Consider the following 230,686-nt stretch of genomic DNA (forward strand, 5'->3'; position numbering starts at 1 on the left):
CTTTTCTGAGAGTCTACTTTCCAGTCCAACAAACCATTCTCCTAGCGAACGAATATCCATCAACGCTAACTGCCCAATGTGTTTTTCATCGATTTTGATGTGGAGAGCTTCTTTTTTTAGACGATAACCATCACATTCTGGGCAGGTTTGAATAATGGTAAATTCACTTATCCAATCCTGTATTTTATCCGAACTTCCTTCCTGATACTTCTTGAGGAAATTGATAATCCCTTCAAAGGTCGTATGCCATTTTGTGCCAGGATGCTTCACCGAATCAACAGCCACCTCTATTTTATCTCCATTAAGAAGGATCTCCACGACATTATCCGGAAGATCTTTGATAGGCGTACTCATGCTACACTTATAGTGCTTGAGAATAGCTTCTATTTTCTTGAAAATCCAAATATCTCTATACTCACCCAAAGGAGCGATTCCACCTCTAGTGATGCTAAGATTTGGATCAGGAATGATACTCTCTCGTGTGATTTCTTCAGTAACTCCTAAACCATTACAGGTTGGGCAAGCTCCATAGGGGCTATTGAAAGAAAATGTATTTGGTGCTGGTTCGTCATAAGACAAGCCAGTTTCTGGATCCATGAGGTACTTGGAAAAATGATGAATTTCACCCTCTTCGTCCCGAATCATAAGAACTCCCTTACCATGCTGCAATGCAGATTTGAGAGATTGTGTAATGCGGAATCGGTCGGATTCTTCAGCTACGATTCGATCAATTACAATCTCTATATCGTGGATTTTGTATCGATCCACTTGCATTTTGGGCACCATCTCCATCACCACTCCATCTACACGAACCTTAGAAAATCCCATTTTTCGGATCTGCTCAAATAGTTCTCTGTAATGTCCCTTTCTGCCTTTAACTACTGGAGCCAGGACGTATAGCTTTTGGTCCAAAAAGTTAGTAAACAACAAATCGATAATCTGATCTTCTGTTTGTCTCACCATTTTCGATCCAGTGAGGTAAGAGTAAGCATCTCCAGCCCTTGCATAAAGCAAACGCATGAAATCGTAAATCTCCGTTACCGTGCCCACAGTAGAGCGTGGATTTTTGGAAGTGGTCTTTTGCTCTATGGCAATAACAGGTGAAAGCCCATTAATTTTGTCCACATCAGGACGCTCCATACCGCCGAGAAATGATCTGGCGTAAGCTGAAAACGATTCCATATATCGGCGCTGACCTTCGGCATAGATCGTGTCAAAAGCCAACGAGCTTTTGCCACTACCACTCAGACCGGTAATTACCACAAGCTTATTGCGGGGAATCTTCAGGTCTAAGTTTTTAAGATTATGCTCTCGGGCTCCAAAAATCTCTATGTATTCTTCCTGTGCAGGAGTGACTTTACTCATAAATCGGCGGGCAATTTTAAACGGCAAAGGTACGGATTTTCAACCGCACCCAGTAGTAAACTTCAAAGAGTATAACCCAAGAAGGAAAGATTGGTTCATTGATGGTCAAGGACTGGGCACTGGAGTAAATGTCACTTAGTGGGAATGCCAATTTTAAAAATCTTCTTTACTCAAAGAAAACTAGGACTTCAGAAACCAATGCACGTAACCACATTTGTCACAAATCAGATTCTGAGCTGATTTATTTGCCCAGTCCAATTTGAAAAAAGTCATTCCCTTGGTATTCATCAATGTTTCCCGCTCCCAAAACTTATCATTTTTGCAGACAGCGCAGATAAGCTTGTTTCCAAGGATCATTCTTTCAGTTGCAATTAACTTGCTTCCCATAGTGAGTATAGTTTTTGAAATTACTCCGGCAGCATAATCTCATACGTTTTACCTCGTCTTACATTCAAATCTTTATCCCGAAGCCAAGGATTATAAAGCTTCAGATCCTTATAAGTATTTCCTTGCTGCTTGGCCCAATTGGCGAGATTTTTAATATCGGAATCTACCTTTATATATTTGAAATTAGGGTTTTCATAGTAATCTGATTCTCTCAAATGAAAGCCAAATTCTCCTGGGTTTTCGAAAATCACTTTAAATGCTAAAATCCGAAAAAGGTATCGACTAGTCTCGTCATTGAGGTAGAGATCATAATAATTGAGGGCTAACTGATCATCTTGTCTTCTGGCAAATCCGGACTGTCCCATATTATAACTGGCAGCCACCGCAGTCCAATCTCTGAATTTCGCATGTGCCTTATTGAGGTATTTTGCAGCTGCAAAAGTTGCCTTTTCTAAGTGATAACGTTCGTCCACATCCTTTGAAATTTCCAGTCCGTATTCTTCACCTGTAGACTCCATAATCTGCCAAAAACCCTTTGCTCCTGCAGGAGATGCTACATTCATAAGCGCCGACTCAGCCATTGCCAGATATTTGAAATCATCAGGAATTCCATTTTCCTTCAACCATTGTTCTATTTCAGGCAGAAACTTAGAAGAACGTTTCATTAGGAGGATCATATTAGACTGCCAATAGGCATTCACATAGATCTCCCGCTCAAGTCGCTCTTTTACATCTTCGATTTCCAATGGGACTTTCTCACCCGCAAAGGTCAATTCTTTAGGAATATTAAAAAGTCGAACAGTATCCCTAGACGGAAGTGGCATAGTCTCCAGCAACTGAACATCGGCAACTCCAGGCACTTCGGTGACTTCACTTGGGGTTCTCCATATGGCATAGCTAGCCATTGCAAGGCAAAGAACTATAAGGACGTAAAGAGGTACTAGGTGAGATTTATTCATTTAATAAAATTAAGTTTCTTAAGAGCAACAAGCTTCCATTGCTCCACACAATGAGGTAAGCTTAGAAGTTTGGACTTAGTAGGTATTTGTTATAGAAGTCATCTATAACTTTCACTGCCTCAGTTGCATCTTCAACGACAGAGAATAATTCCAAGTCTACTTCATTGATATAATGGTGGCTAAGGAGTGTTTTTCTGATCCAATCTACCAATCCTGACCAGTAATCCTTACCTACCAATACAATGGGGAATTTCCCGATTTTATTGGTTTGGATTAATGTCAATGCTTCGAAAAACTCATCCATGGTACCAAAACCACCAGGAAGGACTACAAATCCTTGAGAATATTTGATAAACATCACTTTGCGCACAAAGAAGTAATCAAAGGTCATCAACTTATCTCGATCAATGTAAATATTATCAAATTGCTCAAAGGGCAAAACGATATTTAATCCTACGGATTTCCCTCCCTCAGAATGAGCTCCTTTGTTACCGGCTTCCATGATACCCGGTCCTCCACCAGTGATCACTCCGTAACCGTGGCGGACAAGTTTTGCAGCTATATCCTCAGCCATTTTATAGTGATGGTGATCTCTAGGAGTACGTGCTGAACCGAAAATTGAAACGCAAGGGCCGATTTTAGCTAGCTTTTCGAATCCTTCCACAAATTCTGACATGACCTTAAAAATTACCCAGGAATCGGCACTTTTAATTTCACTCCAATCTCGCTCTTTGAAAGCTAACCGGATTTTATCCTCTGCATTTGTATTTTCTAGATTGCTCATATCCTGTTTTTTATTAAAGAAAACGATCTCTTCGCTGAAATGGACGCTGTATTACTGACTATTCATCTTGAATACTGGTAAACAGCTGACTTTCAATATAAAAAAATACTTGCATACGAGAATCAAACGACAAAGTCTGGTGTAGTTTTGCGCACTATTTGAAATATAAGAGATGAATCTCGTAGAAAAATCTCAAGCTACGCTGGACGTGTTCAGTGAGCTCGAGTCAGAAACAAAGCAATTTGCATCTGAAAGTGGGTTAAGCTGTGTATCAGGATGTGGTTTCTGCTGCGCAAATCCTAAAGTACCAGCCTCCCCGTTAGAATTTCTTCCATTGGCCTTTGACCTCTATGATAAAGGATTGGCCGAATCAACCCTGGCAACATTAGAAAGCAAGGATGAAGGAGACAGTTGTGTCATCTACAAACCTCAGTCAGAAGATGGCAAAAAGGGATTTTGCGGAAATCACACCAAAAGAGGCATGATCTGCCGATTATTTGCTGCCTCAGCTCGAAGGACCAAATATGGCAAAAAAGACCTCATTATCTGCAAAGTTTTGAAGGAGGAAAAGACTGAGGAATTTCTAAAAGCTAGCGAAAGAATTAATAATGACATGGATATTCCGCTTGCAACGGCTTTCTATTCACGTTTAGATGAAATAGACCAATCCCTCTGTCAACAATTTACAATAAATGAGGCGATCGCTTTTGCGTTGGAATTAGTTTTGAGATATAAGTTCTACGAAGAGCAAGAAGTTGATGTGATCGCATAATTTTTTTGCTCCTGTCAATTGAAGTATATTGTGTCATATTTCAAGGGTAACCTCTCACAAGTTTTTAATTATGCTAAAAATCGGAGAAATAGTACAGACTGTCAAAGGGATAGTAGAGACCAAAATAGATATGGTCAAACTGGATATTCAGGATCAGATATCAGGGATCCTATCTCGTCTGGTTATTTTAATTTTGATGGGAGGGAGTCTTCTCTTGGTTCTATTGTTTTTGAGTTTGTCTCTAGCCTTTTTTCTAAGTCAATATTTCGAATCCCCGCATATGGGATTCCTACTAGTTGGGTTATTGTATCTATTAATCTTATTTATTCTATACCTAATAAGAGATAATGATTCTACCCAGGATCAAATGCAGAAAGGTTTAAAGGGTTTTATATTCAGGGCAAGAATTTTCAAAAAACGTCGAGAAAATGAGTAAGGACTTGGAAAAAAAAGAAGAAGAGCTAGAACAAACACTGGCTAGACAGCTTGAGCTTTTTAAAGCAGAATCTGAAGACTGGTTAAAAATCGGTGGTGTAGTTTTAGCCGGGGGATTGATCGCATTTGCGATCGTTAAAACTCGAGGTAAACGCAAAGATCGAAAAACTGAAGAAGCACTGGCAGTTCTCGAAAGAGAGGGGCTTCTTACCAAAGACATAGAGAAAAAACTCACTGAAAGAGGTTCTAATTCCTCTTTTTGGCCAAGCATGGGTCAGCGTCTATTGATTTTAGGTCTTGCATTTGCGAAAGAGAAGTTTCTTCCTAATTTATTTACTGCTGACCCAGAAGATGCCAAAGTCGAAGAACAGAGTCGGTAAGATTTTAAAGGATTATCATAAGACAGGCAGAAAAGGTTTGGCATGGCTGGTTGATCCAGACAAGTTTAAAAATGCAGCTCTTTTCGAGGAAGAACATGCTTGGGTTAAGGATTCCGATTTAGATTTAATTTTTGTAGGAGGAAGCCAACTTAGCCGAGATAATTTTAAAGAAGTAGTCATTTCACTTAAGAAAATTTCAGGAGAAATTCCAGTTGTAATCTTCCCTGGCTCACAAATGCAGTTGGCGGAAGAGGCAGATGCAATTTTATTTTTATCCTTAATCTCTGGAAGGAACCCTGAATACCTTATCGGTCATCAAGTGCTGGCGGCTCCTATAGTTAGAAAAATGAAATTGGAAGCCCTTCCAACAGCATACATGCTAGTAAATGAAGGTGAGATAACAAGTGTTCAATACGTAAGTCAAACAATACCTTTGCCGAATTCTAAACCGAATCTTGCTAGAGCTACCGCACTTGCAGGGCTATACTTGGGTATGAAGTTTTTCTATATGGACGCAGGAAGCGGTGCAAAATCTCCTGTGTCGGCGGAGGTGATCGCTTCGGTAAAATCTGTCACCAATAATCCTATCATAGTAGGTGGCGGTTTAGATTCTTTAGCAAAAGTAAAAACTGCCTATGAAAACGGTGCAGACTTACTAGTTATCGGTAATGCTATAGAAAAAAACCCCAGCTTTTTGGCCGAGGTCTTAGAGTATAAAATGCTGTTGAATATTTCCTTAAACGTTAATTAAGGATTCCCTTCTCCTCATTTTTCCAGCGGGAACTCCATACATCATCTTGAATCTACGGCAGAAATAGGCAGTGTCCTTATAGCCTACTTCTTTTCCTATGTCGCGAATTGATTTTTTAGTAGTTCTCAATAACTCCACCGCAGCTTCCATCCGTTGGTATTCAATGTAATCTTGTGGATTAATTCCAGTCAGCATTTTGAAATACTGTCCTACATAATCTTCAGACACATTAGCAACCTTAGCAAGAATCTTATTAGATAGATCACCTCCCAAGTTCGACTTTATGTAGTTGAATAAATCTATCAGTCTTGGATCCTTGAAATAGGTTGCATTAGTGGAGAGCTCCTCTAAGAATAATCTATTCTTCAGAATATGACGAAGCAGCTCAATTACTAAAAGTTCTGTATGGGATTTTAAGGCTCTTTCTTTACCTACATTGCTTACTTCTACTTCCTTCATTAGATCCTCCATAATCGTAGCCAGACGATCGTTGAATCGAATGATGAATGGAGGGATATCTAACGAGTTAAAAAAGTTAACGACATCAAATACCTTAGACTCAAAGCCAACCACAGAAATACAGTCATCTTCTGTGCTCTTGATTTCTCTGAAGCTTAAACTCTGAAGATATTTTTTCTTGTTTTCCTGAAATTGTTCTTTTGAAATTTCTCCTTTTTTGGCGCTACCACCAATCGTTAATTTCGTTTTTTGTTCAGCGGGAAGAAAAAGCACTTCACCTTCATTGAGTAGCTCTTGATCTTCTCCGAATTTAAGAGTACCATGATGTAGAAGAATCAGAGTATTATCAGATTCCGTATAATCATTCACTGAGATTGGCTTCTCTACTCGAAAATTATTTCCTCGAATAAACCTAACATTGACTGATTCTATAACCTTGTTGTAATATTCCATGAATAAGTAGCATAAAAATAGAGGGGCAAAAATATGATTTTTCTAACGATAATTCATGAATTTTCTATAGATGGTGTTAAAAAAATAAAAAAGGGTATAGTTTTATTTAACTATACCCTTTTTCAAACAAATTAAATGCTACCGAAGGATACCTCTAGATATAACTATTTTCTGAATTTCCGAAGTCCCTTCATAAATCTGAGTAATCTTAGCATCTCTCATCAAACGTTCTACGTGGTATTCTCTTACATATCCGTATCCACCATGTATTTGAACTGCCTCGATACTTACATCCATCGCAACTTGCGAGGCATATAGTTTTGCCATAGCGGATGCATGTGAATAATCTTCACCTTGATCTTTCAACCATGCAGCTTTGTAAACCAATAGCCTCGCAGCTTCAATGGTAGTCGCCATGTCTGCCAGTTTAAACTGAATTGCCTGATGTTGGCAGATTGGCTTGCCAAAGGTTTTACGTTCTTTTGAATAAGCTACTGCAAACTCATACGCTCCAGCCGCAATACCAAGGGCTTGGGCTGCAATCCCGATTCTCCCTCCATTCAAGGTTTCCATGGCATACTTGAACCCAAAGCCTTCTTCTCCTATTCTATTCTCAACTGGCACTTTCACATCTGTAAACATCAGTGAGGTGGTATCCGAAGCTCTGATACCCAGCTTATCTTCTTTGTGGCCAGGAGTGAATCCTTCCCACCCTTTTTCTACTATAAAAACTGAAATCCCTTTGTGCCCTTTGCTATTGTCTGTTTGAGCAAAAACAAGGTATGTATCAGCTTTTGAACCATTGGTAATCCAGTTCTTCGTACCATTTAACACATAGTGATCCCCTTCTAGGTACGCTTCCGTTTTTTGCGAAGTAGCATCTGAACCCGCTTCTGGTTCAGACAAAGCAAAAGCACCAAGTTTTTGTCCCGAAGCCAATGGCTTAAGATATTTTTCCTTTTGGTCCTCTGAAGCATATTTTTCCATCCCCCAACATACCAGTGAATTGTTCACTGACATGGCCACAGATGCTGACGCATCAATCTTCGATAGTTCCTCCATCGCTAGGACGTAGGAGACCGTGTCCATTCCTCCTCCGTTATATTTAGGGTCGATCATCATGCCCATGAAGCCGAGTTCTCCCATTTTTTTAATCTCTTCAGCCGGAAATCTCGATTCGATATCTCGTTGTATTACTCCAGGAAGCAGCTCATTTTTTGCAAAATCTCTCGCCGCCTCTTGCACTGCGCGATGCTCTTCTGTTAATTCAAAATGCATAATATTCTCTTTGGGTTTAGCTATCTGCGAGGAATATATGGCAAAAAAAGAAGAGGGACAACGCTTGCCCCTCTTCCGATATTTTATTTGATCTGGATCAATCCCTATTTCCAAAGAAGATGAAAATATAATAGGCTAATGTTGCCATAGAGGCAAGAGCTGCCACTACATATGTCATTGCCGCCCATTTAAGCGAGTCTTTCGACATAGCATATTCATCGGGAGTCACTATGTTTCTGGTCTTTATCCAAGCAAGAGCACGATTACTTGCATCAAATTCTACTGGCAGAGTGATGATGGTAAATAGGGTCATGACGCTATATGCACCTACTACTATATACCCTACCCATTCGTAAGGAAGTCCTAGTGCAAAACCCCCAAACAAAGATGCAATCAATACAATATTAAGGATTTTACCAGAGGCATTCTGAATAGGCACTAAGGCAGATCGGAGATTAAGCCAAGCATACGATGTCGCATGCTGTACCGCGTGACCACACTCGTGGGATGCAACAGCAGCTGCTGCTGCATTTCTACCATAGAAAACATCTGGACTTAGATTGACTGTTTTGTTGGCAGGATTGTAATGATCTGTCAATTGTCCTTCAACGGAAAGAACCTGAACGTCTGAGATATTATTATCTGCAAGCATAAGCTTAGCTATTTCCGCTCCCGAAAGGTTTGCTTTTAGAGCTACCTGAGAATATTGTTTGAATTTGCTTTTGAGCCTTCTGCTCACTAGAAATCCAGCTAGGGCGAATACGACGACGATTAAAATAAGGAGTATCATAAGTTATTGTGTTTGCAGGATTGAATACGTTTTAACCTTCCGCAGGTTTTGTCCAAGAGGGTAATTTCATCATTATTAACCAGCTTACAAGGCCAGCTACTAAGACAATAATTACTTGTGTCCCATGGATAATAGCGGCGAAGATTTTACCATCTACTTCCGATATGCCCAACTGTATCAAAATGAAGGCCACCAGTGCATGGAAGGTTCCAATCCCCCCTTGTACAGGCGCGATCATGCCAATACTACCCATTACCATGACTAAGAGCACTTCTCCTGAAGACAAATTGGCAGTGCTCGGTATCCCTAAAGAAATGGTGTACATGGTCATAAAATAAAAAAACCAAAGCAAAATTGAGCTTATCCAAAAGCCCGCTGGATTGGATAGTCGACCTATTCGGTTGAATCCCGAAAGGATTTCTCGGAAAAAATGTTGGGCCTTATTGATCAATCCATTGTCACGAAATCTCCTCAATACATAGGCAATCAACAGAGCAAGAATTGCCATGCCTCCTATTATAATTGGAAGATTGGAGAGGGCAATTTGCCATAAAAATCTCAAATCTACCAACTGGCTAGCCAGATTTAGAAAGAGATCCTTTTCTACAAGAAAAGCTAACAAAATTATAGAGATAAGGCAGAGTAAATCAACACTTCGCTCTACGATTACTGTCCCAATTAAATAGCCAATGGACACCCCATTTGTACGTGTAAGCACCCCGCATCGAGCTACTTCCCCTGCTCGCGGTATTAGCATGTTTACTAAATTACCAATCATAACAGCGTGGTAAGCTCTAGTAAGAGACACTGGCTTTCCTTCTTCTGTATCGATGAGTAGAGTCCAGCGCCAGCTTCTCACTAGGTATGCAAGCATCGAAATAGACAGGGACAATAATATCCAGGCCCAATTACTTGACTTAACTTGATCAAGCAAGGAATCAAATGCAATATCCTTATACAAAAACCAAAAAATCCAGACTGCAATTCCCAATGAAATTACAATCTGGATAAATTGCTTAATGTTTTTCCTTCCCATCAGATGAGTTTGTTTTGCTCGTCTGGGAATATCAAAACAGGCTTGAATTTTTTAGCTTCCTCTAGTTCCATGCCCGCATAAGAAATGATGATTATAATATCTCCTACCTGCACTTTTCGCGCAGCTGGACCATTCATACATACTTGTCCAGTACCTCTTTCGCCTGTAATCACGTATGTTTCCAGACGCTCACCGTTATTGACATTTACGATTTGCACTTTTTCGTTTTCGATAAGATTAGCAGCGTCCATTAGATCTTCATCTATTGTGATGGAGCCTACATAGTGCAATTCCGCCTGAGTAATTTTCACCCGGTGGATTTTGGATTTCAGTACCTGAATTTGCATTGGTTTAATTTTGCGGCGAAATTAAGGAATTATTGGCAGGTTGTCGATTAATCTAATTTTTCCTAGATAAGCGGCTACGCAAATTGATGATTTCTGACTCGCATCAAATTCACGATAACTTGCAAAACTCTCGGGGTGAATTAATTCGAAATACTCTAAACTTGCCAATGGCATTTCCTCAAAATCACATTTGATTTGATTCTGCACTTCAAACCATGCCTTCCCAGTTAAAAGTTCCTCCTTAGCTTTAGTCAAACTGTCAATTAAAATCAAAGCTTGCTCTCTTTCTTCTGCAGAAAGACGAACGTTTCTAGATGACATTGCCAATCCATCTTCTTCGCGTCTTGTGGGCACAATTTCCAATTGGACATCCATAGAAAGGTCTTTGACTAGCCTTCTTATAATCCCAGTTTGTTGGAGGTCTTTTTGACCAAAAAATGCTTTATGTGGTTTGATTATGTTAAATAATTTGGAAACTACTATGCCTACGCCGTTAAAGTGCCCTGGACGGAAAGCTCCTTCCAATACCATCTCAAGATCTCCAAAATTGATACTCAATTTTGGTTGTTCTATATAAACACTATCGGTAGAAGGAATGAAAACAAAGTCGACATTTTCATTTTTAAGTTTATCTAAATCCTCATCTATTGTAGATGGATAGTTGTTAAAATCTTCTTTGTTATTGAATTGGGTCGGGTTAACAAAGATGGAAACGACAACAATTTCCGATTCTGCTTGAGCTTTTCTTACTAAGTCCAGATGACCTTCGTGAAGCGCTCCCATAGTAGGAACAAAGCCAATTGATTTGTCGCTTTTAATGGATTCAAGCCAGTATTTGTTCCAATCGGCTCCAGTATGTACTACTTGCACTGGTATAGGGTTTAGTATAGGTAAATAGGGGCAAATCTAGATTATTATTCAATAAAACAAGGCTTTTAGGTCTTTTTTTATTACCTTTGTGCAGTTGTTTTTTCACCTTCAACTTAAAATCCAATAAGCATGTCCAAATTACGTATTCTCTACGTTGCCAGTGAAATCAACCCTTTTCTCCAAACATCTGAAGTAGCTAATTTCTTAAGATCCCTTCCTCAGGCTATGCAAGAGCGAGGAATGGAGATTAGAATCTTGGTGCCTAGGTTCGGTCTAATCAATGAGCGGAAGAATAGACTTCATGAAGTTGTGAGATTGTCAGGGATCAATATTGCTGTAGGCGATGAAGAGAAACCTTTGGTGATTAAAGTTGCTTCAATCCCGAATGCAAAGCTTCAGGTTTACTTCATCGACAATGAAGATTACTTCCAGCGTAAGCATGTATTCCATGATAAGCAGCAGAAGTTCTACGAAGATAATGACGAGCGTGCGATTTTCTTCTGCAAAGGAGTAATCGAAACAGTGAAGAAACTAGGCTGGGCTCCAGATATCGTGCATTGCAACGACTGGATGACTAGTTTAATTCCAATGTATTTGAAGACCACTTATAAGAGCGAGCCTTTATTTAAAGACACGAAGTCTGTATTTGCGATCTACAACAACGGATTTTCCCATACCTTTGGTGATGATTTGTTAAACAAGGTTAAGATGGTGGACATTGATGACGCTATTTTAGCACCTTTGAAAAGCAAAGACTTTACAGGATTTATTAAGATAGGCATGGAGTACGCCGACTTAGTAGTCAAAGGCGGTGTAGTTTCCGCAGAATTAAACCAACTAATCGAGGATTTCTCAAAAGACAAGAAGTTTGACATCAGCATTGAAGCAGAATCAGAAGCACAGGCGCACGAAGAGTTATTCGACATATACACGAATCTCGCCGGTTAAATTGGCCTTTGGGGCCATTATTTCCCTATTTCTTATTAGTTCTTGTAGTGACCCTGCCACGGTGGGCATTGAGCTTTCTCCCGGAAACAACCAAATCGGTGTAGTTTTCGAGGAGTTTGAACTCCCTGCCCAGGTAGTTTTACTTGACTCTTTTAATACTACCAATCAATCCCGTTTGGTAGTGGGAGAAGAGGTGGATTCTTTCTTCGGAAAGACATCAGCAACAGGCTATTCTAGGATGTACATTAGTACAGCCACTAGACCTGGTATTGATGCGATTTTAGACTCTATTTATTTCAATCTTAACATTTTAAGTGTAGATGGGATAAATTTGGACGAGTCCAAATATTACGCTATCCATAAGTTGACAGAACCAATATTAGATACCTTATATTATAATTTTGATAAGCTTAGTTATGAAGCGAGCCCATTCTCTTCTGGAGAAATAGTATTTGGTGAAGAAACAGATACACTAGTATCATTTCAAGTTGACCAAGAATTTGCTGAAGACATCTTTAGCAAAATGCAATTAGGGCTTGAGTTTAACGATCTATTCAGTTTTAGGGAATATTTTCCAGGAATTGCTGTAAAAGCAAGAGAAGGAGATAATGCTTCTATTGGCATTAGTCTAGGAAGCTCTACTGGATTACAAGTGTATTATCATAATGAAGGAGATACTGCTTCTACTGTGTATAATATCACTACAGCATCCTCTAGAAGTTTCAATGGGCTTAAAAGTGACAGAACTGGCACGCCAACTCAGGTTGTAACAGACACCTATAAAGCTTATGATGTAGGTTCGAAGGTAGGGATGAAGTCTATGCTTGGTATGGTGATCAAATTAGATACCAGCCCATTTGATGCCTTTTTAGATACACTTGTTGGCATCACATTCAATCAAGTTATTCTAGAACTAGGTGAAATACAAGATCAACCAGAGACGCAAGTTCCTCCAGTGGCACTTGTTATGTACTTTACTGATGCGACGAACAAGATTTTAGAATCTTCTTCAGGTCTTTTATTAGCAGTACAAGCTGATGGCCAAGCACAAGTTTACACAGATGAAGACGGAGTTGTCGTTCCTAATACAAGTTCACCTAGCTCATTGCTTTATGATCTTGAAAAAAAGAACTATAGCCAATATATTACATCTCATGTGAATTCATTATTTAGAGGTCAGCTTATGAGAAAAGACTGGTTGCTATATGCAAACTCGCCTACTTCAACTGGAGATGATTTCAAAAGGTCTCTGCGCCAATTTATTTTGGATAAAAATAAAGTGAAAGTGAAAGTGATTTACTCCAAATCCAGGTAAGTAAATCAAATTCTAAGAAGTTATTATGATCCACTTTCTATTTTATAGGAAGTGGATTATTTTTTTTGGCACGAAAGCTGTTTCTTTGCCGAAGTTCAAATCAACAGCAAGAATTTTTAATTATGTGTGGAATCGTAGCATATGTGGGACAGCAAGAAGCTTTACCCATTATTATCAAGGGTCTGAGAAGATTAGAATATAGAGGTTATGATAGTGCTGGAGTTGCACTCTTAGATAGCAATGGTCTAAGTATTTACAAAAAAAAGGGAAAAGTTTCCGAATTAGAGAAACACCTTGAGTCTACTTCTGATTTAGGATCGAAAATAGGAATTGGTCATACAAGATGGGCTACACACGGCGAGCCAAATGATACCAATGCACACCCGCATTACTCTTCGTCGGAAAAAATCGCAATGATCCACAACGGGATTATTGAAAACTATGAAGTACTTAAGCAGGATTTGCTTAAAAAAGGCTACACGTTTCAGTCAGATACTGATACAGAAGTCTTCATCAAATTTATAGAAGATATTCGGCTAAATAATCACTGCAGCCTTGAAGAAGCGCTTCGATTAGCTCTTCACAAAGTAGTTGGGGCTTATGCTATCGTAATTATTAATAAAGAAGAACCTGATACGCTAATCGCTGCGAGAAAAGGCTCACCATTGGTGATTGGAGTAGGGGAAGATGAGTATTTCTTAGCTTCTGATGCCACTCCAATAATAGAGTATACCAACAAAGTGGTTTATTTGGATGACTTTGAAATAGCGGTAATCCGAAATAATCGTCTTCAGATTAAAACTATTGAAAATGTGGAAACCAATCCATATATCAACCAATTGGAAATGGAATTGGAAGCCATCGAAAAAGGTGGATACGATCATTTCATGCTTAAAGAAATCTACGAGCAGCCAAAGTCAATTGCTGATTGCCTGAGAGGTCGTTTAGATGCAAAGTCAGGTCGCTTGGTTCTTGGTGGATTGCGTGACTACATGAATAAATTCCAGAATGCCGAACGTATTATTATCACAGCTTGTGGGACATCTTGGCATGCTGGCTTAGTGGCTGAATACCTTTTTGAAGAATTTGCACGCATACCTGTTGAAGTGGAATATGCCTCTGAATTCAGATACAGAAACCCCGTTATAGGAGAAAAAGACTTTGTAATCGCAATTTCTCAATCTGGTGAAACAGCTGATACCTTAGCTGCGATCGAACTTGCAAAATCAAAAGGAGCAACGATTTTTGGAGTTTGCAACGTGGTGGGATCATCCATTCCTAGAGCAACTCACGCTGGTTCATATACACACGCTGGTCCGGAGATTGGAGTAGCGTCTACCAAGGCATTTACAGCTCAGATTTCAGTTTTGGCCATGATGGCTTTGAAACTAGGGTACCAAAGAGGCACCCTACCTGAAAACAGATACGTCCAACTTCTACATGAACTTGAGGCGATTCCTGGTAAAGTAGAGCAGGCATTGAAAACCAATGATGCGATTAAGTATATCGCTGAGGAATATAAAGATGTAAGAAATGCGCTTTACCTAGGTAGAGGATATAATTTTCCAGTTGCTCTAGAAGGAGCCCTGAAGCTTAAGGAAATTTCTTATATCCACGCAGAGGGATATCCTGCAGCAGAAATGAAACATGGCCCGATCGCTTTGATTGATGAGGAAATGCCTGTTTTCTTCATTGCTACGAAAGATAGCTCGTATGAAAAAGTGGTAAGTAACATCCAAGAAGTAAAAGCTAGAAAAGGTAAAGTGATCGCAGTAGTCACTGAAGGTGATACTCAGGTAAAGGCGATTGCAGATCATGTGATCGAGATTCCAGAAACTCACGAGGCTTTTGCCCCATTAGTTGCTGTAGTTCCCCTACAACTGCTCTCCTACCACATCGCGGTAATGCGAGGCTGTAACGTAGATCAGCCAAGGAATTTAGCAAAATCTGTAACCGTAGAATAAAATGTAAAGGCTGCCTTTGGCAGCCTTTTTTAATTCACGCTCTTACACGTTCTGCAAAGTATGCAATTCAATTAGAGGTTTTGATACAACTGAATAATGGCCAATAGATTTCCAAACAAGAAACGATGCCTTCGAAAGCGGGGCTCTACTATTCACAGTTGTAAAAACAAGAAAAATTATAAAGGCAAATTACAATAAGGGATCATAATCAGAAAAGCTGCTGTGAACTACTTACATACTCCTACTGTCCAAGAAGTAACTCCTGATAAGTCTGCTGTACATGAATTTGAATAAATTTTTCCATCACAGCCACAGACAGGATTATAGTCTAGGGTACACGCTCCCTCTCTTATTTTATCTTGGTCTATACAAGTATCATTGGGATTTTCCTCTTCGCAACCAAAGATACAGAAAAAGCTAATTGCGACAAGTACATTTTTGACGTGTTTCATAAATATTAGACGCAATAGTTACGAAAAGTGATACACTCCGATACATTTTATAGTTAGAATAGGTATTCAGCCTCCGGATAAATTTAGCTACTTTTGCGCAGCGATTAAAAAACTATGCTGGACAAATTACAATCAATCAAAGAACGTTTTGAAGAAGTAGGCCAACTGATCATTATGCCGGAGTCTATGGCGGATATGAGCAAATATGCCAAGCTGACAAAGGAATACAAAGACTTAGAAAAAATTGTAAATGTTTACGATGAGTACAGTTTAGTATTGCAAAATATTACCAGTTCCAAAGAAGTTCTTGACAAGGAAAAAGATGCAGACTTCAGAGAAATGGCGAAGGCCGAACTGGATGAGCTTAGACCTAGAAAACAGGAACTAGAAGATGATCTGAAGCAATTGTTAATTCCTAAGGATCCTAATGATGCCAAAGATTGTATTCTGGAAATCAGAGGCGGCGCTGGTGGTGATGAAGCATCTATTTTTGCAGGAGACTTATTCCGAATGTATCAGCGCTTCTGTGAAAGAGAAAACCTTAAATTAACCGTGTTGGATTTGACCTTTGGTTCAGCTGGAGGATATAAGGAAATTATTTCTACTATCTCGGGTGGTGATGATGTGTATGGCAGGATGAAATACGAGTCAGGAGTACACCGTGTACAACGAGTACCTGCTACTGAATCTCAAGGAAGAGTTCATACGTCAGCAGCATCGGTGGCGATTTTGCCAGAGATGGACGAAGTGGAAGTGAACATCGACATGAATGATGTGCGAAAAGACACCTATTGTTCCTCAGGTCCTGGTGGACAATCTGTGAATACAACTTATTCTGCAGTGCGTTTGACTCACGAGCCATCTGGATTGATAGTTACCTGCCAAGATGAAAAGTCACAGATCAAGAACTTCGAGAAAGCGCTCAAAGTATTGAGATCTCGACTGTACGAAATAGAGCTAGCAAAGCATAACGATGCCGTAGGAGCACAACGTAGGTCAATGGTTGGGTCTGGAGATAGATCCGACAAGATTCGTACGTACAATTATCCACAATCAAGAGTTACGGATCATAGAATCAATAAAACTGTGTACAATCTCCCCGAGGTAATGGATGGGCATATTGAGGATTTTATATCCGCTTTGCGCTTTGCAGAAAACCTAGACAGGATGAATAACAGCGGATTAGAAGATTAGGCTAGGGATTTGCATAAAATCTACTAGAATTTTATTGATTCTGCGATTAGCCTATTATCTTGAAGAATTAACCATCAGACATTTATGATTATTACCGGAGACAGAGAAATAAGATTAGTGACCTGGAATGAGGCTCATTTTCATCAACTCTATCCTTTGGCCAATAATCCCAAAATTGCCATGAACCTTAAGGATAGCTATCCTCAGCCTTATACGATTCATGATGCAAGGTTTTGGATAGAGCATAATCAGAAGTTTAGCCCTCCTCAAAACTTTGCTGTTGAACTTGAAGGACGATTAGCTGGATCTATAGGTTCAGAGAGAGGAAAGGATGAACTCCGTACCAACATGGAATTGGGGTTTTGGATAGGAGAGCCATTTTGGGGTAAGGGAATCGCTACAGAAGCAGTGAAGCTTTACACCAAATATATTTTTGAGAAATTTGATATTGAGCGAATTTTTGCTCAAGTCTATGATTTCAACGGGCAATCTATGAACGTGCTTGAAAAAGCTGGTTATTTTCCAGAAGCGATCCTGAAAAAAGCTTTCGTAAAGAACACTACTGTTGGAGATATTTTTCAGTATGTGAATATCAGAGGAGAGCAATAGCAAACAAAACCACTTCTAATCATTACATGAAAAGCCGTCCAAAATTGGACGGCTTTTCAGTTTAATTCATTTGAAATTTACTTCATTTTTTTGATCACATTTAAAGCATCAGCTTTGATTTCATCGTTGTGAAATGTCTTTGAGAGTTTATCGATTTTCGTTCTGAAGGTCTTTTCCAGCTTCATCGCCGAAGCTGATCTCAACGCAAACTTTATCACTGAAGGATCTGTATCATCCAATGACTTACTAAGGATAGATTCAGCAGCTTTTGCACTTCGTTTTTGTGCACCAAAAGCCGCAGCAATTCTTACTGGAGCACTTCCTTTTTCAGCGGCCATTTGCAGGATATCATTTCCTGCTTCATCATCAATATATCCTACTAGATAAGCAGCTTTAATGGATAGATTTTCATTAGAACCTTGTACTAGTTCAGCAAGAAAAGGAAGTGATGTTTTCCCAAATTTCTTCGCACCAGCGGGATAATCCAACTCATCTTGTCTGAGAAAAGCAAGGAGTTCTTGCGCATCAAAATCCTGCGCGGCTGTATTACTATTTGACTTTGCCATGATTTTTTCAGTTTAGAGAGGAGTAGTTAGACTTGAATTACGCATTGTGGAGGATTCGCTAGATGTGAGGTCAGGTGGAGGATTTGTGATATTGAAGGTACCGTTTCCAGTCATCAGACGATTGTTGTCATTTACGTGATGGATACCTAATACATGCCCAAATTCGTGCCCCAAAGTCCATCTACTTGCAGAGCGCACGACCACACATCCAGGCCTGCCAGAAGGGTGAGCCGCACATCCGTTATAGCCAGGAACTGTACTTCTTACAAAGTACACCACTACATCATTTGTACCTACAAAATTTCTGTTACCAAAAAGAATAATTTGCTCAGAAGAAACAGAACCCATAGTACACCCACCCACGTCCACATCTTTAAGTGTTGGCAGATTAAGATTTTCCGTGGAGGCACAATCTACTCGCACTCCAGCGACTGCATACACCTCTTGCATCGCAGCAAATTGCTCATTAATGGTAAATGAGACTGGAGTTTCTAGTATTTTCACGTGCACTCGCACACGCTCTCTCAATACCCTCACGCCCGCCGTTGGAGACCAGTAGATACTTCCATGCTGGAAATGAGAAATGCGAGCTGCACCACCAAAAACCACTAATTCATCTGAAGTGGGATAGCCTAATGCACTTCTTTCCCAGCCTAATGAAGCCCAGTGTGATCGGATGGCTCCGTGAACCTCATGTGCACCTGTGCTTGGTGACCAATATATACTTCCACCTTGGAAGTGATTGAAGCGACCAACTCCGTCTGGGCAGGTAGTTTCATTTGTAAGAGGATACCGAAGAAAGCTTCTTTCCCACCCGAAACTAGAATACTTCGCTCGGATCGCTCCATGCACTTCCCACGCACCGGAAGATGGGCTCCAGTAAATGCTACCTCCCTGAAAATGGTTGAATCTCCCAATACCATCTGGACAGGATGATTCGTCCGTAAGGGGATAGCCAAGCAAGCTTCTTTCCCAACCCATGGATTGCCACCTTGCGCGAATAAGCCCATGAACCTCATGAGCTCCAATAGATGGATGGTAATAGATAGAACCATTTACAAAATGCTGATACTGCCCAACACCATCAGGACAAGTTCTGATCGTCGTTGTATTAGTACCGAGCCAACCGCTAGCTCCACCCAAAGCCCAATACTTTTGGGTAATGGGATGAGCCTGAAAAACCTGTAGCTGTTTAAGCAACTCCACGTTTAGTTCCTTTGCCTGAACTAATTTTGGATCAATTGTTAGTTTTGCCATAGAATTAAAAATTTATTGTGAGTATAAAAGTAAGACTCAAATTTACTTTCAAGTAACTGAATACAAACGGATTACATCATTCATGTTTTGCAAAAAATCTCAATTGAAAAAATAAGTTTAGTAAAGAATATAGACGACCTATCCTCCCATACGATCAGAAACGAATTGTAATTAATCTATCCTACAACACGAAACCCGCAATTGGAAGTTTTCTTGAGACCACCTATGTCACATTGGCAGCTAGGGCTCTTGGAATAAAAATTGATAAATCACTGCAAATCAATATCCATGAAGCCATTATCGCTATTTCTGAGACCCCTCCGACGCATTATGTGGGCACTGATAGTAGCGTTTATGGTAGGAGTACACAATTTTTATAAGCAAGAAATGGATTCTGCTGATACAATTGTCTCTTCCATTGAGATGGATAAGGAAGATGAAGATTCAACACCAAAAATATGAAAGCCTGCCCTAAAAAATAAGAGCCAAGATGTTAAGTTCTTGGCTCTTTGTTTAATTCCTATTTTTTCCCTTCGATGATCTTGGTCACTACTTCGGGATCAAGCAGCGTACTGGTATCACCCATATTATCCAATGATCCTTCAGCTATTTTTCGAAGGATTCTACGCATGATTTTACCAGATCTTGTCTTCGGTAATCCCGGTACGATTTGTATTTTATCTGGTTTTGCAATCGGCCCAATGATTTTAGAAACCATCTCCTTAATCTCATTGATCAGGTTGTCTTCCGTTCTATTAGTCAAATCGCAAATGACGTAAGCGTATATTCCTTGCCCCTTAATCTCATGAGGATATCCGACTACCGCAGACTCAATAACTTTAGGATGCTCATTGATCGCATTTTCTACTTCAGCTGTACCCATTCTATGACCTGACACGTTGATGACATCATCTACACGACCTAATATTCTGTAGTAGCCATCGTGATCACGCTTTACGCCATCACCCGTGAAATACATTCCCTTATAGGTAGAGAAATAGGTTTGCTTGCAGCGCTCATGATCGCCGTAAGTAGTACGTATCATAGAAGGCCAAGGGAACTTGATGCAGAGATTTCCCTCTACAGAATTTCCCGTAAGCTCATTTCCCTCAGGGTCTACAATACAAAGTTGTACACCTGGAAGAGGCAAAGTCGCATATGCTGGCTTAGTTGGCGTGATGCCAGCAATTGGAGAAACCATGATTCCACCGGTCTCTGTTTGCCACCAAGTATCTACAATAGGACACTTGTTCTTGCCAATATGTGTATGGTACCAATGCCAAGCTTCCTCATTAATAGGCTCACCCACTGAGCCCAATACTTTCAAAGAGCTTAGATCATATTTCTCTATTTCTACAGTACCATAGGCTTGCAATGCTCTAATAGCTGTAGGCGCGGTATAGAATACATTTACCTTATATTTTTCTACAACAGCCCAGAATCTACCACAGTCAGGAAAAGTAGGTACCCCTTCAAACATCAATGTAGTCGCTCCTGCCAACAAAGGGCCGTAGACGATGTACGAATGTCCTGTGATCCAGCCGACGTCTGCAGTACACCAATACACATCTCCTTGAGAGTATTGGAATACATTGTCAAAAGAGTATTGGGAATAAACCATGTATCCACCAGTGGTGTGAACCACCCCTTTTGGCTTGCCTGTAGATCCTGAAGTGTATAGAATAAATAGCATATCCTCGCTATCCATCTCTTCAGCTTCACATTGCTCAGATTCCGCTTCTATAACATCATGCCACCAGAAGTCGCGTCCATTTTTCATGTTCACTTCCTGCTTGGTGCGCTCATAGACAATGACAGTCTCTACGCTTGACTTTTCTAAAGCTTCATCCACTACAGCTTTCACAGCTATTGTTTTGCTCCCACGGAAATTACCATCAGAGGTCAAGATTGCCTTTGCATCACAATCGATAACTCTATCTGCTAATGCTGAACTAGAAAAACCTGCAAAAACAACGGAGTGAATAGCACCAATTCTAGCACAAGCAAGCATTGCTATTGCCGATTCAGGCACCATGGGCATATAGATAATTACTTTATCACCTTTACCAATGCCTTTACTTTTTAGCGCATTTGCGAAGCGATTTACTTCGTGAAAAAGCTCACGATACGTAAGTGTTCTTCCAGCTTCATTGGGATCATTCGCTTCCCAAATAATAGCTGGACGGTCACCAATAGTATAAAGATGTCGTTCAAAAATATTTTCCGTGATGTTGAGCTTTCCTCCCACAAACCACTGCACATCCGGCTCGTCGAAGTTCCATTTCAATACCTTAGACCAGCGTTTTCTCCAGTGAAATGAATCCGCAATTCTAGCCCAAAACTCTTCTGGCTGGGTTACGCTTTTTTGGTATTCGTAGAGGTACCCACTGAGGGTATGTATTCGGTCACTCATGGTAAGCTTGGTTTATTGTTTTCTATTCTGGGTAAAATACCCTCTAATTTAATGATCCTGTGCTTTACCAGCACCACGTGGGATCCTAATTTCCTGCACCATATCCTGCACCGCTTGAGGTGGAGCTGGAGTAAGGTGGGATACTATTCCACATACGAGAAAATTAAGGATCATTCCAATCGAGCCTATGCCTTCAGGTGAAACTCCAAACCACCAGTACTCAGCACTATTAGTTTCTGGACTGATAAACTTGAAATAAACGATATAGCCAATCGTAAATACCAGGCCAGTGATCATGCCTGAAATGGCTCCCTCCTTATTAATTCTCGTTGAGAAAATGCCCATAATGATTACTGGGAAGAAAGAAGCCGCAGCTAGGCCAAAGGCAAAGGCTACAACCTGAGCAACAAAACCTGGCGGATTCACACCGAAATAACCTGCAAGAAGTACAGCCCCAGCTGCTGCAATTCGAGCTATTCTTAATTCCTTTTTATCTGAAATCTCCGGTCTGAAAGTCTTAAATAAATCTCTTGAAATAGAAGTTGAGATTACGAGAAGCAAACCTGCAGCTGTTGAAAGTGCTGCTGCCATCGCTCCAGCAGCTACTAAGCCGACAACCCAGTTTGGAAGCTGAGCGATCTCTGGACTAGCCAAAACCATGATGTCTCTATCTATGGTCAATTCATTCAAAGCAGGATCAGCGACGTATTGAACTTTGCCATCGCCATTTTTATCATCCACACTTATTAGATCAGTCTTTTGCCAGGTACTTATCCATTCTGGAAGCTCTGATATGTTTTTCTCAGAAGTGGTTTCTATAGCGTTATAAATTCCAAAAGCTGCAATTGCAGGAGCTGTAGTATAGAGAATCGCAATAAAAACTAATGCATACCCAGCGGAAAGTCTCGCATCTTTTACTCTAGGAACTGTGAAAAACCGAACAATCACATGTGGTAGCCCGGCAGTTCCTACCATTAAAGCCAGCGTGATCATAAACATATCCGTGATGCTTTTTCTCCCAGATGTATAAGCCGCAAAGCCAAGTTCAGTCATAACACCATCCAGCTTATCTAGCAATGGCGTTCCATCTGCCACAGTACCGCCAAGCCCAAGCTGCGGAATCGGATTACCAGTCAACTGCATGGAAATGAAAATAGCAGGTACCATGTATGCGAAAATCAAAACGCAGTATTGAGCAACTTGTGTGTAGGTAATGCCTTTCATTCCACCAAGTACCGCATAGAAGAAAACAATGCACATCCCGATAACTACTCCCCATTCAATTGGTACTTCGAGATATCTGGAGAATACAATTCCCACACCGCGCATTTGCCCAGCGACATAAGTAAATGAGATAAATAAGGCGCAAATTACTGCTACCACCTTCGCAGTGTTCGAATAATAACGATCCCCCACAAAGTCAGGAACTGTGAATTTCCCGAATTTCCTTAGGTAAGGAGCGAGCAAGAGTGCGAGTAGAACATAGCCTCCTGTCCAGCCCATGAGATAGACCGATCCATCATATCCGGCAAAGGAGATAATTCCAGCCATTGAGATAAATGAAGCTGCGGACATCCAATCAGCGGCAGTTGCCATGCCATTGGCCAGCGGTGAAACTCCTCCACCAGCGATATAAAATTCCTGAGTAGATCCGGCACGAGTCCAGATAGCTATTCCTATATAAAGTGCGAATGAAAGGCCTACTAGAAGGTAGGTCCAGGTTAAAATTTCCATAGTTTTTTAGCTCAAAAAGTTATTCTTCGTCCACATCAAATTCCCTATCTAGACGATTCATTCTCACCACATAGACAAAAATCAAAATCACAAAAACGAATATCGATCCTTGCTGAGCAAACCAGAAGCCTAGTTTATAACCGCCTAGCCTAATTTCATTAAGCTCGTTTACAAAAAGAATTCCACAGCCGAAAGAGACGACAAACCAGACTATCAGCAGAACAAAAAGTGTTTGTAGGTTTTTACGCCAATAGGCTTTCATTTTTTCATTTTGGGCAGGCATAGGTTGGGGTTTAGGCTGATAAAATAAAACTTTCTTGAAGCTAGCGAATGCATCCATAGGAATGCAAGCTGTTTTCCACGAAATACTTGAAATTTTATCGCAAAGCCATAAAAGAACATGAGATTCTTTGGGTAAAAATCTCAAATGCCTAAAAAAAATCCGTTTCTCTAAGGATGTCTTTTGGCTATTTTAGGAAAAATTCTGAGAGGATAGCTAGGCCTGCAGCAAAGAAGCTAACCAACAATTTATTCAACTGAAACTTGTGGTGAGGACTACTTTCAAAGAAAATAGTTGTGGAAATATGAAGAAATCCTCCAGCTACTAAGCCATACAGAATGCCAATTCCCTGCTTTTCCAACATGCCACTTTCAAATAAAAATGAACTGGACATCATTCCTAATGGCGAAGCCAAAGCAAAAAGGGTCAATAATATAAGTGTAGTTTTTTTGCTTAAAGTACTCGATAATACGGCCGCCAAGGCAAAAGCAGCAGGTCCTTTATGGAGCACAATTCCCAGCAAAATGGTTTTGCTATTATGCACATGTCCTAGAACTTCCTCTCCTTGATCCATCAGCTCTCCGTGGGAAAGTAAAGTCCCTTCGAGAAATGCATGAATAAAAAGGCCCAACATGACAGTAGTCATTGCTTTGCTCCCCTGATGTTCATGGGTATGAATGTGGCCGTGCTCTATCCCGCTGGACCAGAATTCCAGCAATTGCTGCAAAAGGAAACCAATCAGAATGTATAGCCCCATACGTTTGCTGTCGAATCCGCTGTCAAACAGCTCAGGCAAAATATGTAAAATGGTAATTGAAAACAGATAGGATCCCGCAAAAACCAGTACCAACCTAAAGTATTTCTCCCTAAAATTAGGAGCGAGAAAGACCAATGATCCTGCGATCATGGCGGTTAGAAAAAGAAGTAAAAATTTGAATTCCATGGGCCTGAGTTACTTGTCTTTTTTTCTGGAGAAAAATAGAAAACTATAACTCAGGCAAAGGTAAGAAAATTCAATAATGTTGCATTTAAAATTAATTTTCCTGCGGAAAAGACAAAAATGGCTTCAAACTTTCACTGGCGAAAGTCTTATATCCGCCATTTCCATCATCATAGATCAAAAAGACTTCAATTTCACTAAGTGCTGAATCCAAGGCGATTGCTTTGTCTTTTCCCATCACCATCATAGCCGTAGCATAGGCATCTGCGGTCATGCAGTTATCAGCCACCACAGTTGCACTAAGCAAGCTATGATTTACAGGATACCCAGTGGCTGGATTGATCGTATGTGATATTTTCACAGAATCCCGTACATAATAATTCCGGTAATTTCCTGAAGTAGCCATCCCTCGGTCTTGCAAAGCTATGATGCTGATTAGCGCATTTGCATTTGCTGATTCCTCCGGACGATTTACGCCTACCTTCCAAAGCTCACCTTTCTCATTCATACCGTTTGCAACGAGTTCTCCGCCGATTTCAACTAGATAATTTGAAATTGCTTTTTGCTTTAAAAAATCTGCCACCACATCTGAACCATAGCCTTTTGCGATAGCAGAAAAGTCAAGATAAATGCCTGCTACTTTTTTACGAAGCTGCTTTTGATCAAACTCAATCTTGGTAAAACCAACTGTCGTCAAAAGACTTTTAATATCCACACTGTCTTTAAGCTCAGGCCCACCTGGCCCGAATCCCCAGATATTCACCAACGGACCTACCGTTGGATCGAAAGCACCATTCGTGTTTTCATAGACCTTTTTGGAAGCCTCAAGAACTGGTAATAAGTAGGGTAATTTGAAATCCAACGTATCGCCTTGATTGAATTGGCTTAGTTCGGAATCAGGGATATAAGTAGATAGACTTTGGTTGAAGACGACTAACAAGGAATCAATAGATTGTTGCAGATCACGGCTTTTATCATCCAGATAAGTGATGTTATACGTCGTCCCCATCGTTTTACCCGACAGAGTCATTTTTCCAGCTACCACTTCGGCTTCAGCCTGAGTTACCTCCGTTTGATCACGATTCCTCCACAAATAAACCAACATGATGGAAGTGAGCAGGACAATTGAATAAATAATATTTTTCCGGGCGTTCGGGCGCATAATCGAATGAATTTGAATGCGAATTTAAGGCTTATTTTTCAGTTTCGAAGGAAGCCTAAGGATTCAAAAATGCGAGAGAAGGCATTCGTATTTTTCTATATTTGTGAGCGTACGGATAAACTATGAGAGAAGATTATTTAAGTGGTGATGATGAAAGTCTAAGCCCAAAGGACAAGGATTTCGAAAAAGCTTTAAGACCCTTAAGCTTCGAGGATTTTACGGGACAATTCAAAATCGTAGAGAATTTACGGGTGTTTGTGCTAGCTGCCAAACGCAGAAATGAGCCATTGGATCACGTGCTTCTACACGGCCCTCCAGGCTTGGGTAAAACTACATTGAGCTACATTATTGCCAATGAATTACAGGCAGGCATCAAAATCACTTCTGGCCCAGTGCTCGATAAACCCTCAGACTTAGCAGGTTTACTGACCAATTTGGATGAAGGGGATGTGCTTTTTATAGATGAGATTCACCGGCTAAATCCTATTGTAGAGGAATACTTGTATTCTGCGATGGAGGATTTCCGCATTGATATCATGCTGGATTCAGGTCCAAATGCTCGTTCCGTTCAGATTTCTCTAAGTCCATTTACACTGATAGGAGCAACCACACGATCTGGCTTATTGACCTCTCCGCTTCGCGCGAGATTCGGAATCAATTCCAGATTAGAATATTACGATGCTAAATTATTAACGGACATCGTCACACGATCCGCTAGCATTTTGCAAACACCAATTGATGAAGTCGCAGCCTATGAAATTGCAAGAAGAAGCCGCGGAACGCCAAGAATTGCGAACATGCTACTTCGTAGAACGCGTGACTTCGCTGAGGTGAAAGGTGATGGAAAGATTACACTGGAAATCTCCAAAATCGCTCTGGATGCCCTGGATGTAGACGTGAATGGATTAGACGAAATGGATAACCGAATCTTGCTCACCATTATCGAAAAATTCAATGGAGGCCCTGTGGGTCTGAGTACGATCGCCACGGCTTGCAGTGAAGAGGCGGAGACAATTGAGGAAGTTTACGAACCCTTTTTAATCCAAGAAGGCTATTTGAAAAGAACCGCTCGAGGGCGAATGGCAACAGAGTTGGCTTATAAGCATTTGAAAATAAAACCAAATCTTGGAATGGGTGGGTTGTTTGAATAACGACTGATTAGTATCAAAAAAATAGCATCGAGTTAAATCCCGATGCTATTTTTTTGTCCTACAAATCCTAAGATTTATAGTATGCTAGTCCACTTTTAGAAAGAAAATGATACTCTAAAGTTAACTTTTGTACCTGGAGAAAGGCTGCTGAAGATTTGATTTTCAGCTTCATATGATTTATATACATACTCTTTCTTAGAATTCAGAATGTTATCCACACCAACACCTGCTTGAAGACGCTCATCAGCTCCGAAAGTTTTGTTGATATTCAAGTTCAAGCTATTGAAAGGCACAGAATACGTATCCGTTCTGTTACCGAAGCCTACATATTGTAAAGAAGAACCTTGCACATTGTAGAATACACCAGCTTCCCAACCAGTTTGGTAAGAATTAAAGCTCAACCCAGTGTTGATCAAGTATGGAGCCTGACCAGCCATATCACGAGTATCTTTGATCTCCTGACCTTCTCTAGCAGTCAATGACCTAGATCTAAACTCAGATTCAGACATTTTGATCTGAGATTTAGTGATCGTCACGTTCGTGTTCCAAGAGAAATTCTCGAAGCTAGGAGCTATGAATTTCAAAGATTTTCTGAACTCAAACTCCAAACCTGCAACTGTACCATTACCAACATTTCTTGGTTGGAAAGTTCCTGGATCCGCAAGGAACTGAACCATTTCGATAGGCTTCTCAAAAGTCTTGTAGAATGCACTTACAGATAGCATTTGTCCTCTATCCTGGAAAGCTTCCCATCTCAGGTCAAAGTTATTCACGTGAGTGGAAACCAAGTTCCCATCCCAAAGCACTTCAGTTCCACCATTGGTAGTTTCTGGATAAAGACCACCGATAAACGTTCTACCTGTGATTGGATCCAAAATTTCTGCATAAGAAAGCTCCTTGAAAGAAGGTCTCGCGATAGTTCTAGATGCAGAAGCACGAAGATTTTGATTTTCTTTCAGGTTGAAGATCAAATTAACAGTAGGGAAGAAATCCATGTCATTCAACACTTCTACCAAATCATAATTGATTGTTCCTGTCTGGTTAGTTCCAGTATAATACTGGTTGAATTTCTCAACTCTCAATCCAACGATCGCTTTTAGATTTTCTGCTGGATTAGCTTCCAAGGATGCATAACCTGCCATGTTTGTTGCGATAGAATTATAAGCGTTTGCATTGATAGGAATGAAATCCGCATTATACCTTACACCATTTCTATTATCCGCTGCGAAAAGATTCTCAGCAAGCAAAATCTCATTCGGATCACCCGAGAATTCTGTGCTACCTGTAGCAAACTGGAAGCTTTGGATATTAAAATCACGTTGTTTGAATACATAATTTCCACCAAATTTCACTTTTCCTTCTCTTGAAAAAAGAGAGACTTTCTTGGCAATATCACCCTTAGCTACGATGCTATATTCTTCCAAATCTCTCCAGATTCTAGCAGGAAGGCCTACCTCCGTGGATACAGTATTAGTCGGTTCTCTGAATCGCGTAAATCTAATATCTGGATCAGAAATGGTAGATCTTGTTGGAGCAAGCTTCCAGTTGATCTCCCAGTCATTTCCATTGATATAATGTGTTCCGGCAAGCAGAATACTTGTCAAACCTCTTTGGCTGTATTCCAAGTTATACTGTCTTGCTTCGAAGTTTGCACCTAAGTTTGTATTAATAAAAGCAAAATCGGCTGCTTTTGATTCACCATTCTGAAGGTGCATCAGATTCAATTTGAATTTTGAATTATCCGTCTTCAATGCAATCCCAGCAAGTCCTCCAAGTAATACGTTGTTGACACCGAAGTCTCCACGCTGTCTTTCCAACGCTTCTAACTCCGTCTGGTCTGCTTCTCTTGGCTTAGCATATAAGTTGTATTCAGCATCCTGATAGAACTCAGTTTCGTTCTTATAGGTCAAAGCGAAGTTATAACCCCAAGTTGCTTTTGGTCTAGCAAACTGATTTCCCAAGGAAAAGCTAATTCCTACGTCCATTAGGCTATTAGCTCTGTATCCACCTAGCGTCTTATTGAAATTACCAAGAATTGATTGGTACTCCATTCCTTTTGTTCCATTTGGATTACCAACTGCATCGCCATACTGAGGTATATCAGTTCTTCCATCTGTAGGAATAGCTCTGTTTCCATCATCGAAACCTAAAAAGTCTGTGCTACCACCGTCATATTTCAGGTAGTTAGAGTTGAAGTGCATCGATGGGTTGATGCCACCACTCAAGCTCAATCTCATGGATTTTTCTTCAGGAAAATCTTTTGTTTCTATATCTACTACACCTCCGGTGAAATCAGCAGGAAGGTCAGCAGTGAAAGATTTAGAAACGATAATGTTGTCGATCACATTGGTAGGAAATATATCCATCTGGATCGTATTTCTATCTGGATCAAGACCTGGAATATCCACGCCATTCAAAACAGTTTTGGTGTATCTGTCACCAAGTCCTCTTACATAAATGTATTTCCCTCCTTCGATAGAAACACCCGTTACACGCTTTACCGCAGATGCAGCATCTCCATCGCCTATCTGGCGAAATGTACTAGCGGAGATGCCGTCAATAAGGTTGGCAGCATTTCTTTTTACTGAAAGCAAAGCTGACTCTGTGGTTCTGATCGCTGCAGCAGATATTGTTACAGTTTCCAATTCAGAAGCCTCTTCAGCCATCAATAGATCAGAGATTACATTCACTTCGCCAGCATTCACCACTACCTCAGTAAGGTTGATAGAAGCGTAAGAAATGTAAGAAATTTGAAGTGTATAGCTACCTGGAGCTACTTGGATTTCGAATTTACCATCGAAGTCAGTAACTGCACCAGTTGCAGTTTCCTTTACTAAGACCGAAACACCAAATAATGGTTCGCCTGTACCCTCTTCGAAGATTGTACCACGAATGGTACCGTTTTGGGCAAACGCGAAACCTGCAAATACCTGAGAAAGTACTAGCAGAACTAAAACCAGGAATCCCTTCATAAGTGGATTGGTAGATTGATTTTTCATACAGCAATTAATTTGAATACTTCAAAAGAAGGAAGAAAGTAACCTTGCAAGTCCTTCCTTCCTTCTTTCAAAAGTGTGTGTTATTTTAGATCAGATATAGCTCCTGAAGCTGAAGTCCAAGACCAAGTGCTAGCGAAGGCAGATTTGTCTGCACCTACTGTGTTTGCACCCGCAGCTACAATCGTAGCATAAGCAGCAGTTCCGCCTTTAAATACTGTGGCAAGAGCAACACCGTCAGCTAGAGTAGCTTGAAGATTCATGAATTTTAAGTGTCCGTCTGCGAAAGTCGCTACAGTTTTGTCACCGCTTAGTGAAAGATCACCACGTCCATCTGTAGTAGCTGGATCAGCGAAGTTGAAGAAGTAAATGTTTTCAAAAGTTCCTCTTGCTCCATCTCTGAAGTCACCTAGTTCAGAAACACCGTTTCCTTTTACAGTACCATTTTTCAAAGTATGTGCTGCATTGTAAGATCCTTCTGGACCATCAATTTCAAGTGCGTGATCTGTCTCACCACCTGTCACTACAATGAAGTTGTCTAATGTGCCAGCCCAAGCTTGGTCAGTATCTAATCCATCATCACCTGCATTCCATATGATCGCATTCTTCACGTTTACAGAACCACCGAACCATTCGATTCCATCATCTTGGTTACCGATGATCTCTACATTTTCGATTACTGTTCCAGAACCAACCGCACCTAAAGTAAGGCCGTTGATTTCGTTTCCTTCGCCGATGTTAGCACCACCGTGACGGATAGATATATACTTTAGGATACCAGAATTGTCAGCATCATCAGTTCCACCATAAAGTCCATTTGTATCGGAAGGTGGGATACCTTCGATTTGAGTCTCAGTTACATCACCTGCAAGAGAAGCTTTAGCTTTACCAAGGATGATCAATCCGCCCCAAAGACCTGAAAGGTTTGGCTCAAGGTTAGGAGAGGCAATTTCACCTGGAGTGATTTCATCCGCAATAGTGGTGAAGATGATCGGTGAAGTAGCAGTTCCTTGCGCATCTATTTTTGCGCCTCTTGCGATGATCAATGCAGTAGCATTAGATCCTGATCCAACTTCGCCTTTTACAATTGTGCCTGGCTGGATTGTAAGTGTGTTACCAGCAGTAACAGCAATTCTACCTCCAAGAACATAAGTTTTACCTGTCTCCCAAGTAGTGTTAGTAGTGATATTTGAATCTATCATCAACACATCGTCAGTACCCGGAATTACTGGATCTACTGGTTTGTCGTTTCCATCAATACAGCTAGTGAAACCAATCACTACAGCTGCAAACATGATTAATAGAGAGTTGAACTTTTTCATTGAGATTTATAATTGATTAGGATTTGCCTTATTTGATGATACAAATCTGTCTCAATTTTCTACCTCAAGAGAATTTTTCGAATTATGCTTCTTTTACTAATACTTGCAGAATTTAATATTGGAATAATAAAAAGTGCATAAAAAAAGGCTTCTCTCTCGAAAAGCCTTTTTTTGCTGATATAGCTGTTATTTCAATGTTACCGATTTGTTAATCGGAACTTTCTCCATCAGGATTTTTACCAAGTCTCTGGTATTTATTCCATCAGCTTCAGCCTCATAATTAAGAATGATCCTATGATTTAGCACATCTTCTGCTATTTCCTTGATGTCTTCAGGCAAGACATAATCCCGTCCATCCATGAACGCAACTGCCTTTGAAGCTAAGTTCAAGTTGATACTCGCACGTGGCGACACACCAAACTGAATGTATTTCGCTTCATCTTTTAGTCCGTATTGCTCTGGGAATCTAGTTGCAAATACCAACTCAATAATATAGTGCTCTAATGGCTCGGCTATCTTCACTGCATTAATCTGACTACGGATATCAAAAATCTCATCCTTTGAAAGTATCGCATTCACCTCAGAGCTAAATGACATGTTTGCCATTCTACGCATCACTTCCATTTCATCTGCCTTGCTAGGATAGTCGATGTGTACTTTCATCATAAATCTATCCACTTGTGCTTCTGGAAGTGGGTAAGTTCCTTCTTGATCCACTGGGTTTTGCGTAGCAAGTACCAAAAAAGGTCTGTCCAACTTATAAGTCGTGTCGCCAATAGTCACCTGCTTTTCCTGCATGGCTTCCAAAAGTGCCGACTGAACCTTTGCCGGAGAACGGTTAATCTCATCCGCCAAAATCACATTGGAGAAAATCGGGCCTTTCTTCACTTCGAAAGTTGCTGCCTGCTGATTGTAGATCATTGTACCTATCAAATCCGCTGGAAGCAAATCTGGTGTGAACTGAATTCTATTGAAATCAAGATGAAGCACCTTGGCTAGCGTATTTACCGTCAAGGTCTTTGCTAAGCCCGGTACACCTTCCAAAAGAATGTGTCCATTGGTAAAAAGTCCAATCAAAAGTCTATTGACCATTCTGTCTTGGCCTACTACTACTTTCTTAACTTCCTGTATTACGTCTGCTATTTTTTCCTGATGCATGGAATTTGAATCTTTGAGTGCTTTTAACCGGAGACTAAAATAGAGGTTTTTGTCCCAAAGGACAATCTTAAATCTTAGAAGCGGTAATGCCTCACGATTAAAGGGATTTTATGATTTTTTAAGAAGGATTTTCTTGAGTATCTGAATAATTATTTCTCGTGGCGGCGCAGCGTTGGATAACCTTTAAGGTTTAGAAAACCTCGAAGGTTTTATCTTTGAAGTCTCCCGCTAAGGTGTAATAAAGAAATCAGGCTGCATTTTTTCCTTTAGAATTAGCTCTTCGCTACTCTCCTTACTCTAGCTTTTCCCAAGAAACCAATTAAACCTTCGAGGTCAAAAAAAGACCTCAAAGGTTATAGAACACCGCGTTGCTGCGTCGCCGCGAGAAAATCATTTATTCTATTTCCTATTCGCCTCCGTTTTTTTAAATCCAGTCAAGCCTAATTTGTGGTAAATCGTTTGTTCATCGAGTTCCTGTACTTCTCCTACTTTAAAATTAGCTATGGTCAATTTCTCCATGGACCAGCGCACCAATCTAAGTGTAGGATGCCCGATTGCGGCAGTCATCTTGCGCACTTGGCGGTTTTTACCCTCTATCAAAGTAAGAGAAATCCAGGTATCGGGAATGGAAGCTCTGTAGCGAATCGGTGGATCACGATCTGGAAGTGATGGAACGGGATCTAAGGTTTTGGCTATGGCAGGCTTTGTTTTGTAATCTTTTCCCTCCACATTGATCATCACTCCCTGCATTAGTCCTTTCAATGCTTCCGGCTCTGGAGTTCCTTCCACTTGCGCATAATATGTGCGCTGGTGTCCAAAGCGAGGATTCAGCAAATGATGATTCAATGATTTGTCGTCAGTGATAATCAAGAGTCCTTCCGAATCCTTGTCCAGTCTACCAACCGGATATACTTCCTTCGGAAAATCAAAAAGAGAAGCAAGTGTCTGCCCCTCTCCCGAAAATTGACATAAAACCCCAAAGGGCTTGTATATAATATAGTATCTAGCCAAAGTCAGTTAATTAACTTCCGCAGCCAACACAGTCGATGCTGGAATCGGTTGGTTTCACACCGTCACGTTCCATTTTCAGGTTGTGGATTTTGTCGCGAACCTCCATGTCTGCAAACATGTCGCCGGTAATTTGTGATTCCAACGCTTGGATTTGCTCGTTGTAGTTTTGAATTTGTACCTCGCTCATAAAAGTTAGATTTGAAGGGTTGAAATGATATCCTAAAATAGCCAGCGATCCTGAATAGTTCCTGATCTAAGCCTCATTTTTTTCGTCAAAAATGATTCCAACTGAGCAGTAGAAACTTACCTTCCGAAAATAATTACTAAAAATGTCCTTTTCAACGCTTAAAAATCTTCGCCAAATTTTACATCAAAACCCCGAGATCGCCGGTGAGGAATCTGTTACAGCGACGAAGATTTTGGACTTTTTCGAAAAACTCAATCCAGATCAAATCATTCAAAATTTAGGAGGAAATGGCCTTGCATTTATTTTTGAGGGGGGAAATCCTGGTAAAAGAAGTTTGTTTCGAGCTGAATTGGATGCCCTTCCCATACAGGAAATAGGAGAACCAACTTACAAAAGCCAAACTAAAGGAAAAGCACATCTTTGCGGCCATGATGGACATATGACGATCATTTGTGGCTTGGGAGAAAGATTAGCTGCGCAAAGACCTGAAAATGGAGAAGTCGTTTTACTTTTCCAGCCAGCTGAGGAAACCGGTGAAGGAGCGAGGAGAATTTTGGATGATCCACAATTCCAGCAGATTACGCCAGATTACGCCTTTGCACTTCACAATCTACCTGGTTTCCCATTACATCAATTGGTCACAAGAAAAGGGACATTTGCAGCGGGAAGCACAGGATTGACAATTTCTCTAACAGGAAAAACTTCCCATGCAGCTCATCCAGATGCAGGTATTAATCCAGCTTTTGCAATCGCTCGACTGATAGAATCCCTTCCAAAATTGCCAGAACAGCTACAAGGTTTTGCCTTGGTTACGGTGATTCATGCTGAGATCGGAAGTTTAGCTTTTGGAACCAGTGCTGGAAAAGGAAGTTTAAGCCTGACTATTCGAGCCTTTGACCAAAATGATCTGGAAAGGTTGATCAGCATGATTACTGAGGAAGCTAAAAGGATTGCTTCAGTAGAAAAACTGAGTTGTGAATTCAGCTTCGTGGAGTCATTCGCTGTTTCCAAAAACGACCCTAAAGCTGCTGAAATCGCTGAAGGAGCAATAAAAGGATTAGGCATGGAGGTTATAGAAAAACCAGAACCTTTCCGATGGTCAGAAGATTTTGGTTTATTCAGTCAGAGCTGTCCATCCTATTTATTTGGATTGGGATCTGGTGAAGACTGCCCTCAACTGCACGAACCTACCTATGATTTCCCCGATGAGTTGATAGAAACTGGTGTGAGGATTTTTGAGGGGATTGCGAGAAAGGTGAATGGCTAAAAAAATTTTTCAGGTTCTAAAAACCTAGAAGGTCTGAATGAAGTCCAGCTTCTGGACAAGCAGGACAACTCAGGGTTGTAGGATATCCAAGAAAAATCCTCCTAACCTCCTTTTCAAAAAAGGGGGAGTAGACCATTGCTCCTATACAGACGAGGAAATAGAAAATTTTACTTTGCGCAGTGGCGCCTCCCGATAACTATCGGGAGCGGGAGAATATAACTCCTAAAAAAAGCCGACTCTCGTCGGCTTTTTAATTATGTCTTACAAATCTGAATACTCAGCTGGATATAATAATCTAGTATCATTTCTAGACACGGTGTTTTGATACTCTGGAAGATCTTTCATCCCCTTCCATGCTGCATCGGCTCCGAATACTTTCCAATGCTCGTTTCTAATTTCCATATTTTCATGAGTAGTCATGTAGACTAAGTTAGGCATGTTTGCACCTGCAATAGTCTCTGCGTAAAATATTGGACTGCAATTTATTCTGCTGAAAATATCCATCTCACCAGAGTTAAACATTTTCACTTTTTGCTTATAAAGCCTTTCTGTTGGGCCTTCATAGCTTCTCAATTCATAAACTCTATCCTTTTTGGCATTTGTCAATTCCGATTCAGCAAATTTTGGCTGTCCAGTCATTGCCTGAAGTACAGAAGATTCAATTCTCTTATAAGGAGGCTTGTCAAAAGCAGCATTGATGTACGCACTTCCAGCAGTCTGATAGGTTTGATCTTTTGCCAGTTTCCCTTCCAACGCCAGATACTCATCCATGGACTTGAACGGGATAAATAAATACACTTTAGTGCCTGCATCTGGCTGTGAAGCTATAGGTTTGAAAACACCTACTTTAGCAATCCCATTTTTGTGTGCAGCAGGGATAAATGCTTTTGAAAGGTAATCATCAAGCATTGCTTCTTGCTCAGCATTTTCAATGTGGTAGGTTCTCAATTCGTAAAAATCTCTTTTCTGTGCAAAAAGATTTGAACTCATGAAAAAACATAAGGCTATAAAGCCAAGGGGAATCAGTTTTCTTACTTTCATTATTCGGTTTGTTTAGGTTTAATTGTTCAAGATAGAGCTTATCTCAATGACTAAATTACAGTTTCTAAGATAAGTATAAAAAGAAAAGCCGACTCTCGCCGGCTTTAATTCTTATGGATTACTATTCGCTTTTTTCATTGGATTGCTACCAGTAGATGCTCCTCTCGCAGCTCCGTTTCCTTTGAAAAGCTCAAATCTAGAAGGTTGATATTGTCTTGGCCAGTAATTACTGGATTCATCGATATCGGCCGTTTCTCTTTTTGGATCAAGGATGATTTGAGTCACTTCTTTCTTTTTCACAAAGACTTTAGTGATCTGAGTCTCATTTTTCCTCCAGATTTCCACAGGAATTCGATCAATTTCAGAAGAACCATCAGCATATTGGAATTCCACGATGATAGGCATTACCAATCCACCGACATTTTTGAAGGTGATTTCATAGAAATTCAAGTCACTTTCCATCAGCTCTTTTTCCTTCGGAGAAAGACTAGCCATAAACTTCTTATAGCTCTCTTCATCTTCTGGAGTCACAGTGAAAGGATTATAACTCGTATAGAAATCACGCGTCTCAGGATTTGATTCGATCACAGTCTCTTTGATAGCGGTTCTGTTGAACTCATTGGAAACATAGTCCTCGTCATGATCCGCTTCAGCCTTCATCGCAGCCTTTCTTTCAGCTGGAGTCTGATTATTCATTTTGTACAATGCTACATTTTCTATAGCGATATCCACTGGCTCAGTGCCATAGAACCAACCTCTCCAGAACCAGTCCAGATCAACTGCAGAAGCATCTTCCATCGTACGAAACAGATCCTCAGGAGTTGGATGCTTAAACTTCCATCTTCGAGCGTATTCTTTAAACGCATAATCAAACAACTCACGACCCATGACAGTCTCACGAAGAATATTTAATGCTGTAGCTGGTTTTGCATAGGCATTTGGACCAAACTGGATAATGTTTTCAGAATTGGTCATTATAGGTTCCAAAGTATTTGTAGTACTTCTCATGTAAGGCACAATCTTGTGCGCAGGACCACGGCGAGAAGGGAAATCACGATCCCATTCTTGCTCTGCCATAAACTGCATAAAGGTGTTCAAGCCCTCATCCATCCAAGTCCACTGACGCTCATCAGAATTGACAATCATTGGGAAAAAGTTGTGACCTACTTCGTGAATAATCACACCAATCATCCCGTTTTTGACAGCTTCAGAATAGGTTCCGTCAGGATCAGGGCGTCCATAGTTGAAACAAATCATCGGATATTCCATACCGTTAGCAGCTTCTACAGAGATAGCCGTTGGGTATGGATAGTCGAAGGTATGTGCAGAGTAAGATTTAATCGTATGAGCCACTACTCTGGTAGAGTATTGGCCATAGAGAGGATTGGCTTCTTTGGCATAATAAGACATCGCCATCACGTCTTTGCCACCTTGCTTCACAGCCATCGCATCCCAGATGAATTTGCGGGAAGAAGTCCATGCAAAATCCCGAACATTCTCAGCCTTAAATTTCCAGGTTTTTTTCGTAGTCGCTTTTCCTTTTTCAAGTTCAGTCGCTTCATCCTGTGTACGGATGACAACTGGTGCATCGTAAGTTTTTTGGGCAGTATTCCATCTGTTAAGTTCTATAGCAGAAAGTACCTGACTTGCATTTTGTAGCTCACCAGTAGCGCCTACCATATGATCGGAAGGCACGGTGATATTTACTTCATAATTACCAAAAACAAGTGCAAATTCACCTGAGCCCATGAATTGCTTGTTTTGCCAGCCTTCAAAATCAGAGTAAACAGCCATTCTAGGGAACCACTCAGCCATCGTATATAAGTAGTTGTCATCGCCTTCGAAGTACTCATAACCTGGACGCCCGCCGATATAGCCTACTCTATCTGTAATATTAAAAGTCCAATCCACTCCGAAGGTGAAGCTCGCCCCAGCCTTCAAAGGTGTAGGAAGATCAATTCGCATCATGGTATTGTTCACCGTAACTGGAAGCGGATTGCCTTTAGCATCTTTTACTTCCAGTACTTTATACCCAAAATCATCATTTGCCCAGATGAGACCTTCAAGCATACGAAGAGTCATTCTGGAATTGATAGAGCTTTCTGCAGCTTTTGGAGTATCAGAATCTGCTCCTCTCTGATTTTCTTCCAGTTGCACCCACAAATAAGTTAGCTGATCTGGAGAATTGTTGATATAAGTTACTTTTTCCGATCCTTTGATGGATTGATTCACATCATCTAACTCTACGTTAATCACATAGTTAGCCTGCTGTTGCCAATACATATGACCTGGCGCACCAGATGCGGTTCGGTAAACATTCGGTGAGCGAAGCATCGTTCCGAGCTGCTCAAATCGCTCTGCATGATTCTGCTCTGATTGCTGCGCAAAAGCAGGGAAAATCCCCGAAATTGCCAGTGCTGTAAGTGCAAGTAATTTTCTCATATCAATTCGTTTTTTTTTCAATCTCTAATCTCATATTCTCTTTTCTCCTCTTCACTCATCTGTCACCCGATACCTTACATCCTACTTTCCTCTACCAAAATTTCGTTTCTAACATCAGCATCAGTGCCACCCCGAAAACCATAGATGCTACCACCAATGTCCATTCTTTCCTACTAACTCCTGCTATTCCGACTAGGATGGATGTAACAAGTAGGAATGCACCGACGATAATCAACTGTCCTAATTCTAATCCTAGGTTGAATGCAAGCAAGGGCTGCCAAATACTAGCCTCCTTACCCAAAAGACTTCGCAGGTAGGTAGAAAAACCAAGACCATGAATCAATCCAAAGAACAGCGCGAACATGTAATTAATAGACAGCCCTTTGCCTGAAGCTGGCTTTGGACGAAGAATTGTTATGAATGCAGTGATTGCAATAGTGACTGGGATCAGGAATTCTATGAGCTCCGAGTTCACATTTACCAATTTGAAAGTAGCCAAAGCTAAAGTCAATGAATGGCCAATGGTGAATGCTGTGACCAGAATCACAACTTTGCGCCAATCCCTAGGAATAAAAACTGCGCAAAGTGCTAATACAAAAAGAATGTGGTCGTAGCCATGAATATCAAGGATATGCTGAAGGCCTAGACGGAAATACAATTGAAATGAACTCATAGAAAGGGTGAAATACCTCTAAAGAAGTAAATTGCGCAATAATACGGCATAATTAGCAGAAAAGACAGACGACAGAATACCAAATGCAACAGTTTTACTTATACATGATCAGCTTGGGATGGCTGGTATTTACCCATCCATTCCACATCAGTTTGACAGAGATCAAATGGAATGATCAAACTGAGCATCTGGAAATTTCTCAAAAGATTTTCTGGGATGACTTAGAAATAGGACTCAGTGGATATCATGGAAAATCGATTGACTTTTTGAACCCTGCCAATAAGGAATTGTTAAACATGCAAGTCAAAACTTACCTGCTTGCGCAAAATCAGCTATGGATAGCGGATAAAGAAGTTAAGGTAAATTTCATAGGCTATGAAATCGAAGATGATGCAGCCTGGTTCTACCTAGAATCTGAAAAAGTAGTAGAGCCCACTTCCATAAAAATCAGGAATTCCCTGCTGATTAAAGATTTTTCAGATCAAAATAATGTGGTCCAGGTCTATTTTGGATCTAATTCTCCTAAAAGTATCATACTAGGAAAAGGGAAAGAGTCTGGTGTTTTGAAAAAGAATTGATTGGAGTCCTTAAGCGAAATTCAGGTTGATGTCTTTTCTTCGATTCCATTGACATGCCTGTTTTCTAAGGTAGTCAATCACTACCAGATGTAAGAGTTATTACCTTGAATTGCAATTCCATCCAACACCTCCTATTTATCCTAAACTAAAAAAGTCCGACCCTAAGGCCGGACTTTTGAATTATAAGCGTATTTAATTAATAACCAGGATTCTGCGCGATTGGCGAAGAAATATTGGTTTGTAGTTCATCCAGAGGAATAGGCCATACGAACAAGTGGCTAGTATATGCCAAAGAGTGATCCATTGGGATAGCACCAGATTCATAAAAGCTCAATTTTGTGATTGATCTTGAAGTGGCTTTAAGCGGAATACCTGGCATCAAACCTTCTCCAGACAATCTGTGAATATCTGGCCATCTTCTTCCTTCAGCAAGAAACTCAATTCTTCGCTCATTGAAAATCGCATCAAGAACACCAGCCCCTAATCCGTCTACTGTATAAGGAGGTACTGATACAGGCAATGCACGACTTCTTACAGAATTAAGCAAGGTAACAGCTTCAGTCATTTTAGATGTTCTAGCATATGCTTCAGAAGCATTAAGAACCACCTCTGAAAATCTCAAAATTACATTAGGATCCGTGTAGGTAGTAGCATCCAGATATTTGCTAGTGAAAATGCCTGTACTGCTTTGTGTAGTCATAGAAGTTCTACGAGTATCCGCAGCATTCCAGAAATCTGCTCTCCAGATGATTGGGCTGATTTTCACTAGGCCTCTAGCTCCTAAATTTGGATTACCATACATAGAAGGAAGAGCACCGTTTACTCCAGGGTTAGCTGCCGCAGAATTTACAAAGGAGAAAATGTTGTCAGAACTAGTTCCGCCTCTGAAAGGAGTAGCAGGGTTAGCCGTAACAGCGTACTTAGAAGTAAGCTTGGTATATTCTGCCAAGACTCCAGCCCAATCTTTCATGTGCAATTTGATTCTAGATTTCAAAGCAATTGCAGCACCTTTGTTAGCTCTGAAAGCACCACCTTCTGGCAAGAAACCTTCTGCAGCATCTAGGTCCTTAAGCAATTGGGTATAATCCTCGCCTACAGTACCTCTTGGAACAGCTTCGCCATCTGGCACTTTCGTTACGTCATTAATACCGAATACTCGGTAAGGAATCCCTGCAGAAGAAGGATCATCAGAATACGGTCTTGCAAAGTGAATCAACAATTCATGGTGAGCCAAAGCTCTCATGAATAACATTTCACCTTTATATGCATTTCCAGCTTCAGCAGTTATGACCCCATTCGTTACAGCTACATCTAAGCTCTCCAAGATGATGTTCAATCTATTGATCATTCTATAAAGAGAGATCCACATACCTACATTATTAGCAGAAACAGGGCTGTAAGAGTTGTTGTAGGTGATTTCGTAGAAGGCTTGATCGTTGTACATATCTTCACCTCTCAGATCTCCTTGCTCCACATTCGCCGCTCCGAAAGGATAGCCACGCTGTACAGCATTGCTATAAAATCCTCTTTGAGCTGATTCATACACTCCTAATACAGCGGACTCAATACGAGCCCCCGTAGCGAATGCTTCCGAATCAGGAATAAGGTTAGCCGGCACCAATTCAGTCACCTCACATGCACTGGTAAAGCCTAACAGGGCTGCACCAACCAATGCCATTTTGATATTTTTTATTGCGAATTTTTTCATAATAATTTTTCGGTTTGAGTGATTAGAAACCTACGTTTATGCCGAGAGTATATGTACGTATGATCGGAGCCACGTTCCAATCCACACCGAAGCTAAGCTGACCTGAGTAAGAGTTCGCTTCTGGATCCAAGCCTGAATAGCCTGTAAATGTGAATGGATTCTGAACTTGACCAAATATCCTCACATTAGAAATCGCTCCGTTAAAAGCAGTCTGTAGTGCAGAAGTAGGGATAGTGTATCCAAGTACGATGTTTTGAATTTTCACGTAATCACCTTTCTCCACGAATCTTGAGTTAGATACTGAGTTTTGCCACATATTTTGATCCTGACCAGAGTAAAGCTTAGGCACGTCAGTTACCTGACCGCTTTCTGTCCATCTATTTAGGATACTAGCATGGTTGTTTGAGAAACCTTGGCCCATAAGACCCCTAAGAGACTCATTCATGATGTAGTTTCCACCAGAGAATCTAGTGAAAATTTCAGCATCAAAGTTTCCGAATTTGAAGTTGTTAGCCCATCCACCTTGCCACTTAGGCAATGTATTTCCCAAATATTCTTGAGTAGGTCCAGAAGCTGCTGTAGCTACATTTGCTGGATTTGCTGGATCGTACGTTTTAAAGCCAAGTTGTCCTTGTACCAAATTATACTGTACGATATTATCTCCTGAATAATACATTGGGTTACCATTGGCAGGGTTAACACCAGCCCACACTGCTCCGTAAAGCTGTGCGATAGGATTTCCAACTTCAGTTCTGTTATAAGTACCAGTCAATGGACTGATCAAATTAGTAACCTCATTTTCGATGTATGAGACATTGAAGTCAGTATCCCAAGAGAATTTGCCTCTGTTAATCACATTAGAGAATACTCTTAATTCAATACCAGAGTTCTCCATCTGTCCTACGTTCTGGTTGATACTGTTACCCGGTACACCCAATGAAGGAGCCGTAGGAGCGGCCAAAATCATCCCATCAATATTATTTTTGAAGTAATCTGCGGAGATGGTTACTTTTCCAATCGTCATATCAAGACCGAAATTCAGCTTTTTAGAAGTTTCCCACTGTAGATCAGCATTAGCAATTCTATTGTAACCGATACCAGCTCCAGCTCCACCTAATACCGGGCTGTAGCCACCATAAGCAGCAAAAGAATCAATACCTGTGTTGCCTACTTCAGCATAAGATGCTCTTAGCTTCAAGTCAGAGATCAATTCAGAGTTGAAAAATGCTTCGTCAGAAAGTCTCCATCCTACTGATCCTCCAAAGAAAGTACCTCTTTGGTTTTCTACTGCTAGATCAGAGATTCCATCATTTCTTACCGTGAAAGATGCTAGATACTTGCCTTTGTATGAATAGTTAAATCTACCGAAGTAAGAATCATAACCTCTTTCTGTATAGCTACCGCCTGAGAATTGGTTATTATAAGAACCTGAGATCAAGTTGTTTCTTCTGAAATAATCATCAGAAACATCTGTACCCTGGCCACTAAATCCATAAAATTTAGCGAATTGATATTCCAAACCAGCAGTTACATTCAAATTATGATCATCTGCAAATACTGTCTGGTAGTTCAATGTGTTCTGCCAGTTCCACTGATAAGCAGGGTTTGTAGCCATATATACGCTACCGTTTGAACTTCTTCCATCGCCATGTCTTGCATCTAATGATTGAAAATCATCTGCTAGCGTTATGTCAACTCCAATTTGTGTCCTAGCTGTAAGACCAGTTATAATGTCTATTTCTCCATATCCATTACCTATCATTCTGTTGGTACGGCTTCTATAGATATTGTTTTGTAGTACAAATCCAATGTTAGGAATATTGTTATCTGGACCAGCCGCATTAGCTCCAAAGCCAGTTGTCGCTCCGTTGGCAGTTACGTTAAATCCATCAAAGGCAGTATTCGCTGCATCGTAAATAGGAACGTTTGGCAATGATCTCGTAGAATTGTATATAGCGCCAGAGAGAGAATTAGAACCATTATTTAAGCCGAAAATCTCAGTGAAAGAATAGGATAAGGATGTTCCCACTCTTACCGATTTTGAGATACTATGGTCCAAATTAGCTCTAAAAGAATATCTACTCAACTCATTAGGCCTCACTGCTGATTCTTGATCCGTAAATCCTAGTGAGAAGAAGTATTTGGTAGATTCAGATCCGCCAGCAACAGATAGATTGTGTTGTTGGGTAAATCCACTTCTGAACACCAAATCTTGCCAGTCAGTATTCACACCTGGAGCAGCTAGTTCAGATTGTTTTGCATTGGTTCTTTTTTCATTAGCAATCGTCACCCATTCATCACCCGAAAGTAGATCGAAGGTATCGACAGCTTCGTTAACCCCCATAGTCATGCTATAGTTTACTTTAGCTTTGCCCGAAGCTCCTCGCTTGGTAGTGATCAAAATCACACCATTTGCAGCTCTAGAACCGTAAATCGCAGAAGCAGAACCATCCTTCAATACTTCAAATGAAGCAATATCCGCAGGGTTAATATTTGCCATTGGGTTAGCGGCATTAACTGCAGATCTATCTGAATTCACCATCGGTACTCCATCAATTACGAAGAGTGGACTTGCACTTGAACTCAGTGAGTTTACACCTCGGATACGAATGATCGGCGCAGAACCCAAGATACCATTTGGAGTAGTTACCGACACACCTGGAGCCCTACCAGCAAGTTGAGATTCAAAGGAAGGAGAAATTAGGTTCTCTATGGCTGAGGCATCAATAGATGCGACAGAGCCAGTGATTTCTCTTCTTTCTTGGGTACCATAACCTACTACTACCACCTCATTAAGGGTTTTAACATCCACATCCATTGTTACATTAATAATGGAATTGGAACCGATTGGCATCTCCTTGGTCAAATAGCCAACAAAGCTGAAAATAAGAGTAGTCGCGTCAGCTGGAACTTGGAGAGAATAGCTTCCATCCAAATCAGTGATCACACCTTGCGCAGTACCTTTCACTACTACACTAGCACCTGGAATGCCTTCTGGCTCTTCAGCCGAAATGACCCTTCCAGTGATCGTCTTGCTCTGCGCCATTACTGACACTAAGGTCAGGACCGCGAAAGCAAAGGTTAATAAAACTTTCTTCATAGGTTGAACATTTACGTTTAGTTATATTTTGCTTACAATATCAAGCGAAAGTTTGATATGAAAAAGAGCACAACCCCCACTAAATCAACCCTATGAAGTATTTTATATCGAAAATTTGCCATTTTTAGTAAAACACAAGTTTCCAATAGCCAAATTTTATGTAAATCAGATTTTTATTTCAAATTTTTGGATTTTTAATGCAAAATATTCTGGTTTTTAGTAAATAAATTCTGATTTCGATCCTTAATAACCTAAACGTTTAAAAGATACTTAACTGGCTTCTAAATTATTTATGCATTTCTGCCAAATAAAATTCTTTTAATCAATTAGTTTTAATCAAAATCTGCAGAATTATATCGGGTCAAATTTGCTTAAGCAAATATTTAAAACATATTTTATATCGCATATAAATGATTTTGCAGAATTATATGACATTTTGAAAAAATCAAAAAAAATTGCACTTTTTTAATTAAAATCAATTTGGAACTAAAAATAAAGCCAAACTACTACCCCATATTCACTTTTCTACACAAAATCCATACTCCATCTACCTTTTTTAATAGGGCAATGTGCGGCACTACCAATTTTTGAGTAAGCTTCATTTCAGTTGAAAAATGTACAATATTCTGAAACTGTGATTTCTTTAAATCCTTATAAGCAATGGTCATATGAGGATGATAATTTCGATCGCTGAGTTCATCTATTAGATTCAATTCTTTCTTACAAAATGATTTTAAATCCTTTTGAAAATCATACAACTCCTGATCGGCATCTACACCTAGATAGATTACCCTTTCTCCAAATGTCCTCACACCTTTTATCGTTACAGTCATCGGCTTATAAGTAGCTACAAAATTTCTGAGTAACTCGGTAAGCTTTTCCTCTTTCGCTTCGCTGTAAACAAAAGGCATTTTTAAAGTGATGTGTGCTGGCGATTTTAGCGCAAACTTGGCTTGGAAGCGATCTCTAATTTCATGTTTCAGATTTGTGACCCGTTCTTGAAACTCACCTTCGGGTACAATCGCCAAAAAATACTTTTGCATCACTTTCATATGTACATAATTTTCTCACAAAGGTTTTATGAACTCTCGCATGTATTTTAACCAGGCCTTTGTATGTTGATTACATGCTCGAGTTCATCAGGCTAAATTACCTCGAAAAAGAATTCATGGGGTAAAAACAAAAAAAGTATTCGATAAACTGGATCAAAGTTTTAAATTAAGGGGAATAAACACCAAACAGCTATGAAGTATTTTTATAAGGCCATGATTGGTCTTGATCTTACTGAGATGGATGATATCCTGATCAAAAAAACGATTGTGTACCTAAAGTTCCTAGGGATAGATAAATGCTACTTTGTACATGTATCCAAGAATTTGGCTGTGCCTGATGAGATTCTGAAAAACCATCCTGAATTACTCGCGCCAGGGGACGAATCCATTGAAGCACTAATCAAGTCAAAGCTTGATGAATTTGATTTTCCTGAAAGTATGGACATCGAAGTTTTCGCGGAAGAAGGTGCGCATCCTTTGGAAACACTTTTAAGATGGGCCAAAATAAAGGATGTTGACCTTATTATAATGGGCAGAAAAGAGGAACTGGAAGGAAATGGTTCATTGGCCAAAGGAATAGCCAAAAAAGCACCTTGTTCAGTACTCCTGTTACAAGAGAGAAGACCTCCTGGACTACCTAAAAAAATCATGATCCCATCAGATTTCTCTGACCATACAGATTTGATCTATGATTTCGGTGAACGAATTTCTGAAGAACTGGGTGCAGAACTGATTCCAGTCCATTTATACGAAGTACCGCATGGCTATTCTAAAACTGGAAAAACATTTGAAGAATTTGCAGAAATCATGAAGGATAATGCACAGGAGGACTTCAAGCGCTTTATCCAGAAATTTAACCACAAGGAATTAACCTGTCATTTCGTCCTTAATAATGGTGAAGGCCAGGGAAAAGCATTGCTCGAGGAAGCCCAAAAAATAGAAGCAGACATGATCTTGCTAGGATCCCGTGGTAAAACAAAATCAGCTGCCATTCTACTAGGAAGCGTAGCTGAAAAATTGGTCTTAGTAAATAATATTTTACCTATGCTCATCTTCAAGAAAAAAGGTGAGACTATGGGTTTCTTTGAAGCCTTATTTAAAGTCTAAATCGGCTTACTTAGAAAAAAACAAACCTGATCCCCTTTGCCCTCCTGATTATATCGGAGGGCTTTTTTGTCTAAAGCCACTAATTCTTCCTTTGAAAAAACATCATTTACTGATTTTTGATGAAGGGCAAAACCCCTCTCATACAATGCAGTGCCCCAGAATTGAAAAGCGGTGGAGTCAAACAACACTTCGTCTAGGTTAAAACCAATAGCCTTTGAAATCTTCTCAAATCCAGAAATGGTAGGAATAATCAAATGTCGCGGCGCATCTAGCTGAACCCACAGCTCTCTCTTCTCTTTCCATACAGCTGCATCAGCTACAGGGGTTCTTATTAAAAGCTTTCCTCCGGGATTAAGCTTATCAAAACAAGCATTTAATATTTCCGTAGGGTTTTCCATGTGCTCAAATGCATGATGCATCATGATTATATCAAAGGAAGTATCACTTTCTTCTATTCGTTGTTTTAGAAGCTGAAGACTTGAGTTGATTACATTATCCTTTTCAATAAATGGATCAAAGCCATACAAATCTGTAAAACCTGAGGCATACAATTCATAAAGCAACTGGCCATTTCCGCATCCTACATCAGCTATTTTCGCATGAAAATCTGGCGCCAATTTCTTTAGCCAATAGCCATAGATCGGTTCGAAAACAGTTGCATTAGTCCTTAGAAATAAATTCATGCGAATCTGCTTAAATACTCTTCTCGGATAGCTAGACTGAACTAAGGGTAAAAACGAATAGTATTCAGAGTTCGAATAATAAGCAGAGAGATCAGTGGGTACCTCATCCAACTGAATAGATTTGCAACCTTCACATTCTGAATAGGCGAACGTTCCTCCCATCCCAAACATGCGCTCACTTCCTTCAAAAGATATGAGACTTGAACTTCCACAAAACTTACAGGATTTTGGTAAATCAATAGGCATTGTCACGGGTAAAAATCAGCTCTCTGACAGTCTTGATCATGATCCCCATATCAAATAAAAATGACCAGTTATTGATATAGAATGAGTCCAAACGAACTCTAGAGCGAATCTGAAACGGATTTTCTATTTCACCACGGTATCCACTCACCTGAGCTAGACCAGTGATTCCTGGGCGGATCTTGTGTCTAGAGTTATATTTTTCGATCTGTGTCTTGAAGGTTTGGTTCATAGGAATAGTATGAGGCCTAGGGCCTACCACAGACATGTCACCAAACAATACATTGATAAATTGAGGCATTTCATCCAGTGACGAAGCACGAAGAAATGCTCCAGTTCTTGTGACACGAGGATCATTTTTGGTTGCCTGTTTCACATCCGAATAATCATTAGGAGTCATGGATCTAAACTTGAGACAATTGAACACCTTATTATTCACACCATTCCTCTGCTGAATAAAGAAAACAGGCCCTCGGGATTCTAATTTTATCAGAATCCCAACCAATGGAATTAACCATGAAAGGATGAACAAAATCACAAAACTGGCAAACAAAACGTCAAATACTCTCTTTGCAAAGCTATTCAAGGCATTATCAAGTGGTATTTCATTTACATTGATAACAAAAAAGTCCCCATATCGCGAGAATGACAAATTCTTTTCGAGCTGCAAACTCCCTCCAGGGATCATTTTTACTTTGATATAATTGTCATCAGCAAAGTCAATCACTCTTTTGACCAGGCCTGATTCTAAGTGTTCATGGATATATATAAGATCTAAATCCAAGTCTCCAGCTTCTCTAAAAAAATCTACAATTCCACCTCTAGTTTGATTACACTCGGCTTGGTCATCATAATACCCAATGAAATTGATTCCAAATTCTTTACGGATTTTAAATACATCTGCAAGCAACGGGCTAGTACCTCCCTTGCCCACTATAATTGCATTATGGTAGTTGTTGCCTTTGCTTCTATAGTTTCGAAGCAATATGTGTACTCCCACGCGGAACATTCCCATCAGAAGCAACATGCCGAGTCCTAATGACAGTACAGGACTGACCTGCAGAGTCGGATTTCGGAAAGGAAGCCAAACAATAGTAGTAGCACAAATAAACCAAATCACAGTGATCAAAAGCCTTGTCAGCGTTTGCTCATATTCATCTGTACGCTCTATTTTATAATCTTTTCTTAGTGCAGAGATCAAAAGCCACAACACGCTAAGTACTGAAATCGTACCCAACTCATCGCCATCAAAAATCCCCACAAACTGAAGAATTGAATTACAAATCAGCAATGCTAGCAAGGAAGCTAAAAAGTCGCTAGCGGAAAATACCCATGGAAAATACTTGTCAAATCTTCTCTTCATAAAAATGCCACCTAAAAAAGGCTTTTTACCCTTCTAAAACCCAGATAGATTATTTAGATACGCAATGAGATTCATTTCAGAGTCAAAATTAAGAAAAGAATCCTCAAGGCTGATTACTTTTGTGTTTATTTATTAGCTGAAACGCCCCAAGGGCAACCCATGAGTTTTATTTCAAATTTATTTTCCCCTTCAAATAATCCCAAGTCTTTGGGAGCCAAATTTAGAAACCAAAGACAAAAAGATTTGGAAGATTTATTTTTTCAGAATTTTTCAAAAAGCGAGCCAATTCGAATATTAGACGTAGGGGGTGCTGCTTATTTTTGGGATAACAGTAGCCTTCCCGCACTTCCTAATATTGAAATAGTTCTGCTGAATCTTCAAGAAGAACAGATCCTAAACCCCAAATTCAAATCTGTAGTAGGTGACGCTACCAATATGCCGGAATTTGAAGAGAATAGCTTTGACCTTGTGTTTTCCAACTCAGTGATTGAGCATTTATACACGTGGGAGAATCAGCAAAAAATGGCAAATGAAATTATGCGTGTTGGTAAAAAACATTTTATCCAAACCCCTAATCGCTATTTCCCAGTTGAAGCACATTACGCGATTCCTTTTGCCCAATACTTTCCTGCGAGTCTCCTTTACTTTTTACTTACTAAAACAAAGCTAAGTAGACTGCAAAAATGGGATCCTAAAGCAGCACAGCAATACCTAGATGAAATCCGATTACTAGATCAAACCGAAATGCAAGCCCTATTTCCTGGATCTAATATGTATCTGGAAAAATTTATGGGAATGATCAAATCAATCTCTGCTCACAATTTGGCTTAATCGGCAAATTGAAGTCTCACTAGATTGGCATAAAACCCATCTTCTCTGCTGAGCAAATCAACGTGATTGCCTTGTTCTACGATCTCTCCTCCACTTAGAACATAGATTCTATCTGCTTTGCGGATAGTGGCCAATCGATGCGCAATGATGATAGTAGTTCTCCCTTTCATCAGCTCATCCAAAGCTTCCTGTACTAGTGATTCGGATTCTGCATCTAAAGAAGATGTAGCTTCATCCAAAATCAATATGGAAGGGTCTTTCAATATAGCACGGGCGATTGCTACTCGCTGTCTTTGGCCACCTGAAAGTTTCACCCCACGCTCGCCTACCAAAGTATCTAGCCCCTCTGGGAATTGTGAAATAAACTGCCAAGCATTAGCTTTTTTAGAAGCCAAAATAATTTCTTCCTCCGACGCTCCAGGCTTTGCGTAAGAGATATTTTCACGAATAGAACCTCCAAAAAGCAATACTTCCTGAGGCACCATACCCACATGTGATCGAAGATTTTGCAAGTCCCACTCGTTCAATTTACGATCGTCAACGAAAATTGATCCTTTCTGCACATCATAAAAACGCATCAACAGCTGTATGATGGTAGACTTTCCTGCTCCAGAGTGACCAGCCAAAGCTACTTTTTCTCCTGGATTCACATGAAATGAAAGTTCTTTCAGCACTTCCATCTCTGGTCGTGTTGGGTAATGAAAGCCAACATTTTCGAAAGCTATTTTACCCTGGAAATTTGTAGCCTTAATTCCAGTCACTGACTCAGGCTCCTCATCCAATATTTCTAACACTCGCTCAGAAGATCCAATAGCTTTCTGAACCTGCCCATATATATCTCCCAAACCTGCGATCGATCCACCGATAAAAGTGGTGTAAAGCACAAACGAAACTAACTCTCCCACACTCATTTCGCCAGAACTGACCAAACTTGCCCCATACCACATGACGGCTACTATACCACCGAACAAGGCAAAAATAATGAACGAAATAAATGCACCTCTGTACTTTGCAGCCCGTAAGGCGACTCCAACCATCCTATTCAATCCACTCCCATACCTGGCAGACTCGAATGCCTCACCCACGAAGGATTTAACTGTACTGATAGATTGTAGCGTCTCCTCCACTATCACATTCGCTGCGGCCAGCTCATCTTGAGTGCTTTTGGATAGCGTTCGAATAAATTTCCCAAAAACCATGGCTATCACCACTAGTACAGGAAAAGTAGCAAGCATGAAAATAGTTAACTTCGGTGTATTGACCATCAGGAAAATCACACCTGCAACCAAGGTCACCACCTGTCTGAAAAGCTCTGCTAAGGTAACCGAGAAGGTATCCTGAAGCATACTCACATCAGAAGTGATCCGGCTAATCAATTCACCAGTTCTACGCTTATCAAAAAATGTCATCGGTAAGCGCACCATTCTAGAGTACAATGCAAGGCGAATATCGCGCATGGATCGCTCTGAAACTAAGGCAAAAAGCCATACGCGGAAAAAAGAAAATATACTCTGCACAGCTAGTATCCCTACCAAGATCAGCGCTATAGAATTAATATCACTTACTATCCAATCCGTACCCTGAGCTGTATCGATAAGCTTACCGGCTACAAAGGGAAACGTAAGTAGGGTAAGGGAAGAAAAAACCAGGAAAACCAATCCTAAAAAGAATAATCCCTTGTAAGGCATCAAAAACTGAAAAATGCCTCCTAGTTTACTTAAATTCTGCTTATTCAATTTCCTCTTCTCGCTCTCGTCCAAAGCAGTTCCTCTTTTCTTAGCCATCCTTTGATTTTCGTATTAAGGGGACAAACTTAATGCTTTTTCGCAAGGATTGCTTTCCCAAAAAAGAAAGGTTTCACGATCATGAATTACTAACTAATTCATAAAAAGTATTATCTCGTAAAGACTACCTCGCAATCGGATGTAGAATTCGTAAATAACTAAGTAAGAATATGAGGAATACAGCTACTATCTGCCCAATTGTGCATCAACCAATTCTCGCTTAAGTTTACGCTCACGATCAAGCATATTCTTGCGGTGATTATCAAATTCTTCCTGCACCTCGGCCAAATCCTTCTGAGCTTTTCTTATTTTTTTGAAACTACTGAAATATTGGAAAGAGAAAATAGCAAGCGCACTTGCAAGCACAGCGACTAGAATCCACATAAAAGAAGAATACACGGCTTTATGAATCCCCATTCCAAGGAAAGAGAAGTTATCCTTTTCAGATATAGCCTCCTGCTTCTCTGTCTCAGCAGTGACTAAAATACTCTTGAGATTTTTGATAGAATCTTTTTCACTCACTATCAAACCCTTAAGATCGCCAACCTCAGATCTCATAGTACGCATAGAATCCAGAATGTTGGACTTAAGCTGATCCAGATTCGTTCTTTTTACTACTTTATATTCTTGAAAATTATTGGAAACACTGTAGATGTATTCAAACTGACTATCAATAGTCCCTGAATCAAGTGACCCTTCCTCTGTAGTTTCAGTTTGGGCAAAAGTGAAGAAAGGAATGGCAAATAAAGAAATCGTAATAAGAAAAAGGGGCAGTACTCTTTTCATTGGGTAATTAATTTACAAACTAGGGTGAAAGGCTTCAGTGTCCAATAAACATGCCTTGGAAGGCAAATACAAGGGCATATTTTGTCACTGGAAACAGCGTCTTCGTAATATATAATTGTTTCTTATTGATTATCAACAATTTAAAAAGTTTTTTGAGTGACTATTTATTATCTCATTTTTATATAAACCTTGATAAGGGGACAATTCTGCTGGTTTGGCTCTCGAGCGAATTTTATCAGAACTTAATGAAAGAGGGAAATAGAACCACGTATAATCTATTGGAAACTATCTAGATCTCTTTGACTGTATCCACTTGTGAAGCAATCCAAGCTGGTCTTGAAGATGCAAAAAAGGTAATCATTATCATTGCTACACTTATCCAGAGGAAGTCACTCCAAATCATTTTCACCGGATAAGCATCCACCACTGCCGAAGATATCCCTAATGAAACTAATCCAAAAGACTGCTGAATCCAGCAAACCAAATATCCGAGAATTAAACCTATCGCAGCACCGCTAAAAGCGATCAAGGCTCCTTGCTTCAAGAAAATTCTTCTAATTAATTTCTCTGGTGCACCCATGGCTTTTAGTACCGCTATATCTTTTTTCTTTTCGATGGCGAGCATACTCAGCGAAAAGAAAATATTGAAGGAGGCTATCGCCAAAATAAATGTCAACGTAAGGAAGACAAATAGCTTTTCCATCTGAACTGTACGGATAAGGTCTGAGTGTTGCTCATCTGCATTTTTCACTAAGAAGTCCTCTCCAAGATGCGCCTTTAGCCTTTTATGTACTTCAGCGATAGTATAGCCTTTGGCAACCTTCACTTCAAGCGAAGTTCTTTTGTCTCCGTATTTCAGTAAATCTCTGACGAAGAAAAGCGGTGCAATCACATATTCATCATCAAACTGACGCTCTCCAATACTGAAATAAGCAACAGGATTTAATACTGCAGATTCATAGAATTGGGAAGGGTCGATCGACGCGGCGCTTCTAGGTGCCTTTGGATAATATATTTTCAGAGGCACATTTACATTATCCAAATTCACCGAAAGAAAAAAGCCAACGCCTCGACCTAAAATAGCAGCTGGATTAAGCTCCGTCCCCAGAGTAGTATCTCCCCAAAAGTAGCCTCTGGAAAACCTCTCCTGATCCAGGAAATTATCCGAAACACCTTTGATTCTGCCAATCATTTGATTGCCATTATAATCTAATAAAGCATTGTCTTCAATGACCTCCGTAAGAATCGCTACACCTTCAAGATTTTTGATATTCTCCAGCCATTCTTCATCTGTCATAAAGCTTTTGCCTACAACTGCCTCAATTTTCAGCTCCGCGTCAAAGCTTGCGAAAAGACCGCGAATCAAATCCTCCAATCCATTGAACACAGACATCACTATCACCAAGGCCATCGTGCCTACAGCAACTCCTATCATGGAAATTCTGGACAAAATGGTGATGAAGTTCCGCTTCTTCTTGCTACGGAAATATCTGGAGGCTATGAAAAAGCTGAGATTCAACGTTAGCTAGATTAATCCTCTTCTTCTTGGTCTTCTTCCTCAGGTGGTGCTGGTGGAATAGACAGACTAGAAATCACCTTGTCCATATGCTGAGCATAGGCAGCAGAGTCATCCGGGAAAAAGGCAATTTCAGGAATAACACGAACCGACTTTCCAATTCGCTTGGCTAGCTGATGTCTGATTTCCTTTTTGTGTTCATTGATCAGCTTGTAAGTCGCTTGTGGGTCAGCTAATAGAAAGCTTAGGTAAACCTTTGCCAAACCCAAATCGGGGCTCATCAAAACGCGCGTGATCGTCACCATAGCCCGTCCGACTAGGTGTTTTGATTCCTTTTGAAATATATCTCCGAGCTCTTTTTGGATCAGCTTGGAATATTTTTGTTGTCTTTTACTTTCCATATGAAGTATTTGTGGTGCAAATTTAGCGAAATAGTTGGGCAAGCTTTAATTTTGGGCAAAACCTACCAAACACTCTTCTCCAATTTACCTTGTTCAGTTTTTTTAAATTAAATGATCCCTTCAGACTAATCGGCATAGGAATATACATTCTCCTGCTGACAATAGTCTATTTGACGCTTAATCCTTTCCCACTTACCAATCCACAATTGACTTGGATGCTACTGGGAGAGCGCCTTGGGCAAGGCTATTATTTATATCAAGATATCATAGATGACAACGGACCTCTGTCCGCTGGGTTCTTTACATTCATGGATTTGCTATTTGGTCGAAGCCAATTCGCATATGAAATTATAGGAAGGATACTTATTGCTTTTCAGATCCTGTATTGGAATTCCATGTTGATCAAGTTCAAGGCTTTTGACGTCAACACCTACATGCCTGCCATTATTATGGCAGCCCTATTCCATTTTTCCTTTGATTTATTGAGTTTAAGCCCAGCATTATTAGGCAGCTGCTTTTTGATGTTAGCACTAGGTCAACTTTTCTCCCAGACTGTCTTACAGAAAGACACGAGTGAGTCTACTTTATTAATCGGGATCTATGCAGGTCTGGCTACAGGATTTCATCCGAATTACATCCTCTTTTTACCTTACATGATTTTCACAGGGATCGCTATCAGTGGCTTTTCCTTCCGACAATTATTGTTGTCTCTAATGGGATACGCACTACCTCTGTTATTAATTTCTGTATTCTATTTTTGGAAAGATGGTTTAGAAGAAGCAATTCAAATTTGGCCATTAACATTTCTTTCTGAGAAATATGAGTATCAGTCGCTAATAAACTGGCTAATCCTTGGAATATTTCCCCTTTTGTTAGCTGTGGTGGGTTATTTCATTGCTACGGTTTTACGAGGTTCCACGATCAACCAACAGAAGCAACGGCAGCTTGTCATTATCTGGTTGCTCTTTTCAGCAGCAGAGTTTTTCATTATAAAGAAGCAAGCTGCCTATCAATTGGTAATACTAATTCCAGGACTCACCTACCTTATCACCCAATTTTTCCTGAATATCAGAAAGGAATTTATTGCCAAAATCGCATTCTATCTTCTAGTCCTAGGACTTCCTGCTGCCAGCTTCTGGTACTGGCAACAAACTATTCCGGGTTCAGAATATTTCGTAGGTAAAAGTAAAGCTGACTATTCAGGTGATATTTTAGTAATGGGTGATGATCTTTCACCTTACCTCAATTCCAAACTGGGAGGACCATTTCTTAATTATCGCCTCAGTAAGCTTTACCTTGATCAGGATCGTGGTTTGAGAGAAAAGGCAAGACTTTTTCAAATGCTTCAAAAGCAAAAGCCTTCACTAGTCCTTGATCCCAATGGTGACTTCGAAAAACTACTCAGGCAATTTCCAGCCTTAGATGCCCAATACAGCAAAACTTCCGATGGAATTTTTACTTTGAAAAAGTAGCTTAACTAACTTTTACAAAAATAGGGAATAGGTGACTTTATAATTTAATCACTTGATTTCCAGATTAATAAATCCTATTTTTAAGGAGAGGCATTGCTTTTTTATACTCCTAATATTAGCTTTTTCATGGAATCACTCACCCAATTGTTGGACGCTTGTACCTATCCCGAAAAATTGCAGTTGGTGGAGTATGCCAAGATCAAGAACCCATCTGGTGGGAAGAAGTTGATGCTCATGAAGCTCTTTGTGCATCATCCTGGTCTTTCCGATTCAGAATACTCTCAAAAAATATATAAAAAGCCTGAATGTCCTGCTTACTTCCAATTGAAAAAAAGGGTAAAAGATGAGTTTGAAGAGCTTTTTATCCTGCTAAAGCCTGTTTGCACAAAGAGGGAAACTCAACTACATATCGAATGCTCAGAGCTACTTCTCAAAAGTCAACTTATTCTTGCTCGAGGTATACGATCAGAAGGAGCCAAATTGCTAGAACGCGGACTTAAAATGGCAGTTAAACATAGTTTTCATGATTTGGTGCTTACTATTTATAGTACTGCTATTCGATTCGAACTATGTGAAGTGCTCAATAATAATGACTTACCTGAACTCGAGATAGTAATCAAAAGTCATTTACAATTACTGATTAAAAAAAACTACCATAAATCTGATGATCAAACTCAGTCTAAAAATCAGCATTTGAAGACTATGATCCGAAAACTCAATTACAGCCGGAATTCATGGTCCAGATTGAATGACATTAAAAAGTCCATTAAGCATCATGAATATGAAAATGCACTATTCTTAGTCACCGAGGCAGAATCAGAATGTAATTACGCCACCGAGGCTAAAACAAGGGATGAATTACTACTAGCTAAGATGTCTATTCTTCTTGCGAAACGTGAATTCCCCGAACTTCTTGAAGAATGTATTGACTTAGGAGATACTTCTAAATATTCGCAAGAAAATAAGCTCAACCATTCAATGAAGCATTGGTATGCTTTATTCAATTTGAATAAGATAGCAGAAGCACACCAGCTCTTACGGAAATACATCATGAAAATAGCTCCTGATCAAAATCCCAAGTGGGCATATATGGAAGCATATATTTATTTCAAGCAACGTGCACTAACTCCCGCATTGAAACAAATTCATGCCTGTCAAAAAGACTTAAAAGGTGTTCATTCTTATTACCTAGGCTCCAAAATGCTAGAGCTCATGATACTTTTTGATCAGAATGATCAAGACTGGCTAGAATACAAAATTGAAAACTTCAGAAAGTTAATCTCGAGGGACAAATTCAAATCCAATTCAAGAATTACAAACGCATTCCAGCTCTTTTCAAAGTTGCAAAAATCGCTCTACAAACCAAAAACGATTGATTTATCACAAGACCTTCTCCTTCTAAATCTACAAAGTGAAAAAGCCGATTTAAAGTGGAGTCCTGATTCATTTGAATTAATCCGTTATGACACCTGGATATCTTCTATACTGATAAAACATAACACCTAAAAAATGCCCTTTTTAATCGAAGCGATTTTTTGCTTGTAGTTAACATTCTCATTTTTTGCAAAAAACAATGTCATTAATAGCACTCATTTTTCCAATTACTCAAATGATTTTCAGTTAATTATAATTTTTTAATTCTTAATTTCCGCATAAATCCCCTATATAATTTCCTGTCTATTGCTAGCTAAGTTGAATACCTTGAATCAGGTTTTTAACTGTTTAATTTTCATCATTTTTTTCTGGCGATATGATTCATTCCACACTGGAATTTTTAACTGCTGAATTGAATGCCTTTATCAAATTAAAGGTCGGGGACACTATGGGGAACAGGATATATCTCTCCAGCGTCACCAATGAAGCAGGCATTGCAATCCCGGATCAAAGTCTTGGACTATCCCTAATCAATATTGAGGAGGAGCGAACTATCAAGGAGCAGCGTAGCACCTACATCAACCCTGTTGGGAAAGTAGAAAAGCGAAATCCAGAAATTCAATTGAACCTCTATGTGCTCATCACTGCAAATTTCCAGAATAAGAATTTAAACGACTCCTCAGACGACTATGTAGAAGGGTTAAAGCAATTGGGATATGCCATAGCTTTTTTCCAATCCAAAAATGTGTTCACTAAGGAAAACAGCCCCGGACTGTCTGGTTTCGACCCTGAGCTGATGAAAATTGTGGTGGAGCTCTATAGCTATTCCTTCGAGCAACTCTACAATTTCTGGACTGTAGTAGGCGCCAAATACTTGCCTTCGGTACTCTATAAGGTGAAGACCCTCAAAATTCAGGAAAATGCCATTCAAGAAAGTGGCGATCCTATTGAAAAAATTCACCTTGACACACTTCATAAATCATGAGCATCATCTACACACGCCTAGGCGAAGTAGCTCTTCGCCATGATTTCTACCGTGACGGTTTAGCCAAGGATATACTTCTTTGGCCCACTGATGAAACCGCCCATTTGATGAAAAATGGCAAAATCCTATTTAGGAAAACTCCCGGTGGAATAGTACTTCTCTATCGAGCAGAAGAGGATGAGGTAACCCCTCTTACTCCTCTTCAATTACCTCAATCCTTTTTCTTTTTTTTCAAACCTGAAAATGCTGCAGCATTCCTTCAAATCACAGATTTAGATGATGGGTTAGAGCAGTTTCAAGCAGACAAAGTGCCCTTTTTTCAAAATACACCTGCAAATGCCTCCCCCGCTAGTGATGCCCCTGAGGAGCTAACTTACCAGTTATTAGATGGAAGAAGAGGCAAGTCATTCTCTTTTGAGTTAAGCCTCAACCCAGTACCATCATCAGTTCGGATCAAGGTTAGAAATGCGGCTGGGGATGTGATCTCTCCAGGAAAAGATATAGCTGGAAATCCTTTACCTGATGGATTTGAAGTCAATCCGGATGACCATGGAGTATTTAGATTTCTTTTCGATTTTTCTGGTAAAAAAGAAGGAGTATATACCTTCACTTTGCGCAACTCTGCGGATACTGAAGACCTCTGGTCCAAAAATTACTGGCTTGGGAATTCCCCTTCTTCTCAGCCTTTAGGCTTACTAGAATTACGATATCAGGCAGCTCCCAACCATCTCTATGGACCCAAAGAATATTATCAACTTTCATTCATTAGAAAGGAAAGTCGCTGGACTTATTATGTGGTCAATGGTAATAATAAAGTAGATCTAATTTCGAGTGCGCTTCAAATCCAAGATCAAGGAAATGAAGGCTCAGTACCATATGGAGCTTATGCTTTTGACCAAATAGGTGCCAGTCCAAACGTGGACATTAAAATAAACAATCTGGAAACAGTCGTTTTCCGCTCCCAGGATAAGATTCCTTACTTCGAAATCCCGAAGCTTAATTTTCAACTCCGAAAAACACCGGAAAATCAGGTGTTGATTCCCAATCTTCCAAATCCATCCCGATCTGCCCCGACCAAGCTAAGTGGTGGAGAGGCTAACTCAGAAATATATGTATTCATCTAGCAAACAATCCGAATATGGCAGACTTTAAAACCCCCGGGGTTTATGTTCAGGAAATATCAACCCTTCCCGCCTCCATTGCTCCAGTCGCCACTGCGATACCGGCATTCGTGGGCTATACTGCAAAACGTCAAAAAAATGGAGAGACTATACCCGCAAACAAACCTGTACGAGTCAGCTCTTATTTAGAATACAAGGAGATTTTTGGCGAATCATATCCAGAAGATTATGGAGTGGTTTTAACAGCAGCTGCTGATGGATCTACTATTGTTACAATCACAGATCCTACAAATTTTTCGCCCTATCGCATGACCTACCAGGTCTATATGTATTTCAATAATGGTGGAGGTCCGTGTTACATAGTTCCAGTCGGAGGCTTTGTAGCCGGCCCGAATCCAGCTCCGGCATCTGTGGACCCTGGAGAGTTGATAGCAGGAATCAACGCGCTGGAAGAAGAGGACGAACCAACGCTTTTGGTAGTCCCTGAAGCAGTCATTTTAAGTGCTACTGATCGAAAAACTATCCATGAAACCTTAATCACGCAATGCGCAAAACTCCAAGATAGATTTGCCTTGATGGATGCACTGAATTATGGAGGGCAAAGTGTACAAGAGGATGGAGATTCTTTCCGTGCAGAAGTTGGCTCCAGCGATCTAAAATACGGGGCGGCTTATTACCCTTCGCTTAAAACCTCACTTTATAAATACTATTCCGAATCCAAACTGACTATAACTGACAACCGCGGTGGAGCAGGTCTTGGACCTTTTCATACCAAGAGGTTGGAATCACTTGAGAATGGAGATGCATTTGCTACCGCCACCATCCGAATTAATAATACTGCAAATATTGATGGTGACATTTTTAGTATTGGAGGCAACGTATATACTGAGGGAACACCTGCATTTACCAAAGGGGTTACTGACATAAACACAGCTGATGCCTTATTAAGCGCAATCAATACAACAGCTAATCCACTGTTTACAGCATCACGTACACCTGCCACTTCCATCCTAACTTTAGTAGCAACAGCCCCTGGAGCTTCTGGAGCTTCAATTCCATTAACGTACACTGACAATGGGGATGGTGGTGCAGTCATTTCCGGATCTGGCACTTTCTCCTGGCAAGCTCCAGACAAGACACTCTACAACAACATTATTGCAAAGCTACAATCCAAAAAAATGGAGCTCTACCCATCTGCATCCATGGCGGGAATTTGTGCAAGAGTAGATCGGCAGCGAGGAGTATGGAAAGCTCCGGCAAATGTGGATGTACGCGGAGTAATCAAGCCCGTCGTGGCTGTGAGTGCAGAAGATCAAGGCTTGCTCAATGTTGATCCTACTTCAGGTAAATCAATTAATGTCATCCGCTTTTTCCAAGGAAAAGGAAACTTGGTATGGGGAGCAAGAACGCTCGCTGGGAATGACAATGAATGGCGCTATATCCCAGTTCGCAGACTTTACATTTTTGTAGAAGAATCTGTCAAAAAGGCTACAGAATTCGTCGTTTTTGAGCCTAACGATGCCAATACTTGGCTACGAGTGAAAACTATGATCGAGAACTTCCTCAGTAATCTATGGAGGGATGGAGCACTGGCAGGATCCAAAGCAGAGGAAGCATTTTTTGTGCGAATAGGTTTAGGCAAGACCATGACACCATTAGACATATTGGAAGGTCGCCTAATAGTAGAGATCGGTATGGCGGCAGTGAGACCGGCAGAATTTATCATCCTGAAATTCTCTCATAAACTTCAGGAATCTTAATCCATTTCATTTTAAACACATTTAGCCATGTCAATTCAATCTACACCAGGCGTATATATCGAAGAAATCTCCACGCTACCGGCATCGGTAGCGTCAGTGGAAACAGCGATTCCGGCATTCATAGGCCACACGGATCTAGCTGAAAAAAATGGAGAAGATGTTCGCGGTGTGCCTACACGTATTACGAATATGCTTGAGTTTGAAGGCATTTTTGGAAAAGGAAACCCCGAAACTTTCACCATAACCGTTGAAGACAACTTTGACGTAGCGAAAGGAGCAGGAGAGAAATTAGCAAGTCGAAAAATAACAGCAAATCCGCCAGCTACTGCAAGCCCCTATAAACTTTATTATTGCTTGCAGATCTACTTTTCAAATGGAGGTGGGCCTTGTTACATCGTCTCTGTAAATGATTATGTCAATGTTCCTGTCAAAGGTGATTCTGCTACCCCAGCAAGTATTTTGGGTGGTTTGGAAGCTATCAAGGCTATTGATGAGCCCACTTTATTGGTGTTTCCAGATGTGATCCCAGCAGTCCTTCCAGAAACAGTCGGTTCAGTCTATAAAGACATTTACGATGCCGCACTTTCACAATGTGATATTTTGAAAGATCGATTTGTGGTCCTCGATGTCAAGGATGTCACTGCAGATCCATTTGCCGATGCTCAGAATTTCAGAGATAATGGAGTAGGAATCTCCAACCTAAAGTATGGAGCTGCTTATTATCCCAACCTGAGCACGTCTTTGAATTATGCGTATTCGCCGGCAGTTCAAACAATCACACATACCAATATTTATCCATCAGGCGCTGTGCTTTCAGAAGCTGGAGCTTCAAATGCCTTAACATTGGGCGCTCTGGAAACCAGCGATCCTAGCCTATACCGCAGCATTCTTGCCGAAATCAAAAAGCAGTATGTCACTTTACCTCCTTCAGGAGCTGTAGCAGGAATCTACGCACGAGTAGATCGTCAGCGCGGAGTATGGAAGGCACCTGCAAATGTTGATGTGCGAACTGTAATCGGCCCATCTCGCAAAGTCTCCCATGATCAGCAAGCTGACCTCAATGTGGATGCTACCTCAGGAAAGTCCATCAACGCTATCCGCACATTCACGGGCAAGGGAACGCTGGTATGGGGTGCTCGGACATTGGCAGGAAATGACAATGAATGGAGATACATTCCGGTACGAAGGCTCTATATTTTTATAGAGGAGTCAGTCAAAAAAGCGACAGAATTCGTGGTTTTCGAGCCCAATGATGCCAATACTTGGCTAAGGACGAAAACCATGATTGAGAATTTTCTATCCAAACTCTGGAGGGATGGAGCTTTGGCAGGTGCCAAACCTGAAGAAGCCTTTTTTGTACGAGTGGGGCTTGGTCAGACCATGTCTGCACAGGATATTCTCGAAGGCCGACTCATCATCGAAATCGGATTGGCAGCAGTAAGACCTGCCGAATTTATCATCCTGAAATTCTCTCATAAGCTTCAGGAATCCTAATCTAAACTTTCATCTACAGGCAAACTTAAAATCAAAATATTATGGCAGTAGCATATCCAATTTCCGTATTTCATTTTCAGGTAGAATGGGGCGGATCTCGCATAGGTTTCACAGAGGTATCAGGCCTCACTGTGGAGCTACAAAGTATCGACTATCGTGAAGGCAGCTCTCTTGAATACCATGTGAGCAAAATGCCTGGGATTCCACAGTATTCTAACATCACACTCAAAAGAGGTGTTTTCAGGGCCGATAATGAATTTTTTCAATGGCTCAATACTGTAAAAATGAATAACATAGAGCGTAGAGACCTCACAATAAGCTTACTCAATGAAGAGCATGAGCCGGTAATGGTCTGGAAGGTGAAAGAAGCTTGGCCATGCAAAGTGGAAGGTCCTTCATTAAACTCTACTGGAAATGAAGTGGCGATTGAGACCATTGAGCTTTGCCATGAAGGATTGGCCATAGAAACGCCTTAAGCCATGGCGCTATTTTATCCGCCAACTGGATTCCACTTTCTGGTAAGGTTTGAAGGCCTTTTGCTCAAATATCCGGCTATGCCAGATATCGGTTTCCAAGAGGTATCTGGATTAAGCGTGGAAATTGGAGTTGAGGAGTATGCTGAGGGTGGTGAAAATCGATTCAAACACAGAATGCCAAATCCCATTTCCTACCCTAATCTGGTATTGAAAAGGGGAATGGCCATCAGTTCTCAAATCGCAAAATGGTTCAAGGATAGTGTGGAAGGATTTCAATTTGAAACCCAAGACATCACCGTCATTTTGCTGAGTCCAGAGAAGGTGCCACTTCAAGCATGGAATTTTGTCAATGCCTGGCCAGTAAAATGGTCTGTGGAAGGCTTCAATGCTATGGAAAATTCCATCATGATCGAAAACATTGAATTCGCCTACCAATACTATAGACGGATTAGTCCAGACGACCTTTTATAATAAAACGATGCCTATAGAAATCAAGGAACTCATTATTCGCACGACCGTCGATACTGCCGAAAGTAAGCCGACTGGGAAAGGCAACAAAGTCCCAGACGCAGGTGCTGTCTTGGATGGGATTCGGGAATTGAGTCGAATCATTAAAGAAAAAAACGAACGCTAAAACTTAGCTAAATGTCACTGTCAGATATTTTTTCTCAAAAAGGAGGGTTAGAAAAGCTGAAAATCACGGCTTTCAAGGACGAAAACTACAACGAGTCCACTGCGACTTATGTGGTCATGTATAACCCTACAGCCTTTAGCCAGGAATTTAAGTCCAAATGGATTCCCGAAGAAGGTCCTTCTGATGGCAAACAATATCAATTCAGAACACTTGAGTCAGATTCCGTTTCTTTCGAATTCCTCTTTGATGCAAGTGCGGCTTCCCCACCCAGTGAGGATAAATCAGGAGATACCAATTTTGATTATCTAGGTGATGATAAGCCAAATTTGGAAAGCATCTCTGGCAACAAAATCTCAGCAATCGAGCTAATCAATCAAGACCGACATGTAGATCGTGCGATTCGTAAATTTCTTGATATCACGCAAAACATCCAGTCAGACACACACAAACCAAACTACTTACAGATCAACTGGGGCGCCTACCAATTCCGCGGAGTGCTTGCCACAGCTACAATCAATTACAAGCTTTTCAACAGTTCAGGGCTTCCAATCAGAGCCACAGTTACAGCCAATTTTGACCAATCCCTTTCTCGTCAGGAACAAGCTGCCACCACAGCGAGAACTTCCCCAGATCTGACTCATGAGCGAATAGTCAAAGCTGGTGACACTTTACTCCTAATGTGTAAGAGGATTTATGGTACTCAGGAATATTACTTGGAAGTGGCCAAGGCGAATAACCTAGGCAATTTCAGGAAACTCATCCCTGGCCAAAAGCTCATTTTTCCACCTTTAGCCAAAACTTCAAATGCCTGAATCCTCCACATCTGCGCAAACGCAACTCGATCTAGCCACCTTCAAAGTCTTTTCTGAAGGTCAGGAGCTTCCACCTTCCGTGGGAGTGGCGATGATTGCTGTGCGCAAATCTGTGAACAAAATCCCCATGGCAAAACTGGTGCTTTTCGATGGTGACATCGCAACCGGGGAATTTCAATGGAGTGAAGGAGATTTGTTCAAGCCTGGAGTAAGCCTGCGAATAGACGCGGGATATCACAATCTAGAGGAACCAATTTTCGAGGGAATAATTATCAAACACGGTCTAGAAATCTATTCCGAAAAGGCATCACGACTAGTTATTGAGCTTCGTGATCCTGTAATCAAGATGACTGTCGGAAGAAAGAATAAGTACTTTTTTGACAGCTCTGACAGCGATGTGATGGAAGAGCTCATAGGAAAATACTCCAGTCTTGAAGCTGAAGTGGAAGGCACCGATTTATCTCATGCAGAGATCGTCCAATACCATTCGACTGACTGGGATTTTATCCTTAGTAGAGCTGACGCAAATGGCAGAATAGCTACAACAGAAGCAGGGAAAGTGACCATTCAAAAACCACAGACAACTGCCGATCCTGTGATCGAACTACAATACGGCGACAATGTGGTGGAGTTTGAGGCAGAGATGGATGCCAGACAGCAATTCGCGGCCACAAAAGGATTTAGCTGGGATTTCATCAAGCAAGAAGTCACTGAAAAAGAGGGAGCCGATCCTTCCATGGATTTTCAGGGAGATATAAGCGGAGACGATTTGGCAGGAGTAATAGGACTGGAAGCATTTCAAATGCAACATGGAGGTTTATTGGCTGATGAAGAGCTCCAAGCTTGGACGGATGCTGGACTGATGAGAAGCCGGCTTTCGAAAATCCAAGGGCGAGTGAAAATCCTCGGAGATAATAAAGTAAAGCCAGGTGATATGGTCGAGTTAAAAGGCTTCGGAAATCGCTTCAATGGAAAAGCTTTTGTTTCTGGAGTCTATCATGAGATTTCTCCCAGTCAAAAATGGTTTACTCATTTGGGACTCGGACTCGATCCAAAATGGTTTGCACAACAATATGACGACATCATCGATGAACCTGCTTCGGGCTTAGTCCCTGCAATCAAAGGCCTCCACATTGGGATTGTTACGGTTCTCGAAGGAGACCCTGATGGGGAAAATCGGATAAAGGTTAAGCTCCCTTTAGTGAGCAAAGATGAAGAAGGAATCTGGGCAAGGTTTGCTTCGCCAGATGCCGGAAATGAGCGCGGCTTTTATTTTCGGCCAGAAATTGAAGATGAAGTGATCGTCGCTTTTATCAACGAAGACCCGCGCGATCCAGTGATTTTAGGAATGTTGCATAGCAGCAGCAAACCTTCCCCAATTGAGGAAAAAGATGACAATCACGAAAAAGGGATTATCACTCGAGACAAGCTGAAACTCCTCTTCGATGACGACAAAAAGACGATTTCCATAGAAACACCAAATGGAAATAAAATACTGCTCACAGATGACGAAGGAGCAATTCTTCTGGAGGATGAAAATGGAAACAAGATCAGCATGAACGCGGATGGAATTACCATAGAAAGCAGTGCAGATCTCATTCTAAAAGCTTCTGGGGATATATCTCTAGAAGGAACAAATATAGAAATCAAAGCATCTGCTGAGTTCAAAGCGGAAGGCTCGGCAGGAGCAGAAGTCTCCTCAGGAGGCATGACAGCTATTTCAGGATCACTTGTCCAAATAAACTAATTATGCCAGCAGCAGCGAGGTTAACAGATACAACAACTCATGGAGGAACGATCATCGGGCCAGGAGAAGCTACTGTGTTAATAGGCGGAATGCCAGCGGCAGTAATTGGCGATAATCATGTCTGCTCACTTCCGCCAAATGCCCATCAACCCACAGTGAGCCCTTTTATCGCTGGCAGTGGGACAGTTTTAATTGGTGGAAAACCTGCTTTAAGAGTTGGAGACTCCTGCGTATGCGGAGCCTCTGCCGCTGTGGGAGAACCAACTGTAATCATAGGATAGCATGGAAGACAATAATTCATTTCTAGGTAGAGGCTGGGCATTTCCAGTGACTTTCAGCGCAGAAAGCCAGCAAGTGCATATGGCCGAAGATGAGGATGATATTCAGCAGAGTCTGGTCATACTCCTCAACACTACGCTTGGAGAGCGGATCATGCGTCCGGATTACGGAGCGAATATGGAGGACTTGTTATTCGAAGCATTGAATGTGACCACCGCAAATATGATCGCCAACCGGATCAAAAAGGCGATTCTATTCCATGAACCTAGAGTAAAAACTGAGGATATAGACCTAAGGCCAGATTACAATGAAGGCAGAATCGAAGTGCTGGTCGAATACCTAATTATCGCCACCAACAACCGAAGAAACTTGGTGTACCCTTATTTATTCACAGAAGCAACTGATCTGAAACTATGAGTAAAGACTGCAACGATCTAACCCTTCCCGGCAACGGAACTAGCCGTGCACAGAGACTGATTAAAGGTCTCTTGCCAGACTATGTTCGTGTGGATGAGCGGAAAATGGAGGACTTGCAGTTATTCGCAGTAAAGATTGCTGCTGAATTAAAATTTATAAAGAATGAGAACCCTTGGTCAGGGGATGATTGGTCTGGCTTTTTTGATCAAAAGATTCAGGAAAATCAGTTAACCAATCCGCATTTTGCCCTTTTCCTCGCTTTTTTGAAGCTTTTCAATTTTGCGCAGCAAGACATTAATACCCTTACCCAACGCCATTTAGATTTCTATTATCGCGATGTACTTCGACTGAAAGAAAAGCCTTCGGAGTCAGATCAAGTTTATTTGATTCTCAAACTGGCAAAGCATATTCAAGAACACTTTTTAGCCAAAAACACAGCTTTCAAAGCAGGAAAGGATGATCTGGGTAAAGAAATTCTTTTTCAGTCTACTGATCAAAATGTTATCAATAAGGCTGAGGTCACCGCTTTGATGAGTTTGTATAAGGACAAAAATGGAAGACTATATAAATCTCCAATTGCCAATTCTGCGGATGGACTGGGTGCTGAAATCCTAACGGATGAAATGCAATGGAAGACTTTTGGTACACCTTCAAAGCTCTTTCCAAATCCCGATCGGGAAATAGCAACGATAGGCTTTGCCTTTGCATCTCCTATTTTATTGATGGGAGAAGGCACACGCAAAATCTCCTTAAAAATCAGATTTAAACCTACCGAGGGTTTGCTGGAAAAATTGCGGACGCTGGCCTTGGATGACACCTTCGAGATTTGGCTTAGTGGAGCCAAAGAATGGATCCGAGCAACGATCGGATGGGAAATGACCGAAGAGAATGTGGATGCAGAGATTCTGGCATTTCTAAACAATGCGAAAACTTGGCATGACATCGCTGGCTTAGAACCTCAAGTAGGTCCGGTAATCGATGATCCTGAATTCGGAATCCATCGACCGTTCAAGGGTTATGACATAGGAGAAGTAACCGCAAAAAATATCCTGAGCCGAAGAGATTCTTTCAGCACGAAGCGCTTTTCTACCATTAATCAGGTGATGGCAGTACGGGGAATAGGTGAAGACAAAATCAATGATCTCCGCTACTCTTTCCGCCACACAAATCATAAACTTATTTCTGGCGCAAATGGAATCGATTTGATTCTGAATTGCATGCTTTTGCCAGAAGACCCGGCGGTAGTTAATTATGACCAGGAAGTATTGATCCAGCGAATTCAAACAAATTCACCAGTCATGAAAGTTAATCTGGCGAATACAATTCAAAGTTATGGTTATGAAATCCTGAAAGACTGCGAGGTGTCGAAAGCGTCGATTTCTATCGATGTGACAGGGATAGAAAATCTTATTCTTCAAAATGATCAGACCGTATTACCGATTGGAAAAAACATTCAACCCTTTGGTTTCAGATCGGTTAAAGGTTCCAATTTCTATATTGGAAGCAAGGAAGTTTTTGGGAAATCTCCGAAAACGGTCGAGTTGAAATTCAAATGGCATGGACTGCCTGAAGCTGCCACAGGTTTTGCTGACCAATATGCAGGCTATAGCACCAGAAATAATCAGAGTTTCACGGCGGCAGTAGATTTCTTGGATCAAAAAACATGGAAACCAATAAGCACTTCCAAATCATTATTTCAAGGGAATAATAGTCTTCCTCTAAATTCCGACAAAACAATAAACCTCACAGGTTCCGCATGGGATTCAATTAAGGAAGAACCTGAACTAGAGAATTTCACGACATGGTCTCCAGCTTCCAATCGTGGTTTTCTACGATTAAAGCTAAATACCCCTGATTTCGGACATAAGGAATATCCGCTGCTTTTCGCAAAGGCTGCGCTTTCCAAAACAACCACTACTACAGTGGATGATATTGATCTACCTAAAGAACCTTATACTCCCGAACTCCAGTCTGTAAGCCTAAACTATTCAGCTGAGGAAGATCTAACCTTGAAAAACAGCAAGTGGGATGGATTTTTCCATATGGGAGCATTTGGCGAAGCTAAGCTCTCTCCGCAAAATGACAGCTTTTCACTTTTGCCAGAGTATTCAGATGAGGGGGAATTACTGATCGGACTTAGCGAGCATCAAAAATCACAAAACATTCAACTCCTGGTTCAGATTCTCGATGGCTCAGCCAATCCTGAAAAACCTGTTCCGCAAGTAGAATGGAGCTATTTAGCAGGAAATCAATGGAAGACTTTTGATAAGTTTTCGCTGCTGACTGATGAAACAAATGGATTGATTCAAAGTGGATTAGTGGCTTTTGCCATGCCTAGAGAAGCGGATAACTCGCATACTATTCTCACAGATAAACTTACTTGGTTGAAGGCTTCAGTCAGTTCGGATTCGGATGCAATTCCAGATTTTATCGCGGTATTAGCCCAAGCCATCAAGACAAAATTTGAATCAAACGAAAACGACCCATTGCGAGTTGGCAAGGCGATTTCGAAAGAAACCATCAGCAAACTTAAAATCGGAGATAGCGCCATTAATAAAATCCAGCAGCCTTTTTCATCATTTGGTGGAAAAACTGCCGAAGCCTCCAGTGACTTTTATCAACGCATCGCCGAACGAATCCGACACAAGCAACGAGCGATCACAAGTTGGGATTATGAGCATTTGGTCCTAGAAGAATTCTCTGAAGTATACCAGGTGAAATGCCTCAATCATACTTCCTACGATGGGGATTTGACAAAATATCGTGCTTTGGCGCCGAGGAATGTGACCTTGGTCATCATCTCAAATGTGCAAAACAAGAATGCCATTGACCCACTTCGACCAAAAGCAAGTGTCGCTCAATTGGGTGCAATCCGGGAATTCATCACTAGAATTTATCCTCCTGGAGTTTTTCTCCATGTGGTAAATCCTGTTTTCGAAGAAATCCAGGTAAAGACAAAAGTGAAATTTCACTCTTGGGCAGACAAAAGCTTTTTCGCACGGAAACTGGAGGATGATCTTAAGGCTTTTCTGTCGCCATGGGCTTTTGAGACGGATTTCGATTGGACGTTCAGCGAATCATTACACGGTTCTGTAGTGCTCCATTTTGTGGAAAAACTGGATTATGTGGACTACCTAACCTGCTTTGAACTCTATCATCTGGTCAAAAATCCAGTTTCTGGAGCGCTATTGTCAAGGACCCGAGTGGAAGCGGCCAAAGGAAGTCGTGGCGTGTCGGTACTCGGTTCGATTGGCACACTGAATTCTTATGGGGATCATCTCATAGAGGTTTTGGAAACTGATGATTGTCTATGCGAAGACAATGAGATAAAACCCGCTGCAAGCATTGCATCCGTGGAAAATGAAGACTTGGACGAAGCATTTTGAAAATGAACTAATGGAAAAGTCAATTACCATATCGAAAGCAAAACCAACCATCAAAAGCATGGATTATGAGCTCTTGCGCACAGAAGCAATCAGCTATATCCAACGCATAGGTGGAAAAATCTGGACGGATTACAACAGTCATGATCCCGGAATCACGATTCTTGAAGTGCTTTGCTATGCGATAACTGACTTGGGATATAGAAGTAATTTTCCTGTTCAAGACCTCTTAGCTGATGAATCTGGCAGTTTGAAAAATCAGTTTTTCCCAGCCTCCAAAATACTTCCCTCCACTCCTGTTACGATAAACGATTATCGAAAATTCCTCATGGATGTGGAACACGTCGATGAGGCCGATTTAGACTGTCCACGAGCTGGAATCAAAAATGCTTGGATCATCATACGAGAAAGCAATAAGATCCCTATTTATCCAGATCGAAAAGAGAAGAAATTAGCCTACAAACCATTCCCGACCGGCGAAAAGGCACTTCAATTAGGGATTTTATATGATGTGCTGCTTGAGTTTGATTCCTGCGAAAATCTAGGCGATCTGAACGAGAACAAGATCAGCATGGAAATCGAGGTGGACGAGCATCCAGATTTGGAGGGCGTGGTCATTGATATTCAGATTGAATTTCCACGATGGGATGCTACAAATGTGGACTGGGAAGACCCAGTTAGCATTCGCAAAAGCGTGCATTCCATTTCCATTCAATTCCAGAATCTACCGGATGGAATTACCATGGATTTTGACCTTAGTCCCAGCAATCTCATCGAATTAAAGGGAAGTAAACTGGTTGCGGAAGGTCTTGATCCATTGGATGGCTTAGTCGCTTTAAGCAATCAGGTGAATAATTTTACCTACACTAGTCCTGAGGGGATCCTAGCATTATACCTTAAGAAAGTCGCCAAAATCAGACAGATTCTTGATCAGGCAAAAAGCAGTTTGCATGCACATCGAAATCTGTGTGAGGATTTCGTGGATTTTCATGCATTGCGTGTAGAGGAAATCCTCGTTTGCGCAGACATTGAACTTTCGCCAAATGCACCAATTAATGAAACTGAGGCCTTGATTTTTCAGGCTATTAGTGCATTTCTTTCTCCGCAAGTCAATTTCTTCAGCTTGGAGGAAATGCTTAATCGTTGCAAAGATGAGGCGCTTCCAATTGCCAAGATTCAACAAAATCCAGCGAAAATCTGGATTGAAATTCCTACTTCAGACTATCCAAAACCTAAATCCAAGCTGAGTATTATTGGTTCTGGCGGGAATGTGGGAATCTATGAAGCTCTTGAAGTAAAGACAGATCCAAAAAACTCCAAGTTCTGCGAAATCCTGCTCACTCCAAATTTTCCTTCACCGGTTTTAATGGATGACGATCAAGTATTTCTTGGGAATTGGGAAGAATCGCAGTGTGTCCCAACTGAAAAACTTTTCGAAGGGCCGCTCCTAAAACATGGTTTTATAGATGAAGAAGACCTAATCAAAGCAGACCGAAGATCCAGCATCCATGTCACAGATTTGATCCATATAATTATGGATATACCCGGAGTGCAGGCGGTCAAAAGCATACAAATTGCCAACAAACCTCAGGACAATGCCAGCGGTTCTATTCCTTCAAAATCTGTAAGATGGTGTCTTGAGTTGGCGATTGACGATTATTACGTTCCGCGATTGAATACGGAGCTTTCTAAAATCACTTATTTCAAAGAAGAATTACCATTCAGGGCAAATCGAGAGAAGGTTGAGGATTTACTGGAAGCTTATAAAGCTGGCGAACGCAAACAGAAGCTCTACTATCCAAAGCTGGATTTTGACTTACCACAGGGAAATTATAGAAACCCTGGAGACTACGAATCCATCCAAAATGATTTTCCGCTAGTCTATGGAATCACAGAAGCGGGTATGCTTCCAAAATCTCAAGGCCGACCAAATCTGCCCCAAGTGCAGCAACTGAAGGCCTATTTGATGGTTTTCGAGCAGCTTTTGGTGAATTATCTTAGCCAACTCGAGAATGTTAAACACCTATTTTCCATCGACAATAGCAAAGATGAATTTGGAAATCCCATCATTGACGCCACCTATTTTTCTCAAAGTTTAGAAAATCTGACTCCAGACGGAGCTGTGCTTTGGAAGGATTTGGTTGCCCTTGAGCCAACCGTAAAGGAAATAACAGAGTCTGTTGCAGACTTTCAAATCCGAAGAAATCGCTTCCTGGATCACCTCCTTGCAAGATTTGCGGAGCAATTTACCGACTACGGCTTGCTTGCATTGCGCCTTAATCCTGCTGAAGGTCAGGCAAGATTGATCGAGGACAAAATGGCTTTTCTCAATGCCTATCCAAAGATCTCTTCCGAAAGAGGAAAAGGCTTCGATTATAAAATTGGAGATCATTTCTGGCACCGGGAGAACTTGTCAGGATTGGAAAACCGGATCCAAGGATTGATGGGAATCCGAGAAAAATCTGCCACTTGGCTGCGATTCTCCCCAGCTTTCGAATTTGTGGAAACTGCCGGAAATTGGAAGGTTAAAGTGAAGGACTCGACAGATGTCCTTGTCTTTGAACTCACTGGTGATTTTCCGAATCAAGAAGAGGCGGCATCGGCTTTGGAAATCGCTTTGTTGATTGGGGCAAGTAAGGAAAACTATCAGATTTCTACCGGCGATGTAGGTTTCTATTTTGAATTGCTTTGGGAAGGAAGCAGTATTGGAAAAAGTCTGAAAGTCGATTTTGGAGATGATACAGCAGGAGGCGATACGGATCTAGCACTCACGGAAGTTTGGGAGATTCTTCGAACTGAATTTCTTAACAACCCACTCGCAAATCGAAAGAATTTAAGTCTTGCATTGGAGGCATTTTGGGAGGCCGATATCACAGTTAGTCTGGCTCCCGCTCCTCCGAAATACACCTTAGAGTATGCCCTTTTTGATGCACCTTTTGGCGCTGGAACAAAAATTATAGAAGGAACTTTAGAAGTTGAAGTTCCAGATGCTACTTCCGAACCCGAGCTCCAAGAGTTGGCTGAAGAAAGATTGGAAGAGATCATTTGGCAAATCTGCACTGCCGGAGTAATGGAGGCTGCCTATGTCACAGATCCGGCTCCATACGCTTCGCCTTACAAATTCTCAGTTACTGATCCAATCCGCGGTGGAGTGCTCGCCAAGAGTGTTGACTCAGACTTCAATGTTCCTCTTGCCACTGCCATTCTGAATGAAGACTGGGGAGACTCTTGGCTGGTTCAGGCTGGATTCGAGCCCATAGAACTGAACATCACTGAATCCACAGCCATTGGTCCTTTTATTCAACTCAAAGCAAATCCAGCACCACAAAAAAGTGATCAGATTCATTTTGAAAGAGCTTTTGAAATCATCGGACTTGATCTGAATTCCCACCAAATCACTATTGAAGGCCTCCACGCTTCACTTTTTGAAGAATATGAGGATTTTGAAGTTCAATTTATGCTGGGGGAAACTGAGCATTTGATTTACTACGCCATCCATCAAGTCAGAGAAGAAGGCGGCAATACTATTTTGGTTACCAAAAAAACACCGAGGCCTGATTTGGTTGAAGATCCCGAAAACTCGGAGGAGCAACCGGGGGGATTTGTTATTCTCAGTAGACAATTTGATGTGGTATCCGCATCAGGAGACACATTCAGAATCCTCGGTGGAGCAGACATCAAAGCAATTCAAAAGGTACAACAGTTCTTCGTTCGAGAGTTTTTCTCCCATGAAGGCACGCACTTGATTGAACATATTTTGCTCCGTCCAAAAATAAAAGGAAAGTACAAAGTGCCAGATGGAATGGGTGGTGTCATTACTGAAACCTTGGGAGACAAATTACTGGATCCGCATTCTGAAGAGGAGTGTGTGTGCACGCTTGACGATCCATACACCTGCATGGCACATGTGATTTTACCTTATTGGTCAGGTCGGTTTACCAATACAGAATTCAGGAGATTTCTAGAGAAGAAGATAAAAAGGGAAACACCAGCGCATGTCTTTTTGACTATATGCTGGATCAGCCCCAGTCATATGAAAGCTTTGGAACTGGCCTGGAAACTTTGGCTACTCGAAACGCTAAAAACTACTCAGGAGCCTAAAAAACTTGCTGAAACACTCGCAGGGCTGATTGATGCCTTGGCGCAAATCCGAAATGTCTATCCAGTCGGTACACTTCACGACTGTGATGAAGACGAAAATTTGGAAAATTCCATCATTCTCAACTCCTCATCATTAGGAGAATTCTAACCACGACGATTATGAGCCAGATCATTTCAACTTATCCGATTTTTGAAGGTAGCCAAGTACTCACCAGTACCCAGCTCAACCAGCTCTCCGCCTACCTGGATCAGCAAGGAAGGCTCACTCGATCGAAACTCATTGGCATCGGTGTGGTCTGCGGAATGCAAGTTCAGCCTTTCCCACAAGGACTTCAGATTTCCAAAGGTCTTGGAATCACCTCAGAGGGATTCTTGATCCAGTCGGGCACTTTCAATGCTACTCATTATCGTCCATATTCCCTACCTGAAGGTGTGGATTATAAGCCTTTCAAAGATGTGGATCATGAAGTTTCGCTTTTTGAATTATTGACAGAAATCCCAAAAGACAGTACAGGGGTCAAAAAACTCAATAATCCAGCTAACTTTTTAGACAATAAGTATGTCCTGATTTTCTTAGAGATTTTTGATAAGGATCTGAAATCCTGCCTTGGAAATGCCTGTGATGATCGTGGACAAGATCGACTGCTGACTATTCGGAGGTTAGTAGTCAATGAAACAGATCTGGATAAAATTCTCACTAAATCTTCCAACGTTCGAACTCCATTTCCAGCAGGAATAGAGTTGAAGGAGTTCTACGTGAAAAAGCCCTTTTTCTACCCTAACAATCCTGAATCAAATGAGTATAGCGCATTTGTAAAACATTATCAAAAAACCACATCTGAGATTCTGAATGATGATTTTTTTAAAGCATTAGAGACATCTTATGAAATTTTCCAACCGATTCTAAGTAAGAGTTATGGCTTCGCAAATCCTCTTGGAAATGCATCTCTCAGTGCCAAAATATCAAAAATCAAGTCTCTACTTGTAGCTGATCCATCTGAAATTCGAGGGGTTCAATATTTATGGGATTTTGCGAAAGAACTGGTGAAAGGCTACATGGAATTCCGAGCCTCGGCCTTAGAGCTTTGGTACACCTGTCCGGCCGATAGTTCGCTTTTCCCACTTCACCTGATGCTTGGCCGAGCCAAAACTGATTCTGAAACCCAAGCTCAGTTCTTAAAATACCGACATGGCTTTATTCAGCCTCCGATTTTCAACCTGCAAAAACTGTTGGTAGAAACCTGTATCCAACGACACAGAAGAATGATTTTGCTAATTGAAAAGCTGGAAACGGGGATTTTAGAGAAAGCTGAATCTGACAAATTCCCGATAAAAATCACCCCATCAATTGAAAAACAAGGACTTCTTGGTAATAGAGCTTTGCCTTATTATTACGACATCAAATCAAAGAGCACAGTTTCAAACTGGTTTTCGCTCGAAAAAAGCTGGATAGATCCAGGTAATTTTCAGTTGGTAAGTGATCAGCGAAATGGAGTGCAGGCTTACGACAACCAGCCTGATGTGGAGGCTACCGAAGCTAAAAGCATCTTAGAAACTCCACTATTCTATGATTTGGAAGGATTCCCATTTTTTAGAATTGAGGGTCATCTCAATAAACCACTTAACGCCACGCTCAGTCACCTGAAAAAACTCATTCTCCAATTCAACCTTCCCATTCATGTGGAAATTCTTCACCTAGGTGAAACTACAGAATCCGAGTTTATTGATGATTGTGGATGGAATGACCTTCAGGAAGAATATGCATTTCAACGCTATTTCATGCTTGGAATGATTCTGGAATTGAAGCAGCTTTTTGATTATGTGACGGAATACGCCAATGAAATAGAAGAAGAGGATGTCACATCAAATGAATTTTACATCAAGGCTTCGGAGGTTTTGAAATTGCTTTTAGACATGTCAAATGCTTTGCCTGAATGCTTGAATGACCTGAATTGGGCTGTTTTTCAAAACACGTACAAAAAGTTACTTCAATATTTAATTGATTTTGCACTTCTAGAATCAGGGCTTTTACAAAAAATAGAAGCGGATCCTGAAAAGGAAAAAGAACTGGATTTCTACAACGGGATTCTGATGAGGCTTTCTCCAATTCTATACAGGGTTTTGGATTTATTTTTCTTCACCAAACTTCAGCGGATTTACACCAGCTACGAAAACCGCATTCAATTACTTGCCCAGTCAAATCAATTTGCCAATTATTTAAAACAACATAACGGCCTAAGTCATGAAGCTGGAGTACTGAGAGCTGGAACATTCTTCCTGATCCATGATCCAAAGCAAGAACGCATAATCGGGGATTTCAGCTTGCCATACTACTGCTGCGATTGCACTCCTTGCCTCGAGGCATGTGGTGAACAAAGTTTTTCCTTACCTCCTTTTGCTAGGCCTGACTATGCAGTTGCCTACACGGAAAAAACGATCAAACTGGAGATCACACTAAATGATGCACTAGTTTCCGGAAGGACCTATGACGTCTTGGCCGTTGGCTCATCCTCCGTTCAGAATGGAAAAGTGGAAAAGGATCCTGAAACAAATATTTTCAGATACACTTCTGCCCCGGGATTTACGGGTGTTGATAGCTTCCAATATGTCTTGCGTGATCGAAAAACCAATCAATCTGATCAGGGAAAAGTTAGTATTCTAGTAAAAGGAGCGCAAGGATGTTATTCTATCGAGGTGCTCACTTGTTGGGGAATCGATAGAGTAAGAGAGACTTTGAATATTAGACAAATAGAAGCTTCCAATGAGCCTGATTCACGAGCGATTGAATTGTTACTCGAAAGTCTACGCAAGTCAAAAGGCTTCTCCAGTGAGGAAATCAGAAGTAATGTTTTGGAAGAAGAAGATGCCAGAATGCAACTGTTAAGCTGTTTGGGTATAGCAACAGATCAAATGACCTATGAACAGCAGGAACAGGCGATTCTTGATCACCAAGGAAAAAATTGCGGAGCCATTGTGACACCAGGATGTACCTCTATGGCGGTAAGCGGTAAGGTGAGAAATGTAGCTGGAGCAGAATTGTCAAAAGTAAAAGTGACAGTCATAGGCTCAGACATAGTCACTTTCACCGATGGTTCAGGAAACTATGGAATTCAATTCCAATCCCCTGGTCAAACATTGCTCTTTCAATTCGATGGATTTGAAAATCAAGAGGTGGAAATATGTAGCCAAGCAGTGGCCAATGTGACGATGGTTCCAAGCGTTCAGCCAGCGAAAGAGTGCTATTCCATCAATATTATTTCAAGCTGGAGGGAAGATTTCATCCGAGCAGTCGCAAAAGACAGAAAGCTTGCCAAGCCATCAGGGAATCTTCCTGAGGTGATTACTACCCTATTAGAAAGCTTGAGAAGTACCGCCGGTTTCACATCCACCGAACTTCGAGAGACTACAGTCAAAAATGTAGACCTCCAAAAAATGATTTTGGAAAGTGTCGGGATTAATGTTGGAGGGCTCACACCAGAGCAATTTGCGAATGCCATTGAGGAATACCAGCGTCTTAATTGCGGAGCGCGATTGATTGTAGGTAGAGTGACTGCCGATATATTAACAGCGGATGAGATCAAGGTAATCCTTGACTCTAACCGAGTTTCTTATCTCGCAACTGCAGATAAAACTGTGTTGGAGGAAACATATAAAGCCGCGATACCAGATTCAGGATTAACTGAAAAGGACTTAACACTTCTCAAAAAAGATACGCTTACGACTATTCTTGAAAAGAACTCAACCTCCTTCAATCGCAATGACACTAAGAAAGTATTAATAGATAAAATCCTTGGGAAATAATGGGCTCGCATCTTATACAGACACAAGTCATCGAAGCTGAGTTCCGCGACAAACACTCGGCTCTTGAAGGGCAAAAGCTGCTTCAGGATCGATACAACAATGTATTGATCCCTGTTCTGGAGCAAGTTTTAGATGAGTATGATCCCATATCAAAATCACTAAGGATAGATAAGCTCGAACTGGATTTGGGTAGAATCCCAGCTGACCTGCCAAAAGATCTGATGAGAGACAGGCTTCGAGATGCCTTGGAGAATCAGCTTAGAAAATTCTATGTGGAGCAGGGATTCCATTTTTCACCGAGTTCAAAAACACCACTTACGAAAAGTCCGAATTTGACCTCGCCAACCAAAAACTCTACCAATTGGGAGCTACTTGAGTACTTTCTGAATTTTGGAAGATTTCCTTGGTGGGCGCCAACAACTGATAATCCCAGTGTTCCCGAGCTATTAAAATCAGTTTTCAAAACTGAAAAGTCACTCCTACACTCTTGGCTAGAAAAGAAAACTTTGACCTACTCTATGGCTCAAAGACTGGCAGCAATCCTGGCGGAAAAGCAATTTGAGTCAATTATCCGACTCATGTTTCCGGCATCTTTTCATCAAGTAGGCAATGTTGAATTCATTTTGAATCATCTAACGCATTTAGGAAAAACAGAACTTCACTTCCGCTTAAAGTCACTTGTCCTGTATTCACACTTTGGCAAAAGCAGTGATTTTTCAACTCATCTGGAACAAGGGTTAAACTTGGTTTTCACAACTGATCCTAAACTTGCTCAAGAAGCATCGCTCTTCATTTATGAACTTGCCTTTATTCTAAATCAGGACCGATTGGTAAAAGGGCAAAGCTTGCGAGTAGATCCAAAAAATCTGACCGCTCTCCGCAAAGATCCTAAAGTGGCTTCGCTGATTCAGGGAAATGAGTTTTGGAAAGCAATTGTCAAAGAATTGCATGCATCAAAAGATCAACTTCAAGACTTATCCACATTCGCAGAACTACTCAAAAAGCAGGAAAGAACGGAAAGAATGGAGCAAAATGAACTGCTTAGCAAAGCTCCTGAACTTGATGAAACAATCATTATTACAAATGCAGGCCTAGTATTGACCGCTGCTTTTTTACCAAGATTCTTTAAAAATCTGGGACTCGTGAAGTCAGGAAAATTCATTTCTGATCAAGCCCAATCAAAAGCAGTTTTCTTACTCCAAGCTATACTTGGCTCTGATGAGGCCTTCGATGAAAGTGATTTGACACTGAATAAACTCCTCTGTGGATTGCTTCCTGCTGCGGCATTAGAGCCAATTCCCAAAATCAACAAATCTGAAAGGCAGGAGATTGAATTACTTCTAGAAAGCATGGCGACCCAATGGACGGCATTGAAAAGTAACTCGGGAAAGATGATCGCAGAAGGTTTTTTTCCACGCGAAGGAGCATTACGCAGAGTCCAAAAAGGCTATCAACTCCAGATACAGCGGCTGCCTTTTGACATACTCCTGGATAGATTACCCTGGACTATAGGAATGATCAAGCTTCCCTGGATGGAGGAATTAATTTATGTAGAATGGTAGGTCAAAACTCAACTAACGCAAAGGTAATTCAAGCTGAATTAGACTGGCTGCAGAGCATTCTGAAAGCCCGCTCAACTATGAATTCAAATTCCGGCACAAGCATTCGTGAAGTATTGGAAATCCCTGCTCCTTCAATTCCCGAAAACTCTAGCTCATATGCCAATATTGTCCATAAACTAGGGTTAAATGAAGCGGAACGATTCCTGTTAATTTTAGCAGCTGTTCCTCATATCAAGCCTCAATTGCTGGATATGTTCATGGGGAAAAATCAATTGACTCAACAGATTTTCACGGAATTTGGTGGAAGAAAAGGCAAGAATCACAATGGGTTTATTCCGACTGGAGAAACAGTCCTTTTTATACTTGCCGGAAGTGATCTGGAAAAACGATTCAAATACCTCAGCTTACTCAGCTCTGATACTATTCTATTCAAAGAAGGTCATCTCAAACTCAGCGAAACAGATTCGGATGATCCCTATCTCAACGGAGCTCTGAATATCTCGAGGGATACACTTCAGGAAATAACGAGTGGAAAAGTGCGAAAGCCAGATTTCTCTGCTGATTTCCCCGCCCAGCTTTTGGAAACTGAAATGAGTTGGGATGATTTGGTGCTTAATCCACACACCTCCGATGAACTGCGCGAGATAGAAATCTGGCTTAAGCACAAAGACAAATTACTTCAGGAATGGGGAATGCATCGAAAGCTCAAGCCTGGTTTCAAAGCACTTTTTTATGGTCCTCCTGGAACAGGAAAAACGTTGACAACAACTCTGCTTGGTCAAAAACTAGGCTTAGATGTCTATAGAATCGATCTCTCTAGAATGGTGTCCAAATATATCGGAGAAACAGAAAAAAACTTGGCAAAGATTTTTGATCGAGCGGAGCGCAAAGGATGGATTCTGTTTTTTGATGAAGCCGATGCTCTTTTTGGGAAAAGAACCTCCGTATCCGATTCGCATGACCGCTATGCAAATCAGGAAGTTTCCTATTTACTCCAGCGAATCGAGGATTATGATGGCTTAGTGATTTTGGCAACAAACCTCAAAAACAACTTGGATGAAGCTTTTATGAGACGATTCCAAGCATCTGTATTTTTTCCAATGCCTCAGGCAGAAGAGCGGAAAATGCTTTGGAAAAAAGGATTTCCAGCCAGTGTCCAACTTGAGGAACGAATCGATCTGAAAGACTTGGCGAAGAGCTTTGAGCTTTCGGGCGGCTCTATCATTCAGGTGATCCAACATAGCCTGTTGATGGCTTTGGATAAAGAAAGTACTACAATCCAACTCGGCGATATCCGTGAAGGAATTCGAAGGGAATACCATAAAATGGGGAGGACGATATGAGGAAGAAAGTCAGAAAACAGCAAGAGCAGGACAATGAAAACGAGCCTGTAGTAGTCTTGGTAGAGGATAAAGAAGCTGCCAAAGAAGAAAAGCAGGAAGTCAAAATGACTCCAGTGGAAGAGGAGCAAGAACCTATGACTCCGCTAGCAGCGGCCTCTCCTATGAAAACCGAAAGCAAGAAATGAAATGAGCGCAGTAGCTGAACGTAAGCCTTTGCCTATGCCATCAAGAAGTGGTAGCAGTAGAAGGTATGTGGTTCAGCCAAGCCTCAAGATCGGACCTCCAGGGGACAAATACGAACAAGAAGCTGAATCGGTAGCAAATCATGTGGTAATGTCTCCGTCGAATGCTGCTACAGCAATGGCTATGAGTCCAGCCTCGAGTTCAGAGTCAACTTTTCAAATGCAGGCTGAGGAGGAAGAGGAGACGCTTCAAATGATGCCTTTTACTGAAAGTAACGCTATTCTCCAGCTTAGTGCGATGGAAGAAGAGGAGGAAACTATACAGCTCAGTCCGGATTCATCGGAAACTATTCAAAGGCAGGAAGAAGAGGAAGAAACCATCCAACTTTCGCCAGATGGTGCTCCAACAGCCTCTCCTCAGATTTCATCCCAAATCACTCAGAGCAAAGGCTCAGGTCAATCTCTTCCAGCACCTGTCCAAGCTGAAATGGGGCAGAAGATTGGTGCCGATTTTAGTGGAGTAAACGTTCACACAGGGTCTCAGGCGGCTGGAATGAGCAATGCTTTAGGGGCTCAAGCCTTTACACATGGCAATGATATTTACTTCAACGAAGGAAAATATCAACCTGAAACTTCAGACGGCAAACATCTTCTCGCGCATGAGTTGACGCATACTGTGCAGCAGGGGGCTACGCCAATTCAGAGAATGCCAAACCAGTCAATAAGTTCCGCAGAACCCCAGGTTCAGCGCTTGCCATGGGCTGCTCGAGAAGGATTAGCAAGATTTGCCAGCTATATCCCAGGATATTCTCTTTTGACAGTAATCATCGGTTACGATCCGATAGCTGGAAGAAGCGTGGAGCGAAATGGACCAAATCTACTTGGTGGACTTCTCGGTTTGATTCCAGTTTTTGGAATGCTCTTATTCAATAAGCTGACTGAACTGGGAATCATCAACGATGCTTTCACTTGGGTTCAAGGGGAGATGGCCTCCCTCAATCTCACCTCTAACAGATTGGGAGATACCTTGGAGGAAGCTTGGGATAGAATGGGTCTTACAGAAGGCTGGGATGGAAATATTAGAATCCTTGATGAGACTTTCGGACAACTTTATCGGGACATTGTCACCTTTGCTGGTCGAGTAAAAGATCAGATTTTCACCCTGATCAAAGATGCTCTCATGGCAGGACTTCGGGCTTTGGCAGAAGCTTTCCCTGGTTATCCATTACTTACCAAATTACTTGGCCACGATCCTTTGACAGGAGAAGAAGTTGTCTCCACTACGGCTGAAAAAATTGAGGACTTCCTAATTCTTATCGGCAAAGAGAGCGAGCTGGAGCGAATGCGGGCTGAAGGAACTATTCAAGAAACTGCCGATTGGATTGATGGAGAATTGGCTGCGCTTAACTTCAGTTTTGCGGAAGTCCGAGCACTTTTTGAAACCGCTTGGAATGCTTTTTCTCTGGAGGATATAAGAGATCCGATTGGTGCATTTCAGCGTACAGTAGCCATTTTCACCCCATTTACCACGCGCGTATTTACCTTCGCAGCAAATGTCGCCATCAAGGTACTGGAGTTTATCAAGACAGCACTTCTTTCCATGCTTTCTGCCTATGCCCGAGAGCAGCAAGGCTTCCATTTGCTTACAGTGATTCTAGAAAAAGATCCTTTCACTGAAGAAGTGGTTCCAAGAACTACTGTCAATCTTATTCGCGGTTTTATGGGCTTGATGCCAGGCGGTGAGGCTCAATTCCAACAGATGCAAGAAACCGGCGCCATTGAACAAACTGTTTCCAGAATTGATGAAGCTGTCGCTACACTCCACTTTTCTTGGCCATATATCACAGGGCTTTTCCTTGGTCTTTGGAACAGCTTTTCCATTCAGGATGTATTCCACCCGATAGATGCTTTCCTCAGAATCGTCGAAACTTTGGCAGACCCAGTTAGAAGACTTTTTGCCTTTGTCGTCACGATAGTTCAAATTTTGGTCGAGGTGATTCTGGTAGTGATGAACTTCCCTATTGAAACGGTACAGCAGATTATTGCAAATGCTCAAAGCGCATTTGCAGATATCAAGAGGGATCCAATAGGCTTTCTCCGAAATCTCCTAGGTGCGGTAAAACAAGGCTTTGTACAGTTCTTTGAAAATATTCTGACTCACCTTCTAGGCGGATTACGGGATTGGTTATTTGGTGAATTGACATCAGCGGGAATAAACCCTCCGGCTGATTTGACTTTTGAAAGCATCTTGGGTTTTGTACTTGATGTGCTAGGCCTTACCATGGACAATGTCTGGGAGCGTTTGGAGTTGAAGCTTGGACCAGAGCGGGTTGCTCAGATCCGAGGAGCGATCGATACGCTGTCGGGCATTTGGACCTTCATCAAGGATGTTTGGGAACGTGGACCGATTGCGATCTGGGAATATGTGCAGGAGCAATTAAGCAATTTGTGGACAATGGTGCTAGAGCAAGTTCAGAGTTGGGTGGTTACTCAAATTATCACACAGGTCACGACTCGTCTACTTTCCATGCTAGATCCTACGGGCATAATGGCAGTAGTGAATAGTTTTATAGCATTCTACCGGGCTATTCAATCCTTTATCGAGAAGCTTCGAGAAATGCTGGAAATAGTAAACTCCTTCGTAGCTGGGGTAGCCAATATCGCACGTGGCAATATTGGCGATGCGGCAAATTACCTAGAAAATGCTTTGGCAAGAGCAATTCCAATTGCCATTGGCTTCTTGGCAAACCAGGTGGGACTTAGAGGATTGGGCGCAAGAATCGCTGAAATGATCGGAGGGCTTCGAGATCGGGTGAATGCTGCGATTGATTGGCTTATAGATAGGGCAATCGCCGCAGGAGGAGCTTTGCTGGAAATGGGTAGGAATGCGGTGGACGCTGTAATGAATTGGTGGAATGCCAGAGTGACATTTACAGCACCTGACGGACATGAACATGCCATTTATTTGGAAGGAGATGAAGATAATCAGCAATTAATGATTGCTAGCAATCCTATTCAATTCCAAACCTTTATAGGTAATGTAGAGGCTAATAATAATCCTGAAAAAGCTGAGGCTAAACAGGTGGCTCTAAGCAAAGCTCAGGAAATTGATACGGAAAAAAGAAGGCGAATTGACAGAAGTCTAAGTGAAGAACAGCAAGAAATAGCTACTACTGCCAAGAAAAATAGAATTCAGGAATTACTCCAAGAGTTAAGACCTTTGGTTGAAATATTTTTTGGTACCGATAGGCCTGAGGGTCCACCAGAGAGACTTCTACCCGGCACTGACTCTGTAGGTTTTGGGCAATCAATGGATATAAAGGAATTACATCTAACTAATAAGCCATCTGATGGATCTACACCTACACAGGCAGCACAAACCGAGTATGATAAACTTAATAAAAGGCGTACTTCCTCAGGTGCATCTTACTATATCAGAGGGCATCTATTAAACCATAATATAGGAGGACCTGGAACTTGGCCAAATATGGTTCCTCTTTCACGAGAAGGAAATAGTACGCATGAATCGACAGTGGAAAACCAAGTTAAAGCAGCTTTTGATGCGGGTGCAGTGATTGAATATTCCGTACATCCTTCTTCTCAAAAGTTTAATGGAGGAGTAAGCAGTATAAAAGCTGAAATTGATGCTAGCGATGATGATGCTCAAAGTAAAGTTGACAAAAAACAGATTGTTGACGCTGAAGCGAACGTCCCTCAAACTCTTACTACAAAGGCATATACATTGAAAAAAAACGCGAATGATCAATTTGAAAGAGATCATACTATTGTGGACCTTCCTGTTGCAAACCCAGTTGAACGCACACCTAGCTCCTATTATGTGTCGAGGTCGGGAGAACCAATTGTCTATTTGAATCATGATAATGATCAAGATCGAATCATCAGAACAACAGGTCTCACAAGTAATCAAGTGACACTAATGCTTCAGGTTAGAGCTTCTCGAGGCCAAAGATTCGGTCAGTATTCAACATTTTTAAGAGCTGCTGGAATACCAGAAGCAGAAATTGAGACTAGGGCTAGTTCTTTAAGTTCTAACCCAAGAATTTCCCTTGGTACTCCTAGAGAGTAACTTCCTTAAATCAACTTCAGAGTGCTTTAATTTCAAATAATTAATACTTCAATTCAACCTGCCCTTTATTGGAAATCCCTCATTAGGCATAGTTCGTAAATCCAGTATTATATTTTTTAGACTTTGTAATTCACATTTAATCAAAACCCAAACCTGAATTCTCAAGTTTGGGCTTCTTCGGTCCTCGGTCTTCTGTCTTCCAGCTTTTCAGCTACAAGCAATCTTATTTACCGATTCTAGTGTCTTCCACCTTCGAAGTTTCTGCTGCTAACAAAAAAACAGACTTCAGTTTCGATAAAGGATATATAGTTGGTTGCTTATATCTTTACGCTAGAAACAAGTACTAAAAGAAATTAAAGCCTTATGAAACAAATAATCATAATCTTTTTCAGCCTATTCTCAACAATTCAAGTAAATGCTCAAAAACCAGATTCAGAGGCTTTACTGAAAGAAGGCATGTTACTTTACCGACTTGAAAAAGCTGCCTGGTACTCAACCGATCATTTTCTAGAAAATTTCCCAGATAAGAGAGACAGCATTGGAGGATACCTTTCTTATGAAGGAATAGATGGACATGTTTACTCCATCTTTTATAGTAGGTTCGACCACAACAGCATATTGGCTAGATATCAATTTGACAATTTACCAACTTCAACCCCAAACTCTGTTGATACCGAAGTAGCCTCAGCTTTTGAAAATGAAACAGACCTTATTTCAATACGACAAGATGCGATGATGATGTTAACTTCAAATTCAGATGGTTTTTTTACTTATTATGAAAATGCTTCGTTCAATGCAATTCCACTGATAGATGGAAAAAACAGAAAAGTATTTATTTTATCTGCTTCACAAAAACAAGGCTCTGTCTTCATCGGCAATGACTATCTACTCAAATACAACTCTAAGAACAAATTCATTGGTAAGAACAAACTGCATAATTCGCTAATTGAACTTCCTTATAAGGATCCAAATGGACAAAATATAAATGCAACAATGCATACGCATATTCTATCTAATCATATCGAACCGACGGATATTTGTACGCTACTTCTTTATAAGGACTATGTTGATTGGTCTCAACATTACGCTTTTAACAAAGATTATATTTCAATACTTGATCTTGATAAAGAGAACTTGATAATAATGACAAAAAAGGCTTTTGATAAAATAAATAAAAACGACTTGCATTAGAATTTGTAATACAAATACAAAAAAGCCCAAATCTGAATTCTCAAGTTTGGGCTTCTTCGGTCCTCGGTCTTCTGTCTTCCAGCTTTTTAGCTACAAGCAATCTTACTCACTCGGTTCTGGTGTCTTCCACCTTCGAAGTCCGTAGTAAGGAAAGTCTCAGCCAGCTTTTCTGCCAGTTCATAGGATATAAATCGGGCGGGGAGAGCTATCACGTTGGCATCGTTATGCTGACGGGAAAGTGCGGCCAATTCTTCGTTCCAGCAAAGTGCGGCACGGATTCCTTGGTGCTTATTGGCTGTAATGGCTACGCCATTTCCAGATCCACAAATCACAATCCCCAAATCAAACTCTCCAGCTTCAATAGCTGAACTCAAAGGGTGCACATAATCTGGATAATCTACAGAAGCATCTGAGAAAGGACCAAAATCCTTTATTTCATAGCCCAGCGATTCCAATTTAGCTATCATTTTAGCTTTGTACTCAACCCCTGCGTGATCTCCTCCTATTGCTATTTTCTTTGCCATAATTTTTTCTTTTAAGACCGAAGATGGAAGACAGGAGACCGAAGTAATCCTGACCTTCCAATTCAATCTATAGATTCTAGGTTCTTAATTCTTGACTCTTAATACTTATGCCTAGTGTCTTAAATTAAAGCGCATCATCTACCTCTTCCTTAGCTTTTTTAATCGCTCTTTTCTTTTCCAGCCTTTTTGCAATCTGAATTCCAGCTTCATATAGCACTAGAATCGGCATTGCAATCAGAATCTGACTGATTACGTCCGGAGGAGTGATTACTGCTGATAACACCAAGATCACTACAATCGCATGTCTTCTGTATGATTTCAACATGCCAGAAGTAACCAATCCTGACATCGCCAAGAAATAGACCACTACCGGAAGCTGGAACATAATCGCAGAAGCAAGCACCAGCATTGTGAGTGTAGAAATATAAGAAGTGATGTCAAATTCATTAAGAATCGACGGATCCAGTTGATAATTTGAAAGGAAATTGATCGACAGCGGTGATAGGATAAAGTATCCAAATGCAGCTCCCATGAAGAACAATAAACTCACAAAGAAAACAGCTCCTCTTGCGGCATTCTTCTCCTGATCATACAATCCCGGGCTGATAAATCTCCAAACTTCCCAGAATACAAGGGGAAATGCAGCAATGAATCCCACCACAAAACTTGACGTCATGTGCATGGTAAACTGCCCAGTCATTTGCCTACTCTGGATAGTAAATGGTAGCTCGTCGATACAAAGTGCCGGCAATCCTACGTAATCGCTGAGTTCACACAGCCATCTATAGGTAACAAAGTCAACCTTGGAAGGCCCAAGAATAACTATGCCGAAAACGAAACCTTTGGCTACAAAGGCTGCTACAGATAATATTAGGATTGCAGCAACGGAGCGAAGCAAATGCCAACGCAATTGTTCTAAATGATCCAAAAAGGACATTCCTCCCTCTTCTTCCTCTTCTTCTTGGTATTGATCTAACGCCACGGGTGGTCTCTAAATTCTAGTACAACGGAAATTGATTCATCCAAGCATTCACTTCGCTACGGATGTTCGCCAGTTCGGCTTCATTCTCATGGTTTGTCAAGGCTCTGTCTATCAAGTTGACGATTTTCACCATGTCATCTTCTTTCAGACCTCGAGTAGTGACAGCAGCTGTCCCTATTCTCATTCCTGAAGTAACAAAAGGAGATTTGGTATCAAACGGAACCATGTTTTTGTTGATGGTGATATCCACTTTGCCAAGTGTTCCTTCTGCTATTTTACCGGTAAGGTCTTTATTTCTAAGATCGATAAGCATCATGTGATTGTCAGTTCCTCCTGAGATGATTTGATATCCCAGACTTACGAACTGATCTGCCATTACGGATGCATTCTTTTTCACCTGAATCACATAATGCATGTATTCGTCAGAAAGACATTCTAGGAAAGCAACCGCTTTAGCAGCGATCACATGCTCCAATGGACCACCTTGCGTACCTGGGAATACACCCATATCTAGCAAAGCAGACATCTTTTTGATTTCTCCTTTTGGAGTAGTTACACCCCAAGGATTGTCAAAATCTTCTCTCATCATGATCAAACCACCTCTTGGACCTCTAAGAGTCTTGTGAGTAGTAGTAGTCACAATATGACAATGATCAAGTGGATCATTCAACAGTCCTTTTGCAATCAATCCAGATGGATGAGAAATATCGGCCAAAAGAATCGCTCCAACTTCGTCAGCGATTTCTCTCAATCGAGCATAATCCCAATCTCTAGAATAAGCAGAAGCCCCACAAATGATCATTTTAGGAGAAACTTCCAATGCTTTTTCTTCTAATTTATCGTAGTCGATTCTTCCTGTTTCCTCTTCTACTCCGTAAAAATGCGGGTCGTACAATTTACCTGAGAAATTCACAGGAGAACCGTGCGTCAAGTGACCGCCATGAGAAAGGTCAAAACCAAGAATAGAATCACCGGCTTTAAGACATGCCAACATCACTGCTGCATTTGCCTGTGCTCCTGAGTGAGGCTGCACATTGGCCCATGTAGCTCCGAAAAGCTCTTTTGCACGATCGATTGCTAGTTGCTCGATCTTATCCACCACTTCGCAACCGCCATAGTAGCGCTTGCCTGGAAGACCTTCTGCGTATTTGTTTGTCAGCACGCTACCTGCGGCTTCCATTACTTGCTTACTGGTGAAGTTTTCGGAAGCAATCAGTTCGATGCCTCTCTTTTGTCTGTCCTCTTCTTCGTTGATAAGGTCGAAAACAAGCGAGTCTCTTTTCATAATCAGGGGTTTGAAAGCCAATTTTTATGGAAGGGTAGCCAGAAGCGTACCTTCAAATGTGCCCAAAAATAGCCCGAAAGTCCCGATTATCCAATCCAAAAAAAGGATTGGGATTTTCTATTCTTAGGAATTGCTATTTTTGAGCGATGATTGATTTCAAATTCCGCCCTGAAAGCTATTTTACCCAAGAAACTACTTCTGTTTTATTGGTGAAAATGAATTACCCCGAGAGTCAGTGGGGTGAGCAAATTAGCATCTACGCCCATTGGCTGGAAGGAAAGGTTCAGTTTGAAGCAGTGGATTTCTATGGAAATGACTACATGCTCTATCCTTCCTCTAGCTATGAGGCATTGACAATGGAAGATATGGTCTATTTACTGGAAGGGATGCAGGTGAATACTGATGGGATGGAAGGCAATATGGAATTAATATTGGACGGATTTCCAGAAGTCGAAAGTGACTTCTATCCTGAGTTGGGAAAGTATTTTGATGAAAAAAGAAAAAATTTAGGCTTGGATTAAAAATCCAGCAACGCCTGCTTTTGCTCTGAAACTTGGTTGGTACGAAACCAATACTCGTACGTTTCAAAATCTAAACAATCAGAAAATTCCATTCCTTGAAATATGATTTTCTTTAAGCAGCTTACGGGTAACCAGGATTTGAGCTTTGCGGATTGTTCTTTTGAAAGCTGCGAAAGCTGAATCCATTTCCCTCCGTTGATAAAAATTGGTATAAGTTTGGTCATGTACTTACTGTGATTTGGGTCAAAAGTATACTGGTAATCAGCAAGGTACAATTATACAAAATTATTTTTATGTTAATAAAAATTACATATTATAAAATTCAGGCATGACAGGAGCTTTCATTGCATTTTTATGTCTTTTATTGGGACTTTTTCTACAGAAGCAAGCTAATCTCCCACTTGAGAAAATTACAAAATGGGTCAATGCTTACCTGCTTAATATTGTACTTCCAGCTCTTGCTCTTCTTTACATTCCCCAAATAGAGCCCAGCTGGAGCTTACTTCTACCTATTTCCACGGCTTGGTTTACCTTCCTCCTTTCCTGGATGATTTTTGGTGTGCTGGGGAAATTATTGAAATGGGATAATCAAACCACTGGCTGCTTAGTGATCGTAGCTGGACTAGCCAATACTTCTTTCATGGGATTTCCTGTGATAGAAGGACTTTACGGAAAAGAGGGTTTGCCCATAGCGCTATTGATTGACCAAGGCGGATCATTTCTACTCGTTTCCTCCCTTGCAATAATAGTTGGTTCGATTTACTCTCATCAAGAAGGTAATCTAAGCGAGATTCCGCTAAAAATTCTTCGTTTTCCTCCTTTCGGATTTTTACTAGTTACTATCGCTATGAGTATTTTGGGATGGAAAACCCCAGAGTTTCTGATTCCCCTAGTATCTCTAATAGGCAAAACGATGGCACCGATGGCTATTTTCGCCATTGGTCTTAAATTTTCTCTAGACTTCGACTCACTCAGCTCTAAGTTCTATTGGTTTGGAATGGGATATAGGCTATTACTTGCTCCCTTGATGGTTTGGTTGATTTATAGAAATTTCCTGCCAGAAAGCAGCCTGGAATTAAAAGTCAGTGTGCTGGAAAGTGGTATGGCTCCCATGATTACAGGTTCTATCGTAGCGATTCAATATGATCTTAAGCCAAAGCTCGCGACGTTACTTGCCGGATTGGGCATACCGATCTCAATCGTTACTAGTATGATTTGGTATTATTTCCTGGGCTAGTTATGCCCAAGCCTTTTGCAGGTCAGTTAGGATTTCCTCGTGTATTTTCTCATTTGTCGCCAAAATCTGTCGCCCAAATATAAAATCTCTTGCTCCTGAGAAATCCGTCACTTTCCCACCAGCTTCTTCTACGATCAATGTACCAGCAGCCACATCGTAGGAATTCAGATTGTATTCAAAAAACCCTTCTACACGCCCAGAAGCAACATAGCAAAGATCTACAGCAGCACTACCAAATCTACGTGCTCCGTGGGAAGACTTCATCAGTGATTTCAAAGCAGCTAGGTACTTATCAATCAAATCGAAATTGTAATACGGAAAACCAGTAGCTATCAGAGATGCCGAAAGCGATTTGGCTGCACTCACTCGAATTCTTGTGTCATTACAAAATGCTCCGCCACCTTTCATCGCATAGAAGCATTCATGAAGATTCACTTCATAGACCACACCCAGAATAACCTCTTCACGCTCCATCAAGGCAATACTCACACAAAAAATAGGCACGCCGTGGATAAAATTCGTCGTACCATCCAATGGATCGATTACCCAGTTGAATTCTTCAGCTTTTGTAGTATTTGTTCCCTCCTCCGTGATAAATCCTGCTTCAGGAAGAATCTTGGATAGTTTGTCTACGATAAGCTTCTCTGCTTCCTTGTCCACATAAGAAACCAAGTCATTGAAGCCCTTATGCTCCACATTGTCCATATTGAAATGCTGTCTTTCCTTACGGATAAAGGCACCAGCTTCTTTGGCTATTCCTTGAGTTTTCTCTAGTAGCAGAGTGAGTCTTTCTGTTGAGATCATAGAAATTGGTTGTTAAATCAGGCTTTGGGATTTTTACCGGCCACAGTAAGGACAATTTCGCCCTTTAGTGTATTGGTCTCATAATAATCTATTAACTCGGCTAATGTACCTCTAACGTTCTCCTCATGAAGCTTAGTGATCTCTCGGGATACACAAGCTTGCCTATCGGCTCCAAAAGCTTCTGATAGCTGACCTAGCGTTTTCAGAAGACGATGTGGTGATTCATAAAAAATGATTGTCCGTACTTCTTCCACTAGACCATCTATCCTTGTCTTTCTTCCCTTTTTGTGAGGTAAAAAGCCTTCAAATACGAAGCGGTCATTTGGCAGTCCACTATTTACCAATGCCGGTACAAAGGCAGTGGCTCCTGGGAGACATTGAACATCTAGCCCCGCTGCGAGAACCTCTCTTACCAAAAGGAATCCTGGATCTGAAATAGCAGGGGTGCCCGCGTCAGAAATCAAAGCAAAAACCTCTCCTCGGTTCATTCGCTCCACCAATTTTTCCACCGTCTTATGCTCGTTGAAAATATGGTAGCTCTGAAGTGGTCTGGAGATTTCCAGGTGTTTTAATAATTGCCCACTTGTGCGCGTGTCCTCAGCGAGGATTACATCAGCACTTTTCAAGATCTCAATAGCCCGAAGCGTGATATCCTTCAAGTTACCGATCGGCGTAGGTACTAGGTATAAGTTTACAGAAGTTTCACTCATGAAGATAGTCCATCAATAGCTTTAGCCAGTGCATGATCCTTCTTGGTCACTGTGTTTCCAGCATCGTGCGTAGTCAATTCAATTTCTACTGTGTTATAAACATTACTCCAATTAGGATGATGATTTTGCGCCTCAGCCAAAAATGCCACTCGGGTCATAAAAGCAAAAGCTTCCTGAAAATCCTTGAATTTGAAGGTTTTCTTAAGTTTGTTGTCTTCTTCGATCCACATAAGTCAATTAATTAAAGTGAGATTAATCCTTCGATTTCGGCAGCCTGCTCATAGAGATCGATAATCTGATCTGCATTTTTCATCATAGCCTGGATAGTCGTACTCACGTATTTTCCTCCAGAACTCGCTTTTGTAGAAATTTCATGCGTTGGAAATAGCGCCGCAATCTCATTTTCCTTTCCATTAGGAACTATAAACTTAAACATATAAAGCTGAGGAAACTCGCCACTTGCTTCTAATTTTTCTTTGAAGTTCTCTTTATCGAATTTCTTTTTGTCCATAGCTGGGTGTGATTAGCGATTTACATTCCGAATATAAACAAAGAACCCATGCTGTTAGGCATGGGTTCCGAATCTAGAGCTAGATTCTATTAAAAGAATTTATATCTATAGTCCTTAACGCCCGCCAAATCCTGCAGAGCCATCATGACTGAATATGTTGTTCTCTGAGATGCATTTTGAGTCAATTGACCTTGATATACTGAATAGTCGCCTATTTCAGCTGCTGGAGTCAATGCGTTCAATTTACCTACGATTACACCTACGTCTTCACGAATAGGTTGTGTAAGCTGGCCTTGCTGCACTCCGAAGATAGCGCCGATCGCTCGTGGAGCGAAACCAACACCTGGAATTACATTAGCGCTAAGCTTCAAATCAGGAATCTCGTTAAGAGATGCTTCGTTTGGATAAACAGCTTTCATATCTTCTAAAGAAGCCTTACCAGCTAATTTAGATTTGATCATTTCAGCTTTTTTCTCATTTCTAACTTGAGCTTCTATTTGCTCTTTTACATCTGCCAATTTCACATCTCCCTCGTCTCTCTTGCTCACTAGGGTAGCTACAACGTAGGCATTGTCCAATTCAAATACAGTAGAAACCTCACCTGTAGAAGTCTCATCTGCAAATGCCCAGCGAATTACTTCTCTAGCATTTTGAAGGTTATTGATATTTCTAGCGTTGGCATCTACATTGTTTGCTTGTAGAATTCTATAATTTTCAGCTGTTGCGTTTTCAGTAAACTCATTCTTATTTCCTGCATTTGCAGCAAATGAATCAGCTTTTCTGAATGCCTCATTTCTAGTAGCATCACTAGCCACCAATTCCAATTCTAAAGTAGCCACTTTAGTGTAAGTGGTTTTAGGCATTTCAGTCACTTTGATGATGTGATAGCCGTATTCAGTTTCTACTACGCTTGAAAGGATACCTGTAGATTTTGCAGCATAAACAGCAGTAGCAAATTCAGCTACGAAGTCCTCTTTTGCAAACCAACCTAGATCTCCACCTGTTTGAGCAGTTCCATCTTGGCCATATTGTCTAGCTGCGATTTCAAAGTTTCCGTCAGCTTTTACCTCTGCAAGTACAGTTTCAGCCTGAGCCTTTACCACTGCTTTGGAAGCATCGTCCATGCCTTCAGTGCTGAAAAGAATATGTGAAGCTCTCAATCTTGGCGTTCCTTCGTATTGATCAGAAATCTTATAAGAAACGTAAGTAGAGTTAGCTGTAATGAAAGGACCGTAAGTTTGTCCTGCCTCGATGTCTGACACATTGCTGGTCAAATTAGCTGGAAGTTCATCACCTGCTCTGATTGTCATAAAAGGAGCTTGTCCTTCAGAATTTCTCAATACAAAAAGAGAATCATTCTCTGCAGCTCTAAGCTCGTTGGTCAATTCATTGATATGAGAAATAACCTCAGCTGAATCTACGCCACTTGGCTGAATGCTAAAACCTACATATTCGATGCTAGCAGCATTTCCAGATTTGAATTTGCTTTTATTCTTAGTCAAATATGCTTGCATTTCGCTTTCTGAAACGGTTACATCCGCGTCAGCTACTGCATAGAAAGGAACAAAGAGGATAGAAGCATCTGCGATGGTATTCGCTGCTTTGTATTCTTCTTTAGCTTCAGCCTGGGTAGCAAACTCAGAAGTCGCTAGCATATTGTCATATTTGATTCTCAGTCTAGAGTCTGCAAAAAGACGCTCTTGCTGATTCCAATATGCCTGCTGAGCCGGATCTGCAGTCTCAAGAGACTGTAAGAAAGTAACCAGCTGACTTTTGTCAAACTGACCTGTCTGAGGATTCACCAGTTGCTGACGTAATTCTGGAACGATGTTTTTGCCCTGAACCATATCAACTAATTCCGCATCGGAAATCGTCAAACCTAATTTCTCATATTCTTCTTTGAACACACGCTCCACAATCATTGACTGCCAAGCCTGCTCTCTGATAGAATACATTTCTACTTCGGAAGGAACTCTACCTGTTCTCTGCTGATTCGCTACTTTGAATTCTTCAACACGGGCGATGTACTCCTCGTAGGTGATATCTTCACCTGCGATCTCGCCTACGATATTTTGACTGGAACTGAGTAAGGTGGAATTTGGACTTAATAAATCACCTCCTAGGAGGAATAAAATTAATCCGCCGGCAATTACACCGATCAATAGACCTGTCCTTTGTCTAATTTGTTTAATTAACGCCATTATTGTACTACGCTTTTTTAGAGTGTCGCAAAATAATAGCATTACTAACGAAATTCAAAATATATTCTGAATCAAACGCTTAACTAGAAAATTCCGGAGGTGTTGATTTTGACCCGAACGGTCTCAATTCTATGCTCTTGTTTGGTCACTACAGTAAAAGTATAGGACTCAAAAGTAATCGATTCTCCTTTCTTTGGAAGATTCTCCGTTAGCGAAAGAATCAACCCAGATAGGGTCTCAAAGTCTCCAATGGGCAATTCCCAGTCATATTTATCATTGAGGTAATCAATTTCGTGACGCGCACTGAGCAAATATTCCTGTTCAGAAATTTTCTGTTCGATCAAATCATCACTGTCGTATTCGTCCTCGATTTCACCAAAAATCTCTTCAATAATATCTTCCATAGAAACTATCCCTGAGGTGCCTCCAAACTCATCTACTACCAAAGCGAGACTTTTTCTCTCCTGAATAAATTGAATCAACAATTCATTGGCCAAGGCAGATTCCGGTGCAATAATGATCGGAGTGAGGATTTCTTCGATGGTTTTAGGCTTCTTAAAGAGCTCTAATTGGTGGCAATAGCCTATGACATCATCGATAGATTCCCGATAAACAATCACCTTGGAATGTCCACTTTCTTCAAATACTTTTTTCAGTTCCTCCATTTCATCATCTACTTCCACAGAGACGATATCTGTCCTCGGCACCATGCATTCGCGCACTCGGACGGTTTTGAATTCTACCGCATTGTCAAAAATCTTGGTGTCAATTTCCACATGACCATCCTCTTTCCCCTTGTGAATGTGATTTTGGACAAAGCTATTTAGGTCAGTCACCGTGAAGACTGGCTTGTCCTCACTATATTCTAAACGGAGTATTTTGGTGATGAAAAATCTCGAAAGTGCCACAACGGCCCAAACTACAGGAAAGAAAAACACATAAATAATCCAAAAAGGCAGCGAGAAGAAATTCAACATGCTGTTTGGATTCAGCATAAAGAGGCTCTTGGGCAAGAATTCAGCAGTGACCAAAACCACAATTGTAGAAATTATGGTCTGTAACACCAGCACAATTGCATCATTAGCGTAGCCAAATGAATCTTGTAGCCACATCTTCAACGGGTCTTCCATAAGGAAAGCCATAAAAATACCGTATAGCACCAGCGAAATGGTATTTCCCAAAAGTGTGGTACCGATAAATTGGCCAGGTCGCTTTACGAAGACACTTAGTATTCTTCCTGTTAGATCTCCTTGCTTGTTCTGCAGCTCGATCTGTAGCTTATTAGCAGATATAAATGCAATCTCCATCCCTGAAAAAAAGGCTGAAAACACAAGCGTGATGATCACATAAATCAACTCATAACTTACTTCCATGCTTAACGTTTTTTGCCAGATTTGGCCTTTTTCTTAGGTGTGGGTGGTTCTTCGGGTTTTTGCATTTTGCGGTACTGGAACCAAAATAACAAGGCTACAGCAAACATAAAAATCGCGTAGGAAGCTTCCACTCCCTGAGTGACCGTTTGGTGAATCCCTACGATCATCAATGCAAGTGAAAGGGATAGTAATAATGCGTCAACTAATTTCATTCTGAATTTTTGTGGAGCAGAGAATTGCTAAGTTCCAATTCTGTTTTACCAAGAGGTTTGTACTTTATCAGCTTCATTTATAATCCTTCTCCAGTCACTAAAATACGGCTATCTCTAGGGTTTTTGAGTGTGTAATTAGTGAAAGTTTCATCAGCCTCTAGTCCTGTGCCATTGAAAAGACTCTCACCATCTTGTACCGTTACAAATTTCTCTGTATAAATTCTTTTATTAGGCTCCCAAAAAAGCTCTTCTGATTGTAATCTTTGGTCCTTGATAAGATTATGAACTTGTACATTTCCTTCCCCTCTCCAAACATTATCCTTCTTAGAAAAAAATCCTCGATCTGCTCTAAGCGTAGTGCTCAGCTCCCCATCTTTCTCAAAAACTTCAATTTCTATTCCTTCAGGAAATTCTTGATTACCATTGGCGAATTCAAGTTGCTTAGGAGCTCTCATCTCAAATCTCACAATTGCCGAATCACTTTGAATCAAATGCACATTGAGCGCTAGGTTCATAGGCCCATCGTACACTTCAAGTACGGATGCGTCTACATCTTCCCTGCAGGAACTAGTCAATGCTAAGAGGCTAAGTAGTACGAATGAAAGTAAACTATTCTTCACGGCTCAAAGATACTTGAAAATTGTTTCATGCTTACAAACGAAAAAAGGCAGCCCGAAGACTGCCTTTTATATCAGTAATTTAATTAATCTCTAGTAGCCAGAGTTACAGTTTCTCCAACCCAGCAACCTGTGCTAAGGCTTTGACCCACTTGCATTCCTTCAGCAAACACTTCCTCTTTAGAAGGGAACTGAGCTCTTGCTTGCGCCATACCGCTGGAATTTCCTGCTCTCTGGTAAGCATTGTATGCTGCAATGAATATCGCTCTATCCTTGATCACACTTACTCCTGCTTTACAATCATTAAACGAGTTCATGTACATACCCGCAATCATGTTATAAACATCAGCCGTGATAGAAGAATCTAGGTTTGCAGCTTCTTTAGCAGCTGATCTAGCAGCTGATTTCTTTCCTTGTTTCGCATAAATTTTAGAAAGCTCCATCTGAGATTCTGCTTTCTGAGAGCTATTCTCTGCAAGGCTCAATGCTTGAGTCCACATTTGCTCTGCCTTTGCAGCATTATCTTCCTGCATATATCTCATGGCAATCACCTGAGAAGTAGAGAAAGAAGGCTCTTTAGCATGCTTCATTTCCAATGCTTGTAAGAATGCCTTAGAAGAGAAACACTTGTATTGTACAGAGTACTTGAAGATTTGATCTGCTAGTGACTCGTTAGTAGGGTCAGCAGCCAATTTTGGTCCCATCTTATTTTCGATGAAATCACAATCGATCAATTCCATTGCAATTAATAATTGCTCAAGATTACTTTTTGCGCTAGATACGTCATCACCTTCAGCAGCTGCTTTATCAAGAATAGCTTGAAGTTTATCATGAATTGAAAGAATCTCTTCACCTGTATAGGCTTCATGATATGCATAATTTCTATAAACTAAATTAAAATATGCAGCTACTAAGTTAGAACTAAGTGTTCCATTTAGTTCCATAGATTTTTCGAAATCAGCAATTGGCTCTTTCAACTTATCTTGATCGTCCTTGTAATAAGTATACCCGTAATAAGCCTTATTTTCTATCCAATTTTTCTCATTGTTATATAATTCACCTCGTTTTTCATACAAGACGATAACTGAATCCTGATAGATTCTTGTTTGAGCCTCATCTGTGGTAGCTTTTGAAGCCGCATCATAGATTTTTGTTCCATTGATATACAGAGACTCATTCAGCTCAGGCACATTTACAAGCAACCAATGAAGAGGTTTAGTAGCCTCTACATATTGTTCAGATTGCATATAGTCAGTGTAAGCAGCATTTAGCTCTCTGGCTTTAGCTTCTTTAGCTGGATCGGTTGGAAAATTCCATCCGTCCTGAGCTTGTACCATTCCGGCAAGAAGCAGGGCGCTTAGCCCTAGGATTGTAGATTTAATGTTCATTTTCATAATGGTTTAATTCGGCACAATTTAATCTTCATGTCTAAATTCAAGTTTTCAAACTCGCATTTAACCATTTTGATCGTATGGTTTGGTTAATTTTTTTATTCAAATACTCGTTTGTAAAACCAACTATTATCATTCAGTGACAACCCTAAGGTGAAGTTTACATAGTTTTCTCGAATGAGGCCTTTGTTAGTGGTTCCTCGTTGTCCGACTTTCACTGCGAAGTTCACTAATGAAAGTTGATTTACAGGAAGTGAAGTTCCAAAGTTAATGCCAAGGTCATTTATATTTGTCTTGTTCAGGTAGTATGGCGTCTGCTGATACTCCAAACCGACGCGATAAGTACCTCGCTTTAGACCGTTGTCAATAGCGAGAAAATCAGGTATAATCTGGAATCCCAATCCTATCTTGATAGCTTCCTTCAATTGCAAGGGATCATCTAGAAGAGATCTATACTTTTTGAAGTCTTGATATTGACCCTCCAATCCGATCACAAACTTGTTGTTTTTTTCATAAGAAACGCCGAATCCGTAGCGATTAGGGATATAAATGCTCCCTGGTTCATCATTAGCAATCAGGTCGCCATCCGAATCCGGATCGCTAGCTTGGCCATATGATGCGAGTTTGGCAAAAGCTTTTCCATTAACGTCTCCTAAATGCTGATAAATGGCACCTAAATGTAGCTTACTCTTTTCATTCAATGGAAGGAAGTAATATGCACCTGCTTTGATGCCCACATCGCTAACTGTTAATCTTTCATAATATTCTGTAGTGATACCAACTGGGCTTCCTTCATCATCATAAAGTGACAGTTGGTCTGTGCGGATCGTGGATCCAAAGATGTAAGAACCCTGCACGCCTAAGCTCAGATTTTTAGCTACGATCATACCATAACTCAGGTAAGCTTCAGAGATTCCTCCATCACCTTCGATAGAATTTAATGCATTTATCTCTGTATTGCTCACTGGACTTTCTATAAGCAAGCGGTAGTTCACACTCGTGATTTGATTCAATCCCAAGCCGAGTGTCGCTTTGTTTACTTTCACCGGAAGTGAAAATGCGATATAGGATAATCCTCCTCCATCCACATTTGACTTATCAGTACCATTGTCAGCAGCGATTTTTTTATAATTCATCGCAGCTTCAAAATTAAAAATCGTGTTCTTAGTAGAAAGGGCTGGATTGACCACATTTGGATTCCAAGCGGAACCGAAACTTATGCCAAGCCCCCCCATGGCTTGATTACTGGTAAGACCAGAATAATTAAATTCTCCGATACCTAGAGCACTATAAGTAGAAGCACTCGACTGTGCCTGAGCTTCTGTAAATAAGAAAAGGGTGCATAGTACACCCAGCAATTGCAATTTGATATTACTCAACATTGTGGTTTAGAATAGAATTCAATCCGTAAAGGACCAAATTTGGGACTACAAATATGAGGTCTTTTGCCAATGAATCAAAAGATTGGGCATCTCCGCCACTAACAAAGACCTCGATTTCTGGAAATTTTTTGGTGTATGCTTCAATTTGCCCTCGCAATTCGAGCTCAATTCCATACCAAACACCGATCTGCATACAGGTGATCGTATTGTTGCCAATCAGTTCAGTAGGTTTTACTTTTAGATCAACTAGCGGCAATCTTGCCGTTTGCTCATGCATGGCCTTTGCCCGCATCCCAAGTCCAGGACTAATTGCCCCGCCTAGGTAACAATTACTACCATCGATCAAGTCAAAAGTAATACAAGTTCCCAAGTCTATCGCGAGAACTGGTCCTTTTCCCCGAACAGCCCAAGCGCCGATCGCTCCAGCAATACGATCCAAACCCAAAGTAGCTGGAGTTCCGTACCCATTAATAATAGGTAATCTCGTGTCAGGACTGAGGTAGATAAATGGAAACGGTAAAATATTCTGTAATTCTGACTGACTCCATTTCACTGAACTCACCAGACATTGATCGAAAGAACTTGAATTCCAAGAATTTAGAGCATTTTCAATCTCCTCAAATACGTCTTCCACAAGCAGCTCATCTCCTTCAAAAAGAGCGGACTTGATTCGAGTATTCCCAATATCTATGATCAGATTTGTCATCCAGCTTAATTAATCTTTCGCAAAATAGTCATTCACAAAAAAGAGGTAGTTCTATCCTTGTTAAATTATCTTTGTCTTAGTCTCCACTTAACATACTTTAACCCATGAGCCCTACAAATTATACGATGATCGGATTGATGTCTGGCACCTCTGGAGATGGGCTAGACATTGCGTATTGCAGCTATGACCTTCAAAATCAGTGGTCTTACGAAATATTGGATGCAATTACGATCCCCTTTCCCAAGGAGCTAGGGCAAAAGCTCCTGCAAAGCCATAATCTTTCTGCGCTGGAATTGGCACTGCTGGACGTAGATTTTGGCAAGTGGATGGGTGAAAAAGTCAAAGAATACTGCAGCGAAAAGCAAATCAAACCCATGGCTATCTGCTCTCACGGCCATACCGTTTTTCATCAGCCGGCAAAAGGACTTAGCCTTCAGATAGGAAATGGCTGGGCCTTGCATCAGAGTTCTGGGCAAAAAGTAATCAATGATTTCAGAATGCAGGATGTGCAATTAGGTGGGCAGGGAGCCCCTTTAGTGCCTATTGGAGATAAATTCCTATTTCCTACGATCGATTTTTGCATCAATCTAGGTGGGATAGCAAATATCAGTATGGAAGATGAAGGACAGCGTATCGCTTTTGACACTTGCCCTTTTAACCTACTTCTAAATGCTCAAGCTAATGTGCTCGGGGCAGAATACGATAAAAATGGCTCTTGGGCCAAAGAAGGGGATTTTAATCAAAATTTATTCGAAGATCTAAATGCGCTGCCTTATTACTTGAAATCAGATGCAAAATCTCTGGGTCGAGAAGATTTAGAAAATGACTTCATGCCGCTGTTGATCTCCAGTGGTCTTTCTGAAAAAGACATTTTGAGAACTCTGGTAGAGCATTATGCTTTTCAAATCGCCAAAGTGATTAAACAATTCCAAGGCAATGAATCACCTGCTGTGTTGATCACTGGAGGGGGGGCCTACAATGCTTTTTTTATAACCTGCCTGGACAAGCAACTGAATGCCAAGTGGAATCACATGGAGGCTTCCTCAGAATTGATTGAATTTAAAGAGGCGCTAGTTTTTGGGTTTTTGGGTGTGTTGCGTCTACGAAATGAAAACAATTGCCTGGCATCCGTGACAGGAGCAGCTTCTGACTCATCTGGGGGAGTAATTTTTGGCTAACCGCCCGTCAGACTTCATGCAGGAAGAGAGGTTTATTTTCCTATTTTTGCCCAGCTATAAACCCAAATTACATGCAAGAATTACTTAAAAAATTCGAGAACAAGAAACCCGAAATTACTTTTGAATGGAGTGACAGCGAGTCAGAAGCAGAAGGCTGGGTAGTGATAAATTCTCTCAGAGGTGGAGCCGCAGGAGGTGGCACCCGCATGAGAAAAGGATTGGATAAGCGGGAAGTCGAATCTCTAGCTAAAACCATGGAAGTGAAGTTTACCGTCTCAGGCCCTGCCATTGGTGGTGCAAAGTCAGGAATCAACTTTGATCCAAACGATCCCCGCAAAGACGAAGTACTAAGACGCTGGTACAAAGCAGTAATGCCTTTATTAAAAAATTACTATGGAACAGGCGGAGATCTTAACGTGGACGAAATCCATGAAGTAATTCCTATCACAGAGTCCTATGGTCTTTGGCACCCACAAGAGGGAGTAGTAAATGGGCATTTTCATGCAACAGAACCTGAAAAGATTCGGAAAATAGGTCAATTAAGACAAGGTGTTTCCAAAGTCCTTGAGGATCCACATTTCACTCCAAATGGCCCTAAAAAATATACTGTAGCAGATATGATTACAGGGTTTGGGGTAGCGGAAGCGGTTAGGCATTATTATCAAATCTGGGGTGGAGACATCAAAGGAAAGCGAGCCATTATTCAAGGATGGGGAAATGTAGGAGCTGCAGCAGCTTGCTTCCTCGCGGTAGAAGGCGTAAAAATAGTAGGCATCATCGACCGAGACGGAGGAGTGATCAATGAAGCAGGTTATTCTATAGATGAGGTGCGTGAGCTTTTCCTTAATAGAAATGGTAACAAGCTGGTGGCCGACAATCAGCTTTCGTTCGATGAGATTAATCAGAAAATATGGGATCTGAAAAGTGAAATTTTCATTCCAGCAGCTTCTTCTAGGTTAATTACACAGGATCAAGCTGAAAAAATGGTCAATTCCGGATTAGAAGTAATTTCCTGTGGCGCCAATGTGCCATTTGCTGATCCTGAGATTTTCTTTGGCCCAACCGGCGTTTGGACTGACCAGCGAGTTTCAGTGATTCCTGATTTCATCGCAAATTGCGGAATGGCTCGTGTATTTGCTTATTTGATGAGTGACAACGCGGAGGTCACCGATATGGCGATATTTACAGATGTAAGTGAAACTATTGAGAAAGCTCTGAAAAATGTTCATTCCAGGAATTCAGAAAAAGTTAAACTAGCTGAAACTTCCTTTAATATAGCCCTAGCACAACTCGTGTAAAACTATTCTTTGCCATTGAACTGTTGGAGTTAATTTTTGATTAATTCCAACAGGATGGCAAGTTTTGATTGTGCTGTATCAGGCAAAAGCTGTAGTTTAGCAGAAGCCAGTATTGAAGCGCAGCAATCAAATATTTGCTTAAATTAACTGAAAAGAACACCCAGCATACCCTATTAGCCTAATGAAGAATTTTATCTTAAGTTTCTCCATACTTTTCGGAATATTATTTTTTGGTGGGCTAGAGATGCAATCTGCCTTTGCCGAAAATACTGATACTGAGAATGTCTACCTCGCACAGGCAGATCACGGGAATGCGGATCAAGCTACCCTACATGGTGAATCTCTAGCAGAAACTGGAGAAGAAGACCACCATACTGCACCTATTTGGTTGGTTATCCCATTTGTAGCCTTGCTACTTATGATTGCCACAGGTCCTTTATTTTATGAGCATTTTTGGCATAAAAACTACCCGAAAATCGCGATTGGATTCGCTTTGCTGGTCGTTTTCTATTATTTATTTGTGCTAGGGAATGTCCATGCACCCGTCCATGCTATGGCGGAATACATTCAGTTCATAGCACTACTCGCCTCCTTATACATTGCGTCGGGAGGCATTCTGATTGAGATAGATAAAAAAGCAACACCATTTGCCAACGTATCCTTATTAATTATTGGCGCATTGATCGCAAATCTGATAGGAACTACCGGGGCATCTATGCTTTTGATCAGACCATTTATTAGACTGAACAAAGGAAATATTCAAGCTTACCATATCATATTCTTCATCTTCATGGTGAGTAATATTGGTGGTTCGTTGACACCAATCGGTGACCCTCCGCTATTCTTGGGTTTCTTGAAAGGAATTCCATTCTTCTGGACACTAGAGCATAACTGGCCAGCATGGATATTTGCTTTGATTGCGCTTGCTGTTGCTTTCTACTTTATTGACAAAAAATTTGGCAGGGCAAATGATGACTCTGAACTAGAGGAGACTACTTATTCCAACAAGCTTTCCTTAATTGGAATGAAGAACTTTGGTTGGTTATTTATTATTATTTGCTCGGTATTCCTTGATCCAAATGTGATAGAAGGTGTACCGGCAATAGTGTATGACGGGCAAAAATTCTCTTATATCCGAGAGATCATTATGCTTTCAGTAGCCTTCCTGTCTTACCGCTTTGCTGACCAAAGAGCCATCAAAGGCAATGAATTCAACTTCGAACCCATCCGTGAGGTAGCATTTATCTTCGTAGGAATATTTGGTACTATGATGCCGGCCTTAGAGCTAGTAGGCGACTTTGCAAAATCTCCTGATGGCGCTGCAATGATCACTCACAACACGCTTTATTGGGGCACAGGTATCTTATCCGGATTCCTAGACAATGCTCCAACTTACCTAAACTTCCTTGCCGCAGCCATGGCTTCCAAAGGTGCTTCCATTGGTAACATCGAAGAGGTTCGTCAGTTCGCTGCCGATGGGTATCATGACTCTGCTTTTGAATTGATGGCCATATCAATCGCCTCAGTATTCTTCGGAGCGATGACTTACATCGGAAATGGACCAAATTTCATGGTGAAGTCTATAGCGGAACAAAATGGTATCAAAATGCCATCTTTCTTTGGCTACATCATCCGATTCTCTCTGCCAATCTTATTACCACTATTAATCCTTGTGTGGCTGGTATTCTTTGCTTTCGTTGAGGTTTAAACTTCAGCAAATCTGAAATAGGATTCCAAATGATCATTGAATAAACCAGTTGTCTGCATACGTGCATAGACTTGGATATATTCCCTTTTCATTTATGAACGCATCTCCATGCTAGGATTAGAATCGGTGGTTTAAATTATTGTTTGGTTATCTAATCAATATCCTTAACTCTAAAGCAAAACTCGTAAATTAGGTTCATCTGAAAATGAATGAATTACTTGAGTTATGAAAGCTGGTACAAACTTTTCCCTGATTCTTTTACTTTTCCTATTGATTTCCTGCAACAGCGAGGAAGACTACCTACCAAAAGGAAGTCAACTGCTATTAAATCCTAATTTATCCTTGTACCCAGATAACGTGTTGCCTTGGGCTCCGACGATCCCCAATGAGATTCAATATGGGGTAAGTCGGGAAGTTTTCCTGACTGGAAATCGATCCCTCTTTATTGAAAATAAAGAAAGATCCACTGCCAATTCAGCCACTTGGACACAAACTTACACAGGACCCATGCCAACTCCGGGAAGCACTGTGGAGCTCGTGGCTTTTGTGAAAGGAGAAGATGTCATAGATTTGACCCTAGGAGGTAGAGTTTCCATTTTTATGAAGGTCTTTACTAATGACACTAGCGAAAGTAGAAATACATCCGCCACAAATGAAGAGCTTTTTCAAGGTGATTTTGATTGGTTCAAGTTGAAGGCAACTTTAGAAAATTTTCCGAAAGATGCGGAAAGCATCCAGGTCAGTTTATTTGTACCCGATTTGACTTTGGGGAAAGTTTATTTTGATGAGATTAATCTTTTTGCCAAGTGAATTCCTTGATTCAGAAGTAGGCTAATTTTCCATATTCAATTTTTTAGACATAAAATTTCCAAAATACTGAAGTGGACTGTAGACAGTAGAGTACTATATTTTCACTTCTTTATACCTAAAACAATCTACCAAATGATCATTGAATAGACCAGTAGCCTGCATGTGTGCATAGACTGTTGTACTTCCCAGAAATTTGAATCCACGTTTCTTCAAGTCTTTCGCAAGCAAGTCAGATTCTTTGGTGGTGGCTTGAGCCTCGCTCATGGAGGATAGGCGATTTTGAATTGGCTTTCCTCCAACAAATCCCCAGATATACTTGGAGAAAGAGCCAAACTCCTGCTGTACTTCCATAAAGCATTTGGCATTATTGATAGCCGCTCGGATCTTCAACACGTTTCTGACAATGCTCGGATCTTGCAGTAACTCCTGCACATAACTCTCAGGAAATTCCGCAACAACTTTGTAGTCAAAGTCTGCAAAAGCTTTGCGATAGCCTTCTCTCTTCTTCAAAATCGTAGCCCAACTCAAGCCAGCCTGAGCAGATTCTAAGATCAAAAATTCGAAATGAACCCGATCATCCCATACTGGAACGCCCCATTCAGTATCGTGGTACGCAACGTATTCTTCGAAACCAAGACACCAAGAGCAGCGCGGCTTTTGATCAGAAACTTGAAAGGTCTTTTTCATTTGTATCGATTTAGATGAATAAAATTAATCAAGAATTGGGATAAGGAAGCAGAGTGCATTACTTTCTCAATTCAATAAGAATACAACTATGCTTGCCACCTCTACCCTTGAAATCAGTGCCAAAGCTTATCGGCAAAACATCCGCTACATACGTTCTGAGATAGGACCGACACCTACCATTTCCGCAGTAGTGAAAGGTAATGCTTATGGCCATGGAATTTCACAGATGGTAGAAATAGCAGAAAAAGCCGGCATTAGACATTTTAGCGCTTTCAGCTCTGATGAAGCTTGGGAAGTGTGGGAGAAATCCAAGAAAGGTTCTGAGATCATGATCTTGGGCATGCTCCATTTCGAAGAACTAGAAGAATTAATCCGAAAAGGAATCAGCTTCTATGTTTTTGATTTTGAACGACTGGAAAAAGCGATCAAGATTTCCAAGGAAATTGATATTCCGGCTAAAGTTCATGTAGAAGTGGAGACTGGATTTCACCGAACTGGATTTGATTGGAGTCAACGGGAAAAACTTGCAGAAATGCTAGTAGAAAATTCTAGCTTCATTTCCATCGTAGGCCTATGTACGCATTATGCGGGCGCAGAATCAGTAAGTAATTTCGTCAGAGTAAAAAATCAAATTACCAGATACCACGAATTCAAGGACTTTTTCAACCATCAAGGAATCACGTTCAAAACCTATCACACTGCCTGCTCCGCAGCCACACTTATTTTCCCAGAAACGATCATGGACATGGTGAGAATAGGGATAGCTGGATATGGTTTTTGGCCTACTAAGGAGACTTTTTTCGCAAAGCTTAATTCTCTTCCAAAAGGCAATAAAAACCCACTAAGACGCTTAATTACCTGGAAAAGTACCGTAATGAGTCTGAAGACTGTGAAAACCGGAGAGTTTGTAGGCTACGGCAATAGCTACATGGCATTGGAGAATATCCGTCTTGCCATCGTGCCAGTCGGCTATGGACACGGCTATAGTCGCTTACTGAGCAATCAGGGCATGGTGCTGATCAGAGGACAGTACTGTCAGGTCGTGGGTACCGTCACGATGAATGCCATCGCCGTGAATGTGAGTAAGATCAAAGATCTAAAAATCGGTGATGAAGTAATTCTCATCGGAAAGCAGGGTGGAAAAGAAATCACTGTTGCGTCTTTCTCTGAATCCACTCAAATGGTGAATTATGAAATGCTGACTCGGCTTCCGAAAGACATTCCACGGAAAATCATCCCTTAATAGAAAATCACCGTCTTGTTTTTGATGGGCATTACCTTGCGATCTACATGATATTTGATGGCTTTGGAAAGCACTACTTTTTCCACGTCTTGGCCGATCTGGACTAATTCGGTTACGGAATTATGATGTCTGACTCTGGCTACCTCTTGCTCTATAATAGGACCAGCATCCAGTTCTTCGGTGACGTAATGAGCCGTTGCACCTATAATTTTCACACCTCTTTCGTAAGCCGCGTGATAAGGTCTAGCTCCCACAAATGCCGGCAAAAATGAATGGTGAATATTGATAATACGATTGGGGAAATGCTTGATAAAATCAGCGGAAAGGATCTGCATGTATCTTCCCAGCACCACAAAGTCAATAGTGTTGGTCTTCATCAACTCCAATTGATTCGCCTCAGCAGCGGCTTTGGTCTCGGAGGTGATCGGTATATAATGAAAAGGAATGCCAAAAGCCTCCACAATTTCCTTCAAACTTTGATGATTGGAGACCACCACAGGAATATCTACTTCAAGCTGTCCCGCATGATGCCTTCCTAAAATATCAAACAAACAATGGGAAAGCTTGCTGACAAAAATCGCCATTCTTGGCTTCGGGAAATTGAAATGAAGCTTAAAATCCATCTTGAATCGCTCACCAACTTCTTCCTTAAATCGAGAAGCAATCTCATCTTTCTGCAAAGAAAAAGAATCCAACTCCCAAGCCGCTCTCATGAAAAACATGCCCATTTCCTCATCTACATGCTGATCCACTTCCAGAATATTTCCTTCATAAGAATAAAGGAATCGGGAAACTTCTGCTACTATCCCCTTTTGATCGGGACACTGTATTATGAGTATGGCTTTTTTCATTTTTCAGTAGTTTGGTTACAAATAAAAGATTAAAGTGGCTTATATATGGTACGCTTAGCTTAACTGTGTTTTAATGCAGTTAGGGTTTTGTTACCAATTTTTTTTCTTTCATTTAACTCATCCATCCATTTATAACTTTTACAAGTTCCCAAGAATTTTCATTAAGTGTTCTGTAAATGAAATAGCCACCATGAGCACAAAGGCTTCCACAATAATATTCTCGTTTAATGATTACATAATTTTTATCTTTTGAAAATAATGGTATTGAGTAGTAATAACGATTAGATCTTCTCTTGTTCTTTCTGTTGGAAATTGTTGCTTTGGGAATTTTACTTTGCCAAGTGCTGTCTTTGGAAGCTTTAAATTGTTCAAAAAGATATTCTTTATCTTCATCCTTAAAAATTGTATCAAGCACATTTTTCTCCTGGAATAAGTATGTAAATGAGACTAAGAAATCATGTTCAGGTAAAGAGTCAGGCTTAATGAAATTCAAACTATCCCAACTAATAATTTTTGGATCAATTTTCCTTTTTAAGGATAATAACGGTTCTTCTGAATACCTATCTGTTGAATTAACTTCCCAAGTCAAGAATGATATAATTTCGTTATCTTCAATAATATCACTGTAGGTTTGGCCAAAGCAAACTTGGTTGGTCAACAATAGTATAGTTAAAGTAATGAGTATAAGCTTATTCATTTTTATTGTTGGTACCACTTGCATTGACGATACTTCGGTCTCCCGATAACTATCGGGACGTCTTCGGTCTTCCAGCTCTTATGAATTCCAGATTTCCCAAGAGGCTTCAGCTTGTAGCATTAGCATTTCGAGGCCATTCTTAGCTTTTCCACCCTTATCCAAACAAGCTTTCATCAACGTAGTCACCGGAGGATTATAGACCAAATCATACACAAAATGCGCAGCTGAAAACTGATCCAACGGAATAGCAGGAATACCTTCTTCATTTGGAAAAGTGCCAAGTGGAGTTGTATTGATAATCAGGTGATGAGTTTTCATGATCTCAGGGTCTGAAGCCAGGTCACCGTAAGTAATTTGATCCTCATCTTCTGATCGGGATACATTCAGAAAGTCAATATCCAAATCTATCAACGCCTGCTTGATTGCTTTCGATGCTCCGCCTGTTCCCAAAATCAAGGCTTTTGGCTTTATGCCACCCAACCAAGGAGAAAGTGAATTTTTGAATCCAATGTAATCTGTATTGTAACCTGTGCGAATTCCATCCTGGATATGAATGCAGTTAACTGCGCCGATTTCTTCGCAAGCTTCCTCTAGATCATCCATCAGTGCGATCACATCTTCCTTGTGCGGAATCGTGACATTGATGCCTTCTATCTCCGGATCTTCACTAAGAATCTCCTCTAGATCAAATGCATTAGGGATATCAAACAATTCATAGGAACAGCCCTCTATTCCTTCCTTTTCAAACTTCTCTTCGAAATATTTCTTAGAAAATGAATGTGTAAGTGGGTGTCCAATTAGTCCAAATTTCCTCATGATTTCTTTAAGTATGCCGCTAGGCGATCAATCCCAAATACCAAAATAATTCCAAACAAAAATGCGGCAACAGCCACCATTAATTTTGGCTCAAAACCTGTCTGCTCTAAATATTCACCGGGAAATAAATTCTTCGTCAAAAATGGCTTCTCTTCCCCACTAGATGAAGTGCGGTATGCAGTGACGATTTTCCAAGGCCAAAGTTTATTGATTGATCCAAGCATAAAGCCAGAAAGTAAACCAATTGTAATGGAATAAAATCGCTTCAGCAACCAGGAAATCACACGACTGAAAGATAGAAGTCCGACAATGCATCCTAAAGCAAAAACACCCAACGTAGCAAAATCTCGCTCCGAAACAGCGTGTAATACAGGTTCGTATTTACCTAAAATCAGCAAAATAAAACTACCGCTAATTCCAGGTAGAATCATCGCGCATATAGCAATAGCTCCAGCTACAAAAGTAAACCAAAGTGCATCTGGGCTACTTGTAGGTGGTAATTCCGTGATGAAATATGCTGAAATCGTACCTATAATCAGCGCGATAATCACTCCTATGCTCCATTCTTTGATATCCTTCAGAATCAAAAAAGCACTGATTAAAATCAATCCACAGAAAAATGACCATAGCGGAATGGGATGCTCAGCCATCAAATAAGTGATCAGCTTCGAAAGCGAGAAAATACTCGTCATTATCCCAAGGAATAGACTAAGCAAAAAGGCTCCGTTTACTGCTTGAAAGAATGCTTTGAATTCAAATTTGAGTAGCAACTTCAGACTATCCCCATTGAAGGAATTGATACTCCGGAGCAATTCCTCGTAGATTCCTGTAATCAGCGCAATAGAACCACCAGAAACTCCGGGTACTATGTCTGCCGCTCCCATGCCCATGCCTTTCAGGTAGGTGAGCACATATTTTCTGATAAAATCCATGGTCAAAAATAAAGGCTGATCGGAATATTCCAATCAGCCTGTAATGAGTTGAGTTGTATTACAATTTGATTTCTCCCAAGAAGTGATCAAACGTATCGCCTCTCAAGCCCAGTCGAATGGTTTCCAAAGGAATAATTTCAGAAGGACTGATATTACCTAGGTTCACATTTGCACCGATCAGCTTGATAAACCAAACCTGCTGAGATTTGATTGGAGCTTCCCAGATAATTCTTTCTTCAGGAATCTGAGTTAGAATTTCTTCCACTAGTCCTTGTCTTACTTCACCTGAATCTCTAAAAAGACCGACGTTTCCACCTTCTCTGGCTTCACCGATAACCTTCCAAGCACCAGCATCCAATTCTTTCTGCATCTGCTCGATCCATTTGTATGGAGGGATAATTTTTGCAGCATCCTTAGACCCTACTTCAGAAAGCACGGTAACTTGCTTAGCTAGCGTAGTGATGTACTCACATTTCTTGTCGTGATTAAGGGAAATAGATCCATCAGACACCTCGGCGAAAGTCAGATCATATTTATCCAATACTTTTCTGTAATCGTCAAACTGACCTCTTACAAGAAAAGCTTCGAAAAGTGTGCCTCCCAAGTAAACAGGAATTCCTGCTTCTTTATAGATAGCAAGTTTCTCGTTTAGGTTTTTGGTCACATAGGATGTAGCCCACCCAAGTTTCACGATATCTACGAAATCAGAGCAACTTTCGACAAAATCTTCTGTGGCTCTTAGGCTTAGGCCTTTGTCCATGGCCATGGTAAATCCTTTGGTTCGTGGCTTCTCAGTCCGAACGGGGATATTATTCAGCTCATAATTCATTAGCGAGGTTTTAATGTTAAGATTCGAGATTTTGCTCTCGATATTGGGCAATAATCTTGTATAAGGCCTTCTGCTGCTTAAGCTCTGGCATCAAATCATACATGATGGAATGCTTTTCAAAGTCCAAAGTTAACCCATTTTCCAAAAATGAAAACGCCTCTTTGTAATTGCCCATTTTGATTAGGTATACTACCAAGCGATAATAAAGCTCTGCTTCCTCTGGCATCTCCTCAATTCCTTCGCGAGTCACATCAATAGCCTCCTCGAATCGGTTCTGCTCAAAATATATAAGTGCCAGATTTACATAGGTTTCCAGAATTCCTGGCTCCAAATTGATCGCTTCTTCGTATGCTTCAGAGCTAGCCTGCATGTTGCCCAAATTAAATTCAGCATCTGCAAGACCTACCCAATAATTAGAATTTTCTTTTGTAAGATTTAACGCTTTTTTGAAATAATGTATGGCTTCAAAGAATTTTTCCTTCTTCAGCATGCACATTCCTAGTCCAAACCAAGCGTCATCGTACTCCTCATCAAACTTGGCTGACTTCTTAAAGTACTTGAAAGCTTCATCTATTTTCTCCAATTTCTCATAGGCAGCGCCCATATAGCAGCAATTCTCTGCATTGGCTCCCTCACAATTAATCGTGTTCTGATAGGCTTCCAAAGCAAGCTCATATTGCTGCGTGTTCATCAGCGCATTGCCAAGATTGAAATAAGCTGAAGCAAAAGCGTCATCAATCAAAATCGCATAATCATACGCTTTGATCGCATCTTCGAATCTACCAAGACGATTATAAACTACTCCCAGATTATACCAGGCACCAGCACTGTAAGGATCTTGGTCAATGAACTCCTGGTAGAAATCCAGAATCTCATCAAAAGAACCTTCTTCCTCAGTAATCATCGCCAACTGGAAAAGCGCATCTTCGTGATTGATGCGACTCTTTACAGCTTCTTTGAAATAGTAGCTTGCTTTTTCATTGTTGTTTTGGACGCGGTACAGGTTTCCCAAGGAGTAATATACCTCAGCTTTGTCTTCCGCTAATGGCAGGAAATTCTCCAACAACTCAATACCATCCTGCGATGTGCCTCCCAAAATGTGGGCATTAGCCAAGGCAAGAATGATTTCCTCGTTGTTTGGAGATATATTATTTATGTTTTCCAATATGCCCAGTCCTTCTTCCAATTCATCATTGAATATGAGGCATTGCGCTTGGAGCAACTTAATTTCTACAGAGAATGGGAATCGTTCCAACGAAAACTCAGCAGCACGTAGTGCCTTGAGAAACTTCTGCTGATCAAAGTAAAATCGGATGATATCTTCCAATTCTTCCTCTTCGAAATAAAGGTCCAGATTGGCTTGAAGGGAATTTTCAAATCGCTCTACCAGCTTCTTGTCATTTTCCCAATCATGATCGTGATCTCCAGTCATTAGGATGTGTTATGGTTTATTTAAGTTACCAATTAATTTGGTCTCTCAAAATCTCGATTTGTTAAATTTCATTCTACTCTTTCAGAGAAATAATGTCATTTCTCATTGAAGCTTTGGGAAGAAACGATAGGGATCAAAAATAAGTTTACTTTGACCAGTTAAAGGTATCTTCCAAGCTATGATAATCATTATTAAGCAGCTTGTTCACTTTAGTATTATCGAAAAATAATTTTTGCTGTGAAATCATAGCTGTTTTCTTATTCAGCGGGCTTTTACTCAATCCTATTTTTCTAAATACAGTATTGAAAAACACTGCAATCTTAAGCATCACTGGACTTACTGCCTTTGATGGAGCCTTTTTTTCAAATACAGCTGCCATTTTCTCAAAGAATTCCTTGTATGAAATCTGCTCTCTATTTAAAATAAAGCGCTCACCCCACACTTCATTTTCTACTAATTCTCTTACCTGCTTAGCCGCATCTCGCACATCGATGTAGTTCAAATCTCCCTTAGGGTAATAGGAATTCTCTTCCAACACGTAATGGTAAATATCTGAAGAACTACGATCGTCACTGATTTTTCCCAAAAGGATGGAAGGATTCACTACAATCAAATCCAATCCTTCCTGCTCACCTCTCCAAGCTTCCAATTCGGCCAAATATTTAGAAATGCCATAATCCGTGTTGAGGGGAGATTCGACCCATTTAAAATTCTCGTCAATTTTTGACAACTCAGGGCTCCTTCCTATAGCAGCAACAGAACTGATATGAACCAGTTTATTCACGCCGGAATTAAGCATGGCATTGACCAGATTTATAGTGCCATCGACATTGCTTTTATGCAAACTCTCTTCATCATTAGCATCAAAAGAAACTTTACCCGCTGCATGAACAACTATATCCATCCCTTCGAGCGCTAATTCAATGGATTCAATATCAGAAAGCTCTCCTTCATGCCAGGTAATAGGAAAGTCAATTTCATCTAGCAATCTCAGCGATGAACTTGATCTGCGAAAACCATGAATCTCTCCAAGCGCAGCAAATTCTTTAGCCAAATAGCTTCCAAATAGTCCCGTAATACCTGTAATAAGAATTTTCATTGATCAACCCGCAAATCAAAGAGTGGAATTTAGCACATCAAGTTGCTTGATTTTGCTGTATAATTTTGACTTTGGCAAAGTCTCCATCATGTCCAAGTAGCGTGGGTTGTGGCAGTCCGTACCAAAAAATTTCACTAAGCCCATCTCTACTAGCTTCTCACCAAAGTCCTTCACTGGCTTAGAGTAAAAGCCAGTAAGTGATAGCAAGTTTAGTTGAAAAAGGATTTGCCTGTCTGTCAGGTCCTGAAGCAATCCCTTGTCTCCAATTAGGTATTGATAACGTTCTGGATGGGCGAGAATCGGCTTATAACCTGCCATTTCAAGTTGAAATATAATTTCCAAAAGCATTTGAGGCTTATTGATAAAGCCCGTTTCCACTAAGATATAATTGTCACCAAACGTAAGTACTTCTTCTCCATTTTTGATTTTCTCGAGGAAAATCTCGTCCATGTAATATTCAGCAGCAGCTTCTATTTCTATAGAAATACCTTCTTTCTTAACCGCTCTGCGAAGATCCTCCAAACCCATTTGCACGATTTCTGGCGTATTGCGATAATACTCAGACATGATATGTGGTGTAGTGATGATTTTGCGCAAACCATAATCTGACAAACGCTTAATCAAATGAAGAGACTCCTCCATGCTTTTAGATCCATCATCGATACCGGGTATCAAATGCGAATGCATATCGACCTCTAACCAGCTTAGGTCAAGGTTTTCATATACTTCCGGTTGTTTCTTAAACAGATCTAAAAATCCCATTACAATCCTCCTTCACTAATTTTGAATTCTTCTAAGGTAGGCCATTCGGCATCTTTCTCAGAAGTAATTGGCTCGTCAATCTGCCAGTCTATATCTAAAGCTGGATCATTCCAAAGAATTCCTCCTTCACTTTCTTTATTATAATAATTGGAGCACTTATATGCGAAGATCGAATCTTCCAATACGGAAAATCCATGGGCAAAGCCTTTTGGTACATACATCAGATTATTTCTGCTTGAATCCAGGATGGCAGAATATTTCTCTCCAAAAGTCGAAGAGCCTTTTCTCAAATCCACGATTACGTCCAGAACTTTCCCCTGAATCACGCGTACCAATTTTGCTTGGGCAAAATCTCCTCTCTGAAAATGAAGACCTCGCACGGTTCCTTTCTGAGAGAAGCTCTGATTATCTTGAACCCAATCATGATCAACTCCTTCAGATTGTAACCAATCTGCTCGGTAGGACTCAAAGAAATAACCTCTCTGGTCTTCAAAAATCCTTGGAAATATCTCTAAAACACCTGTTAGGGTGGCTTTTTTTACTTGGGCCATTGGCAGTATATTAGTTTCGGCTTTAAAAGGCAAAATAACCACCAGTCAAATCACTATCCTAATCAATTCTAAGGAAATATGTCGAACTTTACGGCAACCTAACATGCCAATTTAAATAAAAATGCCGCAATTGGCCATTTCTAAGCAAATAGGAAACTATAATTAAGTGTTTCGCATTGTTTCGATATAGCAATTAATTTATGAGTAAACATTCCCGCAAACTTCAAAAACTTCACGAAACAGGTGGCAAAGAAGAAACTGCCATCCTAGTAAGTGTGGTTCGTCAATATCAGACCGAGCAACAAACGGAGGAATATCTGGATGAATTGGCTTTCTTGACAGAAACTCTCGGTGCAAAGACAGTTCATCGCTTTACCCAGAAAATGGAAAAGCCAGATATCAAAACCTTTGTAGGCTCTGGAAAACTTGAAGAGATTCAAGCATATATCAAGCATTTCGAAGTCGACATGGTCATATTCGATGATGATCTATCTCCTTCTCAGATGAGAAACCTTGAGAATGAGTTGAAGGTCACGATCTACGATAGATCACTTCTGATTCTGGATATTTTCTTAAAGAGAGCACAAACTGCCCAAGCTAAAACGCAGGTGGAACTTGCCCGCTTCCAATATCTACTACCTCGCTTGACAAATCTCTGGACTCACTTAGAGCGACAGAGAGGAGGTACGACCACACGTGGCGGATCAGGTGAGAAAGAAATCGAAACTGATAAACGAGACATCAGAAACCGAATCACTCTTCTAAAGGAGAAACTTCGTGAAATAGAAAAACAAGGAGAAACACAGCGTAAAGGTCGAAATGGAATTGTTCGAGTAGCGGTAGTTGGTTACACCAATGTGGGTAAAAGCACCTTGATGAATCTAATTACTAAAACAAATATTCTGGCTGAGAATAAACTCTTTGCCACAGTCGACTCCACCGTTAGAAAGATGGTACTTGAGAACGTCCCTTTCTTGCTATCGGATACGGTCGGATTTATCCGAAAACTTCCTACTCACCTCATTGCAGCGTTCAAATCTACATTGGATGAAATCCGTGAAGCAGATCTACTCGTACACGTGGTTGATATTTCGCATCCGCATTTCGAAGATCATGTTGCTGTAGTGACTGAAACATTGAATGAAATCAAGGCTGGAGAGAAACCAATTCTGCTTGTCTTCAATAAAATCGATTTGGTAGAGACCATGCCTAGCGAGGAAGAAAGCATGAAAATGACTGAATTGGAATTAGAAGAAGCAGATTTCCACGATTTTGATGCTTTGGCTGAAGCTTATGGAAAGAAAACTGGTATTCCTCCTGTATTCATGGCAGCAGCCAGCGGGGAGAATGTAGAAGGATTTCGACAAGCATTAATCGCTGAAGTGAAAAAACAGCACAGAAAAATCTATCCTCATTACTTAGAAGACGAAACCTTCACCATTGACGAATAGAATAACTAAAAAGACCATCACCACGATGATGGTCTTTTTTTTGTATGTGTAAGTCAGTAAACTTTTTATGAAATTTTCTTCGCCTCAGTTCATTTTTTTGGTCTTAAATTTCTGCTAACCTTAGCCTTATGAATACGGATTTCTCACAGTATGACATTTTTTTTGAATTGACTCCAGACCTAGTCTGTATTGCTGGTTTCGACGGGTATTTCAAAAAAATAAACCCTGCTGTCAAGGAGGTTTTAGGATATTCTTATGAAGAATTATATTCCAACCCAATTCATCATTTCATCTATCAAGAAGACAAGGAAAATACGGCAAAAGAAAGGTCTGAATTACTTAAATCTACCCCTTTAGTCAATTTCGAAAATAGATATGTCACCAAATCAGGTGAAATTGTATGGCTTTCTTGGACATCCCAGCCGGTAACAAAAGACCAAATTATTTTTGCTATAGCTCGAAATATCACACAAAAAAAAGAACTCGAAGCTGACAGAAATTCACTTTTAACCAACCTGACAGAAATCAATAAGGATCTCCGCCACATAGGCCATATGACTTCACATGACCTCCGGTCTCCGGTGAATAATCTGCTGTCTATCTATGAGTTAATAGATTATTCCAAAATCACGGATAAAGAAACCTTAGAGCTCATGGAGATATTTAAGATGAGCTGTGAAGATTTGCGTGATAAACTTAACGTCTATTCTAAAGAGCTTAGGGAAAAACAGTCCTTATACATCCCATTCAAAGAAATTGATCTTCAAAAGCTGGTAAAAAAAGTATCCAAATCCATCTATTCTCTTCTCAAAAACTCTAAAGCTACAGTCGTAACTGATTTTGATGAGTTACCTAAGATAACGTCTAACTCTACTTATCTGGAAAGTATTTTTCTCAATCTAACGACCAATTCGATCAAGTATAAAAAAGCAGGAGCTGACCCCGTCATTACAATTTCATGTAAACGGGTTGAAGGCAAAATCCATCTGACCTTTTCAGACAATGGATTGGGATTTGACTTGGAAAAAGTAAAAGATAAACTATTTGGTTTTCAGCAGACATTTCATCGCAACGAGGATAGCCGAGGAATAGGGCTTTATCTGGTTTACAACCACGTTCAGAGTCTTGGAGGAACGATCGAAGTAGAAAGCAAGGTTGGCGAGGGCACAACCTTTCGTATTATTCTGAATTCTCAAGAATTACAGTGAAAAAATAGACTTCCGCAATTTTTTATAAAATCAAAAGACATTACAGGATAGATTTACCAATTATAATATTTTGTTTGGTGTGATTAAGCAAAACCTGCAACTTAGCATCAATGAAGAAATCTATATATCTTTTTTTTACAGCCTCATTCCTTATTTTCTCTTGCTCTCAGAAAAGTGAATTTGGAGGCGAAATCAGTACTGACTCAGAGCAAATTAAGGCAGGAAAAGTTCTTTTTGAGAACAATTGCAGCACTTGTCATAGCTTAGAACAAAATGGGATCGGACCAAATCTAAGTGGGTTAACCCATTCTGTGGAATCTTCATGGATCAAGAATTTTATAAAAAATCCATCGGCTGTAATTGAAGCTAATGACCCAAGAGCTGTAAAGCTTTTTGAATTGTATAAAACCTACATGCCTCCTTTTCCAGGAATAGAAGAAAAGGATCTAGATGCGCTACTCGCATATCTTCATACCTACGAGACCTTACCTGATAGTTTGCCACAAATTGGCTTAGAAAATCCTATCCCTGACTCTGTTCCTGACTCTGGTATTCGTATAGAATTGGAGCTATACAGTCAATTGCCAGCCTCTGATACAGCTTTCCCTTTAGCAAAAATGACTAAAATGGAAGCTATTCCAGGCACAGAGCGCTTATTCATCAATGATCAGCGCGTAGGACTTTACGAACTCATTGATAGCAAGCCAAATGTATACTTACCTATCAGTGAGTTAAAACCTGATATGGTCAGTAAACCAGGTTGGGCTACCGGAATGGCAAGTTTTACATTTCATCCAGAATTTACCAAAAACGGCCTTTTCTATACTGCTCACACTGAACCAGGCGGCACTCAACAAGCTGATTATGGCTATTCGGACACTATCCGAGTTTTCATGCAATGGATTCTAACGGAGTGGAAAGCTGACAATCCTTCAGCTAAGGTTTTCAATGGCTCATCCAGAGAACTTGTTCGAATAGATATTCCTTCTCAGGCTCACGGAATGCAAGAGCTGACTTTTAATCCAAATGCCAAATCAGGAGACGAAGATTATGGCTTGCTTTTCATCGGCTTTGGAGATGGAGGGCTAACAGAAAAACGTGCCGCCCACCTATCCAACAGTAAAGGTTCGAAAATCTACAGTAGTATTCTGAGAATAGATCCAATAGGAAACAACAGTATAAATGGCAAGTACGGAATCCCAACGAGCAATCCTTTTGCAGGTAAAGAAGGAAAAGCAGGTGAAGTATATGCGTATGGCTTTCGTAATCCTAATAGGATTTTTTGGGATACGAAAGGAAACATGTTTGCTACAGATATTGGGCAACACAGTATAGAAGAGCTCAATAAGATAGAAAAGGGCAAGTTCTATGGTTGGCCGATTAGAGAAGGACGATTTATAATCAATCCATATGGCAAGTTCAGAGAAATCTTTCCTCTACAGGAAGACGATGAAAAATTTGGTGTTACATATCCTATCATTCAACTGGACCACGATGAGCTTGCGGCAATATTCGCTGGCTATATCATGCCTTCTGGTCCACTTCAAGGAAAATTGATTTTTGGAGATATACTTTCAGGCAGACTATTCTTCGCTGACTTGTATGATTTAGAAAAGTCTGGTGTAGAAAGCTGGGGAGTGATTTTCGAAGGAAAAGAAATTAGTCTTCTGGAGCTTTGCGGCGGAGAGCGAGTAGATTTGAAGTTTGGAAAAGATGCCAGCGAACAAATTTACATCATGAGTAAGACAGAAGGGAAAATCTTCAAGTTATCAATGAATTGAGCCAATAGATTGGTTTACCTACATACGAGTGTAGGCACTTTGGTCAATACCTGATTGAAACCATCTCATCTTTATCAATGGTCTATTGCTATTCTCTGAAGTAAAAAAATATCATAATAAAGGCCAGCTTAAAAGCTGGCCTTTATTAGTTGATCTTATTGACCCGAAATATTCATTGAGCCCACGTAGTAATCTTTATCTACAGTGATTTTGGCATTTTTCTGCACAACGTCAACTGACTGCCAACTCTGAGTTGGAGTTAAATTCATCTCCTTACCATCCACATCGATTTTCACTGGCATATTGAAGCCAACGACACCATTGTCCCAACGATAATACAACTTGCCTTCCTGCAAATAATAACTGAAAATCGGAATTCGAATATCTCTTAAATATTGATCAAAAACAGGGCTTAGATTAATTCCCGATTTCTGTGAAATGTAATTTTCGATTTGACGTGTTGTCACTGTTTTATGATAAAACTCAGCATTCAAGCCTCGCAAGATTGATCTCCACTTTTCATCGTCATTTATCACCTGGCGAATAGTATGCAGCATATTATGGCCTTTATTATACATGTCGCCAGAACCTTCCTGATTGACTCCATATTTCCCTATCACTGGGGCTGCATTTCCTATCCCTTTTCTCAAACCTAATGTGTATGCAGAAGCAGCTTCTTTTCCATAGAAATAATCAATAAATATATTCTCTGAATAAGAAGTGAAGCTCTCATGAATCCACATATCAGCGATATCTCGATAAGTTATATTATTAGCAAACCACTCGTGCCCTGACTCGTGGATGATGATGTAATCAAACTTCAATCCCCAGCCAGTTCCGCTGAGGTCTCTTCCTAAATAGCCATTCTCATACTTATTTCCATAAGTAACAGAACTTTGATGCTCCATTCCCAAGTAGGGTGCTTCGACTAATTTATAGCTGTCTTCATAAAAAGGATAAGGTCCAAACCAATGCTCAAAAGCTTCCATCAAGCGAGGCGCATCTTTAAACTGTTTCTTAGCTTTGGCTAGATTATCACGGAGTACATAATAGTCCAAGTCCAGCTCGCCTTTTTCACCTTTATATTTTTCTCCAAAATGGACATAATCGCCCACGTTGATATTAATTCCGTAATTATTGATCGGGTTTTTCACTTCCCAATGATAGGTTTTGGTCTTGGCGGCCTTATTGTGATCAGTTTTGATCAATCGACCATTAGAAACATCCATCAGGTTTTCTGGTACAGTCACGCTAATCAAAACACCTTGATCTGGTTCATCATACATGTGGTCTTTGTTTGGCCACCAGATACTAGCACCAAGTCCCTGATTGGAATTTGCAATGAAAGGCAGGCCATTGCTATCCTTGTTCCACGTCAATCCTCCATCCCAAGGAGGGCGAACAGCCTCCACAGGCGTTCCTGAAAATGTAAGAACAACTGCCTTTTCTTCTCCTATCTTTTGGGTTGATTTCAAAGTGATAAAGTGCGCATTTCCATCATGCTCAATTTCCAATTCTACGCCATCTTGCTCTGCCTTGCTAAGCTGCATAGGCGCTTGTAAGTCAATCTGCATGCGTTTAGAATCTTCCAGCACCTTGTATCGTACCGTGTTTTTACCAGAAAGTGACTTAGTCTCCGGATCAACAGTTACTTCCAAATGATAGTATTGCAAATCCCACCAGGCCCGCTCAGGAGTGATCGTGCCGCGAAGAGTATCCTGTCTCGTAAACTCCTCTCCATGAGGAAACATTTGTGCTTGGGCGCTCAGGCAAAAGAGAAGGGAAAAACTAAGTAATATATATCTCATAGCTAATTCAAAATTTGGGATTTGAGTACACAAGATACTTGGAAGGATTTATTGAAAAGGCATACATTTCCACGAAAGGACTTAATTTTAGTGAAAGGAAGCTTGTCAATCATGAAAAAGCAAAGGAATGGCTTAACCAATTTCTATCAACATGTTCAATTATAACAATCGCAAATTCCGCGCGGTACAAAACACTGAAAATGGAGAAACCTCTGCTGAAACGGTTTTCCATTATCATCAAGAAGGCACTATCATAACTGCAGCATATGCTGGAGGAAAAATTGTCAAAGGACAGTTGATAGGTTTGGTGGACGAAGCAGGAAATATCAACATGCGCTATCATCAAGTGAATTCATCTGGAGAACTGATGACTGGCATCTGCCACAGCAAACCTGAAATCTTAGATAATGGTAAAATCCGCCTCCACGAAACTTGGGAATGGACTTCCGGTGATAGGTCTAGGGGAGAAAGTGTTATTGAGGAGATTTGATTTTTATGTTTGATGTCGGATGTCGGGTGTCCGATGTTGCAAAATCGCTAATCGAAGCAATACTGAAATTGGTTTATCGTACATTAGAGTGTTTTAAATCAATTGGTTATGAAAAAGGAAAAATTGAAATCAGATATATATTCCATGATAGCTGATGTGGAAAGTGAAGAATGGCTAGAGGAAATCAAAACTTTTTTAGCCAATAAAGCTGCCTATCAAGAAAGGTTAGTATCTGCTGCACAGGCAGGAGAAAACGATATCATAAACGGAAGATTGATGAGTCTAGAGGAAATAAAATCACGACTATATGATAAAATGAAAAAGCGATCAGATGATGTAAGTAATGGAAATTTTATTTCTCATGAAGACTTAGAAAAAGAGTCAAAAAATTGGTAGGTGGGTTATTATTTTATCACCTAAAAAGAATTGCTAGATCAAGCTAATTTTAATGAAGTACTTCGCAACATATGAAATTCCAAAGCACAAATTATTACCCTTAATTGGAGAAGAAGTGAAAAATGGAGTTACAGGAAGTACTACCTATTTCATAAAATCTTTTGTGTCTGATGAATCAATTGAATTACTAAAAGACTCTAAAGGAATTTTTCAAATTTTCTCAAATGGTCTATTGCTTAGAGTATTCAAAAACAATCGTACGATTTCAATTCCAATACCATTTAATCAAATTAAAAGGTTAGAATTAATAAAGGGAAAGGAGTCTATTCAACCCATATTTTTCTTTCCCATGTGGATTTTATTAAAAGTTGGACTCCGTATTGACATTGCCCGCTATTTTAGACTTAGATATTGGGAGTACAAAATAGAAGCGACCATTCTAGAAATTGAGACGCATTCGGCAACATTTAAACTTGAAACCAATGGTTACACTTTTAACAGCCAAGAAGAATTCTTCGCTAAATTGACAGACATTCAAGAATTAAAAATTATTAAACCCATTCCTTAATTTTCCAAACTGGTAAAATGCCCAGCGGATTTTAAACCCGCCAGGCATATTTTTTAGCTCACAGGCTCAGAAACAGCTTCACGAAGTTCTTGCGCAGCAGCCACCATTTCAATCAAAGCCTTTCTGGTTTCTTCCCAGTGACGGGTTTTCAAACCGCAATCAGGATTCACCCATAGATTTGCCGCAGGAATTACAGCCTTGGCTTTTTCCATTAGTTGGGTCATCTCAGCCTTTGATGGCACTCGTGGAGAATGGATATCATACACCCCAGGCCCAATTTCATTTGGATAGTTAAACTCCGCGAAGGCATCCAACAATTCCATTTGAGATCTTGAACACTCAATCGTAATCACATCGGCATCCATGTCCGCTATATTTTGGATGATGTCATTGAATTCCGAATAGCACATGTGCGTATGGATCTGCGTTTCATCTTTCACTCCAGATGCAGAGAGTCGGAACGCCCGAACCGCCCATTCCAAATACGCCTGCCAGTCAGCTTTACGAAGCGGAAGACCTTCTCTGATCGCTGGTTCATCGATCTGAATCACGCCAATTCCAGCTTTCTCCAGATCCACAACCTCATCTCGAATCGCCAAGGCAATCTGCGTACAGGTCTGAGATCTTGGCTGATCATTTCGCACAAAGCTCCATTGTAAAATCGTAACTGGCCCAGTAAGCATTCCCTTCACAGGTTTGTCAGTAAGTGACTGCGAGAAAGCTGACCAGCGAACCGTCATCGGCTTAGGTCTATGCACATCGCCATAGATAATCGGCGGCTTCACGCATCTACTTCCATAACTCTGCACCCAGCCAAACTTCGTAAAAGCAAATCCTGCCAACTGCTCACCGAAGTACTCAACCATGTCGTTGCGCTCAAATTCCCCATGCACAAGCACATCCATTCCGATTTCTTCCTGCCAAAGAATCGACTCCTTCGTCTCGTCCTCCAATAGTTTTTCGTAAACTTCTTGAGTCAACTCGCCTTTCTTAAATCTCGCTCTCCAGGATCTTACTTCTGTAGTCTGTGGAAAAGAACCAATAGTCGTGGTGGGAAAAAGTGGGAGCTTTAAAGCTGTTTTTTGTAGCGATTGACGGTTTGCAAAGCTGTTTTTCCGCTGATCGTCACCTAGAGCAACACTGGCGACTCTATTTTTCACTTGTTCATCGTGGATCAAGGAGGAGGTTTTTCTATTTACCACTGCTTGTTGATTTTGTGCCAAAATTTCCAAAATCTCCTCAGATGTATCTTTCCCTGCCAATTTTCTAAGAACAACCACTTCCTCTATTTTCTGCGTCGCAAAAGCCAACCATTGCCGTACTTCTACAGGAAGCGATTCGGTATTTTCCTCCAAATCCAGATCACAAGGAGAATGAATAAGCGAGCAGGAAGGCGCTATCCAAACACGATCCTCACCGATCGCTTGTACTGTTTTATTGATCAGCGAAAGAGAATTTTGGAAGTCATTTTTCCAGATATTTCTTCCATCCACCAGACCCAAGGAGAGGTTTACATTTGCTTTCAATTTCCCTGAATCCAGAATATCCTCCAGCTGAGAAGGACATCTCACCAAGTCTAAGTGAAGGGTGTGCACAGGTAGGGAAAGTGCTAATTCCAGATTCGCACCGAAGCAATCGAAGTAATTGGCAAGGATAATTTTAAGTGAAGGGAGAGCTTTTTTGATCTCGCCGTAGACGTATGTAAATGCATTTTGCTCTTTCTCCGTCAAATCCATCGCAAGGAAAGGCTCGTCAAACTGCACATAATCTACATGCAGAGAATCTAGTTTTTTCAGTATTTCCAGGTAAACCGGAAGCAAATTTTTGATCAGATCTATTCGTTCAAATCCAGCTTCTTTTTCCTTGCCCAAAAGCAGATAAGAAACTGGGCCAATCAGGACTGGTTTAGTACTAATTCCAAGCTGCTTAGCCTCAGTGAATTCCTGAATCACTTTTGTAGAAAACAGTTTGAAAAATTGATTATTCGTGAATTCAGGAACGATGTAATGGTAATTCGTATCAAACCATTTGGTCATCTCCATAGCCGTAATATCCAGTCCATCTTGCTGATAGCCACGAGCCATCGCAAAATATAAGTCCAGCTCATTACCTCCTTTTTGAAGAATCACTTCATGATAGCGATCAGGAATCGCCCCAACCATCAGAGACATATCCAACACCTGATCGTAGAAAGAAAAGTCATTGGAAGGAATCAGGTCTATTCCAGCGTCCTTCTGAAACTGCCAATTAGCCTTTCGGATTTTTTCTCCAGCTGTGTGGAGATCTGAATTTGTGATTTTGCCTGACCAATACTGTTCACAGGCTTTTTTGAGTTCTCGGTGGCTACCTATTCGCGGATAGCCAAGATTATGCGTTTGCATCTCTTTTAACTTTTAATGATGAATAATTAGTTAAAAGCTCTTTGGCTAGATTTCACCATGCTGGCAAATCGGGCAATTGGAAAAGTAAAATACGCACATAGCAGATCTTGTCTGAGCCCAAGGGACACAGATAAAAGCATTCTAAGAAAACGTATCAAACTTGACTAAAAAGCCTCATTCGCGGAAGCATCGTCAATTCGGAATAGGCAGGTCTCCTGACTTGTAACGACTTTCATCGTCCTTCCCGTCTCCGTGGTGTTGGCGACAGTGGACATGCGAGGATGATCGTCTTTGGTGTGTTACTTACAGTTGCGCGACAGTTCGTGATTTTCACACGATTCCCTATTAATCTACAGCTAAGTAAAACCTCTTCCGGTTGATAAAGAAATAAAGTTAAGAACTATTTCAGCGGTGAAAGTAGTGAAATTTATGTGATTACCCGTAATGATGCAAGCAACCATATTCTCTTTGATATACTGGAAGAAAGACCGATGACCGAAGTCACCTAAATCTAAGTGTTTACCAAATCCTAATACGCATTTGCATCTTTACTTGTAGTAAATCGATGACAGGAGGAACTTCTAAACTTCAATTTCCCAACAACCAGTTTTAACCAACATTTCAATGCTATGACGGACCGCCTACTTCGTACTTGAGACTTTTTACTTCGTACTTCAGACTTTACATCCTGATTCTCCACTCTTTCGGATAATAGTTATTCACACGGTTTCCTAGGTTTTTGATCCAGCCAAGCGGTAGTTCCTTGTAAGTTATCAACACCCAGCCAATCGGTAAATCAGGAATTTCGATATCATTTTTACGCAAGAATTCTATGGCTTCGGATTCCGAAAGCTCGTGTGCAGGAAAGTCCTTTTTTGGTAAGGTAGACAGCGCCCACTCGTGGTTAGGAATCCAGTCTTTCTTCTGCTTTTTGCCCAGCTCCACTCCAAAATACTTCAAACTCAAATGCAGGGAAAGCTTCTGAAAATGCAGGGTCCAGTCTTTTGAAATCCTGAAATAGGAATCATTCAGCGTGAAGTACTTACCCGTACCATCAAATCCCAATTCTTCATCCAAAATGCTTGATTCCCGATTAAAAACTTCCTTCAAAAATGGATGTTTGAAGTCTTTCACCCGCTTGGGTTCTTGAATGTAAGCTTCTGATGATCGCTTCCAAACTGTGATAAAAAAGCCTTCTCCTTCCACCAGATGAGGAAAAAAACGATAGCCATAAAAAGTTTTACCATCAGCGTCTACCTCAGTTTCCTTGATATTCCAGCTAGCATCAAGAGGAATACGAACTGGCTCATAGGAAAACTCTTCAGTCAAAAATCGGATCATATTCTCATTTTCCTGCTCATTGAACGTGCACGTACTATACACCAAATATCCATCAGCTTTCACCAGAGCACCAGCTTGATCCATGATGCGTTTTTGTCGGGCAGAGCAAAGCTGCACATTATCAAGAGACCATTCGTCCCGTGCCTGAGGATCTTTCCGAAACATTCCTTCGCCCGAACAAGGTGCATCCACCAAAACCAAGTCGAAAAATCCTTGCAGAGGTGCGAAATGATCAGGATCATTGTTTGTCACCACCGTATTTCCCAGGCCCCATTTGATTATATTTTCTTTCAAAATCTGCGCACGTGGCTGAATGACTTCATTGGCAACCAGCATTCCTTCATTACCTAAATAGGCAGAGAGCAAGGTTGACTTACCGCCAGGTGCAGCCGCCAAATCGAGATAAATCCCTTTTGGAATAGCCAAAGAATTCAGAAGATGTTCAATAAAAATCGATGATGCTTCCTGCACATAATACGCTCCGGCATGTATCGCAGGATCAAGAGTAAATGATGGTCTTTCTTCCAAAAAAAAGCCCGTTTTGGACCATGGAATGGGTGTATTTGCCCATGAAAGTGAAAAATCTTTGTCAGAATTTAATCTGATAGAAGTTCGAGAAGGATTATTGATTGCTTGCTTAAATTGCTCAAATTCGGCTTTACCGAGTAGTTCGAGCATCTGAGACTCGAAGTCCTTAGGAAGTTTGGTTGCTGGCATGGGGCAAAGATAAGTTTTTTGGTCAACGCACGAATGTCCATTGTCCACAGCTGCTTTTCTTGCTTTCAAAATTTTTTGCTAATTAACAATTCAACACATGTATTGACTATGGACAGTCTACCAATAATAGTTACCTTCCACAAACATTATCATTATGGAAATCCTCACTAAAATCCTGATTGGTCTTATAGCCGCCCTTCATCTCTACTTTTTGTATTTCGAAATGTTCGCCTGGGACACCATTGGACGCAAGACATTCAAGTCAATTCCAGAGGAAATTTTTCCTAAAACTAAGGTACTTGCCGCAAATCAGGGTCTTTACAATGGCTTTTTGGTAGCTGGTCTGGTATGGTCATTATTGATACCTGATCCTGCCTGGTCTAATTATATAGCTATTTTCTTTTTAGTATGTGTCTTGATCGCAGGAATATTTGGGGCGTTGACAGCCAGCAAAAAAATCTTCTGGGTGCAGGCATTGCCAGCGCTAATCGCTTTGATTCTTGTTCATTTAAAGTAATGTTTAAAAGAAAAGACGGGTAGGGGAGAAACACACACGAAAATCTCTTCTGAAGTTAAGAAATCAGAAATAAAGTAGAACATCAAACTTGCTAATGATATTTTCGAATGCTTTTGTTGAATTAACTACTAATACAAAACTAAAGCAGTTCGGCCCAACACTATTTAAAAAGTTCCTGAAACTTCTTGGATAAAAAAATATTAAACTAAAGTAATTTTTAAAGATATAATCTTCCACTTTCTTTTAACTTCTCTATAAGAGATTTTAATTCACCTGGCTTAGTAGGTTTAATAATATAACCTGAAATAGCACTGATGTTTTTTGCCCTCTCAATATCTACTGGATCCACAGATGAAGACACTATATATATTACTATACTCTTACTTACTTTTGGTATTAACTTAACGTATTCTTCCATAAATTGAAAACCATCCATAATCGGCATATTAATGTCTAAAAGAATAATATCCGGAAGTTCGTTCTCATTATTAAGATTTTCTACCATAAAATTTAACGCCTCTTCTCCATCTGAAAAGGCAATAATTTTTTTAGCTAACCCTAGCGACTCTAATGTTTTAGTTACCATGAACTGGTAAATATCATCATCATCAACAATACATATATTTGAAAGACTATTCATTATAGCTAAAATTTATATTAAAAGTTGTTCCATGGTCAACTTTACTTGAAGCAGAAATCACCCCCCCCATTGCTTCGACTTGAGTTTTTGTCATAAATAAGCCCACCCCTTTAGCATCAGGATGTCTATGAAAGACTTTATTTAATCCAAACAACTTATGCCCGTGCCTCACCAAGTCAATTCCCATTCCATTATCTGCAAATTTTAGGCTTATTACCCCATTTTCTATATCAGATTCAATGTGCAACTCGGGTATCCGCTCCTTATGGCTATACTTAATAGCATTATCGACTAAATTTAGAAAAATACTTTCCAAATAAACTTCATTGTAATAAATCTTTTCAACTTTTGAGAAATCGCTTGTAATTAAAATACCAGATTTTAGAATTTTTGATGAAAGAATTTCTTTTGTTTTAATTAAAACATCATCAAATGTAATTTTTTTAAGATTCTCGGATGACACTTTCTTAGTCTTAATAGCTTCCACTAAGGTGTTTAATGTTTGGGTGAGATGAAAAATTACTTTCTCAAACTTCTCAAAAACATATGCCTTGTCCTCCTCATTTTCTGAAGTATTGTAAAAATGCAACAGCGAGTTAAGATTGCTTACTGGAGCGCGTAAATTATGAGAAGTAATATGTGTAAAATCTGCTAATTGAGTATTTTGAGCAGTTAATTTTTGTGCCAGCACTTCCAAACTTTCTTTCGCTTCAATTATCTTGTTTTGCGCTAATTTTTGTTCTGTAATATCTCGGATAGCTGCAGAGACTAATAGCCCTTCTTCCGTTTGAAGTGGGCTTAGACTAATCTGAATAGGAATTTCTATGCCGTGCTTATTTACACCAAATAATTCCTTTCCTTTTCCCACTCCCATTGCTCTGACTTTAGGGTTGGAGAAAAAGCTACCCCGATGTGCATGATGATTATCCATAAATCGTTCGGGAATGAGAATCTCTACAGATTTATCAAACAATTCTTCTAATGAATATCCAAATAATTTCTCAGCCTGCTTATTTATAAGTTGTATTTTTCCCCCTTCATTCACAATTACCATGGCATCAGGCGCTGATTCTAAAAGGCCTCTAAATTTATTTTCAGCCATCCTTTGCACTGTAACATCTTGGCAGGTGCCAACCATTTCGATAACATTCCCCAGGTTATCAGTAATGACTTCAGCTAAGAGTTGTATAGTTTTTATTGCTCCATTTTCCAGCTGGATGCGATGCATTAGCTCAATAAACTTTCTATCTGAAATAGCCTTATCGAAATAATCCGTAACAATTTCTCGGTCGTCGGGATGAACAAAACTAAAATAGGTATCAAAGGTTAATTCAGTATCCCTTTCCAGCCCAAAAATATGGTAAAGATTAGCAGACCATTTTACAATATTGGTAACTAAATCCCAATGCCAATTCCCCATCATGGTAATCTTCTCCGCAAAACTCAATAGCTGATTTTTTCGCAACAGTTCATTCTCAGCCAATTTTTGTACAGTTATATCACGTATTGCTGCCGAAACTAAGATTCCTTCCTCTGTTTGTAAAGGGCTAAAACTTATTTGAACCGGGATTTCTTTCCCTGATTTATTCACGCCATAAAACTCTTTGCCCTCTCTCATACCTTTGGTTTTTGGGTTTGAGAAAAAATCTTCTATGAAATCTTTAGTAGTTGTGATGTATCGCTCAGGAATTAGAATATCAACAGATTTTTGGAACAATTCTTCGGAAGAATACCCAAATAATAGTTCTGCCTGTTTATTAATAAGTTGTATTACTCCATTCTCATTTGCTATCACCATAGCATCTGGAGCAGACTCTAACAGACCTCTAAATTTATTTTCAGCCATTTTTTGCTCCGTTATGTCCTGGCCAGTGCCTATCATTTCTATTACATCACCCTTAGCGTTTGTAATTACTTCACCTAAAAGCTGAACAGTTTTGATTTTCCCTTTGGTAGTTATAATTCTGTGAGTAAAACTGTAAAACTTTTTATCATTGGCAGCCTTATCAAAATAGTACGTAACAGTCTGCTGGTCTTCGGGATGAACGAAATTGAAATACGATGAGAATTTTAAATCAATAGTATCTTCATTGAGTTCAAACATTTTATAAAGATTGTTGGACCACTTTACTTCATCAGCAACAGTATCCCATTGCCAATGCCCCATCATAGTAATCTCTTCAGCAAAGTTCAACAACTGATTTTTTCTCAGTAAATCATTCTCCGTCGCTTTCCTTTCAGTGATGTCAAATGAAACACTCAAAAACCCTATTTTTTCTCCCAAATCATTTTTGATAGCTGTTAAGGTTAATTGAACAGGAAATGTAGATCCATCTTTCCTTCTATAGGTCCATTCCCGAGTATCATAGTTATCCCGTTTGGCTAATTCCATAAATGGGTCAAACTCCTGATCATCTATACCATAAGCCTTGGCTATATCTTCTGTAAATCCTTCTATTTCTTCTTTAAGTAGATAAATCTCAGGCTTTACTAATCCAATCATTTCAGTCGCAGAATATCCCAATAAAACTTCTGCACCGTAATTAAAATGCGTAATTATACCTTCATTATTAGTGGATATTATGGCAATAGGACCTGAATTGAAAATGGCTTTCAATTCATTATGAGCCTTATTCAAAGCAATTTGAGATATTTTTATATCATTTATATCTTGAAATACTCCAAACAAGCGTACGCATTTACCATTAAAAATCTCTGCTTGACCAATAGCCCGCGTCCATATAATTTTATTATTTGCAGTTACAAGTTCAACTTCTACATCATAAGGAGTTCCGTATTCGCTTGCTTCTTTAACAGCCTTTGAGATGGTATCCCTACTTTTCCCTTCCCTAAAAAAATTAATCGCTGTTTCTAAATCTGGCTCAAAATCTTCTGGCAATTCATGTATCTCACGAACCATTTTACTCCAGAAAATCTCACTTTTGATTAAATTAATGTCCCAGGTTCCTATTCTGGCTACTTTGTTAGTTTTTTCTAATATTTTCTCAATACGGATCCTTTCTTCCTCATTGTCTTTAATGTGAGTAATATCTCCGGTATGCATAAGCAAGCCTCCGATTTTACCTTCAGAAATATACCAAGGACGCACATCCCAATAAATCCATTGAACCGACCCATCCACACGTTTGAAAGGCGCTTCGTCACATCTATCAATAGCTCCTTTAAGACATTTCTGATGATTTTCCTTCCATTCGCTACCTATCTCAGGAAAGAGATCGTAATGTGAACGGCCAATAATTTCTAGCCCTTCCATTTTATAATCTATAATCCATCGCTGTGACACGGCGATGTAGCACATGTTATTGTCTAGCATAGCAATTGCCGTTGGCGCCTGCTCTATAAAAATTTTATTATACTCCTCTTTAGTTTCTAAATCTGTTTTGAGTTTTGTCAACTCTAACACATTCTCTATTATCTTATTTTCTGAGGCAGATAATTTAACATTTGCTTTTAAAAGTTCATCGTTCTTTTTAAATAATTGTTTTAAAGCTGGCATTAATACAAATAAAAATTCTCCTACCAATATTAATACTGCGATTAAAGCAAGAAAATATATTGTTGTCTTCAATTTTGCAAGATTCTCACTTGCTCCCTTCTGATATTCCTCTACTGCACGCTGCATTGTCAGAAAATAGGGAGATTCAGTTTCTGCAATGATCCTTACATCTTGTTCAATTGAACTAGGATTATTTATAATATTCTTACTAGATAATACTATTGTTTCTAAATATCTGTCACTTATTTTTAATAGGGAATCTAACGTACTATTATCTCCATCTCTTTTATTTATTGAAAAAAGATATTTATGTGAGTCTTCAAACTCATCCACTAAGGCTTGGAGGGTATTTAGGGAGTCTTTACCTAACCTCTTACTTAGTTTATTATCAAAGGAAAAAACTAAATTAGTAATACTCTCACTCAGCATACATTGTTGTGAAGCTTTACTAATTAATAGAGCAGAATGTTTTTGAGTATTAACACTGTTTTGTACAATTACCAATGCAGCAAGAACAATCAGTATAATTGTAGATATAAATAATATATATCGTTTTTTAATAGACTTTTCTAAGTTTATCATTTATAACTTTTCTATATTCAACTACTCCAGTCTATCCAAACTGATTGATTTGAGACAAAACCGGATAGCTGTCTCTTTTGCCCTTTCCTCCTTCAATTCAGATCCACATTCGCTTAGGGCCTATGGCCTTGATTTACTATTAATTCACTTACCCGTTATCAGCTTAAAAAGATGAGGTTCAAAATTTAGCCATGCCTAGTACATAATACAGAGCTAATCTCTGTTCTTCACAGTGTACCAGTGTAAATGATATTCCTTAACGGGTAGCTATATAAAATACAACTTTTTCTAAACATCTAACTCTTTTCATATCAAAATGTTATCACCCTAATGAAGGGCTTTTATAGAATTACAGATTTAGTCACATGAAACGCTCTAGTTATTCGCCACATAAAATGGCATCAGCCGTTATAAGCGCTCTCTAGCGTAGTTACTGATTAATCCCTCTTTGGTGAGTCCTCCACTTAATAAATACGTGCGCATTTATTTCTTCAGCATTTAAAGATTGAACATAATCAACTCCTTTTTCTTGGCCTTCCTTCTAATTCCCCCTGTCACATTCCATCCACATTTTGGCTTATCTAGACTAGCGGTAGATTTCTATTATCCTCGCTCCAAGCTAATTAGGATTATAGAAGGCAGGTATATAGAAACTGCAGTCAATCGGAAAGGTAAGTATAAATCTGCTATATCAGGAAATTGCACTAAAAGCTTCTCAGATAACGTAGCCCTTAGCCCTTCACCTTTTATCATCACAATCCGCCTTCTAACACTCATAGCGATAGTATTCGTTTGAAATTCAACGTTAAAAATCGGCTGAAAAAATGTGATATTTTTGTTAAAAATTAGTCTTTTAGAATCAAAACATACTCTCTCTGTCTATCATTATGAGGCGTGGACAAGGTGGTATAAAAATCTAGCTCAAGATTTAAGCATTTTTTGCTCGCTCCTACTTACTATGTCCGTCAGTGATTATCCTATAGATTCAGCCAGTAGTTCAATTTAAATACAAGCGACCGCTGCTTAGGCATAAAGTCCCCAGGAAAGTAATTATCTGTATAAACTATAAACATATCCGAAACCGTAGCATAACGCCACTGCAGTCGGGTATTGATATTCAAGTTGTCAATCTGGTTATTATACTGGATGAAAGTGGTCCAAAACAACTTCTTAGAAACTGTCAGATCAATTCTCGGACCTACTAATAGCAAATTAGCATCTGCTTGTGGCTCTGGAAGTCTGATTTGGTTGTAGCTGAAATTCATAGATATATTAGCAATATACCCTAGTCTAAGAGCCATTTCACTTTGGATTTTACGGATATTACCTGTGAAGTATTGACCGAATTCACTCGTCAAGGTGATATTAAAAAGCTTTCTGGGATTACTCTTCAATTCAACTCCGATTGTGTTTGTATTATAATCCGTCCCTGTTGGCAATGGTTCTGCACCCGTTCGTGTAGGATCGAATTCCTTAAATAGATAAATGTACCGATTGCGCTGTGTGATCGTTATTTGGGCTAAGTTTTGGAAGCGTACTTCGTAAATAAGTTTTAAATCACGATCCGTCGTTCCTAAATTTTCATTGAACAACTGTTCATAATCAATCTTTGGCCCATGACGATTGATGATTCGGGACTTTGGAAAAAAGACATATGCTAAATCTGGATTAAATCGTTTGTAACCTACTCTAGGAGCAAAGCCTACTAGAGGATTATAGTTTTCACCTATGTCCAGATAACTCACAGACCCATTCCAGTGCAAATCATTATATCGAACAAAAGCATTGAAGGTTCCTGGATTTTCTCCTACCTCTTTCTCGAAGGTTCGATGGTAAAAAGCCTTACCTGTCCACTTATTATCTTCTGAAGCTAAATTATACTCCAAGCCTACTAGGCGATTGTATGCATTAGGATCAAAAACACTTTGGTATTCATCCAGCGCAAATGATTCTCTATCCACGAAAATGAACCCAATATTCGAACGTGAAAAGATCTTCTTTTGAACTGCCAACACAGAAAAATTCTTTCCCGAAATACCTGCTTCATCGTCACTTGCTGTTTGCATATTCATCATGCCCACTCGCCAATCATCAGTAATTTTACCGCTGATCCTTGCACCATAGATGATCTTATTCTGAATATTTTGGCCTGTATTTTCGTCACGGTCAACTCCTATTCTTCTAGAGAAAAATGGTCTAGCAAGCGGATGTCCAAAATTTGCAAAGAGATCACCATTCTCTAAAAAAAATTGACGTCTCTCAGGAAAAAAAATCTCAAATCGATCCAAGTTAGTGACTTGCTCGTCCACTTCCACTTGTGAAAAATCAGGGTTAAATGTCAAGTCAAGGTTTAACGCTGGTCCAATACCTACCTTAGCATCTCCACCAATCGATGGAGTCGGTTTTTCTTTTGTTCCCTCTAGGTAATTCCTCGACATTCTCGAAGCCACATAGGGAATAAGAGAAATATTGGCATCATTCTTCTCCAATGGTTCCTCAAAAATCAATTTCCGGCTAAATGCTAGTGAGAGTAGGGAAAATTGACGCGGGATAGGTGACCATGTACTTTTTTCACCTTCATGGCTATCGATTCTGTAAAAATTCAAATTCCAATTTTGGCCACCATCCTGAAATCGTAAGGTAGATAGTGGAATGATAGCCTCAATTTGCCAGCGATCTTCGTAGATAACAGCCTCCGCAAACCACTTATTATCCCAAGCCAAACTTAAATCTTCTGATTTAGCACCTCCATTGGAAACCAACCCCTCTCGTTGTACTCCATAGGGATTTACACCAAACTGAAACGCATTTGTCTTATCATTAAATGTGTCAAACATGAATGTAATCCCATCATTTGCTTCACCACGATAGTCTCTTCTAAGAGAAGTAGAGACATATTTCCGTGGTCCCACATTTTGCATTACTGCAGCGATGTATAGATTTTCATCATCATAAGCGATTTTAAAACGCGTGCTCGCCGTTGCCTGTGATGTGTCAGAAGGAAAATTTTGGGTAAAATTCTCACTCCATCCTTCAGAATCCCAGATTTCCTCATCCAATACCCCATCTAGGACAATAGGATCCTTTACTTTAAAAGCAAATGCATTTGGCGCGGATTGAGACTGGGAAAATCCCTGAACACAAAATAATAGAATTAACGTAATAAGCAGAAGATACTTTGGCATAGGTAGAGGACTTCCAACAAAAATATCAGTAGCACCTCCAATTTCAGCATATATTATACTAATGGTTAAAAAATAAGGGAATTCTATTTTTTATACCCTGATTATTTCCCAAAGACAGTGAGAATCAGGCTTCTATTTCCTGCATTTCTACGAAATTCACACAGATAAATTCCCTGCCAAATTCCCATGTTGAGTTTTCCACCAGAAATAGGGATTTGAAGACTTGTGTCAAAAAAACTGGCTTTAATGTGTGCAGGCATATCATCCGGACCTTCGTAAGTGTGGATAAACCGTGGATAAGATTCTGGAATTAACTCATTTACGAATGTTTGGAAGTCCTTTCTGACAGTAGGATCCGCATTTTCATTGATAGTCAACGCCGCAGAAGTATGTTGGATAAAGACCTGCAAAAAACCCATTTCAATCTGTGCTATTTCAGGTATGGCATCCTCTATTTCCTCGGTGATCAAATGATATCCTGCTGGAAAAGATTGCAAGCGAAGTTTGTGTTGGAAAAATTGAGTCATTCACAAAAATAGGATTCGCCCAATGAGTACAAAACTCTCCTTGAAACTATTGCTTATCAAAATACAACTTGGCACCGTCACAAGCGTCCCAAGTCCCTGTAAGCTGCCCCTTGCTATTTAAGAAATATTGCTCCTGATCAGTGCTACAACTGTGAATGAGCTGTGTATTTGCACTTTCGTATTGAAAAATAAACTTCCTCAATCCGTCTTCGAATCGCTCTTCATAAGTTCCACTGATCGATTGTTTTCCAATAGATTTTCTAAAAGTACCATCAGATGAAAGAGAATAAACATAGGCAGAATCTCTAATGGAAATATAGCTCGGACTGGATACTCCTCCTTCTTGATAGCCAGCAATTACCCACTTCTGATTACCTGAAACTGGTTCAGGGTAATCATCAAAATCGCATGAAAATGCAAAAACAGCTAAGAGTAGGAATAAAATAAGTTGCTTCATTGAATCAAATGGTTGCTATACTTCTGGATAGTCTTCCAAATTCAATTACTCTGCCAATTTTCTGAAGGGAAAAAACTGTTTTCTATTTTTTACTTCTTTTTGCCAAAGGATTGTATTCCAATGCCTTTTCTATCCAAAATTCCCAATCTTCATCCATATCAAATCCCTCTGGATCTACATAGACAAATCCCTTCATAGGCCTACCCGTAAATTCCATCGTTCGACAACCTGCCCGTTTCATACACATATCTTGGGCGAATTCCCCCACTCTCACCATCATTCGATCTTCACCAGAAGTCTTATCTCTGTTCAGGCCTATGCACATTTTATCATCTACCATGAACAGCATTCCTCCCATCATTTTTTTGGCAGTAAAAGCAACACCTCTACGCTTAAAACTTGAAGCTAATCGTTCAGCTAAATACTCATCAAAAGCCATAATTCCGTTTTATGTATTTCTTTACTATTAGAAGAAAATAGCCGGTCAAATTGCTGTCAATTCAATCGTTGACGCCTCGTCGATTTCCAATCTGTAAATCAAAGAATTTATTGCTGCCGTATATTCTAATTCTCAGTTAAAATAAGACTCATCCTCACTTTTCATTCGAAAAGTATAGCGTAATGCCATCGCATGGGTCACTTCCGCCAACTAATAGATTATCCATATTTAAATGGAGATGTTCAAGATTTGGATAGCAGCTATATCTTAACAAATCATCTAGAAAGGTCAGCGTGTAACTCGTCCCTTTTGTATTCGTTCCATGAATCAAGTCCTCTAGTTGAAATGTGCCTGAAGTGGTTTCATTCCCAACAGTTTTGAGGAAAGTCCCATCTTTCTTAAACACATAAAAATAACTAGAATCACTGATTGCCTGAAAGCCCGAGTCCCCACCTAAGCCATAACTACTTTTTCCCACCAACTTCCAAATCTGAGGAAATTTCTTTTCCAAATTTTTCTCAGTCCGACAGGATATTGAAAAAAAGGCAATGACTAAAATGCATATAAGGAATTTCATAGCATGCTTTTAAACTAGTAAGGAATCATGTTGATACTGGAACGCATTTGCAAATGGCTACAGATCAGATCTTCTCAATGAAATTTTCCAACACACCAATCTCGTCAATTCCTATTCTCACACGATCTCCCGCTTCTAGCGTAAAATCATCTGGAACAATACCTGTTCCTGTCATCAAAAAGCAACCAATTGGGAAGGTATCTGCGCGGAAAAGCCATCCAGCCAGTTCCTGTGGCTTACGCTTCAGTTGGGTTAAAGCAGTCTCGCCAGCAAAAGCCAAAACTCCAGCTCTGAAGATCTCCAACCTGATCGTCGCTGTCTCTTCAATGGCTTTATCCGTTATGAAAAGACAAGGACCAATCGCCGCACAACCTGCATAAACCTTCGCCTGTGGCAAATAGAGCGGGTTTTCACCTTCAATACTTCTGCTACTCATGTCATTTCCGCAGGTATACCCTTGTATTTTCCCAGAAGGAGAAATCACCAAAGTCAACTCTGGCTCTGGCACATCCCAGGTAGAATCCTTACGGATATTCACTGCAGTTCCAGGCGCAGAAACTCGGCTAGCGGTGGCTTTGAAAAATAGCTCAGGACGATCAGCATTATAAACCTTATCGTAGAAATCTGCTCCACCGGCATCTTGGGATTCTTCCATTCTGGCAGTTCGGCTACGGTAGTAAGTCACCCCAGCCGCCCAGATTTCTTGATTTCCCATAGGGGATAAAATGCCTTTTGCTAGCAAATCCTCAGCTTCTTCAGCGGAAATCGCTTTCCAAGACTTGGACTGTGAGTTTAGATAATCTTTAAGATTTTCATGCGCCAGCAAAGCATCCCAGTCTAATTCAGGACCAAAAAAAGCTTGATTCTCTTGCTGCAAAAGTGTGCCCGAAGGCAGTTTGTAAATTTTCATAGGTTATAGGGTTTGATTAGAAATTTAGGAAAAAGATTTGAGAGATAGGTAAAAGTTAAAGGAGGAAAGATGCATGGTGAACAGACTTTTGAAGAATTGACAATATTAATTTTCTAATCGGCAGATTTGCGAAGCAACTTTTCCCCATTACCTTTGCTCATAGATCATAGGGGGTGCCTTAATAAAACGGGCTGAGATCATACCCATACGACCTGATCCGGATAATGCCGGCGAAGGGAAATGAACAAGCGTAGCAACAAACAAAATCAAACAACCGAAGCGGTACCCTTCTGGATTTTAGATTTTGTCCATGCTAACGGGTAAACAATTACGGGGAGCTTCCCTAAAGCTTTCTCATGTTTCACTCAATCTCCCGCAAGGGAATATTACACATGAAAAAAGTATTTCTTGGCTTGGCTTTTTGCCTAGTCGCCATTTCAAGCTGGGCTCAGCAGAGCCTTAGCGGAAAAGTGCTGGATTCTAAATCCGGCGAAGCTTTAGTAGGTGCCTCAGTGTGGGCAGAAAATCAGGGAAAAGGTGGCGTCACAGACGAGAATGGCCTTTTCACCATTAACAAATTACAATCGGGCACCGTGGAACTTCGGGTTTCATACATCGGATACAGCACGGTAAAGCAAACTTTGGAAGTGCCATATTCCGGTGAACTGACGATAAAACTCCATGCTACTGAACTGATGACGGAGGAATTCATCGTATCAGCAACTCGTGCTTCTCAGAGTACTCCGACTACATTTCAAGAGATAAGCAAAGAAGAGCTTGCCAAGAGAAATCTCGGTCAGGATATTCCTCTGCTCTTGAATTTCACTCCTTCGGTAGTGACCTTTTCAGACGCTGGTGCTGGAATCGGCTATACTGGGATGCGAATCAGAGGTTCAGATCAAAGCAGAATCAATGTGACTGTGAATGGTATTCCGATGAATGATGCCGAGTCTCATGGCGTTTATTGGGTAAATATGCCTGACTTCGCCTCTTCTGTGGATAATCTTCAGATTCAGCGTGGGGTGGGAACCTCCACCAACGGTGCGGCGACTTTTGGTGCTAGTTTGAACTTCCAAACTGATACTAGAAACGACGATGCGTATGCGCAAATTGATAACTCCGTTGGATCTTTTAATTCACTTAAGCATACGATCAAAGTTGGGTCAGGACTCTTAAACAACCGATTTGCTGTAGATGCAAGGCTTTCAAAAATCACATCCGATGGCTATGTGGATAGAGCTAGCTCAGACCTGAGCTCATATTTTGTCTCAGCGGGTTATTTCGGAGAAAATCATGTATTGAAACTGAATGTCTTTTCCGGAAAAGAAAAAACTTACCAAAGCTGGTATGGACTATCTGAGTCTAAGCTAAAAGACGATCGCAAATTCAATTATTACACCTACGACAACGAAACAGATAACTATCAGCAGGATCATTATCAATTGATCTATGCAGGCAAAATTGGCAGTAACTGGAAAACAAATGCTGCACTCCACTATACTTACGGACGTGGATATTACGAGCAGTATAGAGAAGATGATGCCTTTGCCAACTACCGTCTTCCTAATGTGACTATTGGAGAATCAATCATAACCAACACGGACATCATCAGAAGACTTTGGCTGGATAATGACTTTTACGGTGGAGTTGCTTCCTTCAATTATATCTCAGATGATGGACGTTGGGATGCGGTACTTGGCGGTGGTGCAAATCGCTATGACGGAAGACATTTCGGAGAGATCGTCTGGGCGAGAATAGCCGGGGACACCGAAATCCGTGATAAATATTACAACAATAGCGCAGTGAAGGATGACCGAAATGTCTATTTGAAAGCTACACGGGAACTTACCACCGGATTAAGTCTGTATGGAGATCTGCAACTACGGGTGATAGATTATTCATTTGAAGGGCTAAATGACGATGGGCGAATCGTAGATGGAGAGGAAAAATATACCTTCTTCAATCCAAAATTTGGTGTTAGCTATGAGAATTCAGGCCGGACTTGGTATGCTAGCTACGCTGTAGCCAATAGAGAACCAAAAAGATCTGATTTCACGGATAACCAGATCACGGAAATTCCAAAACCTGAGCGATTGAACAACATCGAAGCAGGTCTACGTGCCAGAAGCGGAAGTTTCACCTACAATGCAAATTTCTACCTCATGGACTACAAAGATCAGCTGATCCCAACAGGGCAGATCAACAATGTAGGAGCTTACATCCGTGAAAACGTAGCAAATTCATATCGTGCAGGAATAGAGTTGGATGCAACTTATCAGGTATCGAAATCATGGATTTTAGGAGCAAACATTGCGCTTAGCCAAAATAGAATCAAGGAATTCACCGAATACGTGGATGATTACAGCACTGCCGAATTCACACAGGAAGCTTTCACTTATACTGACACCGATATTGCTCTTTCCCCAAATGCTGTAGCATCTGCTATGATCGAGTTTAAGCCAGTAAAGAATCTTTCGCTGAACTGGCTGAGTAAGTATGTAGGCAAGCAATACTTGGACAATACCAGCAGCGATGCAAGATCCCTCGATGCTTTCTTGACCAATGATATCCGTATCAGCTACTCCGTTCAGCCACGCTTTTTCAAAAGCTTGGAGCTAAACCTTCTGGTGAACAATATCTTCAATGAGATGTATGAGCCAAATGGCTATACGTTCAGCTACTTCGTTCCTGGCGAAAGTCAAAAAGAATTAGTGACGGAGAATTACTATTATCCAATGGCTGGAACTAACTTTATGCTAGGTTTGAGCTTGAAATTCTAAGGGTCTTTATTAAGAAAAGCACTGGTTTTCCCATAATCGATTGAGGAAAATCAGTGCTTTTTTTACGTCATTTCAGTGTTGAGAGGTGAGACAGAAGCTTTTTGGTTTATAATTTTGAGTCTATTTTTTCAAATTCCCCAACCTCTCGTTTATTTCCTCCAAAGCCAGAACTGCATCTTTTTCTCTAGTGAAATCAAGCGCTAAAAACTTGGTTCCATTGGCAATCAATACACATTTATAGATGGTGACTTCGCGCGAAAGGGTAGGGCTAATTCCATTTGGTGTATTTGTACTTCGATAACTGTGAAGAATTAATTCAACACGTTCGATCTTCGGAAGCTTTTGCCATTCTCCTATCCTGAACCAGAGAATGCTCTGGTATTCTTTGAATTCATTTCTTCGAAAATCAATCAGAGTTCCTGAGTAAATAGAGACTATTAGCATTCCAATCACCAAAGCTCCGCCGCCAACGATCCAAATCTTTTGCGAATCTGTATTCACTTCAATAAACAATGGAACAAGTAACACAATAAGACCAGCTGCTAGAAGAATTAGCCCTAACAAGCTCGATCCATTGATTCCTGAACTTAGATTTTTGTGATTGAATTGATCCAATTGAATAAGTTTAATTGATACCTCAATAAAATAAAGAATCTCTCAATTACACACTATTTCTACCCTAAGTTGAATTTCTCTATCCACGAGCGTGCGATCCACCCAACTTCCACTATAGGCAATATCCCAATCGAAGCGGTCGATTTCGATTGTTGTGACAAACCGTTTTCCATGTTCTTTAGCGGAAAATAGAATTCGTAATTCCTTTAATCGTCAGTTCTCCGCTTATTAGTAATTCTCCGTGTTCATTCCTTTTGATTTGAACAATTCTGAATGTTGAAAAAGGATACGTATCCACATCAAAAAAATCAGCGCTTTTGAGGTGATTGGTGAGATTTCGGATGGGAATCGGGTCTGAGGCAGGAATATCTGTTACCTTGATACTCTTCATATCCACTATGATTTCTCCTCCAGTCAATTGCCCATTTGTCTTCAATAAATAACCTGAGCGTATCTCCATTTCGCCTTCATGCTTTCCCAAGCCCATCATCTTAGTACCTTTCCAATAAATCTTCGATTCATTAAGATCAATTTCAATTGAATCAGCCTCCACATTAGAAATTGGAGCAAATATGTATTCCAAAGATTTAGAATCTGATCTTTCCGCACAGCTAAGCAACACTAGCCCACAGATGAAACCTAGCAGCTCATTCATAATCCGGGATATTTTTACCTAAAATAAGATCGCGGCGAATGGTCCATATCCCATTCCCTAGAATAGGATTGGTGATTCCAGATCCACCGCGATTTGGCAAATTCTTTCGCTTTTCTTGTGACAGAAGTGGATCATCTACAAACACAAATTCATCCAAATAGTAAGCTGTTTTCCCCTGTTCCTTCACAGTAATGTGAATATGTTCTGGCTCATCTCTAGTAGGGTACGCACCTGGCCGAAAAGTGTAAAAAGAATAATTTCCCTCCTTACCTGTCTTTACCCAACCACGAATAATCCCGTGCCTTTTCGCCCAGCCCGTTTCATCTCCTTTGGTCTCGTATATTCCTATCCGATTAGTTTGGTAGATGTAAATGATTACATCGGAAACGGGAGTTTCACCATCTTCTTGAAATACTTTGCCGGAGATTTTTAGTTTGGGTTCATTCTCTTCAAAACCTGGAAGTGTATCGATAGCTGACAACTTCTTCTCGCCAAACTCAACTATTGCTTCACAGCCTTCACACGTCCCACCGACGATTTGATCGGGTTTAGAGTCCAAAGACTGGCCAGTACACGAGCTGAAAACATTTATCATCGTGCAGAGCATTATAAACTTATAGTTCTTCATTTCACAGTTTTCTCAAAAGCTGCTAAGAAGTCTTATCATCTAAAAATTGAATAGGCTAAGCTGTGGGAAATCTACCTCAAGACGATGGGGAACTCGAAAGCTTTTGCTTGAAGTTATCCACATAATTGCGGCTTAGACGAAGCTCCTTCTCGTCGGAAAGTAATACATCATAATCCCCATTCAGCCTGGATTTGTAGGAAACTACCTTACTGATATTGACAATCGTAGATTTATGAATCTGTACAAATTGCTCTGGGTTCAATTTTTCTAAAATTGATTTGAGCGTAGTAGAATGTAGGTGTTTCTTTCGGCCTGAATGAATTTCGATATAGGGAGAGGCGGCACAGATGTATATAATATCACTGCATTTGATTGCAATCTTCGTCCTGCCGGAACCCACGAGCAATTGCTCTAAAAATTTAGCTTTTTCAATTTTATCAGGCTTCTTTTTCCTCATCAATACCAATGCAATCACTGAGTAAATCAGCAGATATTTATACAAATCTTCTAAAACTGTAAATCTAAGATTGCGGGCGAACCTAAAGGTATCCTCATAAAAACTCGCAGAAATCAAATGCACCAAGCCAGCAAAAAGTAGCATGTGGATAACAGTTGCTACAAGAACAAAAAGTATTCTCTGCACAAAAAGATTGGGAAGCTTTTCATTTATCGAGCCCTTCTGAAAAAACCAATTCAACAGAAATGCGACAGGCAGAATCAGTATCCAAAATGTATTGAAAAGGAAGGATTCCGACGCGTAAAAGGGATACTCATTCGATCTGGAATGCAGATAATCCTGAAAAATCGTCACCAACAATACCAGAACCAAGACAACGAGATACTTCAGCGTTGCCTTGATCCTTGGTTTCTTTTGTTGATGCTTTGCATTCATTTTCTCTATGATTTTGAAGTGAGCAGTGCAAATAGCTTTTCATTCACGTAGTAATTCCCAGTGCTATAGTTTCTATACATATCAAAGCACATATGTAAAGATTTCTCAATTTTCTTTACATAGGGTTAGAAAAAATGTAGGGGGGAATAAATATTCGCCCAAAATATTCAATTCATAAAAGGGCGAAAGATTTTTCACCCCAACAACAATTGATCAATCCGGAAAAACGCTCTTATCCATTCCTGGTACAATTCGAAGCGCATTCTTGTAATACAATTTTTTCAAAACCTCGTCAGAAAGACCCAAGCCGTACATTGACCAGTAAGCATGGTACTTTTTGTAGTAAGGGAAATACTCATCCTCGGTTTCCAATACTCGGAAGTAGGTGTAATACTCCTCTTTGTTGTAAGCATCCTTTCCAAACAGCACACGATCCTGATACTTTTCAAAAAACGCCTTAGCTCGTCGCGGCTGACGACCAAATTCTGCTATCACAGCACCGATTCCAAAATTCACGTTTGGATACTTCTCCAAGTGAGCACTTGCCGCATCTAGATCATTCGCCATCCAGCCCATATGCGCATTAATAAATGTAGTCTCTGGATGCTTAGCAAAGACATCGTGTTGCTCCGCCATAATCTGCTCAAAAGGTGCTGGGTCATCCGCTCCTCGCTGTCGGTTTGGATGAGTTTTTAGCTCTAACCAACGCTCATTATTTGCATCCATCGGCTGCCAAAACTGGGCAGGGTCAGCAGAGTGAATAATCACTGGAATTCCCAATTCACCCGCTTTCGCCCAGACAGCATCCAAATCAGGATGATTAACAGGCACCCGATTTCCTTTATTGTCCTGGACAGAAAAACCCAAACTTTTATAAATCTTCAATCCACTGGCTCCGGCGGCTACATCTTCTTCAAGTTCTTTTACGGCTATCCTAGCCCAATTTTCATCACCAAAACCTGCAAAATTCAGATTTGTAAATACCATAAACCTCCCTGGAGCATGGGTATTAAATTCCTTCAGCATATCCTTGATGTATTGCTGCTGGGAATTGCTATCTCCACGCCCAAATCCTCTTCCGCTAAGGTTCACCAACACACCCATGTTGATCTCGTCCATTTCAGAGATCAACTCATCTATCCTCTGCTTATTGACTCCCCCTTGATGGCTATGAATATCTACGAAAGGAAACTTCGCCCGCTGTACTGGATGTTCTGGTACTTTCAATGTCGACGGTGGATTATATTCCTCAAAACTCATTTCCTGGGCAAAAGCAATATTTCCGACTATGAAAAATGTAAAAGCAATAAATAATTTGGTAGAGTGATTCATATGCTAATTAAATGAAAAGGTATGGCTTGCTTACGCAAAATTTTAGAGAAAAGTTAAAGCACAAAAAAATCCCGAGTAAAACCCGGGATTCAAATTTGTTTAACGAGCTGTTCCTCCATTGATCACTTGACCAAAGAAGATCGCATTCATATAGAGTTTATTTGTACCGAACCAAAAAGCTCGGAAGTTCATATTATCTGCAAAGGCAACGATACGGCCTCTTCCTACTCCAGAAATCTGAATTACAGATCCATTCTGAATTCCCGCAAGATTAGAAGCATGAAGATATCCTGATGCTAAAGGCTTATCGGTATAGACTAGTGGATTTGCATACGGATTTTCTGATGGCTCCATAAACAAGTTATCATTTCTAAATGTGTGAATATCTGAATTGATGTAACCGTAGCCGATTGGATGAGTCAGATCTAAGGTTGCATTGAAGATAGCACCACCAGTCACTTTGGCACCTCTAGCATTATCATAGTCTGCATAGCTTTTTTGCAGTCCTGCTTCTGGAGCACCACTTTCACGGAATTTGAAGTTTCCTACTTCATTCTGAGAAAGGAATTGAATCGCTCCACCTTTCGCAAGTAGTGTTCCTCCACCTGAAATCCATGATTTGAGTGTAGCTGCACCTGATTTTCCAAGACTACTATATCTACCATCTGGCATTAGAATCACGTTGTATCTATCAAGCGTACTACCGCCGATCCTATCCATTGGAAGCAAAGTAATAGGCATCTCATAGCGCTGATCGAGTAAGTGCCAAATCTCCCCAGCCTCATAACTATCTACTCCACCTTCTACTAAAAGTGCTATCTCTGGCTTATCCAACGTAACAATACTTGGTGAACCCACATTCATCCCAGCAGTATAACCTGTCGTCAAACCATAGATATCTACCGTGGACTCTTTGGCAATTTCGGATAGCTTAGTATAAAAAGCCTGATCATCTAGGCCTGTTTCTCCTTTGCCAATAAGCAAAGTACCACGTCCAAACTTTTTACTATCTGCAGTAGTGAATTCTCCAGTAGCTACTCTTACCTGAAACCCAGCATTCATCAATTTGTATGCGGCTTTCGGAGCATAATAATCCGTCCATTCCATTGCATACTGGTAAGCTCCTGCATTCCCTATTACTTTTCCTGGAGCCAAAGCGATAGAACTTTTAGTGATTTCATTTACACTTGCAAGATTCAAAATCTGACTATTCAATGCCATGTAGTCCAAGTTGAAAGCCATCGGGTACGTCCAGGCTGAAATGTCATAGAACAAGCTGTCTTTAAATGTATTTCTTGTTTCAAACATCGCCTTGATTAGTCTGTACTGAGGTTGATCTGCCGGTACTATGTAGGAATTTTCCTTCTGAAATTCTTTTCCGTTCACGGAGATATCATCATTCAGACTAAAAACTTTGATGTCATGCTGCAGGATCAAATCTGCTAAATGATAGCTACGTGCATCGTCGTCCCTACTTCCAAAAATGTAGGCTTTGTTCACATCAGAGTCTACTTCCTTTTGAATATCCTTGTAGAAATCCTTCATGAATTGATTCAACTCCTGACGCATTTCCTTAGCAGCTTGAAAGGAGGAAAGATTAGCGGTGAATTGATTTCTAATGGTAAAAGGAAAGCTGAGCATTCCGTTCACACTTTCTTGCAGGTGACCTCTAGAGCTAGCTTGCTCAAATAAAATTCCAATAGAGCCCTGAACATCTGGATAGGTGGAGCCTTTTCCATAATAGTAATCATCGTAGCTCTCCTGATTGAAATAAAGTGAACCAATTTGATCTAGAGCTTTTGCATGATATTTTCCGATTTTCTCAGTCAACTCAAAGTTTTTGGCAGGAGTAAGCGGGTGCATACGCGCCGGAACTCCTGGCTGGAAGAAAAATGTGCTGTTGGTTCCCATCTCATGAAAATCCAGATGAATGTTTGGAAGCCATTCTTGAAACACACGCACTCTATTTCTAGACTCAGGATGTTGTACTGGAAGCCAATCTCTATTCAAATCAAACCAATAGTGATTCGTTCTTCCACGTGGCCAGGCTTCGTTAAATTCTGCATTGTTCGGATCACCGTTCATGTTGTACGACTTATGGGTATTTACCCAAGAAGCGAAGCGATTGAGTCCATCAGGATTAATCGCTGGATCAAGTAGTAAGACCATATTGTCTAAATCTCCTGCGATTTCCTTTGCTGCCGCAAAATGGTAGGCTGCCAAAAGAGAAGCATTCGCTCCACTAGGCTCATTTCCATGAACCGAATAGCCCATAAACATCACAATCGGCATTTTTGAAATATCCACCGATGCTCCAGCGTCTCTTAGTTTTTTCCGATCTGCCTTGATCTGATCGATCTTGGCAAGATTAGCCGGGGAAGTAATCGTCAAAAGAACCTGAGGTCTTTTCTCGTAAGTTCTGCCAGTTTCTTCGAAAGTCACACGATCTGAAGCATCAGCTACCGCCTTCATATACATCACTAATTGGTCATGACTCACATGCCATTCACCCACTTCATAACCCAAAACTTCCTTTGGGGTCGGGATAGATTGATCGTATGTATATCCGGTGGGCAAATAATAGCTTAGATCGACTTGAGCATAGGTAGCGAGCGCAAAAAAGGATAAAAGCAGCGAAAGCAGACTTTTTTTCATAGAGATTGGTGGTTTAACTTTTAGCTAAATTCATACTTTAGTTCCTTAAAAAAAGCTATTTTGGTTCAATGGTTAAAATAATTGAAGAAAACACATGAATTTAATAGCTCCTGGCGAAGGCCTACTGTTTTGGCAAATTTCATTCCTTTTTTGCCTTATTTATCTAGGATTTTGGGCTTATGCCCTTTTTGACGCTTTACGTTCTGAATTTAGAGCCGCTCACAGCAAGTTATTATGGGTGCTTGCTATTCTCTTTGCTCCACTCATTGGTACATTTCTTTATTTGTCTATGGCTAGAAGTATCAGAAAAGACAAACGTAATTTCAATCCCTCTTTTTCAAAAAAATAACATAACTCCTTACTAATTACTCAATGACACTTTCTTTTATTCAAAATATGGGCGGCGGCTTTATGATCATCTTTCTTCTTTTTGGAATACTCTATGCTATTCTTTGGGTTTACTGTTTGGTAGATATTCTGCGCTCGGAATTCAAAGATCCTAACATGAAAATCATCTGGATCGTAATTCTGCTATTTGCTCAAGGTATAGGCCCTTTGGTTTACTTGGCGATGGGCAAAAGCACCAAAACCACAAATTACTCTTGATATGTTCGGACTTGGGATAATAGGATTGGCTATTTACGCATTCACTATTTACGACGTGATCATGAGTAATTTTGCCAAACAAAACGATAAATTGATCTGGATTATTATTGTAGTCATGGTTCCCCTTGTCGGCGCTGTACTTTGGTTTTTGATCGGTAGGGGAAAGAGGATTTGAAGTGAAAATTTGAAGTCAAAACTCAAAAGATCAGTTGAAAGAAGCCTCTTTAGTTCATTGCCCTAAGGCCAACCAAATTCATGAGAAGTCTATTTTTATTTTATAAACAAATTCACAGTTTCAATATCCCATTTTCACTTGCAATTGCTGCATTGGCTTATTCTCAAGGGGGTAGTTTTGACATTTATTTTTTCCTTACGCTATTAACCCTCGGCTATATGCTCTCTCTGTACTTTTTTGAAGTAAGGTATTCGAATCAATACTTTTTCTATTACAATCTAGGCTTAGGAAAAGTTAAGTTATTTAGCTTTTGCTTCGGAATAAATGCAGTGATTGCTTTGCTCTATTTCCTTCTTTTTTAAATGATTATGGCGGAGCATATTTTAGAAGCTGACAGCATAATCAAGGGTTTTGGTCACAAAAATATACTTACAGATATCTATCTGAAATGCACGACAGGAGAGGTTTTGGGCATCTTAGGAAGAAACGGAACAGGCAAATCCACACTACTTCAAATTATCTTTGGATCACTAGAGACAGAGAATAAAAGTATCAGGATAGATGGCCAATTCTATGCAAAACCTTTTACTTCTCGTGATAAAATCGCCTATCTACCTCAAGGTAGTTTTCTACCAAGCAACCTCACCGTTGCTTCAGTCATTCGGACATTTCTATCGTCAGAAATCAGCAAAAAAACAGTTGCTGAGAATGCACGAATTCAACCTCTTCTTAATAAAAAAGTCCATTCATTATCTGGAGGTGAAAAGCGGTACTTTGAAGTGCTTTTGATACTCAATCTTCCAACTTTATTTGCCCTACTAGATGAACCTTTTGCACAGATAGAACCGCTCTACAGAACTGATATTAAAACCCTGATCACCTCATATAAGAAAGATAAAGGCATAATCCTTTCTGATCATGACTATGTCAATCTGATGGATGTGAGTGACAAAACGCTGCTTTTAACTGGTGGAACACTTAAACTAATAGTGGGTAGGAAACAACTAATTGACTACAATTACCTACCTCCGGAATAACATCGTGGTTGGCAAAGTCCTTTTAATTATAGATATTCTTCAAAGCCCCATTTAGCTCAGGACATTCAAAGTCAAATCCTGCTTTTTGTATTTTTTGTGAGGAAACTCGATTGCCACCAAGTACCATCGCTGCCATTTCCCCTAGGATTAATCTTAGCACAAAGCCTGGCACTCCAATTCCCAGATATGGTTTCCCTTTAGCTTTTGCAGCAGCTTGAGTCAATTGCTGATTGGTCGCAGGATTAGGCGCCACGGCATTAAAAACTCCCTGAAGTGTCGTTTTTTCCAAGGCAAAGACAAACATTCTCGCAAGATCCTCAATTGCAATCCAGCTCATCCACTGATCTCCCTTTCCCAAAGGTGCAGCTACAGGTGGCTTCATCATTTCGCCAAGCGCTCCACCATTTGCATCCAGTACTATGCCTATTCTCAGCATTACCGTGCGTAGATGTAGCTCTTCCATTTTCTTCACTTCATTTTCCCAAGCGACCACCACCTCAGCTAAAAAGTCTGATCCTGCTTTTTGAGTCTCATCCATCAGGGACGTACCGGTATTGAATCCATAGTAACCTACGGCCGAGGCAGAGATAAATGAATTCGGCTTTTCCGTAGCTTTCTCCACGGCATCAGAGAGCAGTCTGGTACTCTGAATACGTGAATCCAATATAAGTTTCTTACGCTCATCTGTCCACCGCTTCTCAGCAACTCCAGCACCTGCCAGATGAATGATAGCATCCGCCCATTCCATCGCTTCGGGATCTATAGTTTGTTCTTCTATGTCCCACAGAAAAGATTTTTGCTTTTGCTGCGATCTACTAAGCCAAGCCACTGCATATCCTTTCAGTTCCAGCAGCTGAGTGATTTTGTGGCCGATAAGACCTGAACCTCCGGAAATAAGAATATTTTTCATCTGTATATATATAGATTTTTAATGGTCAGATGGAATCTCACATCATTATAATCATCCTAGTGTGTGGTGAATATGAGATGCTCGATTTCATAATTGGGTGATTTGTATTTAGATAACCCGATAACATACAAATAAGTTGGCTTCTCTGAATGATATAAGGTTATATATGCCTCATTAAATTCAATATCTATTCCTAATTTGGCCTAACTATTTGAAAAACCTAGTTTGAACAGCGCTTCTATTTTTCGATACGTATTACTTTGGATCGTTTTAGGCCTCTTAGTTGGCTTACTTTCTGGCGCTGCATCTGCCATTTTTCTTATTACTTTGAATTGGGCTACAGATTATCGTGAGTCGCACCTTTGGATCATCGCTTTACTGCCCATTGCAGGTTTTGTGATCGGATGGAGTTACTACCGATATGGGGAAAATTCGGTGAAAGGAAACAATCTTTTGCTTGATGAACTCTACAAAACAGAAAAGCCAATTCCGCTCAGAATGACTCCATTAGTCCTCTTTGGAACGATTTTGACACATTTATTCGGTGGATCAGCAGGTCGTGAGGGTACGGCTGTGCAAATGGGCGGCTCTCTGGCAGATCAACTTACAAAATATTTTAAACTTCATTCCGAGGACCGTAGGATTATCTTAATTGCCGGAGTTGCAGGTGGATTTGCTTCTGTATTTGGAACTCCGTTGGCAGGAGCAATTTTTGCCTTAGAATGGATGCAACACCGTAAAATCAGATGGAAATCGCTGTTTCCAGCCCTTTGGACAGCTTTGGTCGCCAATTGGGTCTGTGCGTCGCTTTTTGGCGTAGGACATACGCATTATTTGGTAGATCTCGTACCTCCGCACACTTTAGTCAACCTACTTTGGATCATTCCTGCTGGAATTGCCTTTGGGTTGTCAGGGAGATTATTTGCCCAAAGCACTCATTTTTTTTCTCATCAATTTTCCAAGCACATCACTTACCCTCCACTTCGTCCGGTCATAGGCGGACTGTTGATTGCGGCATTTGTATACATTTCGGACAGTACGACTTATATAGGATTAGGCGTTCCGAGGATAGTTGAAGCATTCGAAACACCGCTTCCCTGGTACGATTGGTTGGCAAAAACAGGCCTAACCAGCTTCACGCTAGGAGCTGGATTCAAAGGAGGAGAAGTGACACCTTTATTCTTTACTGGCGCGACGCTTGGCAACGCTCTCGCTACCTGGATCCCGCTTCCGCTAGCTTTACTGGCAGGAATGGGTTTTGTAGGAGTCTTTTCTGGCGCCACCAATACTCCTATGGCTTGCACCGTGATGGGGATGGAACTGTTTGGATACGAATCTGGGATATTTTTGGGTATTGCCTGCCTGATCGCGTATCTTTTCAGCGGGAGATCAAGCATTTATTCTTCACAAAATCTGGATAAGAAATTCCACTTATATCCTGCAGAAGGGATATTTACGTTTTCGCGAAATTCATCAAAAAAGAATGATTGATATTGCTTTAAAGCCTATATCCAGCCCATGAAACTTAAGCTGAAAATCTTTACTAACCCTGATCGCAATATCCTCTTTTTGAAAAAGGTGATAAAGGTGCAGGAAAAAATAGTTCAGGTTAGTAGTATTCTCGCCTTTGGAATCTTACTTTTTCATTTGGGCTATTCTATTGATCCTCAAGATCAAGTTGCTACCTCTACTCTTTTCAACATTTCGCTAATCTTAATTGGAATAGGATACTTTGTTAAAGTACTATTAGTAGAAAAATCCATCATTCCTGCCAGAGTAATTCTCGAACTGCTACTTTCACTCATTCTAATCATAACGGCCTTGATTCGTTGGAACCTGCTGGGAGATGAAATGACCCGACTGGTTTTAGATTTCACTGCGCATTATCACCTCATAAATGGATTAGTGATCGTTCTGTTCTTTATAGAACTCAGCAAATTTAGCCTAACGGTAAATGAGCTCAAACTCAGTCCCTCACTGGTTTTTATCTTGTCTTTTGTCATACTGATCCTTGTTGGTGCAGGGTTATTAAGCCTACCTGAAGCGACAACAAGAGATATTAGTTTTATAGATGCACTTTTTACCTCCACTTCGGCCGTATGTGTCACTGGATTAATTGTGCTAGATACAGCGAAGGATTTTACCTTTTTCGGTCAGGTCGTTATTATGATTTTGTTCCAAATTGGCGGACTTGGAATCATGGTTTTCACGAGTTTCTTCGGCTTCTTCTTCAAGGGAAGTTATTCCATAGAAAACAGACTTTTCATTCGTGATTATATCAATGAAAACAATGTAAATGAGATTTATACGACCTTATTTAAGATCATCTCTTTTACCGTTTTAGTGGAAGGGATTTGTGCAGTTATGATTTATCATTTTACAGATGCCGCAGAATTCTCAGGTAAAGGAGACCAATTGTTCTTCGCTCTTTTCCATGCGATTTCAGCATTTTGTAATGCAGGATTCTCCACGCTCAGCAGTGGATTGTATCAAGAGGGTTTCCGAGAAGCTTACAATATGCATTTAGTGATTGCCTTGGCAATTGTGTTGGGAGGAATCGGCTTTCCAGTCGTTTTGAACTACTATTCCTACGTGAAGCATCTAGTAGTCGGATATTCTAAAAGCGTGTTAGGAATAGAGAAATACCGACATACCCCTCGCGTCTCGAGCGTCAATACACGATTAGTAGTTTATACTACAGGAATTCTTCTAGCTGTTGGAATGGTCGTATATGCCATATCTGAGCAAGATGCTACACTTAAAGGTCTGAGTACCTATGGCAAGTTTGTCACAACCGTTTTTGGCGCAGTGACACCACGTACTGCAGGATTCAATACCGTGGACATGCGGGAATTAGCTGTTCCCACTATATTAGTTTATCTCTTTCTAATGTGGATTGGTGCATCTCCGGGCTCTACAGGCGGGGGACTAAAGACCAGTACGTTTGCAGTGGCGATGCTCAACACATTTAGTATTGCATCGGGTAAAACCAGAGTGGAAGTCTTCAGAAGACAAATCACCAATGAAACACTAAAGAAAGCTTTTGCGGTAATTTCCCTTTCTGTGTTGGTCATGGGGCTTGGAGTCTTTTTCCTTATGGTTTTTGACCCTAAGCTTCCCATGATAGACGTGGCATTCGAGGTGTTCAGTGCCTTCTCTACAGTAGGACTTACACTGGGTATCACTCCTCAATTAAGCTTGGGTAGCAAACTTGTGCTGATGGCTATCATGCTCATCGGAAGGGTAGGAACACTAACAATACTAGTTGCTATCGTCAGAAAAATCGGTGAGCAGCGTTACAAGTACCCAGAGGAAACCGTCTTTATAACTTAATTTTAAAACGCAGGAAATGAGCATGGTTAATAAATATCAGCCGGGCTATTTCAAGTGATCATTATTAATCAGCTACATATTTATGAAATATATCATCGTAGGCATAGGCAATTTTGGGGGCTACCTGGCAAAGCGTCTAACGAATCTTGGACACGAAGTAATTGGCGTAGACACTAGCGAAAGCAGAATAGAAATGATCAAGGACAGCATCACTCATTCAATTGTAATGGATGCTACAGATCAGGCTGCGGTGAAGAACCTGCCTTTGAAGGATACCGACGTCGTGATTATCGCGATAGGTGAAGATATAGGTGCATCTATTATGAGTACTGCTATTTTCAAGCAACTTAAATCAAAACGAATTATCGCCAGAGCTATCAATGACCTCCATGAAACGGTGATCCAGGCCATAGGCGTGGATGAAATCATCCATCCCGAGGAAGAGACTGCAGATCGTCTATCAAAGCGCTTGGAGATGAAAGGCGTATTGGATTCCTTAGAGATCTCGGATGAATATAATATTGTGGAAGTGAAAGTGCCCAAACGCTATTTGGAAATGACCGTGGCTGAAGCCGACATTCGAAAAGAATACTACTTAAATATTCTGACAGTAATAAAAATAGAGCAAAAGAAGAATCTCCTAGGCATAAATACGCCACACAAAAATGTGATTGGTGTAGTTACACCAGATTACAAGTTTGCCCCTGAAGATATTTTACTGCTTTTCGGGAAAATCAAAAACATACAGGATTTCTTGCACCTAGGAGATTAGAACAGTTTTTCTCCGCAGTTTTTGCAGTAATTATCCGTCAAAGGAAGCGGACTAAATCTGCATTTTGGGCAGCTTTTATCTCCCATCGCCTTTTCATCTTTTCTCTTTTGCGAAGCCATCTCAGAAGATACAATCCCGGTAGGCACGGCAATAATCGCATAGCCAAGGAGCATGATAAGTGAAGAAAGTAACTGTCCCAAAGGAGTCACTGGGTAGATATCACCAAAACCTACCGTAGTCAGGGTCACGATAGCCCAATACATACCGATAGGAATACTGGTAAATCCATGCTCTGGACCTTCAATAATAAACATGCAAGTGCCCATTATCAATACTATAGTCACCACAAAACCTATAAATATCAAAATCTTATGAGAACTCGATCTTAAGGATTTGGTCAAATATTCTGCCTCCGACACGTAGCGCCCAAGCTTCAAGATTCGAATCACTCTCAAAAGACGTAATGCTCTCACCACTGTGAACAATTGGGAATTGAGCACAAAGAAGCTGAGGTAGGTGGGTAAAATTGCCAGCAAATCTACCATCCCAAAAAAGCTGAAAATATAGCCACTCGATTTTCTGGAAAGCCAAATCCTTAATGCATATTCTAAAGTAAAAAGGATGGTAAAAACCCACTCTAAAATGAATAGTAATTCACCGTATTGAGCTCTAATACTAGCAACTGAATCTAATATTGCAACAAAAATACTTCCGAAGATCATGGCCAAGACCACAATATCGAAGGTCTTCGACGCCCAATCGTCAGATTCAAATACTATATGAGCTAGCCGCTTTTTTGAAATTGCCATGAGGAAATTTAGAAAAATTTATATGCCGAAACCAAACCTAGTCCAAGTAATATACCCGTTTCACACGAGTACTAATATTAGTTAGCAATTCATAAGGGATGGTTCCAATCTGATCCGCAAGTTCCTTCAATGAGATTTTCTCACCATAGATGATAGCTTCATCTCCTGCCTTCACTTCCATTCCGCTGACGTCCACCATGCACATATCCATGCATATATTTCCGATGATAGAAGCCTTCTGTCCATTGATCAGTACATAGCCTTTTCCATTACTGAATCTGCGGTCATAACCGTCTGCATAACCTATGGCCAGTGTGGCAATTTTACCACCTGTAGATAAAACCCCCTTTCGGGAATAGCCTATAGTTTCTCCTGCTTCAAGTTCTTTTACCTGAGAAATAGTTGTTTTCAGTGTACTGATTGCTCTGAGCGCCAAGTCATGTTTTCCTGTCACTTCTACGCCATAAAGACCAATTCCCAGTCTTACCATGTCGAATTGAAATTCCGGAAAAGCTACTATTCCAGCAGAATTAAGCGCGTGAACAAGTGGCTTGTAGGAAAGAATATCGATTACTTCATTCTTCATTTCTTCGAAATCCTTCAGCTGACTTAGAGAAAATTCTCTATGAATATCCTCATCAGCACCAACCAAGTGAGTGTAAATGGAAGCTATTTCCAATTGTGGATTTAACTGAATTAAGCTTTTCAACTTGTCCAACTGCTTTCTGTCGAAACCCAACCTGTGCATTCCTGTATCCATATCAAGATGGATTCTCATAGTTGTACCATGAACGGTGCACCAAGAAGCAAGGCTCTCGAAAAATTCCGGGCTGAAAACTACTGGCTCCAGATCAAACTCACTGCAAAGGCCAAAGGATTCCTGCATGGCATTGAGCACCATTATTGGAAGCTTGATTCCTTGCTTTCGCAAAGCTACTCCCTCGTCAGAAAAAGCGACACCCAAGTAGTTCGCACCCATCGTCTGGATTTGATTGGCTATTTCCACCGCTCCTCCTCCGTAGGCAAAAGCCTTCACCATCACCATCACTTTGGTTTTGGGTGAAATCAGCTTTTTGTAGAAATTATAATTGTGCGTAAGCGCATTAAGATTGATTTCTAGCGTGGTACCATGGATTCTCTGCTGAAGTCTATTGACCACTTCTTCAAACCCAAATACACGAGCGCCAGTGATCAAGATCATGTCATTTGCAAAAGTCTCAGGATCTAGATTAGTCAAAAGCTCTTCGGTAGAACTGAAGCCTGTGAAAGCTTCAGGAAATTCCTGCTCCAAAAAGAATATCTCCTTTCCTACGCCAAACAGCAGATCAAACTGATATTTCTTGATCAGCTCCGCCACTTCTTCATAGATTTTCTCAGGCGAACCTTGCTGCAGCAAATCAGACAAAATCAGGATTTTTCTACGCTTCGGTCTTTGCTGATGCATAAAGTCCAACGCTACTTTCAGCCCAGCCAAGTCGTTATTATAGGTATCATCGATCAATAAAGAGTCGTTGATACCTGGCTTCAGTGTAAGTCGCATATCTACAGACTTCAGGTGTAGTATTCCTTCTTGGATGGACTCTGCATTTAGTCCCAAAGTCATCGCCGCTACGATCACATGAGTGATGTTTTCCAATGAAGCCACATCTGTAAATGGCACCTGAAAAGTATGCGTGCTGAGATCTGATTTCATCAGAATTAGTCGAGATGCATTCCCTTTTACTTTCACTGATCTGGTAAATTCAGCTCCGGCTCGATCGGACCAACCGACGAGTTTATCCATCGGAAACAGAGCTTCTATTCGCTCAGAAACATGCTTTTGATCTTTGCAGTAAATCAAGAAATTCGACCCCGAAAAAAGAGAAAGCTTCTCTTCTAACTTAGATTCTAGGCTTTCAAAACCCTCTTGATGTGCTGTTCCGAGATTTGTAAATATTCCCAGATTCGGTTTGATCATTTCTTCCAAAGCGGACATTTCTCCAGCTTTAGATATCCCGGCTTCCAGAATTGCTACTTGGTGGTAGCCCTCAATACCAAAGATCGAAAGAGGAACACCTACTTGGGAATTATAACTTTTCGGGCTTTTGGCTACAGCGTATTTCTGTCCCAAAATCTGCCCTAGCCATTCCTTAACGATGGTTTTACCATTACTCCCTGCTATGCTGACAACGGGATTTGTGAACAGAGATCGTTGGAATTTAGCCAAAAGCTGCAAGGCTCTCCGCGTATCTGAAACTTTGATAAAACAAAGATCGGGAGCGACCAGCTCATCATAATCGTGATGAACCAAGAACGTCTTTACTCCTAGATCTGCTAGTTGAGGGATAAAAGCTTGGCCATCCGCTTTTGCCCCTCTCAGAGCCACAAAAAGTGTTTTATCAGGATGAAGAATTTGTCTCGAATCAATGGCAATTTGAGAAATCAGCAACTCATTACTTTGATTGATAATCCTTCCCTCTACAATTTCAGCGATTTTCTTTTGACTAATTTCCTGAAACATCTTGTTTCGATTTTTTCTGTTTTTTCTTGAAGAATACCTGTTTAATCCACTTAGGAAGGAAAAATGCTCCTAATATCAAATATGGATAGTAGGAAAGTAACCTCCACAAAATACTTGTAGGCAAGGTGTAGCTAGTCAAGAATTGTGCGAAAAACTCTCCAAAGAAAAACTCTGCTGTTCCACTACTTCCTGGAGTAGGGGAGATCATCATCACGATCCACATGATCACTTGACGTGCAAATACGATCACATTTTCTTCAAAATTCAGCGGGACGAAGGCAGAAATAAGTGCATTTAGCATCAGATACCTGGAGCTCCAGATGAAGATCGTCGCTATGATAATTGGCCACCAATAATTCCACTTTTTACCCGAAAGTTCTTTGGAAGCTTCAATAATCTGATCGCCATATTCCTGTGCATCATGCTTCCATTTGCGAAGCCATTTGATCGAAAAGATCTTAATCAATACCCATTTAAAAACCCGTGGGCGATAAAATAAGGCTGCGGCCATCACTAAGCTATACCCAGCATATAAACTATAACTAACCCAGAAAATAGCTTCAAGGCTATTCTTTAGACTAGACTCGAGGACTTTACTATCTGGGAATATATTGCCTTGTGCGAAAAACAAAATAATAGGTGCTCCAATCACAAAAAACAGATTGTCCAATATCGCCGTGACCATCACATAAGCAATAGCTCTTCCCAGTTTAATCCCTTCTTTATTCAGTATAAATATTGCTACGGCAGTACCTCCAACTACTGAAGGCGTCACTGCAGAAGCAAACTCCCATAGAATAATGACATAGATAGACCTTTGCCATGTAAGCGCCTCCCCAGTTATCTTTCTTATCCTGAACACATAGCCCACATCTCTAAATAGAATCACCAAAATGGCTAAAAATATCCAAGGCAAGGAAGCATCAAAAACACCTTTCAGCGTATTTGCGTTGACCGATGGGTCAAAATAAAACATAGCAAACACGATGCTAAAGCCTATAAGGACTGGCACCCAAATTTTATTCGGATTGAGTGTCTGAAAAATCTTTTTGTTATCCAATTTCATACGCTAGGCTGCAGCTACTGGCTCAGTCTTTTCCACCCAAAAATTATTAAATCCTTCTCCTATCACAATGGTGACTAAGGAAAGTTGTAGTAATTCTAAGATTGCTAGAAAGGTATATATCACAAAAATTTTATCGGGTTTGTAGCTGATGAATTCAGCGAATGGCACTTTTTTCTTAAAACTTATTTTCTCTAAGACGAAATCTTTTTGTTGGGCAATGGTATAAGGATACTGAATCACGGTATGTTTTGTTTCATCCACACGTGACGCCATTTTGGCCATGGTCCGCTGGAAGACTTTCAGCAGTTTGTATAAATCCATGTCCTGCATTTCCGCATCCACATCATCCACTTTACTAAGCGCTTTTAATTCCGCTTCGATATTTCCGCGCTTTTGCTTGGACAACTCTTCCCCTTCCATTGTAGAAAGTTCTTCTATGACAGACTTGTATTTTTTGTATTCCAGCAGGTTTCTGATCAATTCCTCTCGAGGATCTACTTCTTCCCCAGCCTCGTTAAGTTCAGGTCTGGGCAGCAACATGCGCGATTTAATCTTCATTAGCGTAGCCGCAAAAAGGATAAAATCACTGGCGACTTCCATTTCCATTTGCTCCATTTGGTGAACATAATCCAGGAAATCATGAGTAATCTTCGAAATAGGAATGTCATAAATATCCAGTTCATCCCGCTCGATGAAGAAGAGCATCAGGTCAAAAGGACCTTCGAAGAGTGGTAATTTGATTTCGAAACTCAAAGGATATTTAAATTATTGGTTAATTTTGCCACCTTGTAGCCAAAGATATTCAATTAAGCTAAATTAATTGGAAACGGCAGGAGAAAGAGGTAATCGCCTTATAATCCAAATTAACTTGATTGGAAAAACAAAGAAGCACATTTATTGTTATTCTACTTTGACCACATTACCGCTGTAAAATGCTTATTGAACCAGGAGAATTATTAGCCCAAATTAATAGCCCCGATGACCTTAAAAAGTTTCCTAAGGAAAAACTGGTTCAAATCTGTGATGAACTTAGACAGTTCATCGTAGACAATGTATCCGTTTACGGCGGTCACTTTGGTGCTAGCCTAGGTGTAGTAGAGCTTACAGTTGCCCTCCATTATGTATTAAATACGCCCGAAGATCAATTGGTTTGGGATGTAGGCCATCAGGCTTACGGTCACAAAATCCTTACTGAAAGAAGAGAACGATTCCATACCAACCGTCTTTACGGCGGACTTTCTGGTTTCCCAAAAAGAAAAGAAAGTATCTATGATACATTCGGTGTTGGCCACTCCAGCACCTCTATTTCCGCAGCACTGGGAATGGCAGTCGCTTCGCAATACAAAGGACTTTCACAGAAACAGCACGTAGCTGTGATAGGAGATGGATCCATGACGGGCGGAATGGCGTTCGAAGCCATGAATCATGCAGGAGTCAGCAATACAAATCTGCTGATCATTCTGAATGACAATTGCATGTCAATCGATCCAAATGTGGGCGCGCTGAAAGATTACCTTACCGATATCACCACTTCCAAAACCTATAATAAGGCAAAAGATGAAGTTTGGAAGATTCTGGGCAAACTGAGTAAGTTTGGAACAAGCGCTCAGGATGTAATCTCCAAAGTAGAAGGCGGAATCAAATCAGCTTTACTGAATCAAAGCAATCTATTCGAATCATTAAACCTTCGTTACTTCGGACCAGTAGATGGTCACGACGTCAATCATTTGGCAGAAGTACTGAAGGATCTCAAAGATATTCCCGGACCAAAAATCCTTCATTGTGTTACAATGAAAGGTAAAGGGTATGCTCCTGCAGAAAACGGAAATCAGACGACTTGGCATGCACCAGGGACTTTTGATAAGGTAACTGGGGAAATATATAAAACTACACCTAGCACGCCTCAAGCTCCAAAGTATCAGGATGTCTTTGGACACACCTTGGTGGAACTGGCTGAGCTAGATGATAGAATCATGGGTGTAACCCCGGCCATGCCGTCTGGTTCGTCCATGAATATCATGATGAAAGCCATGCCTAATCGGGCATTTGACGTGGGAATTGCCGAGCAACATGCCGTTACTTTCTCAGCAGGGTTGGCTACACAAGGACTTGTTCCTTTCTGTAATATCTATTCTACATTTATGCAGCGTGCCTACGATCAGGTGTTACATGACGTATGTATCCAAAATCTCCCAGTAGTTCTTTGCCTGGACAGAGCAGGGTTTGCAGGTGCTGATGGACCTACTCATCATGGCGCTTATGATATTGCATTTTTCAGATGTATTCCAAACTTGGTAGTTTCGGCTCCGATGAATGAGGAAGAACTTCGAAACATGATGTATTCTGCTTCGATTCATAATGGACCATATTCCATCCGATACCCACGTGGAAAAGGTGTGATGCCTGACTGGAAAACTCCATTCGAGCAAATCCCAGTTGGTCAGGGAAGGATCGTAAAAGAAGGCGAAGAAATCGCCATCCTAACGATTGGACATATTGGTAATTATGCTGTAGAAGCTTGCAAAAAACTTGAAAAAGAGGGTTTAAATCCTGCTCAGTACGATATGCGATTTGTGAAGCCTCTGGACGGGGAATTGCTTCATGAGATTTTTGGCAAATTCAAAAAGGTAATCACTGTAGAAGATGGGTGCCTTATGGGTGGATTTGGGTCGGCAGTGATCGAGTGGATGATGGATCATGGTTACCAAGCTCAAGTGAAGCGTCTAGGTATTCCAGATACTATCATTGAACATGGTGAACAGCTAGAGCTACATCGTGAATGTGGTTTTGATCCGGAAGGCATAGCTGAAGCTGTAAGAAATATGGCTGAGGTGTCCAAAACAGTTTAAACAATGTCATCTATTCATTTTTTTGAAAAAGGCAAGGGTCAGCCTGTGATTCTTATCCATGGTTTCTGCGAAATCTCGGAAATGTGGAGCGAATTTGCAGACGCACTTTCATCTAATTTTAGAGTGATTTGTCCAGATCTCCCGGGTTGTGGAAAATCCCCTTTAACACTTTCTCAGAATAACTTGGAGGAAGTATCGATACAGTTAGAAGATTGGATAGAAGAAGAAAATATCCAAGACCCCATCGTCATAGGACATTCTTTAGGAGGATATGTGACTTTAGCCTTGCTAGAACTAATGGGTTCAAAGCTAAAAGCAATTGGGCTTTTTCATTCCACTGCCTTTGCTGATGATGAGGAGAAAAAGGGCATGCGTGATCGAACAGTTATTTTTCTGAAAAAACACGGATTAGATACCTTCGTCACCTCATTTGTACCTCCACTTATCTCTGAGCACAAAAGAGATGATTTTCAAGCTGAAATTGCAGTAGCTATAGCTCAAGCAAAGCAATCTACTTTGGAAGGATTAATTGCCTATACCAAAGCGATGCGTGATAGAAAAGATCGTTTAGAGGTATTGAAGAATTTCTCTGGGCCAAAACTGATGATCGCTGGCACGCTTGATGGAGCTGTAAAAATCGATGCAAGTCGCAAACACAAACTAGCTATCTCGGACTATCATGAACTGGAAGGAGTAGGCCATCTAGGAATGATCGAACAAAAAGACACCTGTATTGAGATTCTAAGAGGGTTTTGTGGGAGAGTTATTGAATAAGCTTGGCTACTTCAGCAATTAGAGCTTTTACTTTTTCTATATAAGGAAATACTGTTTCTCTATCAAAATCAAACAAATCATCATAATCACCCTTTTGCCTCCAAGTAAAAAGTTGAGAATAAATTTTTCCCTGTTCCTTATCGACTTTACCAGTTTTAATGAACAATTCAGAAAATTTAGTTTTTACTCCATTATGCGTGTGAGAATCAAGATTCTTCGAAATGATTAAAGCTGATACAGCGTAGAAAGCGGCATAATACAATCTATTAATTGCTGAATTCCATTTGTTATTATCAGCCAAAAGCTGAGCATCGTCAAAGGTTTCATGGGCTCGAGCTAATCGATAATTAACAAGATCTCTTTTAGAGTTTGTCATTTTATTCGAATAGCATCGTTAGAGATTTTTTCAAAAAGCTGAGTAGATTTTCTAGTCTTATTCCAATAGCTCTTGGAATATACAATAGGAGAAATAACTGCTCCAGTGCGAAGTTCTAATTCATAAAAATCGTCCATAATTGCAATTTCCTTTGCTAATGGAACCTTATCCAAGTCTAATAGTACAAGAATATCATAATCTGATAATGCCTTTGAGTTTCCATTGGCTTGAGACCCAAAAAGGTATAATTCAGACTTAGGATATTTCCTAGAAGCCATATCCACAATACCTTTTACTATTTCCTCTTTATCAGACATATACAAAAATAGGATAAATATTAAAATCGACGGAATGAATGAGCGAAAAGACGAGAGTTTAGAGATTGTGAAAGTATTTCTAGTAATTTTTAGTATGTATATCCGCTTTTCTACCAGTAAGGTGGCAAAAGCAATGTAAGATCTGTTAAACTTAAGAATTGAGGCCACTTCGGTCTTCGGTCATCGGTCTTCCAACCTGATATGCAAAGAATCTAAGGTGACTGGCATCATTGCGGATAATCATAATTTTTAGTTCGGTGATTCATGTAATCGGTAAAATTCCAGCCAACCTTCGTTCTATTCTCTGCTTTTGTTCTTTCGGGATTCTGTTCGATAAATTCATCATAATAATACCCTTCACATTCAACAACCTTGTAGTAGTAATTCAACAGTTCAATTAGAGATTCTTTATCGAAAAGTCCGTCAGTTCCCATCTCTTCTGGAATTTTATTTTGAAGTATCGGCTGGATTATCAAAAGAGATTGTAGATCCAATTTAACCATTCCAATGTCATTAGAACGGAAGTTCAATATTTCTGTCGAATCGCCATCTTTCATCATTTGAACTTTAACAGAAAAACCGCCCGTTGAAGAGCTTCTTAAGTTTTGCCATCCTTTACAGATGTTGAAAGAATCTATTCTAATTTTCTCTTCATCTATTTTGAATGTAGTTTTATACGATGTGTTTGATAAACCTAAATTAGAAATACCTACACCCAACTCATCCAACAAAAATTCAGATTTATTTGTCGACACCCAATTGTAGAACTTTTCAAGTTGTTGGGTTTCAATTACAATTGGTTCTTGAAGTTTAACTTTCTTCTTTTTCTTGTATTGGTTTGTGTAATAATCGGCACTGAGAGATTTAGATCCTTTTGAAACAAAGGCTATTTCGAAAACCTGAGGACCATACTTGGTCGGTGGCTCATCTGAGAGCATAACCTGAACGAAAATTGATTCGATATTTTGCCCATAAATAATTAGTGAGAAAGGCATTAAAAGGAATATGAACAGAGCCTTCTTCATGTAGAATTATAGTTATCTGTTAGATTTAGGCAAATCACAACTTACTCCCAAGCAGCCCCATCAACTTCTCTAAATACTCCTGATCTACTGCATCAAAATCATTCAATTGATCAGAATCCACATCTAGTACCATAGCTACTAATCCACCTTTGAACACTGGAACAACAATCTCTGACTTGGAAGCGGAGCTGCAAGCGATGTGCCCTGGAAAAGCATCTACATCTGGAACAAGAACTGTTTTGCCTTCTTGCCATGCTGTACCACAAACACCTTTACCCATAGAAATCCGTGTACAGGCTATTGGCCCCTGAAACGGTCCCAATACTAACTGATTCTCTTTGGCTAGGTAAAAACCAACCCAAAAGAAGTCAAAGGCTTCTTTAAGAGCTGCTGAAATATTAGCAAGATTTGCGTAGAGATCTGGTTCACCAGTGATCAAAGCTTCGATCTGTGGCAAAATCGCTTCATACTTTTCGGCTTTGGTCGCCGACTCGGGAATGTATAGACTATCAGACATGATGATATATTCTTAAGGTGTCTTCCAAGATTTCTATGGTCTCGGAAACTGGGGCAGGGGGAATAGGAGCTGCTATGCCACTGCCAAATTTATTACTGCTTGTAAACACGCGGGCTTCGTCCCAAAGTTCGGATTCTAAAAACTTATTCAATAAATAACTTCCTCCTTCTATGATTACACTTTGAATATTGCGCTTATATAGGTCTTCCAAAATTTCATTAACCCTAAATTCCGGATTCAACTTCACAAACTCTAACGTTCCAATCACTTCTGATTTCTGCGTATTGTAGCAAAGTGTAGGTACAGCCTCATCAAAAAGTTTTAGTGTATTTGGAAGCTCTAACCTGCTATCAATCACTAGTCTGAGCGGATTTTTACCTACCCAATCTCTAACATTCAGAGCTGGATCATCGTATTTGGCGGTATTCTTCCCCACCATAATCGCATCTTCTTCTGCTCTCCATTTATGTACAAGGCGTCGACTGGAAGCATTTGTAATCCATTTGGAAGAGTAATCCTCCCTAGCCACAAAACCATCTTGAGTCTGTGCCCACTTCAAGATAACATAAGGTCTTTTCTTCTCTATTTGAGTGAAAAAGCGCTTGTTTTGAATACGAGCTTCCTTCTCCAAAACTCCTGTTTCAACTTCAATTCCTGCATCTTTTAAAATCTGAATTCCTTTTCCACCTACCAGAGGATTGGTATCAAAAGCAGCAATAATGACTTTCTTCACCTTTTTCTCTACCAATAGCTTCGCACAAGGAGGCGTTTTTCCATAATGCGCACAAGGTTCCAATGTCACATAAACGGTGGAATCGGTTAGTAAATCAGGGTTTTTTACTGAGTTTATTGCGTTTACTTCAGCGTGCGCATTACCATATTCCTGATGGTAGCCTTCTCCTATTACTTTGTCTTCAAGCACGATCACGCAACCCACCATAGGGTTTGGACTTACTTTTCCCCGGCCAAATTCCGCCAATTCAAGTGCTCTTCGCATGTAGCGTTCATCCGAAATCATCAAGGCTTTTTCTTAAACGTTATTTGTTTGAGTACAGTGTCTTCTTTCGCTGCCACATCTATCGAAAAAGTCGTGTCTTGGTAGAGTTCGTCCTTTGGATCGAAGTAGAGTGTATAATTCCCCTCTTGTATTTTAAAGATGAATTTTCCTGAAGTATTTGTATGTGTGGAAATTGTATCTGTTCCATCGGATAAGTAAATCGCTGGGTAGAGAGTTGTTGGCTTCAGTGTCCCACTCAATTCAGTTTTTCCAGCTCCATCGCTAAGAGTGAAAAATGGATCCAATTCGTAGGTAAGAGGTGATTCTGAGGTTTGAACAATCGACTTTTCAAGATCTAAATCCAGATAGATATCATAAGAATAACCTTGTTCTACGTCAATCGCGGTGGATAAAGATATTCTGTTTTTAGAAAGGTCTGATAGCGCCAAAACATACTTTTTCTCCTTCAAATACATGGAGTGATTATCCCCCAGTATTATGGTAGCATTGATGATTTGACCAATTGGAAGCTCACTTCTACCGATAAGTAATTCATTATCGCCAACCAATTCACTCACTTTAATTCGCTTATCTCCGGACTTATATTCGAAGAAAAAAATCTGACTTTGCGATTCTCTGCCCTCCACCAATACTTCTACATCTACCCCTTTGATCTCTACAAAAACAGAATCCCATTTTGCGGGACTATCTACCAAAATCAGGTTGAGAAGTGCTCGGGGACTAGAATCAGGATCTTCACAGGAAGCGAAGAATAGCACACAGACAATAGGGAAGAGATAAAAGTGCAGTTTTTTCACAGAGCAAATTTAGGTCAAATCTATTGAATACAGCGATTCAAGAGAATGTAGATAAAAAAAAGACCAGCCGAAGCTGGTCTTTAAAACTTATTTCGCGGTCAACATTACCGGTTCTACACTGGTAATCTTCCCTTCTGCAACTACAACTCCTTCTTTAACAGTAATAGTATACAGATCATTTGGGGTAAATGTTAGTGTATAAACGCCATCATCTAGGCCTGTAATTTTATAATTACCATTTGCATCGGTAAATGTATTCATCGTATCATCTCCTTTTTGGGCGGTTATCTGAACTGGCTGCCCTTCGATAGGAAGAACTTGTCCCATAATTCCTGCAGAAATTTCATCCAAATATGCTCTCAAAACAGGTTTAAGTATGATTTGTCCAGAATTACCTGCCTCCACGATAGACTTAGCTGCATCAAAATCGATGATCAAATTATAAGACATTCCACCATGGATATCCTCGTCCACCTTTATTTTCAATCCGCTTTGTTGAGCACTTGGAGTTTTCATATCAAAACGTTCACCGTTTTTGATCACATAATTATTTTCTCCAAGAATCAATCTGATCTGATCTATTTCCCCTTCAGGAAAATCTTCTGTACCTAATAATTCACTATTTCCTCCTGTCAAGTCCAATAGATTAATAGGCTGACTTTCGTCATAGATTATTTCTACCCAAGATGACTCATCATCGTCGGCATTCAAATCATCATCCGTCCCTTCTTCGTCCATCTTTACGCGTAAAGCCAACACTTCAATCCAAACTTCATCATAGGAAGCTGGAGCATCTACTAGGTAGAAATTAACCCGTGCAGATCCGGCACTCGGAGTATCGTCATCAGAGGAGCAAGCCAATGCAAAAAAAGCAAGGCCAGCCATCAAGAGATAAGAAAATATATTTTTCATGTTAGTTGTGATTGTTTTAGATATAACATTTGCCAATCACCGTGCCAAGTCAAAAATGATAAATAGTAAAGTAATGTGTGAAGAGCTTCTTATTTTTGAGGATGATGAAATGGGAACGCCTTTTATCCCGAGGCAGATTTGGAGATAGCCCGGGATTTATACCAACACAAGTGGTTCGAAGTGAGTTTGAAGTGGATTATGACAGGATCATTTTTTCGGCACCCTTTCGAAACCTTCAGGATAAGACTCAAGTATTCCCTTTGCCTGAGCAGGCATTCGTACATACCAGACTTACGCACAGTCTCGAAGTATCCAGTGTAGGACGATCTTTGGGCAAAGCTGCAGGCGAAATGCTCTTGGAAAAGTACCCTCAATTGAATAAAACGGCTATTTCACCATTCGAAATCGGTGCAATTGTGGCTGCTGCTGCGTTGACTCACGACATTGGTAATCCGCCTTTTGGCCATGCTGGAGAAGAAGCCATTTCGGATTTTTTCAAATTTCACCCTGCGGGAAAATGTTGGGAATCTCACGTTCGCACGGAGCAATTAGCAGATCTCTGCAATTTTGAGGGCAACGCTCAAGGTTTCAGAATGCTTGTTTCCAAGCAATTTGGGCTAAAACTCACCTATGCAACTTTGGCTGCATTTACCAAATATCCTCGACCTAGCATGATTGCACAGCGGGATATTGCTCGCAGAAGTCAAAAGAAATATGGCTTCTTCATCAATCAAATGGCAGATTTTGAACAAATGGGCGCTGTATTAGGAATGGAGAAATCTAGTCCAGAATGCTGGTTTAGACATCCACTGGCTTTTTTAGTAGAAGCTGCAGATGATATTTGCTATAGCATTATAGATCTGGAAGATGGTTGCACCCTAGGTTTGGTAAGCTTTGAAGAAACTGTGAAGCTTCTTGCTCCAATTTTGAAGGATAAGTTTGATCCCAAAAAACTTAAGGAACCTAGAACTGTAGCGCAAAATCTTGGTGCTTTACGTGCCTTGGCAATTGGGGAGTTAATCAGCGAATGTGTAGACGTATTTGCCAAATATGAGGAAAGTATGTGCAAGGGGAATTTTGATAAAGCATTGACAGATATCATTCCTTCAGCCAAAGCACTTCAAAAAATTACCGAGGTATCAGTAAGAAAAATCTATCGCTCTCAAATCGTCTTGGAAAAAGAAGCTGCCGGATTCCAAGTATTAGAAGGTCTATTGGAAGTATTCTCAAAAGCGCTCTATCACCAATTTTACGATCCGGAAAATTTCTCTGGACAGGATAAAAGTATTCTCAGACTATTGCCGGAAGACTTTCCTTTAAAAGGATGGGGAGCAGAAGTCAATCCATATCCATTACTTCGGTCATTAGTCGACTTTATTTCAGGTATGACAGACAAGTATGCATTAAATCTATATCGCAGAGTGAAAGGGATATCATTCCCTGGATCTTAGATCGCGGAGGTAATCCACCAGGTGTTTCCGAATGGATCTTTAATTCCTCCACTTCGTCCATATGGTTTATCCGAAACTTCCGTAACCATCTCAGAACCTAATTCCAAAGCATGTTCGAATGCTTTATCAGCATCTTTGACATAGACAAAAAGCCCTGCATGCTGAGGTTCATAGTCGGCAGTACTTTCAGCAACCATCACTGTACTATCCCCGATTCTGATTTCTGCATGCATGATCCTATCTTCGTCTCTCATCTCTTTCAGCGCTACTTTCGCATCAAAAACTTGCTCCGCAAAATTGATAAAAGAAGCAGCATCTTTAAGAATTAAATAAGGCATTACAGCTTGATAATTTTCCGGAACTTGTAGGTCATTATTCATAACTTCTTGTTTTTAGGACTTTTCTGAATCAAAATGTCTTTTAACGTTGATCAAAGAATATTCCTTTCTCAATCTATAACAGATAACAAGACGGCTTAAATCTTGTTATTATTTAGACTTAAAGGGCTAAACAATACGTATCTAAAGCCTGTCTGTAGTCTATATATTTCAGGCAAATTCACCTATTCGCTTAATAAAACCCATTTATGAAAAAGACACTGATCATCATTCTAGGTGTATTTATATTTTTGATAGCTGCGGCCGTTGCTGTCCCCTTTATCTTTAAAGACAAAATCGCTGCCCGAATTGACCGGGAAATTGCCCAATCTGTGAATGCTAAAGTCATTTATGACATTGACAATGTGAGCTTAAGCCTTTTCCGAAGATTCCCGAATGTCTCTGCTAGAATCAAGGATTTTGATATTGTAGGAAACGCTCCATTTGAAAATGATACGCTGGTTTCACTTCGGGAACTTGCTATTGACTTCAATCTTAGATCCGTTCTATTTGATGACTATCCAACCTTAACTGGAGTGCATTTGAACGGTGGAAATGTTTACATCAAAGTGCTGGAAGACGGTACAGCTAATTATGACATTACTTTTCCGTCGGAAGAAGTCGCTTCAGAATCTACAGCAAGCAATTTCAAAATAGGAGTGGACGAGATGGAAATCAGCAATTTGAATGTCGTGTACGATGATAGACAACTCAATTATTTCATGGCTTTAGGGGCAATCAATGCCAAAGGATCCGGCGATTTCACAGCCGATGTCTATGATTTACCACTCGAGCTGGAAGCCCTAATTGCAGACATTACATATGAGGACATCAGCTACCTGTCAAACAAAACTTTGAAAGGAGAAACCCTTCTGAATATTGATTTGGAGAAAATGAAATTCACGCTGGGAGAAAGCAATTTCCAGTTAAATGATTTTCTTTTTGGATTGAGTGGCTATCTCGCCATGCCAGGCGATGATATGGAAATGGATTTTTCTATCGAAGGAATGGACAATGAGTTCAAAAGCATTTTATCGTTGGTTCCAGGTATTTACTCGGAGAGTTTTTCCAGTTTAAAAACTTCTGGAACGATGGATTTCACTGGAAAAATCAAAGGGATTTATAATGATGAGAAGATTCCTTCTTTTGATATTTCCCTGAAAGTGGCAGACGGAATGTTCCAGTACCCTGATTTGCCAAGGCCTGTGAAAAACGTAAATCTTGACCTGCAAGTCAAAAATGAAACGGACAACATCGATAATACATCCATCTCAATTCCTACGTTCAACCTAGATTTTGGCAGTAATCCTATTTCCGGAAAATTGTATCTATCCGATTTAGTTAGCTATACCATTGATGCAGCTCTGAAGGGCAAACTAGACTTGGAAGAACTGACTTCTATTTTCCCTATTGAGGGCATTGCTTTGAAGGGAAATCTGGATGTGGATGCTACCGCAAAAGGCAAATACGATTCTGTAGCAGGTATTATCCCTGCAATAAACGCAAAATTGCTTTTGGCTAATGGTTATGTGAAAAGTGCAGATTATCCTGCACCAATCGAGAAACTTAACGTCAACGCATCAGTTCAAAATCCTAGTGGAAGTATGACGGATTTTCTGGTTGATCTAAGTCGCTTTGGGTTTGAGCTTGAAGGTGAAGCAATCAATGGAAATATGAAAATCCGAGACTTCGACAAGTTGATCTGGGATGGTGAGGTCAAAGGCGGAGTTGATCTAAAGAAAATTCTAGCCATTTTTCCTATGGATGACATGAGTATGGAAGGTCGAATCCAGGCTGATATCAATACAAAAGGCTCTTATGCTGCTGTGGAAGCTCAGAAGTATAATCAATTGGAAACTCGCGGTTCAATGGATATCAGTAATTTCAAGTACACTTCCACTGACGTACCTCAAGGAATCCAGATTGCTAAGGCGAAAGCAGAATTCACACCCGAGCGTATTAATCTCACCGAATTCGATTCCAAAATCGGTGAAAGTCCACTTCAGGCGACAGGTTCACTTTCCAATTACATGGATTATTTCCTAGGAGAAAATGGCACCCTGAAAGGTCAATTGACCATGAACAGCAGCAAGTTCAATGTGAATGAATGGATGAGTGAGGATGCGTCCACCGACACTACTAGCGCTAAGCTTTCGGTGATTGAACTTCCCAAGAATATTGATTTCAACATGACTGTTGCAGCCAATGAAGTGCTCTATGATAATATGAGTCTTAAAGAGGTGAAGGGAAATATGTCATTGAAAGATGGCGTTCTGACCTTCTCAGATGCTACTATGAAAACCATGGGAGGTACAATTGGTTTGTCAGGTAACTACGACCCAAGAGACCTAACTGCCCCTGCATTTAATTTCAACTTGAACATTGCTGAACTCAGTATTGCCGAAGCATTCAAGTCATTTAATACGATAAAAGCATTTGCTCCAATAGCTCAAAACCTAACTGGAAAATTCAATTCCAACCTAAATTTCTCTGGAAAACTCGGACAAGATATGATGCCTTTGTTGTCCAGTCTGGATGGGAAAGGTTTGCTGAAAGTAGCCGAAACAGCCTTGAAAGACAGTAAAATCCTAGAAGGAATCACCAGCCTTACTAAGCTAAAAGATATTAACACGCTGCAAATGAAGAACATTTCCATTCCAATCACGATTGAAAATGGGGTGATGGATGTGAAGCCATTTGATGTGAAGCTTTGGGATTATCAAGCTACAGTGCAGGGAACTGCAGGATTTGATGGCTCAATAAACTACTTAGTCAACATGCTGATTCCAGCAGGGAAATTTGGAGCTCAGGCAAATACGCTACTTTCCAGCATCACTGGAACTGCAATGGATGAGAACACCACAATTCCATTGGCGTTGAATCTAGCAGGAACGTATAACTCACCAAAAATATCATTAGCGGGCGGCAACAGCATAGAATCCTTGCTAACAAATGCGCTGAAAGCACGAGTAAGCGGCGAGGCTGCAGGGCTACAAACAAAAGCAACAGAGCAGTTCAATGCAGCACAAGACAGCGTAAAGCAAGTGCTGAAAGCGAAATCAGCGGTAGCTCAGGATAGTGCCAAAAAGGAACTTGAAAAACAAGTGGATGTAGCCAAGGACAAAGCGGTAGATGAAGCGAAAAAGCTATTGAAAGGCTTTTTTCCTAAAAGTACTCCTCCTGCGAAGCCAGATACCACTACTGTGAAAAAGGATTAAATCAATCTAAAAATAGCCTTAATGAAACTCATCATTAAGGCTATTTTTTTTATTTCTCAATCAAGCGAAAGTTCTTAATTTCTTTGCCAGCCAATTGATTTTGCCAGCGATCCAAAACTGGCTGCTCTAAGTGCGCTTCTCTGTATTCGTCTGGATTCATAATGGGAATTCCTTTTATGATCGGATACAGTCGAGTACATGTGGCACAAGTGAGCCAGCCTTCAACGATATTCTCTTTTTCATCCTTCAGGATTATTTTCAATTCCAGGTCCTTCTTGTCGAAAGGGCAACAGAGTTTTTCTATAGTTTCTAATTTCATGTATTTATGATTGTTTATTAGCGGTCACATGGAATCGCGCATGGTGTATAATCATCCTATCGTTTGACAGTTTGGTCATGCTCGATTTCCTTTTTTTTGGTCAGATAGTAGTTGTTGATACTGAGAAATGGCGTTGCCAGGATCTGCAGCGCTCATCACACCAGATACGACAGCGATGCCGTCAAAATCCAGAGATTGGAGCTTCGCTATGCTTTCGGTAGAGATTCCTCCAGCCAGGAAAATTGGAATTGAGGTATATTTTCTTGTCTTTATGACGGTTTCAAACTCTACCAAATCACAACTATTAGCTGTGGAAGATGGGAACATAGAACAAAAGGAGAGGTAGTCAACATCTGCAAAAATGGCCTTCTTAATTAATTCAAGGTCATTATTTACAGTTATGCCAATAATTTTTCCATGCTGCTTCAGCTGGGGAATTGAAGATAAAAGTTCATCAGTCAACTCGTCAAAATGCACTCCATCTAGTCCAAATAGTTCGGCCCATTCAGGATGATTATTTATTAGAATTGGAATTCCTGAGCGACTACAAATCATTTTAATTTTAGCTATCAAAGTAGGTACTTGATCGTGAGACTGGAAATTGTCCCAAATCTGCAGCGCACATGGCTTCGCCGAAACCGCTTTTTCCAATGATTCTAAAAGCTGGTTTTCTTCCATAGAAGGGTCAATCACCAGGTATATTCCGGAGTTAATTTTCGTTTGTTTCTTCATTTCCATCCCGCTTTTAATGCATCAAAATAAGCAACCCAATAGGGATCCGTTTCCTGATAGACTAGGGGAGAAGTAGTGCCTAACTTTTGAATTTGAATGCCAGATATACTATCAGTTACTCTTCCCACTTCAGTGCAGAGAATATTTTCTTCAGCAAGTCTAGTGATCACATCATCGGATTTCTTGCTGTCACAAGCAATGATCATGGATCCCGCACCCACACAGTAGCGGGGATCGAGCCCAAACAATCCTGCAATCGCAGCCGCTGTGTTTCCGATAGGTAATATCTCATTCACGATTATTCCGCCTTTGTCAGACGCAACAAGCATTTCATAAATAGCTCCTAACACTCCACCTTCAGTGACATCATGCATCGCATGAATCTCCGGGAATTTTTCCTCCGTTCCAGCTGCCACTAACGCATCCTTGAGCGAGGAGGTCTGGTAAAATTGCGCACAAGCTGATTGGTAAACTTCTATCCCTAGCATTTGCCTGATCGTTTCGGGAAAGCTCATTCCCAAAATAGCTGTTGCTGTCAAAGCGCATGATTTCGTCACCAGAATCACGTCTCCTTCTTGCGCACCGGTGGAGCATAGCATCTGAGATTCTTTTGCTATAGTGATCAAGGTACCACCTCCGGCAAAAGTCGAATTTTGTCCGTGCACAAATCCCGTATGACCACCTGTGATCGCAATACCAAGTTCTTTGCAATAGCTATCGATATGTCCCCAATAAGTGCTGAAATCCGCATTAGAAAGCGTTTCCGGCAGATTCAGTACAAACTGTCCATACTGCGGAGCAAAGCCAGTAGTGGCCATATCGTTTGCCATCAGGTGTACACTGAGCCAGGCAGACTCCTGCATACCCAAGGAAGGTATCAATGAAAGTGGATCGCTGGTAGCCGCCATCGCCAGACCTCCAGGAAGTGAGGTAATCGATACATCTACTCCGAATGCAGGCCCTTGTTTCACCTCATTTCGCGAAGCGCCTAGCCTTCCAGCCAGCAATTTTTGGTAGCCTTCATGAGTGATTTTGCCTAGATCAGCCATTAATCGACATCATTCAATTTGACATATAAACCGAAAAAGTCTCCATAGGGAACACTCCATTGCTGGACAGGAAACCACTTTGGAAGACCTGTACACGACCACTCAATTGTGTAATCTCTCCCTTCCAAAGCTTCTTCAATGATCTTAATAAGCATCGCTGGTGTATAAAAAGTAGCGGTGACATAGAACGGATTTTTACCAAAAACCTGCTGAACTCTTCGTCGAAGCACCTTCGGAGAATTGCGATTCATCATTCCCATCGCAATGCCGTATTTGGCCACACGGGCAGATTCCCGAATCACTTTCACCGGATCTTTGTAATATTCAAACGTAGTAATGAAAGCCAAGGAATCGAACGTATGATCCTTGAATGGCATGTGATGCGAATCCGCCATGACCAAGTCGCCGTCAAATAAATGAACCGCCTGGGAAAGCATCAGCGGAGAAATGTCACCTCCAGTTGCTTTGATACCGATTTCCTTCCACCAGCGCGTAAATCTTGTAGTGCCACAGCCAAATTCCAAGAGGGTTTTTACACGTTTGTCTTTGGACACCAATTGCTCCATGACTTTCTTTTGCCATACTTCGGCACGCTTGTATCGCCCTTCGTACCATAGCTCATAAGTGTCGGTGTGCGCTCGGTTGAAAAACCATTCAGGTCGATTTTGCCAGTTTTTCTGCGCGTCAGGCAGTAATTCGAAATTCTTTTTCTCGAGTTCCATAGGGAATATTAGGTTGCAAAAATAGTAACTGCATTTCCTGCGGTCAGACAACCAAGAGAAAACAAAGGCGTTTTCTGGCTTAAGCATCCCTACGTTGGCATGATCCAAATCAGGTAATTCGGGTATTTTCTCAGCCTCACCAAAAGGAAGGCACCCCGTGCAATTGTTTCAAATATAGGTGAAAAAGGGTGGACAAAAAACTCAAAGAGGTATTTAGGTAATCATCATTATTCAAAGAATTTTGATACCTACAGGTCACAAAAAAAGCAGAGGCTTTTGACCTCTGCTCGTTGCTTAATTGTTTTTCTTACTTTCTTTTTTTGCGGCTTTATCAGCTCGCTTTTCTTTCAGAGTCTTGGTAGCCGCAGATTTATCGTTCTTAGGTTTACCTTCTGGTTGCTTAGCCATAGTTTATTAGTCAAATTATGTAACTGATTTCCGTTAAGGTAGGGGGAATTCTGTTATTCTTGAAATTGCTTTGAAAAAATATTTCAGCAAAACTACTTACTGAATCTATTATTTTACTGCGATAAAAATATCAACCTCCGAATTTTCACCTTGCTGACATTTAGAACCATAAACTTCAAAGTCTGCCGTATATTTTCTATCCAATTCAGAGTCTTTAGCCCATATCTCTTGCCAAGTAGTTACAACTGCCTCAGGCATTTTTCCCTTGGCTACAAACTTGATATGCTTGCCTCCAGCAAATTCTTTTGAAACCAGTCCAACCCCTAGCTTTTCCAATGTATCCACTTGATAACCTATCATACAGGTATATTTGCCAGTATAATCAGATTCGTAGTCGGTATAGATTGCATAAATATCTTCACTTACTTTTCCTGAAATTTTTGTCCCAATCTGCTCTTCAAAAAATCTTCCCCATAGAGCACCTAAGTCTTCGGCTGCTTTTCCGGATGAATTTGAAGTTCTAACAGCAATTCCAATAAACTTAAAAGGGGCTATAGTATACATTCTGTGGTTGGTTGTAGATAAAAACTCACTTCATTAAAAGAAGCAAGGTAAGTCAAAATAGCCCTTAGCCCTAAACCGAAAGGTAAGCAAATATAAAAGTTTCGTCCTCCACATTCCTCTTGGTGTACCTAGTGGATAAAACCAAAAAAAGCCTCCGAACTCTTTCATTTCGGAGGCTTTGATACTCAATATATCACAATATTAAAATGGGTATTTACCCTGATCTATCATGTAATCAGCGATTTGTCTTCTCAGCTCTTTGGTATTGTAAAGCTCTGATTTGGTGAATCTCTTCAATCCCATCAACATTACTTTTTGCTCATCGCCTTTAGTGAAACTACCAATAGCTTCTTTAGCTGATACATTGATTTTATCAACCGCTTCAGAAAGATAGATCTGCGCCATCGCGATTTGATTCTTGCAGGCTTCTTCGCCCTTCATAGAAACAAGCTTCTCAGTACGAAGAATCGCTGACTCACTAGCGTAGATCTCAATCATGACATCAGCTAGATTCATCATGATTTCCTGCTCATCTTCAATCTTATCCTGAAGCGTCATGGCAGCTTTGCCACCTACCATAAGAAATACTTTCTTCAACTTTTTCAATACTTCTTTCTCAGCTGCAAAAAGCTCAGAAGTATCAATTGTTTCAAATGACGGAACAGAAATCAGTTCTTTGGAAACCGCCATTGCAGGATCGAAAATATTTATATCTCCTTTCATAGCGCGTTTCAATAGCATTCCGACCATCAGCATGCGATTGATTTCATTGGTGCCTTCGTAGATTCTGGAAATTCTAGCATCACGATAAGCACGCTCCATCGGTGCATCAGCTGAATAGCCCATGCCTCCGTAGATTTGAACTCCTTGATCCACCACGTAATCCAACACTTCAGAGCATTGCACTTTTGCAATAGCACACTCGATAGCGAAAGCTTCAACACCTTTCAGTTTAGCTTCTGAAGGATCCATTCCCTCTGCTTCAAGCGAATTGATCTTATCCTCAATATCCTGACCAGCACGGTAGCAAAGTGCTTCGGAAGCGTAGGCTTTGGTAGCCATTTCTGCAAGCTTGGATTTGATCGCGCCAAAGCTGCTGATACTTACGCCAAACTGCTTACGCTCGTTGGCATAATTGATGGCATGTGAAGTCACCGTACGAACTCCACCAAGTACTCCTGCGCCGAGTTTTACTCTACCAATGTTTAGGATATTCACAGCGATTTTGAATCCATTCTGACGATCAGAAAGCATATTCTCCACTGGAACTGGGCAATCGTTAAAGAAAACCTGACGAGTTGATGAGCCTTTAATTCCCATCTTTTTCTCCTCCTCATTCATCGTGATTCCGCCAAAAGACTTCTCTACGATGAAAGCGGTAAGGTTTTTATCATCTTCGATTTTGGCAAAAACGATGAATAAATCAGCAAAACCTGCATTTGAGATCCACATTTTCTGACCGTTCAAAAGGTAGGTTTTACCATCTTCAGAAAGAGTCGCTTTTGTTTTACCACTATTAGCATCCGACCCAGCATCAGGTTCAGTCAAGCAATAACATGCCGCCCATTCGCCCGTAGCAAGCTTTGGAAGGTACTTTTTCTTCTGATCCTCCGTGCCGTAATACAAGATAGGTAGCGTACCGATGCCAGTATGTGCACCATAAGTAGTAGAGAAAGAACCAGCTGCGCCGATGATATCTGCGATCAGCATAGATGTGTTGAAACTCATGCCCATCCCTCCGTACTCCTCAGGAACAGTAATTCCCAAAAGGCCAAGATCTCCGGCTTTTTTGAAAATAGTGGGAACAAGCTCAGGATCTTTCATACTATCGATTTCATAAATATTCGGAGTGATCTCCGTATCTATAAAATCCTGACAGGCCTGAGCCATCATTCGTTGTTCTTCGGTAAATTCTGCTGGGATAAAGATGTCTTGTGCATCCGTTTCCTTGATAAGGAATTCTCCTCCTTGGGTTGATTTTGTGGCCATTGTTATAAATTAAGACTTTAGATTTTAGACGCTAAACATCAGACTTAGCATCGGACTTCATTATTCATCATTTCTCATTCATCATTCGATATGGAAAAGTTCAAAAATTCAGAATGTCGAATGCTGAATGCTGAATTTTGAATGATGAAGTGGGTAGGACTTCCTATTTAAGCAGTTCGTAAACACCAGCAACGCCCTGACCACCACCTACACAAGCAGTGACTAGTCCGTATTTTTTATTCTGCCGACGAAGTTCATTGAACATTTGTATGGAAAGCTTTGCTCCAGTACATCCCAACGGGTGACCAAGTGAAACAGCTCCACCATTTACATTGACTATATCAGGATTGAGATCCAACGCTTTGATTACTGATAATCCTTGAGCAGCAAATGCTTCATTCAGCTCAATCAAATCAATATCATTCAAGGTTAATCCAGCTTGCTTCAATGCTTTTGGAACGGCTACTTTTGGTCCTATGCCCATGATTCTAGGATCAACTCCTGCAGCGCTATAAGACATCATTCTAGCAATTGGCTCAATGTTCAGTTCCTTCACCATTCGCTCAGACATTACGACTACGAAAGCCGCTCCATCAGAAGTTTGAGATGAATTACCGGCTGTCACTTGCCCTCCATTTTTGAAAGCAGGTCTCAGTCCAGCCAAAACTTCCATGGTAGTACCTGGACGAGGACCTTCATCCGTATCTACTACAAATTTTCTAGTTTTCTTTTTGCCATTTTCATCCAGGTAAGTTTCCTCCACTTCTACTGGCACAATCTCATCCTTGAACTTTCCGGCCGCTATTGCAGCTAGAGCTTTCTCGTGAGACTTGACAGAAAAAGCATCAGATTCTTCCCGAGTAATACTGTATTCCTTAGCCAGTTCCTCAGCTGTCAATCCCATACTGATGTAATAAGAAGGATGTTCAGTTGCTATTTTATAATTTAAAACTGTTTTGTAACCCATCATTGGTACTAGAGACATAGATTCTGTCCCTCCAGCGATGATACAATCTGCCATTCCAGCTTTCACTTTTCCTACAGCCAATGCGATAGCTTCAATACCCGAACCGCAATAACGATTCACTATAAATCCCGGGTTATCTACTCCCAAGGCCATTAGAGAAATCATCCTACCCATTTGCATTCCTTGCTCAGCCTCAGGTACTGCATTTCCTACGATCAGATCATCGACCATTTTGGCTTCAAGACCTGGAGTATTTGCAAGCAAATGCGTAATCACATCTGTTGCCAAATCATCTGGACGATAAAATCTAAAGCCTCCTTTTTTGGCTTTCCCTACCGCCGATCTATATCCATTTACTATATATGCTTCCATGTTATTTTCGAGTTATTTTTGTGTTGAGATACTTGGTACATTGTACGTCATACTTAGAATATCAATTTCTCAACGGTTTTCCCTTGAATAAAATACTGTGAATTCTCTCCAGCGTCTTCTTTTCACCAGTAAGACTTAGGAAGGCTTCTCTTTCCAAATCCAATAAGTATCTCTCTGATACTTCCGTTGGGGTAGATAAATCACCTCCAGACATAACCCAAGCTAATTTTCGAGCAATCTTAGCATCATGCTCAGAAATGTAAGCGCCGTATTGCATTCCAGTAATTCCAGCATCAAAAAGTGCTAGCGACTCTTTACCCAACACTTTGATATTTGTCTGCTCAATTGGCTGAGTGTATCCAGCTTCATGCATGGAAAGCACTTTTGATTTTGCTTCTGCCAACTGACGCTTTCTATTCAGCGTGATTCCATCTGATTTTCTCAAGTAACCCAGATTTCTCGCTTCTTCTGCAGAAGTGGAAACCTTCGCCATGGCAATATTCATGAAGTATTCTTGCAGCTGATTCAATTCTACATCTCCGGCGTTTACACTATTGGAGAATCTCAGGGTCATCTCCTTGGTACCACCACCAGCTGGTATCAAACCAACTCCAACTTCCACTAATCCCATGTACAATTCCGCATGTGCCTGAACGTGATCCGAGTGAAGCGAAAGCTCACAACCACCACCCAAAGCCATATTATGCGGTGCAACTACCACTGGAACAGATGAAAAACGAGCTCTCATCATGGTGTTCTGGAATTGAGCAATCATCAAATTAATCTCATCGTAATCCTGATCTCCTGCGAACATGAAGAGCATCGCAAGATTCGCTCCTGCGGAGAAATTCGCTCCTTCATTACCAATCACAAGGCCTTTGTGAGACTTCTCAGCCATACCTATCGCGGTATTAATTCCTTCGATCACTTCGGCACCCATGGAATTCATTTTGGTATGGAACTCCAAGCCGATCACATCATCGCCCATGTCATAGACAGATGCTCCAGCATTATCCCAGATTTTCTTCCCAGCAGCTTTCAGCGTATCCAAAATGATGAATTCATCTAAGCCTGGAATTTCGAGATAGGATTTACTTGGTATGTCGTAATAATGCTTTTTACCATTTTCTACTTTGTAAAAAGAATCATTTCCAGCTTCTAGCATCTCGTAAACCCAAGCTGCAGGCTTCTCACCAGCTGCTTCCATTTTGTCCACGGTTACTTTGACACCCAGTACATCCCAAGTCTCGAAAGGTCCAAGTTCCCAACCGAATCCAGCAGAAACTGCCTGATCGATTCTATACAGTTCATCAGAAATCTCAGGAATACGATTTGAACAGTATCTGAACAAATCATAAAAAGAAGCACGGTAAAATTCACCAGCTCGATCATCAAAATTCACTAAGAATTTGATTCGCTTTCTTAGGTCTTCAAATTCTTTGGCAGCTTCTAAAGCCTTAAACTTCGGCTTCTCTACGTCCTTATATTCGAACGTTTCAAAGTCAATTTCCTTCAGCTCTTTTCTGCCATCTTCATGACGGATCATTTTGAAGTAACCCTGACCTGTCTTATCTCCAAACCACTTATTATTATAAAGTACCTCGACAATTTTAGGCAGCTTAAATTTCTCCCGAGACTCGTCATTCGGTAAAGCTTTGTAGAGGTTATTAGCAACATTCACAGTAGTATCCAAACCGACTACATCCATTGTTCTAAACGTAGCTGATTTAGCTCTTCCTATTAATGTTCCTGTTAATTTATCTACCTCAGATACTCCAAAGCCCATTTTCTCTATGGCGTGCATCGCAGAGATAATCGCGTAAACACCTATTCTATTGGCAATAAACGCAGGCGTGTCCTTACAAAGCACGGTTTCTTTACCAAGGAACTTATCACCGTATTCCATCATGAATTCCACGATTTCAGGCTTGGTTTTAGGCCCAGGAATAATTTCCAGAAGCCTCAAATATCTCGGTGGATTGAAAAAGTGCGTGCCTACAAAATTCTCTTGAAAATCTTCAGATCTTCCCTCGCACATCATGTGCATCGGAATTCCAGAAGTATTGGAAGTAATCAACGTTCCAGGCTTCCGGTACTTTTCTACTTTCTCAAAAAGTGACTGCTTGATATCCAAACGCTCGACGATTACCTCAATTACCCAGTCGTAATCTTTAATTTTCGGAAGATCATCGTCAAAATTTCCAGTAGTAATTCGATCTGCAAATGCTTTGTCGTAGATAGCTGAAGGATTTGACTTAAGCGTGCTTTGCAAAGCTGCAGTTACTATTCGGTTTCTGACAATAGGATCTTCCTTGGTCAGTCCTTTTTTCTGTTCCTGCTCTGTGAGTTCAAAAGGTACAATGTCCAATAAAAGTACCTGTACGCCGATATTGGCGAAATGACAGGCAATTCTGGATCCCATAACTCCCGAACCTAAAACGGCAACTTTTTTAATGGTTCTGTTCATAATTTTGGGCTTTTGGTCTTATTAACCTAGTGGCGGTTATTGGTTTATAATTCAAATATTGGTTTGTTGATATCTACTCCTTTATCAGTTTGTACCTGATCGATTACGAGTTGTATCTTTTCAAATACGCTAAAAAAGCTATTTAGATCTTCTTCACTCACTACTTCGCGTACTTGCTCGTTAAATTCTCTGATGGTATTGACAGAAATAGCTTTGATTCTTTTACCCTCTTCAGTAAGATAAATCCGAACGGATCGTTTATCTACCAGATCTGGTTTTTTGAAAATTAGTCCCTTTTCCTCCATCGTCTTCAGCATACGAGTAAGACTTCTAGTCTCCAGACCAATCTGCGGTGCAATCTTGGTTGCTGGCGTTCCATCTTTCGAATGGATATTGATCAATACAAAGCCTATGGCGGTGGTAAAGCCTTCCTCAGCGGCTTGTTGATTGTACATCCTAGAGATAGCATGCCAAGCGCTTTTAATATGATAATCAACTGTTTCTTCTCTCTTCATCTCAACGGAATACTTCAATTTTAACGATTCCTAAGTTACAAAAAATAATGTATGCATGCATACTATATTTGAAAAAAGTTATGCATGCATCACAAATATTAGCTCGTGAAAGCTGCAATTAAGAAGACTTAGTATAAGGATTAACTGTTTTACTACAGCAATTCAGAAGGAATTGAAAGAATTTTACTTATTCTTAGAAATTTCTATTGATGTTAAACATTATGAATTTTTCAGAAAACGAATGTGTCAATCGACATAGAGTTGTTCTAACTCTTTTTCAAATTTCTGATGGATTACTTTTCGCTTCAATTTCATCGTTGGCGTCAATTCTCCTGATTCTATACCCCAAGGTTCTGGTAATAGCTTAAAACGTTTTATTTGCTCCCACTTACCGAAAAATTTATTTAACTCCTCTATTTCTCGATTATACTTCTCAATTATTTCAGCCTTCTCTATCATTTCAGCATCGCCAGTGTATGGTATGCCTTTGTGCTGACAATAATCCTTCAAAGCGTCAAAACTTGGAATAATCAAAGCGGAAGGATAATTTCTATTTTCTCCTACTACAATCAACTGATCTATCAAGCTAGATTCTTTGAATTTGTTCTCCATTGCCTGAGGAGCGATGTACTTTCCACCGGAAGTTTTGAACATCTCTTTTTTACGATCTGTAATTTTCAGATACTCGCCGTCCATCTGCCCTATGTCACCTGTATGAAACCAGTCATTTTGAAGTACCTCTGCAGTGAGTTCAGGCTGTTTGTAGTATCCTTGCATCACATTAGGTCCTTTCACGAGGATTTCGCCATCTGAAGCAATTTTCACTTCCACATCGGTAATTAATTTTCCTACATAGCCTATCCTCATATCCTCCAAGGAACAAACCGAAGCTGAAACTACCGGAGAAGTCTCTGTTAGTCCATATCCCTCGCATACTTTAATCCCAGCAGCCCAAAATACCCGGGCTAATCTAGGCTGTAAAGCTGAAGCTCCAGAATTAATCTGCAGCACCTCTCCGCCTAGCGCTTCTCTCCATTTACTAAAAATAATCTTGTTAGCGAGTTTGAGTTGCAAGTCATACCAAGCACCTGGACTTGTATTTGGATCATATTTCAATCCTAGATTCAATGCCCAGAAGAAAAGCGATTTTTTGACTCCTTTCAACTCATAACCCTTTGCCACGATTTTATCATAAATCTTCTCCAGCAATCTTGGGACAGTATTGAATGCATGTGGTTTGATTTCCTTTATATTTTCTCCAATGCTATCCATATTCTCGGCATAGTAAATAGAGAATCCTACATAGTAAAAACAGAAAAATCCTGTCCGCTCATAAATATGACAAAGCGGCAGAAAACTCAAAATCCTAGAAGAGCCTTTCTCAGGTGTCATTATATCAGCAATGCCAATAAGGTTTGAAAGCACGTTAGAATGAGTAAGCATGACACCTTTTGGCCTGCCCGTGGTACCGGAAGTATAAATAATAGTAAAAAGATCGCTTGGTTTGACCTGCTCCTTGGCATTTTCAAGGCCCAAAATATCCTCATTAACACCTTTAGCTAAGAAGTCTTCCCAGAAGATAGCTCCTTCTAATTTTTCAAAACTATAGATCAATCGATCCCCTGCAGCAGCTTTTGCTTTTTCGTAGATTACTTCATCACCCACAAAAATCATCTTCACTTCTGCGTGCTCAAAAATGTACTCATAATCAGCAGAAGTGATCGTAGGATACATTGGAACTGAAATAGCTCCAATTTGCTGTAAGGCTAGGTCTACAAAATTCCATTCTGGGCAGTTATTCGAAATGATCGCAACTTTCTCTCCTGGCAAAATCCCTACTTTAAGAAATGCCAAGCTCAGATTATCTGCGATTTTTTTTACATCTCTAGAAGAAAACGATTTCCATTTTCCATTTTCTTTTTTTGACAAAGCAATTTCCTTGTCGTAGGTAGCAATTTGGTAAGGGATTAAATCAAAAAGTCTAGTCGGTTTCATGAAGGTTCTATTTTGGGATACCTATAATATTACCAAAATACCAGAGCATTACAAAGAGTTATCCACGCTCTCTTTTTATAATAATTGTAAAATAGATTTTTTAAAAAATTCTTTACTAAGGTTATTAGGACTGTGGATTTGTGGAAAAGAAGGCTAATTATTCTTCTCCACGTTTGGTTTAGGTTAACCTTGCAGTTTCCCACTGGTTATCCCCTTTTTATCCACATGTAAGTGGTTGTGATTAAAGGGCGTAATTCAATTTGTTGGTTTCTGTGGATGGTGACTTGTCTATTCAGTGTTGGGAATTATGCTGTGGATAGAATGAGTTTGCTTGGTGGATAAGTGTTGGCTTTTCCCCAAAATACCTACTCGGAGTAAAAGTGACATGTTGGTACGTGTATAAGTGGTGAGTTATCGTTAAGTAGTCCACGCTTATCCACAGTTAAATTGGCACTTATCCACGTCTAATTTTGAGTGGTTTTTAGACCTGTTTTTGGAGCTGCTCTTATGACCTGATCTACCAAAGTCCATCCACCTCGTATGGTTATATTCTTATTTCCAGTTTCGGGATCTATGTAATTGAATACTCTTTCTGCATATCGCTTTTCTTCGAAATTGGCCGGATCCCATCGTTTATTGCCATTTACATCCTCTATGACACGAATTTGGTAATTGCCTGCTTCTATTAAGTTAAAAGCGAATTTATTTCCCGTTTCTATGTAGGCTTCTCTCTTAGGTTCTCCTTTACTGTCCAAGAGCTGAATGATAAATGGCGCTTCTGCCCCTTCTATAGTCCCTTCTATAGCATCTGCCAGTGTTTCTTTTTTCAATTTCTTGTAAATAGCTGAAATAGCCACATCATTGAATTGCCCTTCAACATCGATAAAAGTAGAATCAGTGGCCTTCAAAGTGAATGATTCGAATAGTATTGAATCTGGTATGCTAAGGTTAATTTCCAGTACATCTCTTCTTAAAGAGTCTTTGAAACTTAACATTTCAGGGGTTATAGGTATAAATGAAGCTGTATCGTACGCTAGGTAAAGGGAATCGTACTTAATGGTTTTAAGTGGCTTATTGAATATTAATTCTACTGGGAGCTTTTGATAAAAGCTTTTACCAGAATTAGGTATTACTGTTAGTTTTTCAAGCTTTCTATCTGATTCTTCGAATTTTGCCCAAATAAGGGAGTCAACTTGGTACCCTACAGAATCTATTAAATTGATTTTGAATGCTAAACTATCGGCAATAGGATTTCCTGAATATAGATTTATTCTTTTGTCTCCAAGAGTATAGAATATTTCACTGCCTAATTTCTCATTTTGTAAAGAGATTTCTACGGGAGTTTTATTTAGAACAATGGTGTAGTTTGATCCTAAAGGAGAAGATCTAAGTAAACGAATTGGATTTTGGTCGCCTTTAGATAGGTTGAATTGTATGCCGTCGATATTTTGGTCAATAGTTATTGTGTCTTTTATGAAATCATATGATTCTGATTTGTATTCTGCCTTCAAACTATTGTTATCGTCTTGCCATGCATAGGCTAAATATTTACCGGCTTTGATATTGGTGATGTTGAATTTTCCCATTGTATCGACTTGCGTCAAATAATATGGAGCAGCTAAAAAAACGTTTGTCGTATCATCTATGGAATATAGACCAACGATAGCATCTTCTAATTTGTCATTTCTTCCTGGAAAATAGGTATTGACTTTTCCTGAGAATTTGAGACTATCAATGTTGCTTCCTGTAGAAAAAACCAACTTTAAATTTTCTGTTGGATTTCCTTCCGAGAGATCTGTAATTGATTTTTGAAAGTTGAACACGTAAGTGGTACTATCTTCTAATTCCTGGTTTAGATCAATAATTAGGATGTTTTTCAGTGCCGTGAATATTACCTCATCCTTATTAATTCGTGGAGTAATCAGGATGTTTTTAGTGGCGTTATCTAGTTTAATATATTCATCGAAAACAATGGTAATTTTCTCAGGCTTGATGTTCAAGCTTTGATCTTTTGGGGTCATCTCCATTACTTTTGGAGGATCCTCATCTCTTGGCCCACCCATAGGTGTACTTTGTTTAGCACAAGAAAAAGCTAGTATGCTTATAACTAAAAGTATGATTAGGTTAGTATATCTCACTTCTTTTTGAAAACGAATAAGTTACTTGAATGATTTCCTGTTGTTTTTGCAGCTTCTTTATTTGACTTTCTTCCGGCTGATATTGCCTTCCAATATTTTCGAATTATTGATTGCTTTGGATCTGCATAACCTTCTGACAAGAGAGATACGTAATAGCTGTCGAAGTTCATAGGAAGCTCTTTCACCAAGTGCAAATCAAAGATCTCACCAAAGCTTTCTATTGCTTGATGGTTGAAATGGTAAAGGTGTCTTGGGACATCCCAACCTGCCCAGCTAGTACCATACTTTATAGCATCATAACTTACTGGATTAGGGACGGCTATTAGTATATAACCATCTGATTTTAAGAGTTTTAGGAGTGTTTTAACAGTCTTTCTTAGAGAATGAATATGTTCTAATACATGGTAGAGAGTAATAACATCGTAAGAACCCTTTGGTATGTCATTTACAGATTGATATACTTTCTCATTCACTTTTGAATTAGCCAAATTCCGTGCTTTCTCATTAGGTTCTATTCCTGTTACTTTCCAGCCACTCTCATTTGCCTTGGTTAGTAATTCACCAGTTCCACAGCCATAGTCTAAATATTTGCCTCTGCTTGGCTTTAATTGATTAAGAAGTTTTACTTTTTGAGATACTGCATAGTTTCTTACTTGCTGGTAAACAAATTGAGTTACGTTTTTTGCTTTATCATCGTGAGAGAAATATTCTGGGAAATCGTAATAAGGAGCAATAGTTTCCTCTGTTGGTCTTGGGTTGGTAAATTTCAAACCACAGTCTGTACAATTACAAATTATGAATGACTCTTGGCTTACAGCATAATCTTTTATTTCCTGTGAATTAAGAAATAGTCCACTCTTGCAAAGTGGACATTTAGTAAGTCTTTCAAGCATTTTATCTTCCAAGGTAGACGGTGATTATTGATAAGTCTGCGGGTGTCACTCCAGATATTCTTGAAGCTTGACCCATCGTCTCAGGTCTTACTTTATTCAGTTTTTGTTTTCCTTCAGCCGAAAGTGCAGGAATAGCTATGTAGTCAAATTTCAATGGAATTTTGAAGTTTTCCATATTGCTTAGTTTATCTACCATCTGCTGTTCTTTCTCTATGTAGCTGTCATATTTTATTTGGATTTCAGCTTGTTCTAAAACTTCAGTTGGGTATTTGGATAGATATGCATCAATTTCAGTATTGAAGGTTTTTAATATCTGTAGACCAATTTGCGGTCTTTTCAATAATTTCTCAGCAGATATTTTTTCCTTAATAGTAGATGAACCTATTTCTTCAAGACCTTCATTTACACTTTCTGGTGAAAATTTCTTTTGTTTTAGATCATTGATGAGTTTAGCAGTTTCTTCTTTCTTAGTGTTCATTTTAGCTAAACGTTCATCGGAAGCCAATCCAATATCAAAACCTTTTTGAGTTAATCTTAGGTCTGCATTATCTTGACGAAGTAGAAGTCTGAACTCAGCTCTTGAGGTAAACATTCTATATGGCTCTTCTGTACCTTTATTTATCAAATCATCAATTAATACACCAATATATGCATCTGATCTTTTCAATAAGAAAGGATCTTTTTCTTGTGCTTTTAGACTTGCATTAATTCCAGCTACTAGCCCTTGACAAGCCGCCTCTTCGTATCCGGTAGTTCCATTTATCTGTCCAGCGAAATATAGGTTTTCCATCAATTGAGTCTCTAATGTGAGTTTCAATTGAGTTGGTGGGAAAAAGTCATACTCTATGGCATATCCTGGACGGAACATTTTGGCATTCTCAAACCCAGCTATTTTTCTTATGGCTTTATATTGTACATCTTCTGGAAGTGATGTAGAAAAGCCATTTATATACATCTCTACCGTATTCCATCCTTCTGGTTCTACAAATATCTGATGCCTGTCTCTCTCTGCAAACCGGTTGATCTTATCTTCAATAGAAGGACAATACCTCGGTCCAAGACCTTGTATTCTTCCATTAAACATGGGAGATCTATCGAAACCTTCTTCCAATGTGGAATGGACTTTTTTATTTGTATAAGTTATCCAACAAGTTCGTTGCTCTTTTAGAGCTGTGGTAGAATCTGAATAGCTAAATTTTTCCGGATTCTCATCGCCATATTGGACTTCCATTTTGGAGTAATCTAGACTTCTTCCATCTACTCTGGGTGGAGTTCCAGTCTTCATCCTTCCTGACTCAAAGCCTAGCTCTACCAGTTGTTCGGTAATTCCTCTTGCTGCAGCTTCACCAGTTCTTCCTCCTCCGAATTGCTTTTCGCCAATATGTATAAGGCCATTTAAAAAGGTACCGTTTGTTAGCACTACGCTTTTACCTAGTATTTCTAATCCTATACTTGTTCTGACGCCTTTCAACTCTCCATTTTTCACTACAAGACCAGTGATCATTTCTTGCCAGAAATCCACATTAGGCGTTTGTTCTAGAGCTAATCTCCACTCCTCAGCAAACATCATCCGGTCATTCTGAGATCTTGGAGACCACATAGCAGGTCCTTTGGATCGGTTTAGCATTCTAAACTGAATCATGGATTTGTCGGAAATAATACCTGACATACCTCCAAGTGCATCTATTTCTCTAACTATTTGCCCCTTTGCCACCCCTCCCATTGCTGGGTTGCAAGACATTTGAGCAATCGTATTCATGTTCATAGTACATAATAGCACCTTGGAGCCCATGCGTGCTGCAGCGTGTGCGGCTTCGCATCCTGCATGCCCTGCTCCTACTACTATGACATCGTATATTGGAAACATCGTATCCTTTTATGTTTACTGTTCCACGTGAAACACTTGTGCAATTATAACTTATTGCTTAACTGTTTCACGTGGAACGTTTATAACTCTTCGAATAATTTTATCGCAAATTCCTCTTTACTTCTCATCAGACTTGTCTCTTCATTTGATTTGTCTTTGTAACCTAACAAGTGAAATAGACCGTGACTGATGACTCTGCTTAGTTCCTTTTCTTCCTCCACCTTTAAGGTTTCAGAGTTTTCCTTGACTCGTTCTATACTTATAAAGATATCTCCCTCTATTATTCCTTCATCTTCAGAATTGTCAAAAGTGATAATATCTGTATAAGTGTCATGATCTAAATACTCTACATTAATACTTAGGAGATATTCATCAGAGCAAAAAACGTAATTAAGCTCTGATATCTTGTGATTTTCTGCCTCAGCTAGTTTTTTTAGCCAAACCTTCCTTTTTCTCTTTTCTTTAAGGGAAAATGTTACTTCTTCTGTAAAGAAATTAATTGGCATAGCTTAATTCATGTAAAATGATAGAACTGTTTTTGTGCCATTCTCTTCAAATTTGACATCATCAGAAAGATGCTTTATTAGGAAAATTCCCCTACCACCTATTTTTTCAATGTTTTCGGGTGCTGTAGGATCTTTCAGTAAATTGTAATCAAATCCTTCTCCTTCATCCTGAATAGTGAATAAAAGTAACTCCTCTTCAAGTGTCAATTCTAAATGAACCAATTTGTTTTTGTCACCTTGGTTCCCGTGAATTATTGCATTACTAATGCATTCTGTCACTGAGATCATAATGTTACCATAGATATCATCATTGATCTCAAAGTTTTCACGAGCATTGTCGATGAAACTTTCAATTATTTTTATATTCTCAATAAGAGAAGGAATAGAAATTTTTATGGTTTTCATCATAATTGTTTTCAATGAGTAGTATCTACCTATTTTATTCGACTTCGATTAGAATTGGACAGTGATCGGAATGTTTTGCGTCTGCTAGTATGATGGAGCTTTTTAAGCGATCTTCCATTGATGCGGTGGCCATATGGTAATCAATCCTCCAACCTAAATTTTTTGCTCGAGAGTTTGCTCTGTAGCTCCACCAGGTATAATTATCTGGTTGATCGTTGAATTTCCTGAAACTATCTACAAATCCAGATTCAGTAAATTTATCCATCCAAGCTCTCTCTTCTGGCAAAAATCCTGAGGTGTTTTTATTAGTTTTTGGATTATGTATATCTATTGCCTTATGACAGATATTGTAATCTCCACTTAGTATAAAATTTGGATTGCTTTTTCTCAAATCTTGAGTGTATCCGTATATATCGTCTAAGAATTCATATTTGAATGATTGACGAATGTCCCCAGTTGTGCCTGAAGGAAAATAAGCCGTTAGAAATGAAAAGTCTTCGAAATCTACTTGGAGAAGCCTGCCTTCTTCATCATATTTTGAATAATCCATGCCATGTTTCAGTGATTTTGGCTTGATTTTAGTCAAAATTGCTACTCCACTATACCCTTTTTTGAAAGCAGGGTACCAGTATACTTCATATCCTAAATCCTGAAAAATAGTAGCATCTATTTGATCTAAATTTGCTTTAACCTCTTGTAAACCAATTACATCTGGATTTACCTGTTTAAGCCAATCTATAAATCCTTTGTTCATTGCGGCACGGATGCCATTCACGTTATACGATACTATTTTCACCATTTATTCAATTACTATTTCGTACTCCTTTTCAAAATATTCTAAAACCTGGATCTTCAAAAGCTTCTCTTGATCTAAAAGATCAAAATGAGGAAGATCTTTCGTTAATTTCCAATGAGGCCAACCATCCTGATCTACATGGTCAAGTTCATAGAATCCATCATAGCTCAATACCTTACAAACTGCTATGTGCATCAAGTCTTGTTTCTGTTCCTTACTAAATATCTTGTTTCCTTGACCAAGTTCTTGAACACCAATAAGAAAGAGTACGCCATTTAAGTCCGCAGGTTTTTTTCCTATGGTTTCTTTAAGGCCTTCTAATAGTTTAGACCAACGTTTTTCTAATTCTAGATCGCGTTTAAACATTATAATCTATTGATTTTCAAGTGTTTCCCAGTATTCTGCAGCTCTTCTTAGGTGCGGAATGACTATTGTTCCTCCTATCAAGGTAGCTATAGAAAATACTTCAAAGACCTGTTCTTTAGTTAGTCCAGCTTCATATGATTTTCCTAAATGATACTTAATGCAGTCATCGCATCTTAATACCATGGAGCACGCTAGACCGATCATTTCTTTAGACTTTATATCTATGGTCCCTTCAGCATATGCATTGGTATCAAGATTAAATATACGCTTGATTACTTTATTGTCTGCAGCCAAAATCTTATCATTCATCTGACTGCGGTACTCGTTGAATTCCTCTATGAGATTCATTAACTTAACTGTTTAGGAAAGAATTAAGTAGCAAATATACCACTATTTGCCCTTGGCAGATATGAACAAGCCTTTTTCACAATGCGTTTATTTTTTGTAAAAGATTTTTTGGATTTAGTATTTCCGCGGAATTGTCTTCTGTGCGGTAGGTCTCTGTATGACCATGAAAATAACTTGTGTACAATTTGCAAAGGCACGCTTCCCATCACTAGTTATCATTTAAGACCGATTGATAATGATTTATGTGACAAAGTGAAGGGTCTAAGTACTGTAGGAATGGTGATGGCTTATTTGAAATTTACTAAAGGCGGAAATAGCCAAAAGCTACTACATCAGTTGAAATATAGAAATAAGCCACAATTAGCTAAAGAATTAGGATCTATGTATGGTAAAATTCTCAGCGATACTGGTTTCGATAAATCCTGGGATATGATAGTTCCTGTTCCTCTGCATCCGCTGAAACAAAGTCGCAGAGGCTATAATCAGAGTGAGCAATTTGGACTAGGCCTTAGTCAGAGTTTATCTGTGAAATTGGAAAATGCCTTAATCAGAGGGAAATTTACCGAAACACAAACTCAAAAATCCCGACTTCAAAGGATGGATAATATGGATGAGGTATTTCAAATCTCACCTTACGCTTCTATTTCAGATAAATCTATTCTGCTTGTAGATGACGTGATGACTACAGGTGCTACTTTGTGTGCTTGTGCCAATGTGCTTTTGGCGAACGGTGCAAAAAATGTAGATTTGGTAACCATCGCAGCAGGAGGATAAACAGTATGATTGATATAGAGCTATTAAAATACCCAATTGGCAAATTTCTGAAGCCTGAGCATATCTCGGAGCAAAATCTCAAAGAAGCTAGTGCTTATCTTCGTTTGTTTCCACAGTATTTGGAAGAAACAGTAAAAGAATTTGCAGAGGAGCAATTAAATACTCCTTATCGCCCTGGTGGATGGACTGTCGGAGAAGTGATCCATCATCTGTCAGATAGCCATATGAATGCATTGACACGCTTTAAATTGGCGCTTACAGAGGATAATCCCACCATCAAGCCTTACGATGAAGCTGCCTGGGCCCAAATGCCTGATTATGCCTTACCAATTGACATATCACTTACTTTAATTGCAGGAATTCACTTGAAATGGGCTGTTATACTGGAAAGCATGACTCCATCAGATTTTCAAAAGACCTATTTTCACCCAGAATCTCAAATTTCGGTGCCTTTATCAGAGGTTACACTTATGTATCAATGGCATTCCCAGCATCATTTGGCCCATATTCAGCATTTGATCATTCGGGAGAAGTGGTGAAGGCATTTCAATTAGGAAGTGGCATTTTGGACGCTAGCCTATATTTTGAAATATGAATATTTCCCTCAAAAATCAAAGAATTCTTGTTACCGGAGCCTCTAGAGGAATAGGTAGAGCTATCGCAAAGCAGCTTTCAGAATCTGGAGCTGAAGTGATTATTCATTTTAATAAGAATGCTGTTGAGGCTGAAAAACTCAAAAATGAATTGACAAATCCATCATTTGTTGAATCCTGTGATCTTTCAGATGCAAATCAAGTTGTTGGATTTATTCCAAAATTGGTTGAGAAGTATGGACTGATCTCAGGATTAGTAAATAATGCTGGAATAGCTAAACCTGCTCCAGACGATATGTCAACTAGTGAATGGTTGAAAATCTGGCAAGAAACGCTTCAAGTAAATACCACAGCGCTTGGTATTCTTTGTAAGGAATTTGTTGAGCATGCACTGAGCAACAAAAACGGTCGAATCGTTAATATCTCTTCCCGTGCTGCTTTTCGTGGAGACACCACAGATTATATCGCATATGCGGCTTCCAAAGGCGCTATAGTAAGCCTTACTAGATCTATTGCTAGACATTATGGTAAACAGGGAATCAAGGCTTTCTTGATCGCCCCCGGTTTCACGCGCACAGACATGGCTGATGAAATTCTATCTGAGTATGGAGAGGATTTTGCCCTAAATGACATCGCATTGAATGAGCTGACTAAACCGGAGGATATTGCTCCGATGGTGACGCTACTTTGCTCTGGACTAGCAGATCATGCAACTGGTGCCAGCATCGATATCAATGCAGGTTCGTATGTACATTAGTCACAAATGAATCACTAAGCAAAAAACACATGCCTCAAAGGCAAAAAACCAACGATATCCTTTCGCCAGAATTAGTCAAAATTCTGAAGATCTTCGGCTCGATATCAATAGCTCTAGTAGTTGTACTTTCATTTTTCAATACTAAACGAGCCAATAACACTGGGGATGATCTCACTTTCCGAATGAGTTCTTCTTCACGCTTATATTTTTTGAATATGCGCGCGATCAAATATGACAGAGAAACTAGATCAGATGCTGGCATGGTTCTATTCCGTCATGGGAAAAGAGAAATTTCTAAGACTGAGCCTTCGTTGGATTTGGTGATAATTCTCAATAGCCAAAAAGATGAGGCTTACCTTTATCTAGAACCTGTAAATGTAGATTGGCCTTTGGAAATTCGTGCTTCTAAGGACGACAAAGTGAAAGTATTCCAAGTTCTAAATGGAAATAATTCAGAGTTTTTAGCGTATGTGAGACTACTTGAGCCTTGGATAGCCGATGATGCTAAGTTTGAGATTAAGAATGAATCTGTTTGGACTTCTTTTTGGTCAAAACCAAAAGAAAAGGAAGCTTTACAAACTATATTGGAAGACTATTTTAGATTGATAAATGAACCAGAATGACCCAATGGGAGAACCTAATTCGCAGTTAGAACAATTCAAGAAGTTAATTGGCCAAAAGCTAGATAAAACACCATCAATGGCCGGAAATTGGCTTGGAGGTACACTTCTGGAAATAGAGAAAGGTTTCATTAAAGTCACCTACACGGTAACTTCTGCAATGTGTAATCCGGCAAGAATTCTCCACGGTGGCGTGGCATCACTGATGATGGATGATGTAATCGGTATAGCAAACTTTGTGGCGGGATCTGAATACCTGATGACAAGCATCAATTTGAATGTTGATTTTTTATCTGCTGCACAGATTGGAGAGAAATTAGAAGTGTCTGCAAAATTAGTTCGGTCGGGCTCAAACCTAAATCATTGGGAAGCCGTAATCATTAAAGATTCAGGTAAACTAGTGGCTAAATCGAGCTCAAATATGATTAAAACACATATAAAGCTGAGTGAACTTGGGTTTTAAACTTTTGCACAATTTAATCTCACACAAATAAAATCGAGCATGAAAAAAATCGTACTCCTTGCCTTCTTTGGGCTATTTTCTCTCACTGTATTCTCACAAACTACTATCACTTTTCACCAAAGTAACCTGCCATTCATAGGTGTTAATTACCAATTTGGTGAACGATTTATACCAGAATTTCGAGTTGGTACAGATTCCTATTTTGAAAATATGTCAGCAGAACTTGCAGCCAACTACATTTTCAAAAAAACAGATCGTTTTGAGTTTTATGGTGGAGCAGGCTTAAGAGTAAGAAGTTTTGACGGCGTTGTGGTTCCTATAGGCTTGAATATTTATCCTTTTGAGCAGAAAGACTTTGGATTTCATATCGAAGGAGCACCAATAATTGGTTTCAATGATGATTCGATTTTCCGAGGCTCATTTGGCCTTAGATACCGATTTGTTAAAAATTAGAATTGCTCCATTTTCACCATCAGATCCCAAACCGCTATTCCTAGCGACACAGAGATATTCAAGGAGTGCTTGGTGCCCAATTGTGGGATTTCCAAGACTGCATCACAGGCATTAAGCACTTCTTCTTCTACCCCAAAAACCTCATTTCCGAATACTAACGCATATTTTTTTCCTTTTTCAGGAGTAAAATCATTCAGCTTTATTGAGCGATCTACCTGCTCCAAAGCGCATATCTGATAGCCTTCAGCTCTCAATTTTTCCATTGCTAGCATAGTGTTCAGACAATATTCCCAAGCGACAGACTCGGTCGCACCTAAGGCAGTTTTCTGAATGTCACGATGAGGAGGCGTACCCGTAATTCCACAGAGGTAAATTTTCTCTACACCAAAAGCATCGCCAGTTCGAAAAGCAGAACCGACATTATTTAGACTTCGAACATTGTCCAGAACGAGCACGATTGGCGATTTATCCATTTCCTTAAACTCTTCTACAGAGACTCTTTCGAGCTCGTCCATGCTTAATTTTTTCATCCTTTTTTGTTCTGCTTTATGAATGGCTTATTTTCGGGGATATTCCCTTCGAATATCCCTCCCAAAATTAGTATAAAAGTAAGCATACCCCCATGAGTAAGTCAAAAGACGTAAAAGAAACGCCCTTAATGAAGCAGTATAATGCGATAAAAGCCAAGCATCCGGGTGCCTTGCTGCTTTTTCGGGTTGGGGATTTTTATGAGACTTTTGGTGAAGATGCCGTCCGGGCCAGCAAAATTCTGGATATCGTGCTGACTAAGCGCGGTAATGGCGCAGCGACATTTATTGAACTGGCAGGTTTTCCACATCATTCTTTGGATACTTATTTGCCAAAGTTGGTGCGAGCTGGGAATCGCGTTGCCATCTGCGATCAGCTAGAAGATCCTAAGTCGGTCAAAGGCATCGTTAAGCGTGGAGTGACGGAATTAGTGACTCCAGGGCTATCCTTTAATGATCAGGTTCTTGACACGAAGAAAAATAACTATTTGGCCTCGATTTCTTTTGGAAAGGATAAGCATGGTATAGCCTTCCTAGACCTTTCTACGGGAGAATTTATGTGTGCGGAGGGTACTTCATCCTATCTCGAAAAGCTGATTCAAAGCTTTGCGCCTTCAGAAATTATTTATTCGAAAGCAGCTAAGAAACTAGCAACTGACATGCTGAAGAATGATTTTATCACTTTTCACTGCGAGGATTGGGTTTACCAATATGACTTTACCTACGAAAAGCTCAAAACGCATTTTGGTACAGCCAACCTGAAAGGGTTTGGTATAGAAGAAATCGAAACAGGAATCATAGCTGCTGGTGCTATTTTGTATTATTTGGAAGAAACTGAGCACAAAGAGATTCAGCATATTTCTTCGATTTCAAGAATTGCTGAGGAGAAATATGTGTGGTTGGACAAATTCACTATTCGAAATCTGGAGCTTGTATTTCCGCAGCATGAAGGTGGAGTTCCTTTGATTAATATCCTCGATCAGACGGTGACGCCTATGGGTTCGCGAATGATGAAAAAGTGGATGGTGCTGCCGCTTAAAGAGAAATCAACCATTGAGGAACGATTAAATGTTGTTGACTTTTTCTACCAAAATGAATCGCTGATAACTGAAATGGTCGATCCTCTGAAGCATATCGGTGATCTGGAGCGATTGATTTCTAAAGTAGTAGTAGGTAGGGCAAATCCTCGTGAGATTAATCAAATCAAGCGTGCGCTAGTTAACATTTTACCAATCAAAGAGCTTCTCAAAAATCAGAAAAATCCTACGCTTCAGAGACTTTCTGATCAGTTGCATCCATGTGAATTTCTACGCGAAAAAATAGACAAGGAGCTCAAGGAAGATGCTCCAATGCTTACGCATCAGGGTGGCATAATAAGGGATGGGGTAGATGCGGAGTTGGATGAATACCGTGGTTTGGCAAATACCGGAAAGGATTTTCTGGTTCAAATCCAACAACGGGAAGTTCAGAAAACTGGGATTACTTCTCTGAAAATAGCTTTCAACAAGGTTTTCGGATACTATCTTGAAGTGACTCATTCGCATAAAGACAAGGTGCCTGCAGAGTGGATTCGAAAGCAAACCCTAGTAAATGCTGAGCGATACATCACGCCAGAACTGAAGGAATACGAGGACAAAATCCTAAATGCTGAGGATAAAATGATTGCAATTGAGCAACGCTTTTTTCTGGCACTGATTCAGGAAACTGCTCAATTTGTGACACAAATTCAACAAAATGCGAGAGTACTGGGCACATTAGATGTTTTACTTTCTTTTGCGCAGGTAGCACTTTCCAACAATTATTGTAGGCCAAAAATCTCTGATACAGAAACCTTGGAAATCAAAGATGGTCGTCATCCGGTGATTGAGAAGCAATTGCCTCCAGGCGACAATTATGTGCCTAATGATATTTACCTAGATCACGATTCACAACAGATCATGATCATCACTGGCCCCAATATGGCCGGTAAGTCCGCTCTGCTGCGTCAAACGGCACTGACAGTACTTATGGCTCAGATGGGAAGCTTTGTGCCCGCATCCTTTGCGAGAATAGGGATTATCGACAAGGTTTTCACGCGTGTGGGAGCTTCGGATAATCTTTCCAAAGGTGAATCCACCTTTATGGTCGAGATGACCGAGACCGCCAGTATTTTGAATAACCTATCTGATAGAAGTCTAGTGCTGATGGATGAGATTGGCCGGGGAACGTCCACTTATGATGGGATTTCCATTGCTTGGTCAATTGTAGAATACTTGCACAATCATCCTACTTTTCGTGCTAAGACACTTTTTGCAACGCATTATCATGAGTTAAATCAGCTTGCTGCCGATTTTCCTAAAATCAAGAATTTCAATGTTTCCGTGAAGGAAGTGGGGAACAAGGTGATTTTTATGCGAAAGTTAAAGGCTGGAGGAAGTGAGCACAGTTTTGGTATTCACGTAGCACAGATGGCTGGTATGCCTAATCCCGTAGTGTTGAGAGCGGCTGAGATTATGTCTCATTTGGAAAAAGACAAGGCTGTGGCTGATCAAAAGGAAAAAGTTAAATCTATACCTAAGAATAATTATCAGCTAAGCATGTTTGAGTTGGATCCTAAATTTCAGGAGGCAAAAGATTTGATTGAAGGAATAGATATCAATGCTATCTCTCCGATCGAAGCTCTTTTGAAGCTGCATGAGATCAAAAAGAAAATTGAAACTTAAGAAATTAATTTCCGTGTGTTAACGTAGTTTTTCTTGTATATAGATTTTTTATGGATAAAGTATTATTGAAAGATTTGCGCAAACAAAATAAGTACACTCAATTTTTTCAGGAGTGGAATGAGCAAGAATTTCAAGAGCACCCTGAGGAAGAGAGGAAAATGGAGGAATTGGAGCAGTTGAGCCAAAACATCGGCATGCGTGAAGGACTGACGATTGCTTGTTTTGACTATAGAAATTTGAGCTTAGCTTTTTTTACTGGGAATATAAGGGAATTGACAGGCTATCCTGCATCTATGTTTCGGGAGAAGGGGATGGAAACCACTTTTAGCATGACACATCCTGAGGATAGGACGGAGATTGTTCGTTTTCAGAAAATAGTTTTTGATAGTTTCCATCAACTGACGCTAGCAGAAAAACACACCTTTGAATTCTCATACACCACACGCTGGGTTCATCGTATTACGAATAAAGTCACCTGGGTTTTGGGAAAAGTTCGCCCTTATTTGATAGATTCTGCGGGAAATTTTGCAATGGATTTACACATTATCATGCAGCTACATACCCCTCCCAAAACGACTGGGTATGATTGGAATTACTCTTATCAAAAAGAAGATGGTACCCGAATATTTGTAAGTAAGAATTCTCCGAATAGTAGGATAGTTTCTCTTACGAAAAAGGAGAAAGAGATCGTATCCTTGATTTTGGAAGGAAAAGAGTCCAAGGATATTGCTGAGGACTTGAATATTTCTATAAATACCGTAGCTACACATCGAAAAAACATCCTAAAAAAGCTCAACGCTAGGAATGTTGGAGAAATGGTAAAAATATTATCAATTTATCCATTTTGATATTGTCTTGAAAATCAAGGATAAGCGGTATTATTGGAAGTATTTGTGAAAAAATTAATTAGCAGGTTCTTGCATATTTATAGATGACTCTTACCTTTGCATCCACAATTCAACTGGATCACGTTTCAGTTAACAACAAAAGCGAGAGTAGCTCAGCTGGTAGAGCACGACCTTGCCAAGGTCGGGGTCGCGAGTTCGAATCTCGTCTCCCGCTCAAAAAGCCCTTGATTCAAGGGCTTTCTTGTTATAGGGTATTTATAGCTTGGAAACGTCCAAGCGAAGCCTAGATTGTCTGATTCCGATTGCTATCGGGAGAAGCACCAAAGAAAAAATCTATATTTTAGGATATAGATTAAGCCGGGATGGTGGAATAGGTAGACACGCAAGACTTAAAATCTTGTGAGCGTAAGCTCGTGCGGGTTCGATTCCCGCTCCTGGTACATAAGCCTCGTAGAAATACGGGGCTTTTTGTTTAAATTTTGTTTGTGTTTACTGTCTATGCCATATCAAGTATTGGAAAAACCTATATCTATGTAGGCATGACTTCTAATTTGGAAGACCGACTTAATCGGCACAATTCGGGATATGAGAAAACTACCCGACCCTACCATCCATTTCGGCTAATCTATCAAAAGGACTTTCTGACTAGAGCTTTAGCGCGTGAATATGAAAAATTCATTAAGACAACTAGAGGAAAGCGTACCATTTTGTAGTCTTAAAATCTTGTGAGCGTAAGTCCGTTCGGGCCTGCCTGTAGCAGACAGGTTCGATTCCCGCTCCTGGTACATAAGCCTCGTAGAAATACGGGGCTTTTTGTTTAAATTTTGTTTGTGTTTACTGTCTATGCCATATCAAGTATTGGAAAAACCTATATCTATGTAGGCATGACTTCTAATTTGGAAGACCGACTTAATCGGCACAATTCGGGATATGAGAAAACTACCCGACCCTACCATCCATTTCGGCTAATCTATCAAAAGGACTTTCTGACTAGAGCCTTAGCACGTGAACATGAAAAATTCATTAAGACAACTAGAGGGAAGCGTACCATTTTGTAGTCTTAAAATCTTGTGAGCGTAAGCTCGTGCGGGCCTGCCTGTAGCAGACAGGTTCGATTCCCGCTCCTGGTACATAAGCCTCGTAGAAATACGGGGCTTTTTGTTTTTATACACTTTTTTCCAACTAGGCTTAAACCCTGCTCCCCAAAAAACTCCCCCTCATCGCACCATTTAACAAACGAAAAGGAACTTGCATGCCCTGTTTAGGGCTTATTCTATAGAATAAAATTATATTTGGAGCTGAGGTGATTTCTTCTGTAGTGAAACCCATGATATGCATTTGGGAAATTTGTTCACTCCTCCAATTCAATCCAATACACATTATTGATGCAAAACATTCCATTATACATTGGCAATAAGCCATTTCCAGGCACAGGTAAGAAGTTTAATAATTACAATCCGGGAACTGGTGACTTGTTAAATGAAGTGAGTAGCGCTTCTACTGCCGATTTCGAGAAAGCGATAGAATCCGCGAAGCAAGGACTTAAGATCTGGTCAGCCATGTCTCCTACTGAGCGGGGAAGAATTTTGCATAAGGCTTCACGTATTCTACGTGAAAAGAATGATGAATTGGCGCTACTGGAATCTCAGGATGCCGGTAAGCCTATTCGTGAAGCGCTTGAAGTAGACGTGGTATCTGGAGCAGATTGCTTGGAATATTACGCAGGTATAGCCGCTTCCATGCATGGAGAGCATATTAATTTGGGTGATGATTTTGCCTATACACGTAGAGAGCCTCTAGGAATCTGTGCAGGAATCGGAGCTTGGAATTACCCAATTCAGATTGCTTGCTGGAAATCAGCCCCAGCTTTGGCGTGTGGCAATGTCATGATTTTCAAACCAGCGGAACTTACACCGGTTACAGCCTACAAGTTGGCAGAGGTATATAAGGAAGCAGGCTTGCCCGATGGAGTTTTCAACGTAGTGCAAGGAGATGGCGAAGTGGGCCAAATGATGACTTCGCATCCAGATATAGCCAAGGTATCCATTACCGGAGAGGTAGGAACTGGCAAGAAAGTGATGGCAGCTGCAGCAGCGACACTGAAGCATGTGACTTTAGAGCTAGGTGGCAAATCGCCGATTATAGTATTTGAAGATGCAGACCTAGAGGAAGCTGTGAATGGTGTTCTGTTGGGTAATTTCTATACCCAAGGAGAAATTTGCAGCAATGGCACACGTGTATTTGTTCATGCTGCTATTCGTGAGAAATTCCTTGAAATACTCGTAGAGCGAACCAAAAATCTGAAGGTAGGCGATCCTGCTGATCCAACGACTCATGTTGGCGCATTGATTAATAAAAACCATTTCGATAAAGTGATGGGTTATATCGCTTTGGGAAAAGAGCAGGGAGCTGAATTGATTTCTGGTGGCAATCAGGTAAAGGTACCAGGATGTGAAGGAGGCTATTTTGTAGAGCCTACTATTTTCGCCAGCGCTAAAGATGAGGTACGAATCGTAGAAGAAGAAATCTTCGGCCCTGTGATGTCCATATTAACTTTTACAGAAGAAGAAGATGTGTTGCAGCGAGCAAATAATACGCCTTTTGGACTTGCGGCCGGCGTATATACAAATGACCTAAGAAGGGCTCACCGCATGGTGGCCAAATTGCAGGCTGGAATATGCTGGGTCAATACATTCAATATCACTCCTGTGGAAATTCCCTTTGGTGGATACAAGCAGTCGGGAATTGGACGGGAAAATGGCTTGGCAGCCATCGAGCATTATTCCCAGCTCAAGACAGTTTATATCGCCATGAAAGACTTGGGAAACCCTTTCTAGAATCTTGTTCTCTGACAGAAAAATTGTCTAAGAGCCAAAACAAACAGTATTTATGAAATATGATTTTATAGTAGTCGGTGGAGGTTCTGCCGGGGTAATCACTGCTTATCGACTTGCAGAACAAAAAGCCGGTAACGTACTACTTATAGAGGCAGGAATCTCTGACGAAAAGCGTGAAGACGTGCTTCAGCTAGACCAGTGGCAATCGCTGCTGGAAGGAGAGTTGGATTATGATTTTACGATCGAGAAGCAAGAAAACGGAAACTCCAATATGCGTCATAGCCGCGCCAAGGTAATGGGCGGTTGCAGTTCTCATAATTCTGCGATTGCATTTCAGGCGCCGGATTATGATTTTGAAGTTTGGACTGAAATGGGATTGGAAGGCTGGACGCCTGCAGATGTAAGACCTTTTTACACTAAGGTTTTCGAAAAAGTGAATCTAGAACTATCCGATTCTGGTAATGCTTGTGGCAAAGCTATGATAGATGCCAGTGAAGAATACGGGATTCCTAAGAAGGATTTTGTCCAAGGTGAATACAAAGAATCAGCGGGTTGGTTTTCTCTGAACAAAAAGGGAAATACCAGACATTCGAGTTCAGTAGCCTACTTGCATCCCTACGATCAAGTTCCCGAAAACCTCACCGTACTCACAGAAACTTTTGCGTATCGCTTGCTTTTTGATTCAGACAAAAATGTAACTGGAGTAGAAACTAGCAAGGGTGTTTTCGAAGCAGCTAAGGAAGTGATTTTGTCTGGAGGAGCATTTCAGACACCTCAACTATTGATGCTTTCTGGCATTGGGGCAGCTGAGCATTTGCAAGAAATGAATATTCCAGTGCTGGAAAATTTGCCAGGTGTAGGAAGTCATTTGCTGGATCATCCTGAAGGAGTGATTATGTGGGAGTCTGCCAAACCAGTTCCTGCTGAAACGGCTCAGAAATATGAAATAGGCATTTTTAGCAAAACTGATCTTAGCTTGCCGATAGCTGACGTAATGTTCCATTTGGGAACAGAAGCTTTTGACATGCATACGGTACCTGCAGGATTTCCTACCGCAGAGGAGGCTTTTTCGCTTACGCCAAATGTGATGCAGGCCAAAAGTGAGGGAACCGTGCGATTACAATCTACAGATCCAGAAACAGCTCCATTGATAGATCCGAAATACTTTAGCGATCCTGAGGGTTACGACATCAAGGTGATGGTGGAAAGCATAAAAATCGCAAGAAAGATCGCGGAGCAGCCAGCTCTTAAGCCATGGATTAAGCGTGAACTTGCGCCAGGATCAGCCATTCAGTCGGACGAGCAAATAGAAGAATACATCTATAAGACGCACAACACGGTCTACCATCCTGCTGGAACTTGCAAAATGGCTAGCGATGATGATGTTAATCAGGTAGTTAATAACCGACTACAAGTGAAAGGTATTGGGAAGCTTCGCATCGCTGATGCGTCGGTTTTTCCTACTATCACTAGTGTCAATCCTAATATGACTGTGATGATGATTGGTGAGCGTTGCGCTGACTTTATCATCCAGGATCATTCTTAAATAGACTCCACCTTTAGCTATTCTATTTGGCTAAAGGTGGAAAATTTAAGCTACCCCATTTTTTTAAGTGCTAGAGGAGGACAGCTTTTTTGCGTTAATCTAGATACAACCAAGATACTGATTAGTCCACATGCCATTGCTAGAGTTCTGAAAGGAAAGAGAACCGCTCCATCCGCTTGGGTCATTGGATATGGGATTATCGCTTCAATTCCGAAGGCAGGTTCTCCAGCTCCAAACCTCAATATTACCGAAACAATTAATCCTGCGATCGCTCCATAGCGATTTGCTTTCTTGTCGAAAAGCGCACAGACCAACGGTGGGAAAAGAAGACAATACACTAAATCACTGCATAAGAACCAGAGTGCATAGACACTCTGCACCTGTAGCGCAATAAGCGTGGCAGCGATACCAATGATCCAGATTACTTTTTTAATGACCTTAGCTAGAGATTTAGAGTCAATTTTCGGCTTGTAAAGTTTGCGATATAGATTCCAAGAAGCCATGGATGAAGCGGATAGAATAGATGAATCCACGGAGGACATCACAGCAGCGGCGATGGCGCCAAGTCCAATAGTTGCCACTATAGGGTTGGTCAGGTATCGTACTACATAAGGTAGTGTAAGCGCAGCATCTTCAGGTGGAGCTATTCCAAGTGCATTCCAGTCCACTACATTTCCTATCACACCGATCATTATTGCCGGAACTGCAGCTATCAAGCATACGAATCCTGCTATTATAGAAAGGCGCATGGCTACTTTTTCATTTTTGGAAGCCAAAACTCTCTGGAAATATACTTGCCAAGGAATTCCTCCGAAAATCAGAAGTAGGGCAGAGTCCCACCAGTTCCAATAGTAATCTCCCCAGAGCTCATTTTTATAACCGTCCAGTGGAGGGAATAGATTGGCGTAGATGCCTTTGTTCTCCTGATAAGTAGCCCAAGCATAATCCCATCCACCGACTTTGTCTAATGCAAAAGGAACAACTAGGATAAGTCCAAAGAATAATAATATCATCTGGATGACATCGGTAAAAGCCACCGCCCATAATCCACCGAGTGCTGTATAGGCAATGGCAATAGCAGCGGATAAGATGATGGAAGGAACAAAGTCCATTCCTAGCACCGTCCCAAAGGTGGTACCCAATGCAGTAAGAATAGCCGAGGTCCAAAACAACTCGCCTGTGATAGCAGGAATACTTAGCGCTGCGGCGACATTTTTACCAAATCGCTGTTCCAAGGGATCAATCATTGTTTTGAACTCATAACGTCTCATTTTCCGGGCAAAAAATAAGCCTCCAAAGATGAGGCTTAATGCATATCCCCAGGGTGCTTGTACCCAGGCGAGACCAGATGAACTCGTGTACTCTGCCGTCCCATTGATATAGCCTCCTCCTACCCAAGTGGCACTCATGGTGAATATCGCAACGCCCAAAGGGAGTGAACGTCCAGCCAGCATGACACTATCTTCTGTGTCCTGACTTTTCATATTTGCAGCATAGGTTCCTATGTAGAAAATAGCGGCGTAGAAAAACATCATCGCTATAAATCCTGGCCAGTAGACAGGTCTACCCATCCAGTGCATAATGGCACCGGCGAGCAATAGGACAAGCATAATAATTAATGAGGGGAGTAACTTTTTAAGCATTGGGGGCAATTCTTTTCAATCTTGAAAATTGACATGCCGATTGGCGTTGGATTTATTCAAGAAATTGAATCCAACAGAAAATATATTCGGCAAAGAGTGATTTAGAGACCTGCAAGCTACTATTTTTAATGGGAAGGGTTCCCGTATTGTGAGTTTTTCACTGATTTAGGACTTTTACTGGATATATACTGCTGTGAATGGATGATCAGACTTTGAGGAAATACCCCCTACTACTTTGATTTTTTCGTATTTTGAGAGCTATGAATGAATTAGAATTTTTGTCTACAGACTGGCCTACAGTAAAGCACTGGCTGATCATTGGAGGTATAGCATTAGCCACTTTTCTGATTTTTCTTTTTCTAGCAAGAAAGTCACGGACGCTTCTCAGTAGAAGGTTAATAAAGAGAATGGACGATGATCTGCTGGCGAATTTTCTAGCCGGGGTTTTTGGGTCTATAGTAATTCTTATCGGGTTACTTTTCGTATTCCGTATCATTGGATTGACAGGAGTGATCTCGGGAATGCTAGCTGGAGCTGGGATATCTGCCTTTATCATAGGTTTTGCGCTCAAGGATATCGGAGAAAATTTCCTAGCCGGTATCATCTTGGCGTTTAAGCGTCCGTTCCGTGTGGGAGATATTGTAGATATCAACGGGATGCGGGGCCAAGTGCTTATGCTAAATCTCCGTGATACGCAGATCAAAACTGGCGATGGCAAAGACGTCTTTATTCCAAATGGAATTATCCTGAAAAATCCACTGATCAATTTCACCATAGACGGTTTTCTACGCTATGATTTTATCGTGGGATTGGATTACAGCTCTGATTATTATGCAGCTATTGAAGTGATCAAGTCTGCAATCGTAGAGGTGCCCGGCGTGTTGGATAGTTCCAAATTACCTTCAGTGTGGGTAACCGAGATGGCAGAAAGTACGCTGAATATTCAGGTGACTTTTTGGGTGGATACATTTGATCGTGCGATATCTGATGCTATAGTTAAAAGCAGCGCGATTTTGATGGTGTTGACCGCATTAGAAAAGGCCGGCTTTAATATGCCGGCCCGTATCGTGGAATTGAAGAATTACCAAGGTAAGGAGTTGAAAACCTCCGTCCCTACTTCTTTATGATTTGATGATTCCAGCCAAATCAGCTGGTGAATAAGCTACTGATTTCAGCGTTTTTCTATCGCCTTCTCTGAATACCAGGAACAAATCACCTTCTTTTTCATAGAAGCATTCTGTGCCTTTCGCATTGTAGTGTGCTACGGTTGCTTTTGCTTCGTCTTCGGTTTTGCAAGCTTTGCTCATGTTTGAGCGTTGTACTTCGTCAAATAATGTTTTGAATTTTTCTCCCAATCCAAACTCCAAAATTGCTCCTGAAAGCACGTACTGCAAGTCGCATAATGCATCAGCTACCTCGACCAAGTCATTATTTGCGATAGCTTCTTCAAGCTCTTTCAGCTCTTCAGCCAAAAGCGAAACACGTAGATCACATCTTACTTTCTCAGGGATAGTTGGAGAAGGCAAAACGGGATGTTTGAAAGTTTCGTGAAATAAAGCGACAGAAGTAAGGGACTTAGGATCTTGCATAATTTTAGAATAAATGAAAGTCTGAAATAAATGAAAAAGACCGGATTTACCGGTCTTTTTGAAGAATATTAACGTCTGACTTATCGTTTTTTCAGCACTACGGAGTTTTCTATGTTAGCTTCTATCTTGGCTAAAATTTCAGTATTACCATCTGGGCTGTTCGGACGAATTTCAATTTTACCATCATTATTAGCATCTGTGGCACTAGTGAAATCAACTCCAGCGAAAAGCTTCTCCATTTCAAAAGAGAGTAATAATTCAGTATTGTTTTCTACTTCAATTCCTGAATCAGATTCTGCAGTAGCCTCTATTACCTTTTCGGTTTCAGTCCAAAACTGAGTTGACTTGCCATTGATCTCTCCGGTGATCAGCAAAGATTTCTGGTACATAGGATCACCACTACTTTGATTCTTATAAAGTGAAAAAGATACTTCTTTATAATTACCTTCTGGAGTATTCCCTTCACCTACCAAAGAAACCTTAGTTTCTCCATTTGATATCAATTTAAGGGATTTTTGCTTTGAGGATGAGCTTTGTAAATCTGCGTTTAGAGTCGTCTTAAGCTGTATTCCTCCTAAATCAATTCCTGCTATTAAATCTGCTGCAGCATAGTACTTCATTTCTACATCTTGAGTTCCTACTGTAAATTCATTTACAGTGAATCCGCTAATTATAAATCGGCCATTTTCAGAGGTGCTTGAATTAGGCTGTGTAGTTGTGGCTTTCAATGAAGCCTGAGTTTCAGATTCAGAAATTGGCTTTTCATCTTCTGATTCACAAGAAAATAATCCCAAACCTGCTGGTAATACGATTGCAGCAAAGGCTATTTTTCCAATATTCAATTTCATAAGTTTTAAAATTTTGATTCCAGTTGCCTTTTCAACACAAATGCCATTTCGAAACTTTTCTGATTAGCTAGGTAGTTTCAGTTGGATTGGAATAGTCATCTTTGTAAGATTTGAAAAGTCACAGCTTGCCTCTTATCCCTTAAAAAAATGGTACTAATGGGGCTTATTTTTTATGTAATAAGTGGTTGATAAAAAGAAAAGTAGAACAAGAAATGGAGGTAGGTTCTATTTTTTTATTCTGTTTTTTGAACCAGATTATTCTAAGTTTCTATATTAATCAAAAGAATGATTTTTCAATTGAATTGAAATTTTCTGCATCTCGTGCTCATATTGAAGTTTTTGTAGAAGATGTTATCAGGATGTTGCCTTTAGGGGCAAAATTTGGATGCGTTTGCTGGAAGTATGTTTGAGATCTATTTTTTTCTATAAGATAGACCTAAGTACTTTTCGGATTAAGTTTGGCTGAGGGTTTTGCTAAAGCATAAATATCTGACCGATTTTAAATTGAGAATCAGACAATAAGTCTGTTTTTGTGACAAGATGTTTAAGTTTGTGTTTCAACATTGGCTTGGATGGGTTTTTGTCCCAATGTCAACAACGATTTTCCATGGAAATTTCATTTTACAAATATCAGGGAACAGGAAATGACTTCGTCATGATCGATGATCGTGCGCAGAAGTTTGATGATTCAGATTTGAAGTTAGTCAGTCAGCTATGCGACCGAAAGTTTGGCGTGGGTGCTGATGGTTTGATTTTGATCCGAAATCATGCAGATTATGATTTTGAGATGATCTATTTCAATGCTGATGGAAGCCAGAGTATGTGTGGCAACGGTGCGAGATGCGCTGTTGCGTTTTCTGCGTTTCTGGGAATTTTGGAAGAAAAAACAAGCTTTCTAGCCATTGATGGAGCACATGAAGCCATACTGAAAGATGGCTTGGTCCAATTGCTTATGGGCGATGTAGCAGGAATAGATGAAAAAGGAGCTGATTCCTTTGTCAATACCGGTTCACCACACCACATTCGCTTTGTAGACGATGTGCAGGATTATCCCATTTTTGCAGAAGGCAAAAAAGTGCGCTACGATGAAATGTACGCTCCCGCTGGGACTAATGTCAATTTCGTAGAAAAAGTGAGTGCTGATGAAATCTTCGTTCGTACGTATGAGAGAGGTGTGGAAGATGAGACGCTTTCTTGTGGCACCGGAGTGACAGCCGCAGCGATTGCCTTTGGCAAGGACTTGCCGGCGGCTACGATTAAAATACAGACCCTTGGTGGTCAACTATCTGTGAAATTTAAAGCTTCCGTCAATGGAGCTTTTAAAGAAGTCTGGTTGATAGGTCCTGCCCAGCAGGTTTTTGCCGGAAAAATAAATCTTTAGCCAGCCATTGGAGTTCTTCTCCGATGAACTGGTTTTATTATCAATTATAACAAAAAGGGCTTAATTTTGAAGCCCTAATAGAGAATTACAATAAGCTAGCATGTTAGATATTATAGCAAAAGGACTTGCAAAAGTATTTGGAACCAAGTCCGACAGAGATATTAAAGAACTTCTTCCGATCGTTACCCAGATCAATGATGTTTTTTCTACATTAAAGAGCCTCAGCGATGATCAGTTGCGAGCCAAAACTGAAGAAATCAAGGTTGAAATCAACGCTCATCTGCAGGAGTTCGATGATAAGATCGTTACTATCAGATCCAAGGTAGATGAGTTGCCTGCAAAAGCCATTCATGAAAAAGATCAGCTTTTCAATCAAATTGATCAGATAGAAAAAGAGCGAAATGAAGCCTTAGAGGTTATTTTGGAGAAGGTATTGCCAAAGGCTTTCGCAGTAGTGAAAGAAACAGCACGACGATTCAAAGAAAATGGAAAGTTAGTTGTGAAGGCAAACGACAGGGATCGCGAACTTTCTGCAAGCAAGCAAAATGTAGAGATTCAAGGTGACGAAGCGATTTGGCATAACAAGTGGATCGCTGCTGGTACCGAAGTAGTTTGGGATATGATCCACTACGATGTACAGCTGATTGGTGGTATGGTACTCCACAAAGGAAATATTGCGGAGATGGCAACAGGTGAAGGTAAAACGTTAGTTTCTACCCTACCTGCCTACCTTAATGCTCTTGCCGGTCGTGGTGTTCACATTGTAACTGTCAATGATTATTTGGCCAAGCGTGACTCGGAGTGGAATGCGCCACTTTTTGAATTCCACGGATTAAGTGTGGATTGTATAGATAAATTCACTCCTAACTCGGCTGGCCGTAAGAAAGCCTATAGATCGGATATCGTTTATGGTACCAACAACGAGTTTGGCTTCGATTACCTACGAGACAACATGGCTCGTGAAGCGGGCGATTTGGTTCAAGGAAAGCATCATTTTGCAATGATTGATGAGGTCGATTCCGTGTTGATTGATGACGCAAGAACGCCATTGATTATCTCTGGACCTGTACCAAAAGGAGATGTTCACGAATTTGATGAAATGAAACCTCGAGTTTCTACCCTAGTTGATGAGCAACGCAAGTTGGTTCAGGGTTTCTTGACTTCTGCCAAGAAGATGATTGCCGATGGCAATGATAAAGAAGGTGGTTTGGCACTATTCAGAGCTTTCCGTGGAATGCCGAAGTATAAGCCATTGATCAAATACCTTTCTGAACCTGGTGTTCGAGTGATTCTTCAGAAGACGGAGAATCATTTTCTACAGGATAATAAGCGTCAAATGCCAGAGGCAGATGAGCCGCTATTGTTTACTATAGATGAAAAAACTAACGTAGTAGATCTAACCGATCGTGGTATAGAGACCATGACTACTAAGAATGAAAATGCAGAGTTTTTCATTCTTCCGGATATTGGGATTTTAATCGCCGATTTGGAAAAAGCAGAAGGCGTAGACGATACCGAGAAGCTTGTTCGTAAAGAAGAAGCGATCAAAGATTATAGCATAAAAGCACAACGTATTCACACCGTGAATCAATTGCTCAAGGCATACTGTATGTTTGAAAAAGACACGGAGTATATCTTGGTAGACGGCAAAGTGAAGATCGTAGATGAGCAAACAGGTCGTGTGATGGAAGGTCGTCGTTATTCTGACGGATTGCATCAGGCGATTGAAGCGAAAGAGAATGTGAAAGTGGAGGATGCTACCCAAACTTACGCGACGATTACCCTTCAGAACTACTTCAGAATGTACCACAAACTGGCAGGTATGACCGGTACGGCAGAGACTGAAGCAGGTGAATTCTGGGAAATCTACAAGTTGGACGTGGTAGTAATACCTACCAACAGACCGATTATCAGAGCTGACCGTGATGATAAAGTTTACAAAACTGTACGAGAGAAATTCAACGCAGTTGGTGACGAGATCAATGAGTTAGTTGCTGCGGGAAGACCTGTGCTTGTAGGTACTACTTCGGTAGAAATCTCTGAAGTCCTCAGTAGAATGCTGACTTTGAAGAAAATTCCTCACCAAGTATTGAATGCGAAGCAACACGCTAGAGAAGCAGATGTGGTGGCGATTGCTGGTCAAGCTGGCACTGTAACTATTGCAACCAACATGGCTGGTCGTGGAACGGATATTAAATTGTCCCCTGAAGCTAAAAAAGCTGGAGGTTTGGCAATCATCGGTACCGAGCGTCATGAATCTCGTCGCGTCGATAGACAGCTTCGAGGTAGATCTGGTCGTCAAGGTGACGTAGGGTCTTCTCAATTCTTTGTGTCTTTGGAAGATAGCTTAATGCGTTTGTTCGGTTCTGAGCGTATCGCAAAACTGATGGATAGAATGGGCCTTGAAGAGGGTGAAGTGATCCAGCATAGCATGATTTCCAAGTCTATCGAACGTGCACAGCGCAAAGTGGAGGAAAATAACTTTGGTACTAGAAAGAGACTTCTAGAATACGATGATGTGATGAACTCACAGCGTGAAGTAGTCTACAAGAGAAGAAGAAATGCGCTGAAAGGCGAAAGATTAGAATTGGATATTTTGAACATATTATACGATGTCTGCGAAGGCTTGGTAGATATGGGCAAAGCAAATACAGATTCTGAGGATTTCAGGATGAATATCTTCACCACTTTGGGAATAAATTATAACGTTTCTGAAGGTGACCTTAAATCTAAAGACGCTGGTCAATTGACTCAGGAGTTATATACTATTGCTTTTGAAACCTACCAGAAGAAAAGTGAAGTGATGATGAGCACTGCTCTTCCTATATTCAAGCGAGTTCAGGAAGAAAGAGGTGCTACGGTGAAGGATATCATGGTGCCGATTTCTGATGGCATCAAGCAAATCGGCGTGGTAGCAAATCTTGAAGAAACGGTGAACTCCGAAGGACGAGAATTAGTGAGAGCAATCGAGAAAAATGTATCGCTTGCCATTATTGATCAAAACTGGAAAGAGCATCTTAGAGATATGGATGACTTGAAGCAGTCGGTTCAAAATGCCGTTTATGAGCAAAAAGATCCTCTTTTGATTTATAAGTTTGAGGCATTTGAGATGTTCAAACGCTTTATCGGTAAGCTGAATGAAGACATGACTACATTCTTGAGTAGAGCTGATTTGCCTAAGCAAGATCCTAATCAGGTCCATGCAGCTGCTCCTCAGCAAACCTCAGAACCTCAAGTACAAGCTTCTAAAGCTGAGGCAGGTAGCTCACTGAATCCTGGTGCAAACCGTGCTGCAGTAGCAGCTTCCAACGCTGGCAGACCGGCTCCTCAGGTAGTTGCTCCTAGAAAATCTGACAAGGCATACGGTAGAAATGATAAAGTTTCTGTTCAATACACGAATGGAACCACTAAAAATGATGTGAAATTCAAAAGTGTGGAACAGGATGTGCAGGAAGGCAAATGTGTAATCATTGATAACTAATAAAGGCATGAGGATATTCTGGATTTTAGGCTTGGTATTGATATTGGCGAGTTGCAAAAGCACTCGCAAAACTTCCAGTTCCGCATCTAACTATGCGAACTATCAGGAAAACCTGAATTCTTCTCTTCCAAAATATCCGGATTATCGTGCAGTAATGAATTCAAAATCATCAATCGAGTCGGCAGAATCTACCGAGGCGATTGATGGTCAATTGAATCAAGTGCAGGCAAGTTTGATAAGTAAGAATAAATCTGAGCCTTACTTTAGTGGATACTCAGTCTTGGTTTATTCGGGAATTGATCGCAATAAAGCTTTCAAAACCCGTGATGATTTAGCCATGAATTTTCCTGATCTCACTCCTGAAATGCAATACCAACAGCCGAGATACCTGGTTAAGGTTGGGAAATTTGCACATAAAATAGAAGCGCAGAAAAGCTTCGCAGAAGTAAAAACACAATTTCCCACAGCGAGGATAATTCAAGATCGCTTTCAGCGTGAAGAATTCAAGACGCTAAACGAACTCAATCAAGAAAATGCTGAAGGACAAAATTAAATCTCTGGCTAAGGCCTACAAAGAAGAAGTAATTGCAAATCGTCGCCATCTTCATGCAAATCCTGAACTTTCCTTCGAGGAATTTAATACAGCCACTTTTGTAGAAACTAAGCTAAGAGAGATGGGAATCACTTCCATCGACAAGAAAGCGAATACAGGTTGGTCGGCATTAATTGAAGGAAAAAACCCCACTAAAAGAGTTGTAGCCTTAAGGGCAGATATGGACGCTTTGCCAATCATCGAGGCAAATGATGTTTCATATAAATCTCAAAACCCAGGCGTCATGCATGCCTGCGGACACGATGCACATACAGCATCTTTACTTGGCACTGCCAAAATACTAAACGAGTTAAAGGATCAATTCGAAGGAACAATTAAGCTTATTTTCCAGCCGGGTGAGGAAGTAGCTCCTGGTGGAGCTTCATTGATGATCGCTGATAAAGTGCTCGAAAATCCCCGTCCAAACGGAATTATCGGCCAGCACGTGATGCCTTTTATAGAAGTAGGAAAAGTCGGATTCCGTCCGGGAATCTACATGGCAAGTGCTGATGAAATCTACGTAACGGTAAAAGGCAAAGGTGGCCATGCTGCCATGCCTGAGACTTTGATTGATCCTGTGTTGATCGCTTCTCATATGATTGTTGCTTTGCAGCAGGTAGTGAGTAGAGCCGCTAGCCCTAAGATTCCTTCCGTCCTTTCTTTTGGAAGAGTTGAGGCATTGGGTGCTACCAATGTGATTCCTAATGAAGTGAAGATTCAAGGTACTTTCCGTACGCTGGACGAGGATTGGAGAGCAAAAGCTCACGAGAAAATGCTTTCCATAGCCAAAGGAATCGTAGAAGGAATGGGCGGAGAAGTTGATTTCGATATCAGAAAAGGCTATCCATTTTTGAAAAATGATCCAGAGTTGACGGAGAGATCGCATCAAGCAGCAATCGCCTATTTAGGAGAGGAAAATGTACTTGATTTGGATATTTGGATGGCGGCAGAGGATTTTGCTTTCTATTCTCAGGAAGTTGAAGGTTGCTTCTATAGATTGGGTACAAGGAATGAAGCTAAGGGAATTACTTCTGGAGTTCATACACCTACATTCGATATTGATGAAGATGCCTTGGAAGTTGGTGCAGGATTGATGGCATTCTTGGCTGTTTCTGAACTCGAAAAAGCATAATCTTTCGATAACTTTCCTTCTGTATTTTTGCAGTAACTTTCCGCTTTCTCAGCAATTTCCAACATGAAAAGACTCCTTGCAACTTCAGTTTTTGTTTTTCTATTAGCGACCCAAACCTTCGCTTGGGGTCAATTGGGACACTATTTGATCGGCTACATGACAGAGATGCAACTGAAGCGATCTGTTCGTAAAAAAGTCGAAAAGGTGCTTTATCCGATGTCTGTAGGCAGAAGTGGAACTTGGATGGACGAGATCAAATCGGATCATGCGTTTGATTATGCCTATTCTTGGCATTACATGACAAGCATAAGCGGTGAATACGATGAGTCCATTCAGGAAAAAGGTGGAAATGTCTATGCTGAAATCAATCGTATCAAAAATGAGCTGAAAGCTGGAAATCTAGATTCTCAGAAGGAAGCGGAGTTGCTGAAAATGCTCATTCACTTGGTGGAAGATATACATCAGCCACTTCACGTAGGTACGGGTGAAGATAAGGGTGGAAATGATGTAAAACTCGAATACTTCGGTAAATCCACTAATCTCCATGCAGTATGGGATAGCGGGATCCTAGACGGTAAAGCGATGAGCTATACTGAAATAGGTGATGAGCTTTCTAGAAGGGTAAAAAAGGACTTGATCAAGAAATACCGTGCGGGTACCATGCAGGATTGGCTTGCAGAAGCTGTAGCGGCAAGATCGTCTGTTTATGATCTACCAGAAAGCATGAAAATTTCCTATGCATATGGCTATGATTACACACCGCTTTTAGAAGAAAGACTGATTGCTGCTAGTGTGAGATTAGCACAGATCCTAGAGGAAATCTACGGGTAAAAAATATTTAATTATTTAGATAAATGACGTTGGAATATTAATGTCCAACGGCATTTTTTAGTATTTTACCAGTCATAAATGCTTGTAAATGCTAAGGTTTTTCACTCTAAGTTTATTTATCACTTTTTTAAGTAGTGCATCTTTTTCCCAAGACCTAAGAAACAGGCTTGGAAGAACCTATGTCAATGCTGATTCCGTTGACATAATTTTCGAACTAGAAAAGAAGAATCTTCACTCCGCCAATGATAGCGGGATTTATTACTTTTTTGTTGCGGAAAGACATAATCGAGCTTTTGAGAATCAGCTAGCTCACGAATTGTTTTTGAAAAGTGCTTCACTTCTTGATCCTGAAGAAACTAATGATCTGATTAGTCTGTGCTATATCCGATTAAATCGTTTGGAAGCAAATTCAGGCAATTGGGATCAAGCCTTGCTATATTCTCAAAAAGGTCTTGAAAATGCCACAGTTGGTCTAGATAGCAACTATATCGGTTACGCGCTGTTGGATATTTCTGTAGTCTATCATGACATGGAAGATTATGCCAAAGGAGTTGAATATGGAAAGAAAGCACATGAATTACTCACGCGTTTTAGCCAAGCCAATCCGACATTTGTAGCTTTTTCCTTGAATGCAATAGGGATAAATTTTGACGATTGGGACATGCCAGATTCAGCACTTTTTTATCATTACAAGATCTTTGATAACATCGATAAACTTGACAGTTCTCGAATCTCATTTACCTTCAATAACATCGGTAATACGCTCTTGAAGCAGGAAAAATATAAGGAAGCGCAATCTTGGATTCAGACTGCTGTGCAATTGAATATGAAAGATGGGGATGATTATAGTCTTGCAGCAAACTATACTAACCTGGGGACTATTGCATATAAGCTTCGCGACTTTTCGAAAGCTAATATGTTGATGGATTCTGCTTTTAAATATGTAGAGCGAAGTCAATCCACGGAGAAAATGCGAGATTATCTGGAAGAGCAATATCGCTTTCACAAAGCCAAGGGCGATCTCTCGGCAGCAATGGATTACTTGGAACAATACTCCTCGCTGAAGGATTCTATTTTCAAAGAGGAGCGAATAAAGACACTTGGAGAACTGGAAGCTAAATATCAGGTTCAAACCAAAGAGCGGGAATTAGCCGAATCCCGAGCCGAAGTAGTGGAGCATGAATTATTGGCCAAAAACCGGAACAATCAGATTTTACTTTTGGTAGTATTTCTGCTCATCATTATGGGCGTGGCTTTTTTCATCTATTACAGACAGAAAACCAAAAACAGGCACTTGGAGCAGGAAGCTAAGCTGCAGCAAATCTATGCGGAGCAAGAAACCCAAAAGCAACTCCATGAACAGAGGAACAGGATTTCCTCCGATCTTCATGACAATATTGGTGCACAACTGACTTTTATTGTTTCCTCGTTGGACAACTTGAAATTCTTCGAATTGAGTAAGGAGAAAATGGCTGGAAAGATTGATCAGATTTCAGCTTTTACAGTAGAAACGGTCAATGAACTTCGGGATACGATCTGGGCGATGAATAAGGATAATATTAGCTTGGACGATTTGCAAACCAGGCTTGCGGGTTTAATTTCAAAAGCCAAAGTTGCTTGTCCTCACGTGAATTTTGAACTGGAAATCCAAGATGAGTTGGAAAAGGATTTATTGCTCAATTCTATGGAAGGAGTGAATTACTTTCGAGTGGCTCAGGAGGCATTGAATAATGCCATCAAACATGCACAAGCTGATCAGATTAAGATTGTTTTCTCACGAAATAAGGGACATATCCGAGTTTGCATATCCGATAATGGGAAAGGTATAGATCAGGCGGGCATTGGCAATGGGCTTGGTAATATGAGAAATCGCGCAGAGCGTATAGGAAGGGAATTGAAAATAGATTCTGTTCTTGGTCAAGGCACACAAGTTTGTATCTTCTAGATGTATTTAAATCTTCACATCGAATGTCAATAAAAATAGCAATTGCCGAAGACAACAGTTTTTTGCTCAAAGCAATCCTGGAAAAGCTTTCATTTTTTGAAGAGATTGAGGTGAAATTCTCTGCGTACAATGGACTGGAGCTTTTGGAGAAATTGGAGAAAGATGCTAATGTTCATCTGATCTTGATGGATATTGAGATGCCAAAGATGAACGGGATTGAAACCGTCGCGCAGGTTTCGCAAAGGTATCCACAGATCAAAACGATTATGCTTACCGTCTTTGATGATGATGAGCATATTTTCAAGGCGATTCAAGCTGGCGCAAATGGTTATTTTTTGAAAGAGGTAGATCCTAAAACACTTCATCAGGGAATCATTGATACCCTAGAAGGAGGTGCAGCGATGACTCCATCAGTAGCGATGAAAGCGCTGAAGCTGCTACGTAATCCACCTGATTTCTCCCAGCCAGTAGAAGAGATCAAATTGACTACGCGGGAAATTGAGATTCTGGAGCAGACTTCAAAAGGTCTGAATTACAATCAGATCGGTGAAAACTTATTTATTTCACCAAAAACAGTCCGTAAACACACAGAGAATATCTACCAGAAACTTCAGGTTCATAGTAAGCTAGAAGCTGTGCAAAAAGCGGTGAAAAATCGGATTATTGAGGGGTGAAGCAATGCAGAATTGAAAATGGAGAAATTTAAAATTGGCATTATTTTCATTTTCAATTAGCTCATTTTCTCCTTTTAAATTCCTCCTTCGCTCCATCTAAGAATTCAGTAAATGCCTGAACATCTGTGTCGTATCCTTTAGGCTGAGCGAGGAGATTTTCATTATGATCTAGGATCACATAGTAAGGCTGAGCATTGTTTTGGAAGCGGGTGATCTGGAAATCAGCATTCTGTTTTCCCAATGTTTTCTTGATTTTATTGTCGTATTCCGAAGTGTACCACTCTCTTTCGGGAAGCTCCAATCGTTCATCGATATAAAGCGCCACCATCACAAAGTCTTCTCTCAATCGTTTCAACACCTGAGGATCTACCCAGACATTTTCTTCCATTTTACGACAATTCACACAGCCATGTCCAGTGAAGTCAATGAGTAAAGGCTTGTCAGCCTTTTTAGCTGCTCTCATGGCTTGTTCGTAGTCGAAATACCCTTGGATCTGATGAGGTATTTCCAAAGGAATGTCGGCATATTTCACAGGCTCTCCAAGGATATTTTCTCCAACTTCACTCATACTAGGTCCTCCAGTCATTTTGAATTGCTGGGTGGACATCGGAGGAAGGTAGCCGCTTAGGTATTTCAGTGGAGCGCCAAATAATCCTGGAATCATGTAGAGAACGAACATAAAAACAAACAGTGCTGAAAGCAATCTCGGTACGCCAATGTTATCCATCGGGGAATCGTGGGGGAGACGAATTTTTCCCAGAAGATATAATCCCAATCCACTGAATATTACGATCCAGATGATCAAGAAGATGTCTCGATCGAGGATTCCCCAGTGGTAAACTAGGTCAGCGATGGATAGGAATTTGAATGCTAAAGCAAGTTCCAAGAAACCTAAAACCACTTTTACAGAGTTTAGCCATCCGCCAGACTTTGGAAGACGATTCATCCACTCTGGGAAAATAGCAAACAAGGTAAACGGGATAGCGAATGCTAAAGAGAAGGCAAACATTCCCAAAATTGGTTTAAGCAATTCTCCGCCAGCTGAGGAAATCAGAATCGAACCTACTATCGGACCAGTGCAGGAAAATGACACTAAAACTAAGGTGAAAGCCATAAAGAAGATTCCTGTCAAACCACCTTTTTCAGCCTTTTCATCCACTCTATTTACTAAGCCAGAAGGCAAGGTGATCTCAAACATGCCGAGAAATGCCAAGGCGAAGAAGATAAATATTCCAAAGAAAAAGAGATTTGGAAGCCAATGTGTAGCTAGCCAATTTGCGAATTCTGGGCCTTGAATAGCTGCAACTGCAGTTCCTGCAATTGTGTAAATAGCGATGATCGAAAGGCCATAAATGATGGCATTTCTTATTCCAGTTGCTTTGCTTCCTGCTCTTCCAGTGAAGAAACTCACGGTCATTGGAATCATCGGAAATACGCAGGGAGTGAGCAAAGCAGCCAAACCAGCCAAGAATGCTAAAATCATAAAGCCCCAGAGAGATTCATTTTCCTGTAGATTAATGATTTCTATGGGTGAAGACGCTTTGGAATCATATTCCTCTACTTGATTTTCCTGTATCCCAAAAGGAGAATCCTCAGTATCGGCTTCTTTGGATACAGTGAATTCAGAACTGTCAGAGGACACAATAGGCTCACTAGCCTCAAAAGTTAATTCTATTTCCTCATCGTAATTGACACATTGACCCGTTACATCAGAGCACATCTGATATTCTAAAGTCCCTGAGATTTTGCCTGAAGAAGTTTTTGGCACAAATACCTGTTCAAATCTTCCTTTGCCCATGAAGTATTTGACGTCACCTTCCCAGATATCCTCGTACTTAGTCTTGGAATCAATGGCTGTGAATTTACCCTGTAGCTTATAGGTCTCAGACTTATCAAGTTTCAAAGTCGCCAAAATAGGACCAAGATCCGGATCAAAATCATTGGCATAGATATACCAGCCAATAGGAATTTGAGCCTCGAACACCAAATTAGCTTCTTCACCTTGCAACAGATTTTTTGGCTCAATTGAAATAGTCCATTTGGGCGGAGCAATAATCTGTGCCTGAGCGTAGAAACTGAAGAAAAGCAGTGCCAGGAGTACTAATTTGCCTGATTTTCCGAGTGATATATTCATGAAGGGATGATTGATTGGCAACTGAACAGTTTGCCAATAGGTTTATTTGTCGGTAAGCTTTCTAAACTGACGGAAGAATGCTGCAATAGTTTCGATACCCATGAAGTAGTTCTTTACACCGTAGTGTTCATTAGGGGAATGGAGCGCATCTGTATCCAAACCAAAGCCGAATAAAATCGGATCTGATCCTAATTCTTTTTGGAACAACGCAACGATAGGAATAGATCCACCTTCCCGTGTAGGAATTGGTCTTTTGCCAAAAGTCTCCTCCATCGCAGCCTCAGCAGCCTTATATCCTACAGATGAATCCGACACTACTGCTGGCGCACCACCATGATGTGCACGTACCTTCACTTTTACTGATTTTGGAGCGATAGACTTGAAGTAATTTTCAAATAATTCAGAGATTTCATGCCAATCCTGATCTGGAACAAGTCTCATAGATATTTTCGCGTGAGCCTTAGAAGGCAAGACAGTTTTGGCTCCCTCGCCAATATATCCACCCCAAATGCCGTTTACATCCAAAGTTGGTCGAATACCTACTCGTTCGATAGTCGTGTAGTCTTTTTCCCCATGAACAGCTTCGATATCTAATTTATCTTGGTACTCATTCAGGTCAAATGGAGCCTCGTTTAATCTTTCTCTTTGCGCAGCAGTAAGCTCCTGCACCTTGTCGTAGAATCCTGGAATGGTGATGTGATCGTTCTCATCTTTCATAGAAGCAATCATATCACACAGCACATTGATTGGATTCGCCACAGCTCCACCGTAAGTACCCGAGTGAAGATCACGGTTTGAACCCCTCACTTCCACTTCCATGTATGCCATGCCCCGAAGGCCAACCGTAATGGAAGGATCTTGCATGGAAATCATGTGCGTATCAGAAATCAGGATGACATCTGCTTTCAGCTTTTCTTTATTTTCAATGACAAATTTCTCTAAGTTGTCAGAGCCAACTTCCTCCTCACCTTCGATCATGAACTTGACATTGCAAGGCAGATCTCCAGAAGCCATCATAGCTTCGAAAGCTTTCACATACATGTAAAACTGGCCTTTGTCATCAGCAGATCCACGTGCGAAAATTGCTCCTTCAGGATGGATTTTTGTCTTTTTGATTACTGGCTCAAAAGGTGGAGAATCCCACAATTCATAAGGATCAGCAGGCTGAACATCGTAATGTCCATACACCAAAACCGTCTGTAAAGTCGGATCAATGATTTTCTCTCCATAAACAATCGGATAGCCCGGAGTTTCGCAGATTTCTACTGTATCAGCACCAGCTTTCTCCAGACTTTCCTTTACAAAATTGGCTGCCGCAAAGACATCTTTTTTAAATTTGGGATCAGCGCTTACCGATGGAATGCGGAGTAAATCCAGCAATTCGTTGAGAAAGCGATCTTTGTTGTCACGGATAAAATCATTAACAGCCATATATCTGGGGATTATTTGGTAAAGACCTCAAAATTATCCTTTTCAGCCTTAAATGCCTATTTTGAATGAAGTTATTAGCCATGAGGCGACTAAGAAAGGCAAAGTGTCTTGGTATTGAAAAATGCGTTCACCGCATAGCCGCATATAAAAACATAGATTGGCGATCTGAAACCATTAGTTCATTTCATTTTAGAACTTTATGCTCTTTGTTTCTTAGTGTTGAAAATAGGTTTACCACAAAAGTCTCAAAGAAAACAAAGTTGATCTGCTAGGTTATGGAAAAATTAGGTGCTATTTCAAACTATGATGGCTATGGTTCTATGTGGTTTAACTATTGCCGCATAGCCACATAGAAAACCATAGATTGGCGATCTGATCCATTAGTTCATTTCATTTTAGAACTTTATGCTCTTTGTTTCTTAGTGTTGAAAATAGGTTTACCACAAAAGTCACAAAGAAAACAAAGTTGATCTGCTAGGTTTTGGAAAAATTAGGTGCTATTTCAAACTATGAGAGCTATGATTCTATGTGGTTTAACTATTGCCGCATAGAAAAACATAGATTGGCGATCTGAAACCATTAGTTCATTTCATTTTAGAACTTTATGCCCTTTGTTACTTAGTGTTGAAAATAGGTTTACCACAAAAGTCACAAAGAAAACAAAGTTGATCTGCTAGGTTATGGAAAAATTAGATGCTATTTCAAACTATGAGAGCTAGGTGTCTATGTGGTTTAACTATTGCCGCATAGAAAAACATAGCTTTACTCTCTTTGTTCCTTTGTGCTGAAAAATTATCAAGTATGAAAGCAGTTATTTGTGAGGAGTTTGGTGCACCAGAAATGCTCAAATTTGGGGAGCTACCTGACCCAGTTCTCGGCGAAAATCAAGTTTTGATCCAAGTGGAATTTTGCGGCGTTAGCTATCCAGACTTACTTATTATTCAAAATAATTATCAATTCAAGCCAGAACTTCCCTTTTCTCCTGGAGGAGAAGTGGTGGGAAAGATTATTGAGTTGGGCGAGAAAGTTGAGAATCTTAAGCATGGCGACCGTGTCTTGGCTCTTTGTCGCTGGGGAGGATTTGCCGAGAAAGTGGCTGTGGATACTGACCGAGTTTTTGTGCTTCCTGATGGCATTTCTTCTGATACAGCCGCGAGTTCACTTTATACATACAGCACTTCATTATATGCCTTGAAAGATCGAGCCCAGTTAAAATCTGGGGAAACTTTGCTAGTGCTTGGAGCTGCTGGAGGGATAGGTTTGGCAGCTGTGGAACTTGGGAAAGCCATGGGCGCAAAAGTCATTGCTGCTGCTTCCTCGGATGAAAAGCTGGCACTTTGCAAAGCTAAGGGAGCAGATCAAACGATCAATTATGAGTCAGAAGATCTAAAAAGTCGGATCAAAGAATTAACAAATGGTTTGGGAGTAGATGTAGTGCTGGATCCTGTGGGAGGAAAATATACAGAACCTGCACTGCGAGGAATTGCATGGAAGGGGCGCTATCTGATTGTGGGTTTCGCCAATGGAGATATTCCCAAAATACCGATGAATCTACCTTTACTCAAGGGTTGCTCTATTGTTGGTGTGTTTTGGGGGAATTTTTCAAAAGTGGATGCTGATCAAAATAGAAGTAACATGAATCATCTTTATGATTGGATACTAAAAGGAAAAATTACTGGGCATGCTGCCGAGGCATATAATCTAAAAGATGCCAAAAATGCCCTTTTGGATCTTCAAGACCGAAGTAATTTTAAAAAAGGGATAGTCCAGGTTTTGTGATTTTTTAACTAAACATTGTTTCAACCTGTCCCGTAATACCTTATGTTGCTCTACATTTTCAACTACCGCTCAATTATGCACAGAAGTCTCCTTTTGTTATGTTTTGTTTTTACTTCATACATCTCCTTTGCCCAAACAACATTTAATCCAGAGACCGAATCGGATTTCGTAAAAGCTACCTACTCCAAAGGCAATTTGCTCACCATCTTGTCTCAAGATTTAATTTATCCGGAAGATGCAGCTATGAACGGTACACAAGGTGATGTCACGTTCCTACTTAAAATAGACAAGGAAGGCAAGTTAGTTTCATCGGTGCCGAAGGAGCGTGTTTCCGATGAGCTTGCCAACCAGGCTGAGGTTGCGATTGGAAAATTGACAGCTGATTGGAAACCTAGTAAGGTGCATGGGGAAGCCGTTGATCGGGAATATTTACTGGTTTTCAGTTACAAAATTTTTTATAATTCCTTGCCTGTAGACTATCACGCCATGGCCAAAAAATTTGAGGACAAAGAAAAGCCTGAAAAAGCAGTGAGAACTTACGATGATGCGATTAAGAACTATCCTTTTGAGCCGGTTTATTACAGTATGCGTGCAAAATATAAAAATGAAATAGGTGATTCTGAAGGAGCGCAAGCCGATAAGCTAATGGCAGAAAAATTGAATATGGAAATCTTAGCAGTGGTGGAAATTGCGCAGAGCCAAAGTGTACGCTAAAATAATAAGGCTACAGATGGAGGATTTGTCTCGGTCTGTAGCCTGATTTTTTTTAAGAAACTGCTTTTACATTTACCTCTATATTTCCACGCGTTGCCTTAGAGTATGGACAAACTGCGTGGGCTGCATCTACAAGTTTTTGAGCTTCTTCTAATGATGAGGCATGGGGTATTTTTACAAAAATATCCACTCCAAGACCAAAATTTCCAGGGCCGTAATTACCTAGGTGAACTTTAGCTGTGATTTCGGAATCCCGTAAACTTGTCTTACCGGCAACAGCACCGAGAGCACCACCAAAACAAGCAGCAAAACCTGCAGCAAATAGCTGTTCTGGATTCGTTTTCCCTCCTTCTCCTCCTATTTCTTTTGGCATGGCGACGTCAAAATCCAGAAGTCCATCATCCGTTTTTACATGACCTTTTCTTCCGCCAGTATTTATAGCGACTGCGGTATAATCAATAGTTAGTTTTTCCATTACTCGTTAGATTTTTTAGTATTTCAATACTATCTAACAAGTTCATAAGTGAATGGTTTAAGTCAGGCAAGTTTAATTCTGAGGCTTGAATGAATTTTTCATTTAAAGGATTTAAGACTTCTTGAACTTTCGATTGGAGCGATTTTCCTGGATAAGTCAATTCTACATGTACGGTTCTCTCATCCGCTTCACCTCGTTGTCTTTTTACAAAATTCATTGCCTCCAATTTTTTCAATAAAGGGGTCAAAGTGCCTGAATCTAAATGAAGCCGCTTTCCTATTTCATTGACTTTTAAACCATCTTCTTCCCATAAAACTGAGAGTACAAGATATTGCGGATAAGTCAAATTCAGCTCATTCAAAGAGCTTTGAATGAGCTGAATAAACAATCTGGAACTTGAATAAAGAGACAGTGAAAGCTGATGAATTTGTATCATAGGATCAGGATTAAGATTTTACACAATTTAACTGTATAAAGGTCTAAAACCTCTGGTTGCCTACTTATTTATCAGCTGTGTTTACAGTTATTTGGTTCTAACCCAGTCTATATCCGTGTTGATAGGTATAGTGAAGTTTGGCATTGGCTTCCCAGTCATTTTCAAATTCTTGTGCGATAGGATCCCATTTTAGTGGTCTTCCTACTTCATGAGCTATATTTCCAATCGTACAAACGGTACACGAACTATGACCAATTTCTACTGGAACAACAGGGTCTTTACGTTTCATTACTGAATCGATGAAATCCACATGATGGTCGCCAAATGCCAATTCGTCCTTTGAGAAGGTTCGCTCGCAGGATTTCACATCAGTGTCATATTGGCCTCGTGACACTTTGATATAGCCTTTTTCACCTAAGAATTTTACTCCTTGCCTACCTTCATCAAAAGTGGTGATTAGCATTTCTATTCCATTCGCATATTTGTACGTCAGTGGAGTTGAGTCAGTAGCTGGAATGACTTCCACTGGACCATTTCTATCCATCCCAAGTCCCCATTGCGCAACGTCAATCATGTGCGCTCCCCAGTCAGTCATCAGCCCGCCTCCAGTTTCCTTGTACCATCTCCATGCTCCCCATACTTTCTCATTCTGCTCAGGATTCAGGCTTATTGGCGGATCTAATTCTTCATTGTAATGAATGTCAGGCAATGGTCCTGTCCAAGATTTCCAATCTAAGCCGGCGGGAACTGGCTGAGAAGGTAAATCATAAGGCTTGGGATGTGGAGGTGTTCCTACATTTACCAGCACTTGCTTGACTTTGCCGAGCATTCCTTTTTGCACCATTCGTGCGGCATGCTGGAAATTGGCTGCGGAGCGCTGCATGCTTCCAACTGCTAGGACTGTCCCGTTTGACCGAACAGCCTTAACTAATTCCTGTCCTTCATGTATGGTAAATGTGAGAGGCTTTTCTAGATAAATATCTTTGCTAGCATGACAGGCATCTATGGCCATCATCGCATGCCAGTGATCTGGAGAGGCGATTACTACTGCATCTACTTCTGGGTTTGCTAGTAACTCTTTATAATCGGCATAAACTTTTAGTGCTGGTGCCTGTCTTTTTTCATCTGCATAATGCTTCGCTACACGTTCTTTGAATCTATCCAATTTGATTTTATAGACATCAGCTCCTGCCACCACATCTACCATTGGATTTTTCATCATGTTGCTAAGCAGGCCCATTGCCTGACGTCCAACACCTATGAAGCCAAGTCGAATTTTGGTTGTGTCTGCTACTATATTTGTGCTACCAAAGCTTAAGGTAGGAATTGCGCCAAGGCCTACTGTACTGAGAATGGAAGCGCTTATGAACTTCCTTCGGGAAAAATTTGATTTGCTCATTACTGGAGATGTTGAGTTTATGAATTGGGTATTTGATTTTGGAAGAATAAAGTACTGCTTTTTTGATCTTTAGAAAAATATACAAGAAGCTATTTGATTAAAGGTATTTAGGTTCTAAGATTATCGAAGAAACTCTTTTGCAAAATATCTACTTAAGACACAGAGAAGCCTATTCTTATGACTATACAACAACTAGAATATCTGATTGCCGTCGACAAACACCGACACTTTGGCCATGCTGCTGAAAGCTGTTTTGTGACACAACCCACCCTAAGTGCACAACTTAGTAAATTGGAGCGTGATTTAGGAGTTATCCTTTTTGATAGAAGTAAAATGCCTGTTATACCTACTGAAATGGGTGTACAAATAATCGAACAGGCAAAAAAGGTAGTTTCCGAAAGTAAGGGCATTTTTGAATTGATAGCTCACATGAAAGGAGATATTTCTGGGGTGATCAAACTGGGAATCATTCCTACTCTTGCTCCTTATTTGCTACATCTTTTTATACGGAATTTTCTAGAGAAATATCCTCATGTTAAGCTGGAAGTGCAGGAAATGGTGACTGAGGAAGTAGTGAAAAAGCTGAAAAACGACGAGTTGGATTTGGGAATTGTAGTAACCCCATTGCATGAGGCTGGCATTGTGGAAAAGCCAATGTTTTATGAGAAGTTTTTTGCCTATTTGTCCAAAGAACATCCTTTGCTAAAGGAAGATGTTTTTCATCCAGAGAAAGTGCAAAAGGAAGATTTTTGGGTTCTTCAGCAAGGTCATTGCTTCAGAGATCAAGTGATCAATCTCTGCGATCAAAGCCTGAGTGGACCGAAGAATTTCCACTATGAAAGTGGTTCACTGGAAGGTTTAAAAAACATGGTCAATCGCTATAAAGGAGTGACTCTTTTACCGGAATTAGCGACGTTAGAATTGTCTGAGGAGGAAAAAACTAGGCTAAGATCCTTTGCTGGAGTTTCGCCGACCCGAGAAGTGAGTATTATTTTAAACCGAAGTTTTCTCAAGCAGAAACTCGTGGAATTGCTTTTCAAAGAAATCACGGATTCTATTCCACAGGCGATGACTTCTAAAGCTCATGGGAAAGTTGTTCGCTTCAAATAACCTTATTGAATTTTGGTGAGAATATAATGATCTGCTAGATCTCCAGTAATCCTATTTCCTTGTGAATCGAGCTGCCAAATACGGTTTTCTCCTACTTTGTATTGTGTGGGGCCATTGCTTACTTTTTCCAGAGTGATGATTGAGCCAGTTTTGTCCCAAGTAAAAATCCCCATATCGTCTTCTTCGAGAGCATCATTTAGGCCGAAGTAGTGGGTAGATAATTTATAAGTGAGATCAATATTAAGTGTTAGTGTGGTTTCGATTCCTTCACATCTAGAGCAAGGCACAGTGCCTTTGTAGGTTCCATTCCAGTCCAATGACGTGGCGGAATTGTCACCTGTATAAAGTATGGGTTCTTCTTGAATGCTTTCTTCCGCTATTTCCGTTTTTTGTTCTGGCTTGGAGCAGGAAGTAATGAATGCTAGTGAAGTAAAAAAACCAATTACGATCAGGTTTTTGTTCATGAGTATGGATATGCTGTTTACCCCAAAATTATCAAGAATTGGACCGAATGAGGCACTTTATGGAAGTTTTAGAGTTTTTGTGAAAAAGTAAAATCTAGAACTATTGATTTCAAAACAAAAAAAGAGAGAACCGAAGTCCTCTCTAGGTTGATCTGGTTTTCTCATTCACTCAAAGGGATTTTGGTCCAGCAGGCAGGTAACCAACAATTACTATTTCAGTCAACATTTTTTCTTCTAGAAATTTTGCTTGATTTATATCCATTTCAGCTTGTAGTCGTTTTCCCGTTGACTCCAAGAGTTCGGCTCTATAAGTATAAAGTTTCGAGGAGAAAGGATTCTTTGACAAGGCATTCTCTACTGTTTCGAGGGGACTCATTTCTTTTTCCTTTTTGGAAGCGGCAATGAAAGGCTTTGGAGGAAATTCTGATCCGGCGGCGGATAGTTTGAAATTGAAGGTCATTAAATATTCCTTGTCAAAGCTTTTCCCTTCCAAAAATTCAGGATTCCAATTCTCTTGGAGCATGCTTACTGTTCTTTGTATTTCACCCTCGAATGCCGAATCTCCAGAAAGCATCTGATATTCTCCAGTCAAGTCACCTTTTCGATCTATTTGTATGGAAATGACTACTGGACCTTGAATTTCTGCCTGTCGTAATTCTGAAGGGTATTTTATATTCTTCGAAAGTAGTCTGTTCATTTCCCCATTAGAGCTTTTGGTTTGAGCAAATGCGCCAATAGTGCCGATAAGGAAGAGAAGTAAAAATGAGGAAGTTAATTTTTTCATAGTGCTTTCTGGTTAATGGGTTAGAAATGTTAATCTACTGATTGTGAACGAACTAAGCAACAAGGATGTTACAAATAATTAGTTTTCAATCAGTCTTCGACATTTTTCAATCATTTAAAAATCCCAAAATGCCATAGATTTCCTGCCGGATCGTGGAGGAAAAACTCATTTCCCCAGTCATTGTAATGGATCGAACTCAGCTTTGTGCCCGGAAATTTGTCAGGTAAACCAAGGACTTTAATGGCTTCCCAGTATGATTCCAGATCACTCTCGATTTCCAGAAAAATCATGGAATTTTCGCACCAGGGTTTTAGATAAGCATCTTGTAAATAAAAGGAGATATTCTCTTTCACAAACACCACAGACATGTCAGGGCTTACAGAGAGTACATCAAAGCCTAGAACTTCATAAAACCGGATGCTTTCTGCATAGTCTTTAGCACCGATAAATGTTCGAATGGATTTGGCAGGATGCATCATACACCGAACTGAGTTAAGTGATGATCAAGATGCTTATAGAATAGATTATTCCATTCTTGCGAAGTCATT

At 40.3% G+C, this 230,686-nt stretch carries 205 protein-coding genes, 2 tRNA genes and 3 riboswitches (2 of these 210 cut by a window edge); of the genes, 86 read left to right on the plus strand and 121 right to left on the minus strand.

The window, feature by feature from the left end:
• The 4 genes from uvrA to BM291_RS00565 all read right to left on the minus strand — a co-directional run.
• Positions 1 to 1,365: the 5' end (the start) of an excinuclease ABC subunit UvrA gene (uvrA, locus tag BM291_RS00550; protein ID WP_092894223.1), read on the minus strand. It extends 1,467 nt beyond the left edge of the window; the window shows 1,365 of its 2,832 coding nt (coding positions 1-1,365); its start codon is at positions 1,363 to 1,365; the stop codon falls past the left edge of the window.
• A gap of 180 nt (positions 1,366 to 1,545) precedes the next feature.
• On the minus strand, positions 1,546 to 1,752 hold the full coding sequence (locus tag BM291_RS00555) for a hypothetical protein (RefSeq protein WP_092894224.1): 207 nt from the start codon (positions 1,750 to 1,752) through the stop codon (positions 1,546 to 1,548).
• Positions 1,753 to 1,772: 20 nt separating this feature from the next.
• Positions 1,773 to 2,711, minus strand: a complete 939-nt coding sequence (locus BM291_RS00560; protein WP_092894225.1) for a lytic transglycosylase domain-containing protein — start codon at positions 2,709 to 2,711, stop codon at positions 1,773 to 1,775.
• Between the two features lie 61 nt (positions 2,712 to 2,772).
• Positions 2,773 to 3,495, minus strand: a complete 723-nt coding sequence (locus BM291_RS00565) for an LOG family protein (RefSeq protein WP_092894226.1) — start codon at positions 3,493 to 3,495, stop codon at positions 2,773 to 2,775.
• Between the two features lie 172 nt (positions 3,496 to 3,667).
• Between BM291_RS00565 and BM291_RS00570 the strand changes: the two genes are divergently transcribed.
• The 4 genes from BM291_RS00570 (at position 3,668) to BM291_RS00585 (ending at position 5,833) form a co-directional block, all read left to right on the plus strand.
• Positions 3,668 to 4,267: a YkgJ family cysteine cluster protein gene (locus BM291_RS00570; RefSeq protein WP_092894227.1), complete on the plus strand. Its 600-nt coding sequence runs from the start codon at positions 3,668 to 3,670 to the stop codon at positions 4,265 to 4,267.
• A 70-nt stretch (positions 4,268 to 4,337) separates the two neighbouring features.
• The gene (locus BM291_RS00575; RefSeq protein WP_092894228.1) at positions 4,338 to 4,703 is read left to right on the plus strand and encodes a phage holin family protein; all 366 of its coding nucleotides are present in this window, start codon (positions 4,338 to 4,340) and stop codon (positions 4,701 to 4,703) included.
• Positions 4,696 to 5,082: a hypothetical protein gene (locus BM291_RS00580; RefSeq protein ID WP_092894229.1), complete on the plus strand. Its 387-nt coding sequence runs from the start codon at positions 4,696 to 4,698 to the stop codon at positions 5,080 to 5,082. Before BM291_RS00575 ends, BM291_RS00580 begins: the two co-directional genes overlap by 8 nt.
• Before the next feature lie 37 nt (positions 5,083 to 5,119).
• Positions 5,120 to 5,833 carry a phosphoglycerol geranylgeranyltransferase gene (locus BM291_RS00585; RefSeq protein WP_245786745.1) on the plus strand — a complete coding sequence of 238 codons (714 nt, stop codon included), beginning with the start codon at positions 5,120 to 5,122 and terminating at the stop codon, positions 5,831 to 5,833.
• Here the strand turns inward: BM291_RS00585 and BM291_RS00590 are convergent.
• The 6 genes from BM291_RS00590 to panC form a co-directional block, all read right to left on the minus strand.
• Positions 5,819 to 6,745: a helix-turn-helix domain-containing protein gene (locus BM291_RS00590; protein ID WP_092894231.1), complete on the minus strand. Its 927-nt coding sequence runs from the start codon at positions 6,743 to 6,745 to the stop codon at positions 5,819 to 5,821. The two genes, BM291_RS00585 and BM291_RS00590, sit on opposite strands and share 15 nt — an antisense overlap.
• 138 nt (positions 6,746 to 6,883) lie before the next feature.
• Positions 6,884 to 8,023, minus strand: coding sequence for an acyl-CoA dehydrogenase (locus BM291_RS00595; RefSeq protein WP_092894559.1), 1,140 nt, complete (start codon positions 8,021 to 8,023; stop codon positions 6,884 to 6,886).
• A gap of 97 nt (positions 8,024 to 8,120) precedes the next feature.
• Positions 8,121 to 8,813 carry a zinc metallopeptidase gene (locus BM291_RS00600; RefSeq protein ID WP_175499626.1) on the minus strand — a complete coding sequence of 231 codons (693 nt, stop codon included), beginning with the start codon at positions 8,811 to 8,813 and terminating at the stop codon, positions 8,121 to 8,123.
• 31 nt (positions 8,814 to 8,844) lie between these two features.
• On the minus strand, positions 8,845 to 9,849 hold the full coding sequence (locus BM291_RS00605) for a lysylphosphatidylglycerol synthase transmembrane domain-containing protein (RefSeq protein WP_092894232.1): 1,005 nt from the start codon (positions 9,847 to 9,849) through the stop codon (positions 8,845 to 8,847).
• Positions 9,849 to 10,196: an aspartate 1-decarboxylase gene (gene panD, locus BM291_RS00610; protein WP_092894233.1), complete on the minus strand. Its 348-nt coding sequence runs from the start codon at positions 10,194 to 10,196 to the stop codon at positions 9,849 to 9,851. Before panD ends, BM291_RS00605 begins: the two co-directional genes overlap by 1 nt.
• 21 nt (positions 10,197 to 10,217) lie before the next feature.
• Positions 10,218 to 11,066: a pantoate--beta-alanine ligase gene (gene panC, locus BM291_RS00615; RefSeq protein WP_092894234.1), complete on the minus strand. Its 849-nt coding sequence runs from the start codon at positions 11,064 to 11,066 to the stop codon at positions 10,218 to 10,220.
• A 129-nt stretch (positions 11,067 to 11,195) separates the two neighbouring features.
• Here panC and BM291_RS00620 point away from each other — a divergent pair, with 129 nt between their 5' ends.
• The 3 genes from BM291_RS00620 (at position 11,196) to glmS (ending at position 15,293) form a co-directional block, all read left to right on the plus strand.
• On the plus strand, positions 11,196 to 12,014 hold the full coding sequence (locus BM291_RS00620) for a glycogen/starch synthase (protein ID WP_092894235.1): 819 nt from the start codon (positions 11,196 to 11,198) through the stop codon (positions 12,012 to 12,014).
• A 61-nt stretch (positions 12,015 to 12,075) separates the two neighbouring features.
• Positions 12,076 to 13,329, plus strand: coding sequence for a DUF4270 family protein (locus tag BM291_RS00625; RefSeq protein ID WP_175499627.1), 1,254 nt, complete (start codon positions 12,076 to 12,078; stop codon positions 13,327 to 13,329).
• 122 nt (positions 13,330 to 13,451) lie between these two features.
• Complete coding sequence (gene glmS, locus BM291_RS00630) at positions 13,452 to 15,293, plus strand: glutamine--fructose-6-phosphate transaminase (isomerizing) (protein WP_092894237.1); 1,842 nt, start codon at positions 13,452 to 13,454, stop codon at positions 15,291 to 15,293.
• A 227-nt stretch (positions 15,294 to 15,520) separates the two neighbouring features.
• Here glmS and BM291_RS22485 read toward each other — a convergent pair whose 3' ends face one another.
• On the minus strand, positions 15,521 to 15,745 hold the full coding sequence (locus BM291_RS22485) for a Kazal-type serine protease inhibitor family protein (RefSeq protein WP_092894238.1): 225 nt from the start codon (positions 15,743 to 15,745) through the stop codon (positions 15,521 to 15,523).
• A gap of 114 nt (positions 15,746 to 15,859) precedes the next feature.
• On the opposite strand from BM291_RS22485, the gene prfA reads away from it, so the two are divergent.
• Both prfA and BM291_RS00645 read left to right on the plus strand, forming a co-directional pair.
• Positions 15,860 to 16,939 carry a peptide chain release factor 1 gene (gene prfA / locus BM291_RS00640; protein WP_092894239.1) on the plus strand — a complete coding sequence of 360 codons (1,080 nt, stop codon included), beginning with the start codon at positions 15,860 to 15,862 and terminating at the stop codon, positions 16,937 to 16,939.
• A gap of 84 nt (positions 16,940 to 17,023) precedes the next feature.
• The gene (locus BM291_RS00645) at positions 17,024 to 17,548 is read left to right on the plus strand and encodes a GNAT family N-acetyltransferase (protein WP_092894240.1); all 525 of its coding nucleotides are present in this window, start codon (positions 17,024 to 17,026) and stop codon (positions 17,546 to 17,548) included.
• Between the two features lie 77 nt (positions 17,549 to 17,625).
• Here the strand turns inward: BM291_RS00645 and BM291_RS00650 are convergent, their stop codons facing one another.
• The 7 genes from BM291_RS00650 to BM291_RS00680 all read right to left on the minus strand — a co-directional run bounded on the left by BM291_RS00650 (position 17,626) and on the right by BM291_RS00680 (position 25,900).
• Positions 17,626 to 18,114 (minus strand): HEAT repeat domain-containing protein, encoded by a 489-nt coding sequence (locus BM291_RS00650; RefSeq protein ID WP_092894241.1) that lies wholly within the window; start codon positions 18,112 to 18,114, stop codon positions 17,626 to 17,628.
• Positions 18,115 to 18,126: 12 nt separating this feature from the next.
• Positions 18,127 to 19,371 (minus strand): LGFP repeat-containing protein, encoded by a 1,245-nt coding sequence (locus BM291_RS00655; protein ID WP_092894242.1) that lies wholly within the window; start codon positions 19,369 to 19,371, stop codon positions 18,127 to 18,129.
• A gap of 520 nt (positions 19,372 to 19,891) precedes the next feature.
• On the minus strand, positions 19,892 to 21,784 hold the full coding sequence (acs, locus tag BM291_RS00660) for an acetate--CoA ligase (RefSeq protein ID WP_092894243.1): 1,893 nt from the start codon (positions 21,782 to 21,784) through the stop codon (positions 19,892 to 19,894).
• A gap of 48 nt (positions 21,785 to 21,832) precedes the next feature.
• A complete protein-coding gene (locus BM291_RS00665; protein WP_092894244.1) occupies positions 21,833 to 23,518 on the minus strand; it encodes a sodium:solute symporter family protein in 1,686 nt (561 codons plus the stop codon).
• 19 nt (positions 23,519 to 23,537) lie between these two features.
• Positions 23,538 to 23,801 carry a DUF4212 domain-containing protein gene (locus BM291_RS00670; RefSeq protein WP_092894561.1) on the minus strand — a complete coding sequence of 88 codons (264 nt, stop codon included), beginning with the start codon at positions 23,799 to 23,801 and terminating at the stop codon, positions 23,538 to 23,540.
• Positions 23,802 to 23,985: 184 nt separating this feature from the next.
• A complete protein-coding gene (locus tag BM291_RS00675) occupies positions 23,986 to 24,741 on the minus strand; it encodes a ZIP family metal transporter (RefSeq protein ID WP_092894245.1) in 756 nt (251 codons plus the stop codon).
• Between the two features lie 91 nt (positions 24,742 to 24,832).
• On the minus strand, positions 24,833 to 25,900 hold the full coding sequence (locus BM291_RS00680; protein ID WP_092894246.1) for an FAD:protein FMN transferase: 1,068 nt from the start codon (positions 25,898 to 25,900) through the stop codon (positions 24,833 to 24,835).
• Positions 25,901 to 26,022: 122 nt separating this feature from the next.
• Between BM291_RS00680 and ruvB the strand changes: the two genes are divergently transcribed.
• Complete coding sequence (ruvB, locus tag BM291_RS00685) at positions 26,023 to 27,051, plus strand: Holliday junction branch migration DNA helicase RuvB (protein ID WP_092894247.1); 1,029 nt, start codon at positions 26,023 to 26,025, stop codon at positions 27,049 to 27,051.
• Positions 27,052 to 27,146: 95 nt separating this feature from the next.
• On the opposite strand, the gene BM291_RS00690 is transcribed toward ruvB, so the two are convergent.
• From BM291_RS00690 to BM291_RS22005, 5 genes are all read right to left on the minus strand, one after another.
• Complete coding sequence (locus BM291_RS00690; protein WP_092894248.1) at positions 27,147 to 30,050, minus strand: TonB-dependent receptor; 2,904 nt, start codon at positions 30,048 to 30,050, stop codon at positions 27,147 to 27,149.
• An 80-nt stretch (positions 30,051 to 30,130) separates the two neighbouring features.
• The gene (locus tag BM291_RS00695; protein ID WP_092894249.1) at positions 30,131 to 31,369 is read right to left on the minus strand and encodes a hypothetical protein; all 1,239 of its coding nucleotides are present in this window, start codon (positions 31,367 to 31,369) and stop codon (positions 30,131 to 30,133) included.
• A 186-nt stretch (positions 31,370 to 31,555) separates the two neighbouring features.
• Positions 31,556 to 32,527 carry an AAA family ATPase gene (locus BM291_RS00700; protein ID WP_092894250.1) on the minus strand — a complete coding sequence of 324 codons (972 nt, stop codon included), beginning with the start codon at positions 32,525 to 32,527 and terminating at the stop codon, positions 31,556 to 31,558.
• 399 nt (positions 32,528 to 32,926) lie between these two features.
• On the minus strand, positions 32,927 to 33,538 hold the full coding sequence (locus BM291_RS00705; protein ID WP_092894251.1) for a pseudouridine synthase: 612 nt from the start codon (positions 33,536 to 33,538) through the stop codon (positions 32,927 to 32,929).
• Positions 33,539 to 33,548: 10 nt separating this feature from the next.
• On the minus strand, positions 33,549 to 33,725 hold the full coding sequence (locus tag BM291_RS22005) for a hypothetical protein (RefSeq protein ID WP_175499628.1): 177 nt from the start codon (positions 33,723 to 33,725) through the stop codon (positions 33,549 to 33,551).
• A gap of 142 nt (positions 33,726 to 33,867) precedes the next feature.
• On the opposite strand from BM291_RS22005, the gene BM291_RS00710 reads away from it, so the two are divergent.
• Positions 33,868 to 34,992: an amidohydrolase gene (locus tag BM291_RS00710; RefSeq protein ID WP_092894252.1), complete on the plus strand. Its 1,125-nt coding sequence runs from the start codon at positions 33,868 to 33,870 to the stop codon at positions 34,990 to 34,992.
• Positions 34,993 to 35,253: 261 nt separating this feature from the next.
• Here BM291_RS00710 and BM291_RS00715 read toward each other — a convergent pair whose 3' ends face one another.
• From BM291_RS00715 to BM291_RS00725, 3 genes are all read right to left on the minus strand, one after another.
• A complete protein-coding gene (locus BM291_RS00715) occupies positions 35,254 to 36,033 on the minus strand; it encodes an NIPSNAP family protein (RefSeq protein ID WP_092894253.1) in 780 nt (259 codons plus the stop codon).
• Between the two features lie 111 nt (positions 36,034 to 36,144).
• Complete coding sequence (locus tag BM291_RS00720; RefSeq protein WP_092894254.1) at positions 36,145 to 38,475, minus strand: M1 family metallopeptidase; 2,331 nt, start codon at positions 38,473 to 38,475, stop codon at positions 36,145 to 36,147.
• Between the two features lie 91 nt (positions 38,476 to 38,566).
• Positions 38,567 to 39,148 carry a HupE/UreJ family protein gene (locus BM291_RS00725; protein WP_092894255.1) on the minus strand — a complete coding sequence of 194 codons (582 nt, stop codon included), beginning with the start codon at positions 39,146 to 39,148 and terminating at the stop codon, positions 38,567 to 38,569.
• 83 nt (positions 39,149 to 39,231) lie between these two features.
• Here BM291_RS00725 and BM291_RS00730 point away from each other — a divergent pair, with 83 nt between their 5' ends.
• Complete coding sequence (locus tag BM291_RS00730; protein WP_092894256.1) at positions 39,232 to 39,726, plus strand: DUF6702 family protein; 495 nt, start codon at positions 39,232 to 39,234, stop codon at positions 39,724 to 39,726.
• Positions 39,727 to 39,922: 196 nt separating this feature from the next.
• Here the strand turns inward: BM291_RS00730 and BM291_RS00735 are convergent, their stop codons facing one another.
• From BM291_RS00735 to BM291_RS00745, 3 genes are all read right to left on the minus strand, one after another.
• Entirely contained in the window at positions 39,923 to 41,434 is a 1,512-nt protein-coding gene (locus tag BM291_RS00735) for a RagB/SusD family nutrient uptake outer membrane protein (RefSeq protein WP_092894257.1), read from the minus strand.
• 22 nt (positions 41,435 to 41,456) lie between these two features.
• A complete protein-coding gene (locus BM291_RS00740) occupies positions 41,457 to 44,534 on the minus strand; it encodes a SusC/RagA family TonB-linked outer membrane protein (protein ID WP_092894258.1) in 3,078 nt (1,025 codons plus the stop codon).
• A 506-nt stretch (positions 44,535 to 45,040) separates the two neighbouring features.
• Complete coding sequence (locus tag BM291_RS00745) at positions 45,041 to 45,586, minus strand: 2'-5' RNA ligase family protein (RefSeq protein WP_092894259.1); 546 nt, start codon at positions 45,584 to 45,586, stop codon at positions 45,041 to 45,043.
• A 192-nt stretch (positions 45,587 to 45,778) separates the two neighbouring features.
• Here BM291_RS00745 and BM291_RS00750 point away from each other — a divergent pair, with 192 nt between their 5' ends.
• Positions 45,779 to 46,693 (plus strand): universal stress protein, encoded by a 915-nt coding sequence (locus BM291_RS00750; protein ID WP_092894260.1) that lies wholly within the window; start codon positions 45,779 to 45,781, stop codon positions 46,691 to 46,693.
• Here BM291_RS00750 and BM291_RS00755 read toward each other — a convergent pair.
• Positions 46,690 to 47,622 (minus strand): class I SAM-dependent methyltransferase, encoded by a 933-nt coding sequence (locus BM291_RS00755; RefSeq protein ID WP_092894261.1) that lies wholly within the window; start codon positions 47,620 to 47,622, stop codon positions 46,690 to 46,692. The genes BM291_RS00750 and BM291_RS00755 overlap by 4 nt on opposite strands.
• On the minus strand, positions 47,612 to 48,982 hold the full coding sequence (locus BM291_RS00760) for an exopolysaccharide biosynthesis polyprenyl glycosylphosphotransferase (protein WP_092894262.1): 1,371 nt from the start codon (positions 48,980 to 48,982) through the stop codon (positions 47,612 to 47,614). Before BM291_RS00760 ends, BM291_RS00755 begins: the two co-directional genes overlap by 11 nt.
• Positions 48,983 to 49,141: 159 nt before the next feature.
• Here BM291_RS00760 and BM291_RS00765 point away from each other — a divergent pair, with 159 nt between their 5' ends.
• Positions 49,142 to 49,813, plus strand: a complete 672-nt coding sequence (locus tag BM291_RS00765) for a class I SAM-dependent methyltransferase (RefSeq protein ID WP_092894263.1) — start codon at positions 49,142 to 49,144, stop codon at positions 49,811 to 49,813.
• On the opposite strand, the gene BM291_RS00770 is transcribed toward BM291_RS00765, so the two are convergent.
• The 4 genes from BM291_RS00770 to rbfA form a co-directional block, all read right to left on the minus strand.
• Positions 49,810 to 51,597: an ABC transporter ATP-binding protein gene (locus tag BM291_RS00770; RefSeq protein WP_092894264.1), complete on the minus strand. Its 1,788-nt coding sequence runs from the start codon at positions 51,595 to 51,597 to the stop codon at positions 49,810 to 49,812. The genes BM291_RS00765 and BM291_RS00770 overlap by 4 nt on opposite strands.
• Positions 51,598 to 51,783: 186 nt before the next feature.
• On the minus strand, positions 51,784 to 52,383 hold the full coding sequence (locus tag BM291_RS00775; protein ID WP_092894265.1) for a hypothetical protein: 600 nt from the start codon (positions 52,381 to 52,383) through the stop codon (positions 51,784 to 51,786).
• 289 nt (positions 52,384 to 52,672) lie between these two features.
• Positions 52,673 to 53,902 carry an FtsX-like permease family protein gene (locus BM291_RS00785; protein ID WP_217647276.1) on the minus strand — a complete coding sequence of 410 codons (1,230 nt, stop codon included), beginning with the start codon at positions 53,900 to 53,902 and terminating at the stop codon, positions 52,673 to 52,675.
• An 11-nt stretch (positions 53,903 to 53,913) separates the two neighbouring features.
• The gene (rbfA, locus tag BM291_RS00790; RefSeq protein WP_092894268.1) at positions 53,914 to 54,300 is read right to left on the minus strand and encodes a 30S ribosome-binding factor RbfA; all 387 of its coding nucleotides are present in this window, start codon (positions 54,298 to 54,300) and stop codon (positions 53,914 to 53,916) included.
• Between the two features lie 170 nt (positions 54,301 to 54,470).
• On the opposite strand from rbfA, the gene BM291_RS00795 reads away from it, so the two are divergent.
• From BM291_RS00795 to BM291_RS00890, 21 genes are all read left to right on the plus strand, one after another.
• Positions 54,471 to 55,772: a hypothetical protein gene (locus tag BM291_RS00795; RefSeq protein ID WP_217647277.1), complete on the plus strand. Its 1,302-nt coding sequence runs from the start codon at positions 54,471 to 54,473 to the stop codon at positions 55,770 to 55,772.
• Positions 55,773 to 55,898: 126 nt separating this feature from the next.
• Entirely contained in the window at positions 55,899 to 57,278 is a 1,380-nt protein-coding gene (locus BM291_RS00800; protein WP_092894270.1) for a hypothetical protein, read from the plus strand.
• Positions 57,279 to 57,522: 244 nt separating this feature from the next.
• The gene (locus BM291_RS00805; RefSeq protein ID WP_092894271.1) at positions 57,523 to 58,131 is read left to right on the plus strand and encodes a Pvc16 family protein; all 609 of its coding nucleotides are present in this window, start codon (positions 57,523 to 57,525) and stop codon (positions 58,129 to 58,131) included.
• Entirely contained in the window at positions 58,128 to 59,255 is a 1,128-nt protein-coding gene (locus BM291_RS00810) for a hypothetical protein (protein ID WP_092894272.1), read from the plus strand. Before BM291_RS00805 ends, BM291_RS00810 begins: the two co-directional genes overlap by 4 nt.
• A 14-nt stretch (positions 59,256 to 59,269) precedes the next feature.
• Complete coding sequence (locus BM291_RS00815; RefSeq protein WP_092894273.1) at positions 59,270 to 61,012, plus strand: phage tail sheath family protein; 1,743 nt, start codon at positions 59,270 to 59,272, stop codon at positions 61,010 to 61,012.
• Positions 61,013 to 61,039: 27 nt separating this feature from the next.
• Complete coding sequence (locus BM291_RS00820) at positions 61,040 to 62,506, plus strand: phage tail sheath family protein (protein WP_092894274.1); 1,467 nt, start codon at positions 61,040 to 61,042, stop codon at positions 62,504 to 62,506.
• A gap of 41 nt (positions 62,507 to 62,547) precedes the next feature.
• Positions 62,548 to 62,982, plus strand: coding sequence for a phage tail protein (locus tag BM291_RS00825; RefSeq protein ID WP_092894275.1), 435 nt, complete (start codon positions 62,548 to 62,550; stop codon positions 62,980 to 62,982).
• 3 nt (positions 62,983 to 62,985) lie between these two features.
• Positions 62,986 to 63,453 carry a phage tail protein gene (locus tag BM291_RS00830; protein WP_092894276.1) on the plus strand — a complete coding sequence of 156 codons (468 nt, stop codon included), beginning with the start codon at positions 62,986 to 62,988 and terminating at the stop codon, positions 63,451 to 63,453.
• Between the two features lie 7 nt (positions 63,454 to 63,460).
• Positions 63,461 to 63,616, plus strand: coding sequence for a DUF5908 family protein (locus BM291_RS22010; RefSeq protein WP_175499629.1), 156 nt, complete (start codon positions 63,461 to 63,463; stop codon positions 63,614 to 63,616).
• Between the two features lie 11 nt (positions 63,617 to 63,627).
• Positions 63,628 to 64,428, plus strand: coding sequence for a CIS tube protein (locus BM291_RS00835; protein WP_092894277.1), 801 nt, complete (start codon positions 63,628 to 63,630; stop codon positions 64,426 to 64,428).
• The gene (gene vgrG, locus BM291_RS00840) at positions 64,421 to 66,175 is read left to right on the plus strand and encodes a type VI secretion system tip protein VgrG (protein ID WP_092894278.1); all 1,755 of its coding nucleotides are present in this window, start codon (positions 64,421 to 64,423) and stop codon (positions 66,173 to 66,175) included. Before BM291_RS00835 ends, vgrG begins: the two co-directional genes overlap by 8 nt.
• 2 nt (positions 66,176 to 66,177) lie before the next feature.
• Positions 66,178 to 66,456: a PAAR domain-containing protein gene (locus tag BM291_RS00845; protein WP_092894279.1), complete on the plus strand. Its 279-nt coding sequence runs from the start codon at positions 66,178 to 66,180 to the stop codon at positions 66,454 to 66,456.
• Position 66,457: 1 nt separating this feature from the next.
• Positions 66,458 to 66,871, plus strand: coding sequence for a GPW/gp25 family protein (locus tag BM291_RS00850; protein ID WP_092894280.1), 414 nt, complete (start codon positions 66,458 to 66,460; stop codon positions 66,869 to 66,871).
• Positions 66,868 to 70,257 (plus strand): acetate and sugar kinases/Hsc70/actin family protein, encoded by a 3,390-nt coding sequence (locus BM291_RS00855; protein ID WP_092894281.1) that lies wholly within the window; start codon positions 66,868 to 66,870, stop codon positions 70,255 to 70,257. Before BM291_RS00850 ends, BM291_RS00855 begins: the two co-directional genes overlap by 4 nt.
• A gap of 10 nt (positions 70,258 to 70,267) precedes the next feature.
• A complete protein-coding gene (locus tag BM291_RS00860; protein WP_139229019.1) occupies positions 70,268 to 74,503 on the plus strand; it encodes a hypothetical protein in 4,236 nt (1,411 codons plus the stop codon).
• An 11-nt stretch (positions 74,504 to 74,514) separates the two neighbouring features.
• Positions 74,515 to 78,156 carry an Ig-like domain-containing protein gene (locus BM291_RS00865; RefSeq protein ID WP_092894283.1) on the plus strand — a complete coding sequence of 1,214 codons (3,642 nt, stop codon included), beginning with the start codon at positions 74,515 to 74,517 and terminating at the stop codon, positions 78,154 to 78,156.
• Positions 78,156 to 79,718 carry a contractile injection system tape measure protein gene (locus BM291_RS00870; RefSeq protein ID WP_092894284.1) on the plus strand — a complete coding sequence of 521 codons (1,563 nt, stop codon included), beginning with the start codon at positions 78,156 to 78,158 and terminating at the stop codon, positions 79,716 to 79,718. The genes BM291_RS00865 and BM291_RS00870 overlap by 1 nt, the downstream gene beginning before the upstream one ends.
• A gap of 77 nt (positions 79,719 to 79,795) precedes the next feature.
• Positions 79,796 to 81,061, plus strand: a complete 1,266-nt coding sequence (locus tag BM291_RS00875) for an ATP-binding protein (RefSeq protein WP_245786746.1) — start codon at positions 79,796 to 79,798, stop codon at positions 81,059 to 81,061.
• Positions 81,058 to 81,246: a hypothetical protein gene (locus BM291_RS00880; RefSeq protein ID WP_092894286.1), complete on the plus strand. Its 189-nt coding sequence runs from the start codon at positions 81,058 to 81,060 to the stop codon at positions 81,244 to 81,246. The genes BM291_RS00875 and BM291_RS00880 overlap by 4 nt, the downstream gene beginning before the upstream one ends.
• Before the next feature lies 1 nt (position 81,247).
• The gene (locus tag BM291_RS00885; protein WP_092894287.1) at positions 81,248 to 85,330 is read left to right on the plus strand and encodes an eCIS core domain-containing protein; all 4,083 of its coding nucleotides are present in this window, start codon (positions 81,248 to 81,250) and stop codon (positions 85,328 to 85,330) included.
• A gap of 363 nt (positions 85,331 to 85,693) precedes the next feature.
• A complete protein-coding gene (locus BM291_RS00890) occupies positions 85,694 to 86,521 on the plus strand; it encodes a hypothetical protein (protein ID WP_092894288.1) in 828 nt (275 codons plus the stop codon).
• Between the two features lie 86 nt (positions 86,522 to 86,607).
• Here BM291_RS00890 and rpiB read toward each other — a convergent pair whose 3' ends face one another.
• From rpiB to BM291_RS00905, 3 genes are all read right to left on the minus strand, one after another.
• Positions 86,608 to 87,045 (minus strand): ribose 5-phosphate isomerase B, encoded by a 438-nt coding sequence (gene rpiB, locus BM291_RS00895; protein ID WP_092894289.1) that lies wholly within the window; start codon positions 87,043 to 87,045, stop codon positions 86,608 to 86,610.
• Between the two features lie 124 nt (positions 87,046 to 87,169).
• Complete coding sequence (tatC, locus tag BM291_RS00900) at positions 87,170 to 88,027, minus strand: twin-arginine translocase subunit TatC (protein WP_092894290.1); 858 nt, start codon at positions 88,025 to 88,027, stop codon at positions 87,170 to 87,172.
• Between the two features lie 16 nt (positions 88,028 to 88,043).
• Positions 88,044 to 89,312 (minus strand): serine hydroxymethyltransferase, encoded by a 1,269-nt coding sequence (locus BM291_RS00905; RefSeq protein ID WP_092894291.1) that lies wholly within the window; start codon positions 89,310 to 89,312, stop codon positions 88,044 to 88,046.
• Positions 89,313 to 89,458: 146 nt separating this feature from the next.
• On the opposite strand from BM291_RS00905, the gene BM291_RS00910 reads away from it, so the two are divergent.
• Positions 89,459 to 89,833 (plus strand): UDP-glucuronosyltransferase, encoded by a 375-nt coding sequence (locus BM291_RS00910; protein WP_092894292.1) that lies wholly within the window; start codon positions 89,459 to 89,461, stop codon positions 89,831 to 89,833.
• Here the strand turns inward: BM291_RS00910 and BM291_RS00915 are convergent.
• Positions 89,830 to 90,057: a hypothetical protein gene (locus tag BM291_RS00915; protein WP_092894293.1), complete on the minus strand. Its 228-nt coding sequence runs from the start codon at positions 90,055 to 90,057 to the stop codon at positions 89,830 to 89,832. The genes BM291_RS00910 and BM291_RS00915 overlap by 4 nt on opposite strands.
• Before the next feature lie 104 nt (positions 90,058 to 90,161).
• On the opposite strand from BM291_RS00915, the gene BM291_RS00920 reads away from it, so the two are divergent.
• Positions 90,162 to 91,070 (plus strand): AEC family transporter, encoded by a 909-nt coding sequence (locus BM291_RS00920; protein WP_092894294.1) that lies wholly within the window; start codon positions 90,162 to 90,164, stop codon positions 91,068 to 91,070.
• Here BM291_RS00920 and BM291_RS00925 read toward each other — a convergent pair whose 3' ends face one another.
• The 11 genes from BM291_RS00925 to BM291_RS00975 all read right to left on the minus strand — a co-directional run bounded on the left by BM291_RS00925 (position 91,071) and on the right by BM291_RS00975 (position 100,977).
• Positions 91,071 to 91,874 (minus strand): inositol monophosphatase family protein, encoded by an 804-nt coding sequence (locus BM291_RS00925; protein WP_092894295.1) that lies wholly within the window; start codon positions 91,872 to 91,874, stop codon positions 91,071 to 91,073.
• Between the two features lie 17 nt (positions 91,875 to 91,891).
• The gene (rsmI, locus tag BM291_RS00930; protein WP_092894296.1) at positions 91,892 to 92,584 is read right to left on the minus strand and encodes a 16S rRNA (cytidine(1402)-2'-O)-methyltransferase; all 693 of its coding nucleotides are present in this window, start codon (positions 92,582 to 92,584) and stop codon (positions 91,892 to 91,894) included.
• On the minus strand, positions 92,581 to 92,814 hold the full coding sequence (locus BM291_RS00935) for a 4a-hydroxytetrahydrobiopterin dehydratase (protein WP_092894297.1): 234 nt from the start codon (positions 92,812 to 92,814) through the stop codon (positions 92,581 to 92,583). The genes rsmI and BM291_RS00935 overlap by 4 nt, the downstream gene beginning before the upstream one ends.
• Positions 92,815 to 92,825: 11 nt before the next feature.
• The gene (locus BM291_RS00940) at positions 92,826 to 93,095 is read right to left on the minus strand and encodes a DUF493 family protein (RefSeq protein ID WP_092894298.1); all 270 of its coding nucleotides are present in this window, start codon (positions 93,093 to 93,095) and stop codon (positions 92,826 to 92,828) included.
• Positions 93,096 to 93,184: 89 nt separating this feature from the next.
• Entirely contained in the window at positions 93,185 to 95,296 is a 2,112-nt protein-coding gene (locus BM291_RS00945) for a peptidylprolyl isomerase (protein WP_092894299.1), read from the minus strand.
• Between the two features lie 83 nt (positions 95,297 to 95,379).
• Positions 95,380 to 96,669, minus strand: coding sequence for a hemolysin family protein (locus tag BM291_RS00950; protein WP_092894300.1), 1,290 nt, complete (start codon positions 96,667 to 96,669; stop codon positions 95,380 to 95,382).
• Between the two features lie 2 nt (positions 96,670 to 96,671).
• Entirely contained in the window at positions 96,672 to 96,881 is a 210-nt protein-coding gene (locus BM291_RS00955; RefSeq protein WP_092894301.1) for a hypothetical protein, read from the minus strand.
• 77 nt (positions 96,882 to 96,958) lie between these two features.
• Complete coding sequence (lptC, locus tag BM291_RS00960) at positions 96,959 to 97,501, minus strand: LPS export ABC transporter periplasmic protein LptC (protein ID WP_092894302.1); 543 nt, start codon at positions 97,499 to 97,501, stop codon at positions 96,959 to 96,961.
• A gap of 83 nt (positions 97,502 to 97,584) precedes the next feature.
• Positions 97,585 to 98,886, minus strand: a complete 1,302-nt coding sequence (locus tag BM291_RS00965) for a hypothetical protein (RefSeq protein ID WP_092894562.1) — start codon at positions 98,884 to 98,886, stop codon at positions 97,585 to 97,587.
• A gap of 101 nt (positions 98,887 to 98,987) precedes the next feature.
• Complete coding sequence (locus BM291_RS00970) at positions 98,988 to 100,271, minus strand: BamG family beta-barrel-assembly machinery protein (protein ID WP_092894303.1); 1,284 nt, start codon at positions 100,269 to 100,271, stop codon at positions 98,988 to 98,990.
• Positions 100,261 to 100,977: a type III pantothenate kinase gene (locus BM291_RS00975; protein WP_092894304.1), complete on the minus strand. Its 717-nt coding sequence runs from the start codon at positions 100,975 to 100,977 to the stop codon at positions 100,261 to 100,263. Before BM291_RS00975 ends, BM291_RS00970 begins: the two co-directional genes overlap by 11 nt.
• Positions 100,978 to 101,081: 104 nt before the next feature.
• On the opposite strand from BM291_RS00975, the gene BM291_RS00980 reads away from it, so the two are divergent.
• From BM291_RS00980 to BM291_RS00995, 4 genes are all read left to right on the plus strand, one after another.
• Positions 101,082 to 102,155 carry an anhydro-N-acetylmuramic acid kinase gene (locus BM291_RS00980; RefSeq protein ID WP_092894305.1) on the plus strand — a complete coding sequence of 358 codons (1,074 nt, stop codon included), beginning with the start codon at positions 101,082 to 101,084 and terminating at the stop codon, positions 102,153 to 102,155.
• A gap of 71 nt (positions 102,156 to 102,226) precedes the next feature.
• Positions 102,227 to 103,453: a Glu/Leu/Phe/Val dehydrogenase dimerization domain-containing protein gene (locus BM291_RS00985; protein WP_092894306.1), complete on the plus strand. Its 1,227-nt coding sequence runs from the start codon at positions 102,227 to 102,229 to the stop codon at positions 103,451 to 103,453.
• 181 nt (positions 103,454 to 103,634) lie between these two features.
• Positions 103,635 to 105,161, plus strand: a complete 1,527-nt coding sequence (locus BM291_RS00990; RefSeq protein ID WP_092894307.1) for a sodium:proton antiporter — start codon at positions 103,635 to 103,637, stop codon at positions 105,159 to 105,161.
• Positions 105,162 to 105,386: 225 nt separating this feature from the next.
• Complete coding sequence (locus BM291_RS00995; protein WP_092894308.1) at positions 105,387 to 105,971, plus strand: hypothetical protein; 585 nt, start codon at positions 105,387 to 105,389, stop codon at positions 105,969 to 105,971.
• A gap of 93 nt (positions 105,972 to 106,064) precedes the next feature.
• Here the strand turns inward: BM291_RS00995 and BM291_RS01000 are convergent, their stop codons facing one another.
• Complete coding sequence (locus BM291_RS01000) at positions 106,065 to 106,658, minus strand: DNA-3-methyladenine glycosylase I (protein WP_092894309.1); 594 nt, start codon at positions 106,656 to 106,658, stop codon at positions 106,065 to 106,067.
• Between the two features lie 88 nt (positions 106,659 to 106,746).
• On the opposite strand from BM291_RS01000, the gene alr reads away from it, so the two are divergent.
• Complete coding sequence (gene alr, locus BM291_RS01005) at positions 106,747 to 107,901, plus strand: alanine racemase (protein ID WP_092894310.1); 1,155 nt, start codon at positions 106,747 to 106,749, stop codon at positions 107,899 to 107,901.
• On the opposite strand, the gene purU is transcribed toward alr, so the two are convergent.
• The 9 genes from purU to rfbC form a co-directional block, all read right to left on the minus strand.
• On the minus strand, positions 107,898 to 108,752 hold the full coding sequence (gene purU, locus BM291_RS01010; protein WP_092894311.1) for a formyltetrahydrofolate deformylase: 855 nt from the start codon (positions 108,750 to 108,752) through the stop codon (positions 107,898 to 107,900). The genes alr and purU overlap by 4 nt on opposite strands.
• A gap of 112 nt (positions 108,753 to 108,864) precedes the next feature.
• The gene (locus tag BM291_RS01015) at positions 108,865 to 109,449 is read right to left on the minus strand and encodes a hypothetical protein (protein ID WP_139229020.1); all 585 of its coding nucleotides are present in this window, start codon (positions 109,447 to 109,449) and stop codon (positions 108,865 to 108,867) included.
• A 78-nt stretch (positions 109,450 to 109,527) separates the two neighbouring features.
• Positions 109,528 to 110,265 (minus strand): shikimate dehydrogenase family protein, encoded by a 738-nt coding sequence (locus BM291_RS01020; RefSeq protein ID WP_092894313.1) that lies wholly within the window; start codon positions 110,263 to 110,265, stop codon positions 109,528 to 109,530.
• A complete protein-coding gene (locus BM291_RS01025; RefSeq protein WP_092894314.1) occupies positions 110,262 to 111,197 on the minus strand; it encodes a polyprenyl-phosphate transporter in 936 nt (311 codons plus the stop codon). The genes BM291_RS01020 and BM291_RS01025 overlap by 4 nt, the downstream gene beginning before the upstream one ends.
• Before the next feature lie 58 nt (positions 111,198 to 111,255).
• Positions 111,256 to 112,026: a phosphosulfolactate synthase gene (locus tag BM291_RS01030; RefSeq protein WP_092894315.1), complete on the minus strand. Its 771-nt coding sequence runs from the start codon at positions 112,024 to 112,026 to the stop codon at positions 111,256 to 111,258.
• A gap of 16 nt (positions 112,027 to 112,042) precedes the next feature.
• On the minus strand, positions 112,043 to 113,458 hold the full coding sequence (locus BM291_RS01035; protein WP_092894316.1) for a tetratricopeptide repeat protein: 1,416 nt from the start codon (positions 113,456 to 113,458) through the stop codon (positions 112,043 to 112,045).
• A gap of 145 nt (positions 113,459 to 113,603) precedes the next feature.
• Positions 113,604 to 114,557 carry an NAD-dependent epimerase/dehydratase family protein gene (locus BM291_RS01040; RefSeq protein WP_092894317.1) on the minus strand — a complete coding sequence of 318 codons (954 nt, stop codon included), beginning with the start codon at positions 114,555 to 114,557 and terminating at the stop codon, positions 113,604 to 113,606.
• Positions 114,558 to 114,572: 15 nt separating this feature from the next.
• Complete coding sequence (locus tag BM291_RS01045; RefSeq protein WP_092894318.1) at positions 114,573 to 115,319, minus strand: tyrosine-protein phosphatase; 747 nt, start codon at positions 115,317 to 115,319, stop codon at positions 114,573 to 114,575.
• The gene (gene rfbC / locus BM291_RS01050) at positions 115,319 to 115,870 is read right to left on the minus strand and encodes a dTDP-4-dehydrorhamnose 3,5-epimerase (RefSeq protein WP_092894319.1); all 552 of its coding nucleotides are present in this window, start codon (positions 115,868 to 115,870) and stop codon (positions 115,319 to 115,321) included. The genes BM291_RS01045 and rfbC overlap by 1 nt, the downstream gene beginning before the upstream one ends.
• A gap of 200 nt (positions 115,871 to 116,070) precedes the next feature.
• Here rfbC and hflX point away from each other — a divergent pair, with 200 nt between their 5' ends.
• The 3 genes from hflX (at position 116,071) to BM291_RS01065 (ending at position 120,310) form a co-directional block, all read left to right on the plus strand.
• Entirely contained in the window at positions 116,071 to 117,321 is a 1,251-nt protein-coding gene (gene hflX / locus BM291_RS01055) for a GTPase HflX (RefSeq protein ID WP_092894320.1), read from the plus strand.
• A gap of 128 nt (positions 117,322 to 117,449) precedes the next feature.
• Positions 117,450 to 118,529 carry a PAS domain-containing sensor histidine kinase gene (locus tag BM291_RS01060; RefSeq protein WP_092894321.1) on the plus strand — a complete coding sequence of 360 codons (1,080 nt, stop codon included), beginning with the start codon at positions 117,450 to 117,452 and terminating at the stop codon, positions 118,527 to 118,529.
• 110 nt (positions 118,530 to 118,639) lie between these two features.
• Positions 118,640 to 120,310, plus strand: a complete 1,671-nt coding sequence (locus BM291_RS01065) for a PQQ-dependent sugar dehydrogenase (protein WP_092894322.1) — start codon at positions 118,640 to 118,642, stop codon at positions 120,308 to 120,310.
• Between the two features lie 155 nt (positions 120,311 to 120,465).
• On the opposite strand, the gene BM291_RS01070 is transcribed toward BM291_RS01065, so the two are convergent.
• Positions 120,466 to 122,118, minus strand: coding sequence for a M1 family metallopeptidase (locus BM291_RS01070; RefSeq protein WP_092894323.1), 1,653 nt, complete (start codon positions 122,116 to 122,118; stop codon positions 120,466 to 120,468).
• A 151-nt stretch (positions 122,119 to 122,269) separates the two neighbouring features.
• Here BM291_RS01070 and BM291_RS01075 point away from each other — a divergent pair, with 151 nt between their 5' ends.
• From BM291_RS01075 to BM291_RS01085, 3 genes are all read left to right on the plus strand, one after another.
• A complete protein-coding gene (locus BM291_RS01075) occupies positions 122,270 to 122,608 on the plus strand; it encodes an avidin-fold protein (protein WP_092894324.1) in 339 nt (112 codons plus the stop codon).
• Positions 122,609 to 122,716: 108 nt separating this feature from the next.
• On the plus strand, positions 122,717 to 123,004 hold the full coding sequence (locus BM291_RS01080) for a hypothetical protein (protein WP_092894325.1): 288 nt from the start codon (positions 122,717 to 122,719) through the stop codon (positions 123,002 to 123,004).
• Positions 123,005 to 123,056: 52 nt separating this feature from the next.
• Positions 123,057 to 123,572, plus strand: coding sequence for a hypothetical protein (locus BM291_RS01085; RefSeq protein ID WP_092894326.1), 516 nt, complete (start codon positions 123,057 to 123,059; stop codon positions 123,570 to 123,572).
• A gap of 53 nt (positions 123,573 to 123,625) precedes the next feature.
• Here BM291_RS01085 and metE read toward each other — a convergent pair whose 3' ends face one another.
• Complete coding sequence (gene metE, locus BM291_RS01090; RefSeq protein WP_092894327.1) at positions 123,626 to 125,953, minus strand: 5-methyltetrahydropteroyltriglutamate--homocysteine S-methyltransferase; 2,328 nt, start codon at positions 125,951 to 125,953, stop codon at positions 123,626 to 123,628.
• Positions 125,954 to 126,141: 188 nt separating this feature from the next.
• A riboswitch (cobalamin riboswitch) is annotated at positions 126,142 to 126,339 on the minus strand.
• Positions 126,340 to 126,634: 295 nt separating this feature from the next.
• Complete coding sequence (locus BM291_RS01095; RefSeq protein WP_092894328.1) at positions 126,635 to 128,011, minus strand: methyltransferase RsmF C-terminal domain-like protein; 1,377 nt, start codon at positions 128,009 to 128,011, stop codon at positions 126,635 to 126,637.
• A 154-nt stretch (positions 128,012 to 128,165) separates the two neighbouring features.
• Here BM291_RS01095 and BM291_RS01100 point away from each other — a divergent pair, with 154 nt between their 5' ends.
• Positions 128,166 to 128,528, plus strand: a complete 363-nt coding sequence (locus tag BM291_RS01100) for a DUF1304 domain-containing protein (protein ID WP_092894329.1) — start codon at positions 128,166 to 128,168, stop codon at positions 128,526 to 128,528.
• Positions 128,529 to 128,745: 217 nt separating this feature from the next.
• Here the strand turns inward: BM291_RS01100 and BM291_RS01105 are convergent, their stop codons facing one another.
• From BM291_RS01105 to BM291_RS01140, 8 genes are all read right to left on the minus strand, one after another.
• Entirely contained in the window at positions 128,746 to 129,168 is a 423-nt protein-coding gene (locus BM291_RS01105) for a response regulator (protein ID WP_092894330.1), read from the minus strand.
• Positions 129,161 to 133,267: a PAS domain S-box protein gene (locus tag BM291_RS01110; protein ID WP_092894331.1), complete on the minus strand. Its 4,107-nt coding sequence runs from the start codon at positions 133,265 to 133,267 to the stop codon at positions 129,161 to 129,163. Before BM291_RS01110 ends, BM291_RS01105 begins: the two co-directional genes overlap by 8 nt.
• A 977-nt stretch (positions 133,268 to 134,244) precedes the next feature.
• Positions 134,245 to 136,452, minus strand: coding sequence for a DUF5916 domain-containing protein (locus BM291_RS01115; RefSeq protein ID WP_092894332.1), 2,208 nt, complete (start codon positions 136,450 to 136,452; stop codon positions 134,245 to 134,247).
• A 101-nt stretch (positions 136,453 to 136,553) separates the two neighbouring features.
• On the minus strand, positions 136,554 to 136,979 hold the full coding sequence (locus BM291_RS01120; RefSeq protein ID WP_092894333.1) for a secondary thiamine-phosphate synthase enzyme YjbQ: 426 nt from the start codon (positions 136,977 to 136,979) through the stop codon (positions 136,554 to 136,556).
• 46 nt (positions 136,980 to 137,025) lie between these two features.
• The gene (locus BM291_RS01125; RefSeq protein ID WP_092894334.1) at positions 137,026 to 137,436 is read right to left on the minus strand and encodes a hypothetical protein; all 411 of its coding nucleotides are present in this window, start codon (positions 137,434 to 137,436) and stop codon (positions 137,026 to 137,028) included.
• An 82-nt stretch (positions 137,437 to 137,518) separates the two neighbouring features.
• Positions 137,519 to 137,875, minus strand: a complete 357-nt coding sequence (locus BM291_RS01130) for a TfoX/Sxy family protein (protein ID WP_092894335.1) — start codon at positions 137,873 to 137,875, stop codon at positions 137,519 to 137,521.
• 154 nt (positions 137,876 to 138,029) lie between these two features.
• A complete protein-coding gene (locus tag BM291_RS01135; protein WP_092894336.1) occupies positions 138,030 to 138,386 on the minus strand; it encodes a hypothetical protein in 357 nt (118 codons plus the stop codon).
• Positions 138,387 to 138,516: 130 nt separating this feature from the next.
• The gene (locus BM291_RS01140) at positions 138,517 to 139,362 is read right to left on the minus strand and encodes a fumarylacetoacetate hydrolase family protein (protein ID WP_092894337.1); all 846 of its coding nucleotides are present in this window, start codon (positions 139,360 to 139,362) and stop codon (positions 138,517 to 138,519) included.
• 159 nt (positions 139,363 to 139,521) lie between these two features.
• Positions 139,522 to 139,618, plus strand: a riboswitch (TPP riboswitch).
• Positions 139,619 to 139,754: 136 nt separating this feature from the next.
• Here BM291_RS01140 and BM291_RS01145 point away from each other — a divergent pair.
• Positions 139,755 to 142,142 (plus strand): TonB-dependent receptor, encoded by a 2,388-nt coding sequence (locus BM291_RS01145; RefSeq protein WP_092894338.1) that lies wholly within the window; start codon positions 139,755 to 139,757, stop codon positions 142,140 to 142,142.
• A 120-nt stretch (positions 142,143 to 142,262) separates the two neighbouring features.
• On the opposite strand, the gene BM291_RS01150 is transcribed toward BM291_RS01145, so the two are convergent.
• The 6 genes from BM291_RS01150 to BM291_RS01175 form a co-directional block, all read right to left on the minus strand.
• Positions 142,263 to 142,757, minus strand: a complete 495-nt coding sequence (locus tag BM291_RS01150; protein WP_092894339.1) for a hypothetical protein — start codon at positions 142,755 to 142,757, stop codon at positions 142,263 to 142,265.
• Between the two features lie 178 nt (positions 142,758 to 142,935).
• Positions 142,936 to 143,412 (minus strand): YceI family protein, encoded by a 477-nt coding sequence (locus tag BM291_RS01155; RefSeq protein ID WP_092894340.1) that lies wholly within the window; start codon positions 143,410 to 143,412, stop codon positions 142,936 to 142,938.
• Positions 143,405 to 144,040, minus strand: coding sequence for a dioxygenase family protein (locus tag BM291_RS01160; RefSeq protein WP_092894341.1), 636 nt, complete (start codon positions 144,038 to 144,040; stop codon positions 143,405 to 143,407). Before BM291_RS01160 ends, BM291_RS01155 begins: the two co-directional genes overlap by 8 nt.
• Before the next feature lie 76 nt (positions 144,041 to 144,116).
• A complete protein-coding gene (locus BM291_RS01165) occupies positions 144,117 to 144,932 on the minus strand; it encodes a LytR/AlgR family response regulator transcription factor (RefSeq protein ID WP_092894342.1) in 816 nt (271 codons plus the stop codon).
• 213 nt (positions 144,933 to 145,145) lie between these two features.
• On the minus strand, positions 145,146 to 146,264 hold the full coding sequence (locus BM291_RS01170; RefSeq protein ID WP_092894343.1) for an amidohydrolase family protein: 1,119 nt from the start codon (positions 146,262 to 146,264) through the stop codon (positions 145,146 to 145,148).
• A 99-nt stretch (positions 146,265 to 146,363) separates the two neighbouring features.
• Positions 146,364 to 148,919, minus strand: coding sequence for a M14 family zinc carboxypeptidase (locus BM291_RS01175; protein WP_092894344.1), 2,556 nt, complete (start codon positions 148,917 to 148,919; stop codon positions 146,364 to 146,366).
• Positions 148,920 to 149,013: 94 nt separating this feature from the next.
• Between BM291_RS01175 and BM291_RS01180 the strand changes: the two genes are divergently transcribed.
• From BM291_RS01180 to BM291_RS01200, 4 genes are all read left to right on the plus strand, one after another.
• On the plus strand, positions 149,014 to 149,268 hold the full coding sequence (locus tag BM291_RS01180; RefSeq protein ID WP_092894345.1) for a PLDc N-terminal domain-containing protein: 255 nt from the start codon (positions 149,014 to 149,016) through the stop codon (positions 149,266 to 149,268).
• Positions 149,269 to 149,291: 23 nt separating this feature from the next.
• Positions 149,292 to 149,525 carry a PLDc N-terminal domain-containing protein gene (locus BM291_RS01185; protein ID WP_245786747.1) on the plus strand — a complete coding sequence of 78 codons (234 nt, stop codon included), beginning with the start codon at positions 149,292 to 149,294 and terminating at the stop codon, positions 149,523 to 149,525.
• Between the two features lies 1 nt (position 149,526).
• Entirely contained in the window at positions 149,527 to 149,700 is a 174-nt protein-coding gene (locus BM291_RS01190; RefSeq protein ID WP_092894346.1) for a PLDc N-terminal domain-containing protein, read from the plus strand.
• 368 nt (positions 149,701 to 150,068) lie between these two features.
• A complete protein-coding gene (locus BM291_RS01200; protein ID WP_175499630.1) occupies positions 150,069 to 150,737 on the plus strand; it encodes an ATP-binding cassette domain-containing protein in 669 nt (222 codons plus the stop codon).
• A gap of 22 nt (positions 150,738 to 150,759) precedes the next feature.
• Here the strand turns inward: BM291_RS01200 and BM291_RS01205 are convergent, their stop codons facing one another.
• Positions 150,760 to 151,647 (minus strand): TIGR01777 family oxidoreductase, encoded by an 888-nt coding sequence (locus BM291_RS01205; RefSeq protein ID WP_092894349.1) that lies wholly within the window; start codon positions 151,645 to 151,647, stop codon positions 150,760 to 150,762.
• Between the two features lie 225 nt (positions 151,648 to 151,872).
• On the opposite strand from BM291_RS01205, the gene BM291_RS01210 reads away from it, so the two are divergent.
• The 3 genes from BM291_RS01210 to BM291_RS01220 all read left to right on the plus strand — a co-directional run bounded on the left by BM291_RS01210 (position 151,873) and on the right by BM291_RS01220 (position 155,752).
• Entirely contained in the window at positions 151,873 to 153,138 is a 1,266-nt protein-coding gene (locus BM291_RS01210; RefSeq protein ID WP_092894350.1) for a voltage-gated chloride channel family protein, read from the plus strand.
• Between the two features lie 27 nt (positions 153,139 to 153,165).
• The gene (locus BM291_RS01215; protein WP_092894351.1) at positions 153,166 to 154,980 is read left to right on the plus strand and encodes a TrkH family potassium uptake protein; all 1,815 of its coding nucleotides are present in this window, start codon (positions 153,166 to 153,168) and stop codon (positions 154,978 to 154,980) included.
• 82 nt (positions 154,981 to 155,062) lie between these two features.
• Positions 155,063 to 155,752, plus strand: coding sequence for a potassium channel family protein (locus BM291_RS01220; protein ID WP_092894352.1), 690 nt, complete (start codon positions 155,063 to 155,065; stop codon positions 155,750 to 155,752).
• On the opposite strand, the gene BM291_RS01225 is transcribed toward BM291_RS01220, so the two are convergent.
• The 4 genes from BM291_RS01225 to BM291_RS01240 are packed head-to-tail and all read right to left on the minus strand — an operon-like array spanning position 155,749 to position 160,880.
• The gene (locus BM291_RS01225) at positions 155,749 to 156,561 is read right to left on the minus strand and encodes an ion transporter (RefSeq protein ID WP_092894353.1); all 813 of its coding nucleotides are present in this window, start codon (positions 156,559 to 156,561) and stop codon (positions 155,749 to 155,751) included. The genes BM291_RS01220 and BM291_RS01225 overlap by 4 nt on opposite strands.
• A 37-nt stretch (positions 156,562 to 156,598) precedes the next feature.
• On the minus strand, positions 156,599 to 159,061 hold the full coding sequence (locus tag BM291_RS01230; protein WP_092894354.1) for a bifunctional UDP-N-acetylmuramoyl-tripeptide:D-alanyl-D-alanine ligase/alanine racemase: 2,463 nt from the start codon (positions 159,059 to 159,061) through the stop codon (positions 156,599 to 156,601).
• Positions 159,045 to 160,127 carry a lysylphosphatidylglycerol synthase transmembrane domain-containing protein gene (locus tag BM291_RS01235; protein ID WP_092894355.1) on the minus strand — a complete coding sequence of 361 codons (1,083 nt, stop codon included), beginning with the start codon at positions 160,125 to 160,127 and terminating at the stop codon, positions 159,045 to 159,047. Before BM291_RS01235 ends, BM291_RS01230 begins: the two co-directional genes overlap by 17 nt.
• A 3-nt stretch (positions 160,128 to 160,130) precedes the next feature.
• Entirely contained in the window at positions 160,131 to 160,880 is a 750-nt protein-coding gene (locus tag BM291_RS01240; protein WP_092894356.1) for a segregation and condensation protein A, read from the minus strand.
• Between the two features lie 179 nt (positions 160,881 to 161,059).
• Here BM291_RS01240 and dxs point away from each other — a divergent pair, with 179 nt between their 5' ends.
• Positions 161,060 to 162,976 carry a 1-deoxy-D-xylulose-5-phosphate synthase gene (dxs, locus tag BM291_RS01245; RefSeq protein WP_092894357.1) on the plus strand — a complete coding sequence of 639 codons (1,917 nt, stop codon included), beginning with the start codon at positions 161,060 to 161,062 and terminating at the stop codon, positions 162,974 to 162,976.
• 3 nt (positions 162,977 to 162,979) lie between these two features.
• Positions 162,980 to 163,750, plus strand: coding sequence for an alpha/beta fold hydrolase (locus BM291_RS01250; RefSeq protein WP_092894358.1), 771 nt, complete (start codon positions 162,980 to 162,982; stop codon positions 163,748 to 163,750).
• On the opposite strand, the gene BM291_RS01255 is transcribed toward BM291_RS01250, so the two are convergent.
• The 7 genes from BM291_RS01255 to BM291_RS01285 form a co-directional block, all read right to left on the minus strand.
• The gene (locus tag BM291_RS01255; RefSeq protein ID WP_092894359.1) at positions 163,740 to 164,126 is read right to left on the minus strand and encodes a HEPN domain-containing protein; all 387 of its coding nucleotides are present in this window, start codon (positions 164,124 to 164,126) and stop codon (positions 163,740 to 163,742) included. The two genes, BM291_RS01250 and BM291_RS01255, sit on opposite strands and share 11 nt — an antisense overlap.
• The gene (locus tag BM291_RS01260; protein ID WP_092894360.1) at positions 164,123 to 164,443 is read right to left on the minus strand and encodes a nucleotidyltransferase domain-containing protein; all 321 of its coding nucleotides are present in this window, start codon (positions 164,441 to 164,443) and stop codon (positions 164,123 to 164,125) included. The genes BM291_RS01255 and BM291_RS01260 overlap by 4 nt, the downstream gene beginning before the upstream one ends.
• A gap of 227 nt (positions 164,444 to 164,670) precedes the next feature.
• A complete protein-coding gene (locus BM291_RS01265) occupies positions 164,671 to 165,468 on the minus strand; it encodes a hypothetical protein (protein ID WP_092894361.1) in 798 nt (265 codons plus the stop codon).
• Positions 165,469 to 165,502: 34 nt separating this feature from the next.
• Positions 165,503 to 165,985: a GAF domain-containing protein gene (locus BM291_RS01270; protein ID WP_092894362.1), complete on the minus strand. Its 483-nt coding sequence runs from the start codon at positions 165,983 to 165,985 to the stop codon at positions 165,503 to 165,505.
• A complete protein-coding gene (gene ribD / locus BM291_RS01275) occupies positions 165,978 to 167,003 on the minus strand; it encodes a bifunctional diaminohydroxyphosphoribosylaminopyrimidine deaminase/5-amino-6-(5-phosphoribosylamino)uracil reductase RibD (RefSeq protein ID WP_092894363.1) in 1,026 nt (341 codons plus the stop codon). Before ribD ends, BM291_RS01270 begins: the two co-directional genes overlap by 8 nt.
• Positions 167,003 to 167,800: a DUF4382 domain-containing protein gene (locus BM291_RS01280; RefSeq protein WP_175499631.1), complete on the minus strand. Its 798-nt coding sequence runs from the start codon at positions 167,798 to 167,800 to the stop codon at positions 167,003 to 167,005. Before BM291_RS01280 ends, ribD begins: the two co-directional genes overlap by 1 nt.
• An 87-nt stretch (positions 167,801 to 167,887) precedes the next feature.
• Positions 167,888 to 168,712, minus strand: a complete 825-nt coding sequence (locus tag BM291_RS01285) for a DUF4382 domain-containing protein (RefSeq protein ID WP_092894365.1) — start codon at positions 168,710 to 168,712, stop codon at positions 167,888 to 167,890.
• Between the two features lie 104 nt (positions 168,713 to 168,816).
• On the opposite strand from BM291_RS01285, the gene dgt reads away from it, so the two are divergent.
• Positions 168,817 to 170,163, plus strand: a complete 1,347-nt coding sequence (dgt, locus tag BM291_RS01290; protein WP_092894564.1) for a dGTP triphosphohydrolase — start codon at positions 168,817 to 168,819, stop codon at positions 170,161 to 170,163.
• Here dgt and BM291_RS01295 read toward each other — a convergent pair.
• Entirely contained in the window at positions 170,160 to 170,543 is a 384-nt protein-coding gene (locus BM291_RS01295) for a VOC family protein (protein ID WP_092894366.1), read from the minus strand. The two genes, dgt and BM291_RS01295, sit on opposite strands and share 4 nt — an antisense overlap.
• A 206-nt stretch (positions 170,544 to 170,749) precedes the next feature.
• On the opposite strand from BM291_RS01295, the gene BM291_RS01300 reads away from it, so the two are divergent.
• Positions 170,750 to 173,758 (plus strand): AsmA-like C-terminal region-containing protein, encoded by a 3,009-nt coding sequence (locus tag BM291_RS01300; RefSeq protein WP_092894367.1) that lies wholly within the window; start codon positions 170,750 to 170,752, stop codon positions 173,756 to 173,758.
• A gap of 49 nt (positions 173,759 to 173,807) precedes the next feature.
• Here BM291_RS01300 and BM291_RS01305 read toward each other — a convergent pair whose 3' ends face one another.
• The 18 genes from BM291_RS01305 to BM291_RS01390 form a co-directional block, all read right to left on the minus strand.
• Positions 173,808 to 174,077: a Trm112 family protein gene (locus BM291_RS01305; protein WP_092894368.1), complete on the minus strand. Its 270-nt coding sequence runs from the start codon at positions 174,075 to 174,077 to the stop codon at positions 173,808 to 173,810.
• 75 nt (positions 174,078 to 174,152) lie between these two features.
• The gene (locus BM291_RS01310; protein ID WP_217647278.1) at positions 174,153 to 174,809 is read right to left on the minus strand and encodes a thiamine phosphate synthase; all 657 of its coding nucleotides are present in this window, start codon (positions 174,807 to 174,809) and stop codon (positions 174,153 to 174,155) included.
• Positions 174,806 to 175,858, minus strand: a complete 1,053-nt coding sequence (locus BM291_RS01315) for an AIR synthase-related protein (protein ID WP_092894370.1) — start codon at positions 175,856 to 175,858, stop codon at positions 174,806 to 174,808. Before BM291_RS01315 ends, BM291_RS01310 begins: the two co-directional genes overlap by 4 nt.
• A complete protein-coding gene (locus BM291_RS01320) occupies positions 175,858 to 176,580 on the minus strand; it encodes a class I SAM-dependent methyltransferase (RefSeq protein ID WP_092894371.1) in 723 nt (240 codons plus the stop codon). The genes BM291_RS01315 and BM291_RS01320 overlap by 1 nt, the downstream gene beginning before the upstream one ends.
• Before the next feature lie 69 nt (positions 176,581 to 176,649).
• Positions 176,650 to 176,748: riboswitch (TPP riboswitch) on the minus strand.
• 348 nt (positions 176,749 to 177,096) lie between these two features.
• Positions 177,097 to 177,552 carry a GyrI-like domain-containing protein gene (locus tag BM291_RS01325; protein ID WP_092894372.1) on the minus strand — a complete coding sequence of 152 codons (456 nt, stop codon included), beginning with the start codon at positions 177,550 to 177,552 and terminating at the stop codon, positions 177,097 to 177,099.
• A 201-nt stretch (positions 177,553 to 177,753) separates the two neighbouring features.
• Complete coding sequence (locus tag BM291_RS01330) at positions 177,754 to 179,541, minus strand: acyl-CoA dehydrogenase family protein (RefSeq protein ID WP_092894373.1); 1,788 nt, start codon at positions 179,539 to 179,541, stop codon at positions 177,754 to 177,756.
• Between the two features lie 163 nt (positions 179,542 to 179,704).
• A complete protein-coding gene (locus BM291_RS01335) occupies positions 179,705 to 180,880 on the minus strand; it encodes a thiolase family protein (protein WP_092894374.1) in 1,176 nt (391 codons plus the stop codon).
• 61 nt (positions 180,881 to 180,941) lie between these two features.
• Positions 180,942 to 183,347, minus strand: coding sequence for a 3-hydroxyacyl-CoA dehydrogenase/enoyl-CoA hydratase family protein (locus BM291_RS01340; protein ID WP_092894375.1), 2,406 nt, complete (start codon positions 183,345 to 183,347; stop codon positions 180,942 to 180,944).
• A 44-nt stretch (positions 183,348 to 183,391) separates the two neighbouring features.
• Positions 183,392 to 183,862 carry a MarR family winged helix-turn-helix transcriptional regulator gene (locus BM291_RS01345; protein WP_092894376.1) on the minus strand — a complete coding sequence of 157 codons (471 nt, stop codon included), beginning with the start codon at positions 183,860 to 183,862 and terminating at the stop codon, positions 183,392 to 183,394.
• A 246-nt stretch (positions 183,863 to 184,108) separates the two neighbouring features.
• Entirely contained in the window at positions 184,109 to 185,857 is a 1,749-nt protein-coding gene (locus tag BM291_RS01350; RefSeq protein WP_092894377.1) for an AMP-dependent synthetase/ligase, read from the minus strand.
• A gap of 464 nt (positions 185,858 to 186,321) precedes the next feature.
• On the minus strand, positions 186,322 to 187,920 hold the full coding sequence (locus BM291_RS01355; RefSeq protein ID WP_245786748.1) for an Ig-like domain-containing domain: 1,599 nt from the start codon (positions 187,918 to 187,920) through the stop codon (positions 186,322 to 186,324).
• Between the two features lie 71 nt (positions 187,921 to 187,991).
• Complete coding sequence (locus BM291_RS01360) at positions 187,992 to 188,765, minus strand: class I SAM-dependent methyltransferase (protein ID WP_245786749.1); 774 nt, start codon at positions 188,763 to 188,765, stop codon at positions 187,992 to 187,994.
• A gap of 124 nt (positions 188,766 to 188,889) precedes the next feature.
• The gene (mnmG, locus tag BM291_RS01365) at positions 188,890 to 190,755 is read right to left on the minus strand and encodes a tRNA uridine-5-carboxymethylaminomethyl(34) synthesis enzyme MnmG (RefSeq protein ID WP_092894380.1); all 1,866 of its coding nucleotides are present in this window, start codon (positions 190,753 to 190,755) and stop codon (positions 188,890 to 188,892) included.
• A gap of 80 nt (positions 190,756 to 190,835) precedes the next feature.
• On the minus strand, positions 190,836 to 191,261 hold the full coding sequence (ybeY, locus tag BM291_RS01370; protein ID WP_092894381.1) for an rRNA maturation RNase YbeY: 426 nt from the start codon (positions 191,259 to 191,261) through the stop codon (positions 190,836 to 190,838).
• A gap of 3 nt (positions 191,262 to 191,264) precedes the next feature.
• Positions 191,265 to 191,666: an ATP-binding protein gene (locus BM291_RS01375; RefSeq protein ID WP_092894565.1), complete on the minus strand. Its 402-nt coding sequence runs from the start codon at positions 191,664 to 191,666 to the stop codon at positions 191,265 to 191,267.
• 34 nt (positions 191,667 to 191,700) lie between these two features.
• The gene (locus BM291_RS01380) at positions 191,701 to 192,462 is read right to left on the minus strand and encodes an exodeoxyribonuclease III (RefSeq protein WP_092894566.1); all 762 of its coding nucleotides are present in this window, start codon (positions 192,460 to 192,462) and stop codon (positions 191,701 to 191,703) included.
• A gap of 3 nt (positions 192,463 to 192,465) precedes the next feature.
• Positions 192,466 to 192,828 carry a hypothetical protein gene (locus BM291_RS01385; protein WP_092894382.1) on the minus strand — a complete coding sequence of 121 codons (363 nt, stop codon included), beginning with the start codon at positions 192,826 to 192,828 and terminating at the stop codon, positions 192,466 to 192,468.
• 6 nt (positions 192,829 to 192,834) lie between these two features.
• Entirely contained in the window at positions 192,835 to 193,176 is a 342-nt protein-coding gene (locus BM291_RS01390) for a carboxymuconolactone decarboxylase family protein (RefSeq protein ID WP_092894383.1), read from the minus strand.
• 81 nt (positions 193,177 to 193,257) lie between these two features.
• On the opposite strand from BM291_RS01390, the gene BM291_RS01395 reads away from it, so the two are divergent.
• The 6 genes from BM291_RS01395 to BM291_RS01420 are packed head-to-tail and all read left to right on the plus strand — an operon-like array spanning position 193,258 to position 196,836.
• Positions 193,258 to 193,950: a ComF family protein gene (locus BM291_RS01395; protein ID WP_092894384.1), complete on the plus strand. Its 693-nt coding sequence runs from the start codon at positions 193,258 to 193,260 to the stop codon at positions 193,948 to 193,950.
• A gap of 5 nt (positions 193,951 to 193,955) precedes the next feature.
• On the plus strand, positions 193,956 to 194,489 hold the full coding sequence (locus BM291_RS01400; RefSeq protein ID WP_092894385.1) for a YfiT family bacillithiol transferase: 534 nt from the start codon (positions 193,956 to 193,958) through the stop codon (positions 194,487 to 194,489).
• Between the two features lie 52 nt (positions 194,490 to 194,541).
• Positions 194,542 to 195,300 carry an SDR family NAD(P)-dependent oxidoreductase gene (locus tag BM291_RS01405; RefSeq protein ID WP_092894386.1) on the plus strand — a complete coding sequence of 253 codons (759 nt, stop codon included), beginning with the start codon at positions 194,542 to 194,544 and terminating at the stop codon, positions 195,298 to 195,300.
• 29 nt (positions 195,301 to 195,329) lie between these two features.
• Entirely contained in the window at positions 195,330 to 195,923 is a 594-nt protein-coding gene (locus BM291_RS01410) for a hypothetical protein (protein WP_092894387.1), read from the plus strand.
• On the plus strand, positions 195,910 to 196,383 hold the full coding sequence (locus BM291_RS01415) for a PaaI family thioesterase (RefSeq protein WP_092894388.1): 474 nt from the start codon (positions 195,910 to 195,912) through the stop codon (positions 196,381 to 196,383). Before BM291_RS01410 ends, BM291_RS01415 begins: the two co-directional genes overlap by 14 nt.
• A 39-nt stretch (positions 196,384 to 196,422) precedes the next feature.
• On the plus strand, positions 196,423 to 196,836 hold the full coding sequence (locus BM291_RS01420) for a hypothetical protein (RefSeq protein WP_092894389.1): 414 nt from the start codon (positions 196,423 to 196,425) through the stop codon (positions 196,834 to 196,836).
• On the opposite strand, the gene BM291_RS01425 is transcribed toward BM291_RS01420, so the two are convergent.
• Positions 196,833 to 197,366 (minus strand): RNA methyltransferase, encoded by a 534-nt coding sequence (locus BM291_RS01425; RefSeq protein ID WP_092894390.1) that lies wholly within the window; start codon positions 197,364 to 197,366, stop codon positions 196,833 to 196,835. The genes BM291_RS01420 and BM291_RS01425 overlap by 4 nt on opposite strands.
• A 92-nt stretch (positions 197,367 to 197,458) precedes the next feature.
• Here BM291_RS01425 and mutS point away from each other — a divergent pair, with 92 nt between their 5' ends.
• The 8 genes from mutS to BM291_RS01465 all read left to right on the plus strand — a co-directional run bounded on the left by mutS (position 197,459) and on the right by BM291_RS01465 (position 205,296).
• On the plus strand, positions 197,459 to 200,065 hold the full coding sequence (gene mutS, locus BM291_RS01430) for a DNA mismatch repair protein MutS (protein ID WP_092894391.1): 2,607 nt from the start codon (positions 197,459 to 197,461) through the stop codon (positions 200,063 to 200,065).
• A gap of 50 nt (positions 200,066 to 200,115) precedes the next feature.
• A complete protein-coding gene (locus BM291_RS22445; protein ID WP_092894392.1) occupies positions 200,116 to 200,913 on the plus strand; it encodes a helix-turn-helix domain-containing protein in 798 nt (265 codons plus the stop codon).
• A 141-nt stretch (positions 200,914 to 201,054) separates the two neighbouring features.
• Positions 201,055 to 201,127, plus strand: a tRNA-Gly gene (locus tag BM291_RS01440).
• A gap of 142 nt (positions 201,128 to 201,269) precedes the next feature.
• A tRNA-Leu gene (locus BM291_RS01445) sits at positions 201,270 to 201,353 on the plus strand.
• 45 nt (positions 201,354 to 201,398) lie between these two features.
• Positions 201,399 to 201,626 carry a GIY-YIG nuclease family protein gene (locus BM291_RS01450; RefSeq protein WP_092894393.1) on the plus strand — a complete coding sequence of 76 codons (228 nt, stop codon included), beginning with the start codon at positions 201,399 to 201,401 and terminating at the stop codon, positions 201,624 to 201,626.
• Between the two features lie 117 nt (positions 201,627 to 201,743).
• Entirely contained in the window at positions 201,744 to 201,971 is a 228-nt protein-coding gene (locus BM291_RS01455; protein ID WP_092894394.1) for a GIY-YIG nuclease family protein, read from the plus strand.
• A 327-nt stretch (positions 201,972 to 202,298) separates the two neighbouring features.
• On the plus strand, positions 202,299 to 203,750 hold the full coding sequence (betB, locus tag BM291_RS01460; RefSeq protein ID WP_092894395.1) for a betaine-aldehyde dehydrogenase: 1,452 nt from the start codon (positions 202,299 to 202,301) through the stop codon (positions 203,748 to 203,750).
• Between the two features lie 52 nt (positions 203,751 to 203,802).
• Positions 203,803 to 205,296 (plus strand): GMC family oxidoreductase, encoded by a 1,494-nt coding sequence (locus BM291_RS01465; RefSeq protein WP_092894396.1) that lies wholly within the window; start codon positions 203,803 to 203,805, stop codon positions 205,294 to 205,296.
• Between the two features lie 50 nt (positions 205,297 to 205,346).
• On the opposite strand, the gene BM291_RS01470 is transcribed toward BM291_RS01465, so the two are convergent.
• Positions 205,347 to 206,906, minus strand: coding sequence for a high affinity choline transporter 1 (locus BM291_RS01470; protein WP_245786750.1), 1,560 nt, complete (start codon positions 206,904 to 206,906; stop codon positions 205,347 to 205,349).
• Between the two features lie 293 nt (positions 206,907 to 207,199).
• Between BM291_RS01470 and BM291_RS01475 the strand changes: the two genes are divergently transcribed.
• Positions 207,200 to 208,066, plus strand: a complete 867-nt coding sequence (locus tag BM291_RS01475; RefSeq protein WP_092894398.1) for a mechanosensitive ion channel family protein — start codon at positions 207,200 to 207,202, stop codon at positions 208,064 to 208,066.
• On the opposite strand, the gene BM291_RS01480 is transcribed toward BM291_RS01475, so the two are convergent.
• Positions 208,061 to 208,528, minus strand: coding sequence for a pyrophosphohydrolase domain-containing protein (locus tag BM291_RS01480; protein ID WP_092894399.1), 468 nt, complete (start codon positions 208,526 to 208,528; stop codon positions 208,061 to 208,063). The genes BM291_RS01475 and BM291_RS01480 overlap by 6 nt on opposite strands.
• 80 nt (positions 208,529 to 208,608) lie before the next feature.
• A complete protein-coding gene (locus tag BM291_RS01485; RefSeq protein ID WP_245786751.1) occupies positions 208,609 to 209,376 on the minus strand; it encodes a hypothetical protein in 768 nt (255 codons plus the stop codon).
• A 607-nt stretch (positions 209,377 to 209,983) separates the two neighbouring features.
• Here BM291_RS01485 and dapF point away from each other — a divergent pair.
• The 7 genes from dapF to BM291_RS01525 all read left to right on the plus strand — a co-directional run bounded on the left by dapF (position 209,984) and on the right by BM291_RS01525 (position 219,412).
• Positions 209,984 to 210,757, plus strand: coding sequence for a diaminopimelate epimerase (dapF, locus tag BM291_RS01495; RefSeq protein WP_092894401.1), 774 nt, complete (start codon positions 209,984 to 209,986; stop codon positions 210,755 to 210,757).
• 100 nt (positions 210,758 to 210,857) lie between these two features.
• Positions 210,858 to 214,238, plus strand: coding sequence for a preprotein translocase subunit SecA (gene secA / locus BM291_RS01500; protein ID WP_092894402.1), 3,381 nt, complete (start codon positions 210,858 to 210,860; stop codon positions 214,236 to 214,238).
• 7 nt (positions 214,239 to 214,245) lie between these two features.
• Positions 214,246 to 214,791, plus strand: a complete 546-nt coding sequence (locus BM291_RS01505; RefSeq protein ID WP_092894403.1) for a hypothetical protein — start codon at positions 214,246 to 214,248, stop codon at positions 214,789 to 214,791.
• Positions 214,772 to 215,962: a M20 metallopeptidase family protein gene (locus BM291_RS01510; protein WP_092894404.1), complete on the plus strand. Its 1,191-nt coding sequence runs from the start codon at positions 214,772 to 214,774 to the stop codon at positions 215,960 to 215,962. The genes BM291_RS01505 and BM291_RS01510 overlap by 20 nt, the downstream gene beginning before the upstream one ends.
• A gap of 63 nt (positions 215,963 to 216,025) precedes the next feature.
• On the plus strand, positions 216,026 to 216,793 hold the full coding sequence (locus BM291_RS01515; protein ID WP_092894405.1) for a S1/P1 nuclease: 768 nt from the start codon (positions 216,026 to 216,028) through the stop codon (positions 216,791 to 216,793).
• 88 nt (positions 216,794 to 216,881) lie between these two features.
• The gene (locus BM291_RS01520; RefSeq protein WP_092894406.1) at positions 216,882 to 218,738 is read left to right on the plus strand and encodes a tetratricopeptide repeat-containing sensor histidine kinase; all 1,857 of its coding nucleotides are present in this window, start codon (positions 216,882 to 216,884) and stop codon (positions 218,736 to 218,738) included.
• 23 nt (positions 218,739 to 218,761) lie between these two features.
• Entirely contained in the window at positions 218,762 to 219,412 is a 651-nt protein-coding gene (locus BM291_RS01525) for a response regulator transcription factor (RefSeq protein ID WP_092894407.1), read from the plus strand.
• 61 nt (positions 219,413 to 219,473) lie between these two features.
• On the opposite strand, the gene BM291_RS01530 is transcribed toward BM291_RS01525, so the two are convergent.
• Together BM291_RS01530 and BM291_RS01535 are read right to left on the minus strand one after the other, a co-directional pair.
• Positions 219,474 to 221,546, minus strand: a complete 2,073-nt coding sequence (locus BM291_RS01530) for a protein-disulfide reductase DsbD family protein (protein WP_092894408.1) — start codon at positions 221,544 to 221,546, stop codon at positions 219,474 to 219,476.
• 42 nt (positions 221,547 to 221,588) lie between these two features.
• Positions 221,589 to 222,977, minus strand: a complete 1,389-nt coding sequence (locus BM291_RS01535; RefSeq protein WP_092894409.1) for a dipeptidase — start codon at positions 222,975 to 222,977, stop codon at positions 221,589 to 221,591.
• Between the two features lie 801 nt (positions 222,978 to 223,778).
• Between BM291_RS01535 and BM291_RS01540 the strand changes: the two genes are divergently transcribed.
• Together BM291_RS01540 and BM291_RS01545 are read left to right on the plus strand one after the other, a co-directional pair.
• A complete protein-coding gene (locus tag BM291_RS01540; RefSeq protein WP_092894410.1) occupies positions 223,779 to 224,756 on the plus strand; it encodes an NADPH:quinone oxidoreductase family protein in 978 nt (325 codons plus the stop codon).
• Between the two features lie 75 nt (positions 224,757 to 224,831).
• Positions 224,832 to 225,470: an energy transducer TonB gene (locus tag BM291_RS01545; protein ID WP_175499632.1), complete on the plus strand. Its 639-nt coding sequence runs from the start codon at positions 224,832 to 224,834 to the stop codon at positions 225,468 to 225,470.
• Positions 225,471 to 225,522: 52 nt separating this feature from the next.
• On the opposite strand, the gene BM291_RS01550 is transcribed toward BM291_RS01545, so the two are convergent.
• The 3 genes from BM291_RS01550 to BM291_RS01560 form a co-directional block, all read right to left on the minus strand.
• The gene (locus BM291_RS01550) at positions 225,523 to 225,945 is read right to left on the minus strand and encodes an organic hydroperoxide resistance protein (RefSeq protein ID WP_092894412.1); all 423 of its coding nucleotides are present in this window, start codon (positions 225,943 to 225,945) and stop codon (positions 225,523 to 225,525) included.
• Positions 225,926 to 226,381 (minus strand): MarR family winged helix-turn-helix transcriptional regulator, encoded by a 456-nt coding sequence (locus tag BM291_RS01555; RefSeq protein WP_092894413.1) that lies wholly within the window; start codon positions 226,379 to 226,381, stop codon positions 225,926 to 225,928. Before BM291_RS01555 ends, BM291_RS01550 begins: the two co-directional genes overlap by 20 nt.
• A 97-nt stretch (positions 226,382 to 226,478) precedes the next feature.
• Positions 226,479 to 227,780 (minus strand): Gfo/Idh/MocA family protein, encoded by a 1,302-nt coding sequence (locus tag BM291_RS01560; protein WP_092894414.1) that lies wholly within the window; start codon positions 227,778 to 227,780, stop codon positions 226,479 to 226,481.
• A 177-nt stretch (positions 227,781 to 227,957) separates the two neighbouring features.
• Between BM291_RS01560 and BM291_RS01565 the strand changes: the two genes are divergently transcribed.
• A complete protein-coding gene (locus BM291_RS01565; protein WP_092894415.1) occupies positions 227,958 to 228,890 on the plus strand; it encodes a hydrogen peroxide-inducible genes activator in 933 nt (310 codons plus the stop codon).
• A 2-nt stretch (positions 228,891 to 228,892) separates the two neighbouring features.
• On the opposite strand, the gene BM291_RS01570 is transcribed toward BM291_RS01565, so the two are convergent.
• The 4 genes from BM291_RS01570 to BM291_RS01585 all read right to left on the minus strand — a co-directional run.
• Positions 228,893 to 229,354 carry a copper resistance protein NlpE gene (locus BM291_RS01570; protein WP_092894416.1) on the minus strand — a complete coding sequence of 154 codons (462 nt, stop codon included), beginning with the start codon at positions 229,352 to 229,354 and terminating at the stop codon, positions 228,893 to 228,895.
• A gap of 169 nt (positions 229,355 to 229,523) precedes the next feature.
• Entirely contained in the window at positions 229,524 to 230,138 is a 615-nt protein-coding gene (locus tag BM291_RS01575) for an energy transducer TonB (protein WP_092894417.1), read from the minus strand.
• Between the two features lie 110 nt (positions 230,139 to 230,248).
• The gene (locus BM291_RS01580; protein WP_092894418.1) at positions 230,249 to 230,617 is read right to left on the minus strand and encodes a VOC family protein; all 369 of its coding nucleotides are present in this window, start codon (positions 230,615 to 230,617) and stop codon (positions 230,249 to 230,251) included.
• Positions 230,614 to 230,686, minus strand: partial view of a DUF1569 domain-containing protein gene (locus BM291_RS01585; protein ID WP_092894419.1) — the end only. The gene runs 380 nt beyond the window's last position; 73 of the gene's 453 nt are visible here — the last part of the coding sequence; its start codon lies beyond the right edge, outside the window; its stop codon occupies positions 230,614 to 230,616. The genes BM291_RS01580 and BM291_RS01585 overlap by 4 nt, the downstream gene beginning before the upstream one ends.

This window comes from Algoriphagus aquimarinus (assembly GCF_900112005.1).
GTDB classification, from domain to species: Bacteria; Bacteroidota; Bacteroidia; order Cytophagales; family Cyclobacteriaceae; genus Algoriphagus; species Algoriphagus aquimarinus.

Bases quoted from the DNA above. Each gene is read 5' to 3' on its own strand.
- BM291_RS00555 (WP_092894224.1), bottom strand. From the start codon at position 1,752: ATGGGAAGCAAGTTAATTGCAACTGAAAGAATGATCCTTGGAAACAAG.
- BM291_RS00560 (WP_092894225.1), bottom strand. From the start codon at position 2,711: ATGAATAAATCTCACCTAGTACCTCTTTACGTCCTTATAGTTCTTTGC.
- BM291_RS00565 (WP_092894226.1), bottom strand. From the start codon at position 3,495: ATGAGCAATCTAGAAAATACAAATGCAGAGGATAAAATCCGGTTAGCT.
- BM291_RS00570 (WP_092894227.1), top strand. From the start codon at position 3,668: ATGAATCTCGTAGAAAAATCTCAAGCTACGCTGGACGTGTTCAGTGAG.
- BM291_RS00575 (WP_092894228.1), top strand. From the start codon at position 4,338: ATGCTAAAAATCGGAGAAATAGTACAGACTGTCAAAGGGATAGTAGAG.
- BM291_RS00580 (WP_092894229.1), top strand. From the start codon at position 4,696: ATGAGTAAGGACTTGGAAAAAAAAGAAGAAGAGCTAGAACAAACACTG.
- BM291_RS00590 (WP_092894231.1), bottom strand. From the start codon at position 6,745: ATGGAATATTACAACAAGGTTATAGAATCAGTCAATGTTAGGTTTATT.
- BM291_RS00595 (WP_092894559.1), bottom strand. From the start codon at position 8,023: ATGCATTTTGAATTAACAGAAGAGCATCGCGCAGTGCAAGAGGCGGCG.
- BM291_RS00600 (WP_175499626.1), bottom strand. From the start codon at position 8,813: ATGATACTCCTTATTTTAATCGTCGTCGTATTCGCCCTAGCTGGATTT.
- BM291_RS00605 (WP_092894232.1), bottom strand. From the start codon at position 9,849: ATGGGAAGGAAAAACATTAAGCAATTTATCCAGATTGTAATTTCATTG.
- panD (WP_092894233.1), bottom strand. From the start codon at position 10,196: ATGCAAATTCAGGTACTGAAATCCAAAATCCACCGGGTGAAAATTACT.
- BM291_RS00620 (WP_092894235.1), top strand. From the start codon at position 11,196: ATGTCCAAATTACGTATTCTCTACGTTGCCAGTGAAATCAACCCTTTT.
- glmS (WP_092894237.1), top strand. From the start codon at position 13,452: ATGTGTGGAATCGTAGCATATGTGGGACAGCAAGAAGCTTTACCCATT.
- BM291_RS22485 (WP_092894238.1), bottom strand. From the start codon at position 15,745: ATGAAACACGTCAAAAATGTACTTGTCGCAATTAGCTTTTTCTGTATC.
- prfA (WP_092894239.1), top strand. From the start codon at position 15,860: ATGCTGGACAAATTACAATCAATCAAAGAACGTTTTGAAGAAGTAGGC.
- BM291_RS00645 (WP_092894240.1), top strand. From the start codon at position 17,024: ATGATTATTACCGGAGACAGAGAAATAAGATTAGTGACCTGGAATGAG.
- BM291_RS00650 (WP_092894241.1), bottom strand. From the start codon at position 18,114: ATGGCAAAGTCAAATAGTAATACAGCCGCGCAGGATTTTGATGCGCAA.
- BM291_RS00655 (WP_092894242.1), bottom strand. From the start codon at position 19,371: ATGGCAAAACTAACAATTGATCCAAAATTAGTTCAGGCAAAGGAACTA.
- acs (WP_092894243.1), bottom strand. From the start codon at position 21,784: ATGAGTGACCGAATACATACCCTCAGTGGGTACCTCTACGAATACCAA.
- BM291_RS00665 (WP_092894244.1), bottom strand. From the start codon at position 23,518: ATGGAAATTTTAACCTGGACCTACCTTCTAGTAGGCCTTTCATTCGCA.
- BM291_RS00670 (WP_092894561.1), bottom strand. From the start codon at position 23,801: ATGCCTGCCCAAAATGAAAAAATGAAAGCCTATTGGCGTAAAAACCTA.
- BM291_RS00675 (WP_092894245.1), bottom strand. From the start codon at position 24,741: ATGGAATTCAAATTTTTACTTCTTTTTCTAACCGCCATGATCGCAGGA.
- BM291_RS00680 (WP_092894246.1), bottom strand. From the start codon at position 25,900: ATGCGCCCGAACGCCCGGAAAAATATTATTTATTCAATTGTCCTGCTC.
- ruvB (WP_092894247.1), top strand. From the start codon at position 26,023: ATGAGAGAAGATTATTTAAGTGGTGATGATGAAAGTCTAAGCCCAAAG.
- BM291_RS00690 (WP_092894248.1), bottom strand. From the start codon at position 30,050: ATGAAAAATCAATCTACCAATCCACTTATGAAGGGATTCCTGGTTTTA.
- BM291_RS00695 (WP_092894249.1), bottom strand. From the start codon at position 31,369: ATGAAAAAGTTCAACTCTCTATTAATCATGTTTGCAGCTGTAGTGATT.
- BM291_RS00700 (WP_092894250.1), bottom strand. From the start codon at position 32,527: ATGCATCAGGAAAAAATAGCAGACGTAATACAGGAAGTTAAGAAAGTA.
- BM291_RS22005 (WP_175499628.1), bottom strand. From the start codon at position 33,725: ATGAGCGAGGTACAAATTCAAAACTACAACGAGCAAATCCAAGCGTTG.
- BM291_RS00710 (WP_092894252.1), top strand. From the start codon at position 33,868: ATGTCCTTTTCAACGCTTAAAAATCTTCGCCAAATTTTACATCAAAAC.
- BM291_RS00715 (WP_092894253.1), bottom strand. From the start codon at position 36,033: ATGAAAGTAAGAAAACTGATTCCCCTTGGCTTTATAGCCTTATGTTTT.
- BM291_RS00720 (WP_092894254.1), bottom strand. From the start codon at position 38,475: ATGAGAAAATTACTTGCACTTACAGCACTGGCAATTTCGGGGATTTTC.
- BM291_RS00725 (WP_092894255.1), bottom strand. From the start codon at position 39,148: ATGAGTTCATTTCAATTGTATTTCCGTCTAGGCCTTCAGCATATCCTT.
- BM291_RS00730 (WP_092894256.1), top strand. From the start codon at position 39,232: ATGCAACAGTTTTACTTATACATGATCAGCTTGGGATGGCTGGTATTT.
- BM291_RS00735 (WP_092894257.1), bottom strand. From the start codon at position 41,434: ATGAAAAAATTCGCAATAAAAAATATCAAAATGGCATTGGTTGGTGCA.
- BM291_RS00740 (WP_092894258.1), bottom strand. From the start codon at position 44,534: ATGAAGAAAGTTTTATTAACCTTTGCTTTCGCGGTCCTGACCTTAGTG.
- BM291_RS00745 (WP_092894259.1), bottom strand. From the start codon at position 45,586: ATGAAAGTGATGCAAAAGTATTTTTTGGCGATTGTACCCGAAGGTGAG.
- BM291_RS00750 (WP_092894260.1), top strand. From the start codon at position 45,779: ATGAAGTATTTTTATAAGGCCATGATTGGTCTTGATCTTACTGAGATG.
- BM291_RS00755 (WP_092894261.1), bottom strand. From the start codon at position 47,622: ATGCCTATTGATTTACCAAAATCCTGTAAGTTTTGTGGAAGTTCAAGT.
- BM291_RS00760 (WP_092894262.1), bottom strand. From the start codon at position 48,982: ATGAAGAGAAGATTTGACAAGTATTTTCCATGGGTATTTTCCGCTAGC.
- BM291_RS00765 (WP_092894263.1), top strand. From the start codon at position 49,142: ATGAGTTTTATTTCAAATTTATTTTCCCCTTCAAATAATCCCAAGTCT.
- BM291_RS00770 (WP_092894264.1), bottom strand. From the start codon at position 51,597: ATGGCTAAGAAAAGAGGAACTGCTTTGGACGAGAGCGAGAAGAGGAAA.
- BM291_RS00775 (WP_092894265.1), bottom strand. From the start codon at position 52,383: ATGAAAAGAGTACTGCCCCTTTTTCTTATTACGATTTCTTTATTTGCC.
- rbfA (WP_092894268.1), bottom strand. From the start codon at position 54,300: ATGGAAAGTAAAAGACAACAAAAATATTCCAAGCTGATCCAAAAAGAG.
- BM291_RS00800 (WP_092894270.1), top strand. From the start codon at position 55,899: ATGGAATCACTCACCCAATTGTTGGACGCTTGTACCTATCCCGAAAAA.
- BM291_RS00805 (WP_092894271.1), top strand. From the start codon at position 57,523: ATGATTCATTCCACACTGGAATTTTTAACTGCTGAATTGAATGCCTTT.
- BM291_RS00810 (WP_092894272.1), top strand. From the start codon at position 58,128: ATGAGCATCATCTACACACGCCTAGGCGAAGTAGCTCTTCGCCATGAT.
- BM291_RS00815 (WP_092894273.1), top strand. From the start codon at position 59,270: ATGGCAGACTTTAAAACCCCCGGGGTTTATGTTCAGGAAATATCAACC.
- BM291_RS00820 (WP_092894274.1), top strand. From the start codon at position 61,040: ATGTCAATTCAATCTACACCAGGCGTATATATCGAAGAAATCTCCACG.
- BM291_RS00825 (WP_092894275.1), top strand. From the start codon at position 62,548: ATGGCAGTAGCATATCCAATTTCCGTATTTCATTTTCAGGTAGAATGG.
- BM291_RS00830 (WP_092894276.1), top strand. From the start codon at position 62,986: ATGGCGCTATTTTATCCGCCAACTGGATTCCACTTTCTGGTAAGGTTT.
- BM291_RS22010 (WP_175499629.1), top strand. From the start codon at position 63,461: ATGCCTATAGAAATCAAGGAACTCATTATTCGCACGACCGTCGATACT.
- BM291_RS00835 (WP_092894277.1), top strand. From the start codon at position 63,628: ATGTCACTGTCAGATATTTTTTCTCAAAAAGGAGGGTTAGAAAAGCTG.
- vgrG (WP_092894278.1), top strand. From the start codon at position 64,421: ATGCCTGAATCCTCCACATCTGCGCAAACGCAACTCGATCTAGCCACC.
- BM291_RS00845 (WP_092894279.1), top strand. From the start codon at position 66,178: ATGCCAGCAGCAGCGAGGTTAACAGATACAACAACTCATGGAGGAACG.
- BM291_RS00850 (WP_092894280.1), top strand. From the start codon at position 66,458: ATGGAAGACAATAATTCATTTCTAGGTAGAGGCTGGGCATTTCCAGTG.
- BM291_RS00855 (WP_092894281.1), top strand. From the start codon at position 66,868: ATGAGTAAAGACTGCAACGATCTAACCCTTCCCGGCAACGGAACTAGC.
- BM291_RS00860 (WP_139229019.1), top strand. From the start codon at position 70,268: ATGGAAAAGTCAATTACCATATCGAAAGCAAAACCAACCATCAAAAGC.
- BM291_RS00865 (WP_092894283.1), top strand. From the start codon at position 74,515: ATGAGCCAGATCATTTCAACTTATCCGATTTTTGAAGGTAGCCAAGTA.
- BM291_RS00870 (WP_092894284.1), top strand. From the start codon at position 78,156: ATGGGCTCGCATCTTATACAGACACAAGTCATCGAAGCTGAGTTCCGC.
- BM291_RS00875 (WP_245786746.1), top strand. From the start codon at position 79,796: ATGAATTCAAATTCCGGCACAAGCATTCGTGAAGTATTGGAAATCCCT.
- BM291_RS00880 (WP_092894286.1), top strand. From the start codon at position 81,058: ATGAGGAAGAAAGTCAGAAAACAGCAAGAGCAGGACAATGAAAACGAG.
- BM291_RS00885 (WP_092894287.1), top strand. From the start codon at position 81,248: ATGAGCGCAGTAGCTGAACGTAAGCCTTTGCCTATGCCATCAAGAAGT.
- BM291_RS00890 (WP_092894288.1), top strand. From the start codon at position 85,694: ATGAAACAAATAATCATAATCTTTTTCAGCCTATTCTCAACAATTCAA.
- rpiB (WP_092894289.1), bottom strand. From the start codon at position 87,045: ATGGCAAAGAAAATAGCAATAGGAGGAGATCACGCAGGGGTTGAGTAC.
- BM291_RS00905 (WP_092894291.1), bottom strand. From the start codon at position 89,312: ATGAAAAGAGACTCGCTTGTTTTCGACCTTATCAACGAAGAAGAGGAC.
- BM291_RS00910 (WP_092894292.1), top strand. From the start codon at position 89,459: ATGATTGATTTCAAATTCCGCCCTGAAAGCTATTTTACCCAAGAAACT.
- BM291_RS00915 (WP_092894293.1), bottom strand. From the start codon at position 90,057: ATGACCAAACTTATACCAATTTTTATCAACGGAGGGAAATGGATTCAG.
- BM291_RS00920 (WP_092894294.1), top strand. From the start codon at position 90,162: ATGACAGGAGCTTTCATTGCATTTTTATGTCTTTTATTGGGACTTTTT.
- BM291_RS00925 (WP_092894295.1), bottom strand. From the start codon at position 91,874: ATGATCTCAACAGAAAGACTCACTCTGCTACTAGAGAAAACTCAAGGA.
- rsmI (WP_092894296.1), bottom strand. From the start codon at position 92,584: ATGAGTGAAACTTCTGTAAACTTATACCTAGTACCTACGCCGATCGGT.
- BM291_RS00935 (WP_092894297.1), bottom strand. From the start codon at position 92,814: ATGTGGATCGAAGAAGACAACAAACTTAAGAAAACCTTCAAATTCAAG.
- BM291_RS00940 (WP_092894298.1), bottom strand. From the start codon at position 93,095: ATGGACAAAAAGAAATTCGATAAAGAGAACTTCAAAGAAAAATTAGAA.
- BM291_RS00945 (WP_092894299.1), bottom strand. From the start codon at position 95,296: ATGGCGTTAATTAAACAAATTAGACAAAGGACAGGTCTATTGATCGGT.
- BM291_RS00950 (WP_092894300.1), bottom strand. From the start codon at position 96,669: ATGGAAGTAAGTTATGAGTTGATTTATGTGATCATCACGCTTGTGTTT.
- BM291_RS00955 (WP_092894301.1), bottom strand. From the start codon at position 96,881: ATGAAATTAGTTGACGCATTATTACTATCCCTTTCACTTGCATTGATG.
- BM291_RS00965 (WP_092894562.1), bottom strand. From the start codon at position 98,886: ATGAACATTAAATCTACAATCCTAGGGCTAAGCGCCCTGCTTCTTGCC.
- BM291_RS00970 (WP_092894303.1), bottom strand. From the start codon at position 100,271: ATGTTGAGTAATATCAAATTGCAATTGCTGGGTGTACTATGCACCCTT.
- BM291_RS00975 (WP_092894304.1), bottom strand. From the start codon at position 100,977: ATGACAAATCTGATCATAGATATTGGGAATACTCGAATCAAGTCCGCT.
- BM291_RS00980 (WP_092894305.1), top strand. From the start codon at position 101,082: ATGAGCCCTACAAATTATACGATGATCGGATTGATGTCTGGCACCTCT.
- BM291_RS00985 (WP_092894306.1), top strand. From the start codon at position 102,227: ATGCAAGAATTACTTAAAAAATTCGAGAACAAGAAACCCGAAATTACT.
- BM291_RS00990 (WP_092894307.1), top strand. From the start codon at position 103,635: ATGAAGAATTTTATCTTAAGTTTCTCCATACTTTTCGGAATATTATTT.
- BM291_RS00995 (WP_092894308.1), top strand. From the start codon at position 105,387: ATGAAAGCTGGTACAAACTTTTCCCTGATTCTTTTACTTTTCCTATTG.
- BM291_RS01000 (WP_092894309.1), bottom strand. From the start codon at position 106,658: ATGAAAAAGACCTTTCAAGTTTCTGATCAAAAGCCGCGCTGCTCTTGG.
- alr (WP_092894310.1), top strand. From the start codon at position 106,747: ATGCTTGCCACCTCTACCCTTGAAATCAGTGCCAAAGCTTATCGGCAA.
- purU (WP_092894311.1), bottom strand. From the start codon at position 108,752: ATGAAAAAAGCCATACTCATAATACAGTGTCCCGATCAAAAGGGGATA.
- BM291_RS01015 (WP_139229020.1), bottom strand. From the start codon at position 109,449: ATGAATAAGCTTATACTCATTACTTTAACTATACTATTGTTGACCAAC.
- BM291_RS01020 (WP_092894313.1), bottom strand. From the start codon at position 110,265: ATGAGGAAATTTGGACTAATTGGACACCCACTTACACATTCATTTTCT.
- BM291_RS01025 (WP_092894314.1), bottom strand. From the start codon at position 111,197: ATGGATTTTATCAGAAAATATGTGCTCACCTACCTGAAAGGCATGGGC.
- BM291_RS01030 (WP_092894315.1), bottom strand. From the start codon at position 112,026: ATGAATTATGAGCTGAATAATATCCCCGTTCGGACTGAGAAGCCACGA.
- BM291_RS01035 (WP_092894316.1), bottom strand. From the start codon at position 113,458: ATGACTGGAGATCACGATCATGATTGGGAAAATGACAAGAAGCTGGTA.
- BM291_RS01040 (WP_092894317.1), bottom strand. From the start codon at position 114,557: ATGAAAATTCTTATTACAGGTATTACGGGACTATTTGGAAGCTATTTG.
- BM291_RS01045 (WP_092894318.1), bottom strand. From the start codon at position 115,319: ATGGGATTTTTAGATCTGTTTAAGAAACAACCGGAAGTATATGAAAAC.
- rfbC (WP_092894319.1), bottom strand. From the start codon at position 115,870: ATGGCCCAAGTAAAAAAAGCCACCCTAACAGGTGTTTTAGAGATATTT.
- hflX (WP_092894320.1), top strand. From the start codon at position 116,071: ATGAGTAAACATTCCCGCAAACTTCAAAAACTTCACGAAACAGGTGGC.
- BM291_RS01060 (WP_092894321.1), top strand. From the start codon at position 117,450: ATGAATACGGATTTCTCACAGTATGACATTTTTTTTGAATTGACTCCA.
- BM291_RS01065 (WP_092894322.1), top strand. From the start codon at position 118,640: ATGAAGAAATCTATATATCTTTTTTTTACAGCCTCATTCCTTATTTTC.
- BM291_RS01070 (WP_092894323.1), bottom strand. From the start codon at position 122,118: ATGAGATATATATTACTTAGTTTTTCCCTTCTCTTTTGCCTGAGCGCC.
- BM291_RS01075 (WP_092894324.1), top strand. From the start codon at position 122,270: ATGTTCAATTATAACAATCGCAAATTCCGCGCGGTACAAAACACTGAA.
- BM291_RS01080 (WP_092894325.1), top strand. From the start codon at position 122,717: ATGAAAAAGGAAAAATTGAAATCAGATATATATTCCATGATAGCTGAT.
- BM291_RS01085 (WP_092894326.1), top strand. From the start codon at position 123,057: ATGAAGTACTTCGCAACATATGAAATTCCAAAGCACAAATTATTACCC.
- metE (WP_092894327.1), bottom strand. From the start codon at position 125,953: ATGCAAACGCATAATCTTGGCTATCCGCGAATAGGTAGCCACCGAGAA.
- BM291_RS01095 (WP_092894328.1), bottom strand. From the start codon at position 128,011: ATGCCAGCAACCAAACTTCCTAAGGACTTCGAGTCTCAGATGCTCGAA.
- BM291_RS01100 (WP_092894329.1), top strand. From the start codon at position 128,166: ATGGAAATCCTCACTAAAATCCTGATTGGTCTTATAGCCGCCCTTCAT.
- BM291_RS01105 (WP_092894330.1), bottom strand. From the start codon at position 129,168: ATGAATAGTCTTTCAAATATATGTATTGTTGATGATGATGATATTTAC.
- BM291_RS01110 (WP_092894331.1), bottom strand. From the start codon at position 133,267: ATGATAAACTTAGAAAAGTCTATTAAAAAACGATATATATTATTTATA.
- BM291_RS01115 (WP_092894332.1), bottom strand. From the start codon at position 136,452: ATGCCAAAGTATCTTCTGCTTATTACGTTAATTCTATTATTTTGTGTT.
- BM291_RS01120 (WP_092894333.1), bottom strand. From the start codon at position 136,979: ATGACTCAATTTTTCCAACACAAACTTCGCTTGCAATCTTTTCCAGCA.
- BM291_RS01125 (WP_092894334.1), bottom strand. From the start codon at position 137,436: ATGAAGCAACTTATTTTATTCCTACTCTTAGCTGTTTTTGCATTTTCA.
- BM291_RS01130 (WP_092894335.1), bottom strand. From the start codon at position 137,875: ATGGCTTTTGATGAGTATTTAGCTGAACGATTAGCTTCAAGTTTTAAG.
- BM291_RS01140 (WP_092894337.1), bottom strand. From the start codon at position 139,362: ATGAAAATTTACAAACTGCCTTCGGGCACACTTTTGCAGCAAGAGAAT.
- BM291_RS01145 (WP_092894338.1), top strand. From the start codon at position 139,755: ATGAAAAAAGTATTTCTTGGCTTGGCTTTTTGCCTAGTCGCCATTTCA.
- BM291_RS01155 (WP_092894340.1), bottom strand. From the start codon at position 143,412: ATGAATGAGCTGCTAGGTTTCATCTGTGGGCTAGTGTTGCTTAGCTGT.
- BM291_RS01160 (WP_092894341.1), bottom strand. From the start codon at position 144,040: ATGAAGAACTATAAGTTTATAATGCTCTGCACGATGATAAATGTTTTC.
- BM291_RS01165 (WP_092894342.1), bottom strand. From the start codon at position 144,932: ATGAATGCAAAGCATCAACAAAAGAAACCAAGGATCAAGGCAACGCTG.
- BM291_RS01170 (WP_092894343.1), bottom strand. From the start codon at position 146,264: ATGAATCACTCTACCAAATTATTTATTGCTTTTACATTTTTCATAGTC.
- BM291_RS01175 (WP_092894344.1), bottom strand. From the start codon at position 148,919: ATGAAAAAAAGTCTGCTTTCGCTGCTTTTATCCTTTTTTGCGCTCGCT.
- BM291_RS01180 (WP_092894345.1), top strand. From the start codon at position 149,014: ATGAATTTAATAGCTCCTGGCGAAGGCCTACTGTTTTGGCAAATTTCA.
- BM291_RS01185 (WP_245786747.1), top strand. From the start codon at position 149,292: ATGACACTTTCTTTTATTCAAAATATGGGCGGCGGCTTTATGATCATC.
- BM291_RS01190 (WP_092894346.1), top strand. From the start codon at position 149,527: ATGTTCGGACTTGGGATAATAGGATTGGCTATTTACGCATTCACTATT.
- BM291_RS01200 (WP_175499630.1), top strand. From the start codon at position 150,069: ATGGCGGAGCATATTTTAGAAGCTGACAGCATAATCAAGGGTTTTGGT.
- BM291_RS01205 (WP_092894349.1), bottom strand. From the start codon at position 151,647: ATGAAAAATATTCTTATTTCCGGAGGTTCAGGTCTTATCGGCCACAAA.
- BM291_RS01215 (WP_092894351.1), top strand. From the start codon at position 153,166: ATGAAACTTAAGCTGAAAATCTTTACTAACCCTGATCGCAATATCCTC.
- BM291_RS01220 (WP_092894352.1), top strand. From the start codon at position 155,063: ATGAAATATATCATCGTAGGCATAGGCAATTTTGGGGGCTACCTGGCA.
- BM291_RS01225 (WP_092894353.1), bottom strand. From the start codon at position 156,561: ATGGCAATTTCAAAAAAGCGGCTAGCTCATATAGTATTTGAATCTGAC.
- BM291_RS01230 (WP_092894354.1), bottom strand. From the start codon at position 159,061: ATGTTTCAGGAAATTAGTCAAAAGAAAATCGCTGAAATTGTAGAGGGA.
- BM291_RS01235 (WP_092894355.1), bottom strand. From the start codon at position 160,127: ATGAAATTGGATAACAAAAAGATTTTTCAGACACTCAATCCGAATAAA.
- dxs (WP_092894357.1), top strand. From the start codon at position 161,060: ATGCTTATTGAACCAGGAGAATTATTAGCCCAAATTAATAGCCCCGAT.
- BM291_RS01250 (WP_092894358.1), top strand. From the start codon at position 162,980: ATGTCATCTATTCATTTTTTTGAAAAAGGCAAGGGTCAGCCTGTGATT.
- BM291_RS01255 (WP_092894359.1), bottom strand. From the start codon at position 164,126: ATGACAAACTCTAAAAGAGATCTTGTTAATTATCGATTAGCTCGAGCC.
- BM291_RS01260 (WP_092894360.1), bottom strand. From the start codon at position 164,443: ATGTCTGATAAAGAGGAAATAGTAAAAGGTATTGTGGATATGGCTTCT.
- BM291_RS01265 (WP_092894361.1), bottom strand. From the start codon at position 165,468: ATGAAGAAGGCTCTGTTCATATTCCTTTTAATGCCTTTCTCACTAATT.
- BM291_RS01270 (WP_092894362.1), bottom strand. From the start codon at position 165,985: ATGTCTGATAGTCTATACATTCCCGAGTCGGCGACCAAAGCCGAAAAG.
- ribD (WP_092894363.1), bottom strand. From the start codon at position 167,003: ATGATTTCGGATGAACGCTACATGCGAAGAGCACTTGAATTGGCGGAA.
- BM291_RS01285 (WP_092894365.1), bottom strand. From the start codon at position 168,712: ATGAAAAATATATTTTCTTATCTCTTGATGGCTGGCCTTGCTTTTTTT.
- dgt (WP_092894564.1), top strand. From the start codon at position 168,817: ATGAAATGGGAACGCCTTTTATCCCGAGGCAGATTTGGAGATAGCCCG.
- BM291_RS01295 (WP_092894366.1), bottom strand. From the start codon at position 170,543: ATGAATAATGACCTACAAGTTCCGGAAAATTATCAAGCTGTAATGCCT.
- BM291_RS01300 (WP_092894367.1), top strand. From the start codon at position 170,750: ATGAAAAAGACACTGATCATCATTCTAGGTGTATTTATATTTTTGATA.
- BM291_RS01305 (WP_092894368.1), bottom strand. From the start codon at position 174,077: ATGAAATTAGAAACTATAGAAAAACTCTGTTGCCCTTTCGACAAGAAG.
- BM291_RS01310 (WP_217647278.1), bottom strand. From the start codon at position 174,809: ATGAAGAAACAAACGAAAATTAACTCCGGAATATACCTGGTGATTGAC.
- BM291_RS01315 (WP_092894370.1), bottom strand. From the start codon at position 175,858: ATGGCTGATCTAGGCAAAATCACTCATGAAGGCTACCAAAAATTGCTG.
- BM291_RS01320 (WP_092894371.1), bottom strand. From the start codon at position 176,580: ATGGAACTCGAGAAAAAGAATTTCGAATTACTGCCTGACGCGCAGAAA.
- BM291_RS01325 (WP_092894372.1), bottom strand. From the start codon at position 177,552: ATGTATACTATAGCCCCTTTTAAGTTTATTGGAATTGCTGTTAGAACT.
- BM291_RS01330 (WP_092894373.1), bottom strand. From the start codon at position 179,541: ATGGCCACAAAATCAACCCAAGGAGGAGAATTCCTTATCAAGGAAACG.
- BM291_RS01335 (WP_092894374.1), bottom strand. From the start codon at position 180,880: ATGGAAGCATATATAGTAAATGGATATAGATCGGCGGTAGGGAAAGCC.
- BM291_RS01340 (WP_092894375.1), bottom strand. From the start codon at position 183,347: ATGAACAGAACCATTAAAAAAGTTGCCGTTTTAGGTTCGGGAGTTATG.
- BM291_RS01345 (WP_092894376.1), bottom strand. From the start codon at position 183,862: ATGAAGAGAGAAGAAACAGTTGATTATCATATTAAAAGCGCTTGGCAT.
- BM291_RS01350 (WP_092894377.1), bottom strand. From the start codon at position 185,857: ATGAAACCGACTAGACTTTTTGATTTAATCCCTTACCAAATTGCTACC.
- BM291_RS01355 (WP_245786748.1), bottom strand. From the start codon at position 187,920: ATGGGTGGGCCAAGAGATGAGGATCCTCCAAAAGTAATGGAGATGACC.
- mnmG (WP_092894380.1), bottom strand. From the start codon at position 190,755: ATGTTTCCAATATACGATGTCATAGTAGTAGGAGCAGGGCATGCAGGA.
- ybeY (WP_092894381.1), bottom strand. From the start codon at position 191,261: ATGCCAATTAATTTCTTTACAGAAGAAGTAACATTTTCCCTTAAAGAA.
- BM291_RS01375 (WP_092894565.1), bottom strand. From the start codon at position 191,666: ATGAAAACCATAAAAATTTCTATTCCTTCTCTTATTGAGAATATAAAA.
- BM291_RS01385 (WP_092894382.1), bottom strand. From the start codon at position 192,828: ATGTTTAAACGCGATCTAGAATTAGAAAAACGTTGGTCTAAACTATTA.
- BM291_RS01390 (WP_092894383.1), bottom strand. From the start codon at position 193,176: ATGAATCTCATAGAGGAATTCAACGAGTACCGCAGTCAGATGAATGAT.
- BM291_RS01395 (WP_092894384.1), top strand. From the start codon at position 193,258: ATGCGTTTATTTTTTGTAAAAGATTTTTTGGATTTAGTATTTCCGCGG.
- BM291_RS01400 (WP_092894385.1), top strand. From the start codon at position 193,956: ATGATTGATATAGAGCTATTAAAATACCCAATTGGCAAATTTCTGAAG.
- BM291_RS01405 (WP_092894386.1), top strand. From the start codon at position 194,542: ATGAATATTTCCCTCAAAAATCAAAGAATTCTTGTTACCGGAGCCTCT.
- BM291_RS01410 (WP_092894387.1), top strand. From the start codon at position 195,330: ATGCCTCAAAGGCAAAAAACCAACGATATCCTTTCGCCAGAATTAGTC.
- BM291_RS01415 (WP_092894388.1), top strand. From the start codon at position 195,910: ATGAACCAGAATGACCCAATGGGAGAACCTAATTCGCAGTTAGAACAA.
- BM291_RS01420 (WP_092894389.1), top strand. From the start codon at position 196,423: ATGAAAAAAATCGTACTCCTTGCCTTCTTTGGGCTATTTTCTCTCACT.
- BM291_RS01425 (WP_092894390.1), bottom strand. From the start codon at position 197,366: ATGAAAAAATTAAGCATGGACGAGCTCGAAAGAGTCTCTGTAGAAGAG.
- mutS (WP_092894391.1), top strand. From the start codon at position 197,459: ATGAGTAAGTCAAAAGACGTAAAAGAAACGCCCTTAATGAAGCAGTAT.
- BM291_RS22445 (WP_092894392.1), top strand. From the start codon at position 200,116: ATGGATAAAGTATTATTGAAAGATTTGCGCAAACAAAATAAGTACACT.
- betB (WP_092894395.1), top strand. From the start codon at position 202,299: ATGCAAAACATTCCATTATACATTGGCAATAAGCCATTTCCAGGCACA.
- BM291_RS01465 (WP_092894396.1), top strand. From the start codon at position 203,803: ATGAAATATGATTTTATAGTAGTCGGTGGAGGTTCTGCCGGGGTAATC.
- BM291_RS01470 (WP_245786750.1), bottom strand. From the start codon at position 206,906: ATGCTTGTCCTATTGCTCGCCGGTGCCATTATGCACTGGATGGGTAGA.
- BM291_RS01475 (WP_092894398.1), top strand. From the start codon at position 207,200: ATGAATGAATTAGAATTTTTGTCTACAGACTGGCCTACAGTAAAGCAC.
- BM291_RS01480 (WP_092894399.1), bottom strand. From the start codon at position 208,528: ATGCAAGATCCTAAGTCCCTTACTTCTGTCGCTTTATTTCACGAAACT.
- BM291_RS01485 (WP_245786751.1), bottom strand. From the start codon at position 209,376: ATGAAATTGAATATTGGAAAAATAGCCTTTGCTGCAATCGTATTACCA.
- dapF (WP_092894401.1), top strand. From the start codon at position 209,984: ATGGAAATTTCATTTTACAAATATCAGGGAACAGGAAATGACTTCGTC.
- secA (WP_092894402.1), top strand. From the start codon at position 210,858: ATGTTAGATATTATAGCAAAAGGACTTGCAAAAGTATTTGGAACCAAG.
- BM291_RS01505 (WP_092894403.1), top strand. From the start codon at position 214,246: ATGAGGATATTCTGGATTTTAGGCTTGGTATTGATATTGGCGAGTTGC.
- BM291_RS01510 (WP_092894404.1), top strand. From the start codon at position 214,772: ATGCTGAAGGACAAAATTAAATCTCTGGCTAAGGCCTACAAAGAAGAA.
- BM291_RS01515 (WP_092894405.1), top strand. From the start codon at position 216,026: ATGAAAAGACTCCTTGCAACTTCAGTTTTTGTTTTTCTATTAGCGACC.
- BM291_RS01520 (WP_092894406.1), top strand. From the start codon at position 216,882: ATGCTAAGGTTTTTCACTCTAAGTTTATTTATCACTTTTTTAAGTAGT.
- BM291_RS01525 (WP_092894407.1), top strand. From the start codon at position 218,762: ATGTCAATAAAAATAGCAATTGCCGAAGACAACAGTTTTTTGCTCAAA.
- BM291_RS01530 (WP_092894408.1), bottom strand. From the start codon at position 221,546: ATGAATATATCACTCGGAAAATCAGGCAAATTAGTACTCCTGGCACTG.
- BM291_RS01535 (WP_092894409.1), bottom strand. From the start codon at position 222,977: ATGGCTGTTAATGATTTTATCCGTGACAACAAAGATCGCTTTCTCAAC.
- BM291_RS01540 (WP_092894410.1), top strand. From the start codon at position 223,779: ATGAAAGCAGTTATTTGTGAGGAGTTTGGTGCACCAGAAATGCTCAAA.
- BM291_RS01545 (WP_175499632.1), top strand. From the start codon at position 224,832: ATGCACAGAAGTCTCCTTTTGTTATGTTTTGTTTTTACTTCATACATC.
- BM291_RS01550 (WP_092894412.1), bottom strand. From the start codon at position 225,945: ATGGAAAAACTAACTATTGATTATACCGCAGTCGCTATAAATACTGGC.
- BM291_RS01555 (WP_092894413.1), bottom strand. From the start codon at position 226,381: ATGATACAAATTCATCAGCTTTCACTGTCTCTTTATTCAAGTTCCAGA.
- BM291_RS01560 (WP_092894414.1), bottom strand. From the start codon at position 227,780: ATGAGCAAATCAAATTTTTCCCGAAGGAAGTTCATAAGCGCTTCCATT.
- BM291_RS01565 (WP_092894415.1), top strand. From the start codon at position 227,958: ATGACTATACAACAACTAGAATATCTGATTGCCGTCGACAAACACCGA.
- BM291_RS01570 (WP_092894416.1), bottom strand. From the start codon at position 229,354: ATGAACAAAAACCTGATCGTAATTGGTTTTTTTACTTCACTAGCATTC.
- BM291_RS01575 (WP_092894417.1), bottom strand. From the start codon at position 230,138: ATGAAAAAATTAACTTCCTCATTTTTACTTCTCTTCCTTATCGGCACT.
- BM291_RS01580 (WP_092894418.1), bottom strand. From the start codon at position 230,617: ATGATGCATCCTGCCAAATCCATTCGAACATTTATCGGTGCTAAAGAC.